The sequence below is a fragment of the Paramylibacter ulvae genome (assembly GCF_014652655.1).
Lineage (GTDB): Bacteria > Pseudomonadota > Alphaproteobacteria > Rhodobacterales > Rhodobacteraceae > Amylibacter > Amylibacter ulvae.
This window is the reverse complement of the sequence record NZ_BMZF01000001.1, coordinates 56159-286844: the sequence shown is the minus strand read 5'-3', so window position 1 is coordinate 286844 and position 230686 is coordinate 56159. Positions and strand designations below refer to the sequence as shown.

The window sequence follows — 230686 nt, the reverse complement described above, 5'->3', positions numbered from 1 at the left end:
AGCAACGTCTTTTCCACACGCCCAACACAAGATGCGCAAGACATGCCGTTAATTTGAAGCTCGATTGTCTGTGTCATGGCCAAAACCTTTGGAGTTGATAGCCTCGATATAATCCTTCCAGTTAATGGAAGGTCAAGCTATTAAATGTTCACAATACGATGAGCACAAAAAACGCCGCTCAAATTAATGAACGGCGATTGGGAGGAATGTTTTTATCGTTTTACTTGGGCAAAAGAACCTTGTTGATCACATGGATCACACCGTTTGATTGGTTCACATCGGCGATGGTTACACGGCTAGCGTTGCCGCTTTCGTCATAGATGTAAACATTGCTGCCTTTTACTTGTGCTGACAATGCGTCGCCTGATACGGCCTTGAAGTGGAAAAAGCCATCTGGGCTTTTGCGTGCAGCGGCAACGATATCAGCGGCGGACCAATCACCAGCAACAACATGCGATGTCAGAACCTTGGTCAACGTGTTTTTATTTTCTGGTTTTAACAATGTTTCAACCGTACCAGCGGGCAGGGCAGCAAATGCATCATTTACAGGTGCGAATACGGTAAACGGGCCGTCTGATTGCAATGTTTCAACCAAACCAGCGGCTTGAACCGCGGCCACCAATGTTGTGTGATCTTTTGAATTGACTGCGTTTTCAACAATGTTCTTGTCTTCAAACATTGGTGCGCCACCAACCATTGGGTTTTCAGCGAATACAGCAGCTGTTGACAAAAGTGTTGATGCAGCGAATGCGGCGATAATGCGTGTGGTTTTCATAATCTCTCTCCTTGTGGGTGCCGCCCTTATTGGCAGCTATGAAGTATCCACGGAGTGGTGTTCAAAAAAGTTTCAACAAAAGTCGATTTTTCTAAAACCGCATAAAAAAGGCCCCCCAAGTTTCCTTGAGGGGCCTTCACGGTGTGTAATGATTACATTTTCGGTGTTAACACCGCATCAATTACGTGGATCACACCGTTTGACTGTTTAACGTCAGCAATCGTCACTGTCGCTTTTGTACCGTTTTCATCTTCAAGGATCATGTTGCCGTCCTCATATGATGCTTGCAATGTGCAACCGCCCAATGTTGGAACTGGGTGTTTGCCGCCATCATCCTTGATCATGCCTTGCAATGCATCGGCCATCACGGCCTTGCCCACGGCATGACATGTCAGGATCGTTGCAAGTGTTTCTTTATTTTCGGGTTTCCACAATGTTTCCACAGTGCCATCTGGCAATGCATCAAATGCCGCGTTCACGGGTGCAAAAATTGTGAATGGGCCTTCTGATTGCAATGTTTCAACCAGGCCAGCGGCCTGTACCGCGGCCACCAATGTTGTGTGGTCTTTGGAATTTACCGCATTTTCAACGATGTTTTTATCTTCATACATTGCAGCGCCGCCAACCATTGGGTTTTCCGCAAAAACAGCAGTAGATGTCAGTGTCAGAGCAGCAGCAGTCAAAATTGATTTTGTAAACGTCATGAGGGTGTTTCCTTTGTTGAATGCCCAACATCGTGTCGGGCTACAATGGAAACACGCAGTGTGTTCAGATTAGTTGCAAATAAATTTAATCTTTTTGATCACAGGTCTGTGATTGGGGTCACAACCAACACAGGGCCTGTTGCCTGGCCTGTTGGTGAACCGCCTAATGGTTCATCGCTGATCGCCAATGTACCACCTTTGATGGCGGCAGCATGTTCAGCCGCCAACGGTATTACACCGCGTTCTTGTTCGGGTATCACACCGAGTGATACCGCAACGGACTCACCCGCAGGAAACAGCCACAATTCCAATGATCGTCCTTCGCCCGTGGTGCCTTTGTGGCGAATGAAATGCAATTCATCATCGCCTGCCTGATACCCCGCATGGATGAACAATGTTTCATCCGCTGTGACCATATCGGCCACTTGCGTTGGGCTAAATCGGTTGAGGTTATAGCTGTAAAAACCAATCATCACCAATGCCGCCACAGCAACAGCAGATGCGATAAAGCGACGAATGCTCCAGAAATGTGCGCTGACACCGTGGGATGGTGTATTGGCGGCAAACATTTCCAATTCTATTTTCGCCTTAAGGTGTTCTGGTGGGGTGATGGGTTCAAATTCATCCGCCATTGTCGCGAAATCTTCGTCCCATTCGCGCAACGCGGCGCGCAGCGCTGGTTCGTTTAACAAGCGTTGGTCGAACGCTGCGCGTTCATCGGCATCCAACAGATGCAGAGCATATTCGCCAGCGAGGGCGAAATCGTCCTTATCTATGTCTGTTGAACCACTCATTTACTCAAACACTCTTTCAGTTTCAAAAGACTGCGACGCAGCCATGTTCGCATTGTATTTATTGGCACATCAAAACGATCTGCCAATTCTTGGTAACTGTCCCCGTTCAAGTAGGCGCCGCGCACGGCATCCGCATGACCATCGTCCAGTTCATTCAGACATGTATCTATCTGTGCACGTTCGGATGATGCAATCGCCGCCGCCTCTGGTGTGGGGCCTTGATCGCGCAAATCGGGCACATCATCGATATCTGTTGTTGGTGCTTTGCGTGCTCGCAATTTATCAATTGCAAGGTTGCGCGCCAATGTAATCAACCATGTCATCGGGCTATATCCATTTGCGGAATAGCTGCTGGATTTTTGCCATATCCTGACGAAAACCTCTTGCAACGCTTCCTCTGCATCAGCCCGATTATTTAAGATACGTAAGCAAACGCCAAAAAGTTTCGCAGATGTTGCATCATAGAGCAAAGAAAATGCATTACGATCGCCGATCCCGACGCGGGCAATCATGTTTTCAATGTCAGATACAGTGGTCATTGCGGCCTTATTTCAATATTTCCAGTGACCATAATTGACTGAATAATAAATACAAGCAAGCAGTTAGGTAAATTTGCGAAACAATTTGGTTTCATCAAACATGGATTCCAATTGCTCCATGCGTTCGCGTGTATCTGGCCAGATGATTTCTTGGACGCGGGCAATAATTGTTTCTAAAATCAACATGTTCACGATGGATGAATCCCAAGCAGATGGCACCGAAATGCGTGCGGCAAACACCAAATTGGTCAGCTTGCTAATCGGGGAAATCCATTGATCGGTGATCAAAACCACCTCGGCGCCCTTGGCGGCCGCCATTTCAACCAGCTTGAGCGTGCTGTTTTCGTATCGCCGCACATCAAACACAACGATTACATCGCCCTTTTTAATATCCAACAGGTAATGCGGCCATGCGTTTGATATGGATTGAATATGGGTCACATCGGGGCGAATAACCTGCATATGTAGGAAAAAGTAATCGGCCAACGCGTGCGTAATGCGCCCGCCAACCACATATACAGATCGTTTTTGATCCGCCAACAATTCACAGGTACGATCAAACACATTGGTATCGATTTGATGGTATGATTTGCGAATATTGGTCATCACCGCATCGGTAAAGCGGTTTAAAATATGCGTATCGGGCGCATTTTCGGCCCAGCGATCATGTTTTTCAATTGGGCCCGAAATTTTGGCGGCCAGCTCTTTGCGTAATTGCGCCTGAAACTCTGGAAATCCTTTGAAACCAAGTTTTTGCACCAATCGCGCAACGGATGGAGTGGACACATCGGCTTTTTCCGCCAGTTCGGTGATCGATCCCAATCCAGACACGGGATAGTTTTCCATGACCACATTCGCCAATTGGCGTTCGGCACGCGTGAGGCTGTCAAAATATTGGGTCAGCCGATCTGAAATGTTATTTGATGCCATAAAATCAGTCTCCATATTGAACATATATCGACATTACTTTTCTTTTTGAAGAGAAATTTACAGAAATCATTTGACAGGTGACCCAAGACTGAACAGAATTTTACAAAACACGGGACAGGGGAATCAACTTGGGACAGCGACAGCACGATCATGCGCATGGCGAAACGGTCAATCCGGTTGCGGTGATAAACCCAACGGGTGCATCGCGTATTGTTTTTGTGTGTGAACATGCCAGCAACGCGATCCCAGAAACCTATCGCGGGCTTGGTCTGTCGGAAACTGACAAAACATCCCACGCCGCGTATGACCCAGGTGCGCTTGGCGTTTTGAACAGCTTGGTTCGTGAATTTGATGCGGTTGGTGTTTATGGCACGGTGTCGCGGTTGGTCTATGATTGCAATCGTCCACCAGAAGCGCCAAGCGCCATGCCCGCCAAAAGCGAAAAAATCGTTATTCCCGCAAACGAAACATTGTCACAAGACGAACGCGATGCGCGCACCAGCGCGGTGTACATACCATTTCGCGACACGCTGTCCGATGCAATCGCGCAAAAAGGTGAGCAGGGGATTGTGGTGACAGTTCACAGTTTTACACCGACATATTTTGATCAACCACGGCGCGTTGAAATCGGCGTTATCCACGACAAAGATGCGCAACTGGCCCGCGAATTTGTCAAAACGCTTCAAAATGATGGCACATATATCAGCGAGTTAAACGAGCCATATTCACGCGATGATGGGGTGGCACATACGTTAAACCTGCATGGCACGCAAAACGGATTGCAAAATGCAATGATCGAGGTGCGCAATGATTTAATCACCAACGACGCAGACCAAGAAAAAATGGGGGCCTATTTGGCACAGCATTTGCGCGAAACATTCGCCACACTTGGCATCGATTTAAACGAGGCCACAGCATGATTAACCTTGCCCGAGGCTTTGTTAAAGTTGTGGATGCAATCAATTATCGTATTGGCCGAGTGGTCATGTACGGCATTTTTGTTATGGTTAGCGTGCTACTTTGGTCATCCATTTCCAAAACATTCTTCCTCCCGTCACTCTGGACGTTAGAGGTCGCACAGTTTTGCATGGTGGCATATTATATCCTTGGCGGGCCGTATTCCATTCAGATGGGATCAAATGTGCGTATGGATTTGTTTTACGGCGAATGGTCGGATCGCAAAAAGGCACAGATTGATTGCATCACCGTGTTTTTCCTGATCGCGTATTTGGGCATCATGCTTTATGGCGCGTGGGATAGCACGGCATATTCGCTTAAATACAATGAGCGAAGCCCAACCGCATGGCGACCATATTTATGGCCGATTAAAATCACCATGTGCATCGGAATATTCTTGATGTTGCTGCAAGCGATATCAGAGCTGATCAAAGACATCTTTAAGATAAAAGGGGTGGCTTTGTAATGTCGCACGAAATGATTGCCATTGTGATGTTTTCATCGATGATGCTGATGCTGTTTACAGGTCAGCGTGTGTTTGGTGCGATTGGTGCCGTGGGCGCGATTGCGGCCGTCACATTATGGGGCACGGGTGGTTCCGACATTCCGTTTTCATCGGCGATGAAGTTGATGAAATGGTATCCATTGTTAACACTGCCAATGTTTATTTTCATGGGCTATGTCCTGTCCGAAAGTAAAATCGCAGATGATCTTTATAAGATGTTCCATGTCTGGATGGGGCCAATCAATGGCGGACTTGCCATTGGCACCATTGGGTTGATGGTTTTGGTATCTGCGATGAACGGATTATCTGTTGCGGGTATGGCAATTGGCGCCACGATTGCGCTGCCTGAATTATTAAAACGCGGATATGATAAACGCATGGTCACAGGGGTGATACAGGCCGGTTCATCGCTTGGTATCCTCGTGCCGCCATCTGTTGTGCTGGTTCTATATGCCATGATCGCACGTCAACCTGTGGGGCAGCTATGGCTCGCGGGTGTTGTCCCCGGCTTGATGATGGCGACGATGTTCATTATTTACATCGCCGTGCGCTGTAAAATCAACCCAAGCCTTGGCCCTGTTTTACCACCAGAAGAACGCACAGTTTCAACCGCTGAAAAACTACGCTTGTTACGCGCTGGATTATTGCCACTGGTGATCTTTGCCGCGATGATGGTGCCGTTTGTGAACGGTTGGACATCACTGGTCGAAAGCTCTGCCATTGGTGCCATGACCGCATTCGCCGCCGCCGTGTTAAAGGGGCGCATGACCAAGGCGGTGTTTGAAACATCTGTGCGCCAGACGCTAGCGATTTCATGTATGTTTATGTGGATCATTCTGGCCGCCCTTGGGTTTGGTGCGGTGTTTGATGGGCTGGGTGCCGTACGGGCGATTGATAATCTGTTCACCGAACAATTGGGGCTGGAGCCGTGGATGATTTTGGTGCTGATGCAGCTATCGTTCCTGTTGATGGGGACATTTTTGGATGACACCGCGATGTTGGTGATCGTGGCGCCGCTATACGTGCCATTGGTTCAAGCGCTCGGATTTGATTTGGTTTGGTACGGTGTTCTCTATACCATCACGACACAGATCGCATATATGACGCCGCCCTTTGGCTATAACCTGTTTTTAATGCGTGCAATGGCGCCCAAGGAAATCACGCTACGTGATATTTACGGGTCCATCCTGCCGTTTGTGATGATTATGGTTTTGGCACTGACACTGATTATGCTGTTCCCACAAATCGCGTTGTGGCTGCCAGAATATGTTTACGGGAAATAATAATAAGACTCGCAACGAGCATCACCGCCCTTTGGGCATAACAAGCAAAATAGGAGAGTGAAGATGACAACAAGACGTAAGTTTATCACCAGTGCCGGTGCCGGAGCCGTGGGCGCAAGCCTTGCAGCACCCGCGATCGCGCAATCCAAAATCACATGGCGTTTGCAAACATATGCAGGCCCTGCATTGGCCGAACATGTGGTAAAACCCGCCATTGATGCCTTTAACAAGGTTGCAGGCGATGAAATGGAAATCGAACTGTACTTTGCCGATCAACTTGTCCCAACGGGAGAATTGTTCCGCGCAATGCAAAAAGGTACAATTGATGCGGTGCAATCAGATGACGACAGCATGGCATCCCCAACAGAAGTAACCGTATTTGGCGGATATTTCCCATTTGCAAGCCGCTATTCATTGGACGTGCCCGTGTTGTTCAACCAATATGGTTTGAATGAAATTTGGGACGAAGAATATTCAAAGGTTGGTGTAAAACACCTGTCTGCGGGTTCTTGGGATCCATGCCATTTCGCAACCAAAGATCCGATCAATTCATTGGCCGATCTTAAAGGTAAACGCGTATTCACATTCCCAACCGCTGGGCGTTTCCTGACCCAATTTGGTGTGGTTCCAGTGACATTGCCATGGGAAGACATCGAAGTCGCCGTGCAAACGGGTGAACTTGATGGGATCGCATGGTCTGGCATCACCGAAGATTACACAGTGGGCTGGGCGGATGTTACGAATTACTTCCTGACCAACAACATTTCGGGTGCTTGGGCTGGGTCATTCTTTGCCAATATGGATCGTTATCAAGAATTGCCAGAACATCTGAAAGAGTTGCTGAAGTTGGCAATGGACAGTTCGCATTATTATCGCCAATGGTGGTATTGGGGTGGCGAAGCCGCATTGCGTGTCAACGGCCCGAAAATGCAACTTACCACTATTCCAGACGAAGAATGGGCAACTGTCGAAGCAGCAGCACATACGTTCTGGGATGAAATCGCAGCTGAATCCGAAACCAAGGCCAAGGTTGTGAATATATTCAAGCAGTATAACGCGGATATGGTCAAAGCAGGCCGTCCGTATCGTTACGGCTAACACTTTTTGGGCGCGCATATGATGCGCGCCCATCCACAGACAACAGGAGTTATCATGTCAGGTAACATGAGTTTAGAAACGCTAAAACCGATGGTTTTGAATGGATCAATCGACACGGTTTTGGTGTGTTTGGTTGATATGCAAGGGCGCTTGATGGGCAAACGGTTCCATGCGCAAAATTTCATCGACCATTCATGGGAAGAAACCCACTGCTGTAACTACCTGTTGGCAACAGATTTGGAAATGGCGACACCTGATGGCTATGCCTCGACCAGCTGGCAAACTGGGTATGGGGATTACGTTATGAAACCCGATATGTCCACATTGCGCATTGTGCCATGGCTGGAAGGCACGGCAATGGTTTTATGCGATGTTCTCGATCACAATACGCATCAAGACGTGCCACATTCACCGCGCGCAATTTTGAAACGCCAAATCGCACGACTGGCCGAGCTTGGCTATGTCGCGCAAACCGCGACAGAATTGGAATTTTTCCTTTTCGAGAAAAGTTTTGATGAAATCCGCAAGGATAATTTTCAAGACCTGGCACCAATCAGTGCATATAACGAAGATTACCACATCCTTCAAACCACCAAAGAAGAACACGTCATGCGCCCTTTGCGCAACTTGTTGTTCGAGGCGGGATTGCCCATTGAAAACACCAAAGGTGAGGCCGAAGCAGGGCAAGAGGAATTGAACATCCGTTATGCCCCCGCAATGGACAACGCCGATTATCATTCCATCGCGAAACACGCGACCAAAGAAATCGCATGGCAACAGGGGCACGCGGTCAGCTTTTTACCGAAATGGCACCACGAACGTGTGGGCAGTTCATCCCACGTGCATCAATCATTGTGGACATTGGATGGTGACAGCGCGTTTTATGACAAAAACGACGAACTGGGAATGACCGACACCATGCGCCATTACATGGCGGGGTTGATAAAATATGCACCCGATTACACTTATTTCCTCGCCCCATATGTGAACAGCTATAAACGCTTTGCAAAGGGAACATTCGCACCGACCAAAACCGTTTGGTCGATTGATAACCGCACCGCTGGTTTCCGCCTGTGCGGTGCAAAAACCAAAGGTGTGCGTGTTGAATGTCGCATTGGTGGTTCGGATTTAAATCCGTATTTGGCAATTGCTGCACAACTGGCAGCAGGGATCAAAGGCTTGGAAGATAAACTTGAACTGGCTGGGCCATCCATGGGTGACACATACGAAAACGATGATACAACACATATCCCGCATAGTTTACGCGATGCGACGGATTTGTTGCGCAATTCAAAAATGCTACGCGCTGCGATGGGGGATGATGTGATTGATCACTACACCCGCGCGGCCACATGGGAACAAGAAGAATTTGACCGCGTCGTAACCGATTATGAAATCAAGCGCGGATTTGAAAGAGCCTAACATGACAAACACTGTAAACTGTATTTCGCCCATTGATGGGTCTGTTTTTGCCACGCGTGACACGCTTGATCTTGCTACGGCAACCGAAGCTGTTGCAGCGGCCAAAGCGGCACAGGTTGCGTGGGCCGCACGCCCATTAGATGAACGTATCGCATTGGTACGTGCAGGTGTTGCCGCAATTGGTGATATGAACGATGAAATTGTGCCTGAAATCGCCCATCAAATGGGGCGACCGGTGCGGTACGGCGGTGAATTTGGCGGATTTAACGAACGCGCCAGTCACATGGCTGATATTGCCGCCGAGGCGCTCGCACCGATTATCGTCGAAGACAGCGCAAATTTTGATCGCAAAATCAAACGCGTTCCACATGGTGTTGTATTGGTGGTTGCACCGTGGAATTACCCATATATGACAGCAATTAACGCGGTCGCACCCGCATTGATCGCGGGCAATGCGGTGGTGTTGAAACACGCGTCACAAACCCTGTTGGTGGGTGAACGTCTGGCCAAGGCATTTCATTCGGTTGGCATCCCAGCCGATGTATTCCAAAACATGTTCTTGGGGCATGACACCACATCCGAATTAATCGCCAATGGCGCATTTAGTTTTGTGAATTTCACAGGTTCCGTTGGTGGCGGCAAGGCGATGGAACGTGCCGCCGCGGGTACATTCACAGGAATTGGATTGGAATTGGGCGGCAAAGACCCAGGATATGTAATGGAAGACGCTGATTTGGACGCGGCCGTTGATACATTGATCGATGGCGCAATGTTTAACAGTGGTCAATGTTGTTGCGGTATTGAACGCATTTATGTGGTTGATAGCCTTTATGATGCTTTTGTTGAAAAGGCCGTTGCGATTGTTAGTGCGTATAAACTTGGCAATCCATTGGATCCAGAAACCACGCTTGGCCCAATGGCGCATCTGCGTTTCGCAGAAGAGGTACGCATGCAAACCGCAGAGGCAATCAAAGCGGGTGCCAAAGCACTGATTGACCCAAAACTTTTCCCAAATGATGGTGGCGCATATTTAATGCCCCAAATCTTGGTCGATGTGGATCATTCCATGCGCGTAATGCGCGACGAAAGTTTTGGCCCTGTGGTGGGCATTATGCGCGTCAAAGACGATGAAGAGGCGATCACATTGATGAATGACAGCGAATTTGGCCTGACCGCATCATTGTGGACCCGCGATTATGAACGCGCTGAACGCATTGGTGATCAATTGGAAACTGGTACGGTTTTCACCAATCGTGCGGATTATCTTGATCCAGCGTTGTGCTGGACTGGGTGCAAAAACACAGGGCGTGGTGGGGGATTATCTGCGATTGGATATCACAACCTGACCCGTCCAAAATCATACCACATTAAGAAAGCTTAAACCGATGACAATCACAGCAAATTGGTCATATCCAACCGCTATCCGTTTTGGGGCAGGGCGCATCAGCGAAATCGCAGATGCCTGCGCCGCCGCTGGCATCAAAAAACCGCTACTTGTCACCGACAAAGGTTTGGCAAATATGGCGATCACGCAATCCACATTGGATTTGCTTGACGCTGCGGGATTGGGCCGCGCGATGTTTAGCGACGTCGACCCAAACCCAACCGAAGAAAACGTCGCCGCTGGATTGGATGTATACCGCGCAGGTGGGCATGACGGCGTTGTTGCCTTTGGCGGTGGTTCAGGTCTTGATCTGGGCAAAGTTCTTGCGTTCATGGCGGGGCAAACCCGCCCGTTGTGGGATTTCGAAGATATTGGTGATTGGTGGACACGCGCCGATCCCGACGCAATCGCACCGATTGTCGCCGTGCCAACAACCGCTGGCACAGGTTCCGAAGTGGGCCGCGCATCCGTGATTACCAATTCCATTACGCATGAGAAAAAGATCATTTTCCACCCAAAAATCCTCCCTTCCGTTGTGATCTGTGATCCTGAATTGACGGTTGGGATGCCACCATTCATTACGGCGGGGACGGGCATGGATGCATTTGCGCATTGCCTCGAAGCATATTGTTCCCCCCATTATCACCCGATGAGCCAAGGTATGGCGCTGGAAGGGATGCGATTGGTCAAGGAATACCTGCCACGCGCATTCAAAGATGGCACCGATATCGAAGCGCGCGCGCATATGATGTCTGCCGCCGCAATGGGGGCGACCGCGTTTCAAAAGGGGCTTGGTGCAATCCACGCGATTTCCCACCCAATCGGCGCGGTTCATCACACCCATCACGGCACCACAAATGCGACCGTGATGTTGCAGGTGTTGAAATTCAACAAAGACGCCGTTGCCGATCGGTTGGCGGATGCAGCGAATTATCTGGGGATCGCTGGCGGCTTTGACGGGTTTTACCAATTTGTGTCCGATTTGAACGACAGCCTTGGCATTCCAAAGAACCTGACCGAGCTTGGCATTCAAAATCCAGACATCGATGCGTTGACCAAAAGTGCGCTAAATGATCCAAGTACTGGCGGCAATCCCGTAGAAATGACATATGATAATACGAAAAAGCTGATCGAGGATTGTTTGTAATTTAGGCAAACAAAAACACCTCATGACTTCAGGTGTAGCATGTAAATTGCTGATTACATTTAATTAAACTAAAAACGCTGTTGCTCACATAACGACAACAGCGTTTTTTTGTGGGCGATGAATAAAATTTAATCGTCTTGTAAAAATTTACCATTTGATAAAATTTTAAACCTGTGCGAACCTGATTCCAATAAATTCCAGCAAAGGAGGAGGCATCGATGCCTAATTCAATAGCAACGAATGGGGTGGTCGCAGAACGTTTGGATCAACAAACGCTGGCCGACAATTTCACAGATTTGCATCCACCACTTGACGATCACGAGGCATTGGTTGCCGCGGATCGGTGTTATTTCTGTCATGACGCGCCGTGCATAACCGCATGTCCAACCGATATTGATATTCCGTTGTTCATTCGCCAAATTGCGACGGGTACGCCAGATGCATCGGCCAAAACGATTTTTTCACAAAACATAATGGGCGGCATGTGCGCACGCGTTTGCCCCACCGAAACATTGTGTGAAGAGGTCTGTGTTCGCGAAACGGCAGAGGGCAAGCCAGTTGAAATCGGGCGTTTGCAACGCTACGCCACTGACACGTTAATGGGTAAGGGTATCCACCCATTTGTGCGCGCCAAATCCACAGGCAAAAAGGTTGCCGTTGTGGGTGCTGGGCCTGCGGGATTATCCTGTGCGCACCGTTTGGCGATGCTTGGCAATGATGTTGTCATTTTCGATGCACGCGCCAAGGCAGGCGGGCTGAACGAATTTGGTATCGCCAGTTACAAATCCGTTGATGGGTTTGCCCAAAACGAATTGAATTGGTTGCTGTCCATTGGTGGGATTGAATTGAAAACAGGGCAATCGCTTGGCTCTGATATTACGTTGGATGGTTTATCGAATAATTATGACGCCGTGTTCCTTGGCATGGGGCTGGCGGGTGTGAACGCGCTGCGCGCGGATGGCGAGGACAAGGATAACGTGCTGGACGCGGTTTCATTCATTGCCGATTTGCGCCAGGCATCTGATTTATCCAAACTCAGCATCGGACGGCGAATTGTCGTTATCGGTGGCGGTATGACGGCAGTTGACGCCGCCGTGCAGGCCAAATTGTTGGGTGCAGAAGAGGTCACAATTGCCTATCGCCGTGGCAAGGATCGCATGAGCGCATCTGTTTATGAACAGGACTTGGCAACATCCAAAGGCGTGCGAATTTTGTACAATGTTCAACCCGAACGTATCCTTGGTAATGGCGCGGCTGTTGGTGTTGAATTTGCCTATATGCAAACCAAAGATGGTAAATTGATCAGCACAGGTGAAACGTTCGAACTCCGCGCCGATCAAGTCTTCAAAGCGATTGGTCAAACGTTAAACGGTGCGCCCGATGCATTAGAAATTGAGCATGGAAAAATCGCAGTCGATGAATTTGGTCGCACATCACAATCAGGCGTTTGGGCCGGTGGTGATTGCGCTAATGGCGGCGAAGATTTGACCGTAACAGCCGTCGCCGAAGGGCGTGACGCAGCAATGGATATACATGCAAGCCTGACAGCTTAAGCATTGGAAAGGAGCCTATCATGGCGAACCTCGCAAGTGAATTTATCGGAATTAAGTCTCCCAACCCGTTCTGGTTGGCATCGGCGCCACCGACAGACAAAGAATATAACGTCCGTCGCGCGTTCGAGGCTGGCTGGGGTGGCGTTGTGTGGAAAACCTTGGGCGAAGAAGGCCCTCCCGTGGTCAACGTCAACGGCCCACGATACGGCGCAATCTTTGGCGCGGATCGCCGATTGCTTGGTCTGAACAATATCGAGTTGATCACCGATCGCCCGCTAGAGGTCAACCTGCGCGAAATTAAGGCGGTCAAGAAAGACTACCCCGATCGCGCAATCATCGTGTCTTTGATGGTGCCTTGCGAAGAAGAAGCATGGAAAAAGATTTTGCCATTGGTCGAGGAAACAGGCGCGGATGGGGTCGAGCTTAACTTTGGCTGTCCACATGGCATGTCGGAACGTGGCATGGGCGCGGCTGTGGGGCAGGTGCCCGAATATATTGAAATGGTGACACGTTGGGTGAAACAATATTCCAAACTGCCATGTATTGTGAAACTAACCCCAAACATCACCGATGTGCGAAAACCAGCAGAGGCTGCGATGCGTGGTGGTGCGGATGCGGTCAGCTTGATTAATACAATTAATTCAATTACTTCTGTTGACCTTGATCTATTCGCGCCTGAACCAACAATTGATGGCAAAGGTGCGCATGGTGGGTATTGTGGCCCTGCGGTGAAACCCATTGCATTGAACATGGTCGCTGAAATTGCACGAAGCCCAGAAACAGCGCATTTGCCGATTTCCGGTATTGGGGGCGTCACAACATGGAAAGACGCTGCCGAATTTATGGCGCTGGGTGCAGGCAATGTTCAGGTATGCACCGCCGCCATGACATATGGGTTTAAAGTGGTGCAAGAAATGATCAGCGGATTGTCAGATTGGATGGATCAAAAAGGGATCGAATCCACGGCTGACATCGTGCGCCGCGCAGTGCCAAACACCACCGATTGGAAAGATTTGAACCTGAATTATATCGCCAAAGCGAAAATTGATCAGGATCTGTGCATCAGCTGTGGCCGTTGTTACGCCGCATGCGAAGATACTTCGCACCAAGCAATCGACATGTCGGATGAACGCGTATTTAGCGTGAATGACGATGAATGTGTGGCGTGTAATCTTTGTGTGAATGTTTGCCCAATTCAGGATTGCATCACCATGGAACAAATGCCGATTGGTGCAACAGACCCACGTACAGGTGAAAAAGTATCGGACAAACATGGGGATTGGACAACACATCCAAACAACCCAATGGCAACTGCCGCCGAATAATCAATCGCGCGTTAACAGCGCGCGAAACATCGTATCCAAATGAACCTGCGCTTGTTCAAAGCGCAGGTTTTTTGCATCACCCAAAACCGCCTGCACCTGAACATCAAAATCCGCGTAATGTTGCGTGGTTGACCAAATAGAAAAGATCAGATGATAGGGATCAACGGGTGACAATTTTCCCTCATCAATCCACCGTTGAATAACCACTGCCTTGCGATCCGTTAATGCGCGCAGTGGCCCCGATAGTTGGTCAATAATATGGGGCGCACCTTGCAAAATTTCATTGGCGAACAGGCGGCTTTCGCGTGGATAATCACGCGCCATTTCCAATTTCCGTTGAACATACCCGCATATTTCATTGACAGGATCACCATCACCAGACATCTGCTCCAACGGTTCCAACCATGTTTCCAACATGCGTTCCAACAGTTGGGCATGCATGGTTTCTTTGCTGTCAAAATAATACAAGATATTGGGCTTTGACAGTTGGGCATTTGTTGCGATCATATCAATCGTTGAACCGCGAAAACCGTGTTTTGAAAACACATCAAGGGCGGCGTTTAATATCGCCTCGGTTTTTTCACGTTGAATGCGGGTGACTTTTTTGGTGGTGCCAGAACGTGCCAAATTTGCGCCTATCTATTATATGCAAGTGACCCGCAAAACTGCATGTCAATTTTTACTATATGATCAAAACTAGCAAAAATATTACCTGCTGAAAAGATAGAGAAAATCTTTATACGTCATGGGCCGCGCATAGGGTTGATATCTCGCATGAATATTTCGCACCAATACATTGTTTTGATGATAAAATAGTCATTTTTCGCTCGCCACAATCTGGGCTTGTATATTTGTGATAAATCCCTTGACCCAACGCTTGTCTCGCGTTCATAATCTTGACCAACTGGTCAGGAAATTCAGCCACTCATGGGGAGCAAGCAATGTCGAAAATGAACAGCAACCTGCGCATCAACGGTGATCGCCTGTGGGACAGTTTGATGGACATGGCCAAAATCGGCCCTGGAATTGCAGGCGGGAATAATCGCCAAACCCTCACGGACGAAGACGGTGAAGGGCGGGCATTGTTCCAATCTTGGTGCGAGTCCGCTGGGGCAAAAATGGGTGTCGATGAAATGGGCAATATGTTTGCCACATGGGGCGGCACCGATCCTGATGCATTGCCCGTTTATGTTGGATCGCATTTGGATACACAGCCAACGGGCGGCAAATATGACGGGGTTTTGGGTGTGCTTGGCGGATTGGAAATTCTTCGCACGCTCAACGATTTAGAAATCAAAACCAAACATCCCATCGTCGTGACAAACTGGACAAATGAAGAGGGCACGCGTTTCGCCCCCGCCATGCTCGCATCGGGCGTATTCGCAGGGATGCATACCCAAGATTGGGCCTACGCACGCGAAGATGCAGATGGCAAAAACTTCGGCGCAGAGCTGGAACGCATCGGTTGGAAGGGGGATGAAAAAGTTGGCGCACGTAAAATGCATGCATTTTTCGAGCTTCACATCGAACAAGGCCCGATACTTGAGGCCGAAGGCAAAGATATTGGCGTTGTCACACACGGCCAAGGATTGTCATGGACGGAAATTACCATCAGCGGCAAAGAAAGCCATACCGGTTCCACCCCCATGCCCATGCGCAAAAACGCAGGGCTTGGTATGGCGCGTGTTCTTGAATTGGTCGATGAAATCGCATGGTCGCACAAACCCCATGCGGTGGGCGCGGCGGGGCATATTGATGTTTACCCCAATTCGCGCAATGTGATCCCCGGCAAGGTCGTGTTTACCGTTGATCTACGCTCGCCCAGTTTGGATGTGATCACCGATATGGAACAACGCCTGCAAGCGGGAGCGCAGAAAATTTGCGATGAAATGGGTTTAGACGTATCATTTGAAAAGGTTGGGGGATTTGATCCCGTCACCTTTGACGAAGATTGCGTAACCGCCGTGCGCAATGCCGCCGAACGCATGGGATATTCGCATATGAATCTGATTTCGGGCGCAGGGCATGACGCATGTTGGATCAACCGCATGGCACCAACCGCAATGGTGATGTGCCCATGTGTAGATGGGCTAAGCCATAACGAAGCCGAAGAAATCTCCAAAGAATGGGCCACGGCAGGTGCGGATGTTTTAATGCAAGCGGTCGTGGAAACAGCGGGGATTGTGGAGTGATCGATTTTGGTAAGTATTTCACGATAACAAACATTGCGACCGCCGTTACCTTTTTGGCTGCGGGTTTTTCGGTTGGTTTGGTTTTGGGAAATCGCGATTACTACGAAGATGGACGCCTTGCAGGTAGCAAAGATTTGCGAGAAGCGCAGCAAACTCTCGAAAAATACAACAAAATCATCGCTAACCCAGTTGTATTGGATCAGTTTGACGAAGAAACACAAGCCAATTTGAAATCCTTGATCGCAGCAATTGAAGACAAAGATTATGTCGCTGCAGGGCCATTGTTAAACTTGGATGTGAAAGAGTTGGACACTGCAAATTGCACGCCAAACAACAAGGTCGTTATTGCAAGCACAGAAACACCGATTTTCACTAATTGTGAATCTGGACGAACTGTTGTTTTTGCTTTGACGGCAACGAATTATGTGAATGCTACTATAGATGGCGAACTTAAATCTCTCTATCCTGGTCAACCAAAAAAATGGGAATTTGAGGATGGCGCAATCTGCAGTTTAAGTTTGATCAACATCAACAACGAAGTCGATCCAAGACAAGGACAACTTACATTCCAAGCCTGCAAGGGAGGCAGCTAAAATGACAACCAAAGTTATCAAAGGTGGCACTGTATGCACTGCCGATCGCACCTATAAGGCGGATGTTTTGATTGAGGGTGAAATCATCAAACAGATTGGCGAGAATCTGAAAGGTGATGAATACATTGATGCGGAGGGCGCATATGTAATCCCGGGCGGCATTGATCCCCATACGCATTTGGAAATGCCATTCATGGGCACAACGGCGGCGGAAACATTTGAATCGGGTACTTGGGCTGCGGCCTGTGGTGGTACAACTATGGTGGTTGATTTCTGCCTGCCGGGCGAAGATGGCAGCATCAAAAACGCAATCAACGAATGGCACCGCAAATCCGCGCCACAAATCTGTTCTGACATTGGCTATCACATGGCCATTACGGGATGGGATGAAAATGTATTCACCGAAATGAAAGACGCCGTGGATATGGGCGTGAATAGTTTCAAACATTTCATGGCCTACAAAGGCGCGCTGATGATCGAAGACGATGAAATGTTTGCATCATTTAAACGCTGTGCCGAATTGGGCGCATTACCCATGGTTCACGCCGAAAACGGCGATCTGGTTGCCGAAATGCAGCAAAAATATCTGGCCGAGGGGATCACAGGGCCAGAGGGCCACGCATATTCACGCCCACCTGAATTTGAGGGCGAGGCGGCAAACCGTGCGATCACCATTGCCGATGCCGCAGGTGTGCCACTTTATATCGTCCACGTTTCCTGCGAACAGGCGCACGAGGCCATTCGCCGCGCACGCCAAAAGGGCATGCGAGTTTATGGCGAACCTCTTATTCAATTTCTTACACTCGATGAATCTGAATATTTCAACAAGGATTGGGAACATGCCGCACGCCGCGTGATGTCCCCTCCGTTCAGATCAAAAGACCACCAAGATAGCCTTTGGGCGGGTCTACAATCAGGCAGCTTGCAAGTGGTTGCGACCGATCACGCTGCATTTACCACCGAACAAAAACGTATGGGTGTCGACAATTTCACCCTGATCCCCAATGGTTCCAACGGGTTAGAGGAACGTCTTGCCGTGTTATGGACAGAGGGCGTTGAAACGGGGCGCCTTACACCAAACGAATTTGTTGCAGCGACATCAACAAATGTCGCTAAGATATTGAATATATATCCTAAAAAGGGCGCAATCGTAGAGGGTGCAGATGCCGATATCGTGGTATGGGATCCAAAAATCAGCAAAACAATTTCGACCAGCAACCATCATTCGGTTCTGGATTACAACGTGTTTGAGGGTTTCGATGTCAAAGCACAGGCACGATATACGCTATCACGTGGCGATGTGATCTGGGCATGGGGCAAAAATAGCCAACCAAGCCCAGGCCGTGGTCGTTTCGTTCCACGCCCTGCATTTCCATCCGCACACAAGGCATTGAGCCAATGGAAAGCATTGAACAGCCCGCGCAAAATCGAGCGTGACCCGCTAAACATCCCAGCAGGGATTTAAATAAAGCGGGTTCGCCCGCAACCAAAGGAATACCCGCGTGAGCGAAGCAACTGTTATAGAAGCAAAAAATCTCAGCCTGACTTTTCAAACCAATGATGGCCCTGTGCATGCATTGCAGGATATTAATCTGGAAATAAACAAGGGCGATTTCGTGTCGTTCATTGGCCCATCTGGTTGTGGTAAAACCACGTTTTTACGGGTGATGGCGGATTTGGAAACGCCAACAGCGGGGGAAATTACCGTCAATGGGATGACCGCGCGAGAAGCACGTAAAAACCGCGCCTATGGCTATGTTTTTCAGGCGGCGGGATTGTATCCATGGCGTACGATTGGTGGAAATATCAAACTGCCCCTTGAAATCATGGGCTATTCCAAGACCGAACAGAATGAACGTGTTGCGCGTGTGTTGGAATTGGTTGAACTATCTGGCTTTGATCGCAAATTTCCGTGGCAATTATCAGGCGGGATGCAGCAACGTGCCAGCATCGCACGCGCCCTTGCGTTTGATGCGGATATTCTGTTGATGGATGAACCGTTCGGCGCGCTTGATGAAATTGTGCGTGACCATTTGAACGAACAATTGCTGGCACTTTGGGCGCGCACAGAAAAAACCATAGGGTTTGTGACCCATTCAATTCCAGAGGCGGTGTATTTATCGACCAAGATTGTGGTGATGTCACCGCGCCCAGGACGCATTGCCGATGTGATTGAAAGCACATTGCCACGCGAGCGCCCCTTGGACATTCGTGACACGCCAGAGTTTTTAGATATCGCCCATCGTGTGCGCGATGGATTGCGTTTGGGGCACGGCGATGACGTCTAGCCCCAGCATCATATCGCGGGTCACACCCGTGCTGACCATTATCGCGATCATCATCGCGGTTTGGTACGCAGGTGCGGTGGCGCTCAATGCGCCCTGGGCGCAGGACAAGGCCACGCGGGCAGGGGTGACGTTATCGTTTTCTGAACTTGTGTCCGACACATGGGCGCAGGAAAAACCAAAACTGCCTGCGCCACACCAAGTTGCAAAAGAGATTTACAATACCACCGTGATGAAAAAGATCACATCCAAACGATCCTTGATCTGGCATGGTTGGATCACGCTATCCGCCACGCTGCTTGGTTTTGCGCTTGGCACGGGGCTTGGAATTTTGCTTGCCGTGGGCATTGTACACAGCCGTGCGATGGATTTGTCGGTGATGCCGTGGGTGATTGCGAGCCAAACAATTCCAATTTTGGCCGTTGCACCGATGATTATCGTTGTCTTGAACGCTGTCGGAATTTCGGGATTGCTGCCAAAGGCCATGATTTCAATGTATCTGTCATTTTTCCCTGTTGTCGTTGGCATGGTCAAAGGATTGCGTTCACCAAGTGCGATGCAACTTGATCAGATGCGCACATGGAGCACCCCCAAAAGCACCGTATTTTGGAAACTGCGCTTACCCAGTGCGATGCCATACTTATTCACATCCCTTAAAATCGGCATGGCCGCATCGCTGGTCGGTGCCATCGTTGGTGAATTGCCAACGGGGGCGGTTGCGGGATTGGGTGCACGATTGCTGGCAGGCAGTTATTACGGGCAAACCATCCAAATTTGGAGCGCACTGATTTCCGCCGCCGTTCTGGCGGCCGTATTGGTCGCGTTGATCGGTTTGATCCAACGCATCACATTAACACGTATGGGGATGCTACGATGATCTGGATACTTTGTGGCATTATTTTCTGGCTGGCGATGTGGGCAATGAATTTACGCTTGTCTAAGGCCAAGCCAAACAAGCTAATCGGGTTCATCATTCCAACCATATTCGGCCTGACCATTTTGGTCTTATGGGAATGCGTGGTGCGTGGTTTTGAAATTAGCCCTGTGTTGTTGCCAACGCCAACGGCAATTGCCGCACGGTTTGGTAATTCTATCCCAATTCTATGGGTCGATTTTGTGCAAACATTTGTAAAGGGTGCTCTGTCAGGGTTCATTCTTGGCTGTGGCGCGGCGTTTTTGACGGCAATTGCCGTGGATCGATCCTCGTTTTTACAAGCGGGGTTATTGCCCGTTGGCAATTTCGTTGCCGCATTGCCCATCGTCGGTATGGCACCAATTTTGGTGATGTGGTTCGGATTTGATTGGCAATCAAAGGCCGCAGTTGTTGTCGTCATGGTGTTTTTTCCCATGCTAGTGAACACGGTTGAAGGGTTAAAAGCATCTGATCATATGCAACGCGATTTGATGAAAACATATGGTGCGGGATATTTTCAAGCACTGACAAAATTGCGCCTACCGGCGGCAATGCCGTTCATTTTCAATGGGTTAAAAATTTGTTCTACCCTTGCATTAATCGGTGCGATCGTTGCAGAGTTTTTCGGATCCCCCATCAAAGGCATGGGGTTTCGCATCTCAACAGAGGTGGGGCGACTGGCGCTTGATATGGTTTGGGCCGAAATAACAGTTGCCGCAATCGCAGGTTCGGCATTTTATGGTGTCATAGCCTTGATCGAAAAGGCGGTGACATTCTGGCACCCATCACAACGATGATAGGAAAGTGAATTCAAAATAAACTAATCACAACAACAAGGAGACGATCATGAACAAGTATTTAACAACAGCACTCACAGGTGTGCTCGCGTTTGGCGCGACATTGGCGAATGCCGCGGATGATGTGACACTGCAATTAAAATGGGTCACACAGGCACAATTCGCAGGTTATTATGTGGCGCTCGACAAAGGGTTCTATGGTGAAGAAGATCTGAACGTAACCATCAAGCCAGGTGGGCCTGATATTGCACCCGCACAGGTGATTGCTGGTGGTGGCGCGGATGTCGTGCTTGATTGGATGCCATCCGCACTTGCATCACGCGAAAAAGGTTTGGATTTGGTCAATATCGCGCAGCCTTTCAAATCATCAGGCATGATGCTGACCTGTCGCAAAGACGCAGGCGTTGCCAGCCCAGCAGATTTTCCAGACAAGACACTTGGCGTTTGGTTCTTTGGCAACGAATATCCGTTCCTAAGCTGGATGAGCAAACTTGGCCTAAAAACAGACGGTTCAGCGGGCGGTGTTACCGTGCTGAAACAAGGTTTCAACGTGGACCCGTTGTTGCAAGGACAGGCCGCATGTGTGTCCACCATGACCTATAACGAATACTGGCAGGTGATCGACGCCGGCCTGACACCAGACGATTTGCAAGTGTTCAAATACGAAGAACAAGGTGTGGCAACGCTTGAGGATGGCATGTACGTCATGGGCGAAAACCTGAAAGACGATGCATTCAAGGACAAGATGGTGCGTTTTGTTCGTGCATCTATGAAGGGTTGGAAATACGCAGAATCTAATCCAGACGAGGCCGCGATGATCGTATTGGACAATGACGCATCAGGTGCGCAAACTGAAAAGCATCAAAAACGTATGATGGCCGAAGTTGCCAAATTGACCGCTGGGTCAAACGGTGCACTGGATGTGGATGCATATCAACGCACAGTGGACAGCCTGTTGTCTGGTGGTTCTGATCCCGTAATCACCAAAGAACCTGTTGATGCATGGACACATGAAATTTCTGATCTTGCACTGAAATAAATAAAAATATGAAAGCCGCGTAAAATTGCGCGGCTTTCTATCCCCAAAACCGATCGCGCATGCGATATGCCAAAACCGATGGCGCCAAAAACCACGGATTTCCGAAATAATATGGGCGTGTGCGAAACGGTACGTCATTAAACGCGCTGGCCTTTTCACGCAAACCCGCAACCGTTTGCCCGACGCGCATTCCCAGATAGCTGGCCATGCCAACACCAGATCCACAATAACCCATTGAAAAATGCAAACCACGATCATTGCCCGTGTGCATCATGGCATCGAACGTATATCCAACGGTGCCTGTCCAAGAATGGCTTATTTTTGTGGACTGCAATTGTGGGAATATTCGGGTTAATTCATTGTGTAACTTTGGTGCGGATTTTTTGGAATTCGTTTCGTTTAATGACACACGACCACCAAACAGGATGCGTTTGCGATCGGGTGATGGGCGGTAATAATATACTAGTTTTCGTGTATCTGATAAAATCCGATTTGTGGGCATGATTTCATCCATCACATCGCGCGGGATTTTTTGGGTTGCGATTATGTATGATCCAATCGGGATCACGCGGCGTTGGTGCCAGTTGGACAACGCACCCGAATATCCATTGGTTGCCAGAACCACTTGTGCCGCGTCAACAGCACCATGTTTGGTTGCCACCTGAAATCCATTAGCGGTGCGATCAATGGCGTGCACAGGGCAGAAAGGCACAATTTTCACGCCCGCATTTCGCGCAATTTCGCGCAATGATTTGTGATATTTTCCGGGATGAATGCTGGCGTGATGGGGAAACACAACACCGCCATGATATACATCTGTACCAAGCTCGGATGCCATATCACCGCGAGACACCACAAATGCATCGGTTTTGATTTTGCTGTCCTTGATATCCTGCTGCAATTTTACAAATGCGGATTTGGTATGTGCGCCGTGAAAACGGCCACAAGATTGATAATCACAATCCAAGTTTTCATCGGCGATGAATGTCTTGATGTAATCCAGCGATGCCTGACCCTCGGCCATAATATTGCTTGCGAGTGTTTCGCCAAATTGACGTTTCAGATATTCATAACTGGGCTTAACAGATGTGGAAACCTGTCCACCATTACGCGTGCTGGCGCCATATCCGCAATCTTGCGCATCAACCACCAATGTTGACATTCCCGCGCGCGCGGTTTGGATTGCTGCGTGCAACCCCGTGTATCCCGACCCGATGATCAAAACATCAGTTTTGGACGGTAGTTGCGCATCGGTTGCGGGCATCAATGGCGCGGTATCCCACCAGTAGGGTGTCGGTTTGAATTGATCTGTAAATAGATCGGTCATTGCGCCACCTGATCCGCCAAAATCATATCGGCACCTTTTTCCCCAACCATAATCGCGGGCGCATTGGTATTGCCCGATGTGACCGTTGGAAAAATCGACGCATCAACAACGCGCAGATTTTCAATGCCATAAACACGCAACCGTTGATCAACCACATCCACCGATGGATCAGGGCCCATCCGACATGTGCTGACGGGGTGAAAAACCGTGCCTGCGGTGTTGCGGATGAAATTAACAAATTCATCGTTGGTTTGAATGTGTTCCCCAGGTGATATTTCGAAATCAATGATGTCGGAAAACGCAGGGGTCTGTGCCAATTTGCGCAAAAATTCCATGCCCTCTATCAATTCCTGTTTATCAATTTCTGTGTCCAGATAATTGGGATGGATGCTTGGTGCCTGATACGGATCGTTTGATTGAATGTGCAAATATCCACGGCTGGTGGGGCGAGTGGGTTGTGCACCGGTCAAGAATCCCGCAAATGGATCAGGGTTCATCAATGGGCGTTTTCCAGGCGGTGCTTTGGTATAGCTCACTGGGGAAAAGAATAGCTGCATATTGGGGCGGGTTAATTCGGGGCGTGTGCGAATAAATCCACCTGCCTGATTAACACCGAGCGATAATGGCCCGCGCCGTGTGAGAACATATCGCAACCCTTGGGCCAATTTACCCTGCCACGAATGAAGTTGGTTATTCAAGGTTGGTCGCTTTGATCGATAGTGAAAATCAACGGCAAGATGATCTTGTAAATTCTGCCCAACGCCATCTGATTGATGCACCACATCGATACCGTGTTGTTTTAAAATGTTTGGTGCACCCACTCCCGACAATTGCAACAATTGGGGCGAATTGATTGCGCCTGCGGATAACACCACTTCGCGCCCTGCGAATACACGGTGTATTTGGCCGCGTTGGTGATATTCCACACCTATCGCACGTTTGCCATCAAACAAAATACGCGTGGTGTGGGCGTGTTTTTCAATACGCAGATTCTTGCGATTTTTGATGCCATGCAAATATGCACGTGCAGCGGACATGCGAAACCCGCCCTTGGCGGTGTTTTGATATGTTCCAAAACCTTCTTGAGTTGGGCCATTAAAATCGGGGTTATGGGGGATTTGCATTTCGCGCCCCGCCTGAATGAACTGATCACACAGCGGGTGCAAGTCGCGATCCATCGTACAAATATGAAGCGGTCCGCCTGTGTTTCGAAAATCGCTGGCACCTTGGTCGTTATTCTCCATTTTCATGAAATAGGGGAACACATCATCCCACGACCAACCCGCATTGCCCATATCGGCCCAATCGTTGAAATCTTCGTGTTGCCCGCGAATATAGACCATCGCGTTGATCGAGCTGGACCCGCCAATAACCTTGCCTCGCGGCCAATATGATCTGCGATTATTCAGGTTTGGATTGGGTGCTGTTTCATACATCCAATTCAGTTTTTTGTTATAAAACGCTTTGCCATATCCAATTGGCATCCAAACCCAAAAATTCAGATCACTGCCACCTGATTCAAGCAACAAAACTTTGTATTTGCCAGATTGGGTTAATCTGTTGGCCAGAACACAGCCCGCTGATCCAGCGCCAACGATGATGAAATCAAATTGTTGCATATTATTCTCAACTTGGTGGGTCACGTTGCACAGCGACGCTGATCAGCGCAAGCAGACCAGAGCCAACGATCAAGAAAAACGAAACCGCGTTTAAAACAGGTGTTGATCCGACCTTGGCCATGCGGTCGTACATGGTGATGGTTAACGGCGATTCAGAGCCAACCAAAAACAGCGTGGTGTTGAAATTTTCAAAAGACACCAAAAATCCGACAATCCCCGCCGCAATCATAGCAGGGCGTAAAAAGGGCAGGGTGACGCTGCGCAAAACCTGTATGCGGCTGGCACCTAAATTTAACGCTGCCTCTTCCATCGAATAGTCGAATTTTTTCAAACGCGCGGTAATGACCAGCGATGTGATTGTGGTGATGAACGAAAATTGTCCCAGCACCACCAACAATATGCCCGGGCGCAGGAATTCCAATTCGAGATTGAATTTATCCTCAACCCCGTTGGCCATGTTGCTGGCCATCACCAAAATCGAAATACCCAAGATCACGCCGGGGATCACCAATGGCAAAATCATCAGGATATAGAAAAAGTTCTTGGCGGGGAAATTGCCGCGCACAAACAAAAACGCATTTGTCGTGCCAACGAACACGGACAGGGTGGATACGAATATGCCTATGATGAACGAATAATATAGCCCGCGTAACAATCGGCGATCGTGAAACATGCCAAGTTTTGGTTCGGTATCGTTGAAAAACCAATCCAGAGTAAACCCTTGCCACGGCAGGGCGGGGAACAATGAATCGTTGAATGCAAATGCACCAGCGGCAATCAATGGCGCGGCAAGAAAGATAAAAAATGCCGCGACATACAACCGATAGCCCAACATGAAGGCAGGATTTTTGTTTAGATTTGCCATGTGATCCTCCCCTAGCTTTTCGCGACTGTATTGGCCAAGGTTTGACCAGAGAGTTTCAGACCAAGCCAAACCACAAGCGATGTGAATGCCAGCAACAGAAACCCAAATGCCGCACCAGATTCCCAATTAAATCGGGTGATGAACTGGTCATAAATTTGTTCCGTAAACCAACTGGAGTTTTTCCCACCCAATAATATCGGGGTAAGGTAACTGCCCGCAGTCATCATGAATACAACGATACAGCCCGACACAATGCCAGGCATGGCATAGGGCACGATAATGCGACGCAACACGGTAAAACCATTTCCGCCAAGGTTATATCCTGCCTCGACCATCGCATCATCCATTCCATCAAGCGTGGACACAAGCGGCACAATCATGAACAAAATCACGGTGTAAACCAGCCCCATTACCACAGTGATATCGTTGTATAAAAATTCGATTGGCTCGCTCACCATTCCGCTCCATTGCAGGAAACTCGAAAACACGCCCGTTTCGCGCAGTAACAAAATCCAGCCAAATGCACGGATCAGATCGCTCACCCAAAGGGGAATAAGACAGAGCAAAAACAATGCCCCACGCGAACGCCGCCCTGCGATTTTTGCGATGTAATATGCAATTGGAAACCCAATCAAGAGTGCAAGGATTGTCACCAATATTGACATGGACCCCGTGCGTAACAACGTATTCCAATAAATCGGTTCATTGATGAAATCGATGTAATTGCCAAAGCCAAATTCATAAACGCGCGGTGCAACCTTTTCACGTAATGACAACACCACCATGCCCAGATGCGGCAAAATAATCAGCAACACAATCCAGAGCGCAAATGGTGCGAACAACAGGATCAAAGAGAGGCGCTTGATATCACTTTGCATCAAATTCCCCTTTGTCGGCAAAACACATAGTCTGGGCGTGTGCCCATGACATGTTCACGGCGTCACCACTGCGCAAATCACTGGCACCACCTGTTACAACGATGTCGGCCTCGATCAATTGGCCATTGTCGCTGCGCACCAACACGCGGCTGTTTGCGCCGTTGAACAGGATGCTATCCACGGTGCCATCCATAGTGTTTTTCGTATCCTTGCTGGATTTTGTCCTGGTCTTTTTCGCGGCGATAAATTCGGGGCGCACGAAAATGTTCACCGCATCGCCATCTGACAAACCATCATTTGGGTTACGCTTGCAAACCATTGCCAAACCGGTGTCGGTTTCGACCTTAATTTGTTTGTCATCCATTGCAATGACGTTGCCGTTCCAGCGGTTGGAATCGCCAACAAACCCAGCAACAAACGCAGTGTCCGGTTTGTGATACAAATCCTCTGGGCGGCCAATTTGTTCGAATTTACCATTGTTCATGATGGCAACGTGATCGGACATGACCAATGCTTCTGACTGATCGTGTGTGATATAAATAAATGTGGTGTTGAATTGATGCTGCAACAGTTTGAGCTCGATTTTCATCGCCTCACGCAATTTCAAATCAAGCGCACCCAGCGGTTCATCCAGCAACAAAACATCAGGGTCCAAAACCATGCAGCGTGCGATTGCGATACGTTGTTTTTGCCCGCCAGATAATTGGTGAATTTCGCGTTTTGCCACATCGGGCAGGGCGATGCGTTCCAACACATCGCGCACTTTGGTTTTAATTTCACTGGCACTTGCGCCGTTACATTTCAAACCATATGCGATGTTGTCGTAGACATTCATCATCGGAAATAGAGCGAGATGCTGAAAAACCATTTTCACATTTCGTTTGTTCGGGGGCGTGTTTAAAACCGAATTTCCCTTGATGTGAATATCGCCTGCGGTTGGGTTTTCGAACCCCGCAATCATGCGCATCAACGTGGTCTTGCCGCAACCAGACGGCCCCAATATCGAAAAAAACGATCCCTTTGGAATGTTGAATGAAACGTCATCAACGGCGCGCACAGCACCAAAATGTTTCATCAAATTTGTGCATTCCAAATCATAATCTTGGGCATTGGTCATGTGGTGTTCCGTTAATGGTAGTGGTCGAAAAAAGGGCGGCAATCATGCGTGATTACCGCCCCAATCGAAGATGTTTATTCTGTCGCTGCTTTGATTTTTTCCAAAGTCTTGCCTTCCATATCCTCCACACCGGGGGGAATATTGGCAAAGAATTTCAAATTCGCGATATCCGCGTCAGTGAATGCGGCTGTTACGGCCTCTTTTTTGTCCTCTGGCAACATATCTAGTCCACCTTTGACCGCGGCAATCGCGCCTGTGCTGCCTGACATGATGGTCACGTTTTCAGGTTCTAGAACAAAGTTGATCCATTTATACGCGGCATCGTCTGCCTTGCCTTTGCGTGGCAATGCAAATGTGTCGATCCACGCAAGCGCACCCGTTTCTGGTGGCACAAACACGATATCTTTGTTTTGACCATAAAGTTTATATGCGGTGGAATCCCATGTTTCGGATGCTACTACTTCGCCTGACAACATCATTGCGGATAAATCATCGCCGCCTTTCCAGTAGGCTTTGATATTTGCTTTACATTCGATCAGCTTATCCGCGACCCTGTCCAGCAATGCTTGGTATTTGTCCAAATCGCTATAAGCGGCAAATGGATCTTCGCCCATCGAATATGCCGTGCCAAGCAGGATCGTACGTTTCAAACGCATCGATGTTTTTCCCGCATATTTTGGATCACACAAATCACCCCAACCTTTGAAATCGGGTGCGACGGCCTTGTTTGCCATCAAACCTGATGTGCCCCATTGATGTGGCACGGCATAAACTTCGCCATCAATTGTTGTATTTGCCTTAACACCGTTCAGGTGGGAATCTTCCATCACATCGGTATTGATCTTGGACAAATCCATCGGTTTGTAGATGTCATATTCAAGTTGTGCGGAATATATGCGGTCGTGGCTTGGCTGTGCCAAATCAAAACCAGCACCACCCGTGGCACGCAATTTTGCAATCATTTCCTCGTTATTGGAAAATGTTACTTCTACGGTAATGTCAGGGTATTTTTCTTGGAATTTTTGCACCAATTCTTCTGGTGCATAAGATCCCCATGTTAACAAACGCAATGTTTCAGCATTTGCATAAGATGCCGTTGTTAGCATCAGCGCAGCGATTAATCCTGCGCCTTTCTTTGGTGATAACATACTTTTCTCCCTTCGATGAAACGCAAATATTGCGCCAAATAACTTAACGAGCTTAGAAACACATTGGTTTACTGGTTATATCCATTACGGAATTAAAGGCAGACCAATTTAGATTTGACGCCGAACCAATTTGCGTAGCGTTTTCATACCTGAATTGATTTGTTCTGGCGTACTGCTGCCAAACCCCAAAACCAGTCCCTTTTGTTGAATGGGGGTTAAACAATAACGATTCAGTGGTGCCACGATAACACCGTTTTCGCCCGCTGCACGTACCAATTTATGTTCATCTGCATTTTCGGGCAAATACCCCATCGTGTGAAACCCGCTCTTGGTTTCACCCAGCGTGAAACCGTTGGGCATTTGCGAACTTGCTTCAATCATTGCATCATATCGGGCCGAATACAGGCGGCGCATCATGCGGATATGCGTGGAAAAATGGCCTTCGTCCATGAAATCGGCAACGATGGATTGCACGGATGTTGGCGCGGTGCTGATCCATGATGCAAACAGATGATCGAATGTGTCAATCAACCCATCGGGCACCAACATGAACCCCAATCGCAATGACGGAAACAAGGTTTTTGAAAACGTCCCGACATAGATCACGCGCCCCTGTGTATCGATGCTTTTGAGCGGTGGATGTGGCTGACCACCAAAGTAAAAATCACCATCGTAATCATCTTCGACAATCATCGCCTGTGCGGTGTTTGCCGCATCCAACAATTCCAACCGACGCGCAAGCGACATGACATGACCCAGCGGTTGTTGATGTGACGGGGTGACAAATGCCAGACGAAAATGTGGTGATTTTTGAATACCTTGCGCAACATTCATCCCGTCTTTATCAACGTCAATTGGCACCATTTGTGCACCGCGTGATAAAAATGCGTTGCGGGCACCCGCGGCGCCTGGGTTTTCATACCAAACCTGATCGCCTGCATTTAACAATACAGTGCCAATCAGTGAAAATGCCTGTTGTGCCCCCGCGGTGATAAACACCTGTTCGCTGTGGCATCGTATGCCCCGCGAGGCGTTCAAATGAGTTGCAATCGCTTGTCGTAATTGCAACAGCCCCTTTGGCTGGCCATATCCCATAATATCATCGCGCGACCCGCGTAAATGGCGCGCAGATAGCCGTGCCCAATGTGCCATGGGAAACGCATCCAACGCAGGGAGTGCCGTCACAAATGCACCGGTCGTATGGGGTAACCAAGATCGCGGCGCATAGGTTTCGGTGGCATGTGTTAAATTATGCGCAAGACGTGGTCTTGCATTTGATGTATCCGCTGTGTCCACATTCGGTGTGCGGGGCCGCTGATTTTCCAAAATCTCACTGACATAGGTGCCCGCACCAACGCGCGATTCCAATAATCCTTCGGCGACCAGACGATCAATGGCGTCAATTACGGTGGTGCGTGATACTTGGATTTCCTTGGCCAATGTGCGGGTTGCAGGCAATCGATCACCCGCACATAATCCACCCGTAAGGATGATATCGCGCAATCCCATATACAATTGCACACCGATTTTTTTCCGCGCAGTCCGATCAATGTGGATCGATGTTAACAACGCGCCTTGCTGTTTTTTCATGTCGGCCTTGGTTAAATTGGTTTGATATAATCACTATAATGGACCTTATTAAAATACCAATCCCAATTATCGTTAACGAAAATCCATAAAACTCAAGGATAGACCGTGAAAATCAGCTCGATTGAAACCTTTACCAATGAATTTGTTTGTTTTGTACGCGTGACCAGCGATACGGGTGCACAGGGATGGGGGCAGGTGGCGCCGTATTATGCGGATATCACCGCACAGGTTCTGCACCGCCAAGTTGCGCCATATACGTTGGGTCAAGATGCATATGACATCGACTATTTGGTCGATATTGTACGTGATCGCGAACACAAATTTCCCGGATCATATTTGCGTCGCGCACTTGGTGGGCTTGATACCGCGCTGTGGGATTTACGTGGCAAGGTAGAAGGTAAACCAGTTTGTGAATTAGTCGGGGGCAGCGTAGGATCGGTGCGTGCCTATGCTTCGTCAATGAAGCGAGACATCACGCCGCTTGCTGAATCACAACGCATGTTGAAATTACGCGATGATTATGGATTTGATGCGTTCAAATTTCGCATCGGCGCGGAATGTGGACATGACAAGGACGAATGGGAAGGGCGCACAGAGGAAATCATCCCAACCATGCGCCATGCGATGGGCGATGATGTCGCGTTATTGGTGGATGCCAATTCGTGTTATTCCCCCAAACGCGCGATCGAGGTTGGCAAAATCCTGATCGATAACGGCATTTCCCATTTCGAAGAACCATGCCCGTATTGGCATTTTGATCAAACGAAACAGGTTACAGATGCGCTTGATATCGATGTCACTGGCGGTGAACAGGATTGTATGCTGGATAACTGGCAGCGCATGATTGACGGGAGCATTGTCGACATCGTGCAGCCCGATATTTGTTATCTGGGTGGCATTACACGTACATTGCGTGTGACCGAGATGGCGGATAAGGCAGGTATTCCTGTTACGCCCCATTGCGCCAATCTGTCGATGGTTACGCTGTTTACCATGCACTTGTTGCGCGCCATTCCCAATGCGGGGAAATATCTGGAATTTTCAATCGAGGGGTTGGACTATTATCCATGGCAGGAAAATCTGTTTGTGAAATCACCCTTTGAAATCACCGACGGGTATGCCAACGTGACGGATGAACCAGGCTGGGGCGTTGAAGTTCGCCAAGACTGGCTTGAAAATGCAACCTACCATATTTCAAAACACGAGGCTTAACATGTTGGATAAACTTGATGATTTGATCGCAGGAACCGCCACATTGGATTTGCCAGATGGACATTTTATCAATGGCGCGTTTGGCAAATCTGGTGGTGATTTAATTGACAGCTATGATGCGGGGCGCGGGGCAGTATTTGCCCAGTTCACCAATGGAACAACGTCTGATGTGGATCGCGCGGTGACGAATGCACGCAATGCATTTCAAACTGTTTGGCGTAAAACCGCACCTGTTGAACGTGGGCGGATTTTATCAAAGGCAGCCACATTGATTTTGGAAAACCTTGAACGTCTCGCCGTCATCGAAACCCTTGATTGTGGAAAACCACTGTCAGAGGCACGCGGTGATGTGCGCGGAGCAGCCCGTTGTTTTGAATATTACGCTGGTGTTTGTGATAAATTACAGGGGCAAACCTTCCCGCTTGGCCATGATTATCTGGGGTATAGCATTTCAGAACCCATTGGCGTGACCGCCCATATTATTCCATGGAATTTCCCGATTTCCACCGCGGCGCGTGGCATAGCGCCCGCATTGGCCGCTGGATGTTGTGTGGTTGCCAAACCCGCTGAAACAACACCATTTAGCGCGTTGTTATTAGGCGATATTTTGCACCAAGCCGGATTGCCCGCAGGTGTATGTAATGTCATCACGGGAACGGGTGTTCAAACGGGTGCGGCATTGGTCGCACATCCTGATATCGATCAGGTGACATTCACAGGTTCAGTTGCCACAGGTGCAAATGTGATGAAATCGGCGGCGGATAATGTCACACGGGTTGTGTTGGAGCTGGGCGGGAAATCACCAGTTGTGATGATGAATGATTGCGACCAAGACGCAGCGCTTGACGGTGTGATGGGTGCAATTTTTGAAAATGCAGGTCAAATTTGTTCGGCAGGTTCACGTTTGATTATTGAGCGTGATATTCACGATGCATTTGTTGAACGCCTCGTAAAGCGCGCGCAATCTTTGACCATCGGTCATGGCTTGCATGATCCCAACATGGGTCCGCTGAATTCCGAGCAACATTTGCAAAAGGTTGCTGGTTTCATTGATCGCGCAAAATCACGTGGTGCCGAGGTTTTGACAGGTGGCAATATCACCACAGATCCAAAAACAGGGCAGGGATGGTTTTATGAACCAACGATCATCGCCAACCGTCCAAGCGATGATGAACTGGTGCAAGAGGAAATTTTTGGCCCAGTGTTAACGGTGCAAATCGCCGATGATGTTGATCACGCGCTCGCACTTGCAAATGATTGTCAATTTGGGCTGGTCGCAGGAATATATACCAGCAATGCCACCACGGCGCACCGTATGGCGCGCGATATTGATGCGGGTCAAATTTATATTAACGAATATTTTGCAGGCGGGATCGAGGTGCCGTTTGGTGGTAATAAAAAATCTGGATTTGGTCGTGAAAAGGGGTTGGAAGCATTGCAAAGCTACTGCAAAACCAAAAGCGTAGTTGCAAAGATTTAGACAAACACACCCGATACAAATTGCAGTGCGTCATTCAAATAAACAGCATGGGCGGGTTTGCCGTTGGTGAACCCGCCAAAACCGCAATTGTCGTGCAATACCGCAATCGGTGCTGATGTCGCCATGCCAATTGCGGTTTCGATATCCACACCAACCTGCTGCACCATCACACCCAAGGCCGTGGGCATATCCAGATCCGCCCCCGCAAGTGTGCCATCGGCCAAGGTTAATCGCCCATCTTTGCGATAGATCGTACGCCCATTGAGTGTAAACGAACGTATGTCCGATCCCACTGTTGCCATGGCATCCGTCACCAGAAACATCTGCCCCGTGCCATGATTGGCTCGCATCGCGTTGCGAATGGTTGCGGGGTGCACATGAATGCCATCGGCAATCATGCCCATGGATACCTGCGCATGATCAAGTGCCGCGCCAACCAGCCCTGGTTCACGCCCCGTTAACTGGCTCATGGCGTTAAACAAATGTGTGGCACAGGTTGCACCGTGCGAACACCGTTCCATGCAGGTTTCATATGACGCATCGGTATGCCCCAATGAAACAATCACGCCCGATGCACAAAGCGTGGCAACCTGTTTATTGTTTACATTTTCGGGTGCCACCGTGACCAATACATTTGGCAAACGGCGGGCCGCGTCCAATATGATTTTCATATCTTGGTCCGTCATTTCACGGATCAAGTCTGGATCATGTGCACCTTTGCGTTTGACCGATAAATGGGGGCCTTCCAAATGAATGCCAATAATACCAGAAACACCTTGTTGGATGGCAGATTCCACCGCGTCAATGGCTGCGCTGGTGCGAGTTGGGGTATCGGTAATCAAGGTCGGTAAAATCGCGGAAGTGCCCGTGCGGCCATGGGCATTGACGATTGTTTGCAACGCATCAACGGATTGGTCATCGTTGAACATCACACCACCACCGCCATTGACCTGTAGATCAACAAAACCAGGGCAAATGGTGCCGCCATTCAAATTTATACGCGTAACATCGGCGGGCAATTCATCCAATGCAACGATTGAATGAAAATTATTTCCTGTGCGTAAAAACGCATGATCACGGGTTAACCGATGACCATCATGAATTTTTGCACCGATAAAGGCGGTGAGCGTCATATCAAACAGTTTCCGTTACTTTTTTCAAATGGCGCGGGGTATCTGGATTAATGCCGCGTGTTGCCGCGACCTTTTCCACCATCGCATAAAAATGTGCAATCATAACAATCGGGTCGGTTAGGGCATGACCGCTGCGTACCACATTTAAGGGGGTGGCATGTTTCACCAAATCGCTGGTTGAAAACACAACGCCGCCTTTTTGCGCAATTTCGTCTGCGACAGATGCCAATGCAGGTTCTGCAGCATCATGCGCGGCCATGGCGATCACAGGAAACCCTTGATCGACGATGGAAACGGGGCCATGCAAAACCTCTGCCGACGAATAGGATTCTGCGTGAATTTGACAGGTTTCTTTGAACTTTAACGCAGCCTCGTTTGATATGGCATAGGATGGGCCGCGCCCCAGACAGAATAGCGAATTACGCGTGCCAATGGCATCGCGTAGATCGGACCAATCAATCTGAACCGCCTGTTCCAATGCACGGGGCAGGTTTTTTATTGCGTGTTCCAATTCCGCATCTTTGCTCCATTTCGCCAATAACCAAATTGCTGACACGGCTGAATTTACGAATGTTTTTGTGGCCGCAACGCTTAATTCTGCACCCGCATGGATGTCCAAGGTAAAATCGCTGACCTGTGCCAGCGGGGAATCCGCGTGGTTGGTCAATGCAATGGATGTGGAACCTGCCGCCGTTGCCATGCGCGCCAGTTCAACAATATCGGGGCTTTTGCCTGATTGTGAAATGGAAATACATGCACTGTTTTTCAACGCCATTTGGCGCTTGTAAACTGATGCCACCGATGGGCCAACCGATGCAACGGGGATACCCAACAACAATTCGGTCGCATATTTAAAATAGGTTGCAACATGATCGGACGAACCGCGTGCGACGCTGACGATATATGCGGGATTGTGGTCGCGCAAAACGTTCGCAGCCCTGCTGATTTCGGATTCACCATTGGTTAACAGACGATCAACAGCAACGGGTAGTTCCAATATTTCGCGACGCATTTGGGTTTGTGATGCATTCAAGGTTTCATTCCTTTGCTAAGCGCAGTTCAGCCACAAAATTATAGGCATCTCCGCGATAGATTGATTGTGTAAACTCCGCGACACGCCCATCCGCAAGATAAGACATGCGTTCAATTTGAAGCCCCGCCGCGCCTTGTTCCATTTCCAATAATTCACTGTTTTCGCCATTTACATTGATGGCGGAAATTTTTTGCAACGCGCGCACGGGGCGCAATCCGTATGTTTCCAGCAATTCATACAAAGATCCCTGAACCAATTCAGGGTCGGGCAAAATTTCGGTGGGCAGCGATGCACGTTCAATCGCCATCGGGCGATCATCCGCGGTACGAAGCCGTGTGATGCGCGATACGGATGCATCGGGCGCAAGTGCAAGCGATAAAACCTCTGCGGGTGAGGGGACATAGATGCCTTTGTCCAGCCAGCGTGAGGTAGAACTCAGCCCGCGGCGATCCATGTCTTCGCTAAACGATGTTAGGCGCGATAGGGATTGTTCAATGCGCGATTGATCTGGGGCAACGAATGAACCTGATCCTTGTTTTTGAATGATCTGCCCATCTTGGGCCAATGTTTGAATTGCTTTGCGCACGGTAACGCGTGACAAACCCGTAATCGCACCAATTTCACGCTCAGGTGGCAGTGGGCTTGATGGTTGTAAAATACCATCGGCGATGCCTGACGACAATCGATTGCGAAGCTGTAAATAACGCGGGCCACCGTCGGGTGTTAACCATTTTTCGGGTGCGAGGTATTTTGCAACACTCATGCGCAGGCCTCGCTTGATTGTAACGCCAATTCGCGTGCCATCACCAACCCACCATCGAGCGCATTGCCCAATGGCTGTGTAATATTGGTGTTAAATGGTTCCTTGAGAAAGCGCGCATAATGCGGACCAACGCCCCCAGTTAAAACCACAGGTTCACCAGATTGAAAGCCAAGCGCGATGAGCGCAGAGCGCAGATATGTTGCACCTTCGTTCATCAACAATTCGCCGTGTTGATCACCGTTGTTGGCCGCCCGAATAATTTCGGGTGCAAATGTTGCGTAATCACGCGGGCGGGCGGTGACGCTAAACTTTACCATTGCATTGATATCGCCAAATAGGGTCAGCAACGCGTGGGTGAGGGGGCTGTGCTGAATTATGTTGTCGTCACATTGAATAACCATTTCAAGCGCACGACGACCCAGCCATGCGCCAGATGCCTGATCTGAAATGTAAAACCCCCGCCCTGAAACAAAGCTCATTTTGCCAGCGTTTGATGCGGCACAAAATGTGCCCGTTCCAATGCCAATCACATATCCATCGGCCCCTGCAAGTGCGCCCAACACCGTTGTGGGGCGATCATCGCTCAACGACAATTTGCAAAATGAAAATCGATTACGTAAAATCGATCCTTGCGTTTCATCCATATAACCAGCCAATCCAAAATGGGCACAGATATTTGGAATATCGTTTTGATCCAGCTTGGCCGAAACCAACGCATCACTAATCGCGCGTTCAACATTCTGGCATGTTGTGTCGATGTTTGACGCCACATTTGCAGCATCGCCATTTGCAATACCAAGGGTGTTACCGTCAACGTCTGCAATCGCGACACGACAGCCAGAACCGCCGCCATCAACCGCCAAGATATATGGTTTATGTGAATCACTCATGCAATACCTTTATAATACCTTTGGTGATAAGTGAAGCCAAATTTACGATGAAAATCGGTGCCATTGAATGCATTTTGTGCCATACAGCTGATAATATTGCAAAAATTGTTGGAAAACGCACTAGGCATAAAAATGACTCGACAAAAGGTATCATAAAGGTATTATTTTTGGAATAAGGAGATTCGATATTGCTGCCGCAAACTGAACAGATCGCAAATTCTGATATGACAATTGATGCTGTTGCGCCGCTGCGTGCCGTGAGCATCATGCTGGATGTTCAGCGCAAGGCGATTGATGCGGTAAACAATGCGATTGATGGCATTATTGATGCAAGCAACGCCGTTGCACAAACGGTCACCAATGGTGGCACCATTCATTATGTCGCCGCGGGCAGTTCGGGGTTAATGGCGCTGGCAGATGGGGCAGAATTACCGGGAACTTTTGGAATCGCGCAAAATCAAATTCGCATTCATATGGCAGGTGGTGTTCCAACGGATGGGCAAATGCCTGGGAATACCGAAGACGATATTTCCAACACCCACACCATCGTCGAAGCCATGCAATCAAACGATTGTGTGATCGCAATAAGTGCAAGTGGCACCACACCATTTGCTTATGACATCGCACAAGCGGCCCGTGCAAAAGGCATTAACGTTATCGCCATTGCAAACAACGCCGACACGGCATTGTTAAAAATCGCCGATGTTGCAATTTGTTTGAGCACCCCGCCAGAAGCACTCGCAGGATCAACGCGCATGGGGGCGGGAACCGCGCAAAAGGTTGCGCTTAATCTGATCTCAACACAGGCAGGGATTTTGCTTGGTCATGTCCACGATGGGCAGATGATCAATCTAATTGCGGATAATGCCAAGTTGCGCCAACGTGCGATCAACATTGTTGGTTCTATTGCGGATGTTTCAAATGAAACCGCTGCACTGGCTTTGCGCACCGCTGATGGAAACACCAAACACGCAATTCTAATTGCCAAAGGGTGCCCCGCATCCGAGGTTAACAAACTGCTTGCAACCTATGGCCCGCGAATGGGTGATTGTTTGCTGGCATTAAATGCTGCGAAAACCGCACAAACATAAGGGAGAATATCATGTTAAAACGTACAATTACCGGCGGATTGCTTGCCACCACTGTATTATGCACACATGCGATGGCACAGGATGTGACATTAACCATCGAAAGCTGGCGAAATGATGACCTTGCCATTTGGCAAGATCAAATCATTCCCGCGTTCGAAGCCGCAAATCCAGGCATTAAAATAAAATTCACCCCATCGGCACCTGCTGAATATAACGCCGTTCTGAATTCAAAATTGGATGCAGGATCTGCTGGCGATCTGGTAACATGTCGCCCGTTTGATGCATCACTTGCATTATATGACGCGGGGCAATTGGCAAACCTGTCTGATCTGGACGGGATGAAAAATTTCTCGGACGTGGCAAAATCTGGGTGGAGCACTGATGATGGTTCCGCAACATTCTGTGTGCCAATGGCATCTGTGATCCACGGCTTTATCTATAACAAAGATGCGTTTGCAGAGGTCGGTGTCGAAGTCCCAAGCACCGAAGCCGAATTTTTCGCAGCCTTGGACAAAATCAAAGAAGACGGCAATTACACCCCAATGGCAATGGGCACCAACGACCAATGGGAAGCGGCGACAATGGGGTACAACAATATTGGCCCAAACTATTGGAAAGGCGAAGAGGGCCGTCTTGCATTGATCAATGGTGAACAAAAGCTGACCGATCCACAATGGGTTGCACCGTTTAGCCAATTGGCAAAATGGGGTTCATATCTGGGCGATGGTTACGAGGCGCAAACATATCCAGACAGCCAGAACATTTTCACGCTGGGACGCGCGGCAATCTATCCAGCTGGTTCGTGGGAAATTTCAGGTTTCAATAATTTGGTCGATTTTGAAATGGGCGCATTTAACCCACCCGTACAGGCGGCTGGCGATACATGTTACATTTCCGATCACACCGATATTGCGATTGGGATGAATGCAAACACCGCCCATCCAGAGGAAACTAAAACATTCTTAAACTGGGTTGGCTCGGCAGAGTTTGCGAAAATCTATGCCAATGCGTTGCCGGGTTTCTTTTCCCTGTCGAACCACGAGGTCGGTATGGAAGACCCGCTTGCACAAGAATTCGTAAGCTGGCGTTCAAAATGTGAATCATCCATCCGATCCACATATCAAATCCTGTCACGCGGCACGCCAAATTTGGAAAACGAAACATGGAATGCATCCGTGGCAGTAATTCGTGGCAACGAAACACCAGAGGCCGCGGGCGAACGTTTACAAAAAGGATTAGCAAGCTGGTACGAACCGCAACAATAATTTCTTAAACACAACGGCTTGGGCGGTGTATTCGCCCAAGCCAAACAACAGGGGAACAGCATGAATACGACAAAAAAACCATCGCGTATCAAATGGCACATCTTGGTGTTTTTGGCACCCGCGGTGCTGGTTTACACCGCCGTGATGATTTATCCGCTGTTCAACACATTGCGCCTCTCACTTTATAGCGAGGTTGCTCAAACCCGCGAATTTGTTGGCCTTGCCAATTTCAAAACACTGTTTGGCGATGAAAATTGGTCGAAACAATTTTGGAATGCGCTTGGTAATAATTTCTGGTTCTTTATCATTCATATGCTTGTGCAAAACCCGATTGGTATTTTGCTTGCGGCAATCCTGTCGCATCCGAAATTACGTTTTGCCGGCTTTTATCGATCCGCCATTTTTATCCCCACAATCCTGTCATTTGTGATTGTTGGATTTGCGTGGAAATTGATCCTGTCACCGATTTGGGGCATCGCACCGGGAATGCTTGATGCGGTTGGATTAAAATCGCTTTATGCGCCGTGGTTGGGGCGCGAGGCATATGCGTTAACCACGTTATCGTTGGTATCCGTATGGCAATTTGTCGGTATCCCAATGATGTTGATCTATGCCGCGTTGCTCTCCATCCCAGAGGAAATCTTGGAAGCAGGGGAATGTGACGGCATCACGGGCGCGGCGGCATTTTGGAAAATCAAACTGCCCCTGATATTACCCAGCATCGGCATTATTTCGATCCTGACGTTCGTTGCCAATTTCAACGCATTCGATCTAATCTATGCCGCCCAAGGCGCGCTGGCGGGACCTGATTTTGCCACTGATATTTTGGGCACGTTTATGTACCGCACATTCTTTGGATTTCAATTGCAATTGGGCGATCCACATATGGGGTCCGCCATTGCATCCGCGATGTTCGCCATCATCCTGATTGGTGTGTGCATATATCTGTTCGCAATTCAAAGCCGCATGCGGCGCTATCAATTTTAGGGGTCGGTTATGAACAAAGCTCGCCATAACAAAACCAATGTCATTGCCGCACACGCCGCATTGATCGCTTATACTTTGATCGCGCTATTCCCTGTTTTTGTTATTGTTATCAATAGCTTTAAAACACGCCGTGCGATTTTTCGCGAACCGCTCGCATTACCAAATGCCGACACGTTCAGCATGGTTGGTTATGAAACCGTGTTAAAGCAGGGGGACTTTTTCCTCTATTTTCAAAACTCGATGATCGTCACAGTGGTGTCGCTGTTTTTCATCCTGCTATTTGGCGCGATGGCCGCTTTTGCCTTGGCTGAATACCGGTTCAAGGGGAATACCCTGATGGGGTTGTACCTTGCGCTTGGGATCATGATTCCGATCCGTATCGGCACAGTCGCGATTTTGGATATGATGGTGGCCACGGGATTGGTGAACACGTTATGGGCATTGATCTTGGTTTACACCGCCCAAGGTTTGCCGCTGGCGGTATTTATTCTCAGTGAATTTATGAAACAGGTTTCGGATGATTTGAAAAATGCAGGGCGCATTGATGGATTGTCCGAATATCGCATCTTTTTCAATCTTGTTTTGCCGCTGGTGCGCCCAGCAATGGCAACGGTGGCAGTGTTTAACATGATCCCGATTTGGAACGATCTGTGGTTCCCATTGATCCTTGCTCCCGCAGAAGAGGTGAAAACCCTAACCCTTGGCAGCCAAGTGTTCATCGGGCAATTCGTGACCGACTGGAATGCGGTATTATCTGCGCTTTCATTGGCGATCCTGCCTGTCATGGCGCTTTATGTTGTGTTTTCACGCCAACTTATCCGTGGCATCACATCAGGGGCAGTGAAATGATCCGCGCAATCGTGATCGGCCTTGGCAATATGGGGCAGAGCCATGCGCTCGCGCTGCATGGGCATAATGATGTAGAACTGATTGGGGTGGTCAACCGAAGCAAGGTTTCATTGCCCGATGCCCTTTCAGACGTACCGTTTTATTCCAATTTTCAAACCGCACTTGAAACATGCAAACCCGATCTGGTCTGTATCGCCAGTTATTCCGACAGCCATGCAGATTACGCTATCGCGGCGATGAATGCAGGTGCGGATGTGTTTGTCGAAAAACCGCTCGCCACATCCGTGATGGATGCAAAACGTGTTGTTGAAACAGCGTCCGCGTTGGGACGCAAATTGGTGGTAGGGTATATCCTGCGCCATCATCCAAGCTGGGTTGAATTGGTGGAACAGGCGCGCGCATTGGGCGGCCCATATGTATTTCGCATGAACCTGAACCAGCAATCATCGGGGGATACGTGGGATACGCACCGCGCATTGATGCAAACCACATCGCCCATCGTTGATTGCGGTGTGCATTACGTTGATGTGATGTGCCAGATTGCCAATGCAGATCCCATCAGCGTGCATGGCATTGGCCTGCGTTTGTCCGATGAAATTGCGCCTGACATGTATAACTATGGCCAGCTTCAGGTGCGTTTCGCCGATGGTTCCGTTGGGTGGTACGAAGCGGGGTGGGGACCGATGATGTCCAACACCGCCCATTTCGTCAAAGATATCGTTTCGCCAAATGGCGCGGTGTCGATTGTTGATAAATCGGACATTCATTCGGATGATGTCGAAGGGCATACACGCGTTGGTTCCATTCTTGTGCATCGCATGGATGGCGATGAAACAATCACCATGCCCGATGAACCAGGCCACCAAGAATTATGTGATCGCGAACAGGCGTTCGTGATTGATGCAATCCTAAACAATGTTGATTTGTCAGCGCATATGAACGATGCGGTGCAATCATTAAAAATATGTCTGGCAGCGGATGAAAGTATCCGTTCAGGAAAAATTATCCAGCTAGGAGACTTTGAATAATGCCCGCTCTTAAACTTGAAAATGTGTACAAATCTTTTGGCTCTGTCGAGGTGTTAAAAGACATTAACCTTACGGTCGAAGATGGTGATTTTGTCGTGTTCGTTGGCCCGTCGGGATGTGGTAAATCAACGTTGTTGCGCGTCATTGCAGGGTTAGAAGACGCAACAAAAGGCGACGTATTCATCGGCGGTGAACAGGTCAATGATATACCTCCATCGCGTCGCGGGATTGCTATGGTGTTTCAATCTTATGCTTTGTATCCGCATCTGAGCGTAAAGGCGAATATGTCGCTTGGATTAAAACAAGAAAAACAGCCCAAAGACCTGATTGAATCGCGTGTGCAAAAGGCGAGCGAAATTTTATCATTGAACGAATATCTGGATCGCCATCCGGCGGAATTGTCCGGCGGGCAACGCCAACGTGTTGCCATTGGGCGTGCGATTGTACGCGAACCAAAACTGTTTTTGTTTGATGAGCCATTATCCAATCTTGATGCCGCATTGCGCATGAACACGCGGATTGAGATCGCTGAACTCCATCGAACATTGAGCGCAAGCATGGTTTACGTTACCCACGATCAAACCGAGGCGATGACCTTGGCCGATAAAATCGTGGTGCTCCGCGATGGACGGATTGAACAAGTCGGAAGCCCGATGGAATTGTACAACAATCCAGCAAATCAATTCGTGGCGGGGTTCCTTGGTTCACCTGCAATGAACTTTCTAAAGAAAAAAGATGGGCAGGGCGGCACGATTGGCATCCGACCCGAACATTTGCGCGTCGCGAAAAAGGGTAAAATAAACGGGACAATTACACATATCGAAAACCTTGGCAGCGACACAAATTTACTGGTGCGCACGGATACGGGGGAACCGCTTACAATTCGTATGTTTGGCCAACACGTCATGGCCGTCGGAAATTCAATATCGTTAACCTATGATGATGAACAAGCGTTTGAATTTGACGCCAAGGGGCACCGGGTAAATTAGTAAAATCGATACTGGAAATTGACCTGTGCCGCACTTGATGGAAATAAGCGCTTAGCAACTTTACCAAACACCAAGGAACATACTCTTGTCATTTTGCCTATTTTCACAAGACAAAGGGTAGGGGTTTCGTGGAGGAAACGCCAGCATGTAGGCTTTGAACACTCGTGCTAGCCTCCACCATCGTTTCCACAATTCAGACGTCTAGTGATCACCACGCACTCTGGTTTGTTTTTCAACGCATTCTCATGTCAATGTGACGAACGACCAAAGGCAATTTCACGTTCAAGTTTTGGATCAAGTTGGTGCATGTCAGTTATGTACAAATATCCCATAATACATATTATGTTAATTTTGTATGTAACTGAGATACCAGTCTGCGTGCGTTTTGACCAGTAATAACGGGTTTTACGGTCTCTGGCGGTAATGTTTCTAATTCTGGGAATATCGCCAATACTTCTTTGCGACCACTGTCCGTCAAACTACGCATTGTTTCTGTACCCAGATACAACGTTTCCGCCTCTAATCCATGGACATACAACAATTGATGATCTTCCAGTAAGATATGAACATATGTGATCTGGCGTTGATCGGTCTTGATTTGAATACCATTCAGCGCGGTCAATTCTTTGGCTGCGATCAACACTTCGGATGCGCAGCATAATTTCTGAACAATTGGCCCTTTGATCAAAATGCGATGTTGCTGTGATACCAGTAGCGTTTTGTTGGGTTTGTTTTTACCCAAGGCATGGCGTTTAATTTCAACGGGAAAATCACGCGCATTTGTATTGGGCTTCGTGAGGTTCAGACGTTTTTTACCAATCCATCGGATCGGCAAATCGTCGTGTTCGACGGTTGTTACCAAATCGCCAGCACGCAACGTGCCGATACGTTTATCACCATCTGGTGTTTGAACGAAACTTCGCCCAGCGTAACAAACGAAATTCATCGCACCGGGTGTTGAATCGACGTTGTTTACGAATATATCTTCACCGTCACCTGATCGTTGGATTGAAAATCCGTCAATATCCGAGCCGAAATCTTCGCCACTCCCAACCAAACTTGCGGTTGATGAAAAGCCTGTATAATCGGTCTCTGGCGTGTCCAGCGCATCGCCATTGAACGTCGCCACAACGTATTCATCCGCATCAGGATCGTACAATACAATGTTGTCGCCGCCATTGTTTATAACGTTTTGGCCAATATTCGCATCAAACGCGAGATCATTTGGACCACCCGTTGCAGGCAAGGAATCCGCGTTACGTATAACCAATGCCCTTGCATCTGGTTCCAATATGGTGCCATCGGGAAATGTAAACCAATTGCCCCGCCCCGCGTCCCACAATTCCAGCCCACCAATGTCGATTGGCGCATCCGACGCGTTGTAAAATTCTACGAATTCATCGGTACCATTTGCAGCGCCATTGCCGTCGGTGTCTGTGCTTCCTGTTGATCCTGTTGGGTCAACCAAGAATTCGTTAATAACAATGCCACCTCGTAATGCGTCCGCCACAGCCAACCTTTTTGTTTGATCACGCGGACAGAATTACCCGCATAGGTTAAATTCATATTATTATTCGTATTTGAATTTACAATAGCATGGCGGTGTTTGGGCGCAAACTGCTAGGCGGTTAATATCCCTAAGATAGCTGTTTGTTTGGTGCGATATCGCGGATATCGATGACTAATTCAATGATTCCACCGTGACCTTTAACAGATTGAAAAGCTTCTATAAATTCATCGGTTTTTGTGACATGATGATAGTCAAAACCATATGCGCGGCTGATATCCTCAAAGCATGGGTTCAACAGTTCTGTACCGCTGATACGATCGGCGTATTTGCCTTCTTGGTGCATGCGGATCGTGCCATAGCTGCCGTTGTTAAAGATAATCACAATGGGCCGCAGGTCGTTTTGCATGGCTGTGCCCAGCTCATTACAATTCATCTGAAAATCACCATCACCTGCAAAACAGACAACTTGGCGTTCTGGATGAATGGATTTCATCGCAATCGCGGCGGGCAACCCTGCCCCCATTGCCCCTGACTGCGGTGCGATCAGGCGACGGTTATTGTTATAATTCAGATACTTACTGTGCCAAATTGCGAAATTACCAGCGCCGTTGGTCATGATCGCATCATCATCTAATATATCGTTTAGCGCGTCACATATTAGCGCAGGATTAACGGCACCGAGCGTGTCGGGCAATTTGCGCGCATCGATGAAACCCGTGTGGCATTCATCCATCCAATCAGACCAATTGCATTTGATATTCTGATCAGCCAGCATGGAAACCAACGTATTGGGACATGAGTTTATATGCGTATCACACTGATAAACCTTACCTAATTCGCTTTGAGATATATGGGTGTGGATGATTTTTTGCGCGGGCGTTGGCATGTCAAACAATTCCCAGCCATCTGTCACAACCTCGCCAAAACGTTGGTTTATAACCAAGATCAGATCTGATCCATTGATGGCATCTTTCATCGCCACGCTTTTGCCAAATGATGCGTCGCCGATATATTGTGGTGATGTTGTCTCCATCAAATCTTGGTTGCGAAAACCGCAGATAACTGGAATCTTTGCGCTTTGTGCAAATCGCAGAAGATCGCGGCGGCCATCGGCATTCCACCCACCGCCACCAACCATTATCAAGGGTCGTTTGGCGTTTTGTAATGCCTTTGAAATTTGGCCAATCTCCGCGCTTGATGCGTTTGGTTTTGCGATATTAACCGCGGGCGTCGGGGTCCTGTTGGTTTGCTCACGCAACATATCTTCTGGCAATGCTATGACAACGGGGCCTGGGCGGCCAGACATTGCGGTGCTGTAGGCGCGCGCGATAATTTCGGGAATGCGATCAGGATCATCAATTTCCGTAACCCATTTGGCGATGGGGCCGAAAAACGCGCGGTAATCAATTTCTTGAAACGCTTCGCGATCCCGCATCTCGCGTCCAATTTGACCGATAAACAGGATCATCGGGCTGGAATCTTGCATGGCGGTATGCACGCCAATGCTTGCATTCGTTGCACCAGGTCCTCGCGTGACAAAACAAATGCCCGGTTGGCCCGTCAGCTTACCATAAGCCTCTGCCATAAATGCCGCCCCACCCTCGTGACGGGTGGTGATAAAACGCAGCAGATCGGTATGATCGTAAAGCGCATCAAGAACCGACAGATAGCTTTCCCCAGGGACACCGTAAATAATATCGGATTTTTGCGCGATAAGGCATTTCACCAAAAGTTCAGCAGCAGTTTGCATGTTGATTCCCATTTTTCCATCACGCAATCATTTTTGGAACCGCCGCGCAAGCGGTTACAACCAATTGACCTTAGGGAAGGTAATTGCACATAAGTGTGCGGTTTGTCACTTATTGTGCGGCGCAAAACCGATAGCACTACGCCCAGAGGGACACAGAGCACACGGCTTTCCTAGGGCCTAACCAATTCCTCTTTCTGCGTGGGATCGTGACACTCCCGGTTCAATGATCCCACGCAACATATTTTAAGTTTTTTTTATTCGCCAGCGTGTGGCACAAAACAAATTTTTCATAAAAAAAGCCCAGCGTAATGCTGGGCTTAATTTTTTGATTCCAACGTTGGGGTATTAGCCACCCATTGTTTTTGCAACTTCTGCTGCGAAATCTTCTTCTACTTTTTCGATGCCTTCGCCTACTTCTAGGCGTACAAATGATACGATTTCCGCTCCCGCATCTTTGGCTGCTTGGCCAACAGTCACATCGGGGTTCATTACGAATGCTTGGTTAACCAAGGTCACTTCGGAATAGAATTTCTTAATACGGCCTTTGATCATGTTTTCGATGATATTGTCAGGCTTACCAGATTCACGTGCTTGTTCAGTCAAAACTGTTTTTTCACGCTCGATCACAGCTGGATCAAGATCTTCTTCGGACAATGATGCTGGGTTTGTCGCCGCTACGTGCATTGCGATTTGTTTCGCAGTTGCTTCGTCGCCGCCCTTGAGCGCAACCAATACGCCGATTTTGCCCAAACCGTCTGCCGCTGCTGTGTGGATGTATGACCCCACAACATCGCCAGTAACCTTGGCCATACGACGCACGGCCATGTTTTCACCGATTGTTGCAATCGCATCTGTGACTGTTTCTTCCACAGTTTTTCCGTTTACGTCCGCTGATTTCAACGCATCAACGTCGTCAACATTTACCGCCGCAGCAACAATGCCGTTAACCATTTTTTGGAAGTCAGCATTTTTGCCAACGAAGTCAGTTTCAGAGTTCACCTCAACCGCAACGCCAACGCCGCCTTCTACTTTTACGCCAACCAAACCTTCGGCAGCAGTACGACCCGATTTTTTCGCAGCTTTTGCCAAACCTTTGGTACGCAGCCAATCCATGGATGCTTCGACGTCACCATCGTTTTTAACAAGCGCTTTTTTCGCGTCCATCATGCCAGCACCTGACAGTTCACGCAGTTCTTTTACCAATGCAGCTGTAATCGCCATTGTATTCTCCAATTCGTTCGGAATTGAGGGGGCTATAGCGCCCCCTGATGTCAGTAATATGACAGCTTAACCAGCCATCAATTCTTTTGCTTGGCCGATCCAATCGTCGCGCTCAATGCGGCCTTTGAATGACAAGTTGTCATCAACCCACATGATTTCGTCGTTTGACCATGATGCCACTTGTGCAAATTGGTAGATGCCCAATTTGTTCATTGTTTCTTCTAGTTTCGGACCAACGCCAGAGATTTTTTTCAAATCATCTTTGTCTGCTGGTGCATCTGTGAACAATTGTGGTTTTGTACCAGCGCTTTCGATTGCTTCTTCCGCTGGTTTTTCAACCTTTTTCGCGGCTTTCTTTTCAACCTTAACTGCGGGTGCTTCTTCTACGATTTCTTCTACTGGTGCATCTTCCAATGCGCCAACGTCGATACCTGCAGAACCCATTTGTGATGCCATGCCGTCCAATGCCGCACGTGCGATCAAATCACAGTACAGGCCAATGGCGCGCGCTGCGTCATCGTTGCCAGGGATTGGGTAATCAATGCCATCTGGTGCAGAGTTAGAGTCAACAACAGCAATCACTGGGATGCCCAATTTTTTCGCTTCTGCCACAGCCAAAGATTCTTTGTTTGTGTCGATCACGAAGATCAAATCAGGGGTGCCGCCCATTTCGCGGATACCGCCCAATGACGCTTGCAATTTCGTTTGTTCACGTTCCATGCCCAAACGTTCTTTTTTCGTAAGACCATCCGCGCCGTTTTCCAATTTCTCATCGATTTGTTTCAAACGAGAGATAGAATTAGAAACTGTTTTCCAGTTTGTCAGCGTGCCACCCAACCAACGGTGGTTCATGTAATATTGTGCTGAACGCTCAGCCGCGTCTGCAACTGCTTTGGCCGCTTGGCGTTTTGTACCAACGAACAAAATTGAACCGCCTTTGGCAACAGTTTGCTGAACAGCGATCAACGCTTGGTCCAACAATGGAACTGTTTGTGTAAGGTCCATGATGTGGATGCCATTACGTGAACCATAGATAAACTGGTCCATGCGTGGGTTCCAACGATGTGTTTGGTGGCCAAAATGTACGCCTGCTTCAAGCAATTGACGCAATGAAAACTCTGGTAGAGCCATTGTATACTTCCTTTTCCGGTTTTGCCTCAGCGGGGTCGAAGGGCATTATGCCCAACCGGTGGAGTATCAGGGATTTCTCCCCCAACACCCGCAAGCCCCGCCTGTGGATTTATTCGCGCCGTTTATGCCAAGAATTTGATATGTTCAAGCCCTTTATTGAACAATCGGATATTTTCCACTCGTCACACTGCTGGGGCAATCATTGTTGAAAATGTCAAAGGGATGCGAATGTCTGGTCGTATTGTTGGATTTCGCGGTGATCGTTTGGGTGCACGTTTAAACGCAATTGTAAACGCCAAACGGATTGCCAACACCTATGCCCTGCCCTTTGTTATGCATTGGCAAATACGCGAAAGCCCCAGCGCGATTTTACAAAGCTGTATTGCAAGGAAAAATGAAAGGCAATTTTGGTCCCGCAATTTAGCGCATTCATCGGGCTTGCCACAAATTTTGGCAAAGCAAATCTATTATCCCATTTAGATGTTTTGAATGAAACACAACTGAACGATGCGCATAACACGATTTATCGTGACGTGTTGAATGGTTCTGATGGATTTTGGGGTAATGCAACGAATATTCAGTAGCCTTGGAAAAAATAGATGCGGCAATAACATTAAACGCGGCCCCCAAACATTTTCACAAGTTAAAAAAGAAGATATTGCAATTGCAAAACGCGACACAATAAATAACAGTGCGCGTGAAACTTTAACGAAATATATAATTCCCAATGGCAAAACGAAAACCTATCAAACCGCCCCGCCCCAAACGCGCGGGTATTTTTGCGCGATTACGTAATAACTTTCTAACTGGTTTGGTTGTGGTGCTGCCTGTGGCGCTCACAATTTACTTGTTGTGGACATTCGTTGGGTTCGTGGACAACCGTGTTTTGCCGTTGGTGCCAGAGGCGTATAATCCTGCAACATACACGGATGCCAATGTCCGTGGGTACGGATTGTTTGTATTCCTGATCTTCACCACATTTGTCGGCGCTCTGGCCAAAGGGATCTTTGGACGTCAATTGTTGCGCTTTGGTGAAAGTTTGGTTGATCGCGTGCCCGTTGTGCGATCCATTTATAACGGTGTGAAACAGATCGTTGAAACCGTAACCAGTTCGTCAAATTCCAGCTTTGACAAGGCATGTTTGGTTGAATACCCACGCAAAGGTATCTGGGCGATCGCATTTATTTCCACCGAAAGTTCAGGCGAAATCCTGACCAAAACAGGCCAAGACGCGATGATGAGCGTGTTTTTACCCACCACACCAAACCCGACATCTGGTTTTTTGCTCTTTGTTCCAAAATCCGATGTTGTTATTTTGGATATGGATGTAGAGGCCGCCGCGAAATTGGTGATCTCTGCGGGGCTTGTCATGCCACCCAAAGAGGGTGAAATCAAAAACGGTTCTGCCAAATCCGCGCGCACAGTATCCAAAAAAGCGCCCGTAAAATGATTGCTGCGGGGTTAACGGGGTTTTCGACCTCTATTTCCCTGATCCTTGCGATCGGGGCGCAAAATACGCTGGTGCTTCGTCAAGGCTTGGCGCGCGCGCATGTTTTACCCGTCGTTTTGTTTTGTGCCATCTCTGATGCGGTTCTGATTGCACTGGGGGTGGCTGGGTTTTCGGCGATCGTGGATCAATACCCGTCCTTGCCAAAAATAATGGCATGGGGTGGCGCAATATTTTTGTTTGTTTACGGGGCGATGCGTCTTTATGCGGCGGCAACCTCGAGTTATGCCAATGAAATGGCGGGGCGATCCCTGCCCTTGCGCCAAGTCTTATTCACGCTCGCTGGTGTAACGTGGTTAAATCCGCATGTATATTTGGATACGCTCGCGCTGATCGGTGCGATTTCAACGAAATTTCCTGCGATGGATGCAAAGTTAAGCTTTGCATTTGGTGCGGTATTGGCCTCATTCGTGTTCTTTTTTGCGCTTGGGTACGGCGCGAAATATCTGGCACCATTCATGCGTTCACCGCGCACGTGGCGCATATTGGATATCGGCATTGCAATCGTGATGTTTGCAATTGCAATTATGTTAATCATAAAATAACGCCAAGGCGATTAACCTTGGCGTTTTCAATCGGTTATCGGTTATTCTTCAACCCACCAAACCTCTGGCAAGAACCCCTGCCAATCGCCATACATTGGCAATCGTTTTGGGTATTTTAGCTCTTTTTGATGCGCGATACGGGATTCTTTGGAATACCATAACGGGATCATATATCGCCCCGCGGTTAAAATACGATCAAGCGCCTTTACCCCTGCCACAAAATCATCTTGGTTTTCTGCGGTCAAAAACGATTCAATCATTGCCTCTGCAGCCGGGCTATCCATCCCCATGAAATTGCGGGTTCCCTGCTCGGTCACGCCATCGCGCCCCCAATACAGTTTTTGTTCATTGCCCGGTGACAGCGACAGATAATAGAAATTGTAAATCATGTCATAGTCATAGGCATTGCGCCGTTCGTTATATTGCGCATCATCAATGGATGAAATGGTGGCGCTAATCCCCAACCGTTTCAGCGCATCAAGATAGATATTCACGATACCTTCGGTTTGAATGCCGCCAACCGTACCGCCATTTTTCAACAAGATATCAAATGTGAGCGGATTACCTGCGGCGTTTTTTAGAATACCGTCTTGAATGGTCCAACCCGCGGCTTCTAGCTGTTGTTTTGCAACGCGCAGATTTTTGCGGTTCCGCTCACCACCTTGGGCGACAGGTAATTCATAACCTTCTATGGTTCCTGGCACTAATTCTGCCTTGTACGGCTCCAACAGATCCAACACCTTTCCCGTTGCAGTACCGTGATCCATGCCCAAAACTGAATTGGAGAAAAACGATGTTGATCGTGGTTCAACCCCACCATTTGTGGCCTGATTGATGAATTCGAAATTAAACGCATGAATCAATGCATCGCGCACACGCCAATCTTTGAAAATATCGCGGCGTGTATTCATCACGAATCCTTTGGCACCCGATGGGCGTGCGTGTGGAATGGTGGATTTTACAACATCCCCCGATGTCACCGCAGGAAAATCATAGCGTGTTTCCCAGCGCCCCGCGTTACCCTCGCGATACCAAGATGCGGCACCTGATTTAAACGCCTCGAATATCACATCGCCGTCTTGGTAAAATTCGTATCGCAATTCATCCGCGTTATTTTGCCCCTTGTTAAACGGTAAATCTTTGCCCCAATAATCTGGATTACGCTTGAATGTGATAAAACGATTTGCCTCAAACTTATCAACGACATAGGCACCTGAACCGTGGAATTTATCAAGGCTGCTTTCATCAAATGCACGCCCTTCCCAATCCGCCTTTCTTAAAATCGGGCGCAGCCCTAATATAAGCGGTGCTTCGAAATCGACGGTGTTAAATGTAAAACGCACTGAATGTTCACCAGTTTGTTCCGCCTTTTCCACCTTTTGCCAAGATGATTGATAGCGCGGGTGGCCGATTGTGCCCATGGTTTCAAACGACCAAAGCACATCCTCCACCGTTACGGGTGATCCGTCGGAAAATTTGGCATCCTTGTTTAGGGTGAATTCAACCCATTCACGGTTTGGCCCCGTTTCCACACTCTCGGCTAACAGACCATATAAAGTGAAGGGTTCGTCATAACTTCGGCCAAGCAGGCTTTCGACAGTATGTGCACGCACGCCCCATGGTGCGCGGCCCTTCAGGATATATGGATTAAGCGAATCGAATCCGCCCTTATCGCCAAAAACGATTCGCCCACCCTTGGGCGCATTTGGGTTTACATAGGGTAGCGACACAAAATCTTGTGGTAATGCGGGTTCCCCATACATAGCGATACCATGTTTTGGTTCCGCCTGCGCCAAGGTGCCAATGAGCATCGCAGTTGTCGTTACAAGGGCGAGTCGCCCCATATCCATCATTCTTCGTGTCATCTACGCAACATCCCTGTATTGAATCGCTCGTTTTTGGGTCGATAATAGGCATGAAACAAAATTGTTCAATTTTTTCCTTGGCCTAAGGCGGGGCGTCGCCTATAAATATTGCACTGCTCGATAGGTTTCTTGCCTGTATGAAACCTGCCTCAATACTTGACGCCCTCTTCGTGAGGGCGTTTTTTTTGGCTTCATTGCAATGCTGGCTTAGGTAAGCGTCGTAACCCACAAGATCACCGCATCCTCTTGAGACGTCGAAATCACATTATGCCCCATCGCGGCGTCATAATACGCACTATCGCCACGACGCATTTCAACGGGTTCGTAATGCTCGGTGTAAAATTGAATGATACCAGACAGAACATACAAAAATTCTTCGCCGTCATGGCGCACCCAACCGTCAAATTCATCAACGCTACGGGCACGTACACGGGCGCGATACGGCAACATGCTTTTCTGTGTCATACTGGCGGCCAACATTTCATGTTCGTAAGTTGGCGTTAAATGCGGCTTACCTTCGCCGAACTTGGTGATCGCCATACGCGCCATCACCTGATCGGTCTTGGGGGCGGTAAATAATTGTGGAACTGAAATATCCAACCCTTCGGCCAGCTTTTTCACCGCTTCAAATGTTGGGGACATTTGTTCGTTTTCGATTTTTGACAATGTGGATCGTGCCAAACCAGCCTGTTGTGCCGCCTGCTCCAGCGTCCAATTTTTTGCTTTGCGCAATTCACGTACGCGCGCGCCAAGATTTAGAGGTTCAAGCGGTTCCGCTTTCTTACCATCTGCACGGGCGATTTTGATGATGCTGGCTTTGTCATGTTCTGTCATGAATGTGATATAGACCGCGCAAATCTTGGTTGCAACTTGCATTAAGATCACGCAAACCATGCTCATGACCAAAATTGATATTATATCCGACCCTATCTGCCCGTGGTGTTACATCGGCAAAACCCGACTTGACCGCGCACTAGAGGCGAACCCCGAAACTAATGTTGTGATTGAATGGCATCCGTTTCAGCTTAACCCTGATATGCCAAGCGATGGTATGGATCGTCGTGAATATCTCGAAACCAAATTTGGCGGCAAAGAAGGCGCCATTCGCGTGTATTCGCAGATTGAACAAACTGCGATTGAAACTGGGTTGGATATCAATTTTGCGGGCATTAAACGCACGCCCAACACCATCAATGCGCACCGTTTGATCCATTGGGCGGGGATCGAGGGCAAACAAAACGCCGTCGTTGATCGCCTGTTCAAAGCGTATTTCAAAGAAGGTCGCGATATTTCCGATGTTTCCGTTTTAGTGCGGATCGCATCGGGCGTTGGAATGGATGGCGAGGCCGTGCGGACATTATTGGCCAGTGACGCAGATGCCGAAGACATTCGCAATCGCGATAAACATGCGCGTCAACGCGGCGTGACTGGTGTGCCCTGTTTTATCGTGGCTGACACCTATGTCGTGAACGGTGCGCAACCCATTGAGATGTGGGACCAAGCGATCAAAGAAATTTCTGACAAGAACAAGAGCCACTAACGGCTCTTATTTTTTGGCTTTGGCCGCGATTGCCAATTCACGCGCAATCACGAATGCACCCTTAACTTTGCTGTCATCTGACATCCAATCGCGGCGAATAATGATCTTGTTGTCCTTCACCTTGGCCGTACCACGTTGTGCTGCCATATAATCGGCCAGCCCCAAGGGATTTGCGAATTTATCTTTGTGGAATTGAATAACTGCACCCTTTGGTCCGCCATCCAATTTAGCAATACCAGCGGCGTGACACATGGCCTTGATCCGCACAACACGCAGCAATGTGTCCACTTCAGGCGGCAAACTGCCAAACCGATCTATCAATTCGGCTGCGAAATCTTCCAATTCGACCTTTTTAGCAAGGCTGGACAGACGACGATAAAGCCCTAATCGAACATCAAGATCGGGTACGTAACCCTCTGGTATCAAAACAGGAACACCCAAATTGATTTGTGGCGACCAGGTTCCACTATCCTCGGTCAAGCCTTCAAGCGATCCTGCCTTCATCTTGGCAATCGCTTCTTCAAGCATTTCTTGATAAAGCTCGTAACCAACTTCGCGCACATTGCCCGACTGTTCTTCGCCCAACAAATTGCCTGCGCCGCGGATGTCCAAATCTTGGGACGCGAGTGTGAACCCTGCCCCAAGGCTGTCCAGTGAACCAAGAACACGCAACCGTTTCACCGCCGTTGGCGTCAATGGTTTGCGTGGTTTGGTTGTAAGGTAAGCATAGGCACGGGTTTTTGATCGCCCCACCCGTCCACGAATTTGATAAAGCTGTGCCAAACCAAACATATCGGCGCGATGAATAACCATGGTGTTAGCAGTCGGAATGTCCAGGCCGCTTTCCACAATCGTCGTCGCCAACAGGATTCCGTATTTCCCGTCGTAAAACGCGTTCATGCGGTCATCCAATTCGCCCGCTGCCATTTGACCGTGTGCCACAACATATTTTATTTCGGGTAGTTGTTCTTGCAAGAAACCTTCGATTTGAGCCAGATCCGAAAGGCGCGGAACCACGTAAAAGCTTTGTCCGCCACGGTAATGTTCGCGCAACAACGCCTCGCGGATTGTAACGCCGTCAAATTCCGAAACATAGGTATGGATCGGCAATCGATCGACGGGCGGTGTGCCAATGATTGACAATTCGCGCACACCAGACAATGACATTTGCAATGTTCGTGGGATTGGCGTTGCGGTCAGGGTCAACACATGCACGTCGGATCGAATTTGTTTTAACCGTTCCTTGTGGGTGACGCCGAATTTCTGTTCTTCGTCGATTATCAACAGACCCAGATTGTTGAATTTCACATCCTTGCCCAGAAGTGCATGGGTTCCGACAACAATTTCAACCTCACCGGTTTTCAACGCATCCTTGGTGGTTTTTGCATCCTTGGTGGTGACAAAACGCGATAACTGACGCACCTTTACCCCTGAGCCGCGAAACCGTTCAGAAAACGATTGAAAATGTTGCCGTGCCAGCAATGTTGTGGGGGCAATCACCGCCACCTGCGTGCCACTGGCCGCGGCCACAAATGCGGCGCGCAATGCGACCTCTGTCTTGCCAAAACCCACATCACCGCACACCAAACGATCCATCGGACGACCCGACGCCATATCAGCGATGACATCTTCTATCGCGTGTAACTGATCATCAGTTTCAGTGTACGGAAATTTCGCCACGAACCGGTCCCATTGATCCTCTGGTGGTTCCATCACCTCGGCCTTGCGCAACGCGCGTTCAGCGGCAATGCGGATCAATTTATCCGCCATATCGCGAATGCGTTCTTTTAATTTGGCCTTTTTCGCCTGCCATGCTCCGCCGCCGAGGCGATCCAACATGCTGGTTTCTTGGCCATAGCGGCTCAACAATTCGATATTTTCAACGGGTAAATACAGGCGGGCGTCATTGGCGTATTCCAACAACAAACAATCATGTGGCGCACCCGCCGCCGTCACGGTTTCCAATCCCATGAAACGCCCGATACCGTGATCGATATGCACAACCAAATCACCAGCAGACAAGCTTGTTGCTTCGGTCAGGAAATTATCGGCCTTGCGCCGTTTCGCACCGGTGCGCAACATCCGCTCGCCCATCACATCCTGTTCGGATATGACGGTTAACCCTTTGGTTTCAAAACCTTCTTCCAAAGGCCATACGGTCAGGTAAAGACCACCAGTGCTAGCAGAAATATCGCCAAATCGTGAAAGGTTGCTTGCATTGGTCACGTCTTGGTCAACCAGCATCCCTGACAGACGTTCGCGCGCACCTTCTGAAAATGACGCGATCACCACGTTGGATTGTTTTTGTTTTTCCACAACATGATCGGCCAGTGATTTAAAAACACTGGCGTTTTCATCAAGGCGCTCGGGTGCAAAGTTACGCCCGATGCGCCCACCTGCATCGGTGATATTGGGGCCAACGCCAATGGGAAGAACCGCAAAATGACGTTGTTCATGCCCGCGTAGCTGTGCGTTGAAACGATCCTCGTCCAGATACAGCAATTCGGGCGCAATGGGTTTATATACTGTTTCCAAACGCGATTTGGATTTTAATGATTCAATGCGGGCATCATATTGATCAACCACACTGGCCCATCGTTTTGCGTGAACCTGTTGAACCGATTCATCAATGAAAACAGGTGCTTCTGGCACATAGTCAAACAGGGTTTCCATATGATCATGAAAATACGGCGCCCAATGTTCAACACCTTGATATTTGCGCCCTGCACTGACACTTTCATACATTGGATCATCGGTGCCCGCTGCGCCAAATTCGCCCCGATATTTTGCCCGAAACCGTTCGATGGACGCATCATCCAGTATCACCTCTGATACAGGTGCCAGTTCAAGACGTTCCAATTTTTCTAATGTGCGCTGGGTTGTGGGATCAAATCGGCGCGCCCCATCCAGCACATCGCCAAACAGATCAAGGCGCACTGGTCCCACGTCGCCAGGGGCAAAAACATCGATCAAGCCACCGCGAATGGCGTAATCCCCTGCCTCGACCACCGTTGGGGTTTGTACAAAACCCATGCGGGTGAAATATGAACGCAGATGTTGTTCGTTCAACTGATGCCCAACCGTGGCAACAAAGCTCGCGTTTTCCAACACCGCGCGGCTGGGGACACGTTGCGTTGCCGCGTTGGAAGTGGTGAGCAATATGAACGGATGATTTATCCCGCTGTGCAATGCGGCCAATGTCGACATGCGCCGCGCCGAAATATCCGCGTTTGGGGATACGCGGTCATATGGCAAACAATCCCACGCAGGAAAATCCAATACCAAAACGTCTGGTGCAAAAAACGCTAATGCACGTTGTACATTCAACAATCGTTTTTCATCGCGACAGATAAAAACCGTGGGCGTTTTGTGTTTATGCACAAAATCCGACAGAATTTTAGCGTCGAACCCTTCGGGAACGCCGCCGATTTTGATAATTTTTTGTTCAGAATTTGCCATGCAGTTCAACTAGCTGACCATGTGGAATGCTTCAACCAATTAACTAAAATAAAATATCCGAATACCCGCCCAAACGGATGTTACGATCATGCTCAACATGCCAAAAATCTGTTTAATACGACGGTGAACAACATACGCAGTATATAGAGACTGTCCGGTGATTTTTTCTGCTTGAATGCGATAGGCAAAGCGCACCGAAAACAATGTTGCACCTGTGAGTGGCGCCATTAACAAAAATATCGCCTGCATGATTTCCATTCGAAACCCAAACCCAAGCGTTGCCGCAGATGCAAGCAAAAATGCGATCACAGCCATGACCGCAACGCCATATTGATCGAATGCTTCCACCGTGTGGCCCGTGTTGATGCGCATCAATTCTTCGAAATCATGCATATAAACGCCCTCGCGTTCATGCCCAAGCCGTGCGTCATGCAGTGGGACACCCAATGTGAAATATGTGGCGCGTGACCAAATGAACGCCAAAAACAGCCAATACCAAATGTTAAAGAAACTTTTCAGTTCTAGAATTTGTAAAAAATCTTCGGTCATTCTTCTCAATCTTGGGTTGTTGCACGCATATTGCGTGGTTGTGAAACAATTGTCTAATGGCTTTTCACTTGAATGTCGGGCAAAATTTAGGCACGAGTTCAAGATATCAAGCAAGGATACAAAATGATCACGCCAGCCGCACATTTCCCAATGTCTCGCCCGCGCCGCCTCCGCCAAACGGAATGGATGCGCCGATTGGTTTCGGAAAACACATTAACCGCCGCTGATTTGATCTGGCCGATATTCATTTGTGACGGCCAAGACGTTGAAGAACCAATAGAATCTATGCCCGGCGTTTCGCGCATGAGCATTGATCGCGCAGTGATCGCAGCCAATGAAGCCGCGAATTTGGAAATCCCTGCGATTGCATTATTTCCTAACACGCCCGATGCATTGAAAACGCCAGATTGCGCCGAGGCATTTAATCCTGACAATCTTGTGAACCGTGCAACACGTGCGATCAAACAAAACGTGCCAGACATTGGGATCATGTTGGATGTTGCCCTTGATCCATATAATTCCGATGGTCATGACGGATTGGTGCGCGACGGCGTGGTATTAAACGACGAAACCTTGTTTGTGTTGGAAAAACAAGCGCTTTCCCACGCAGAAGCAGGCGCAGATATCCTTGGCCCATCAGATATGATGGATGGACGCGTTGGGATGATCCGACAAGCATTGGAACAGCATGAATATCAAAACGTGGCGATCATGGCCTATTCCGCGAAATACGCATCCGCTTTTTATGGCCCGTTTCGTGATGCCGTTGGCGCATCTGGTGCATTAAAGGGTGACAAGGCAACATATCAATTAAACCCTGCCAATTCAGACGAAGCCTTGCGCATGGCCATGCGTGATATCGCCGAGGGAGCGGATATGGTGATGGTGAAACCTGGTATGCCCTACTTGGATTTGTGCCAGCGTGTTGCAAATGAAACGGGTGCGCCGACATATGCGTATCAGGTGTCCGGTGAATACGCGATGATCGAGGCCGCGGCACAAAATGGTTGGATTGATCGTGACAAGGCGATCATGGAGGCATTGCTTGCGTTTAAACGTGCGGGTTGTTCTGGCATATTGACGTATCACGCGCTGGAAATTGCCAAAAAACTGGCCGAACCCATTCTTTGACAAAATCAGCGGTTTTTTGCGCGATTGTGCGAAAAACCAAGACAATCAAAGAAATAACAGTTAAGATAAACTTGATTTCGACAAAAGATCGAAACAAGAGGCATAGCAGTTACAGGAGCATTCCATGAAAGATTGGACTAGGCGGGGATTTTTCCTTGGCGCGGGCACGGCCACATTGGGCGCGTGTTCAACAGGCACAGGCAGCACAGAACGGTTTAAAATTGACCGCCGCAGCCAAGAAGCATTACGTGAAATGCGTGGCAAACTACCATTTACCGCTGATTTAGAACAAAAAGCCGCTGGCATTTTGGTGATGCCTATCGTTGGTAAGGCTGGTTTGATTTACGGTGGATCATATGGCGAAGGATCATTGTTGATCGGCGGCGCGCCTGTGGATTATTATTCCGTGACAAGCGCATCATTTGGTTTGCAAATCGGTGTGCAAAAACTGTCCACCGTTCTGTTTTTCATGAGCCACGATCGTTTGGCGAAATTCCGTTCACGCAATGGTTGGACCATTGGCGCGGATCTGGAATACACCTTGATTGATAATGCGGAAAACGCGGCCGTCGACAGCAACACATACAAAGACGAAGTTTACGGTGTTGTGTTTGGTCAAAAAGGGTTGCACGCGGGTGTCACCCTTGAAGGTTCCAAATATTCGCGGATCATCCGTTAATAAATTGCGTTAGCTTTGATAGCTAACGCATTGATTTAGTTATTTACATGCGTTTTTGATTGCGGCGATATTCTTGCCGTAATCTTCTGGTGTGCCACCCCTGAACACAGCAGAACCTGCCACCATCACGTCTGATCCCGCCGCCCAGCATAATGGCGCGGTTGTTGGATCAACACCACCATCGACCTCTAACCAAATAGGGCGATCACCAATCATTTTGCGTGCTGCGGCGACCTTGTCCACCACACTGTGGGTGAATTTTTGGCCGCCAAAACCTGGGTTGATTGTCATCACCAAGATCAGATCGATTTTATCAAGACAATATTCAATCACCGACAACGGCGTTGTAATGTTCAACGCAACCCCCGCCTTGCAGCCAAAACCACGAATGGCTTGTAATGTGCGATCCAGATGCGGCCCTGCCTCCGCATGAACCGTTAAAATATCACTGCCAGCATTTGCGAATGCTTCGATATATGTATCGGCGGGTGAAATCATCAGGTGCACATCCATCACCGTTTTCACATGCGGGCGAATTGCGGCGACAACGTTTGGGCCGATTGTCAGGTTGGGTACAAAATGCCCATCCATCGGATCAACGTGAATCCAATCCGCACCCTGTGCCTCGACATCGCGAATTTCTTCACCAAGGCGGGCAAAATCAGCAGACAGAATAGATGGTGCGATTTTCAACTCGCGTTTTGGATCGAAAGTGACGGGCATGATATTATCCTTTGTTCAACCGGCGGATCAGGCTGGAAGTATCCCAGCGCCCACCGCCCATTTTCTGAACCTCTTCATAATAGCCATCAACAGTTTTCGCCACAGAGATATCTGCGCCATTTCGCCCTGCCTCTTCGATACAAATGCCCAGATCCTTGCGCATCCAATCAACGGCAAAGCCAAAATCAAATTTGTCATCCACCATCGTGTGCCCACGATTGGCCATTTGCCATGACCCGGCAGCACCTTTTGAAATCACATCAACAACCGCCTTGGCGTCAAGCCCTGCTTGTTGTGCGAAATTGATGCCTTCTGATAATCCTTGCACCAAACCCGCGATGCAAATTTGATTGACCATCTTGGTCAATTGCCCTGCGCCTGCGCCCCCCATCAGGCGTGATGCCTGTGCAAAACACATGATTACGGGTTCAACGCGTGCATATGCATCCGCATCGCCACCACACATCACGGTCAAAACTCCGTTTTCAGCACCTGCTTGGCCGCCCGATACCGGGGCATCGATAAATGAAAAACCCGCACTTGATGCGACATCTGCCAATTCACGTGCGATGTTTGCAGATGCGGTTGTGTGATCTACGAATACCGCACCTGATTTCATTGTTGAAAACGCGCCATCATCACCCGTTGTCAGCTGGCGCAAATCATCGTCATTGCCGACACAGGCAAATACGATGTCTTGACCAACGGCGGCAGCGGCTGGTGTTTTTGCCACGCTGCCCCCGTGTTCACCAACCCATTTTTCGGCCTTGGCTGTGGTGCGGTTATAAACCGTCACATCATGCCCATCGGCGGCCAAATGCCCCGCCATTGGATAGCCCATTACACCCAAACCCAAGAAAGCCACTTTTGCCATAAATCACCTGTTCCCTTAATCTCATTGTCAGCTTATGAATGGACTGCTAATCAGTTTGCGTCAATACGAAGGTCGGTTAATGGCAGTTACTTTTAAATGGTTAACGCGGTTATTTCTGTTGTTGTGCGTTCTTGGACTTGGCGCGATGGCAATTGCATATTATTTTGCATCGCGCTCCATTCCTGATTTTAACCAGAATTTTACGGTTGATGGTCTGAGCGGCCCGATTGAAATCGTGCGCGATAATCACAGTGTTCCGCATATTTTTGCGCAAAATGACCAAGACGTTTATTACGGGCTTGGGTTTTCCCACGCCCAAGACCGATTGTGGCAGATGTTAATTTTGCGTCGCACTGCCCAAGGGCGGTTATCTGAAATTTTGGGTGATCAAACCCTGAGCGTTGATGAATTTGTTCGCCGCTTGGATATCTACAACCTATCAAGTGCATCATTTCAGCATCAAACGGATGAAACAAAGACCGCCTTGAAATCATATTCTGAAGGCGTGAATGCGTGGCTAAAGGTTGTGCAAGCCGATGCATTGGGGCGCGGTGCGCCAGAGCTGTTTTTGTTTTCACCCCAGATTGCACCATGGACCCCGACCGATAGTTTGGCGGTCATGCGTGTGATGGCATTGCAAATCAGCAATAACCTGCAAGATGAAATATTACGTGCGAAGGCCGCGTTAACCGTTGGCAATGAACGCATGCGTGATTTGATGCCAGATTCACCCAATGATGCGGTGATGGCCTTGCCTGAATATGCCAGCCTGTTTGAAAACCCGCCCCGCTCATTTTCGCCACAGCCCACGCAACATGCGCTGCATCCTGTTAAACCCCGCGAATTTGCAGGTGCTTCAAACGCATGGGCGGCGGATGGATCACGCGCTGCGCGAAAGGCACCATTGCTGGCCACCGATCCCCATTTGGGATTATCAGCGCCCAGCATCTGGATGTTGGCGCGGATGGAATTTTCCGATGGCGGTGTGATTGGTGCAACCATTCCAGGCCTACCCTTTATCGTATCAGGGCGCAGCGATGATTTGGCATGGGGGCTGACCACAACATATCTGGACGATCTGGATGTTTACGTGGAAAAACTTAACCCCGCCAATAGCGATGAATACCTGACCCCTAATGGATATAAGCCGTTTATCAAAAAACGCGTGATCATTGATATTAAGGATCAACTGGGCAAAACCATTGATATGCGCTGGACGGAAAATGGTCCAGTCATTCCATCAGAGAGCTTTGACTTGGGCGCAATCACCCCGATTGGCCATGTGACCAGCATCAATTGGACGGCGTTGCGTGAACAGGATCAATCGGTTTCTGCGGGTATTCGCCTGATGCGATCCAAATCGATTGCGGCCGCACGTGACGCAGTTTCAATGCATCATGCGCCGGGTCAAAACTTGATCCTTGCGGATAAAAACAGTGTGGCGTTGCAAGTGGTTGGGCGTATGCCAAAACGCGACCCTAGCCACGCAAGCCTTGGGCGTATTCCATCACAAGGATGGTTGCCCCAAAATCGTTGGCAGGGTGATTTTCCATTTAGCGAAAACCCAAATAGCATCAATCCCGCCAGCGGCGTTGTCGCGAATACCAACAACAAAATCACAGATGAAAAATTCCCCAAACATGTCGGCCATAACTGGGGCGATACACAACGTATCAAACGTCTGACAAAGCTGTTGAACGCACGCAAGGTGCATACGCGTGACAGTTTCATGGAAGCACAGCTTGACCCCGTATCATACACGGCGCGATCACTGCTCGCGCTGATTGGCCGCGAATTATGGTTCAAGGGCGAACCCGCCGCCAGTGGCACAGTGGAGCGCCAACGCCAAATCGCGTTGGAATTGTTATCAAGCTGGAACGGTGAAATGGATCAACATGTGCCAGAACCGTTGATTTACACGGCGTGGTTACGCAATTTGCAACAACGTCTGATTGCCGATGATCTTGGCCCGCTGAGCAAGGAATTTTACAAGGTACAGCCGGTGTTTATCGAACGCGTATTTCGCGATATCGATGGTGCATCAAAATGGTGCGATATCCTGCCATCCAGCGAAATTGAAACCTGTGTTGATATTGCGAGAATTGCACTGGACGCGGCATTGCTGGAGCTTACCGAACAATATGGCAGCAGCATCGATAGCTGGCGCTGGGGTCAGGCACATCAGGCAAAGCACGATCATCAGGTGTTGGGCAATATTCCATTGCTGAGCTGGTTTGTGAATATCCGCCAAGACACACCTGGTGGTGACAATACGTTGTTGCGTGCCCGAACGGCTGGCAAAGGTGCGGAACCCTATGCCAATGTTCATGCGGCTGGGTTTCGTGCACTTGTTGATTTTGCAGATCCGGAAAGCTCGCTTTATATCATTTCAACGGGGCAATCGGGGCATTTTCTGTCGCGCCATTACGATGATCTGGCGCAGCTTTGGCGCCGCGGCGAATATATTCCGATGACGCTTGATCCTGAATTGGCACGAAGTGGTTCAGACGGTGTTATGGTGTTAACACCAAGCGATAAACCTTAAACCGTATCAAATGTTGCGGCTTGCCGCGCTGTCCATGTGACGGTGATTTCAAACCCGTAATCGGTTGGTTCTTCACCATCGACGACGTTTTGCGCAAATAACCACGCACGACGTTTTCCTTCGGCAAAGCCAAGCTTGATTGTTTCCGTTGTGACAGGATCAAGCAATGAATCCTCTATCGTATCCAACAAATCAGGGATACCTGCCCCCGTTAGCGCGGAAATCAATTCGATTTTATCGGTGCGCACCGCTTGGTTTGTTTGGGTTTCAAGCGCTCGTTCGTCCAACAAATCGGATTTATTCCACACCTCGACCACATTTTCCAGTGCCGTATCGGTGATGCCCAGATCACCCAAAATTTCCATCACATCCATTTTTTGTGTCACGGTTTCAGGATGCGCGATGTCACGTACATGCACGATTAAATCGGCGTCCAACACCTCTTCTAACGTGGCACGAAACGCTGCAACCAATTGCGTTGGCAATTCTGAAATGAACCCAACCGTGTCCGATAGGATCACCTCGCGTCCATTTGGCAATTCAATCACGCGCATGGTGGGATCAAGCGTTGCGAATAACATATCCTTGGCCATAACCTTGGCCCCTGTCATGTGATTAAACAGGGTCGATTTACCTGCGTTGGTGTACCCCACCAATGCAACAATTGGATATGGCACCTTGGCACGTGCGGCGCGGTGAAGGCTGCGTGTTTTCACAACCTTTTCCAACTGGCGCTTCAGGCGCACAATCGCATCATCAATGGCACGACGGTCGGATTCAATCTGGGTTTCACCAGAACCACCGATAAACGACAAACCACCACGTTGGCGTTCCAGGTGGGTCCAGCTTCGCACCAGACGTGATTTTTGATAGTTCAGCGCAGCCAGATCAACCTGTAACACACCCTCGCGGGTTTGCGCACGATCGCCAAAGATTTCAAGGATCAGACCCGTGCGATCCAACACCTTTACACCCCATTCTTTTTCAAGGTTACGCTGTTGAATGGGTGATAATGGGCCATCAATAATCACCAAACCGATTTCCATATCATGGAATATCTGTTTTAGCTCTGCGACCTTACCCGTACCAAACAACAAACCCGCCTGTGCCTTTTTCAAGGTCACAACGGCGCTGTGTTCGATTTCAAGGTCAGGCAAAGCAGAGGTCAGCGCAATTGCCTCGTCCAAGCTATTCTTGGGCAAGCGGCGTGCGCCGATATTGGCGATATCGGGGTGAATGACGCTAACGCGCATCCTAAAACTGATTACTCACTCGTTGATTCACCATCATACAGAACCACAGGTTCTGCGGGCATAATCGTAGAAATTGCATGTTTATACACCAATTGTGATTGACCATCACGGCGCAATAACACACAAAAATTGTCAAACCAAGTGATTGCACCTTGCAGTTTCACACCATTAATCAGAAAAATTGTTACGGATGTTTTTGTCTTGCGGACATGGTTCAGGAACGCATCCTGAAGATTTGCTTTATCGGCAGCCATTATTCCTAGCCTTCTTCGTTTTTACCCTACCAAGAGCAGACTTAGCGGGTTTTTGTTATTGTTGCGGGCAGTTTTGCAGACTTTTACTACGATATTCTATAAAAAACACCTAGCCCCTTGCATGATAGAACTTAAATATGTGTTATTTTCGCCAATAATTAGGGTTCAGGATGGCGATAACGGCCAGCGCTTCCAATCGCCCAAGGATCATTAACGCGCATAAAATCCCCTTACCCGCGCTCGATATCGCGCCATAGGTGACGCCATTGTCGCTGGCGGCGGCCAATAATGGCCCCGTGTTTGATAATGCGCTGATGGATAAAATCAAACTATCTTCGAAATTTATGCCCATCAACGACAAGCATAACATTCCCACCGCAATGGACACCAAGAAAAGCATGAAAAATATCCACGCGGCATATGCACCTTCGCGGCGAATATTTCGCGCACGGCTGCCTGAACCACCAACAGAATGAGGATAGGAGAGCCGCTGCATTTCACGAAGCCCGTGTTTATAAAGCGCATAAACACGTAACAATTTCACCCCACCCGCAGTGGTGGCAATGCCCCCACCCATGACCGCAACCGCCATCAAAATTAACCCCGTGGTACCCAACCCCGACCAATCGCGCGCAGCGGTCCATCCGTTACTTTCAAATCCTGTGGTTGTCAGGAATGACAAAACGGTAAACATGCTGCCCCAAAGCGCGGATATAGCATGGTAAAATTCATTTCCTTGGTTCACCTCGCTCGCCGCGAGCCAGTGGCGAAAAAATAACACGGCTGGGATAATAACCACCAGATAAAGCGCCATGTTCAATTCTTTGTCGCGTTTCACAAGTTTTATCGCCGATTCATTGCGATCAACAAAAAACAAATGACGCGTGATGCCATAAATGAAAAAACCAAAAATAAATACTTCGCCAATGTAGCCAGCCGCAGAACCGCTTAGCCCGCCAACGGGTGAAATCCCACTGGTGGATAAGGTCGACATGGCATGTATGACAGCAACCAACATGCGATCCCCGCTGAGGATCAACAACAACGCCAAGACCGCCGTCAGCAAGGTATATAGGGGGAAAATCACCGCAGAATATCGGATCAGACGGTCGCGCAACGCTGCGCGTTTGATCGTTTGGTTCAATAACACGCCGTCTTTGCTGCTGGTGTAAACCTCGAACCCGCCAAGGTTCACGGGTTTGAAAATTGCGATCGCCACCACCAGCATCAAAAACCCACCCATCCACGCAACCAATGCGCGCCACAGATGGATCACATCAGGTACGGCCTGATTGGGCATGAAAACAGATGCCCCCGTGGTGGTAAAGCTGCTGACCATTTCAAAATAGGCCGCAAAAAATCCGATTTGAGGCATCAAAAATGACAGCGGCATAGCCATGAAAAACGGCATCAGAATGAAACCCGCTAGAATATCCATCAAACGGTTTGCGCTGCGATTGCTGAGGTCGCGATTGGACATGGCAATGGCCATCAATGCGGTGATCAACATCAAAACAATGCTGTGATACAAAAACGTGCGCGCAAACAACCATTGTTCCAGTCGCGCCGCAAACAATACGGGCACCATCATAGATGCCGCGGTGATTGCCATCATCACCACAAACAACGGTTGATTTCGAAGCGCGATCATTTCTTAGAAAAAATCAATGTTCACTTGGAACAGGCGTTCAACCTCTGGCACATCCGAGGCAAGAGTAAAGATCACAACAACATCGCCCTCTTCCACTTTGGTGCCACCAATGGGGCGCAAAACCTTGTCGCCCTTTTTGATTGCGCCAATAATCGCACCTTCTGGCCATTCGATATCGCGAATGTCGCGCCCTGCGATGGGGGAACTGGACAGAATTTGTGCCTCGATGACCTCGGCCTCTGCGTCGCCAATGGAATAAACAGCGCGCACACGTCCATGGCGGATATGGCGCAAGATTGATGACACCGTTGTGGCACGTGGGTTGATAAACGCATCAATATTCAACGGTTTCATCAAATTAGAAAGAGTTGGATCATTCACCAATGACACAGCCATCGGGCATCCCATGGATTTCGCCCGCGCGGCGGCCAACAAATTGGTTTTATCATCATCCGTTACAGCCAAAACCGCATCAGTGTTTGATATATTTGCCTCTTCCAGCAATTCCATATCCAAACCATCACCGTGCAATACAATCGTGCGTTCCAATTCATCGGCGGCGCGTTCGGCGCAGGCGCGATTGGCCTCGATCATTTTAACGTGGATTCTTGCCGTGCTTTGTTCCAAGCGCTGCGCCACGCTTAATCCCACGTTGCCACCACCAATAATCAAAACGCGTTCTTGTTTGGCATTGGTTTTGCCAAAAATTTCCAAACAACGCGCCATATCATCGGAATGCGTACACAGATATATCTGATCCCCAGCATAAAGTTCATCAGCGGAACTTGGCACGCTCAACACGCCCTTGCGTCGAATGCCAACCACCGTTGCGCGCAACGTGGAAAACAATTCCGACAATTGTTTCAATGGCGTGTTCAATACCGCACAGTTTTCTTCTAGCACCAAACCGATCAATTCCGCGTCACCACCTAAAAACGGTTCAGTATCAAATGTGGATGGCGATGCCAGTTGGCGTAGCGCCTGTTCGGCGACCTCGCGTTCGGGTGAAATCACCACATCAATGGGCATGTGATCGCGTTGATATAAATCGGAATAAATCACATCCAGATAAGATTGGCTTCGCAGACGTGCAATTTTGCGCGGTATCTTAAACACCGAATGGGCCACCTGACAGGTTACCATGTTCACCTCGTCCGAAAACGTGGCGGCGATAATCATATCCGCATCTCTTGCCCCTGCCCGCGTTAATACATCGGGATAACTGGCGTTACCTGCGATGCCACTGACATCCAACGTATCCGTTGCTCGCGCCACCAATTCGGCGTTATTGTCCACAACGGTAACATCGTTTTTTTCCGATGATAAATGGCGCGCAATTTGCCAGCCAACCTGGCCGGCGCCACAAATGATGACCTTCATTCTTGGTCTCCTAATTCATCGAACGGCGCACCGTCCATCGGCGCAATTTGTGCCAATTGAACGAGCGCGTCAATGCCAGATTACCCATCCGTACCTGTTGCAACCGCTTCTAATTCGGCCACACGAGCGCCCGATTTATTGGTTGTTACAACGTTCAAGGTTTTCAATTTGCGGTGCAGTGCGGATCGTTCCATGCCAACAAATGTAGCGGTTTTGGAAATATTCCCACCAAAACGATTGATTTGAACCATCAGATATTCACGTTCAAACATTTCACGCGCATCACGCAACGACAGACTGGCGAAATTACTCGTAAGCCCAAGACTATCATCCTGTTGAACATGCTCTGCATTTGGCAGCTCATCGGGCATAATCGGCCCGGAATTTGGCCCAAGAATCAAAATCCGTTCGATCACATTGCGCAATTGGCGAATGTTACCTGGCCAAGGTTGCATCTGCAAAACGGCGCAGGCCTCGTTGCTGATCTCGCGTTTTGTCAGACCTTGTTCTTTGTTCAATTCATCCACAAAATGACGAGCGATTGCCGGAATATCATCGCGACGATTTTCAAGTGATGGCACTTCGATCGGGACAACGTTCAAACGGTGGTATAATTCTTCACGGAAATTTCCAGCATCAATTTCGGCCAGTAGATCGCGGTTTGTGGATGACAAGACGCGGATATCGACGCGCACCTTGTCCTTGCCGCCAACACGGGTGAATTGTTGTTCCAATAATACATGAAGTATTTTGGATTGCGTCCCCAAGGGCATATCGGCAATTTCGTCGAAATAAAGTATGCCACCATGTGCCTGTTCCAACAGGCCAGGTTCATAGCCGCGATCGCTAGATTCACGACCAAACAGAACCTCTTCCATCCGTTCTGGTTCTATTGATGCAGAGTTTACGGAAATAAACGGGCCTGCGGCACGATCTGAATTTGCATGAATATAACGCGCGGCAACTTCTTTACCAGCACCCGATGGACCAGTTAACATAACACGTGCGTTTGATGTTGTGACCTTGTCCAAATTCGCGGTCAGCACCTTGAATGCCGCTGAATCCCCAATCATAGTTGTGGACGTAAATCCTGTTACCTTTAGCTGTGCATTTTCGCGGCGCAGGCGCGATGTTTCCATTGCTCGTGAAATCACCACCATCAATTGATCAATATTGAATGGCTTTTCGATAAAATCATATGCACCCTGTTTGATCGCAGCGACGGCAATTTCAATATTGCCATGTCCCGAAATAATCACCACAGGAATATCAGGGTTATCACGGCGCACGGTTTTAAGGATATCAATCCCATCCAACTTGCTGTTTTTCAACCAAATATCCAAGATGATCAGCGCGGGTGGTTCCGCGTTGATTTGACGAAATGTTTCGTCTGATTCAGCGGCCAATCGGGTGCTGTATCCTTCATCGATTAGGATATCCGAAACCAATTCGCGGATATCTTTTTCATCGTCTACAATCAATATATCTGACATTCCTACTACCCTTTTCTATGCGACTTTTGCGTCTGCTTTTTGATTATTATGCGTGGAATTACTGCCAAGTGGCAAAATGATGCGCGCTAATGCGCCCGTGTGACGACACCCCTTAAATTTTTGGGCGTCTGTCAATTCGAGGGTTCCACCGTGTTCCTCGATAATCTTTTTCACGATCGACAGGCCAAGCCCCGTACCCTCGTCACGATGGGTGACGTAGGGTTCGAAAAGGCGTGATCGATTTTCTGCTGGCAGGCCAATGCCATTGTCAGCAATTGTAATTTCAACAGCGTCGTCAAGCATCTGCATGGCGACTTTAATCTTGGGCTCGAACCCGTCTTCAACACTATTTTCTTGATATGCATCAATGGCTTCGCCTGCGTTCTTTATCAAGTTTGTCAACGCTTGGCGGATCATTGTATCGTCGATATCCAATGAAATTGTCCCAGCACGATTTGACATTGAGATATGAACATCTGTTAATGCCGCCTTTTGCAACACAACAGCATCTTTGACCAATGCGGTTAAATCGTGAGTGCGTTTGTCGGGTTCTGGCATACGCGCAAATTTTGAAAACTCATCAACAATACGGCGCAAGTCGTTGGTTTGACGCACAATAACATCTGTATATTGTTTCAAGTCATCCGAATGATCGCCCAACATCGGGCCAAATTTGCGTGCCAATCGTTCGGCAGATAATTGAATGGGCGTCAGCGGATTTTTGATTTCATGTGCAATGCGGCGTGCCACATCACCCCATGCGGCCATACGTTGTGCAGACACCAAATCGGACACATCATCAAAGGTCACAACGTAACCTTCCAATTCGCCGCCCTCTTCGCGCCGTTCTGCCATGCGCACCAACAAAATTTCAGATGTGCCAGCACGTGTCAGGCTGATCTGGCGTTGTTTGGATGAAACTGTTTTGTCCTCTACCTCGTGAAACAATTCCGAAAATTCAGGGATTGCATCGTCGATTTCGCGATCCATATCGCGTTTCAGATCAAGGTTTAACAACCGCTCGGCGGCACTGTTCATCACACGGATGCGCCCGTCTTGGGACAGGCCAATCACCCCTGCGGTGACACTGGATAACACGCCATCGAACAAACGACGGCGCCGTTCGGTTTCCACATTGGCCGTGATCAGATCATCGCGTTGTTTTTTCACCTGTGACGTCATGGTGTTGAACACACGGCTAAGCACCGCGATTTCATCGTCGCCGCGTTCTTCGACCACGCGAACATCAAAATCACCCCGCCCCAATCGTTGCGCAGCCCCTGCCAACCGCCCAACAGGGCGCGCCAAACGTTCGGCGAAAATCAAACCGATCCAAATGGCAGACAGTGTAATGATTGCGGCAAAGGCCAGATAAATCAGGCTGAAATCAAATAACAAGCGGTCACGTTCGCTTTCCATTTGATTGTAAAATTGCACGGTTTCTTTGGTATCATCAAGCAGGCTTAAAATTTCGCCATCCACTTCGCGTGATACATATAAAAATCTGTCGGCAAAGTTTTCCAATCGGACGAGTGCGCGAAATTCATCGTTTGACCAATCTTCGATCACAACGGTTTTGCCCGCGATTGCCGCATCAAGGTTTTCTTGTTTTGGTTCTTCAAAACCAAACAGATAGCTTTGTTCACCCCGCGCGCGAAGCTCGGAACCACCATCGATAACATATGCCTCTTTTAAACCGCGCTGAACGCTGGTTTGAAGCTGTGTCAATGCAACGCGCAATTCGCTGTCTTCTAGAAAAGGTTGGCGGCGCTTTAGTTCATTTAATGATCGCGCCAACAATGCCACGTCTTCTTGCAAATCTTGGCGTTGTTCAGTTTCGTATGCCTGGGCAGCGGCCAAGGATGATCCAACCACATCGCGCACACGGTTTGAAAACCATCCCTCTAACCCAGCGTTGATAATTAATGCCGCGAACAACGCGACCAACACGGTTGGGATCAACGCAATGATCGCAAAAACACCGCTTAGGCGCATATGCAATTGTGAACCTGCGGAATTACGTTTGCGCGCGATATAAACCCGCGCGATGCTGGTAATCACCAAGGATACGATAATGATACCGTAAATAAAATCGGCAAAAATGATCCCGCGCATAATCGGCGAGCCAACCGCATCGGCGATAGAACGCAGCGCGACAATTGTTAAAATGATGAGAAGTGGGCCAAGCGCCAACAGCCCCCATGCGAATGTCATTCGCACACTGGAAAGTTTACGCCACCTGTTGAGCTTGTTGCTCAATCTTATCAGTGGGAACTGCCTCATTGAGTAACCGTTCCGTTTTTACCTCAGTACCTGTGGCGCTTTTACATCATTTTCTTACTGCGTGTCACGACAATATCGAGGTCTGATATCTTTTTTCGCAAAGTATTGCGATTTATGCCCAGTAACTCGGCTGTTTTTATCTGATTTCCGCGTGTTGCGGCGAGCGAAAGCGCAATCAGGGGCAATTCGACCTCTCGCAAGATACGATTATACATGCCCGGTGGCGGTAATGCATCACCGTGCAGATCGAAATAGCGTTTGATATGTGCTTCAACTGCGGTGGACAGCTTTTCGCCGGACAGGTTATCATTTTCAGGTTTCATGCGCGGCATGGTTTGCAGGGATTCAGATACAAATGTTCCTGAAATTTCATCCTCTGGCGCCATAATCACCATACGGTTGACGAAATTTTCCAGTTCGCGAACGTTCCCTGTCCATAACGCGCTGCGCATATGTTCCAATGCTTTGGCCGATATGGTTTTGCTGGGCAATCCAGTTGTTGCCGCCTGTTGCAAGAAATGATGCGTCAGCTCTGCAATATCCCCCAAACGATCGCGCAATGGCGGCAGAGCAATAGGCACAACGTTCAGGCGGTAAAACAGATCCTCGCGAAAGCTGCCTTCGTTGACCAAATCGGATAAAATGCGCCGCGTTGATGAAATAAAGCGGAAGTTTTTCGCCTTTACCGCATCAGATCGCAGCATTTCCAACAAATGCACCTGTGAATCTGCGGTCATTTCAGCGATTTCATCAAGATAAATCGTCGCGCCTTGTAATGCAGCATCAACGCCTTGGTCTTCGCGCCCCCCCAACAATATGCCCTCGATCTTATCCGCGGTCAGGGTTGGCGCGTTGATCACAACGTAATCTTCTTTGTTGCGGTGCCCCAATTCATGCAGGCTTCGGGCAAGCAGGCTTTTGCCTGCACCGCTTTCGCCTGAAATCATCACGCTTAAATCTGTGTTCAACACCCGCGCGAGCAGACGGTAAACCTCTTGCATGGCTGGCGCGCTCCCGATCAAGGGTAAATCTTGCCCCTTTGACACATCCAATGTGTTGCGTAGATCTGATGGCCCACCCTGTGACAATGCTTTGTTAACTTTGGACAGTAACTCTTTTAAATCAAAGGGTTTTGGCAGATAATCATAGGCACCAGATTCCGATGCTTTGATCGCAGTCATCACCGTATTTTGCGCCGAAATCACGATCACTGGCAAGTCTGGGCGTTTGCGTTTGATGGATGGCAATAATTCCAAGCCATTCCCATCAGGTAACATCACATCGGATACGATGGCATCGCCCTCGCCTTCCTCCACCCAGCGCCACAATGTGTTCACGCTGCCTGTTGAGCGTACCTTACAACCCGCACGCGTTAACGCCTGTGTCAGCACCGTACGAATGGTGCGATCGTCGTCTGCAACCAATACTGTTCCGTCCATTACACCGTTTCCTTTTGTTTTTTCCAGATCGGCAGACGCACAATAAACGTGGTGCGCCCCTCGCTGCTGCTACATTCAATTAAACCGCCGTGGCTCCCGATGATTTTCGAAACTAACGAAAGGCCAAGTCCCGTGCCATTCACCTTGCTTGACACGAAAGGTTCAAAAATTTCTTTGATTAAACTGTCTGGGATACCCTTGCCGTTATCAGTCACTTCAATTTGCAACGGCAGATTTTCGGTTTTATGTCCTGACACGGCAAATTTCACGCCCGAGTTATATGATGTGCGCAGCTTGATAATACCGCCGCGATCATCCACGGATTCAACCGCATTTTTGATCAGGTTTTGAAACACCTGCAACAATAAATCAGAATCCCCAGCCGCATCGGGCAATGATGGATCAAAGTTTTTGTCAAAGGTTACATGGGCACCATATCCCGCCGCTGCAGACGCCGCCGCACGATCCAGCACATCATGGATATTCACCGAAGCGCGTCCAATGGGGCGTTGATCACCAAAGTGTTCCACGCGATCCACCAATTTACCAATGCGTTTTGCCTCCAGCCCGATCATTTCGGCCAGTTTGGTATCCTCGGCATCCGTATTCATCGCCAAAAGCTGTGACGCCCCAATGATACCCGCCAGCGGGTTGCGAATTTCATGCGCCAAAGTTGCTGCCATTGCGCTTACGGAACGTGCGGCGGTCATATGACCCAAAGATTGGCTCATCTTTTGCGCAACCCCCGTTGGTTGGATAATCAACAAGATTTTGCCCAAATCAACATCCAGAAAATGCACATGCAAATTACAGGGTAAAACGCTGCGTTCCGCCGTGGCAACATCAACGCCATATTGCGTGAATGATGATGTTTGTTCATGCGCCTGTCGGATGGTTTCAATTACAATCGAATTTATGCCAAAATACCGCGATAACGGTTTGCCCAGCATCTGTTTTACAGATGTTTGCGCCAATTGTTCGGAGGCAGGATTGCCCCGTTCGATCAAATTATCACGCCCAACCACGAAGGCTGGAAATGGTAGTGTTTCCCATATTTGTTCAAGCGAAATATCGGTCATGCGGCCACCTGAATAAACTCTGGAAAATCTGCGATTAAACGTTTTGTTTCGTTGACATCTTTTTGGGTTAACACGCGTTTGCGCATTTCAGGCGACAAGTTCATATCGTCCATGTACCAGCCCAGATGTTTACGTGCGACGCGGTTGCCAAGACTCTCGCCGTAAAAATCGAGCATGGCATTGTAATGATCCAAAATCATATCAACCAAATCCTGACCACGTGGAATAACGGGCGCATCAGCGCCATATATTTCGGATGCGATTTGCGCCAACACCCATGGTTTTCCATAACTGCCCCTCCCGATCATGATGCCATCGGCACCTGATTGCGATAATGCGCTGCGCGCGGTTGTGGCATCAACGATATCGCCATTTGCAATAACGGGGATTTCAACCGCATCCTTGACCGCGCGAATGGCGTTCCAATTGGCGTGACCTTTGTAAAACTGTTGGCGCGTGCGCCCGTGTATTGTAATCATCCGCACCCCAACGCCCTGTGCCCAAGCGGCGATTTGTGGCGCGTTGTGGCTTTCGTCATCCCAACCCAATCGCATTTTCAGGGTCACGGGAACATCCACTGCGCGAACAACCGCATCAATCAGCGTTAATGCAAATTCGGGTTCCTTCATCAACGCGCTGCCAGAATACCCCTGTGTCACCTTTTTCGCAGGACAGCCCATATTAATATCAATGATTTTCGCGCCATTGCCTGCACAAATCTTGGCGCATTCCGCCATCCAATGCGCATTGCGACCCGCGATTTGAACCGATGTACCCTCTACATCGAACCCAAGTTCAGCGCGAGCGCGAACAGAAGCGCGTTCCTGTACCATTTCTTGGCTTGCCACCATTTCAGACACGACCAATCCCGCACCAAAAGATTTTACCAAATTACGATAAGGTAAGTCGGTAATACCTGCTAAAGGCGATAAAAGTACGGGCGGCGCGATTGCCTGTTTTCCAATCAGAATAGAAGCCATGATTAATATATGTGCATTTATTTTGCGTTAGCGCAATCACTAAATTTGTGCAGTGCAATAATTATATCTGCAATGCCAGCGAAATCGCGCATTGCCACAACAAAATACCCCGCTATAAGCAATATCATGTCGATTGCAGCACTTATCGTGGCCGCTGGCCGAGGCACCCGCGCGGGCGGTGAAACACCCAAGCAATATCATGCATTGGGCGATAGAACCGTTATTTATCATACAATTACAAATCTTTTGGCCAATACCGATATTCGCGAAATTTGGGTTGCGATACACCGCGATGATCTCGAATTATTCACTGAAGCTACACGAAATATTGATGATGCACGGTTCATGGGGCATATCATCGGTGGCACCACCCGCAGCGATACGGTGCGTATCGGGCTAGAATCAATTACCTGCGAATATGTGTTGATCCATGATGGTGCGCGTCCCTTATTGCCAATTGATGCATTGTCGCGCGTAATAGATCAGATGCTTATTTCGGGTGCTGCATTTTGCGCCCTTCCCATCACCGATGCGATTTGGGCGGTCAGCGACGGGCGAGCGCAATCCGCACAACCCCGCGATACGTTCTGGCGTGCACAAACACCCCAAGCATTCAACACAGCCGAAATATTGGCGGCACATCGCGCCACCGATAAACCCGCCGATGACGATGTGGCCATCGCACGGCGTGCTGGCATAGATGTTACGGTTGTGCTTGGATCAGAGCGGAACATTAAGATAACACATGCTGGTGATTTTGCACTGGCGGAAAAATTACTGAGGGAATGACGTGATCGATATACGCACAGGCAACGGATTTGACGTACACGCGCTTGGCGCGGGTGATCATGTGATCCTAAATGGGATCAAAATTCCGCATAATCACGCGATGATTGGGCATTCGGATGCAGATGTTTCCATGCACGCGATAACAGATGCACTGTTTGGTGCCGTAGCGCAGGGTGACATCGGGCGCTGGTTCCCACCAACTGATCCACAATGGAAAGGTGCCAGTTCTGATATATTCTTGCGCAAGGCCGTGAATGTTGTGCGCGAACACGGTTTCCAAATCAGCAATATCGATTGCACCATCATCTGTGAAACACCAAAAATCACCCCACACGCCCCCGCTATGCGCAACAACATCGCGGATATTTTGGGCATTGATCTGGATCGTGTTTCGATCAAGGCAACCACATCGGAAAAGTTGGGATTTACGGGCCGCAACGAGGGTATTGCCGCATTGGCAACAGCAACGGTAATCAAACAATGACACGCTGTATTGCAACATGGTTTTATTCAGGGTTGGCACCGCGCGCGCCTGGCACATTTGGATCACTGGCAGCATTGCCATTTGCGTATATCTTACACATGCTGGGCCAATGGTGGTGGCTAGGTATCGCCGCGATAATCGTATTTTTCATTGGCTGGTGGGCAACCGCCATGGAAACCAAGGGCAAGGATGATCACGACCCGTCAGAAATCGTCATTGACGAGGTCGCGGGCCAATGGATCGCGTTAATCCCTGTCAGCTTTGCCGCGTCTTATCACCCGGATTTTCCGTTTTCACATGGTGAATTGTTGATTTACAGCCTGATCGCATTTGCATTGTTTCGCTTGTTTGATATCGCAAAACCATTCCCCGTGAGCTGGGCCGACAACAAAGACACCGCATTTGGTGTGATGATGGATGATGTGTTGGCGGGAATCATGGCCGCGATCTGTATCGTCGCCCTGTTTCGCATTCAGGATATGTTTTAATGTCAGATATGGCAGAACAACTATTAACAGCCGCTCGAAACGCAGGCGTCACCATCGCCACGGCAGAGAGTTGTACCGCAGGCATGATCAGCGCGGCGTTAACCGACGTTGCAGGATCATCCGATATGTTTGATCGTGGGTTCGTTACCTATACCAATGACGCCAAGCAACAGATGCTGGGTGTCAGCAGCCATACGTTGCAAAAATTTGGCGCCGTATCCGAGCAGGTCGCGCGTGAAATGTGTCTGGGTGCATTAAAGCATTCTGATGCAAACCTTGCCGTATCCGTTACGGGCATCGCGGGCCCCGGTGGTTCAGAACACAAACCCGAAGGTCGTGTTTGTTTTGGGATAGTGCGCACAGGCAAAGAGCCACGGCTTGAAACCGTAGAATTTGGTGCGATTGGGCGCGCAAATGTGCGCCAAAAAACGGTTGAACACGCGTTGGCGTTGTTATTTGCGCAAATAAATGATGCAAAGCAAAGATAACCAACTGATGGATTTTTAGGCTTCCACCCCATTATTTGCATATTTATTATACACAAAACGGCGACTGCACATTAAATTGGCGAAATGACCGTAGGTTAGGCAACCTGCGGCTTGATCCTGCACAAATTCGTGGCATAGACCCTAGCAACGAAAAAACTAAGGGAAATGTTCTTATGAATGGTGCAGATACTGCATGGATTATCGTCGCAACGGCGCTGGTTCTGTTTATGACCCTACCAGGGTTGGCGTTGTTTTACGGCGGTTTGGTGCGGGCGCGAAATGTGCTCAGCGTCTTTATGCAATGTTTCGCAATTGCATGTTTGATGTCGGTTCTTTGGCTAGCGTTTGGATATACAATCGCGTTTGGCGATGGCAATGCGTATTGGGGTGGCTTGGGCAAGGCATTTTTGAACGGTGTTGGTGCGGATAGCCTGTCTGGCACGATCCCTGAAATCCTGTTTTTCGCGTTTCAAATGACATTTGCGATTATCACCCCTGCCCTGATTGTTGGCGCATATGTTGAACGGATCAGCTTTGGGTTTGTGATGACATTTTCGGGGCTTTGGATGTTGCTCTGCTATGCGCCTGTTGTGCATTGGATCTGGGGTGGCGGATTGCTCGCAGGCGGCGAAGGCGCATTATTCGCGGACGCTGTGAATGATTTTGCCGGTGGTATCGTGGTGCACGAAACCGCGGGTCTGGCCGCGCTGGTGATTGCAGTGGTTTTGGGTGGTCGTCGCAAGAAAAACGTACCCCCACATAATCCAGGTTTCGTGATGTTGGGCGCTGGTATGTTGTGGGTTGGTTGGTTCGGCTTTAACGGTGGATCACAACTGGCTGCGGATGGTGGTGCGGCGATGGCATTGACGGTGACACATTTGTCAGCGGCAACTGCATCGCTGACATGGGCTGCATGGGAACGCATCAAATATGGCAAAGCATCCTTGGTTGGCATGGTTACAGGGACAATTGCAGGGCTTGCATCAATCACACCCGCATCAGGTTCTGTCGGCCCGATCGAAGCGTTAATCATCGGTGGTATCGCTGGTATCATGTGCCAAGAAATGTGCTGGGTCATTAAAGAATGGTTGAACATTGACGACACATTAGACGTCTTTGCCGTGCACGGAATTGGCGGCATGTTTGGCATCATCATGCTGGCACTGTTTGGTCACGCAAGCTGGACCGCACAATTAGGTGGGCTGGTTGTCGTTGGCGTATTCACACTGGTTGTGACATTCGTTTTGGTGAAGCTGGTTGCGCTGGTCTTCCCAATTCGTGTGAGCGAAGAGGACGAGATCACAGGACTTGATCTAGCGTCACATGGTGAACGCGCATACGATCACGCGTCATAATAAATTTACTATGAAGGTGCATTTGGCCGTCCCTTCGGGGGCGGCTTATTTATGAATAAAGGTTTTTTGCACGGGTTTCGAACGCGCCCACAATGCGCTGCATCGCTTCGTTGAATACAACGCCTATTAACCCTTGCAGGATTTTGGATTTGAATTCGAAATCAACGAAAAAATCCACCTCGCACCCGTCGGGATGGTCGCTAAATTTCCAATGGTTATTCAAATATTTGAACGGCCCATCCAAATATTCCACATCTATCTGCATATCATCTGGGTTTAATGTGACACGGCTCCCGAAACGTTCGCGAAACACTTTGAATGAAATCACCAGATCGGCGTCAAGAATTGTTGTGGAACCCTGTTCTATGCGTTTGCGAATACGCGCCGCTGAACACCAAGGCAAAAATTCAGGATACGCGTTTACATCCGCAATCAGATCATACATCTGTTGTGGCGTATATGGCATCACTCGTTTTTCGGCATGGGTCGGCATGGCGCCTCTTTTATCAGGAAGATGACAGAGGTCACGCTTAAACTTGTCGCGGGTGAACAATTTGCTAGGATGGGGCAAGAGGAACCAGAATGAACCACGATAATTACCAAGTTGAACCCATGATTTCCGCCAAATCCATTGCCGCGCGCGTGGAATCATTGGCCGCGGAAATTTCCAAACATTTTGCGGATACCGACAAATTGATCGTGATCGGCCTGTTGCGTGGATCATTCGTGTTCATCGCCGATCTGGCACGCGAATTGGATTTACCCTGTGAGGTCGATTTTTTGGAAACCTCGTCATATGGGAACAACACGGAATCATCGCGCGAGGTGCGGATTTTAAAAGACCTGCGCGGCGAAATTGAAGGCAAGGATATCCTGTTGGTCGAAGATATCGTTGATACGGGGCACACATTGCACCATGTGTTAAACCTGTTGAAATCACGTAACCCTGCCCGATTGGAGGTTTGCGCACTTCTCGATAAACCCGCACGGCGCGAGGTAGACGTGACCGCAAAATGGATCGGCTTCGAAATCCCCGATGAATTCGTGGTTGGTTATGGCATTGATTATGCACAACGAAATCGCAATTTGGATCATATCGGCAAGGTTGTGTTCAAGTGAACATTCATTGGTTGATGCGTGCAAAACGATGGGCACAGCGGCCACCATCGTGGAAACGTGTGAAATTGGTTTTCGCGGTGATTTTGATCTGTGTTGCCATCGCATTGTTTGAACATTTTTTCGGCTGGCCCGATGCGTTGAATGTGAACAATAACCTGCGTGGACGTATGCCGCGTTTGTAATTGCTTGACTTATCCACCTGAAACCTATTGAAGCACGATCAATGGCATCGGCCATTTGCGCGTTTTGGAATTTGTGTTTGTCGCATGAAAAGAAGAAGCGCAATCATAAATGAAACGCAATGCGAAACCTGTCGTGCCAATGGCACCTGACGGGCTGTTTCGCGTCAGATAGGTATAATCAATGAATACAGGCACCGTAATTTGGTATAACGCCAAAAAGGGCATCGGATTCATCAAACCAGACGAAGCTGGTGATGATGTTTTTGTACATATGAAAGCACTAAAAAAAACAGGGCTAAAACAAATCAAAGAAGGCGATCGTCTTTTATTTGAAATGGAAACAGATGATGTGACAGGCAAACAAGCCGCCGCAAACATCACCCAAATGACAGACGAAGAAGGCCGCATTTTACGAAATGCAAGCCGCCCCGCACCCACCGATAAAAAACAAAAGCAAGAAGCAAAACCAAAATCAGACGCAAGCGCGTTTGGTGCATTGGGGTTGGACAGCGAAATCGTAAAAGCGCTTGGCTTTCAAGGGTATGAAAAACCAACACCGATCCAAGAACAGGCAATTCCTGCTGTCCTTAAGGGACGCGATATTGTTGGTTTGGCGCAAACTGGTACGGGTAAAACCGCCGCATTTTCATTGCCGTTGTTGCAAAACCTGTTGGAAAACCCAACGGATTTAAAACCACGCTCTGCGCGTGCGTTGATCTTGTCGCCAACGCGTGAGTTGGCATTGCAAATTCACACAGCAATCAAAGAATATGGTAAACGCATGCCATTGACGATTACCTCCGTGATCGGCGGTGCACCCATCCGCAAACAAATGCAGGCACTGTCCAAAGGTGTGGATGTTCTGGTGGCAACACCGGGTCGATTGGAAGATTTGGTTGATCAAAAGGCATTACGCCTAGATCAAACGAATTTCATCGTGCTGGACGAAGCGGATCAAATGATGGACATCGGTTTCTTGCCGTCCATCAAACGTATCCTGAGCAAAGTCGCAACCGAGCGTCAAACATTGCTTTTCTCTGCAACCATGCCCAAAGCCATTAAAGAGCTGAGCAATACATATTTGGATAGCCCTGTAGAAGTCGCAGTCGCACAGGTTTCATCAACCGCCGAACGTATCAAACAATCATTGATGTATTTGGTGAAAATGAACAAAGGCTTGGCGCTGGAACGTATTGTAAAGGCAAACCCAAACAAACGTATCATCGTGTTTTCACGAACCAAACATGGATCAGATAAGCTTGTTAAGTGGTTGGGAACACAGGATATTAAGGCAGACGCCATTCACGGAAACAAATCCCAAGGTCAGCGACAACGCGCATTGGAGGATTTTCGCAAAGGTAAAACATATGTGTTGATTGCCACGGACATTGCCGCGCGCGGGATTGATATTCCAGGTATCGAACTAGTCGTAAATTTCGATTTGCCTAATGTTCCAGAAGCATATGTCCACCGTATTGGTCGCACCGCGCGTGCAGGCGCCGAAGGGCGCGCGATCGCGTTTTGCGCACCTGATGAGCAAAAACAATTGGCAGATATCCTAAAGGTAATCAAACAAGACATCCCTGTTGAGGTGATGGAAGGTTTGACCAACACACCGATGCCATCGCATGAAAATATGGGCGGTGGTGGTGGCCGTGGTCGCGCATCACGCCCACCACGTGGTGGTAAATGGGCGGGTGCAGGTAAAGGCAAGCCGAATTCGTCGCGCAACAAAGGCAAACCAAAGTCGCGCGGCCGTTAAGGCGGATGCCTGCGGCGCGGATATTTTAAACATTTGGAGAGGGCCAGCAATTTACATGCTGGCCTTTTTGTTAGTGGCCGAGTGCCTTGAGACGTGCGGCGCGGAGCCGAGCAAAATCATCACCTGCGTGATAGCTTGAGCGTGTCAACGGCGTGGCCGACACCATCAAAAACCCCTTGTTAAATGCGGTTTTTTCGTAGTTGGCGAATTCATCGGGCGTGACAAAACGATCAACCGCGTGATGTTTGGGTGTCGGTTGCAGATATTGTCCGATGGTGAGGAAATCGATATCGGCGGCGCGCATATCTTCCATGACCTGCACAACGGATTGTTTGTCTTCGCCAAGGCCAACCATGATCCCCGATTTGGTGAACATGGATGGGTCAAGCTCTTTGACCCGTTGCAGCAAACGCAAACTGTGGAAATATCGCGCACCTGGGCGAACCTCTGGGTACAGTCCGGGGACGGTTTCTAGGTTATGGTTAAACACATCGGGGCGCGCAGCAACGACAGTTTCAAGCGCGCTATCATCACAACGAATAAAATCGGGTGTTAGAATTTCGATTGTAGTGTTCGGGGATTGTTTGCGAATGGCACGGATTGTTTGAGCAAAATGCTCTGCCCCGCCATCTTTGACATCATCGCGATCAACGGATGTGACCACAACATGGTTCAGACCCAGCTTTTTCACCGCAGACGCCACGCGCCCCGGTTCAAACACATCCAGATCCTCTGGCGGTTTACCTGTGGCGATATTGCAGAATGTGCAAGCACGCGTGCAAACCTCGCCCATGATCATCATAGTTGCGTGGCCTTGCGACCAGCATTCGCCAACATTTGGGCAACCAGCCTCTTCGCAGACGGTGACCAGTTTATTGTCACGCATGATGTCACGGGTTTTTTTATACCCATCGGAGGTTGGTGCCTTGACCCGAATCCAATCGGGTTTTTTTGGCTGGGCATTGTCAGGCTTATGCGCCTTTTCTGGGTGGCGCTGTTCGGGAATATTTAAATCACGCATCACAATCCTCACTTGTTGCGATTACTATACATTACGCTGTTTGGAATGTAATACCCAGTGCGAAATTTCGCGCAAATTGTGATGAATTTCATAGCAGGATTTCACATTCTGCATAGGTGTCAAAATAACGCCGCGCAATATTGTCGCAAAGACCCGTATTCCACAAATATGTCGTTGTAATGCACGCCTTGAGCAATAGGTTGCGCAAGAGAATAATCGATTCTGTGGTTTGCAGTAACCACATTGAAAACAAAGGAAAATACGATGAAAACTGGTGTCACCCTCCCTGACGTTACATTTCACACGCGCGTGCGTGATGACGCGATCGAAGGCCCAAATCCATTTCGCTGGGAAGACAAAACAACGGCCGACTTTTTCGCTAATAAACGCGTGATTTTATTCTCATTGCCGGGCGCATTTACCCCGACGTGTTCAACCTATCAATTGCCCGGCTTTGAAGACAATTTTGACAAATTCCAAGCCGCTGGTGTTGACGAAATTTACTGTCTGTCTGTGAACGACAGTTTCGTGATGAACAAATGGGCGCAAAGCCAAGATATTAAAAATGTGAAGGTGATCCCAGATGGTTCGGGCCAGTTCACCCGCAAAGTTGGTATGTTGGTCGATAAGGATAACCTAGGGTTTGGGATGCGTTCGTGGCGTTATGCCGCCATCGTCAACAACGGTGTTGTTGAGGCATGGTTCGAAGAACCAGGTCGTGCGGATAACCACGGCGATGATCCATATGGCGAAAGTTCACCTGAAAACCTGTTGGAATATTTAGAAGCCGAGGCAAACAAAGCGGCGTAAGCCACGGTTTGCAAATCACAGATAAGGGGCTACGCTGGGCGTGGCCCTTTTATTTTGGAACATCGTATGAGCAATACTTTTGACGGTATCACCACCCATCGCGGACGCGAACATCATATTTCCAAAATGGGCGAATTTATTAAACAGATCATTTATGGTGGTAATGATGGAATTGTTACGACATTTGCGGTGGTCGCAGGATTCGCAGGTGCCGGTCAAGACGGTGTTGCACAGGTTGGTGCGATTGCAGTTTTGCTGTTTGGATTGGCGAATTTGTTTGCCGATGCCACGGCAATGGGATTGGGTGAATACCTGTCCGCGCGCAGCGAAAACGATTTGTACCATTCGGTCCGCGACGATGAATTGATCGAGATAACAAACAACCCCGAAATGGAACGACAAGAGGCGTTGGAAATTTTAGCCGAAAAAGGAATGAGCGCCACAGACGCCGCTGCGATGGCGGATATTTTGGAAAGATACCCCGATTATTACGCAGATTTCATGATGTCCTATGAAATTGGAATGTCCGATCCCGCCGATGAAAACCCTGCGTTGAATGGTTTGGCCACCTTTGCTGCGTTCATCACATTTGGGATTATCCCACTGTTACCCTATTTTATGTTTGAACCTGAGCGATCAACATTTCATCTGTCGGTCATTGCAACATTCACTGCGTTAACCATTTTGGGATTGTTGCGTTTTGCGGTTATTCGCCAGAACATTTTGCGCTGTGTCGGTGAAACTGTTCTGGTTGGCGGAGTGTGCGCCGCCGTGGCATATGGGGTTGGATTGGCATTTGCATAAGGGCGGCATTGCCGCCCTGCCCGTTCAATTAAAAATGGATCGCTTTGCCATACGCGTCCAAAACCGATTCATGCATCATTTCGGATAGTGTGGGATGCGGGAATACGGTGTGCATCAAGTCTTCTTCTGTGGTTTCCAATTGGCGCCCAACGACGTAGCCTTGGATCAATTCGGTGACTTCTGCGCCCACCATATGTGCGCCCAACAATTCACCAGTTTTTGCGTCAAAAATGGTTTTTACCAAGCCTTCAGACTCGCCCAATGCGATGGCTTTACCGTTGCCGATAAATGGGAATTTCCCAACCTTGATGTCGAACCCTTTGTCCTTGGCTGCCGCCTCAGTATAACCAACGGAGGCGATTTGTGGGTGACAGTATGTACAGCCCGCAATGCTTTCGGGTTTCACCGGATGTGGTTTTTGTCCCGCGATCAATTCGGCAACCATTACACCTTCGTGGGATGCTTTGTGTGCCAGCCAAGGTGGTGCAGCCAGATCACCAATTGCAAATATGCCATCAACATTTGTGCGGCAATACGGATCTGTCACAACATGGGTGCGATCGGTTTTGATTTTGAGTTCTTCCAGACCAAGGTCTTCGACATTGCCAACAATCCCCACGGCGGAAATCACTGTATCGAATTCCTGTTTTTCGGTTTTACCGTCTTTTTCAATATGCGCGGTCACCTTACCCTTGGCACGATCAAGTTTCTTGACCGTTGCCTTTTCCATGATTGTCATTCCCTGTTTTTCAAAGGATTTTTTGGCAAATGCCGCGATTTCAGCATCTTCAACTGGCAAAATGCGATCCATCACCTCGACCACGGTCGTTTCCGCGCCAAGCGTGTGATAAAAACTGGCAAATTCGATGCCAATGGCGCCTGATCCAATCACCAAAAGCTTTTTGGGGTTATGGGGCGGGTTTAATGCGTGTTTGTATGTCCATACATTTTTACCATCGGCCTCTAGTCCCGGTAATTCACGCGCACGCGCACCTGTCGCCAAAACGATATTTTTCGCTGTAAGCTCTTGCGTATCTTTGTCGGTTTTTACGGAAACTTTGTTTTTGGCGATCAATTTCGCCGTGCCCATGATGGTGGTGATTTTATTTTTCTTTAACAAATGGGTCACGCCAGATGATAATTGTTTTGCCACACCGCGTGAACGTTTTACAACCGCATCCAAATCATAGTTGATATTATCAGCAGACAGGCCAAATTCGGATGCGCGATGCATCAGGTGAAAAACTTCGGATGACCGCAACAAAGCCTTTGTCGGGATACAGCCCCAGTTCAAACAAATGCCACCAACATGTTCGCGTTCAACCACAGCAACCTTTAATCCCAATTGCGCACCGCGGATCGCCGCAACATAGCCGCCCGGCCCCGCGCCAATTACAATCATATCAAAGGATGTGTTAGCCATCATAGATCTCGCATATAGTTTAACATTAAACCATTATATAATGCACCAAATCGGGCGGTGTGGCAAGCGTGGCTATTCGCTGGATTCTGCAGTCAGTTTTTCGACAATGGCGCGATACCCGCCCTTGTCCATGAATGCGGTTTCTTCGGCGGTGCTTTCACGGCCCAAGGCATTGTTTCGAAACGGAAACCGACCAAATTTATGAATAATCTCGCGATGCGCTTGCGCGTGGATTTGATTATTACCAACGTCACTTGTTCGTTTTTTAAACAGTTTCACCGCAATCGTTTGATCGCCCAAATTTTCCGAGTGCATAAATGGCATATAGAAAAACTGGCGTAAAGGTTCGTCAATTTCCTGGTCAAAGTCTTTGCGTATTGCGCGCCCTGCCACATCGCGTGCAAGCGGGTCTGCATCAAACGATTCTGGGCGACCGCGAAACATGTTACGAGCAAATTGATCCAACAGAATAATAATCGCCAATGTCCCCGTGGCGGTTTTTTCCCATTCTTCCAATTTGCCGCTTGCTGCCAAATCGTAATCGGCCATGAACCGTTCTTTGATTTGGGCATCCACATTTTCGTCAGCGATGTACCAGCCATCTGGCCCAACTTCGTTCACCCAAAAATCAATTATTTCATCTGCTCGTTCCATGCTTACTCCTGCGCGACGTGCTGTTCTTCTTCGAGCGCCATTTCGATAGCATATTCCTGTGCAAGCTCAACTGCAACAGGTGAACCAGATGGGGAAATTGGTGTGTAAATGCTGGTATCCTCGATTGATGGCGCTGCGCGTTGCGTCATGCGATACATCGCATAAAGCGACATCATCGCCATCAAAACACCGATATAGGCAAAGAAACTGTTCGCACCAAATCGCGTCATTGCCCAACCCACAATCATCGGCCCCACAATCGCGCCGAGCCCGTTGATAAAGATCAAACCACCAGACGCAGCGGCCATATCTTCGTGTTCCAGAAAATCGTTCGTATATGCAATATACAATGAATACAGCGGGTTAGAGACGCCTCCGATGATAAATCCGACCACCAAATACATGGTGAAATTTCCATCAACCAATGTGGCAAAGAGTGAGGCAACGAAGCCAATAGCCGTAATTGCAACGATCAAAATACGGCGATCCATGCGATCAGACAGCCACCCAATCGGGAACTGGCACAACATTCCGCCGGTATAAATTGACGCGACAAACCATGTGATATCTGAAACATCCATGCCCTTTTCCGTACCAAAAATTGACGCCATCCCAAACAACGCCGAAAACACGGCACCCAACAAAAAATTGCCAACAACACCCAACGGGGATGCGATTAACAAATCATATAGCTTCATCGGTTTTGTCGTTTGAAACTGTGGCGCAGGGCTAACCGATAACAAAATCGGGGCGAATGATAATGATACCGCGACGGATACGATTACAAACAATGTGTATCCACCCGGATCGGCAAAGTTCATGACCCATTGCGCCAAAACGATCCCCATCATTTGGACAATCAAATACATCGACAAGGTTTGACCACGGGTTTCGTTTGTTGCGCTGTCATTCAGCCAACTTTCTGCAACCACATAAACGCCAGAAAAGCTGAACCCCAAAACGACACGCAGGAAAAACCAGAAATATTGGTTTGGCCACGCAGCATACAAAATCAAACAGGCCGAAATCAGGGATGCAAGAGCTGCGAAAACCCGCACATGCCCAACACGGCGGATCATTTCAGGGGCAAGCCGCGATCCCCCCAAAAAGCCAAGGAAATACCCTGCCATGATCCATGACATGGTAACGGGGCTGAACCCTTCGATCGCGCCGCGAATACCGAGCAACGTACCTTGCAAACCATTGCCAAGCATTAACAGAAGCATCCCAACAAGAAGTGCCCATGAATTTTTAAGAACCCCAAACATGGGCATTACTCCGTAAGATTTAGCTGTGACTTAACTGATCATAAAACTGATAAATGTGCTGTTATCGACGTAAACTGGCGCGAATGAACTATGGAACCAATAACGACGCATCACCGTATGAAAAAAACCTGTATTGTTCGCGGATGGCGGTTTGATAGATTTGTTTCATCTGGTCCATCCCCATTAACGCACTGACCAACATTAACAAAGTGGATTTTGGCAGATGGAAATTGGTGATCAAGGCATCGGTTGCATGAAATTCAAACCCAGGGGTTATGAAAATATCAGTATCACCAACCCAAGGTTTGATTTCCCCACCCCGCGCCGCCGTTTCGATCAGGCGAAGAGCGGTGGTGCCAACGGGGATTACCCGCCCGCCACTTGCACGGGTTTGGGCGATTTCTGCGGCGGCCTCTGCGCTGACCTCTCCCCATTCGGAATGCATTTTGTGATCGGCGATATCATCAACCTTTACTGGTAAAAATGTGCCTGCGCCCACATGCAAAGTAACTTCACTGGTATTCACGCCCATATCGCGCAACGCATCCAATTGATCTGTTTCAAAATGAAGCGACGCCGTTGGCGCGGCGACCGCGCCCATGGTTTTGGCAAACACGGTTTGGTAATCCGCCAGATCTTGTTCGTCGGCGGGGCGTTTGGATGCAATATATGGCGGTAACGGCATAAAACCATTCGCGGCCAGCTGTCGATCAAACGCAGCGCCCGATAGATTAAATTCCAACACCATACCCTGTTCAGATTTAGATATAACGGTGGCGTTGAAGTCATCCGCGAATATAATTTCTTCGCCAACCTTGGCACGTTTTGCAGGTTTTGCCAGTGTCAGCCAATGCCCGTTCGTATCCATCGACAAAAGGGTTATTTCCAAACCAGCAAATGTTTCGCCATTGTCTGAAATACGGCGCCGTTGTCCATTCAGGCGCGCGGGAATAACCTTGGTATTATTCAAAACCAAGCGGTCATTGGGGCGCAAAAATGATGCCAGATCAGAAAATTTTTGGTGATTAATTTCACCCGATTGGGCCACAAGCATACGCGAAGCAGATCGCGGTTTTGCTGGGCGCAACGCAATCAATTCTTCGGACAAATCAAAATCAAAATCAGACAGTTTCATAAAAACAGCCTGTGTCCGAACGCGGATGTAATTGCAAGCCTATTGCGACGGTTGGGGCTGATTCTGGCGAAAAATTTCGCGAAAAATGCCAGGGGTCAAAATCGAAAACGGATTTACCCCCACTTTGGGGTTTTTGGAATCGCCTGTCATTGTGTAGGTAAAGCTGAATAACCCTTCGCCCTTTTGGCGGCCAAACAATTTCCCAAACACACGTTGGAACGCACCGTTCAATACATAGAGCGGGGTTACCACGCCTTCGATATCAACCGATCTTTGCCCCAAATTATACCATCCATTCACGGTCATCCCCATGGATGGACCAACCGCACTGATATTTTGTAGCTGGATATTTTTAGGCGTGATCGCAAAATTACCAATGATTTTGTCAAAATGGATACCTTTGGATTTCATTTGCTGCAATAACCCAACAACCGACATGGCATTCATTAACGATGTCATTCCATTGCTTTGTACCATGCGACCACCGTCGATTGAAAATTTACCTCTGAAATTCCCGTCCTGTTGTTGTGGTGCGATTTCGAGGATCAAATCACCTCCGCGATAGGTTTGCATCACGCCACCCCCGCGCAACGTGCCCCCAGCATCGCTGGATTGAATGCGAATGCTGGTCCCATATTGTCCATTTTGAAATGTCCCAGCGATGTTGGCTTGGTTATTTAAGCTGGCGGTAAATTTTCCAATCGCGGATGCGCCCGCGCCGCGCGTTGCACGCAGGTTGTGCAACGTGATTGCATCGGTAATCACCAATTGATCAAGGCTTACATCGATCGCGCCACCACCGCTCGCATTGCCAAACTGAAAGCGGCGCATATCGGCGCGTCCACCATTGAGCAAAATCTTACTCGCCCCTGCACCCCGCCCGACAACTGTGGCGGATGTATCAAACCAATTGCCGACCTTAATTTCATCAAATTGGGCGCTTTTGAATGTACCTTTATCGCCAAGATCAACCGTACCCTTTGCCGCCAATCCATCTGCGGAAAATGCAAATTGATCAATTTTGGGATTTTGACCAAGCGATCCGCTCACGCGTAAATCACCCGAAGAACTTGCTCCTTTTCGCCATCCCAATGTGGGTACGTTCATCGCCAACCCTTTAAGGTTACTTTGCAATTGGAAATCGGCGGCCTGACCTGCATTCAGAGTAATATCAATTTTCGCTGGGGCGCGCCCATCAATGCTTCCCTTTGGGAAATTAACGTTGAACTTGCGCAGACTTGCCTGATCAAGCTGCATGGTAGACGTGATGTTTTGCGATTTACCTTGTCCAAATTCCATATGCCATTTTGTGGTGGTATCGATCCCATCAAATCGAATAGGCCCTTGCAGCGACATGCCCGCGTTATCAACATTTAATGCAACACTTTTGGCGGTGATCGTTTTCCCCGCGACCAGTTTTTCGGTGCTAAGGTTTTGAATGTCACCATTGAATTCTATAAACAACTCCTTGGTTGTTGTGGTTTTGGCCAATGGCACATGTAATGTTCCATTCGTACGCAAATTCCCCTGTGCCACGTCGGTTTGCAAACCAACCTTGTCAATGAATTGAAACTGTTCAACGTTCAACAGTTCAAGCGCGGCCAAAATGCTGCCTTGGGTTTTCAGGTCAATCTTTGCTAACGCGGGCTTTGCCGTGATTTGTGGAATGGTGAGCGTTGATCCTGCCAAATCCACGTTTTCACCACGCGGGGTTGTCACATGCCCATCTGCAAGTTGAATTGAAAACGCGGTTTCGGTCAAACGGCCCACGCCCGTCGCCGATTGCAAGGGCGGCATGGTGCGCATGAATTTGGCATCCACATCACTCGCCAAGAAATTCATTTCCAAATTGGGCGAACCATCACGCAACAATATGTGCCCGTTTAACCCCCTTACCATGCCCTTGGTTATGTTTTTTGCAATCCAATCGCGTGTCTTTGTCGCCGCCTCTATTGGCCACAGTGAGATCAGACGATTAACCCCGATTTCATCGACGCGAAATTGATAACTGCTCTGCCAAATATCTTCGTTTATCCACGATGACCCTTTTACAAAATAGCTGGTTTTTTCGTCTTTCAAAAAAGCATTTGAAACATGCACGCGGTGTTTACCAATGTGAAAATCTGCATTGATATGCGCAGTTTGAAACGCCAGTGTTTTGGAAAACACTTCACGATCGGCAAAGTTTAATTGAGACACATTCAGATCAGTTTGCAAAATTTCGATTTCGCCCAAATCATCACGTAGCAATATTGCATCGCCAACCGCCGCCAGTTTCAAACGCGGCGCGTCAATTTCTATGCTGTCAAAAGTGAACCGCTCGGCGTCACCTTGGTAATTGAAATACGCCTTGATCCGATCAAATTTTGGCGTTGTTTCATCAAGCAATCCCCGCACGCGCCCGTTCGTCAGATCAAGCACACCAGAAAAATCCTTGACTATTTCCGATTGCGCCAATTCCAATAAAAAAGACCCAGACGCCACCGCATCAACCCCACGCAACCAACCAAGCGCGCGCACCTGTCCCGCCAATTGTACGGGGCTGGCATTATCGAACCCAACCTTTAGCTGGCTTGTATCAGCGCCCAAACGATGGCGCAGCGAAATTTGTAACGTCGTGTTTGCGTTTTCGTCTTGTTCAAGTTCCAGATCGCTGTGCAAATCAAATAAATCTTGTGTACGTGTCAGGCTCACATTTGCACGATCAAACGTATATTGTTGGCCCGAAAACCGATCATCGTATCGTACTTTGGTATCAACAAATTCAATCGTTTGAAGGTCTTGCAGCCATTCAATTTTAGCGAATGAATTCAGAATGTTATCAATCGAATTGAATTCAATATCAGATGTTTCTGTTTTAGTTTGAAAATTAAATGATCCATCTTTGTGGCGAATGACTGACAGGTTCATTTCTTGGATGCGCAATGCCTCTGGTCGCGCTGCGCCACGTACCGCTGCCATGCTGGAAAATGCGAGCTCGGCCAAGGGGAACGATAACATATTTGCACCTTGGGCATTTTTCAGTGCAACATCTCTTAGTTGAATATTTACGGCCTGATCCAAATCCTTGGCATGGATTTGAAACTGGCCGATTTCCACCTGCGATCCGTTGATTTCACGGTTGATGCGGTTTTCGACAAATTCCACTAATTTGGGATGTTCAACTGGCCCTGTTGAAAATCGTAGATAAAGAAAACCAATAAATAACAACGCAATAACAACAGCCGTTATTGTTACCGAACAGCAGAATCCGATAAAATGCAAAAACGGATGTTTCCGTTTGCGCGGAGCAACGGCGGTGTCTTTGGTCATTGGTGTCCCAACTGGGTTCCTAGCGTATTTTTGGTGGCATTTCTAAAAATGCTACACTATTGCATTTTACGACAGTTCGCACAGCGCGCCATGTAAAAAGGATGATATAGATGCATATAGGTCAAAAATTGCCTAACGTAACCCTCCCGCGTGACGGCGGTGGTGATGTGGACCTGTCAAAGTTGACAGGGAAAAACGTGGTTTTATTTTTCTACCCGCGTGATAACACACCCGGTTGCACCAAAGAATCCATCGGTTTTTCGCATATGAAACAGGAATTTTCCGATTTAAACACAGTGGTTTACGGCGTGTCCAAGGATAGCGTTTCATCACATGATAAATTCGTTGCCAAACAAGATTTGACCGTCCCCCTGTTATCAGACGAACACACCGATCTGTGCGAAACATTCGGCGTTTGGAAAGAAAAAAACATGTATGGCAAAAAATTCATGGGGATCGAACGATCCACGTTTTTGTTCAACACAGATGGTGAATTGGTTCAGGAATGGCGCAAGGTCAAAGTTCCAGATCATGTTGAATCCGTATTGCTGGCGGTCAAAGATTTATGACGCGCCCGACACTAACCGAATTAGCGGTGGATGTACTTACCACCAAAGATGGGCATGAAAAGACGCAAAAATCGCTCGCCGCTGCCAAGATGTGGTTTGATTCAGTTGCTGATAACAACCCACTTGAAATTGGTAATGCAACGCCCCCCGATGTGCCATCGCGCCCTGATGCCCCTGAATTGTTGCCCCCCAACAAAATGCCAAAGCGCAAAACCGGATCGGTCAAGGGTCGTGCGGCGTTGCTTCATGCGATCGCACATATCGAATTGAACGCGGTTGATTTACACTGGGATATCATCCCTCGCTTTGCCCATGTTGATATGCCACGGGGATATTTTGACGATTGGGTTAAGGCCGCGGCAGAGGAATCGAAACATTTCAATCTGTTATGTGATCGTTTGCATGACATGGACAGCTTTTATGGTGAAATCCCTGCCCATTTGGGCATGTGGCGATCCGCGCAATCCACCGCCACCGATTTTATGGGCCGCCTTGCAATTGTGCCGATGGTGTTGGAAGCGCGCGGTTTGGACGTGACCCCTGGCATGATCGACATGTTTAACAAGGTCGGCGATGACAAAACCGTTGCAACGCTGGAAACTATTTACGGCGAAGAGGTTGGGCATGTGGCCTATGGTTCCAAATGGTTTCACTTTTTATGTGGTCGCCACGACAAAGATCCCAAGATTGAATTCCACCGCTTGGTCGGCGAATATTTCCCCGGTGGATTGAAACCACCTTTCAATGATGAAAAGCGCGCAGAGGCAGGAATACCGCTTGATTTTTATTGGCCCGTCGCCGTGAGCTAGGCCAATTTCAAATTACAGTTTTGGCGTTGTGCTTGGTCACCCAGCGCAAAGTGGCAAAATCCCGCTTATTTACCCGTATATCGCGGCGTTTTTTGAAACACTGGTAAAAACTGTTTGATTGAACATGTTCCATTCCGTAAAGACTGTGGCGGGGTAACTAGGCCAAGCAAAAAATCAAGAGGCTGGGGAATGAAAAGACTATTTGTTTCATTAAATCGCGCATTGGGAAATCAAGTTCCTGAACAACGTATTTATTTGAGATCAGATAAATCAACTCGCTACGTCCGTTTGTCGCCACTGGCACAGACGACCATTGGTGCGGCTATTGCTGTGACGGTGTGTTGGAGTGTGATCGCATCATCCGCGTTGTTAATTGATAAACTGACGGCAAATTCCGAAGGAAAACAATCTGCAGTTATTCAAATTGCGTTTCAGGATCGTTTGGAACAAATTTCTGGTGAACGCGATCAGCGCGCATTAGAGGCACAAACCGCACAAGAACGGTTTTACATCGCACTTGAACAAATTTCAGAACAACAATCCGATCTGCTCGAAGCCGAAGAAGAACGCCGCGAATTGGCGACCGGCATCAAGATTATGCAGCGCAAATTACAAGCCGCTGTCAAAGATCGTGATATCGCACAGAAAAAATCAGATTCATTGTTGAATGAATTGCAAACTGTTTCTGGCAGCATCGACAATCGCATTGGCAATGCCGAGGATGTGCAAACCACCCTGTCGTTTGTCACCGACGCGCTTGGCACGACAAGCCAAGAACGCGATGCGGTTTTGATGGAACATAAGGCGCTAAAAGACCGCGTTGCCGAAATGGAATTTGATTCACGCTTGTTGCAAGAACGCGGCGATCAAATCTTTGCCCGCCTTGAAGAGGCCGTGGATGTGTCCCTTGGCCCATTGAAATCAAACCTAAACCGAAGCGGCATCAGCGTTGACAACCTCATCAACGAAGTAAGCCGTGGATATTCAGGCACAGGTGGCCCAATGACGCCGCTTGTTGTGTCATCCAAAAGCATATTTGACGATCAAATTTCAAATCGCGCCAACAAATTGTTAAAAGATTTGGATCGCGTTAATTTGTTGAAATTGGCCGCGCGCAAGGTGCCATTGGCACATCCTGTCGCGGGCAGCTTTCGCTATACCAGCGGATTTGGATATCGTAGTGACCCAAAAACAGGTGGTCGTCGTTTGCACAAGGGTCGCGATATGGCAGGCCCGCGCGGCACGCCAATCGTTTCAACCGCTGACGGTGTTGTGACATTCGCAGGTCGTCAAAGCGGTTATGGTAACTTGGTTAAAGTGCGCCACAGTCAAGGTTTCGAAACATTTTATGCTCATTTAAACGCAATTCGCGTTAAAAATGGACAGCGTGTTTCACGTGGTGATCGTATAGGTGATATGGGTAACACTGGACGCAGCACGGGCGTTCATCTACATTATGAAATCCGCGTCGGCGGCAAAGCTGTTAATCCAGCGAATTATATGAGGTCAGTAAACTAATGTTTTCCAAAAGCAAAATCAACGCACCAGCAAAAGATGCGGCACCTGCAAAGTCAGACACATCACCTGCGCCGGCAAGCAAGCCAGCCGTGACACCATCGTCATCTGCATCCCCTGCTCCTGTTGCGCCAAAGGCAAAGCCGCCAGCGTCCACATTGTCTGCGGATTTGGCGATTAAGGGGAACATGAAAACCTCTGGTGATATCCAAATTCAAGGCACGGTCGAAGGCGACATTCGCGCTCATTTGTTGACGATTGGCGAAGGCGCAACCGTAAAAGGCGAAGTGATCGCCGATGATTTGGTGATCAATGGTCGTATCATTGGCCGCGTGCGCGGTCTTAAGGTGCGTTTGACATCAACAGCCGATGTAAAGGGTGATATCATCCACAAAACAATCGCAATTGAAAGCGGCGCACATTTTGAGGGTTCAGTCACACGCCAAGACGATCCGTTGAATGCAACCGTTGCCAAAACATCTGGCAAGGTGGCCGCAAAAGACGCCTAAGGTTTTATAACATCGCATTGAAACAGCCCGTCCATTTGGATGGGCTTTTTTTATCCCAACAATTGTGGGATCATAAGATAGGCCAGAACAGCAGCCATCAATAACAAAAGCAAAGTGAAAAATTTGTGGACATGCGCCATCACACCTTTGCTCGGTTCTGGTGCTGGCTTTTCTTTCTTGGCAAATAATCCGCTTAAAAAACCGCCCTTTTTCGCAGTGTCATTATCGCTAACTTCGTCGATGGTTTGGGTGGTTGTGCCGTTCCCATCATCGATATTGCGAAACAGTGACCTCAACTCGTCTTCGGCACGATCAAAATCAGGATAACTTTTGGGCGCATCGCTCATGGTAATCTTTCGTTTAGCTGTTCCGTCAACGTTAACACCAACTTCTGCCGTTACCAAAGCCATTTCTGACATATCTTGCGATTCTGTGACATCAGGTGCCGTTGGTTCCACGGGCACATAATCATCAGGAAGATCGGCATGTCTGGTGACACGCAAATGCACAGCACCAAATGGATCGGTGCTGGTTTTGTCTTGGTGGTACACATGAATAACCTCATGCGCAGAACGACCAAAGCTTTCGCCATGTTTTGGAATGGTTCCTAACTGTCGGCAATATTGCATAAACATCAGAGACAATTCCAACAACGGTTTCAAACCAAGCGGGGATTGTTCAAACACCAGGTTTTTCCCTATGAATTTTTCTGAATTCATGAACCGTGCACCGATGAGCTGTTTGCCTGTCTCTGGGTCATTTGATCCAAACAGTTTTGGATGTGTGAACAGAAATATCGGGAACTTTTCACGCGTCGCGATTTCAAAACCGCTGGCGGTCAATAAATGTTGTGATGCCATCCAGTGTACAAGGCTCGGTTCATGGGCATGGTTCACGAATGCCACCACTTTCAACAGCAGATTTAAGCGAAAGCCATAGCTGTCTTGCGTTTCTTTTCCACTAGAATTATCCGTTTTATCAATGGATTGCAGCATCGCCAAGACATCATCTGGCATATCATCAAGAACGGGTGCAACACCTGCTCCCGTGCCAACGTGGATTAACGCATGGGTTTTATGCGCATCTATTAGTGTTTCAAAATCCACGGCCAGTGATTTGTTAAATGGCGAGTTCAACGCTTCTTGAAACGTGTTTTTCGCCAATTTTTCGTTGTGCAATGCGATTTTTACGAAACAATCGCCAATCGTGAAATGCAGATCATTGCCCGTCGCCGATCCACCGTATTTTTGGCCAAACCGTTGATTTGGAAATGCCGCAACAATTGACTTAATCAATGCGTCGTCATCAAGAATAGGAAGCCCGTCCGCAAATATACAAGCCGCCGAAACATCGTGGCTCTTGGCAAAAATTGCTGGATCAAGCTTCATACTAACTACCCTTCTTGTGCCTCCGCACGTGTTTTACCAGATACATCCAGCGCCAATGCTGCCGCCATGAATTGATCCAAATCGCCATCCAGCACGCCTTGGCTGTCGGATGTTTCCACATTGGTACGCAAATCTTTCACCATTTGATAGGGTTGCAAGACATAGGAACGGATTTGGTTGCCCCACCCCGCGTCACCCTTGTTATCATGGGCTTCCTGGATGCCTTCGGTGCGTTTACGCAATTCAATTTCATACAGACGCGATTTTAGCGCGTTCATACATGTGGCGCGGTTTTGGTGCTGTGATTTCGCCGATGCCTGCACAACGATCCCTGTGGGGATATGGGTCATGCGCACCGCGGAATCGGTTTTATTCACATGCTGGCCACCTGCACCCGATGCGCGAAACGTATCAACACGCAAATCGGATGGGTTGATCTCGATTTCGATATTGTCGTCAATCACAGGGTAAACCCAAACAGAGCTGAACGATGTGTGGCGTTTTGCGTTTGAATCAAATGGTGAAATGCGCACCAAACGATGCACACCACTTTCGGTTTTCATCCAGCCATAGGCGTTATCGCCCTTGATCTGATAGGTGACGGATTTAATCCCCGCCTCATCCCCAGCGTTATAGGCAACTTCGTCCACGGAATAACCCTGTTTTTCCGCCCATCGCACATACATGCGCGCCAACATTGATGCCCAGTCACAGCTTTCTGTACCACCCGCGCCCGCGTTAATTTCAAGGAACGTATCGTTGCCATCCACTTCGCCGCTTAACAACGCGGCGATCTCTTGTTTGGCGGATTCTTTTTGAACCTTTCGAATGGCGGCTTCTGCCTCGTCGATGACTTCTTGGTCCTCTTCCATTTCGCCAAGTTCGATCAATTCAATATTATCGGCCAGATCTTGGGACAGGTTTTTAAACCCGTCAATTGCATCCGCTAACATCTGGCGTTCGCGCATCAATTTTTGCGCCTTGGCAGGATCGTTCCACAGGTCAGGATTTTCGGACAGCGCATTGAATTCTTCCATGCGATATTCGGCAGTGTCCCAATCCATGCGCTGTTTCAACAGCTCTAGCGATTTATTGATTTCACCAACAAGGTTTTCGATTTCTGCACGCATTATTCTGGTCCGTATTATGAACCATCTTTCTAGCCATTCGCGCCCATTAGGTAAAGAGCAACCGCATCAATAGAGCCCGCCACTGGACAATGAACCAAAGCTGGCCTTGGCTGGGATTTTCTTTTTCTTGCCCGTGGATGTGCGCACTACTTTGTCCTTTTTGGTAGTGGTTGTATTGCGGCTAAAGTTGCTGAAAATTTCGATATTTGTTTCGGCTTCAAATCCACCGTCGATAAAATCTAGCAAACCGTTTGCATCAAAATCTTCACCGATGCGGAACAATTCGCGCACCACGTGATCGCCTGTGGCATCATCGGGCAAGCGTACACCGCTGAATCGGTCGAATTTGTAAAATACGGTATTATCTGGCTGTTCAAAATTATCAGCACCGTATTTTTGCACAGCTTTGGCCATGAATTGTTGGAATACGGGGCCACACATGCCACCACCAGATGCACCACGTCCCAGCGTTTTAGGCGTATCAAATCCCATGTAACAGCCCGCAACAATGTTGCTGGTGAAACCAACAAACCAAACATCCTTGGCTTCGTTGGTTGTCCCTGTTTTACCCGCCACTGGCACGCCCAAGTTCACGGTTTTGCGTGCTGTGCCGCGTTCAACTACACCGCGCATCATGGATGTGATGCGATAGGCAGTAACTTCGTCCATGACGCGCTCTTTGTCAGATGACAGGGTTACGCCTTGTCCGTCAGCCAAATCTCCGGGGCCACAATCCGCACATACACGGCCATCATGGCGAAACACCGTTTTACCACTGCGATCTTGGACGCGATCGATCAATGTGGGGTGAATACGCTCACCACCATTTGCAAACATCGCATAGGATGAAACAATTTTATAAAGTGTGGATTCCTGCGCACCCAACGCACCAGACAACACACGCGACATGCGATCATACACGCCAAAGCGTTCGGCATATCCGCCAACAACGCCCATGCCCACATCCTGTGCCAAACGAATGGTCATCAGGTTACGTGATTGTTCGATCCCCACGCGCAATGGCGCGGGACCATAGAATTTGTTCGATGCATTTTTTGGTGTCCACAAGCCCTGTGGCGTGTTGATTTTGATCGGCGCGTCAACCACAATGGTCACAGGGGAATATCCACTATCCATGGCGGCGGCATATACAAACGGTTTGAACACCGAACCGGGTTGGCGTTGTGCCTGTGTTGCGCGGTTAAACACGCTGTGCTGATATGAAAAACCACCCTGCATGGCCAACACGCGCCCCGTGTTTGTGTCCATCGCGACAAAGCCACCTTGGATTTTCGGCACTTGGCGCAAGGTCCAAGATTTCACACTGCGATCATCGTTCAACGCCGATTTCACCAAAACCACATCACCCGCTGAAAACATATCAGCGGCGTTTTTCATACGGAAACGATCGCCATCTTTGTTGACCTTGTTTTTCGCCCATTTGTTTTCAACAGAAAAATACAGACGGTCGCGTTCTTCGTTGTAGTCAAAACCCTCTACGCCGATTTGAGCGGTTTTTTCACCGACACTTAACACCACCGCTGGATACCAGTTTTCGATATCGCGCGGTGCTTTGGCATTTTCCAACGCATTGCGCCATTTTGGCTCGTCATCCAACAATGCCGTATCGATTGTGGAAACTGCGCCGAAATACGGGCTGTTGCGGCGATCATATGCCTCTAGCCCACGGCGAAGCGCACGTTCTGCTTCGCGCTGCATATCTGTATCCATCGTGGCACGTACGGCGTAACCACCTGTGAAAAATTCATCTTCACCAAATGAATTAGTCACCTGGCGGCGAATTTCATCGGTGAAATAATTGCGCGGCGGGCGAGATGAACGCGCAGTTTCCATATGACCGCCCTGCACGGTTTCCAGATCACTGGCACGGGCAAGTTTAGCCTCTTCTTCTGTGGCATAACCATTTTCAGCCATTTCACGTAGAACGAAATTTCGACGATTCAACGCGCGTTCTTTTTGGCGCACGGGATGATAATTTGACGGCGCTTTTGGCAGGGATGCCAAATAAGCCACCTCTTGCAAATTCAACTGTTCCAGAGTTTTACCGAAATAGGTTTCGGCCGCCGCCGTCACACCATATGAATTTTGGCCCAGAAAAATTTCGTTCAGATATAATTCCAAAATGCGATCTTTGCTCAATGATCCTTCAATCCGCGCGGACAGGATCAATTCTTTGATTTTGCGTTCTGCGGAACGGTCATTGGTCAGCAAAAAGTTTTTCGTCACCTGTTGCGTGATTGTGGACGCACCGCGCAATGTTCCACCTGTTGCCGCGTCAATCCCCGCCTTTACAATACCAAGTGGATCGTAACCCTTGTGGTTATAAAAGTTTTTATCCTCGGCGCTGATAAATGCGTTTTTCAAAATATCGGGCATTTCTTCGACGGACGTGAATTGGCGTCGTTCAGATGCGAATTCATCCATCACGCCCCCATCAACCGCATAAACCCGCGAAATCGTTGCGGGCTCGTATCCTGCCAAACTGTCATGATCGGGCAAGTCGCGACCGTATGCCAAAAACACCGCCGCAATCGTGGCAACACCCAAAATTGCGCCCAATGTGAGCACTGTAAAAATAACACCAAAAAATGAAACAATTGATCTTAGCACGGGAATCCCTCGTCGAGTTCGACAGTTATTTAGGCGGTTGCTGGGTTTTGGTCAAAAGCCGCATCATAAAAATACGCCCAAAATCCGCCGATACGTTTCGCCTTACATAGTGAATTTAACGTCTAATTAAAACCCTATTGTCGTAACAATTTTGCGGCCGCCGCGTCTTCGACAGCCCATGAATCCAATGCTAAAACGATACCATCAATCACCTTGGAACGCCACGATTGTGTGATCAAATTATTAAGATCACGCCGATTGGTCATGAAACCCAGTTCGATCAGGATGGATGGAATGTCGGGTGCTTTTAATACGGCAAAGCCAGCGGATAAATGTGGACGGCTACGCAGCTTGCCCACGGATTGCGCAATTTCCAGAACCATCATTTCCGCCAACATATCGCTGCGCTCAAATGTTTCCAATCGCGCCAAATCCATTAACACCCCTGCCAGTTCATCGTCCTGATCCGTAAGATCTACACCTGCCAACAGATCGGAACGCGAAAGCTGGCTGGCCAATAGTTCGGCACTGGTGTTTGATGCTTTGTTTGACAAGGTGTAAACCGTGATACCAGACGCCGATCCAGACACCACCGCATCCGCATGCAAAGATATGAACACATCTGCGTTTTGCGCCCGCGCCGATGCAATACGCCCAGGGAGCGAGATGAAATCATCAACACCGCGTGTCATAAACGCCTGAAACCGCCCTGTTCGAATAAGTGCCTCTTTCAATTCCAGCGCAAATTGCAAAACCAAGTCTTTTTCAGAATGCCCGTCATAAATAGCGCCAGTATCCAACCCACCGTGACCCGGATCCAGCATTACAATAATGGGACGTGTCCCGTCTTGGCGTTTTTTGGCAATCATATCCGCCTTGAACGCAGGCAAATCCCAGAGTGCATCATTGGGCGGCGTGGATTTTTCGCCAAAGTCTTGTTTGTTGACCTGTTCCAAATAAACCGACAACTGACCAGTTCCAGCACTGTTTTCGGTACCCATCTCTGCGGTTTTCACAATCATTGGTTCAGACAATGTCAAAACCATCCGCGACCAGCCGGGGCGAAACGCACCAAACCGCGCATCCGTGACCTTTTCTGATTCTTCGATAAAATCACTGGGCAGCTGTGCCCAATCAACCTGTTTAAAATCCAAGATCAAACGATATGGTTCGCCCAATGTGTAGACGCGAAACGGTACGGGTTGGGATAATCCCAAATCAATTTGCAAACCCCATAATTTATCGTCCAATTTCGTACGATTGGCGTCAATGCGTGCCAATGCACCGAATTCTTGGGCAACGCCAACCGCCGCCCAACATTGAAATATGCAAAAAATTAGCGCTGATATGATCGTTTTCACTGCTTTTTACCGCTCTTTGGCTGTTTCTTATAATATAGCAAAACAAAAACAGATTGTAATTGCCTAATCTTCAACTTATTGATGAACAATCGGTGTTTGAAAAATCACCACAAAGTTTCGCTGGCGGTATTCTTTGCGACAGGCATTTGCTGAAGACCGCGATGAACCCCCAGCAGGCCAAATGGCCAAACAGAACAGCCCATTTTGCGCAATCAGTGCGAAATCGGCCTTATATCAACGCTCACGAATAAGAGCGTCGGAGAAAACCGCGATGAAACGCGCGCCGAAAAACAGCCAAAACACCGCGGACATGTCTGCGCCTGTTGGCGTATCGCGCGCTATCGCCTTAACTAAACATGTAAATTCAACGTCCCCTGAACAAGGGAGGCTTTGATTTGCGTGTCAGAAAGAAAACATGTCAAAGAAAATGCTTATCGATGCAACACACGCGGAAGAAACCCGCGTTGTTGTTGTAGAAGGAAACAAAGTAGATGAATTCGACTTTGAAAGTCTAAATAAACGTCAACTTGCAGGGAATATCTATCTTGCCAAGGTTACACGCGTAGAGCCATCGCTTCAGGCGGCTTTTGTTGATTACGGCGGGAATCGCCACGGATTTTTGGCCTTTTCCGAAATTCACCCCGATTACTATCAAATTCCTGTCGCCGATCGCGAAAAGCTGTTGGAAGAGGAAGAAGCATACGCCAAGGCCGTTGCCGAAGCGGAAGAGCAAAAATCCAAACAAAAAACAAAATCGCGCCGCCGCAGCCGTGCTAAATCCAAAACTGTCGCTGAATCTGCGCAAACAGATGCGGTTGTTACAGGTGATGCCACATCCCCTGATGTGATCGACGTTGACGAAGAAAATGGTTTGGTTGAGGTTCCTGAAAATAAACAGGAACAGCCCGTTGAATCCGCCCAAACGGATGCCGACGCAGGCGAACCCATTGAAAACGAAGTTGAAACCGTTGACACTGTAACCGAAGTTTCCAGCAACGACGCCGATGAAACCGCTCAAGCAGTTGATGGTGAAATTGTCGAAGACGACGAATTGGCTGACGCAGAAATTTCCGATGACGAAGTCCAAGCAGAGGTGCGCCCACGCAAACCCCGCCCACGTCGTTATAAAATCCAAGAAGTTGTGAAAGTACGCCAAATCATTTTGGTTCAGGTCGTCAAAGAAGAACGCGGCAACAAGGGTGCTGCACTGACAACATATCTATCACTTGCTGGTCGTTATTGTGTACTGATGCCAAACACCGCACGCGGTGGTGGCATTTCACGCAAAATCACCAACGCCACAGATCGCAAGAAAATCAAAGAGATAACCAACGCAATTGAAGTTCCAAAGGGCGCTGGTTTAATCGTACGTACCGCAGGTGCCAAACGATCCCGCACCGATATCGAACGCGATTACGAATATCTGTTGCGCCAATGGGAACAGATCCGCGATCTGACATTGCAATCAATCGCACCTGCGCAAATTTACGCAGAGGGTGATTTGATCAAACGCAGCATTCGCGATCTATATAACCGCGAAATCGACGAAATCATTGTCGAAGGTGATCGTGGTTACGCGGATGCGGTTGAATACATGAAAATGTTGATGCCAACCCGCGTTGAAAAAATCACGCACTACAAGGAATCAATGCCCCTGTTCGCCCGTTATCAGGTCGAAGCGTATTTGGGTGGTATGTTTAACCCGACTGTGCAGCTAAAATCAGGTGGTTATATCGTGATTGATGTGACCGAAGCATTGGTCGCGGTTGATGTAAACTCTGGTCGTGCCACCAAAGAAGGCTCGATCGAAGATACCGCATTGCGCACCAACCTTGAGGCCGCAGAAGAATTGGCACGACAAGCGCGCCTACGCGATTTGGCTGGTTTGATCGTGATCGATTTCATCGACATGGAAGAACGCCGCAACAATTCTGCCGTTGAAAAACGTCTAAAAGACAAATTGAAAAATGATCGCGCACGCATCCAAGTGGGCCGCATTTCGTCATTTGGCTTGTTGGAAATGTCACGCCAACGTCTACGCCCTGGGATGCTAGAGGCGACAACCGCGCCCTGCCCGCATTGTCACGGCACAGGACTTGTTCGTTCCGACGGTAGCCAAGCATTGGCAATCCTGCGCGAAATCGAAGAAGAAGCGACACGCAAACGCACAAACGAAGTGTTGGTCACGACGCCCGTCAATGTTGCAAACTATCTGTTGAACGCCAAACGCGAACATATCAGCGCGATTGAAACGCGTTATGGCATGTCGGTGCGGATCGAAGCAGACGTTTCAATGATCAGCCCTGATTACACCATGGAAAAATTGAAAACCGCCAGCCGCATCGTTGCACAACACAGCGATGAATCTGGTGCGATCACCATGAGCAGCACATCAACCGATGATCTGACAACAGCGCCACCTTCACCAGCAGCCCCCGCACCCATTGGTGATGATGAAGATCAGCCCAAGAAAAAACGCCGTCGTCGGCGTCGGCGCGGTGGGCGCAACAAAAATGGCGCGGATGGTACACAAAGCCAAGACGCAAACGCGGAAAATTCAGACAATGCGAACAATGCGCCAGCTGATTCACCAGAGACGGCCAAGGCAGACGCAATTGAACCGGTGACAGAAACGCCAGTGCAAGATGCACCCGTTGATGCAAAAACAGAAGACGCCGCAGAAGCGCCAGCAAAGCCAACACGCAAACGTGCCCCGCGCAAACCACGTGCACCAAAAGCAGTGCCAAAAACAGAAACAGCTGAACCAGCACCCGTTGCCGAAGATGCAAAACCTGTTGAAACGCCAGAGCCCAGCGAAAAACCCGCGCCGAAAAAACGCGCCGCGGCAAAACGCACCACCGCGAAAAAGGCACCTGCCAAGAAAACAACAGCCAAAGCAAAAGCCGATGCTGATGTAACAGAAACGGCAGAACCCGTTGGCGAAGATGCGCCAGTTGTGAAAAAGCCAACGCGCAAAGCGGCGGCAAAACCGCGCGCTGCTGCGAAACGCAAACCGGCGGCAAAAAAAACAACAGCCGCTGACGAACCTGTGGAAATCCCAGCGCCAAGCCCGACACCAGCGGATCCCGCACCCGTGCCAACACCAGATCCAACACCAGCGCCATCGCCCGAACCCACACAGGTTCCAGTGCCCGCGCCGACACCCGCATCCCCACCCAGTGATGCGGTGGCGAAACCTGCGCCCAAAAAACGCGGTTGGTGGTCACGCTCGTAAAAACACAAAAAGCCTCGCGCAAGCGGGGCTTTTTTTTGGCATAAACCTGCGCATAACATCACTGTGCGTTGTTTTTTGCCCACAAGCTCGGCATTGTTTCCAAAACCAGTAGAGGAATATCCATGTTTGGTTCGAAATTTTGCAAATTGGCGATGACCACGGCGTTCGTTTTGTCCAGCGCGATAAGCCTGTCCGCACAGGGATTGATCCGCGATGCAGAAATTGAACGCACATTAAAATTGGCCGCAAAACCAATTTTGGCCAAGGCGGGTGTTTCCCAAAGCAACGCCAATATTTTGGTGGTAAATGACCGTTCATTGAATGCGTTCGTCGCTGGTGGGCGCCATATTTTTGTCCATCACGGGCTGATCCTGAAACTAAAATCTGTGGAACAATTGCAATCGGTTTTGGCGCATGAAGTTGGCCATATTACAGGTGGCCACATTGCACAGCGTGCGGGTGCTGCCGCCAGTTCAAAAACCGCGGCGGGTGTTGGATTTTTGCTTGGCATAGCTGCTGCAGCCGCTGGTTCTGGCGAAGCCGCTGTCGCGCTGTCTGCGGGATCGGCATCGGTTGCGACACGTAACTTTTTAACCCACACACGCGCCCAAGAATCGAGCGCAGATCAATCAGGTGCACGCTTTATGGCCGCCGCAGGCATTGATCCTGTTGCCGCAATCGAAGTGTTGGAAATCTTTGACGGCCAAGATTTGATGTCGGCGAAACACCGCGATCCATATACATTATCGCACCCAATGTCGCGCGAACGTATCGCAAATTTACGCGCCTTTGCTGGGGCTTATAAACCCCGCGCCAGCACACAACCCGCCAATTTGGATTACTGGTATGCGCGCATGGTTGCCAAATTCAACGGGTTCACGAACAACCCCGCCAGCGTTTTGCGCCGTGTCAAAAAATCGGACAAAGGTGAAATTGCCACCCTGACCCGCGCGATTGCATATCATCGTAAGCCCGATCGCAAACGCGCGATTAACGAGATTAACCGATTGGTAAATATGCGCCCCAACGATGCATATTATCATGAATTGCGCGGCCAAATCTTGTTGGAAAATCGCGATGTGAACGGTGCGATCAAATCATATCGCACAGCAACAAAACTTGCGCCAAATGAATCACTGATCTTGGCGGGGCTTGGGCGTTCGTTAAACGCGGCCAATACCAACAACAAAGAGGCGTTGAACGTGTTACAACGCGCCTATTCCAAGGATCCGCGCGATGGCCGCATGTTGCGCGAACTGGCCGTGGCATATGCACGTGCAGGGCAAAACGGTAATGCATCAGTTGTCACCGCCGAACGGTACGCGCTAGCATCCAATTTTAAACAGGCATCTGTTCATGCAAAACGCGCACAAGGATTGCTGCCGCAAGGGACGAGTGGTTGGCTCAAAGCGCAGGAAATATTGGCTCTGGCAAAACAAGCGACGTCACGTAAACGTTAAGACTTTTCACACTGCCAAAACATCTTTATACAGGTTCAAATGACCTTGCCGAAGATAAGGCACAAATTTCGAGGGTGAAATGACCAAAAAAGATCAAGATACTGATGTTCAGTTTGTACAGGCCTTGGCCGAATTGCTGCGCGAAAATGACCTGACTGAATTACAGGTGAAACGCGAATATGGCGACGATAAAACGTTGAATGTGCGTGTCACACGCCAAACTGCAATGACCGTTGCAGCAGCACCACAGATGGTTGCCACCGCGCCCACAGCTGCACCAGCCGCCGCGCCAGCCGCAACAGAAACCGCCAGCGCAAGTGATCCCGCTGATCACCCAGGTGCCGTCACATCACCCATGGTTGGCACCGCGTATTTGCAACCTGAACCTGGTGCCGCAGCATTCATCAGTGTTGGCCAGAAAGTTGCCGCAGGCGATACATTGTTGATCGTCGAGGCGATGAAAACAATGAACCAAATCCCTGCCCCTAAAGGTGGCACCGTGAAACGTATCCTGATCGAAGACGGCACACCCGTTGAATTTGGGACGCCACTTGTGATTGTTGAATAAGCGATAAACGAAAGAAACAAACATGTTTTCCAAGATTCTTATCGCCAATCGGGGTGAAATTGCATTGCGGGTCATCCGCGCCGCCAAAGAATTGGGCGTGCGGACCGTCGCCGTTCATTCCACCGCAGACGCAGACGCCATGCATGTTCGCATGGCAGACGAAAGCATCTGTATTGGCCCACCATCGGGTGCGCAAAGCTATCTAAACGTGCCAAACATCATTGCAGCGTGTGAAATTACAGGTGCCGAAGCGGTTCACCCTGGGTATGGTTTCCTGTCTGAAAACGCCAATTTTGTACAAGTGTTGGAAGATCACGATATTACTTTTATCGGACCAAGTGCAGCGCATATCCGCATGATGGGCGATAAAATCACCGCCAAAGACACAATGAAAAAACTGGGCGTGCCTTGTGTTCCAGGATCGGACGGTGGTGTTGATACCATCGAAGAGGCGCATAAAGTTTCTGATGAAATGGGTTTCCCTGTAATTGTAAAGGCAACCGCTGGTGGTGGTGGTCGTGGCATGAAACTTGCGAAAACCAAGAAAGATCTGGACGAGGCATTTTCCACCGCACGATCCGAATCAAAGGCCGCATTTGGTAACGACGAGGTTTATATTGAAAAATACCTCACACTACCGCGTCATATCGAGGTTCAGGTATTCGGCGATGGTCGTGGCCGCGCCGTTCATTTGGGCGAGCGTGATTGTTCACTGCAACGTCGCCACCAAAAAGTGTTTGAAGAGGCACCAGGCCCAACAATTGATGAAAAAACCCGTGAAAAAATTGGCAAGGTCTGCGCCGATGCTATTGCAGACATTAAATATTCGGGCGCCGGTACAATTGAATTTTTGTACGAAAATGGCGAGTTCTATTTTATCGAGATGAACACACGATTGCAGGTGGAACACCCTGTGACCGAAACCATCTACGGTGTGGATTTGGTAAAACAACAAATCCGTGTTGCCGCTGGCGAAGAAATGACATTCAAACAAGAAGAATTGTCGATCAAAGGCCATGCGATCGAGGTGCGGATTAACGCGGAAAAACTTCCAAATTTCACGCCTTGCCCGGGAAAAATCACCACGTTTCATGCCCCTGGCGGTTTGGGCGTGCGCATGGATTCAGCACTTTATGCTGGCTATACTATCCCGCCCTATTACGACAGTTTGATTGCCAAGCTGATCGTTTCAGGCATTACCCGCGAAGCGGCGCTTGCGCGGCTGCGTCGTGCATTGGGTGAATTGATCGTGGATGGCGTAGATACCACCGTGCCCCTGTTCGACGCGTTATTACAAGAAGAAGACGTGTTAAAAGGGAATTATGATATTCACTGGCTGGAAAAATGGCTGGAAAAACAAAATCCCGAATAAATATCAAATGGTTGGGTGGATGATATGACCACCCAACCAAAAAAAATTACCCCTCATTTATTGCTACAAGCCTATGCACAGGGCGTTTTTCCAATGTCGGAAAGCGCAGATGATCCCGACATATTCTGGGTTGATCCACAGATGCGCGGGATATTCGAACTGAATTCGTTTCATGTGTCGCGTTCTTTGGCGCGGCGTATCAAACGAAGTGACTATCGATATGAAATTAATACATGTTTTTCGGATGTCGTTCGTCATTGTGCGGATCGTGATGAAACGTGGATAAACGCAGAAATATTTGAGCTATATTGCCAACTTCATACGCTGGGATATGCACATAGCGTTGAGATTCACCGCGACAATCGCTTGGTCGGTGGGGTTTATGGCGTGGCCTTGGGTGGTGCGTTTTTTGGCGAAAGCATGTTTTCAGTTGAAACGGATGGATCCAAGCTGGCGCTGTTTCATTTGATTAACCATCTAAAATCACAGGGGTTTACCCTGTTTGACACGCAATTCATCACATCGCATTTGGCAACATTAGGTGCAATTGAAATCCCGCGCAGCGATTATCGTGAACGCCTAGATCAGGCGCTTGGGATAAAGGCTTCGTTTATTTCGGCGCCAGACATTTAATCACCCAAACATCGTAACGTGGGTGTTCCAATGCGGATAACGCAGGGCTAGATGCCACCATCCAACCGTCAAACGCGGGGTTTTCCATACGTGAATCCAAAATCAACAAATGCGCAAATGCATCCGTGTTTAAACGGCGTTGTGGGTAACGGCATTCTTTCAGCGTGACTTGAATTTTTGCCACCTCGATTGTCGAACCGCTTTGCATTTCAAAATCGGCCACTTGCCCCGTGACGCGATCCAGCATCCGTATAATCGCGCCCGATCCATTGGTGGTTTTTACCGCGGCAAAGCTGGGCAATGCCATCATAAAAGCAAATGATATCAGCGCAATACGGATCATTGGTCAGTGCCCGCCACGAATTTTAGCAACAATGATATCAAGCTGACCGACCCTTGGGTATCGATGAATTCACCGCCCTGTTCCATTGCAAATTCGGACCCACCAGGCACGACCTCTACAAAGGTGCCCCCAAGCAATCCTTCTTGAGAAATTTGAACGCCTGAATCATCGGGGATTTTCAGATCTTCGCGCATGGAAAATTCCATATTTGCCCGAAACGATTCAGGATCAAGCGCAAGTGCAGTAACCGTGCCAACCTTGACGCCCGCCATACGCACGTCAGTGCCAACGGATACACCATCCGCACTGCGAAAGCTGGCGTTTAATTCATATCCGCTTGATTTCGTGGAAAATCCCACACTTGACGATGCAAAAATCAAAAAACCAGCAGCAGCGGCGACAACAACGGCGCCAACGGCGGTTTCAGTAAGGTTCTGTGCCATTGCAAATACCCTTTGCTACTCAGGTTGCCATGCTTCGTAATCGGTGCGATCGGCTGGTTTTGCGTGACGCAACGATCCCGCAGGCGCATAGGCCATCGCGGTCCCTGTCAGGTTTTCCTGATGCGGTTTTTCCCACACCTTGTGTTTCAATGGTTTATCGGTTGGTGGTTCTTTGAATGTGTGGTGCAACCAGCCGTGCCAATCCGCATTTACCCGCGATGCTTCGCTTTCGCCGTTGAAAATAACCCATCGGCGTTTGCCGTCGCGCGTTTCATAATAGATGTTGCCCTGTTCGTCTTCGCCAACCTTTACGCCCTTGCGCCACGTATAAAAACGTGTGTTGAGCGTTTGGCTATTCCACCAAGTAAATAAGCTTTTGATAAAATCCATCTGCGGCATCCTTCGTTCTGTTATCTTGTATATGCTACAAACCCAGACCAACGTCCAGCATAAGAAAAATGCACTGGCGGGAATTCCGCCAATGCATTCAATTTTTTCACGATTAGTTGTGGGATTAGCCCGCTGATGCGGTTTCTTCCACCTTGTCTGCGTAAACGATCAATGGTTCGCCTTCGCCCGTTACGGCGTCTTCGTTGACCACAACGTCTTGGACGTTTTCAAGACCTGGCAAATCAAACATGGTATCCAACAATATGTCTTCCATGATCGAACGCAACCCACGTGCGCCGGTTTTCCGTGCGATGGCGCGTTTGGCGATGGCACGTAATGCTTCGTCTGTGAATTTCAGATTCGCATCTTCCAGCTCGAACAAGCGTTGGTATTGTTTCACCAATGCGTTTTTGGGTTCAGACAGGATTGTAATCAATGCATCCTCGTCCAAATCGGTCAATGTCGCCAAAACAGGCAAACGACCAACAAATTCTGGGATTAGGCCGAATTTCAACAAATCCTCTGGTTCCAATTCGGTGAACCATTCGCCCACGGTGCGCTCTTCTTCGTTTTTGACATCTGCGCCAAACCCGATACCAGAACCCTTGCCACGTTGGCCAATGATTTTATCCAAGCCCGCAAATGCGCCGCCACAGATGAACAAAATGTTCGTGGTATCCACTTGCAAGAATTCTTGTTGTGGGTGTTTACGACCACCCTGTGGGGGAACGGATGCAACCGTGCCTTCCATGATTTTAAGCAATGCTTGCTGAACACCCTCGCCCGAGACATCGCGGGTGATGGATGGGTTGTCTGATTTGCGGGTGATTTTATCGACCTCGTCGATATAAACGATACCACGCTGGGCGCGTTCCACGTTATATTCAGATGCTTGCAACAATTTCAGAATGATATTTTCAACGTCTTCGCCAACATAGCCAGCCTCGGTCAATGTTGTGGCGTCAGCCATTGTAAATGGCACATCAATAATGCGTGCCAATGTTTGCGCGAGCAATGTTTTACCACAACCCGTTGGCCCAATAAGCAAGATATTGGATTTCGAAAGCTCGATATCATCCTTGGTGTGTTCGGCGTGATCCAGACGTTTGTAATGGTTATGCACAGCAACAGACAACACGCGTTTCGCCACATCTTGGCCAATCACATATTCATCCAAGAAATTACAGATATCCGCGGGCGTTGGCACACCTTCGCCAGATGTGGCAATGCCACCCTTGGCTTCTTCGCGGATGATATCCATACATAATTCAACACATTCATCACAGATGAACACAGTTGGACCCGCAATTAATTTGCGCACTTCATGCTGGCTTTTGCCACAAAACGAACAATACAGTGTATTTTTCGCGTCCGTATTGTTTGAATTCGACATATTTTACTCCGCCTTATTTACGCTTGCCCGATACGATATGGCAGAACCATGCCCGATACAATGCGATTATTCGTTACCTAGTGACCAGACATGGCTAAATTATGACCATATATTTGACACACGATAGCCACAGCAAGATGAATAAACCCTTGATTGTGCGCCCTATTCGTCTGGCAATGCGCGTTTTTGCACGATCTCATCAACCAGCCCCCAATCTTTGGCCTCTTCTGCGGTCATGAAATTATCGCGATCAAGCGCTGTTTCGACCTCTTTCAATTTACGTCCGCAATGTTTGACATAGATGTTGTTTAAGCGATCTTTCAGTTCCAAAATTTCTTTGGCGTGCAGTGCGATATCGGATGCTTGGCCTTGGAAACCACCAGATGGCTGGTGCACCATCACGCGTGCATTTGGCAATGCAAAACGCTGGCCCGGTTCACCCGCGGCCAATAACAACGACCCCATTGATGCGGCTTGGCCGACGCACAGCGTCGAAACCTTGGGACGGATATATTGCATCGTATCATAAATCGACAATCCGGATGTCACCACGCCGCCCGGGCTATTGATATACATGAAAATGTCTTTCTTGGGGTTTTCCGCCTCAAGAAACAACAATTGTGCAACGATCAATGTAGACATGCCATCATGCACCGGGCCTGACAGGAAAATGATGCGTTCTTTTAACAGGCGTGAAAAAATATCGTATGATCGTTCCCCACGTGATGTTTGTTCCACAACCATTGGAACCAATGTATTCATATAAACTTCTTGTGGGTCTCTCATGATATTTCGCCTGTGTTTGCAAATTTCTGCGATAACTGTAGTGCGCCTTGCGGGGGGCTTCAAGGCGCGTTTTGGCCTTGTAAGATGAATTAAATATTAAATATCATCAAAACAAATTGTCCCTGCATTTTTGCGCACTGTCTGTGGTGTAAAAATACCACGAGCCTAAATTCCCCCGCGTCACAAATGTCACATTGCGTTTGACCGCAACCACATTGTCGCACTAACGTAATCGTGAAGTTTCTAGGGAGAGAGCATCATGAAAATAAAAACAATTTTGGCGTCAGGTGCAGCCGCGTCAACACTCATCGCATCATCCGCTTTTGCTGGCGGTATGGATCGCGCAACATTCAGCCCAAGCATCTTGTTTGAACAAGGCAATTATGCCGAGGCAGCATTGGCCGTTACATTGCCAAGTGTAACACCAGCGGGTTTACCACATTCGTTCAACGTTGCTGAATCATTCACAACATTGAAATTCGGCTACAAGCATCAATTCAATGATAAACTGGCGGTGGCGTTTGTTTATAACAATCAACCGCTGGGCGTTGATATTAATTACGCATCATTGGGCAGCCCACTTCGCGGTTCAGTAAGTTCAACATCTGCTACTCTACTTGCTAAATACAGCTTTACTGATCGTTTTAGCGCGTTTGCTGGGATCAAACACCAAATTGCCAAAGGTTCTGCCGATTTGACTGCAATTCCAGCTCTTGGTTTAACCGAAGCACATAGTTTTTCCAGCGACTCTGACACAGGTTATATTGCTGGTGTCGCATATGAAATTCCTGATATCGCACTACGTGTTTCGCTATCATATGAATCTAAGCTAGATTTCGAATTGGACTCTATAGGCGCAACATCTGGTGGCAATTACGGCAAGACTCTTGCTGGCTCACCTGAAGCATACACGTTGGAATTCCAATCTGGTATCGCCGCGGACACATTGCTGTTTGGTAGTGTACGTCGCGCGAACTGGTCAGATGCGAATGTTGTATTTGCAGGGCTTGCACCACTTTCAAACTTCGAAGACACAACTGCATATTCATTGGGTATCGGTCGTAAGATATCTGATGAATTCTCAATGTCGTTGACTTTGTCATACGAAGATAAAGGTGCAGAACCTGTAAGCTCACTTGCACCAACAAACGGTTTGTTTGGCGTTGCTCTCGGTGGTGCATACACTGGTGCAAACGGAGTAAAAACATCAATGGGGATCAGCTACTCTCCACGTGGTGATGCGATGACAGATGCTGGCACACAATTCGGTGATAACGAAGTTATCACGTTTGGCATGAAAGTTTCCAAAAGCTTCTAAGTTATTGTAAAATATAATAATTAAGCCCGCCTCGTGCGGGCTTTTTTATGTAAGCTTGACATTTGGTAAGGTATTACTTACCGTAAGTTATGACTTACGATATGATTTTCACCGCCCTCGCCGACCCGCGCCGTCGCAACATATTGCAACAGATCGCAACGCAACCCATGTCGGTGGCGCAACTGGCTGATCAACATAACGTCAGCCGCCCCGCAATTTCACAACATCTCAAAATCCTGACCGATGCTGGTCTGCTATCCGTCACGCCAAAGGGCACCAAACGGATTTATCAGATTAATCGCGATGGGCTGGCACCCGTGCGCGCCTATATCGATGGGTTTTGGGATGATGCGCTCACCGCTTTTCAAGACCACATTATCAACCAAGCAAAGGATTAATTATGCTGCCACCTGTCATTAAAACCATCACCGTTCCCTGCCCGCCTCAACATGCATTTGATACGTTCACCAATGACATTGACACATGGTGGCCCAAAGATAAAAACAGCGTTTCCGCCATGAATGGTGCGGTCGCGCAACGTGTTGTAATGGAGCCAAAAACAGGTGGTGCAATTATCGAAACTGATCACACGGGCACGGATTTAATTTGGGGGTCTGTCACCGAATTTTCACCCCATTCAAAACTGGCGCTCGCATGGCATATCAATCTGGAACCCAAAGACGCAACTTTTGTTGAGGTCACATTTGAACCAAGCAGCACTGGCACCACAGTCACGCTAAAACATTACGGCTGGGAAGCGTTTGGCGACAAGGCGCAGGATATGCATGATGGCTATAACGCGGGCTGGGTTGGTGTGTTTGAAACCGCCTTCGCCAATGCCTGTTCATAGCAACGCATAAAAAAAGAGCGCCACTTGGGCGCTCTTTCAATCCGTAATCTGAAAACAGATTAAGCGTCCAATTCTTCAACTGCTTTTTGCAGCTCTTCTTTGGTCACTTCTTTTGTTGTCGTTTTCGCATTTTCTACGATGTAATCAACAACTTTGTCTTCAAAGATTGGCGCACGTAGCTGTTGTTGCATCTGCTGGTTTTTCTGAATGAATTCAAAGAATTCACGCTCTTGACCAGGATAGTTTTGCACCTGTTGCATCACCGCTTGCTGCATTTCTGCATCTGTTACTTCGATCTTTTGGATCTGACCAACTTCTGCCAACAAAAGACCCAAACGCACGCGGCGTTCTGCCAGTTTGTTATGCTCGTCTGTTGGTGTGATTTCTGGGTGGTCGTGGCCTTGAACATCTGGGTTCTCTTCGTGCCACAACTGGTGTGCGATTTGGTTTGCTTCGGCTGTGATCAGGCTCTCTGGTAATTCGAATGTTACCAATTTGTCCAGACCATCCATCAAGTCACGCTTCATCACCATACGTGCCGCGCCAGCATATTCCGCTTCTAGACGCTCACCAATTTGTTTTTTCAAATCATCAAGGCTTTCTGCGCCGAATTTTTTCGCCAATTCGTCGTCAAGCTCTGCTGCTTTTGGCTCTTTCACGTCTTTTACTTTGCATTCAAAAACAGCGGCTTTACCAGCCAAGTTTTCTGCGCCGTAATTTTCAGGGAAATCTACATTCACAACAACGTCGTCGCCTGCTTTGGCACCAACAAGCTGTTCCTCGAAACCAGGAATAAAGCTGTTTGAACCCAAAACCAGCGGGTAATCATCTGCTTGGCCGCCATCAAATGCAACATCGTCAACTTTGCCCAAGAAATCGATAACGATTTGGTCGCCGTCTTTTGCTTTGCTGCCTTTTTTGCGTGATTCAAAGTTTTGCGCAGTTTCTGCCAAGTTCGCCAATGCTTCGTCGATATCCGCATCTGCTGGCTTAACAGTCAATTTTTCCAATTTCACCTTGGAGAAATCTGTTTCTGGCACGTCTGGAAGGCGTTCGTAGTTCAATGTTACTTCTACGTCGTCGCCTTCTTTCCAATCATCATTGGTCATTTTAACATCTGGCTGGCCTGCTGGGCGGTCGCCTGATTTTTCAAAATGCTCGTTCATCGCGCCATCAATGCTTTCTTGCATTGCTTCGCCCAAAACTTGCTGACCGAATTGTTTTTTCAACAACGCTTTTGGAACTTTACCCTTGCGAAAACCCTTCATTTCGATGGTTGGCGCGGCTTCTTCCAATTTGGCATCAACTTTGTCTGCCAATTCTTTTGCTGTTAAAACAATGGTATAGCCTCGCTTCAGGCCTTCGTTCAACGTTTCGGTCACTTGCATTTTGCGGTCCTTTTAACTGGGGTTTGGCCACACGCCATAACCCACATGCATGGGAAAAACTGACGTCCTTTTAGGGATGGAACGGCATGGGTGCAAGGGCAGATTTATAAGGGGAAAATTGCGCAAATATGCGCTTGTCTCTGTTTTCATCATTATCGAGAAAGATGGTACGGGTGAAGGGACTTGAACCCCCACGCCTCGCGGCGCCAGAACCTAAATCTGGTGCGTCTACCAATTCCGCCACACCCGCACATATATCCGAGTCATTGCTCGAATGACGTGCCTTCTAGCGCAACTATTTGAGGGATGTAAGAGCAAAATTGATCAATTATGGAAAAATATTATCAGATCAGTATTGCCCATGAATATGGCAAGTTTGGCCAAGGTTGAAGTGACCCGCTTTGCGCACTGCCCATTTATTACGCAATCTGCCTATTTATTATGCAAACACTGCAACAAACAGCCCCACAGGCATCACCACAGCGTATCCGAATTGCAAAGCTGCACAAAAGATGGCTGAAACACATGCAGCATATTAATTTTCGGAGACTTCACCCCCATGAAAAAGATCGAAGCGATCATCAAGCCATTTAAATTGGACGAAGTGAAAGAAGCCTTGCAAGAGGTTGGCGTCCAAGGTCTGTCCGTTATCGAAGCCAAAGGTTTTGGCCGTCAAAAAGGACATACAGAATTGTACCGCGGCGCGGAATACGTTGTGGATTTCTTGCCAAAGGTAAAAATCGAATTGGTGATTTCTGACGATCAATTGGAACCGGCGATAGAGGCGATCATCGACGCCGCGCGCACCGAAAAAATCGGCGACGGTAAAATCTTCGTATCCGACATTGAACAAGCCATCCGTATTCGCACAGGCGAAAACGGCGTGGACGCACTTTAACTAACGCATCATAAGAAGAGGAGCACTCAACATGAGCGCAAAAGATTTAGTAAAACGTATTGCGGACGAAGACATTCAATATGTCGATATCCGTTTCACCGACCCACGCGGCAAGCTACAGCACGTAACAGTGATCAATGATGAGGTCGATGAAGACTTTCTCGAAGGTGGTTTCATGTTTGATGGTTCATCCATCGCAGGTTGGAAATCCATCGACAAATCAGACATGAAATTGATCGTGGACACAGAATCCGCATATCTTGATCCGTTCTACGCAGAAAAAACAATCGCTGTGCATTGTCACGTTGTTGAACCAGACACTGGTGAAACATATGACCGTTGCCCACGTTCAACAGCCATGCGCGCCGAAGAATATTTGGTTGCATCAGGCATTGGTGACACGTCTTTCTTTGGCCCAGAGGCCGAATTCTTCCTATTCGACGATGTCCGTTTTTCAAACACAATCAACAAAGTGTCTTACGAAGTTGATGCCGCTGATGCGTCATGGAACACAGATACTGAATATGAAATGGGCAACATGGGCCACCGCCCTGGTGTTAAAGGCGGCTACTTCCCCGTAAACCCAATTGATGCGGCACAGGATTTGCGTTCTGAAATGCTATCGACAATGAAATCAATCGGCATGAAGGTTGACAAACACCACCACGAGGTTGCGTCTTGTCAGCACGAATTGGGCTTGATTTTTGGCACGTTGACGAAACAAGCCGACGAGTTGCAAAAATATAAATACATCGTCCACAATGTTGCACATGCCTACGGCAAATCAGCGACATTCATGCCAAAACCGATCGCCGGTGATAACGGCACAGGCATGCACGTGAACATGTCCGTTTGGAAAGACGGCAAACCATTGTTCGCAGGCGATAAATACGCTGACCTGTCACAAGAAGCACTGTATTTCATCGGTGGTATCTTGAAACACGCGAAAGCGTTGAATGCGATCACAAACCCATCCACAAACAGCTACAAGCGCCTGATCCCGGGCTTTGAGGCACCAGTTCTGCGCGCATATTCTGCGTCTAACCGTTCTGGCTGTGTACGTATCCCATTCGCAGAGAGCCCAAAGGCAAAACGCGTAGAGGCACGTTTCCCAGACCCAGCAGCAAACCCATACTTGTGTTTCTCTGCTCTGTTGATGGCTGGCCTTGACGGTATCAAAAACAAAATTGATCCAGGCGAAGCATCTGACAAAGACCTTTACGATCTGCCAGCCGAAGAATTGGCAGGCATCCCAACGGTTTGTGGTTCATTGCGCGAAGCACTTGAATCACTAGAGGCCGACATGGACTTCTTGACCGAAGGTGGCGTTTTCACAAAGTCGCAAATCGAAGGTTACATCGCCCTGAAATGGGAAGAAGTATTCGCATACGAGCACACGCCACACCCAGTTGAATATGGCATGTACTACAGCTGCTAATCAGTTGATGAATATCGAAAAGGCCCTGCAATTGCGGGGCCTTTTTTTATGGGGCGGTTAGTGTTTCGCTCTGCTCTTTCGTCAATGCATCCATTGGCACCACAATCGAATGAATACCAAATACCGTCATCCCGGATCGGGGCAACAGACGTAGCGATTGTCGCTCCACTCGCATCCATCCCTGCCCTGTCGGTGCGGGTCTGTGTGGCGCATTTTCTAAACGTGGTTGATGCAAATCGGGATCGGCATAAACCATCCAATTTGCACGCCATAACGCCCGCCCATCGCGCATCGTATCAAACATGCGCTGCACACGTCGGGCAATATCAGCGCTAAATTCTGGCACGGGTGTATGGATGCGCGACATCGGTTGTCCGATCTTTTCCGATAATGTCCAACTGGCGGGAAAACAAAGCGTGGCACCTTCTAAGACATGTTCATCACCTTGCTTGCCCATCAGGCAAAAATCTTGTTGCACCAGACGCCGCGCAATAATCAATGGATGATCGCCGTCTAACGCAACAACCACCCCGTCGGGACGCGCAACAGATTGATCGGTAATCCGATAATCGGGGTGATTTGCAAGTGCTGCTATCACTAATTCCAACAGCTCCGCCGCGCCATCATCCGCGCCGTCTTGCATGGCAAAAACCGCATCGCGTTTCGTTCCAATCAGATAATCAGCATAGGCTAACTGGCGATCAAACGCATCGTCCACAATCAGCCAATCCACCACATCCAACGGGTTCATCCCAGGCAGTCGACGCAATCGCGGATCCGCCCATGGCGATAACGGCAATTGGGTCTGGCAAATATTTCTAAAATCAACGTTCATATCCGTGTTCTGACAATCAACTCTGTAGAAAACAAGTGCGATAGCGGGCGTAAATATCACGCCAAATTATTGTCCCAAAAAAATTCTTTTGAAAACGCAATGAATTGTGCCACATTTCTGCACATGTCATTCTCGTTACTCAGATTTACGCTCTATATTACGGGGCTGTTTATCGTGGCCATCGGCGCGAGCATATATCTGTTTGGAATTTTTCCAATCGTCCAATTCGCGGCACCATTGGCCGATATATTACTGGGGGATATATCACCGCTTGATCATCTGAACCACGCCGATATCGACAGCGAAATGCGGTTCTTGGCCATCTTTTATGTGGCTTACGGTATGATTATTTTGAACACCGCGTCCGATCTGCGCCGACGGATGCACCGTATTCCTATGTTAGTGGCGGTTGTGTTATTGGGCGCTTTGGGGCGTGGCATATCAATCTATTTCAACGGTGCGCCGCATGGCATTATGTTGATATTGCTCAGCCTTGAAATCGCAGTACCACTGTTCATTTTAATGCTACAACAACGCGCTAAACACCGATTGTTCTAAAAAACGACGCTTATGCGGCGCAAATTGGCGATACGTTGAGCAAAAATCAGACTTTGTTGAATATGCGGAGGATTGATTTTGAACGACCATTACGCATCAACGCGAAAGATTGACCCAACAGCAGGCGCCACCCTGCCCGATGGGACACCCAATATCGCCGATCGCGTTGAAATCGGGCCAAGTTTGCTGGCACTCAACGAATGGACTTCGGCTGGCCTAACACAGCCCAACCTTCCTGCGATGCGCAAATATCGCTGGCAACGATTGGTCGATCATATCAATGCGCGTGGTTATGGCGGGTTGTTGCTGTTTGATCCCTTGAACATCCGATATGCCACGGACAGCACGAATATGCAGCTTTGGAACACCCATAATCCATTTCGCGCCACACTTGTATGCGCCGATGGGTATATGGTGGTTTGGGATTATAAAAACGCGATGTTCTTGTCAAAATTCAACCCATTGGTGCGCGAACAACGATCTGGGGCCGATTTATTTTATTTTGATCGCGGCGATATGGTTGATGCCGCCGCCGATATATTTGCCCGCGAGCTGCGCGATCTGATTGATTTTCACGGCGATGGCAACAATCGTCTTGCCGTGGACAAGGCGATGTTCACAGGGTTTCGCGCCCTTGCTGCGCAAGGTTTTGAAATCATGAACGGTGAAGAGCTCACCGAAAAAGCGCGATCAATTAAAGGTGTCGATGAAATTCACGCCATGCGTTGTGCCCATCATGCTTGTGAATCTGCGGTGCGCGAAATGCAAGATGCAGTGCGCGTTGGTATGTCAGAAAATGAAATCTGGGCTGAATTGCACCGCGCCAATATCGCACGAGGTGGAGAATGGATTGAAACGCGGTTGCTGACCACAGGACCGCGCACCAATCCTTGGTTCCAAGAATGCGGCCCACGTCAATTGCAAAATAATGAAATTCTGGCGTTCGATACCGATCTGGTTGGATGTTATGGTATGTGCATCGACATCAGCCGCACATGGTGGATTGGCGATCAACCGCCCCGCCCCGAAATGATTACCGCGATGCGCCATGCCCATGATCACATCATGGAAAATATGGCACTGTTAAAACCCGGTGTCACATGTGATGAACTGACATTCGGGGGGCATAAATTGGCGCCACAATATGTGCGCCAACAATACGGTTGTCGGTTTCATGGGGTCGGTCTGTGCGATGAATGGCCACTTGTTGCATATCCAGAAAACCACGTCACAGGCGCGTTTGATTATGAACTGCAAGCAGGCATGGTTTTATGCGTCGAAGCTTTGGTCAGCCCAGAGGATGGGGATTTTTCTATCAAGTTAGAAGATCAGGTTTTGATAACAGATGAAGGTTATGAAAACCTCACAACCTATCCTTTTTGTCCGCATTTGATGGGTGAAAAGATTTAGCTGTTTTGCACCATCACAGGCTGTTCATTCAACAAACGACGCAACCGCAGCCCCAGTAAAACCGCCGCGACACCCAGCCCGAAAACCAAGCCCCACCACACACCCGTGGCACCCAGTCCAAACCGAAACCCAAGGAAATAGCTGGTTGGCAAACCGACAAACCAGAATGACACCACCGCGATCATCATCGGGATTAACGTATCTTTTAATCCACGCAACAATGCGGACATGACCAACTGCAACGCGTCCACAATTTGAAACATTGCCGCAACAACCAACAATGTGGACCCAAGCGCGACGATTTCCACCACACGGGTTTCTTCGCGATCCAAAAACAGCGGGATTAAACGATCCGGCACGACCAGATACAGCACCATCGTAACCACCGCGATGGCCACGGCCAAGATCACTGCCACAAATGATGCACGGCGCAATTCGTTGTTTTCGCTGCGTCCCCAAAACCGCGCCGCACGCACGGTGGCCGCGTTCGACATGCCAAGTGGGATCATGAAAAAGATCGTTACGATCTGCAAAACAATCCCATGTGTGGCCAGCGCCAATGTCCCAAACGCACCAACCATCAATGTCGATGCGGTGAACAATCCTGTTTCGGCCAGCATTGACAGGCTGATCGGCCAGCCCAATAAAAACACTTCTTTTAATCGATGAAAATCAATTTGGAAAAAGCCACGGTAAAACACGTATCCGCGGATTTCTGTGCGCCAATAAGCATAAAGCAGAAATGCAACCAACGTGGCGCAGGTGGTCATTACCGATGAAATCGCAGCCCCCCGCGCACCCAATTCGGGCAGACCAAAATTGCCAAAAATAAACGCATAATTCAAAACCGCATTCCACGCCGCCCCTGCGACAACAACCCAGAACACCACCTGTGTTCGTTCAAGGGCCGAGAAAAAGCTACGGGTGACAAAAACCAATGCACCCGGAATCAATGCCCATTGCGCAATCGACATATATTCGCCCGCGATATGCGCCAATTCAGGTTGCTGCCCTGTCAACAAAAGGAAATTTTCCAGAAAACTGAGCGGGATAATCGCAATCAGGCTGTAAACCAACGCGATCAATGCGGCCATACGCACAGATTGGCGTACCTCGCTATCACGTCCTGCACCAATGGCATTCGCTGCCATTGGCATTACCGCAAAGGCAAAACCAGACCCGATCAACAGCACAAGTATAAACACCTGTGTTGCCAAAATCGTGCCGGCCAATTCTTCCACGCCATACCAGCCCAACATGACCACATCCGTTGTCTGAATTAACATCTGTGCCAGATGCGACCCAACCAATGGTGTGCCCAATGCGAGTGTAGAGCGAACATGTGATGACCAGCTTTGCAAGCGATTACCTAATAATTTTGTTTTGCAATACGCAAAACCCAAATGAACATTTCGATGGCTATGTAATGTCTTGTGCGAGAATGTATAATTTCTTCTTCAAAAACGGTGACTATAATCACTGTTTTTCGTTAAGTTTAGAATAAATGTCACGTCGTTTTATTGAAACCGATACATTCAATTCCTACTTATCCCTCACGCTCAGAGGGAACATTGCAAAATGGTTGGGCGATTATCGAGTTACCAGCATCTGCCGCTGGTTGAATTAAGCCGCCACGCTATGTGGCAATGGGGAAAAAATGATTAAAGCTGCTGTTATCGTCGCCACTCTTGTGGCCTCTCCTGTATTTGCGGGATCTTGGAATGGGTCAACAACGGATGGCATCCGTCTGGCCAGTGTTACAACCAAATCTGCCGATGAAATCGCGGTGATGTGTGACGTTGGGATCAACGCCCCAATCTCTGCAATCACATTTGCCATCAATGGCACGGCACCAATGCCAAATTCCAGCGTGATGATGCAATTTGACAAAGACGCGCCAATTTACGCCACCACCGATATCGAAGGCGGCATTGGCACATTCGCCCACCCCGATGTGGAACAGTTCAACCGCATCGTCGGGTTGATGAAATCCAAATCACGGGTCAAGGTGCGTCTCTTTAACGGTGCCACCGCCACATTCGCCCTTGCCGGTTCATCCGCCGCTATTGGTGATAAATGCGCAGTGCATGGCGATACAATGCAAATGGCATCGCAATAATTGCTATACCCTATGGGGCAACTTGTTCTATGATCTTGCGAAACGAGCAATAACGAGAATCAAGAGCCCCAATGGCCCCAAACGACCTATTCAAAGACGAACCTGAAAAATCATATGATGCATCCTCTATCCAAGTGTTGGAGGATATGGAACACGTGCGCCTGCGCCCTGGTATGTATATCGGTGGTACGGACGATCGCGCGTTGCATCACATGGTAGCGGAAATCATCGACAACTCGATGGACGAAGCAGTCGCAGGCCACGCCAATTGGATCGAGGTGGAATTGCATGCCAATTTCCACATCACCGTGCGCGATAACGGGCGTGGTATCCCCACGGACATGCACCCCAAATTTCCCGAAAAATCCGCGCTGGAGATTATTTTCTGCACCCTCAACGCAGGCGGTAAATTTTCGGGCGATAGCTATGAAACATCGGGCGGCTTGCACGGGGTTGGTTCATCCGTGGTCAACGCCCTGTCTGATCATGTACGGGTCGAGGTTGCGCGCAACCGCGAATTGTTCTCTATGGAATTTTCGCGCGGCATTCCGCAAACCAAATTGACAGAACTTGGCCCAATCCTAAACCGTCGCGGCACTACGGTCACATTCCACCCTGATCCCGAAATCTTTGGCGCAACGGCGAAATTCAAACCAAAACGCCTGTATGACATGGCGAAATCCAAAGCCTATTTATTTTCAGGCGTTGAAATCCGTTGGAAATGTGCGCCCGAATGCCTGGGCAAAGACGACGAAACACCCCTAACCGATACATTCCATTTCCCAAATGGTTTGGCGGATTACCTCTCGCAACGGCTCGAAGGGGCGACAACCTATTCCGACCAACCCTTTGCGGGCAAGGTTCAATTTGCGGAAAAGTTCGGCAATAACGAGATCGGCAATGTCGAATGGGCGATCAACTGGACCCCATCACGCGATGCCTTTACCCAATCATATTGTAACACCGTCCCCACACCAGAGGGCGGCACACATGAAAGCGGATTTTGGTCTGCTGTCCTCAAGGGGATCAAGGCTTACGGCGAACTCGTGAACAACAAAAAGGCCGCGCAAATCACCCGTGACGATGTCATGGGCGGTGGCTGTGCGCTGGTATCTGTCTTTATCCGCGAACCCAAATTCGTGGGCCAAACCAAGGATCGCCTTGCCACGGTCGAGGCGACGCGCTTGGTTGAAAATTCCGTGCGCGATCACTTTGATAACTGGCTGGCGGCGAATAATAAATTCGCTGGCGCCATTCTAGATTACATGGTGCTCAAGGCCGAAGAGCGTCTGCGCCGGCGCCAAGAAAAAGAAACCGCACGCAAATCCGCCACCAAAAAACTGCGCCTGCCGGGCAAGCTGACGGATTGTTCCAATTCCGCACGCGAAGGCACCGAATTGTTTATCGTCGAGGGCGATAGCGCGGGTGGCAGCGCCAAAATGGCGCGTGATCGCAAAACCCAAGCGCTCTTGCCGCTGCGCGGTAAAATCCTCAACGTGTTGGGGGCTGCGTCCAATAAAATGGCGACAAATAACGAAATTAACGATTTATGTCAGGCACTTGGCGTGAGCATGGGTGCGAAATTCAACGTCGAAGATTTGCGTTATGAAAAGGTCATCATCATGACCGATGCGGATGTTGACGGTGCGCATATCGCCAGCCTGCTCATGACATTTTTCTTTACCCAAATGCGCCCGCTGATTGATCATGGTCATTTGTATATGGCCTGCCCGCCCCTGTTCCGCCTCACCCAAGGCTCGCGCCGTGTTTATTGCATGGATGATCAGGAAAAGGACGAGATGATGGCCAAGGGTTTGGGCGGTCGCGGTAAAATCGACATTTCACGATTCAAAGGCTTGGGCGAAATGGACGCCAAGGATTTGAAAGAAACCACCATGATGCCAGCCACCCGCCAATTGATCCGCATCACCATTGACGAAGATGAACCGGGTGAAACCGACAGGCTCGTCGATCAACTGATGGGCAAAAAGCCAGAGCTGCGCTTTCAGTATATTCAAGAGAATGCGAAGTTTGTTGAGGAATTAGACGTTTGAGTGACCCGATTCATTGGATAGAGTACGTTAAGGCGTTCGGTCCAATTTTGGTTGCAATTGTGGTTGGTTATATTGCCTATCAACAATGGCAGGTAAATAGAGCATCTTTTAAAGAAAAGATGTTCGATAGACGCTACACGATTTACAAGGGCACCCAAAAATTTCTAGGAAGTATTTTAAGAAGCGCACGTGTTGAAGATGAAGAATTTTTTGAATTCATGGGAGTAGTAGAAGAATCAAAGTTCTTGTTTGGTTCGGACGTATCATCATATCTTGAAGAAATAAGAGTTCATTCGATTGATATGAGGCTTTCACATTCAAAATACCAAAACCTTCCTGTAGGCGATGAACGATCAGAATTTGTGGCCAAAGAACATGCCGAGCTAAAGTGGTTAAACGATCAACTTGGTCTACTAGTTTCCAAATTTGAAAAGTATATTAATTTCGGTAAGTTCTGAAACAAGGAATTTCAAAAGATCAACCTTCCGCCACCCACATGTCCGCCACATGTCCCACGGGTGTCCGACGCATGTCCTACATTCTAAAAGGTTAACGTGAAATTGGCTGGGATTAGTCCCACTCAAGCCGCATTTCAAGGCGCATCATACAGGCGTAAATTGCCAGTAAATTTTCATCCGCCAGCCCGCGCCATTCATGGCCTTCGCCATATCTGTCTTTCAACGTTTCGCGGGTTTTATCGTCTAAAAATCGCACACGGCGTTTTAATTCAGCGACGCGTTTTTCGACCAAAGCCACTGAATTCACGGCAAATTTTTCAAAAAACGGGGACAGGCCGATCACCTCGTGCATCAAATCCGCCTCTTGCTTGGGCGTCAGCGGTGCACGTTTGGTCGGCGCGGATTTTTGCGCAGTTTTACTTTTGACTGGTCGATGAAACTTGGACCAGATATTCGAAGTCGTCACAGTATCCCCCCACTCAATACATGCAAAAACACGTCTTTTTCATCGTTAAAAATATTAACGAGCGGTAGGTTCTACTATAGGCGGTAAATGACCCTTTTCTACCTGTCCTTTTAGACAGGTACCTGCCATCAGGTCAGGCAAAAACTGTAATTAAATCAAGCCTCTTCGGCGCGCATCGACAGTTCCAGCCATTCTTCCTCTGCGTTTTGCAGGGTTTCATGGCGTTCCACCAAACCATCGGTCGCTTTCTGAAATTTTACCGGTTCCTTAACGAACAGTTCGGGGTCGCTTAAAAACGCTTCCAGCTTGGCAATTTCCGCTTGAAGCCGTTCAATTTCTGCGGGCAAAACTTTTAAACGATGGCTCTCGGTAAAGCTCAACTTTTCATCATTTTGCGCGGGCGCTGACGCCACAGGCGTTTGTTTTTGCGCCTTTTTCTTGGCCTTGACTGCTTTCGCTACCTCGCGGCGTTGGCTCTTGTAATCAGACCAGCCGCCCGCATAAACCGTAGCGTTCCCGTCACCTTCCAGTGCAATCGTGGTCGTCGCGATGCGATCCAGAAAATCACGATCGTGGCTGACCAACAGCACCGTGCCATCATACCCGTCCAGAATTTCCTGCATCAAATCCAGCGTTTCCACATCCAGATCATTTGTCGGCTCGTCCAAAATCAAAAGATTGCTTTCCTTGGCCATAATCCGCGCCAACAAAAGCCGCGCTTTTTCACCGCCAGACAAGACGTAAACGGGGCCACGTGCTTGATTTTCATCAAATAAATATTCTTTGAGATATCCCACAACATGGCGCGGATTGCCGCGCACCATGATTTGATCGTTCTTGCCAGACACGCCCAATTCGGGGTCCTCGGTCAAGCTATCCCATAATGTCATTTCGGGGCGCAGCGCAGAACGGTTTTGATCAAAAATCGCAGGCAGCAATTTTTGCCCCATCCGCACAGAACCCGTATCAGGTTCCAATTCGCCCGTTAACATATTTAACACCGTGGTTTTACCCACACCATTTGGCCCCACCAACGCGATACGTTGACCGCGCGTGACCTTGAGCGAAAAATCACGGATGATCGTGCGATCACCAAATTGTTTTGATATATCAAGCGCTTCTAACACCAGCTTACCCGATTTTTGACCGCTATCGAGCACCATGGCCGCCGCACCTTTGCGCATGATTTGACCCGCGCGTTGGTCGCGCAAATCGGCCAAGCGACGCACCCTGCCCTGATTACGTTTGCGCCTTGCAGAAATGCCCTCCACCGCCCAGCGTGCCTCTGATTTTATCAGACGGTTCAGCTTGTGGCGTTGTTGGTCCTCTTCTTCGAACACCGTGTCGCGCCAATCTTCAAATGCTTCGAACCCTTTGGGGTTATTGCGCACAACACCGCGATCCACCCACAATGTGCCACGTGTGAGGCTTCGCAGAAATGCGCGGTCGTGTGAGATTAGGACAAATGCTTGATTTGTTTGTTTTAAATGGTCTTCCAACCACTCAATGGCTTGGATATCCAGATGGTTTGTCGGCTCGTCCAGCAGCATCAAATCGGGTTCTTCGGCCACAATTTTACACAGTGCCGCGCGGCGCCGTTCCCCACCCGATGCGGTGGCAGGCGTGCGATCAAGATCAAGTTTCAAACCCTCGGCTACGATATCAACCTTGTAAAAATCCGTTTCCAACAGATCGGAACGCGCATAATCGCCAAGGGTTGCATAGGCCGTCAGATCGGGGTGTTGATCCATGTAGCCAACCGCCTTGCCCGGGCGTAAAAACCGATCACCATTATCGGGTTCAATTAGTTTTGCCATGACCTTCATCAGGGTGGATTTACCCGACCCGTTGCGCCCCACCAAACAAAGACGGTCGCCGTCGTGAATGGACAAGGAAAGCCCGGCAAAAACGGGATCGCCGCCAAAGGTGAGATGAAGATCAGAAAGGGTCAATATCGGTGGAGTAGCCATGCCAGTGCTATCATTCATCTGATGCGCGACGTCAAGGTGATTTGACGGAGGAAATATTGCAAAATATGCGCGCAGCGCTTGCCAGTCCCGATGCATCTGCGTAAAACCCAGTAGCAATAAATTTCTGACAGGTGGTAATAATGCTTTCAGCCATGCGCAGCGGTAAAAATCGCTATTTTTTCTACGCTCTTTTAGGGCTTTTGGCTCTTGGTTTGATCGGTTTTGGATCGGGTAATATCGGCGGCGGTTCTGCGCGATCAATTGGCAAAGTTGGCGAGCAAAGCGTTTCCATCAACACCTATGCCAACACGTTGAACAACGCGGTGCAAACCATGGCACAGCGATTTGGGCGCACACTGTCCCCTGCGGAAATTGAGGGGCTGGGTTTACAGCGCAATGTTCTCTCGGCTGTGCTTTCAAGTGCAGCGCTGGATAACGAAGCAAAACGACTGGGCATCAGCGTGGGTGACACGGCGGTTGCAACAACCATTCGTCAAACTCCGTCTTACCAAGGTTTGGATGGAAGTTTTGACAAAGAAGCATATGAATTTGCTCTGGAACGTTCAAATGTCAGTGCGGGCGAAAACGAAACTGCAATCCGCGAAGGTTTGGCGCGTGCCATGCTTGAACGCGCGGTTACATCTGGTTTGACAGGTGCGCAAACACAGGCAATGAATTTGATATCATTTGCAAATGAAACGCGTGATTTCGATTGGATTGAAATCGACGAAACCAATTTGGTGCAACCAATCCCTGCGCCAACAGACGAACAGTTGAACGCGTTTTATACGGAAAACCCAGATCGTTACACCACACCAGTGGCACGCGAAATTACCTATGCTTGGTTGTCGCCAACAATGGTTGAGGATCAGGTTGAAATTCCAGCGGATGAATTGCGCAATGCATATGATCTGCAAACAGAGCGTTACAATCGCCCAGAACGTCGTGCGATTGATCGACTTGTATTTGCGGATAACGATGCGGCCATAGATGCACGCAACCGTTTGGATTCAGGAAGCATTACATTCGATGCGCTGATCACCGAACGTGGTTTGGAACCAGGCGATGTTGATTTGGGCGAGTTGACCAAAGATGACGTTTCAACGGGTGCCGCGGATGGATTGTTTGACCAAGATGAACTGGGCGTATTTGGCCCATTCGACAGCGATCTTGGCCCTGCAATTTATCGTATTAATGCAATTTTACAGGCCGAGATCACCAGCTTTGAAGACGCCGAAGAAGAGTTACATGCCGAAATGGTTGGCGATTCCGCTGCGCGTTTGGTGTCGGGTTTGTTAAGCGACATTGACGAACGGTTGGCTGCGGGTGCCACATTGGAAGAGCTGACAACAGAAACCCAAATGGAATTGGGTCAAATTTCATTCACATCAGAATCCGAAGACAGCATCGCCGCATATGACGAATTTCGCGATGCAGCAGAACAAGCCAATGTTGATGATTTTCCAGAAGTGTTGGAATTATCTGATGGCGGATTTTTTGCACTTCGACTGAACGAAATCAAAGATCCAACATTGCGTCCGCTCGCGGATGTAAAGGATATGGTAATCACCGATTGGATCGCCGCAGAAACAGCCAAAGCGTTGCAAACACGCGGCGAAGCCATCATCGCTGAAATCGCATCTGGTAAATCCATCGCAGATTTTGATGTGGTTGTTGAAACAAAAACTGGAGCCAATCGTGGGGCACGCGACGAACAACTGCCTATCACTTTGATTTCTGATTTGTTTGAACTTGACCTTAACGCGGCAACGTTGGCCGCCACCGACGATACAGTTGTGATTGCTCAGCTGAAAAACATCACGGCGGTGGATGGCGAAACCGGTGAAACGGCTATTTTGTTGGATACTGTCAATACCGAGCTTCGATCACAGGTGTCTGCGGATATTTTGGATCTATTTTCCCAGGCCTTGCAACAAGATGCGGGTGTGACGCTTAATCAGGTTGTGATCAATTCTGTTGATTCACAAATCATATCAGGCCAATGATTATTTCCCCTGCTTTTGATGATTTTGCGCGTGGGTTTGATGCGGGTAAAAATCAGGTGGTTTACACCCGTTTGGTTGCGGATTTGGATACGCCCGTATCCTTGATGTTGAAACTGTCACAGGCACGCAAAAACAGCTTTATTCTGGAATCTGTGACGGGTGGCGAGGTGAAGGGGCGATATTCCATATTGGGGATGCAGCCCGATGTCATTTGGAAATGCCACGGCGATAGCGTTCAGATCAATCACAAGGCGCTGTATGACGAAGATGCGTTTGTGGATGAAACATCTGATGCGCTCACGTCATTGCGCGCCCTGATCGCCGCCAGCCGCATTGAATTGCCCGCCGACCTGCCCCCGATGGCGGCGGGTTTGTTTGGGTATCTTGGCTATGACATGATCCGCCATGTGGAACATTTGCCAAATGTGAACGTTGATCCGCTGGGTTTGCCCGATGCGGTCATGACCCGCCCATCCGTGGTGGTTGTGGTTGACGGTGTCAAAGGCGAAATCACATTGATCAGCCCCGCATGGGCAACCGGTGAAATGTCGGCCAAGGCGGCATATGCACAGGCGTCTGAGCGTGTGGCGGCAGCATTGCGCGATTTGGATCGCCCCGTGGCCCCCGAAACATTGGAACCCCACGGTGTGGCCGTTGGTGAACCTGTGTCCAACATGACCAAGGATGAATATTTCGACGTGATCAAACGCGCCAAAGAATACATCGTCGCGGGTGATATTTTTCAGGTGGTGCCATCACAACGCTGGACATCGGAATTCAACCTGCCGCCGTTTTCATTATATCGCGCGCTGCGCCGCACCAACCCGTCACCTTATATGTTCTATTTCAACTTTGGCGGGTTTCAGGTGATTGGTGCCAGCCCCGAAATCTTGGTTCAAGTAGAAGGCGGCAAAGTTACCATTCGCCCCATCGCTGGTACGCGCCCACGCGGTGCAACCCCCGAAGAAGACAAAGCATTGGAATTGGATCTGCTCGCCGATAAAAAGGAATTGGCAGAACATCTTATGCTGTTGGATTTGGGCCGTAACGATGTGGGCCGCGTTTCCAAAATTGGCACGGTCAATCCCAATGAACAATTCATCATCGAGCGTTACAGCCATGTGATGCATATCGTATCAAACGTGGTTGGACAGTTGTCCGATGATCACGATGCACTATCCGCCCTGCTCGCGGGGTTGCCCGCAGGTACTGTTTCAGGTGCGCCCAAGGTGCGCGCAATGGAAATCATCGACGAATTGGAACCCGAAAAACGTGGCGTATATGGTGGCGGTGTTGGGTATTTTTCGGCCAATGGTGACATGGATATTTGTATCGCGCTCCGCACAGCGGTAACCAAAGATCGCAAACTGTATATCCAAGCAGGTGGCGGCGTGGTTTATGACAGCGACCCAGAATCAGAATTCCAAGAAACCGTCAATAAATCCAAGGCCCTGCGCCAAGCGGCAAAAGAGGCTGCGTTATTTTCCACCCAATCTGGAAATGGTTGATTAACGTTTTTTGCGGATTGCGGCGCTGATAGGCACGATTGAAACACCCGATGCTTTGCCGCTTTGTACCCAGCTTTGCAATGCGTCAAATGTTGTCGCGGTGCCTGATGCGATCACAATCGCACTGCCGTCTTGGTTGGCCTTAAAAACCGCGCGGTTGAGGTTGTTATAAATCGCATCCGCATCTTCGCCATTTGCGTCAAGAACGCGAAAAACCGAACCAGATCGCATTGCTCGTTTCGCCGCCTCGCGTGGGGTTGGGTCCAGACCACGTTTATATGAAATAATCGCATGTCCACTTTCGGCAAGCACATTCAAAACATCCTTTTGCGCCACATGTTGTTTTTGCAACGTGCCAAGCGGATTATCAATGAATGCCACCGCCGTTGGAACAGCAGACAGGTAATCACGCACCACGGTTGTGCGTGTATCGGTATCGTTGCCATCAGTAACCCCCGCACCAGATGTCATTGGGTTTTCGACCAAAACTTCAAAACCAGCGCCGTAATATTCCGCCGCTGCACGTTTTGAATCCAGCATATCGCCTGAAATGGCAAAGCTCGCGGCAAAATCAGCCTTGAGCAAATCCGCTCGGCTCAACCCATCAGGACCAAGGTCTTGGATCACGATGGCGATGGCGGGTTTATCATCAGAAATGTATTCTTGGGAAAAACTATCAAATGCACCAAAGGTTTCTTCGGGTGTTACTGGTGTTGCCTCTTTGTTCGTCTCACTCTCGAATAACAGTTGGTTTTCAGACGTTTCGCCGCCAACTGTGGGTAATCCGCTGTTTGATTTTTCACCGATGCCCGTACCAATGCGCACTGCTGGTTTTGTGGTGTTTACCGCCACGTCATTGGTTTCTGGTTCGTTGAATTCTTCATTGCTTGGCAAAGTTTCTGTGAACGTTGGTGTCGCTGGCTCTGCCACTTGCGTGGCGGGTTCTTGGGCATCAACGGTTTCTGACACGCCAACCATGCTAGGTTGTAACGCGGGTGTGGTTTCTGCCGCACTGATTTGTGTGTTTACGGGCTCTGAATTGCTCCTGCTATCGTTGTCATCGGGCTGCGTGGTGCCATCGGCGTCATCGATTTGAGGGGATTCTGTATCCGTGGATGGTGCAACTTCTGATTCTGCATTTCCCGCGTCGGTTGCATTGCTTGGCGCAGAATCACTTGTTGCTGGTGCAACTTCGGTATTGGCGGTTGGTGGACTTGTTGCAATTGGACTGCGAACAGAGACCAAAAATAACAGCAAACCGCATGCCAAAAGGCCGAAAATGAATCCTGAAATGGCTTTGACGAATGTCATTCTGCCCCCTTCCTCGTTTTATTTGCACCACTGGCCTTGACCATTGGTTGCCACATTGGGCATTTATACGTCCAAACGTTAATGGGTACAGCCCTAAATTACAAAGTATTTTGGAACCGTGACATGCTTCTATTAATAGATAATTACGACAGCTTTACATATAACCTTGTGCACTATCTGTCCGAGCTGGGCGCAGAGGTTGTTGTCAAACGTAATGACGAACTGGATGTACAGGCCGCTATGGCGCTAAATCCATCCGCGATCATGTTATCCCCTGGTCCGTGTGACCCCGATCAGGCCGGCATTTGTCTGGCGATGACAGAGGCAGCCGCCGAAACCAAAACACCGCTGATTGGTGTGTGTTTGGGGCATCAAACCATCGGACAGGTGTTTGGCGGAAAGGTCGTGCGTTGCGATGAAATCGTCCACGGCAAGATGGGCACGATGCATCACAACAACAAATCATTATTCAAAGATTTGCCCAGCCCGTTTGAAGCAACCCGTTATCATTCCCTGATCGTTGATCGCGATATCCTGCCCGATTGTCTGGAAGTGACTGCATGGTTGGAAGATGGCACAATTATGGGGTTACAACATCGTGAATTGCCTATTCACGGCGTACAATTCCACCCCGAAAGCATTGCATCCGAACACGGGCATAAAATGCTGCAAAATTTCCTTGATACAGTGAAGGTTCCCGCATGAGCGACGCAATGAAGCCCCTAATTTTCGCAGCCTCCGAAGGGCCGTTAAGCCGCGCACAAGCAAAACAGGCATTCATGCATCTGTTCGAAGGCACAGCAACACCTGCGCAAATGGGCGGATTGTTGATGGCGCTGCGCGCACGTGGTGAATCCGTATCCGAATACGCCGCCGCCGCCGAAGTGATGCGCGCCAAATGTTCGCCCGTGAATGCACCAGATGGCGCAATGGATATCGTGGGAACCGGTGGTGATGGCATGGGCACATTGAATATTTCCACCGCCACTGCGTTCGTGACCGCGGGTGCGGGTGTGACCGTGGCGAAACACGGCAATCGAAATCTGTCATCAAAATCGGGCGCATCTGATGCGCTCTCTGCACTTGGTGTGAATGTGATGGTGGGTGCTGATGTGGTGGAACGGGCCATATCAGAAATCGGAATCGGTTTCATGATGGCACCCATGCACCACCCCGCGATCAAACATGTGATGCCTGTGCGTGTTGAATTGGGCTGTAAAACCATTTTTAACATCCTTGGGCCGCTGACCAATCCTGCGGGTGTGAAACGCCAGCTAACGGGTGCATTTGCCCCTGACTTGATTTTCCCAATGGCGGAAACGCTCAAAGAATTGGGATCGGAAAAGGTTTGGATCGTGCATGGATCTGACGGGACGGACGAAATCTCGATTTCGGGTACTACTGCCGTTGCCGCATTGGAAAATGGCGACATCAATGGATTGGAAATTCATCCAGAGGACGCGGGCCTACCCGTTCATCCGTTCAAGGATATTTTGGGCGGCACACCGGATGAAAACGCCGTTGCGTTTCAGGCTTTGTTAGATGGCGAAAAATCTGCCTATCGCGATGCTGTGTTATTAAACGCCGCCGCCGCATTGGTGGTCGCGGGTAAGGTTTCTACGCTAAAAGCAGGGGTTGAATTGGCCGTTGAAAGCATTGATTCAGGTGCTGCAAAACAAAAACTAACTGCACTGGCAGAACTGACCTCAAAGGCAGCATCATAAATGGCCGACATTTTAGACAAGATCAAAACCTATAAACTTCAAGAGGTTGCGGATCAGAAAAAATCTTTACCGTTCAGCGACTTGGAACAGCAAGCAAAGGTTGCATCGCCCGTGCGCGGCTTTGCCAATGCACTGTTTGAGGCATCTAAATCTGGTTATGGATTGATCGCTGAAATCAAAAAGGCCAGCCCGTCCAAGGGTTTGATCCGCCCCGATTTTGAACCTGCTAAATTGGCGGCGGCTTATGCCGCTGGTGGGGCGACATGCCTGTCTGTACTAACCGATACGCCCAGTTTTCAAGGGGCCCCTGAATATCTTGCCCAAGCACGCGATGCCTGCACCCTGCCCGCGCTGCGCAAAGATTTTATGTATGACACATATCAAGTCGCCCAAGCCCGCGCATGGGGTGGCGATTGTATTTTGATCATCCTTGCGTCCGTAAGCGATGCACAGGCGGCAGAGCTGGAATCATGCGCGTTCGAATGGGGTATGGATGTGTTGTTAGAGGTGCATGATCGCGCCGAACTTGATCGTGCATTGAACCTCAAATCGCCGCTGTTGGGGATAAACAACCGCAATCTGAAAACATTCGATGTGACACTGGATACCACACGTGAATTATCAAAAAACGTGCCAGCGGATCGCCATATGGTCACCGAAAGCGGGATATTCACGCCCGATGATATGGCTGAAATGGCCGCTGTTGGTGCGCGAAGCTTCCTGATTGGCGAAAGTTTGATGCGACAAGACGACGTCACCGCCGCCACCAAAACATTACTGGCAAACCCCGTGTTGGCCGCGTGATGGGCGATAAACTCACCCATTTCGATGCAAGTGGTGCGGCACATATGGTTGATGTGTCCGACAAAGACATCACCGCGCGTATCGCCACCGCAACGGGGCGGATAGTGATGCGCCCAGAAACGCTCGCCATGATCGCCGATGGCACTGCAAAAAAGGGTGATGTTTTGGGCATTGCACGTCTTGCGGGGATTATGGGGGCGAAAAAGACGCCTGATCTGATCCCGCTTTGTCATCCATTACCCATCACCAAGGTTTCTGTGGATTTGGATGTAAATCGCGATGAAAATTGCGTGGATATTACCGCGACGGTGAAAACCACAGGCCAAACTGGTGTGGAAATGGAAGCGCTCACCGCCGTCAATATCGCAGCCCTTACGGTTTATGACATGGTCAAGGCCGTGGACAAGGATATGACCATCACCGACATTCGCGTGATGTTAAAAGATGGTGGAAAATCAGGTCGTTACGAGGCAAAGCTGTGATATCCGTTGACGAAGCGCTGGCGCAGGTTTTAGCATTACTCTCCCCAACAGACATCGAAACAATCGAAATTCGCGATGCAACTGCGCGAGTATTGGCACACCCTGTCAGCGCTAAACGCGACCAGCCCCCGTTTGCGTCATCCGCAATGGATGGCTATGCCGTGAAATCGGGCGAGCTTGATCCCTATGCGCAGCTATTGGTGATCGGAGAGTCCGCTGCTGGCCATCGCTTTGATGGCGCAATCAAAGCGGGGCAATGCGTGCGCATTTTCACAGGCGCCCCCGTGCCCGAAGGTGCCGATCGGATTTTGATCCAAGAGGATTGCACCCGAAGCGGCAATGTCATCACCGTAAATCCCGATATTGATACCGCCCATTACATTCGCCCCGCTGGTGGTGATTTTCGCGCTGGCTCCACCATTGATGCGCCAACGCCACTCACCCCATCCAATATCGCATTGATTGCGGCCATGAATGTGAATGAATTGCCTGTTTATCGCAAACCCGTGATTGCGCTGGTTGCCACAGGTGATGAACTGGTCCACCCAAGCGAAACGCCAAATCAGGATCAAATCATCAGCTCAAACAATTTCGGGCTAAAGGCATTGATTGAATCACATGGTGCCAGCGCGCGCCTGTTGCCGATCGCACGCGATGATATGGATAGCCTGACAACGGTTCTGGACCTGTGCGAGGGTGCAGATTTGATTGTTACTCTTGGTGGTGCATCCGTTGGCGATCATGATTTGATGGGAAAAATGGCGGCTGACGGGACGCTTGATACCGAATTTTACAAGGTCGCCATGCGCCCAGGCAAACCGTTGATGGCGGGGCTATACAAAGGCACGCCATTGATTGGCCTGCCTGGCAATCCTGTCAGCGCGCTTGTTTGTGGTTATGTGTTTTTGATCCCCGCCATTCGCGCCATGCTTGGCCTGCCCCGCGCGGCGCTCGCCACACAAACCGCAACGCTTGGTATCGATTTGCCCGCCAACGGCCCGCGAAGCCATTACATGCGCGCTCATTGCGAAATCATTGATGGGCAAAACATCTGCACCCCGTTTGAACGGCAAGACAGTTCGTTACTATCGGTGATGACCGCGGCCAATGCATTTATGATCCGCCCACCAAACCAATCGTCACTTTCGGCGGGTGATACGGTTCAGATCGTGCCGCTCTGATGGAATTGCCCATCGCATTTTTTGTGATCGCTGCAATCATGGTGTTTCTAACGGGCGTGTCCAAGGTTGGCTTGGCCGCAGGGTTTGGTTCCCTTGGCGTGCCGATGCTCTCACTATTCGTGCCACCCGCCGTGGCCGCAGGCATATTGCTTCCGATATTGATCGTGATTGATACCACCAATTTATGGACCTATCGCAATCATTTTCAAAAACGGTATTTTTTGCTGATGATCCCGGGGGCAATTGTTGGCATTGGCCTTGGTTCGCTGGCGTTTGGCGTGGTTGAACCCCACATGGTGCGCCTGCTGGTTGGCTTAATCGCGCTGTGGTTTGCGGCGATCTATTATGGCAAAAACTACCTGCCCGATTGGGGTGGAAAGTTGGACATGAAATGGGGGTTTGCGTTTGCTGCCGTCTCTGGATTTACTAGCCATCTGGCCCATGCTGGCGGGCCACCGGTGCGCGCATTTTTGCTCAACCAAAATCTTCACAAGAGCCAATTTGTCGGCACGTTCGGTTTTTTCTTTGCCGTGGTCAATTGGATGAAATTGCCGCCCTATATCGCCTTTGGTCAAATTAATTGGAATACACTCCCCATCAGCGCGATATTGTTACCCATGGTGCCTTTTGGGGTGTTTGTCGGGATCTATTTGCACAAAAAATTGAAACAAGAACAGTTTATGCGTGTCGCTTACGTTTTATTAGCCATAACTGGGCTTAAACTGGTCTATGATGCTGTCGTGCAAATGATTTAGCGCTTGTTAACTTTTTTCAAAGCAATAATTGACACAAATCAAGAACGCTTATAGAACAGAGTAGAACATAACAGATACATAACAGGGTGAGGCGCAACAATGTTAACACGTAAACAACTGGATTTGCTTGAATTTATCCACACACGTCTGAAAAAAGATGGCGTTCCGCCCAGTTTTGATGAAATGAAAGAGGCGCTTGATTTACGTTCTAAATCGGGCATTCACCGTCTGATCACCGCATTGGAAGAACGCGGATTTATCCGTCGCCTGCCCCATCGCGCCCGTGCCATTGAAATTATGCGCCTTCCCGAAAGCATGGATGGTGGTGGTTTCCAACCCCGCGTTATTGAAGGAAGTGGTGCAACACCACCCGCCGCCGCATTACCGATTGAGGCTGTTCATGCCATGAACCTGCCCGTGATGGGGCGCATTGCGGCGGGTACCCCGATCGAGGCGATCCAACAGGTTGCCAATAACGTGTCCGTTCCCAGCGACATGTTACGCAACGCTGGGCGTCACTACGCGCTAGAGGTGAAGGGTGATTCAATGATTGATGCTGGTATCAACGATGGTGATATCGTGGTAATCAATGAACAATCGGATGCGGATAACGGTGAAATTGTTGTGGCATTGGTCGAAGATCAAGAAGCCACGCTAAAACGTTTACGCAAACGCGGCTCTGCCATCGCGCTAGAGGCTGCGAACCCTGCCTATGAAACCCGCGTTTATCGCGATGATCAGGTGAAAATTCAGGGGCGTTTGGTGGGGTTGATTCGCACCTATTAATTTCTGCGCTTAAACCCGCGCTGTTGATTATTCCAAACCCGCATGCCAACCGATTGGCGTGCGGTTTTTACATTGAGCACACCGTTTTTGTTCTGAAACGACAATGCGCCCATATCACGAAAATCGTAATAGCCGAAAAATTGGCACCCCTTTGGCGCATCCTCTTTCCATTTGGGTGCCAAAACGATTTCCGCCCTATCGCAATGCCCCTCCAATTGTTCAAAGGTGGATTTTGTATCCCAAAGATACGTGATTTTTTGCCCCGCCAGCGTGTAATAAATCAGATCCGGATCACCCGATATAAGCGTATTTTGGCGCGTGCGCAGATCACCATCATTTTCCAACCAGTTTGTGGCGGCATAACCACTGCCCCGTTTGCGGTTTAACATCCGTCCCTGCGGAGACATCGCGCCAACAAGACGCCCATCATGGGACACCAAAATATCAGGGCGCGGTGCAATTTTCCAAAATAATCCACCACACAGGCATGCAGTTAGGCCAAAGATGCGCAAAGTTTTCGAAAACATAATGATAAAGACAGCGCCAATCGCAATGAAGGGTAATGCATATGGCCCTGCGTCGGGCACACGCGACACCGCACCACGTAAATTGGACACCCAATTGGCCACGGATAATATCCAATCAATCCCCAGCCCCATGATCCAAAACGGCACCCCGTCCAAACCGATGGGTGTCAAAATCGCGGCCATCACCGCCGATGGCATCACGATCATCCCCATGATTGGCAAGGTGGACATATTGGCTATCAAACCATAATGCGCGACCTGATTAAAATGATAGGCCGCAAATGGTGCGGTCGCAAAGCCCGCCACCAAGGATGAAATTAACAACCCCAATACGGGTTGCAAAAACCGCATTCCACCACGCCCCATCGCACGCCAAAATGGAATATGTTTCAGCCCATCAAAACAGACAATCAATGCGATGGTCGCTGCAAATGACATCTGAAACCCAGGTTCCATCAAGTTTTCGGGCCAAAGCCCCAATATGATCACCGCCGCCATCGCCACCGCACGCAATGATATGGCGGGGCGGTCAAGCAAGATCGCGATCAACATGACAGATACCATTATAAATGCGCGTTGCGTTGCCACCGCAGATCCTGACAACATTAGATAGCTTGCCCCCGCCAGCAATGCCAATATCGCTGCGATTTTTTTGGTTTTGATCCGCAGGTTTAACCAAGGCCAAAGTGCCAGAGAATAGCGCGCAATGGCAAAAACCACACTGGTTAACAGCCCCATATGTAGACCCGAAATTGCCAGCAAATGGGCAAGGTTTGATTTTCGTAAGGCGCGTAAATCCGCGGGGTCGATATTGGCACGATTCCCCGTCAAAATCGCCGATGCAAACGCACCCGCACCGCCATTCACACGTGATTGAATATGTGCTGATATCGCCATACGCGTTTGAAACACACGGTGGTGAAATCCGCGCCCATTTCCGCGATCCAAAATATCAACGGGTTTGCGCGAATATCCCACCGCGCCCAATTGGTGAAACCAAGAGCGGCGTTGAAAATCAAATCCATAGGGTTCGCTCGGCGCTGATGGTGGCGTGACATTGGCGATCACGCTGATAACATCGCCCGCTTCGGGTACGTAATTATCATCCTTGGAATGTAGTGACACGCGTACATATTTGGGGGTGCGCGGTTTGGATATTTTCCCCATACGATCGACGGCCAGCGTGATGCGTTGTTTATTGCTAGACGATCGATCAATCGCCACCACCTGTCCCGTTATTGCCCCATAATAACGCCAACCCAGAACAGGTGCTGCAACGGAATGTGCGCGAAGGCTTCCCAAAAGGAACCCAATCACAATCCAGACGCATACAAAGATGACCCAGCGCAGCGGATGTTGCCAGACCCAGCCCAAACACGCGCCAACGATTGCGGCAATACACAGCCCTTGAACAAACATGAATGTCGGTTCAACCATCAGCGAAAAATAGATGTATATCCCAATGCCCAAACAGACGGGAAACCACAAAAGCGCGCGATTACGCTGCGCCGCGATTTCGGATATTATTCCCAGCGCGTTCACATCACTTGTCACCTTTGCGTCAATTGCCTAAAGACAAGGAAATGCTACACTCACGTTGGTTTCCAAGAGGTTAATATTCCATGTCCACCCCACAGGTCGTCACCCGTTTCGCCCCATCACCCACTGGTTATTTGCATATCGGTGGTGCGCGCACGGCGTTGTTTAACTGGCTTTATGCACGCGCAAAGGGTGGTAAGTTTTTGCTGCGGATAGAGGATACGGATCGTGAGCGTTACACCCCTGCCGCCGCACAGGCGATTCTTGATGGTTTGGCGTGGCTTGGGCTTGAATGGGACGAAGAACCAACCAGCCAATTTGCGGGCGCAGAACGTCACCGCGCCGTGGCTAATGAAATGCTGGCAAATGGAAGCGCATATAAATGTTTTTCCACCAAGGAAGAAATCGAAGAATATCGTGAACAGGCCCGCGAAGACGGACATCAAAATCCGTTCTCAAGCCCATGGCGCGATGCTGATCCTGCGGATCACCCCGATGCGCCATTCGTCATTCGCCTGCGCGCCCCACGCGAAGGCGGCGTCGCAATCAAAGACATGGTGCAAAAAAAGGTATCTTGGGCCGCGAGCAGTTTTGATGATCTGATCATGTTACGATCCGATGGCACGCCCACATATATGCTGGCCGTTGTGGTTGACGATCACGATATGGGCGTGACCCATGTTATTCGCGGCGACGATCATTTGATCAACGCTGGGCGCCAAAGTTTGATTTACAAAGCGATGGGATGGGATATTCCCGTGTTTGCCCATATCCCCTTGATCCACGGCGAAGATGGCAAAAAGCTGTCCAAACGTCACGGTGCGACAGGTGTCGAAGAATACGCGGCGATGGGTTACATGCCCGAAGCGATGCGCAATTATTTGGCCCGTCTGGGATGGAGCCACGGCAATGATGAATTGTTTAGCACCGAGCAAGCAATTGAGTGGTTTGATTTTAACGGCATGGGCAAATCGCCATCGCGATTGGATTTTAAAAAGCTGGATAATGTTTCCGCCCATCACATCAAAATAGCGAGCGATCAGGCGCTGACCGATGCGGTGTTGGGATATATGAGTGCGGCGAACATTCCGATGTTATCGGATTCACAAATTGATGATTTGAAACGCGCGATGCCCTATTTGCGCGAACGGTCGAAAAAGCTACCTGATGTTTTGGAAAAGGCTGCGTTCATATTGTCGCAGCGCCCAATTGAAAAGGACGAAAAATCAGTAGAAATCCTTGATTCAGTATCCAAACGTATACTGAATGGATTGACCACCGCGATACAAGATGCTAGCTGGAACCATGAAAGCTTGATGCAAGCTTCAAAGACATTCGCCGAGAGTGAAAATTTGAAACTTGGTGAGCTGGCACAGCCAATACGTGCCGCTTTATCAGGCAAGACAGTATCGCCATCTGTTTTTGACATGATGTTGTTACTTGGTCGTGATGAAACCATCGCACGACTGGAGGAAAGTTCCACATAGCACCAACAGGCTGTGGGACGGTTACGCAAGGGACGCGTATTCTAGTCGACGATGGAATGGATGCGGGCACGCCTGGTGCCCAGATAAAAGGGAAGGTTTAATATGTCCGACAAAGAACGCTCTGCTACATTAATAATTGATAATAACAAGGTTGATCTGCCAATCTATTCACCATCTGCGGGACCAGATGTTTTGGATATTACAAAACTGTATGGTCAGGCTGGTGTGTTCACCTATGACCCCGGTTTCACATCCACCGCGTCATGTGATTCAACGATCACATATATTGACGGTGGCAAAGGTGAATTGTTGTATCGCGGTTATCCAATTGATCAACTGGCGGATCAGTCGCATTATTTGGAAGTATGTTATTTGCTTCTTTATGGTGAACTGCCAACGGCAACTGAACTTGAAACATTTGAAGACAAAATAACAAACCACACGATGTTGCACGATCAGATGCAGCACCTGTTCCGTGGTTTCCGTCGTGATGCGCATCCAATGGCGATTATGTGTGGTGTGGTTGGAGCGCTGTCTGCGTTTTACCATGACAGCACCGATATTTCCGATGCTAAACAACGTGAAATCGCATCCATTCGCATGATCGCCAAGATCCCAACCATTGCGGCGTATGCATATAAATATTCTGTGGGGCAACCGTTTGTTTCACCACGCAATGATCTGGATTATGCGTCCAATTTCTTGCGCATGTGTTTTGCAGTTCCTGCCGAAGATTATGTTGTGAACCCGATCCTGTCCAAAGCAATGGATCGTATTTTCACATTGCACGCAGATCACGAACAAAACGCATCGACATCTACTGTGCGTTTGGCCGGTTCCTCTGGTGCGAACCCATTTGCATGTATCGCAGCGGGCATCGCCTGTTTGTGGGGCCCTGCACATGGCGGCGCAAACGAGGCAGCACTTACAATGCTCAAGGAAATTGGTACTGTTGATCGTATTCCAGAATACGTCGCACGCGCCAAAGACAAAAATGACCCTTTCCGTTTGATGGGCTTTGGTCACCGCGTTTACAAAAACTTTGACCCACGCGCCAAAGTGATGAAAGAAAGCGCTGACGAAGTGTTGGGCTTGCTTGGTATCGAAAATAACGAAACGTTGAAGGTCGCCAAAGAGCTGGAACGTATCGCATTAGAAGACCCCTATTTCGTAGAGAAGAAGCTCTATCCAAATGTGGATTTCTATTCTGGTATCATCCTGTCGGCCATGGGTTTCCCAACATCAATGTTCACGCCAATCTTTGCATTGTCGCGCACCGTTGGTTGGATTGCACAGTGGCAAGAAATGATCGCCGATCCAAAATTGAAAATCGGTCGTCCGCGCCAGTTGTACCAAGGTGCAACAAACCGCGATTACGTCGATTTGGCGAAACGCTAATCACAAAAACAAAGGCCGCTGAAATTCAGCGGCCTTTTACGTTGGATAACCGTGACGGTTAACGCCCCTCGTATTTCGCGGATCGTTTTTCCAAGAATGCCATCACACCCTCTTTGAAATCACGTGTGCGCCCTGCTTTGCCTTGCAGATGTGCCTCTGATTCCAATTGTTGATCTAATGTTTGATCGAATGACAGACGCATCGCCTTTTTCAACAAACGATATGCCTCTGTTGGGCCTGTGGCCAATTGGTGGGATCGTGCATTCACCACATCCATGAATTCATCATCTGGGACGGCTTGCCAAATCATGCCCCAATCCTCGGCCTGCTTTGCGTCAATTTTTTCGGCAAACAATGCGGCACCCATGGCGCGTGAAAAACCAACCTGTCTGGGCAACCAATATGTGCCCCCCGCATCAGGGATCAACCCAATACGGGTAAATGCCTGCATAAACACCGCCGTTTGCGCCGCAATTACCACGTCCGCGGCCAATGCCAAATTGGCACCTGCCCCTGCGGCGGGTCCATTCACCGCCGCAATCGTGGGAACTGGGCAATCATAAATCGCACGCAGCAATGGTTCGTATTCGTCGCGAAGCGTGCCTTCCAATTCGATTTCCTCGACACTACCCGCATCGCCCAAATCTTGGCCCGAACAAAACCCACGCCCTGCACCGGTATAAACGATTACGCGTGCTTCACTGGGGGCGCGGCGAAATGCGTGCAACAACTCGGCGCGCATTTGCGTGGTCAAACCGTTCATCGCATCTGGTTTATTCAACGTAATGGTCGCGATGTCATTTTCCACCGCATAGAGGATTTCAGAATATTGCATAACGGCTCCCTTTGGTGCTGCCAGTATTTTGCGCACAGTTGGCGCAATATAGGATGCAATGTCAAATCTGTTTGGCTATTTCTGCAACCGCCGCCAATCCTCTAACGCAGCGTTATAATTTGGATCATCTGATGTATCGTACGACGCGTGCAGAAATGTTGTCATTGATGATAAATTTTGCGGTGCTTGCACCATGCGCCCCCGAAAATGATGCATTTCCTGCGCTCCAAAATAGAACGACACAATCGCACCCAATAACCACCAAAGCGGCTCGGGCACTTGGTTCAGGCCGACCATACGCAGCGTGAATGCGCTTGGGTCAACCATCGCAAACACAAACAACCCCATCGTGCCAAAGGCGAGCATCGGGCGCGGTAAACGGTTTAACCCATTCACAAAGCTGTTGAAAAACCCCAATGGCGCCAGCGCAAATTCCTGTGCATATTGATCAAGGCTTGCGCGGTATTTTTGATATTCTTGTTTTTGTTTTTCGGTTTTGTTGGGCACAAAAACCTCTGTGATGTTTTCTGCTGAACGCCCTACACGTTCAACCGCCTTGCCCACGTCCAAAATTTTACCAATCAAGCCCATTTTGCGATCCTCTGTGAATGTTGCGTGGCACTGAAATGATATCGCTGCGATAAGAATTCTTCGGCACGTTTAATCCAGCCACCCTTGGTTCCAGCGCGTGTGTTCGCGTATTTGCGCGATGCTTTGCGCCCATCACCCAATTTGTAATAATAATTACGCCGCGCAATGCCATAGGCATCGACCAGATGATCGGGTGCGCGTTCAAATACCCGCGCTGTTGCGCCAATGCTTTGCGGGCCAAGCGCACCATCAACGCCAACATCTTCGCCAAATTCACACAACAAGCGTTGCAAAATTTTCACCGCATTGCCCCCCGCGTTGACATACATATCAAAAACGGATGCCTGTATCGGTTGGGGCAACTGATCAATCCGTGGTTTTTGGTAGTAATGTTTTTTGAAAATATCTTCGGCCTGTGCGCGGGTCAGCTTTTGCACATCACGCGCATCAACATCCCCATCGCGATCCAAGTCCAGCCCCAATCGACGCATGGTATGGATGGTAACCCCATATTTTGTCGCCCCGCCTGGATCATCCGGATCGTTCACATATCCACCTTCACGCGCAACGATTTCCCTGGCAATTTCATCAACAGTTTGCATTTTTCACCTATCACCCCGCCGTGTGATAAGGATTCCCGCAAAAGTTAAATATTTTAACTATTCACCGCTCGGTCGGTAAACGCCCTGTTCCTTGAGCGCATCTGCAACCTCTTTGGGCATATAGTTTTCATCGTGCTTGGCCAAAATTTCGTCAGCAACGAAAACTCCACCGATCAAACGCCCTGTGCCAATCATGCCCTGCCCTTCACCGAACAGATCAGGCAAAATCCCGCGATATGAAATTGGCACAGATGCACCACCGTCGGTCACACTAAATGAATAGGTTTCATCGGATTGGCGCAGGCTGTTTTCCTCGACTAACCCACCAATGCGAAACACTTCGCTTGATTTTGGGCGTTCTTCCAACACCTGCGTTGGGCTTCGGAAAAATTCGATGCCCTCGCGCATGGCATAACCAATCACAACAGTTGCCAATGCCATCAAGACAAAGCCGATGATGATTAACTGAACACGACGGCGTTTTTTCAGACCAACCGCCATTACGGGAACAACGGCGCCATTTGCAGGCCCATTTCCTCTGGTAAACCAAGCATCAGATTGGCGTTTTGCATCGCTTGGCCTGATGATCCTTTGGTCAGATTATCAAGTGCGGCAATCACAATCGCACGCCCTTCGATACGATCACCGGTCACACCGATATGGCAAAAATTGGAACCGCGCACATGGCGGGTACTTGGCGCCGCGCCAAAAGGGAGCATTTCTACAAACGGCTCGTCGACGTAGGCCGCAGCAAGCGTATCATAAATGGTTTGCGCATCACCGCGTACATAAACATTTGCAATAATCCCGCGGTTCGCAGGCAACAGGTTGGGTGTAAATTGCACCTTTACCTCGCGCCCTGCAATAGCGCTAAACTCTTGGTCAAATTCGGCCAGATGGCGATGCGTGCCACCGATGGCATAGGGGTGCGCACCCTCTGACAATTCTGCGTGCAAGAAACCCTCTTTTAACGAACGGCCAGCACCGCTGACACCTGTTTTCAGATCAATGATAATTTCATCCAGATCAATCACGCCTGCCGCAATCAATGGGCGCAGCGCATATTGCCCCGTGGCCGCGTTACAGCCCGTACCAGCAACAACCCGCGCGCGTTTAATATCGTCGCGATAAAACTCCGTCAGACCATAAACCGCCTCGGCCTGAATATCCAACGCATCATGTTTACCGCCGTACCATTTGGCGTAAACCTCTGGGTCGCGTAGACGAAAATCGGCGGACAAATCGACCACTTTCATATCTTTTGGAAGCTCTTTAATCACGGCTTGGCTGGTCGCATGTGGCAAAGCGCAAAAACACAGATCAACATCTGTGAAATCGATATCCTCGATTTTTACCAGGGTCGGCAAATCAAGATGGCGCAGATGAGGAAACACATCGCGCATTTCCATGCCTGCCTTACGCTCACCGCTGAGCGCCACAATATTCATCATTGGATGCGTTGCGATCAAGCGCACCAGTTCAGCCCCTGTGTAACCGGAAGCCCCAAGAATTGCGATATTTTTCGGCTGTGCCATGTGATTTATCCTGTGTTTAAAGCGGGAATATGCGATTTTTACGCTCGGCGCAATCAGGCCGCTTGGAATGTGATTTTCTTGCCCAAAAATCGTGTCGCCGCAAGGGATACTTTCACCGCATCACCGCTGGTCAAAAAACGCCCATCGCGCCCATCACCCGCCATATGGGGGTGGCGTCCCAAATAATCGGCAAGGCTTTTGGCGACAATTGTTCCTTGGGCGTAAACTTGAACCTTATCGCCCAATGCTGCCTGAAACACATCGCGTAAAATGGGATAATGTGTGCAACCCAGTACCGCCGCCTGTGGGTTTGGCATACGGCGCTTTAACGCGGCGACATGGCTATCGACCAAGGCTTCGGCCAATTCCATATCATTGTCTTCCAGCGCATCCACAAGCCCCGCACAAGGCTGTGCCTCGATATCCACACCAATGGCGCGAAATGCTAATTCACGTTGGAATGCGCGGCTGGCCACGGTTGCGGGGGTGGCAAACAATGCCACTTGCTTTACGTCCACCTCGCGCGGCGGGGAATTGTCGCCCCAATTGCGTTCGGTCACGGCCTCGATCATCGGAACAAACACGCCAAGCACGCGTTTATCGGCAGGCAGCCATGTTTCCTGCATACGTTTTAACGCAACCGCACTGGCCGTGTTACAGGCCAAGATCACCAGATCGCACCCCTCGTCCCAGAGCCGTTCTGTTGCATTGCACGTCAGGCGAAAAATATCATCCGCATCGCGCACACCATATGGCGCAAAAGCGTTATCGCCGTAATAGACCAAAGGTTGATCAGGCAGGCGTGATTGGATTGCTTGGTGAACTGTCAGCCCACCCAAACCACTGTCAAAAATCCCAACAGGCATCTAACGATAATGATCCTCGAATTCAAAACCGTGGTCATAATTGCCCAACGGTGTTGGCGACAAGCTATAGGTCGCTTTGCGCAGGAATTCCATCATTGCCGTTGGATTATCACGATATGTTGCCAATGTGTGTTGTTCAATTGGATCACCAATCACCACAGGCACGGATTTCCGAATACGTTTTTTAAATTCGCGGATCAGAAGCGCCATGCGCAAGTTGTAATTGGCGTGGCTTGCGATTTGAAACAAGCGGCTGTTTGATCCATCAAAATAAATCGGAACAACCGTTGCGCCCGATTTTTGAACCAGCTTTGCGGTAAAGTTGCGCCATTGGGGATCCATTGCCTGCCCCATTGGGCGCGCAGATGTCGAAACCGTACCACCTGGGAAAATGCCAATGCATCCGCCTTGATTCAGATATTCAATGGCGTTCTTGCGGGTGCGTAAATTCTCTTTAACCGCATCTTTGGTCCCATCAAAGCTGATCGGCAGGAGGATTTTGTTCAAATCAGCACTTTTGTTGAAAACATGATTTGCCAAAATGCGAAAATTCGGGCGGGTTTTTGACATCAAATGCCCCAACACCAGCCCATCCAAAATACCAAATGGATGGTTTGCAATAACGATAACAGGACCTGATGTGGGGATTTTATCCAACCCGCCACCAACAAAATCCAGATTGACGTTGTAGCGATCAATCATCACCTGCCAGAAATCTTTGCCGTTGGCCACATCAATGTCATACCCCAGTGCGCGTTTAATTAGCTTGGGTCGCCCTGTCAGATTTTCAAAAGTACGAATAAACGCACGCCCACCGCGCGATCGTGCAGAACTGGCGTAACTGATATCGCGACCAATTGATTGATGTTTACCCATGTGATGCCACCACTGTTAATTGTGCTTGGGTAAAACAGTAGCGTAACAAAACAATGACACCATGGTTGTTATTGTCGCGTTTCATGTTTGTGATAAAAACTCTTCAATCGCGACGCTCGCGCGATCCAGATTTGCGTCTGTTTCACCGTAATATTCCACCAACTTTTGTCGTGCATATTCCGCTTGTTTTGATGATTTAACAAAATTATCTATGTCGCCCAAGTTATTGATTTGTGGTAATATTTCCAACGTAGGCCATTGATTTTGCAAAACGGCGGTTGGTACACCAAAATAAACTGCGTCCATCACCGCAGTGGAACTGTGTGAAATGCAAAAGTCGCTTATTTCTAAACAATCATTAATGGTGGAATATTTAAAATCACCCGCATGACGATCGGATACTACTATATTGAAATGCTTTGCTAAAATCGCATCCATTGCTATTTTTTCCGCACTATTGTGCCGCCCTCGATGCGGACGATAGATCACAAGTGTTTTGGGGTTGCGTGTACAAAAATCGTCTAAAACCGCGTAAAAGCGTTTCTGATCCATTGCTGCAAACCGCCAATGTTCATGAAAACTTGAACAAATCAACACTCGGTTTTCAAACTTTCGCGCAAACTGCATGAATGTTTCACTGAATTTTTTGGTGGGAAACAGGCTTTTCTTAGGAAACCCAATGATGGATGCTTTGGGCATGATGTCTTCGCTTAAAAACGAATTTTCCCAATGATTTACCCGATCCCACAACAGCAATTTATCGGAATGAAACCGCACATTTGGCATATCGCCATCGCGCCAGTTCAGACGGTGTTGTAACAAACCATGCTGAATGAAAATTGATTGCGTTTTCACCCGCGCTGCGAATTTATCGCGAAATCCGTGTTTGCTTGGCTTGGCCCACAAATCACCATGGCTCAGCACCGCATCCGCGCGTGAAATTCGGCCAAACATACCCAGTTCCAACCGCAACCTCCCCATGGATTTTGGCGTCAGTCCCTGCTCGCGAAAAATAACATGAAATCGGGGATCTAGCCGCAATAAGCGACGCGAAATCACCACATCCAGATCGATATTATCGCGCTGTTTCAGCCGCGTTAAAATAGGATAGCAAATTTCGAACAGCGGTTCATGTGCAATGATGCACAGCAATCGTTTACGGAGGTGTATCATGCCTGTATGCGCTCTGCGTCTGTTATTGTTTTGAAGGGTTTATACCCCCAATCTCATCTTTTCGCTACTGCAAAACCATTGGGACCCATCGCCAAACGCAGCATTACATAGCAACACAACGCATCAAATTTGATTAGCGCGACGGACAATTTTGCCAACTGGCGACAAACTGATCCGATATATAATACAATCCAAAATCAGCTTTCATTATCATAACGCGGCTGCGCCATGAGTTGCCTTCACCTGCACAATTCGCGTCATACAACGTTGCGGTCATACCGTTTACGTTTACAGGATTTGTAAGTTTGCAATTGTTTTCGATACCATAAACCACATTTTTCTTGATTGCTATTGCCCCGCCATCCTGTCCAATCGTGGTACAGTCCCAGCCCGCGAACATTTGCCCTACAGGTCGATAAACACCGTCATATTTATCTGCAGCAACAGCAATGTTTGCCGCATTCATACCGATAGCCACAATCACTGCTCGTCTAAAAAGTACTGTGAAATATGCCATTTTATTCAATTCCCTTATCCAAAATAATGAAAAAACTAGACACCAGATAATTCCAAATTGCAACGCCAAGGCATGGTTTATCTTTTCGCCACTGCAAAAGAAAAGGGCCAGCGAAACGCCAGCCCTTGTCCAAAAAATGTGTAAAGCTTAACGTTTTGAGAACTGGAAGCTCTTACGCGCTTTGGCTTTACCGTATTTCTTACGCTCAACAACACGTGCGTCACGGGTCAGGAACCCAGCCGCTTTCAATGGTGCGCGCAATGATGGTTCGTACAATTGCAACGCTTTTGAAATGCCGTGCTTAACCGCGCCAGCTTGGCCAGACAAACCGCCACCTTTAACAGTTGCCATCACGTCGAATTCGCCAGTTACGCCAGCAACGCTAAACGGTTGTGCCAAAATCATTTGCAACACAGGGCGTGCAAAATATTTGTTCAACTCTTTGCCGTTTACGGTCACTTTACCTGAACCAGGTTTGATCCATACACGTGCAACCGCATCTTTACGTTTGCCTGTTGCATATGAACGACCCAATGCGTCACGCACTGGTTCGCGTTTGATGGTTTCTTCAACAACAACTGCAGATTCTGCAACTGCGTCCTTCAGATCGTCCAATGATTTGATATCGTCGCTCATGATTGGCTCCGCGTATTTTTAGGGTTCATGGCTTTTACGTCCAGAACTTCTGGGTTTTGTGCTTCGTGACCATGCTCTGTGCCCGCGTAGATGCGCAAGTTTGTCATCTGTTTGCGGCTCAATGGGCCACCTGGCAACATGCGTTGCACGGCTTTTTCCAATAGGCGCTCTGGAAATTTACCTTCCAAGATTTGGCCGGCAGTGCGGGATTTGATCCCACCTGGGTAACCAGTGTGCCAGTAGTGGATTTTGTCTGTGCGTTTTTTACCAGTCATCTGTACCTTGTCGGCATTGATAACGATAATATTGTCGCCCATATCCATTGATGGTGTGAATGTTGGTTTATGTTTTCCGCGCAGGCGGAAAGCGATGATTGATGCCAAACGGCCTAACACCACGCCTTCGGCGTCGATGATAAACCATTTTTTATCAATATCAGCTGGTGTCGCTGAAAAAGTTTTCATGAGTCATTCCCATAGATTTGTCGCGCGTTATCGCGCTTGAAACTGATATGGGGCTTTTAAGGGATTTAAATGCACAGTCAATGCGCATTTGCATCAAATAACCGTTTAAAAACAAAGGTATAGAAAATAGGTATAATAATACCCCAATTTTCACCCCTATTTTCGCGCTGGCGGGATCGCATATGTAAGGTTTGCGTGCGCCACGGGTTCATCTATGCCTTCGCTGTATAACATCACATCCCCCACAGACAGGGTTTTGCCCATTTTCAACACCCGCGCCTTGCCGATCATATTGGTTGGGGCGGGTTTGCGCATAAAATCAATGGAACAATTGGTGGTGACGGTCAGCGCCTCTGGCCCGATCCGCGCCATCGTTGCGATGTAATAGGCCACATCAGCCAGCGCAAACATGGATGGGCCTGATACCGTATTGCCTGGACGCAGATGTTGCTCTTTAACATTCATACGTACATCAACGGTTTCACCATCCATATGGATAATCTCAAAATCAGCGGCGATTTGTGGGAACACTTTGGCCAAGAAATCTGTCATCTCTTGGATTGTCATTACGGGTTTCATATGCCACCTTTTTTCTATTGCGATTGTGATAGCGAGGAATTCCCCATGAGCCTAGACATTTTGTTACGCCAAGACAGTGGTAACGTTACGACCCTTACGATGAACACGCCAAAATCATTAAACGCGCTGTCTGATGATATGTTGGCGGCGTTGCAAAATGCATTTGATGACATCGCACAAAATCCCAAAATTCGCGCGGTGATCCTGCGCGGCGCGGGCAAGGCATTTTGCGCGGGTCACAACCTCAAGGAAATGACAGCCGCTCGCAGCGGTGATGATGGCGGCAAGGCCTATTTCGCTGATCTGTTTGCGCGCTGTGCCAAGCTAATGTTGACCATCCAATCCCTGCCCCAACCCGTGATCGCACAGGCACATGGCATCGCCACGGCCGCTGGATGCCAGTTGGTTGCGACATGCGATATGGCGGTGGCGGCGGATGATACGCGGTTTGGCGTGAATGGTGTGAATATCGGCCTGTTCTGTTCCACGCCAATGGTGGCGTTATCACGCAATGTGCCACGCAAACAGGCGTTTGAAATGCTGACCACAGGAAAATTTATTGACGCGGCACAGGCAGAAAAAATCGGCCTAATCAATAGTGCGGTCGCGCATGATGATCTGGACGCTGCGACAATGGAATTGGCGCAAACCGTTGCGGCAAAGCTGGGTTCGGTGGTAAAAATCGGCAAACAAGCGTTTTATAACCAAGCCCAAATGCCCGTTGATGCCGCATACGATTACGCCGCCGATGTGATGGTGCAAAACATGATGTACCAAGAAACCGCCGAAGGGATTGCCGCGTTTATCGAGAAACGTGAGCCGAAATGGGAGCAGTGATAGTTAGTAAAGTCTGTTGAATGCTAGACTTCATAAAACTCAACTTCTTTTTCAAGGTTTTCAAGTACATTATTACATATCAATAGAACATCGTATGTTTCTCCGTCGGGCGTTGTTACCATTACCGTATCGGGGGAATCGTCAAACGAAGTACCGTCTGAAAAAAACGTGCCATCACTAAAAGCAGCGCCTTTTCCGATTTGTAAATCCTGAGCTTTAAGCCCGAGCAAATTTTTGTTTGGGTGATGAGTAAGTTCAACGTGTTTACCCGCATTGGCTAAAGCTCTTATTATTTCAAAATTTGAAACCTTATCAGTTAACTGTTTAGCTGCTACATAAGGCTTGATATTTCGAACGTAAGCTACAACATCGCAATAATGATAGAGAATGATAGAGCACGAAACAGCCAGCTCGTAAGAATTTGGTTCCTTTTCAAATCGTTCTAAAAGCGGCCTCGCCAGTTTTTCTAGATATACTTTTGGATTGGAAAACGCCATCTCCCTCACCGCAACTTCTGCGTCGCTGGATAAACTGCCACAAACAATGCGCGTAATATCAAGCACACAACCGCAACTGCGCCCAGTTGGTGCAGGATCGCGATTTGCCAAGGGGCTGCGTATAATACGGTGGTAATGCCAAGGATCATTTGCAAAATGATGGCGACGATCACGACGTTAAACGCGCCTTTGACGGCCGTGAGCGCCGAAGCGCGGCTTTTGAACCACGCAAAAATCGCAAGCGCCATGACGCCGTAGCCCAACATGCGGTGGTTGAATTGCACCAGTGCGGGGTTTTCAAAGAAATTTTTCCATGTCGGTTCGTAATCGAAACTCTCGCTTGGTAAAAATTCGCCGTTCATCATCGGCCAATCGATATATCCACGCCCCGCATCAATGCCCGCCACCAATGCGCCAAGGATGATTTGGACAAACACCGCGATCAACAGGATTTTTGCCCAGCCAGCGGTACGTGTATCGCTGTTTCGCCGCGCTTGGAACAGCTCCATTTCATTTCGCCGCAACTGAAATACGAACCACATCAATGTGCCAAGGATGATAAATGCCAGCCCCAAATGGGTCGCCAATCGGTAAGACGCCACATCAACCATGCGCCCTGTCAGCCCCGATGAAACCATCCACCAGCCAATGAATCCTTGTAATCCACCCAGCAGACCAATGATCAAAAACCGAAATTTCCAACCCCGCGGAATGGGTTTGGTTGCGATGAAAAACAACGCCCCCACGGCCCAGACCAGCCCAACCAAACGCCCCAATTGGCGATGGCCCCATTCCCACCAATAGATGAATTTGAATTCGGATAATTCCATTGCGTGATTGACCAGTTGATATTCAGGCGTTGCCTTGTATTTGGTAAACTCGCTGTCCCAATCTGTCGCATTCATTGGCGGCATCGCACCCGTGACGGGTTTCCATTCGGTAATTGAAAGCCCACTGTCGGTTAGGCGCGTCAATCCACCCACGACAATCATCAACACAACCATCGCAAACAAGATCAGCATCCAAATTGATGCAGGTTTGCGCCATGAATTGCGCCCCCCGTCGATATGACCACCCTTTGGCGCGCTCGCCACGGGTTTGTCGGTTGCGACCTCTTCAAAAATGCTACGTGGTTTACTCATGATTGCCTCCGTTATTGGCAAACTTAGGGGGTTGTTTTCAATCAGACAAGCGTCAGATAATCGCGCCTAGTCCTTATTTTTACCCAATGCTTTGATAATACCGTGAAATGTGCGCACATCGGCCTGTGTTAAAGGCATGCGCGACATCATATTGCGCAAGGTCAATATCATGCTTTCGGCCTTATGCTCTGGCCAGAAAAAGTTCACATCGTGCAGCGCGGTTTCCATACGTTCCAACAGCTTTTGCACCTCTATCGTTTCGGCGAAATCTGTACCGGCCAGCTCGACCACCTCTGGCGGGGTGGCATCGCCCTGACGGCGCCATTCATATGCGGTGAGCAATACACATTGCGCCAGATTGAGCGATGCAAATGCAGGGTTCACGGGCACGGAAATCAGCGCATTGGCCTGCACGATATCATCATTGGCAAGGCCCGAACGTTCGGGCCCAAACATCACGGCAACCTTTTGCCCCTGCCCGATTAACGCACGTGCATGTTCCATTGCGCGTTCGGGTGTCATGACGGGCTTGGTCAAATCACGGCTACGTGCGGTGGTGGCGAATGTGAAATTCATATCCGACAATGCATCGGCGGTGGTTTCCGTTACCCCAACCTTGTCCAGAACACGCGCAGCCCCGCTGGCCATTGCGGTGGCCTTGGGGTTGGGCCAGCCATCGCGTGGATTTACAAGGCGCATATGTTCCAGCCCGAAATTCCACATCGCCCGCGCAGCGCCCCCGATGTTTTCGCCCATCTGGGGCTCCACCAAAACAAAAACCGGTTGCGGCCCGCCCCAGCCCGTATCCTTTGCGTGATCTGTACCTGACATTAAATCATTCCATATTTATCCATGCGCGTGATACATTTAGGGTCAAGCGATGGCAAGGAGGCAGATATGGCCTATGACGAAGGACTGGCGCAAATTTTGCGCGATCATCTGACCGCATTGCAAGGTGTGGAAGAGAAAAAGATGTTCGGCGGCATCTGTTTCATGTTCAATGGTAATATGCTGTGCGGTGTGCACAAGGGTGGTGGCATGTTTCGCGTGGGCAAGGATAATCACGCAGAGGCATTGAAAATCGAAGGGGTCAGCCCGATGGCATTCACAGGCCGGCCAATGGGTGGCATGGTGGATGTAGCCCCCCATTTAATGGCAGATGATGAACGGCGCGGACAAGTGATGCGGCTAGCCCTTGATTTCGTGGGGAACCTGCCCGCCAAATAACATTCGGTATACATTCGCATACACGCTTTCATTACGTGGCGTTATACGATAAACAACGCGCAATTCCGATTCCAAAAACAGAGGTTACTATGACCAAGATCAAAGTAGAAAATCCAGTCGTCGAACTTGACGGCGACGAGATGACACGCATCATCTGGCAATTTATCAAAGACAAACTAATCCTGCCATACGTGGATCTGGATCTGAAATATTACGATCTTGGCATCGAAGCACGCGACGACACAAATGACCAAATCACCGTGGACGCGGCAGAAGCGATCAAAAAATACGGCGTAGGCGTAAAATGTGCGACCATCACACCAGATGAAGCACGCGTCGAAGAATTTGGCCTCAAGCGCATGTACCGTTCACCAAACGGCACCATTCGTAACATTCTTGGTGGTGTTATTTTCCGCCAGCCAATCATTTGTAAAAACGTACCGCGTTTGGTCCCAGGTTGGACAAAACCAATCGTTGTGGGCCGTCACGCATATGGCGACCAATACAAAGCAACCGACTTCTTGTTCCCAGGGGCGGGTAAACTGACCCTGAAATTTGAGGGCAACGATGGCACAATCATTGAACGCGAAATGTTCGACGCGCCCTCTTCTGGTATCACGATGGGCATGTATAACCTTGATGCGTCGATCTATGATTTCGCACGTGCATCATTAAACTATGGCTTGAACCTTGGTTGGCCTGTTTACCTGTCCACTAAAAACACAATTTTGAAAGCGTATGACGGTCGTTTCAAAGACATCTTCCAAGAAGTTTACGAAAACGAATTCGAGGCCGAGTTCAAGAAAAAGGGCATCCATTACGAACACCGCCTGATCGACGATATGGTTGCGGCCGCGTTGAAATGGTCTGGTGGATATGTTTGGGCTTGTAAAAACTATGACGGCGATGTGCAGTCCGACACAGTGGCCCAAGGATACGGTTCACTTGGCCTGATGACGTCACAGTTGATGACACCCGATGGGAAAATCGTAGAAGCAGAAGCCGCGCACGGCACTGTGACACGTCACTATCGCCAGCACCAAAAAGGCGAAGCAACGTCAACCAACTCTATCGCGTCAATCTACGCATGGACTGGTGGTCTGAAGCACCGCGCGAAATTGGACAACAACACACAGCTGACCGATTTTGCCAACACGCTTGAAAAAGTGATCGTTGATACGGTTGAAAGCGGCCACATGACCAAAGATTTGGCATTGCTTGTTGGCCCGGATCAAGGTTGGCTGACAACCGAAGGTTTCTTGGAAAAAATCGACGAGAACCTGAACAAAGCGATGTAAACCATTGCTTTGATGAAATACACGAAGGGTCGCTGATTTCGGCGACCCTTTCTTTTTGGATGAATACAATGCCCCTGAACGAACCCCATAAACAAACCGATCATAGCCTGCATGAAGATGTCCAGGCCTTTGTTTTAGCTACATTACTCATGTCGATTGCGATGCAATTTATAACGCACCTTGGCCTAATCACGGGGCAAACTGCGGGACTTGCGGTTTTGCTCAGCTATATCAGCGATTATTCATTTGGGTTGATTTTCTTTGTGATCAACCTGCCGTTTTACATCTTTGGTTACCTGCGGCTTGGCGCGCGGTTCACAATCAAAACATTCATCGCGGTATTAATGGTATCCTTTGGCGCGGATCAGATGGGAAATCTGGTTTCATTTGATGCGCTCAACCCGATTTTGGGCGCGGTACTGGGCGGGTGTTGCGCGGGGCTTGGGCTGGTTGTATTTTTTCGCCACGGTGCGTCCCTTGGTGGTGTTGGTGTTGTCGGGCTTTGGGCGCAGGATCGATATGGCATACAGGCGGGCTGGATCCAGATGGGCTTTGACCTTATCCTGTTTATCCTCGCGATTTTCATATTGGCAGATGCGAATTTGGTCGCCCTCTCCGTTTTGGGTGCGTTGATCCCCAACTTGATAATCGGTGTGAACCATCGCAAGGATCGATACATCGGGCGCTAAACTGATCGCGCTTGACCCATCGCTTAATTTGCTTCAACTCTGGCGCATCACCTCAAAGGATTGTGCCATGCCGATACATTATGTCTATCTTATCGTTGCAGTTGTTTTTGAAACCTGCGGCACGGCCAGCTTGAAGGCCAGCGAAGGATTTACCAAGCTTTACCCCAGCATCGGGGTTGTGATCGGCTTTGCCGGTGCGTTTTATTTCCTTTCGCTCACGCTCAATTACATGCCCATCGGGATCGTTTATGCGATCTGGTCGGGGCTTGGCATTGTGTTAATCACATTGATCGGTTTGGTGTTTTTCAAACAACATCTTGATGCACCTGCCTATGTCGGGCTTGCGCTGATCATGGCTGGGGTTTTGGTGATCAACGTGTTTTCACGCACAAATTTGCATTAATCACGCACCCCGATTATGTGTTTTCGCGTATAGCGTCGCCACGGTTTTGCTTGCTGTTTTTTCACAGGCCACAGGCACGAATGCATGGATCAACGCCGCAAACGCCGCACCGAACAGTTTCATTGAAAAACCCAATGCAAACATGAAATGCTCAAGGTAACTTTCGTCAACGGATTGCGGGTGGTCTAGGAAAATTTTTCGTATCATTTGGATGCTCCTGTAGAATTTCCTACAGAATACTCAGCCTTGCGCAAAACATATCCCAAAGTTTACGAAAAATATTCACTTGATGGGATTTTATCCCATGATATAATCAATGTTATGGAAATAGATACACTAGATCGTAAAATACTGGCGCAATTGCAACGTGATGCGGGGCAATCGCTGGATGATTTGGGTGCGACAGTTGGATTATCGCGCAATGCCTGTTGGCGGCGGATCAAAACGCTGGAAACTGCGGGGGTGATTAAACAACGCGTGGCGATATTGGATGCGGCATCGGTTGATCTGGGGTTATCCGTGTTTATATCCGTGCGCACCAATCGCCATGAACCAGACTGGCTCGCTGAATTTGCCCGTGCAACACGCGAAATGCCCGAAATTTTGGGCGCTTATCGCATGTCTGGCGATTTGGATTATTTAATCCGTGCGCAAGTGCGCGATATGGCCGGGTATGATCGGTTTTACCAACGCCTGATCAAGCGCGTAAATCTGGCGGATGTCTCCGCCAGTTTTGTGATGGAACAGTTGAAAGAAACAACTGCGCTGCCTGTTTGATGTGTTATACACCCTCAACAATCGTATAGTTGCGCGTTGAAACACCATCGGCCAGTGCAAAATCCAACGCCTCTTTGTATTCAGGGCTTTCGTAAAATTCCACAGCCGTGTCGTAATCTGGGAATTTTACAATCACATTGCGCAATTGTTCTGGCCCCTCTTTGGTCAAACAACGTCCACCGCGTGCCAAAAATTCGCCGCCAAATTTTGCCACCGCTGGCCCAGCCAATTCGGCGTATTTTGCGTATTCTTCGGCGTTGTGCACATTGATTTGCACCATACAATAAGCTGCTGGCATTTTAATTCTCCAATAATTTTTCAACGGCCTCTACCGCTTGGTCTGCATTTGCGGCACTTGCACCACCGGCCTGTGCCATATCGGGGCGGCCACCGCCACCTTTGCCGCCTAATTCACCCGCTGCGGCCTTGACCATATCAACGGCGGAAATTTTGGCGGTTAAGTCATCGGTCACACCTGCGGCCACCGCCGCCTTGCCACCTGCATCTGAAATCAACAAAATTGCAGCGGAACCTAGACGGTTTTTATGTTCGTCAATCAACCCGCGCAAATCTTTACCCGGGACATCGTTTAGAACCTGAGCAAAGAACGGCACACCATTGATATCCTTGGCGTTTTGCGCATCACCTGATCCACCCATTGCCACCGCTTTGCGCAGCTCTGCAATTTCGTTTTGCATCACTTTACGCTCGTCCAACAATGCCGCCACACGCGGAGCAATATCGTTTGGCTGTGCTTTCAAGGTTGTCGCGATTTGGCTCAATGACTGTGACTGACCACGCACATAATCCAATGCGGCCTGGCCTGTTAACCCCTCAATCCGACGCACACCAGATGCCGATGCCGCCTCTGCAGTCAGAACAAACAGGCCGATTTGCCCCGTGCGCGCCACATGCGTACCTCCACATAGTTCAAGGCTATAGGTGTTTTTGTCCATGCCTTTGCCCGAACCATCCTGTGTGCCCATCGACACCACGCGCACTTCGTCGCCGTATTTTTCGCCAAACAATGCCTGCGCACCCAATTCACGTGCATCATCGGGTGTCATAATCCGAGTTTCCACGGGCGTATTTTGACGGATATAGGTGTTTACCTCGTCCTCGACCTGCGTCAATTGATCGGCGGTCATGGCCTTGGTGTGGGAAAAATCAAAACGCATCCGATCGGAGGCGTTCAACGAACCACGTTGTGCCACGTGATCACCCAACGCTTCGCGCAAGGCTTCGTGCAACAGATGTGTCACCGAATGGTTGGCCCGGATGGCGCTACGACGAACGTGATCTACGATCAATTCCGCCGCATCGCCTGTTTTCACGTTACCCTCTGTCACCTGCCCCACATGCACAAATACGCCTGCCTTTTTGCGCGTATCGGTGATTTCAATTGTGCCACTGTCTGTTTTCAAGATACCCTGATCGCCAACTTGACCACCAGATTCCGCATAAAACGGGGTTTGGTTTAACACGATTTCAACTGCGTCGCCCGATTTGGCCGTGGCAACCACCGCACCGGCATTCACAATCGCAACAATCTCACCCTCTGCGATTTCGGTGTCATAGCCCAGAAATTCGGTTGTGCCTTTGTCCTGCGCGATATCAAACCACACGGTTTCATCGGCTGCATCACCCGACCCTACCCATGCTGCGCGTGCTTTGGCCTTTTGTTCATCCATCGCGGCGTCAAAACCAGCGGTATCAACCTCAATCCCCTTTTCGCGCAATGCGTCTTGGGTTAAATCGAGCGGGAAACCATATGTGTCATACAATTTGAACGCCGTTTCACCCGCCAATGACGCGCCCTTGTCCATGCCAGCCGTTTCATCATCCAGCAATTTCAAACCACGATCCAAAGTGGTTTTAAAACGGGTTTCTTCAAGCAATAAAGTTTCTTCGATCAATGATTGGCCCTGGGACAATTCAGGATACGCCTGTCCCATTTGTTTCACCAATGCGGGCACCAATTGATGCATAACGGGGTCTTTTGCGCCCAACAGATGTGCATGGCGCATGGCGCGGCGCATAATGCGGCGCAAAACATATCCGCGCCCCTCGTTTGATGGCAAAACACCGTCCGCGATTAAAAATGATGTGGAACGCAAATGATCGGCAATCACGCGGTGATGCACATTTTGATCACCATAAGGATCAACATGCGTTGCATGCGCCGATGCTTCGATCAAATCGCGCATCAAATCGGTATCGTAATTGTCATGGCTGCCTTGCAACAGGGCCGCCATACGTTCCAATCCCATGCCGGTATCAATTGATTGCATGTCCAGCGGTTTCAGCGATCCATCTGCAAACTGTTCATTTTGCATGAAAACGACGTTCCAAATTTCGATGAAACGATCGCCGTCTTCCTCTGGTGATCCGGGTGGTCCACCCCAGATATGATCGCCGTGATCATAGAAAATTTCGGTACACGGCCCACACGGACCAGTTGGCCCCATGCGCCAAAAATTATCGTCCGTTGCAATACGAATGATGCGATCATCGGGCAAGCCTGCGTATTTTTTCCAAATATTCGCGGCCTCATCATCCGTGTGATATACGGTAACGTAAAGCTTGTCTTTTGGAATACCAAATTCTTTGGTGATCAAATCCCAAGCCATGGGAATGGCCTGTTCCTTGAAATAGTCACCAAACGAAAAATTTCCCATCATTTCGAAAAATGTGTGATGGCGCGCGGTGTATCCGACGTTATCCAAATCGTTATGCTTACCCCCCGCACGCACACATTTTTGCGCGGTGGTTGCACGTTGGTAATCACGCGTTTCTTGGCCCGTGAACAGATTTTTAAACTGTACCATGCCTGAATTGACGAACATCAATGTAGGATCATTTCGCGGGATCAATGGCGAGCTTGGCACGATGCGGTGATCGTTAGATTGGAAAAAGTCCAGAAATGTGCTTCGAATGTCGTTCAGGCTGGCCATAATTTACCCATGTAGATGTTGTTTCATGCGGTTTAGCGCAGGCATTGCGGGCTGTCCACAGGACATGCGTTTGGATGGCATTAAACCTTGATGATTGTATCTGTTTTGCGGATCACACCGTTTTGCACCACGCGGCATAAAACGCCGCGTAAACGATAGGGTACATGTTCGGGAATGGTGATGAAATTTTTTGCGTCTTTCCCATATCGCACCTTCCATTTGACACAAGCATCGTTGAACACATCGCTGACTTCCACAATGGCCCCGCCAATTTTCAAACGCTGCCCCACGGGCAGGTTTTCATGGGAACAATCCAAATCCGCAATGATTGTATCCCCTGGATGTGGGGTGTTTTCACGATCACGCCACACGGCATCCATCACGCGTTTGCCAAGGATTGAAACCTGAATACGAGGATCGGGTGAACCATCATCCAATTTCATCCACGGCGCGTTTTCCCAACGTTCACCAGGGATTCCGCGATCAACAGTGAGCGTAATTTCGTCAACAAAATCACGCGCACCATAATCTGGGCGCAGACACAGCGTGTCGATTTTTACATTATCCTTTGGGGCATCCAGCATATCGGGCAGATGCGCCATCAATTCATCATGTGTAATATGTTCCATAAACGCAATTAGACATGAAAAAGGGCCGTGCGCAACACAGCCCTTTCGTTCGATTTAAAAAGATTGAATTAACCTTCTAACACTTCGTCGGCATCGGCTTTTTTCACCGCTTCGATTTCGGGTTTGGGCATGTCAAAATCCAAACCGTTGGCCGCACGGATTTTATCTTCGATTTCCCATGCCACTTGTGGGTTGTCTTTCATGAATGTCTTCGCGTTTTCGCGCCCCTGCCCGATGCGTTGATCACCGTATGAAAACCAGCTTCCTGATTTTTCGATAAAGCCAAGCTTAACGCCTAAATCAATCAATTCGCCGCGTTTAGAAATGCCTTCGCCATACATGATGTCAAATTCAACCTGTTTGAACGGTGGCGCGGTTTTGTTTTTCACAACTTTCACACGGGTCTGGTTACCCACGATTTCGTCACGATCCTTGATCGCGCCAATGCGGCGGATATCAAGACGCACTGATGAATAAAATTTCAGCGCATTACCGCCAGATGTTGTTTCTGGTGAACCAAACATCACGCCGATTTTCATCCTAATTTGATTAATAAAGATCACCATACAGCCAGATTTGGAAATCGAACCGGTTAGTTTGCGCATGGCTTGTGACATCAAACGCGCTTGTGCGCCGACCTGATGATCACCCATGTCACCTTCTAGCTCTGCTTTTGGTGTCAATGCAGCGACCGAATCCACAACAACCATCGAAACCGCACCAGAACGCACCAGCGTATCGGCAATTTCCAAGGCCTGTTCACCCGCGTCGGGCTGTGAAATCAATAACTCGTCAATATCCACGCCCAGCTTTTTAGCATAGGATGGATCAAGCGCGTGTTCCGCATCGACAAATGCGCAAATCCCACCTTTTTTCTGTTCCTCAGCAATGGCGTGCAAAGTCAGCGTGGTTTTACCAGAGCTTTCTGGGCCATAAATTTCGACAATCCGCCCTTTGGGCAAACCTCCGATGCCAAGCGCGATATCCAGACCAATTGAACCGGTTGATGTCGCCTCGATATCCATACGCGCGTCGTCATCGCCCAATTTCATAATTGAACCTTTGCCGAACTGTCGTTCGATTTGGCCCAGTGCAGATTCTAACGCTTTTTGTTTATCCATTGCTCGTCTTTCGCCCAGATCTAAAAGTGGTGTTCCCATAACTATTCCCTTTTTTACGAGCAAATTGCAATGCGCAATCTGCACCTGTGTTCGCTTCTTGTTCTTTTGTCTATCTATGAGACCAAAAAGTGAACATTTCAAGTAAAACTTTATCTATCGACTGTGCGCAATGAATGTTTATAAATGGTAAAGAGGTTCAAATTTACGGGTAAGGCATTCAAAATGCAGATTTTTATAAACAAATCACTGGTATTTTTTGCCGTGCCAAAAACGGGCACCACCGCGATTGAACGCCAAATCGAACCCCGCGCCGATATATCATTGCGACACAATCCCGCGATTAAACATATTCGCCCACAACGGTTTAACCGATTTCTGGAGCCATATGTTTTAAAACACGCATCAAAACCATTAATAAAAATGGCACTGATGCGCGAACCGCTTGATTGGTTGAAAAGCTGGTATCGATATCGTCAGCGCCCCGAAAATTTGGGACGCTCCACCAGCACAGCATTGATTGATTTCAATCAGTTCGTCCAAGAATACCTTGGCGATGATCGCCCCGATTATGCCAATCTGGGATCGCAGCATCGGTTTTTAACCCTACAAAACGGTAATTTGGGTGTGACCGATTTATTCCGATACGAGGATATGCCACGCGCGGTTTCATTTTTGGAAACTGTATTGGACCAAGAAATCATTCTTGAACAAAACAACGTTTCCCCAAAAATGGATATCAAGGTTAGTCCAACCCTGTTGAAAGAATTACAAGTAAAGCGCAAAGCAGATTTTGATTTGTACGAAACGATCTCGCGCTAACTTAGGCGACGGTTTTCGATACCATTTCCACCAAAGCTTGAAGCGAAAACGGTTTGGCCAGAAATTCGTAATCTTCAATGGTATTATTTTTGTCTTCGAACACTTCTTCTGCGTAACCTGACATGAATATCACTTTGGCATTTGGGCAATCTTTGCGCGCCTTTCGCACCCATTCAGGGCCGTTCATACCAGGCATAATGACATCGGACACAATCACATCGATCCGATCACAATGTTTTTTGACCAAATCCACCGCTTCTTCGCCAGACCGTGCGGCAACAACGTTTACACCCTGTAATTCCAACGCACGGGTAGCAAAGGCACGCACGGGATCTTCATCCTCGACCAACAGAGCCAGCGCACCTGACAAACCATTGGCTCGGACAACGTTTTTTTCTTCTGAAGTTTCATCAACAACGGCCGTGGATTGTGCGACTGGCAACAATACGGTGAATTTCGCGCCCTCATGTTCGCCATTTTCGACGAAGATGTACCCACCCGTTTGTTTCACAATTCCATACGCTGTGGACAGTCCAAGCCCCGTCCCCTCGCCCACATTTTTGGTGCTAAAGAAAGGTTCGAAAATTTTGGATTGGTTTTCTTTGGAAATACCAACACCTTCGTCTTCCACCTCGATACAAACATATTCACCTTGTACGATATCAACTTTGTCGCGTTTTTGGTTTTGTGAGTATTTTATGGATTTGCTACGCACCCAGACATTACCACCATCGGGCATGGCATCACGCGCATTCACCACCAAATTCAAAATCACCTGTTCCATTTGTCGCCCGTCAACAAACGCCAGCGGCAAGAATTTATCCTGTTCCAGATGAAGCTTAATCGTTGCCCCGACGAGACGATTCAACAGATGGGTCAAATCAGAAAGGATATCATTCACCTGAACCCTTTTGGGTTGCAATGTCTGTTTGCGTGAAAACGCGAGCAATTGACCAACCAGCGCCGCCGCACGGTTGGCGTTATGCCCAATTTGTTCCAGATCGCTGTAGCTCGCGTCACCTTTGTCATGGCGTAACTTCAACAAATCGCAATATCCCGATATTGCAGTCAGCAGGTTGTTAAAGTCATGTGCAACGCCACCTGCCAGCTGTCCGATGGCTTGCATTTTCTGACTTTGAACAAATTGTGCTTCGAGCGTTTTTAACTCTGTTGCATCGCTCAGCACGGCGAGCAGCCCATTACCACGGGTTTTGGACAATGAAACCTGAACGAACACATCTTTGTTTGCGCGTTTAACTTTCAAAATCTGAGGTTTACTGACGCTTTGATTTCGCTGTTCTGATGTTATCCATTGTGACACTGATCGCCCCAAACCTTGGGTTAATTCGGAAAACAATGGTGATTCATTACCTGAACACCCCAGCAGCTCTCTTGCCGCCGTATTACAACGTGTCGTTTGTCCGTGAATATCAATGGTGACAAGCGCAATCGGCAAATCATCCAAAAGGTTGAAATTGTGAATTTGTTTGGGAATTAAATGCGAAGGCACCGCTTCGCGTTTTCGTTGAAACAATGCTGATATCACATTGCGCGATCGCGCCCGTTTTTTTTTGAGCACATCAATCGCATCGGATCCCTTTTGCCCAGTGAGGAAAAACACCAATCCAAATGTGGTGACACTTGCCATTGCGATCAAAAACGATAGCGAGCTTGGCAACATCAATTGTAGCCCGACCGAGCACAAACACAGAATGAGAATAATTGATGTATTGAAGATAAACCAACTGTTTATACTGTTGCGACGGTTCAGGTTATCGGAAAGCAGGTTTGATTTCATCAAGAGACCAGACATCCAAAAGGTAAACCAAAGGTTAACAACCCCTAAATTTCGTCTAAAATTGACTCGTTTTTGAGGATTGCCAGATAAAATCCATCGCCAGCGCCTGTCAGGTGATATTTTCGTTCAAATTCCAATGCAAAACGCGTGTTTTTCGCCAGAAACGCAGATACCTGTGCGGTGTTTTCAACATTTAACAACGAACAGGTGATATATGCGATGCGACCACCGTTGGTGACAAGGCTTGGCGCATTTTGCAAAATTTCAGATTGTGTTTGGGTGACTGCATCCAAGTCGTCGAGGGTTAGCTTCCATTTCCCATCCGGATTACGCCGCCATGCCCCCGTGCCCGAACACGGTACATCCAGCACGACAATATCGTATTTTTTATATTCTAAAACAGGGTCTTGCGACAAGATATTCACGTCAACGCCCGCACGCATTGCGCGCGTGGACAAATCCCCCAAACGATCGTTATGTTTGTCATAGGCATCTATGCTCGCGTCAGGTGCCAGCGCCGCCATGGCCAGCGATTTACCACCGCCACCCGCGCAATAATCCAACACAGTTTTCGCATCTTGCAATGGCAAATCCAAAACCACCTGTTGTGATCCCGCATCCTGCAATTCGATCTGACCGTCTTTATATGCATCCGTTTGCGGAATTTTGCGCGTCTGTTTGGACAAGCGCAGCGCGGTTTTGACACCATCAACCAGTTCCGTTGACAGATCATCTCGTGCAAGCATGGCTTGCGCCTGTTTAATATTAGTCTTTGCCATGTTCACGCGCAAATCTATTGGCGCGCGCGATTGAATCGCTTTCAGGTTATCAATCAACCCATTTCCAAGGCTTTCTTGCAACATGGGCAACACCCAATCGGGCACGTCATAGATTGTGGCGATATCATCGCTGTCGTTGGTTTGAATTGCGCGCGTTTCCGCATCAGATAACGTGGTGGGAGCGTAGCCCTCACCACTAAAAATATCATTTGGTTTCAAACCATTGCCCAACACATGGCCCAGCACCGCACCGCGCCCGCCCGATTGCCCCGCGTGGTATTGATATGATCGTTTGCAGCGCAAACAATCAAACACGATGTCGCGTAATGCAGCGCGATCTTTGGATCCCGCAAATCGATTTTTGCGCGCCCAATTGGTCAGCGTTTTTTCCGCGCTCGCGCCATCAAAAATCTGATCCAGAATATCAATCGCGGATGCGTATCGCGCAGCAGGTGTCACTAGCCAATCCGATAGTTCGGGGATTCACGTGTGATTTGCACATCATGGACATGGCTTTCCTTAAGCCCTGCACCACTGATTTTCACGAACTTACAATCCTTGCGCATATCATCCACGGTTTTACAGCCAGTGTAACCCATCGCCGCACGCAAACCGCCAACCATTTGGTGTAAAACAGCGCCCGCTTGGCCTTTGTATGGCACTTGGCCTTCGATGCCTTCGGGTACCAATTTGTCGCTGCTGGCTTCTTTTTGGAAATACCGATCGGCAGAGCCGCGCGCCATTGCACCAACAGACCCCATGCCGCGGTACGATTTGAATGATCGCCCTTGGTACAAGATCACTTCGCCAGGTGCCTCGTCCGTGCCAGCAAGCATGGAACCAACCATGGCACAACTTGCGCCCGCCGCAATCGCCTTGGCAAAATCGCCCGAAAATTTGATGCCGCCATCGGCGATGACGGGGGTGTTTGTGGATGCCGCTGCCTTTGCGCTATCGCTAATTGCGGTTAACTGTGGCACACCAACACCCGCCACAATACGCGTGGTACAGATTGAACCCGGGCCAATGCCAACCTTAACTGCATCCGCACCCGCATCAATCAATGCCTTGGTCGCATCGCCAGTCGCAACATTACCTGCAACGATTTGTATATTTGGATATTGTTTTTTAATCTTTTCAACGGTTTGCGCTACGGAAATAGAATGCCCATGCGCAGTATCAATCACCAACAGATCAAGTCCCGCATCGATCAGCTTTTCTGAACGCGTAAAGCCTGCATCACCCACAGTGGACGCCGCAGCGACACGCAATCGGCCCAGATCATCCTTACATGCTTGTGGGTTCAAAACAGCCTGTTCCAAATCCTTGATGGTCAACAATCCGGTTAACTCATTCCCCTTATTCACCACCAGCAATTTTTCAATACGGCGTGAATGCATCAAGCTACGCGCATCATCCAGATTTGTCGGTTCTTGCACAATCGCCAAATTATCCGTGGTCATCATCACTGAAACAGGTGTTTTATCGTCCGACACAAATCGCATATCGCGGTTTGTCAAAATGCCCTGCACGCGGCCATCTGCATCAACCACAGGAAACCCTGTGATGCGATATTTTTCCGCCAGCTTTTTGGCATCGGCCAAGGTTTGATCAGGTGTTAACGTGATTGGGTTGTAAACCGTGCCCGACACAAACCGTTTTACACGGCGCACAGCATCGGATTGTTGTTTTTCGCTTAAGTTACGGTGGATCACGCCAATCCCGCCCGCTTGTGCCATGGCGATGGCCATTTTGGCCTCTGTCACGGTGTCCATCGCCGATGATAGGATCGGGATGTTCATGTTGATGGTTTTGGTTACTTGTGTGCGGACATCCGCATCACTTGGCAGCACAGTAGATGCGCCAGGAACCAGCAAAACGTCGTCAAAGGTGAGTGCCTCACGAATCTCCATTGGGTATCTCCAAGAGTTATCGGTATTGCCGCCGCTCTATCTCACGACATGGTGCAAAAGGAAAGGGTAAATTCCACGCCTTGTCCCAATTTTACCATTTGCTGGACAGGTAATCTTGTTTTTGCGCCGCGAAAGACATTGTTAATAACCACACGATAGTAGTTGGCACAGGAGTGTCAGTCGTGAAAATATTATTGCTTATCTTGGGTTTGGTCACATTTGGACTGGTTTTGTTTGCGGATACCTCAGACCAATTGGTGCAACTTAAGAAACAGTATCACCGTCCGTTTTACATTCCATTTCCACGCGACAAACAGTTCAGCCCACAAATCGCGACACTGGGCAAAATGTTGTTTTTCGATCCGCGTTTGTCTGGCGGCCAAAATATCAGCTGTGTGTCATGTCACAATCCATCATTTGGTTGGGAAACGCCCGTCAAAACCGCAATTGGTGGCGCCAATGTGCCACTTGATCGCCATGCGCCAACATTGCTGAATATGGCATGGGTTACCCCGCTTTTCTGGGACGGGCGCGCCGCAACACTCGAAGATCAGGTAATCGGTCCGATCACCTCACCCATGGAAATGAATGCAAAATTTGATCAGGTCGTCGCGCGGCTTGAAAAGGTGAGCGAATATCGAAAATGGTTCAATACGCTCTATCCTGACCAAGGTATCACCGCACAGTCCATCCAAGATGCTCTTGGCGTATATGAACGAACCATTGTCGCTGGATGGTCAGATTTTGATCGTTGGATTGACGGCGATGATGATGCGATCTCTGATGACGCAATCGCTGGTTTTGTGTTGTTCAACGGTAAGGCTGGATGTGCCACATGCCACACGGGGTGGAATTTTACCGATAACCAGTTCCACAATATCGGTCTGCCAGATGATGATATCGGTCGCGCGGCAATCACTCAAAATTTCGCTGATGATAATCACGCTTTCAAAACACCTGGCTTGCGCAACATCATGCTGCGCGCGCCATATATGCACAGTGGCGAAATGATGGATTTGAATGCAGTGATCACACATTATGCACAGGGTGGATTTTCCGACAGGTTTCTAGGTTCCGCAATATCACCCTTTGAAATTAATGAACATGAAATCAATCAGTTGATTGCATTTATGAAAACTTTATCGGAGACTAAAATCGATGTTCCAACCCCCGTCCTACCAGCGAATTAGGGGACGGTATGAAGCTAAAACAACGCATCATCCTCCCGCTCATCTGTGTGTTTCTTGTTGGAATCGTTGCAATCGGGGTTAACACCACTTTATCATTGCGCGTCAGCTATAAAAACGAAATGGTGCTTCGCCAATCTTTGGATGTGGTGAACCAAACGCGATTAATGCGCACCCAAATCAACCGCATTGTAACTCTTGTTCAAGATGTCAGTGCGATGACACATCTGATCGAGAAACAAACGATCGAGAACAGTTACAACACCGCGTCCAATATATTATCACAGACAATTTTAATGATGCGTCAAAATATGTTGAGCGGGGAAAACCAAAAATTATTAACACAGTTGCAAAACGCGATTAACGAAACCGACGCGGATGCACGGGTTTTGCTCGGGTTAAGAACCACCGAGTATATCCCCACATTGGAATTGATGGATCGGCGTGCAACGCATTTGATCCAACTGTCAAAACAAATTGAATACACGACATTAAAATCAACCGTTGGTATTAGCGAAGGCATCACCAAAAGCCAGCTAAACGCAACAGGATTGGTTGCAATTTCGATGATCGTGTTAATGTTTACGGCTGCATTGTTTTCCGCACGATTTGCAAACAAATTATCGCAAACCATATTGGATTTCGCAAACGAGCTGTTCGTAATGTCAGGCAGCGATAAACACAAAAACTTTGACAAACTGGACGAGGTCGAAAGCACAACAATGGCATTGTCAGATTTGCGAAAATCACTGATTGAAAAGGAAAAAATTTCGCAAAAATTGAACGACGCGGTCATCGCCGCCACAGAATCCACCCGCGCCAAATCGGCATTTTTGGCGAATATGAGCCATGAAATCCGCACTCCGATGAATGGGATTATTGGCATGAGTGATTTGTTAAACGAAACAACGCTGACGCCAGAGCAACGCGAATTTTGTACAACAATCACAAATTCTAGTCAGGCGCTGTTGACGATCATCAATGACATTCTTGATTTTTCGAAAATCGAGGCGGGCAAAATGTTACTGATCCATGAACCATTTGACGTCGCACGCACTTTGCAAGAGGTTAACAATCTGCTCGCGCCAAAGGCGCGCGAAAAACAGATCGCGATGATTGATCAAACGGATACTCACATACCGTTGATCATGGGTGATGCGGGGCGATTGCGCCAAGTGTTTTTAAACCTTATTGGCAATGCAGTGAAATTCACCAATACGGGTCAGGTGACCACAAAATTACAGATCGATAACGATGAAGAACAACAGGTGTTGAATTTGCGGGTCACCGACACGGGCGTTGGCATTCCCCAGAAAAACATTAACAAGATTTTTGCTGCCTTTGAACAAGTTGACAACGAAGCAACGCGCGAATTTGATGGAACGGGTCTGGGCTTGGCCATTTCGGCGAGAATGATTGAATTGATGGGGGGAACAATAAACGTTACGTCCCAAGAAGGCATGGGTTCGACGTTCACGATTTCGATGCCAGTTACGACCGTGACCGACAAGATAACCACCGCGAAACATCTTGTATTGCGTGACTACGATAATCCGACGCGATTTGACATTGATGGTTATATCTTGATCGCCGAAGACAATAAAACCAACCAGCTTGTGATCCGCAAAATGTTGCAAAAATTGGGGCTTGAAATCAAAATCTGCCAAAACGGACAATGCGCAGTGGATACATTTAAACAACGCCGGCCAGAATTGATATTGATGGATTTATCAATGCCCGTAATGGGTGGGCTGTCTGCTGCGCGTGAAATTCGTGCATATGAGACAAAAAACGCGCTATCTGCCTGTCCGATCATTGCGTTGACTGCAAATGCTATGCAATCTGATCGCGAAAATTGTTTGGCGGCGGGTATGGACGGATTTTTATCTAAACCCATTAACAAGGGTGTTTTGATCAAAAAATTGCAATCGCATCTTGTAAATCCGCCCCAGTAACACATTCGCTTTTTTTGCCGTTAGCACTCTGAAATGACGCTGGAAATACCTGCGCCATTCGGCTAGCGTGTGCACAATGAAATGGTGTGTAAATGGCTGATATTATTCTTGTAATTCTGGCGGGATTTGGCGCTGGCGTTTTAAATGCAATTGCGGGGGGGGGTACGTTTTTAACCTTTCCTGCACTTGTAATGATCGGCATTCCACCCGTGATGGCAAATGCGACAAGTGCGGTTGCGGTTTTCCCTGGATACCTAAGCAGCGCCTTTGGATTTCGCACAGAGCTGCGCAGCTTTGATCGCGCGCAATTAATTCGCCTAACCCTGATTACCCTTGCGGGGGGCGTGGTTGGCGCGTTGTTATTGTTGGTGTCATCCAACCGCGCGTTTAGCGTGATCGTGCCCTTTTTGTTATTGGCCGCGACATTAGTATTTTTGTTTGGTGAACGTATTCGCGCCGCCCTTGCCAAACGATCAAAATCCGTCACCCCACAAGGGGCGGTTGGCCTGTTTTTGGTCAGCGTTTACGGCGGTTATTTCAACGGCGGATTGGGTATTGTGCTATTGGCGCTGTTCGCCATGTGGGGGATGCAGAATATTCACCAAATGAACGGGTTGAAAAACGGGCTTTCATTTGCGCTATCGGCAATATCCGTGGGGGTATTTGCGCTGTCTGGTTTGATCGCATGGCAATCAGCAATTGTGATGATGATTGCATCCACAATTGGTGGTTATTTGGGCGCACCGCTGGCGCGGTTGTTAACAAAATCGGCCATCCGCGCGATTATCGCTATCATTGGGTTTAGCATGAGTGCGGTGTTTTTTGCGCGGCTATTTTAGCCCCGAAACCCCGTTGCCACCACGAATTTTTCGGAACTGTCTGAACGGCTTGCGGGGGGTTTTACATTCGCAACCTTAGTGAATTTTTGTTTGAGCAATTTTTGCAAATCGCCCTCGGCACCGCCCGCCAAAACCTTGGCAACAAATGTGCCGCCCTCTTCCAATACGTCAAATGCAAAATAGGCCGCAGCCTCGCACAAGTGCATAATGCGCAAGTGATCGGTCTGTTTGTGCCCCGAACTTGACGCGGCCATATCAGACATCACAACATCGGCCTTTCCGCCAAGCCACTCTTTTACCTTGTCGTCCGCGCACTCGTCCAGAAAATCAAGAACGTGCAATTCGCAACCGGGAATCGGATCAACCTCTTGTAAATCGACACCCAAAATCGTGCCAATCTTTTTACCTTTTTTATCACCAAGCGCATTCACACGCGGCACGGCAATCTGACACCAACCACCAGGTGCACAGCCCAAATCAACCACGCGCGCGCCAGGCACCAAGAAACGGAATTTTTCGTCCAATTCCAATATCTTATAGGCTGCACGGCCACGATACCCGTCCTTTTGTGAACGTTGCACGTAGGGGTCGTTCAGTTGACGTTCCAGCCAGAGTTTGGACGACAAACGCCGTCCTTTGGCGGTTTTAACGCGCACTCGTAAATCGCGCTGACCGCGCCCAGATGTATTTTTTTCATTCGACATGTTTCACGCTTTACTTCAAATGGCCTGCTTTGACCATCTGTGAATACAATAAACCTTCGCGCAAACCGCGATCGGCGATTGTTAGTGTATCGGTGGACCACACACGCAATATTGCTTGCAGGATGGCAGCACCCGACATGATTAAATCTTTACGGTTACGCCCGATACACGGCTCGCTCTCACGCCCCTTTGGCCCCATATGCAAATATCGATCAACCTCGGCATCGACCTGCATCGCGCTCATCGCTTGGCCGTCGACCAGATCGCGATCATACCGAGGCAATCGCAAATGGGTGGAAGCAATGGTGGTTACCGTGCCCGATGTGCCAATGATTTGAAAATTTTGCAAGAAATCTTGTTCATTGCTTTCCATCACGGGGCCAAATTGGGCGATGTATTCTTCGAAATACCACGACATCATCGCATAACGATCCTTGTCGCCGTCCACATCGGAAAATTGATCACGCAGCGTGGTCACGCCAAAGGGCACCGAAATCCAATCAACAACCTTGACCCCATCAAACGGTGTGCCTGTTCGTGGTTTTTTCAAATTGGTGCGCAACCCCATCATCGCCGCGCGACGCATTTTGGGTTCCACATCGGCCAGATCAAGCCAGACCAATTCGGTCGACCCACCGCCGATATCAATCACCAACACCTGTTCGGTGCTGCGGCGCAAATGCGCAGCACACCCGATTGCGGCAAGGCGGGCTTCTTCTTCGGGTTTGATAATTTCAAGTCGCAGACCCGTTTGGCGAAACACGCGTTTCACGAAATCACGCCCATTGCTGGCCTGACGACACGAAGCGGTCGCAATCAGGCGAGCGTTTTGCACATTATGGTGGCGTAATTTTTTGGCGCAGACATGCAATGCGTCCATCGTGCGGTGGATCGCTTTCGCCGAAAGTTTGCCGGTTTTTTCCAATCCCGCCCCCAAATAGACGGGTTTGGAAAATGCATCGACAACTTCGAAATGTTCACCACGTGGGTGTGCAATTAACATGCGGCAACTGTTTGTACCCAAATCAAGGGCACCAAATAATTCGGTTTCTTGCGCCACCCCCGCGGTCTGATTCCCGACATTTGGGAACGCGATGACCTTATCAGAGGCATTTTGTGACATTTTATATTCCTAGGTTACGTAAATGTTACGCCCCAATCCGCCCCATATCAAGCGATCATGATGAATGAATCAAATATCCTTTATGCAAGATTACCAATTTGGTCGCTTCTTTTGCCAGTGAAGTCGAAAACCGCACCTGTTATGTACGCTGCAAGCGTTACAGAAAATAAAATGTTAATGAGGTGAAACATGCCAGCAGTCACAATCGTATATTGGCGCGATATTCCCGCACAGGTCATTGTTGGCAAAGGCCGACGTGGCGCAAAGGTGCAATTGCCCGAACGCTTTGAACAGGCGATCGATCGTTGCGCGATGAAAATTGGCGCGCAGGATACGGATGCCTATCTTGCCGAATGGCGCAAGGCAGAACCGTTCGACGTCGAAGGCGATCAAGATCAAGTCGCAAAAGACCAAGCTGAACTGCTGGATAAAGAGTTTGATCAGGAAAAATTAAAAACGCTGATTGCCAATGACGGCTGGGCGTAAATCTTTTCTAGCAAGGGTGGGTCAGGCCATGTCATTGTTCAATCTTAAACCAAAAATGGTGACGGATTCAGTCAATCCAAATGTGGAATCATTTCTGCAGGGTTACTCGATCGAGGTGATGCCGCGCACCGCCGCCAAGGTAGAAGATTTTCGCGCCCTGCTCCCATCTGGTACGCGCGTTTACATCGCCCATATTGATGGCACCCCGATTGATGATATGGTGGCAACCGCCAAACGTATCACCGATGAGGGTTACGATGTGATGCCCCATTTTCCTGCGCGTATCATCAAGGATCGCGCAACCTTGGAAACATGGATTTCACGTTATGCCAACGAGGCAGGTGTAAAACAGGCTTTGTTGCTCGCGGGTGGTTTAGATGCACCACAAGGTGATTTTGAAACATCTATGCAGTTGCTGGAAACAGGTTTGTTTGATCGTGCGGGTTTCACCAATTTGCATGTCGCGGGTCACCCAGAGGGAAATCGCGATATTGATCCCGATGGAACGCGCAAAAATGTTGATGCGGCATTGTCTTGGAAACAGGAATTTTCCAAACGCACCGATGCGCACATGGCCATCGCCACACAGTTTTGTTTCGAAAGCGAACCCGTGATTGAATGGGCCAATAACCTTGTGGCCCAAGGCATTGATATTCCGGTTCATATCGGCATCGCGGGTCCTGCAAAATTGCAAACAATGGTGAAATTCGCCATTGCCTGTGGTGTGGGGCCAAGCCTGCGCGTATTGCAACGCCGCGCAAAGGATGTAACAAAATTGATGTTACCGTTTGAACCAAATGACATCATCACAGAATTGGCCGAGCACAAGGCCGCAAACCCAGATTTCAACATTGCACAGGTTCATTTTTTCCCGCTCGGCGGGATCAAAACAAATGCAACTTGGGCAATGACCCACGGCGGCGCATCAGGCGTTCCCGCCGTTCAATCCTAAAGGAATACAAATGACACGCACCATTATCGAGAGCAAAACCAAAACAGCGATCATCGGTTTTGACCAACCCTTTTGCGTGATCGGGGAACGGATCAACCCCACGGGGCGCAAAATTTTGAACGCCGAACTCGAAGCAGGTGATTTTTCATCTGTGGAACGCGATGCGATTGCGCAAACCTTGGCGGGTGCTGGCGTATTGGATATCAACTCAGGCGCTGTTTTCAGCAACAAAATGGCCGAAGACGTACGATATGCCGACAATAACTTTGTCGAGCCACCCTTGATGCGCCAATTGATCGAACTGGTGCAAAACACCGTCGAAACGCCGTTGTGCATCGATAGCTCGGTTCCCGCCGCACTTGAGGCTGGATTACAGGCCTGTAACGGACGCCCCTTGGTCAATTCCGTGACGGGCGAAGTGGAAAACCTGGAAAAGGTTCTGCCACTGGTTAAAAAATACAACGTCCCAGTTGTGGCGATTTCAAATGATGAAACTGGCATTTCAGAGGACCCAGAGGTTCGTTTTGCCGTGGCCAAAAAAATCGTGGCACATGCCGCCGATTATGGCATTCCTGCGCATGACATTGTGGTCGATCCACTGGTGATGCCGATTGGTGCAATGGGTTCTGCGGGCAACCAAGTGTTCGCCTTGGTGCGTAAACTGCGCGAAGAATTGGGCGTGAACACGACCTGTGGTGCATCCAACATTTCATTCGGCCTGCCTAACCGCCACGGTGTGAACAATGCGTTTTTGCCAATGGCGATGACTGCTGGGATGACATCTGCGATTATGAACCCTGTTCAAATCCCTGTTGGCCCGAAAAAAATCCAAGCCAAATTGGACGAACTCGCCGCCGCTGGCATTATCGTACCCGATGATATTGATCCAGAGATGCTCGCGAAACTTACCGGCATGGGTTCCACCAAATACACCCCAGGCAAAGAAATGGAAGCAATCCGCGCCGCCAATTTCCTGATCGACCAAGACGCAAACGGATCGGAATGGATCAAGTTTAACAAGGTCGACGATGGTGGTGTAGAAGCAGGCGCACGCGGCCGTCGCGGTGGCCGCGGCCGTCGTCGCGGTTAACAACGTTTGAAATTATGGCTAGCATTCGGTTTGGATGCTGGCTTAACTAACATGTTAGACCTGATATAGTTTAATTATAGCGTCTTTCAAAGAGTTTAAGTGCCTCAAATATGGATATGCAATCCGTTGGCCAAGGGTATCCAAAATTCGTTTTACAGAACGTATTGCACCCCGTAGTCTATAAAACCAATTTTCAATGCCTTATTCCGCGCCTTCGCAAATAATCGTACAGCTGGAATTAAGTTTTCCACATCGTATTTGCGAAGTCTCAAAACAACCTCAAATCAAACACAAATTTCATACATCGCAGCAACTTCATACGGTTTTACTTTGCTGCGGGCACGCTGTTTGAAATTTTTGCGCAATGCGTCAAGATCGGGAAATACTGACAACAGTTCCGCTCTTTTTTGATGCAAAATATGATCTTTTGCTAAGTCACCCAAAAACAGGCTTTCGACCGTTAGACCCTGCGCCCATATCACGTGGTGCTGATCGAACAGAATGTGACAATATTCAATTTCCGTGCAATCTGGCAAGTTACAAACACTGGTTTCATTCACCAACGACTTTGCACTCGCAAACACTTCGTCTTGGCCTGTGAACACCAGCGGTTCCCATCCATCAAGCATGACGGCGTGTTGTGGCGATAGAATCAATTCTTGAAATGGTCTATTTTCTCCAAACGCGTTTTTTTGAATCAAAATCGGTGTGTGATTTTGCATTTCTGGGTTATTCATAAAATCAACGCATTGCTTGCCCACCCAACGCACTGCTTGATGCCCGTTATCAAGCGTCGCGACCATATCGCCAACACAGATTTCCCCAATCGGTTTCAAACCGCGATCAGTTTTTAATAGCGTTTTTGAACAAAGACACAGCGGAATTTGTCCATCCAGTGGGAATAACAGAGGAAGCGATAGGCCGATCAAAATTTCAGCGCCCTCTGGGAGCCCTGGAAAATACACATAGCTTTTGTCAAAAAAACCGTCTTCGACCGTGATACGTATTGGGGTTAATGACAGTTCAACCTGTAAACCATCAACCATTGCTACAACCAACTGTGGGCCAATCGCCTGTTCGATATCGTTAACGGTAACCGACAACCCATCCAAATAGGCCGCCTGATTATCCCCTGTTTGATCAGGTAGATCGAACATATCATCGTCAGAATCGGTCAACAACATCGTGGCGTCACCACTTCCGCTGACCAATCCAAGAAACGGATCAAAAAGTGTAATCGTACTGTCTGGCATTTCCCCACCCAGTCAATTAAAATAATTTCACTCGTAAAAATTGATTTGATTACTATAGCTCAACTTTAGGTTATTTAACTCTTTCTTAAAGTCAAGCGGTTCCCTTTCGATTGCGCAAAACTAATGCACATACGAAAAAGCCCAGACGAGGTATGTTGGCTCACATTTTTTTGTTTGTTCCGCTATGTCATCTTTTCACGAAACAGGCTCCGACATCTGCTGTAATTTTTAAACTTCTCCTGTTATTTTCACCAAAATTCATGCACAACATGGCATGATGGATCACTTTTCACCGCCCAGAACATTTTACGCGATTTTGCGCACGATTTTTCGTCTGTTAATGTTGGCACTGATCATTGCAGGTATTTTTTGGTTGATGTCATGGTCGATGGAAATGGCCAAACAAACACAGAGTGATCATGTGATGTTCGGGTTGATCGCAGGATTAATTATTGCCTATATCATACTGATTTCAATTCCTTTTGTCCCCGGAATCGAAATTGCGTTGTCTTTGATGTTGTTGCATGGGCCTGAAATTGTGCTGTTGGTTTACGCCGCCACGGTTTTGGGGTTATTGCTGGCATTTCTGCTTGGGCAATTCACGCCCTATCGGTTTTTGCACAAGGTGTTTCGCGATCTGCACATGCGCCGTGCTTGCGATTTATTGCAGCGTATCGCACCCCTGTCCCCGTCAGAACGTGTGGGATTGTTGCGCGACCAGTTGCCAAAACCGATACGCCGTTTTGTGATTGATGGGCGCTATGTTTTGGTAGGTTTGGCACTGTCCATTCCAGGCAATGCGTTATTGGGTGGCGGTGGCGGAATCATGTTGATCGCAGGGCTCAGCCGCTTGTTCACAACGCCATTAATCATGATCATGCTGTTGATTGCTGTTGCCCCAATTCCCGTGGCGATATTGGTGTTTGATATTGACCCAATGGCGTTTTTGCGCGGCTGATTGGAAACAATCTGTTTATCTGCTTTTTGTTGAATGGTGCAATCCTAAGCGTATGTTTCAGGCGAACAAAGGAGTTTTCATCATGACGGAGACATATCAAATACCAGCACAAACCGCGATTGGACATGTGCATTTAAAGGTCGCGAATATCGAACGCGCACTGACATTTTATCGCGATCTGTTGGGGTTCGAGGTTACCGAACAAATGGGTGATGACGCGGTATTTTTATCGGCGGGTGGTTATCACCACCATATCGGGCTGAACACTTGGTATAGCCGCGATATGCCAGCTGCACCTGTGCGTGCGGCTGGGTTATTTCATTTGGCGATCTTGTATCCCACCCGCAAAGATTTGGCACAGATTTTGAAACGACTGCTGGATCATGGGTATAAAATCGACGGTGCATCCGATCACGGGGTTTCACAGGCGTTGTACCTACGCGACCCTGATAAAAACGGCGTAGAATTGTATTGGGATTGCCCACGCAATGAATGGCCGCGCGATGGCAATGGCAAATTGCAAATGACAACAGAACGGCTTGATCTGAATGCGCTTTTGGCATTGGCCTAGGCGAAATCCAACACCATGGCGAATATGAACACCAAAGCGGCGCAAGTGATGCACTGCGCCGTCTTGCCTGTGGTCAAATAGCAGCCTAGAAGGTTTGCAATGAACACAAAGGCAGCCCCATGAGCGAAGACAAAAACCCACTGGTTATTTTCACCCCATCAGGCAAACGCGGCAATTTTCCCGTTGGCACCCCAATCCTGACAGCGGCGCGCCAATTGGGGGTTGATCTGGATTCTGTCTGTGGTGGACGTGGGATTTGTTCCAAATGCCAAATCACACCCTCATACGGTGAATTTTCCAAACATGGGCTTACGGTTGCGCCCGACGCATTGTCACAATGGAACAGTGTCGAGGAGCGATACAAATCCAAACGCGGCATGATTGATGGGCGGCGCTTGGGCTGTCAGGCGACGGTTCAGGGCAATATCGTGGTCGATGTCCCCCCCGAGAGCCAAGTGCACAAACAAGTCGTGCGCAAACGCGCAGAGGCACGCGATATCATCGTCAATCCGTCGACCAAGCTGTTTTATGTCGAGGTTGAACAACCCGACATGCACGAACCATCGGGTGATCTGGAACGTCTGGTCGCGGCATTGCGCAAGGATTGGGATTTACCAGAGCTAGAAGCCGATTTTTCCATTTTCGCCGGCCTACAATCCGCGCTGCGCAAGGGCGACTGGAAGGTCACATGTGCCGTTCATCTGGGCGATGATTACGTCAGCCCGCGCATCGTTCAGGTTTGGTCGGGATATTACGACGGTTCCGTTTATGGCATGGCGGTTGATCTGGGTTCCACCACCATCGCCGCGCATCTGTGTGATTTACAAACGGGCGAAGTGGTTGCCAGCAACGGTATCATGAATCCCCAAATCCGTTTTGGCGAAGATTTGATGAGCCGCGTTTCATATTCCATGATGAACGAAGGCGGCGCGGTTGAAATGACCCGTGCGGTGCGCGAAGGCATGAATGCCCTTTTCACCCAAATCGCGGCAGAGGCCGAAATTGACCCTGCCCTGATTTTGGATGCGGTATTTGTATGTAACCCTGTGATGCATCATCTGTTCTTGGGCATTGATCCGTTTGAGCTTGGTCAGGCTCCATTCGCACTGGCAACATCAGATGCGGTATCGACACGTGCGAAAAACCTTGATCTGAAAATCCATCCCGCGGCGCGAATTTATATTCTGCCGTGTATTGCGGGGCACGTCGGGGCGGATGCCGCCGCCGTTGCATTATCGGAATCGCCAAACACATCGGATGATTTAGTATTGGTGGTGGATGTGGGCACGAATGCGGAAATATTGCTTGGCAATAAAACCCGCGTTCTGGCCTGTTCATCACCCACGGGCCCGGCATTTGAAGGCGCGCAAATTTCCAGCGGCCAACGCGCCGCACCTGGAGCGATTGAACGCGTCGAAATTGACCCCGTCACCAAAGAACCGCGTTTTCGTGTGATTGGATCGGATGTTTGGTCTGATCAGGATGGGTTTGACCGCGAAATATTGTCATCTGGCATTACGGGGATTTGTGGATCGGGCATCATTGAAATGGTTGCCGAAATGCGCATCGCAGGGATTGTCGATCAGGCAGGATTGATCGGTTCCCCCGAACAAACAGGCACAGACCGCTGTTTCCAAGATGGGCGCACATATTCATATCGCGTCTTTGATGGCACGGCGGATGGCGGCCCACTGATTACCGTGACGAACCGCGACATTCGCGAAATCCAAATGGCCAAGGCAGCACTCTATTCAGGTGCGCGCCTGTTGATGGATAAATTCGAGGTCGATCAGGTTGACCGCATCGTATTGGCAGGCGCGTTTGGCGCCCACATTAGCCCCAAACACGCGATGGTTTTGGGCATGATCCCCGATTGCGAAATCGCTAAGGTAACGTCGGCGGGCAATGCCGCGGGTACAGGTGCGCGGATTGCGTTGCTAAACACCGATGCGCGGCGCGATATTGAAACAGTGGTTCGTGATATTCACAAGATCGAAACGGCGATCGAGCCTCGTTTTCAGGAACATTTTGTCAATGCATCCGCGATCCCTAATAGCGTGGAACCATTCCCGATATTGGACAGCATCGTGACATTGCCAAATGTTAATTTCAATACTGGCGGTGGTGACAATGGTGGTCGGCGTCGCCGTCGGCGGGGCTAGGGTTATTGGGTAACCTCTGGTTCCAACACTTCTGGCGTGGTCTCAACGATATCCAGAACACCCAGCGATTCAAACCCGCCCAGTACCGCATCAACCGCAACCGTCGCCAGTACCAGCCCCATAACGCGGCTAATCACGCTGGCCCCTGTTGCGCCCAGAAATTTCTGGCTACGCGTGGCAAAGAGTAAAACAATCAGCGTGATTGCCAAAACCAGCACTAACAAGCCCGCCGTAACCACCTGATCTGCGATCGGATTTTGGTGATTGTCCGTTAGAATAACCACCGCCAACATGGCCCCAGGTGATGCAATAGATGGCATCGCCAATGGGAATACAGCACCGGCCAGATGATCACGCTCGGCCTCTTCGATTTCGCGCATGGGTTTGGATTCACCAAAAATCATCGTCATGGCAAACATGAACAACACAATGCCACCCGCGATTTGAAACGAGCCAAGCCGCAACCCCAAGGATTCCAATACAAACTGTCCACCAACCAAGAATAACAGCAACACACCCGTGGCGACCAAAATTGCGCGAATGGCAAAACGCCGATGCAACGCAGCAGGCACACCCACCGTGGCAAACAAAAACACCGGTATCGAACCAATGGGATCTATCACCACCAGCAGGGTGATAAATTCACGTAATATATTTGACCAGTCCATCATTGAAATTCCATTAATGCAAACACCGATGTTTACAACAGTGGCTGCATTAGCACAGCGCATAAGCCAAGCCAATGCGGCACATCGTGGCAAAACAGATTTTTACCAATCCCCATTGCACAGCGTAAAAACTCCGACTATGAAAGCGCGGCGCGGGTATGGTGAAAAGGTATCACGAAAGCTTCCCAAGCTTCAGTTACGAGTTCAATTCTCGTTACCCGCTCCAGAAATCTTGCTCAAACGGCAATTCTACCTTAAGCTGATCGCATGCAAGACAGCCCGCCAGATACCCCAAAGGCCGCGACACCAGAGGCGCAATCGTTTCTGCGCATCCGTCGTGCTGTAGGTTATCTGGGGTTAGCATTTCCGTTTGTATTGGTGATCGGCGGGTTGATGTTGGCGATGGATGATCGAGTCTTGCCGACATTATCAGATTATTTTTTCACCCCCATGCGTGACGTTTTTACGGGTGGGTTAATCGCCATTGGCTTCTTTCTAATCACCTATAAGGGATACGAAGAACCATACGGGTTTGGGTCGGATAAGAACCTGACATTCATGGCCGGATTATTGGCGATTTGTGTGGCGTTTTTTCCGTTTCGCGCCTGTGCGGGGAACACGATATGCACCCTGCCCCAGCAATGGTTTCAATTTGATGTCAGCCAATATATCCATTACGGCGCTGCGGTTGGTTTTTTTGCCATCCTTGCGCGCTTGTGTCTGGTGAATTTTCGCATGGTCAATCATGGCGTAAAAACCAATAGTAAATCTGGGCGCGATCGGATTTATTTTCTGGCCGGGCGCACGATTTTGGGCGCGTTGATTGCACTACTATCGCTTTATGTTTTGGATCGGCTGTTTGGCGGTGTACTCGATTTTGCCTATCGCGTGTCGCTTGTTTTGATCCTTGAATCGATCTGTATCTGGGCCTTTGCTATTGCGTGGCTGGTCAAAGGGCGCGCCGATAATACAAAAATCATTGGCGCACCGATGAAGGCGATTTTAAAGCTGCCAGAGAATTAGGGTTTTAGAGCGGCTAACAAGCCAAGCGTTGATCCATCTTTGCCATCTGGGGCATCTGCCCCGCTGACATAGCCTTGCATTTCTGTGGCCAGAACCTTGCCCAATTCCACGCCCCATTGATCAAAACTATTCAATCCCCAGATCACGCCTTCGACAAACACGCGATGTTCATACAATGCGATAATCGCACCCAGCGTATATGGCGTGAGTTTTGGGTAAATCAACGTGGTGCTTGGGCGGCTGCCTTTAAACACACGGTGGCGGGCTTGGCGTTCCAATTCATCACCGGTTAAATCTGTGGCGGCCATTAATGCACGTGCTTCGTTGACGCTGCGCCCTAACATCAATGCCTCTGATTGTGCCAAACAGTTGGCTTGTAACAATTCATGTTGATGTGCCAAATCGGGTTCATGCCCTGATTGTGCCACCATAAACTCACATGGGATCACCCGCGTTCCCTGATGGATCAGCTGATAAAACGCGTGCTGCCCGTTGGTGCCCGGCTCGCCCCAAACAATGGGGCCACTATCGCGTGGCAAATCCACGCCGTTCATCGCCACGCCCTTGCCGTTGCTTTCCATATCAAGCTGTTGCAAGTACGCAGGCAAGCGTGTCAGGCGTTGTTCGTAAGGCAGCACCGCACGTGTGGCATAGCCACAGATATTGGAATGCCAGACCCCAACCATCGCCAGCGCCATTGGCATATTTTGTTCCATCGGTGCTGTTTTGAAATGTGTGTCCATTTCATGCGCACCTTGCAAGAATTGCACAAAATCATCGCCACCAATGGCGAGCATCAATGACAACCCAATTGGCCCCCAAACGGAATACCGCCCACCAACCCAATCCTCAAACCCAAACACGCGTTCGGGTTTCACACCAAAGGCCGCGGTTTTGTCAGCGGCTGTTGACAGCGCCACCAGATGATCAGAAATATCATCAACAGACAGCGCCGATTTCATCCAATCGGTTGCAGTTTGCGCATTGGCCATGGTTTCAATCGTGGTGAAGGTTTTAGAGGCGATGATCAACAACGTCGTTTCGGGGTTTAACCCCTTCAACGTGTCGTGAATATCTGCACCATCCACGTTGGACACAAAATGCGTACGCGGCCCATCATGATATGGCGACATTGCCGCTGTTGCCATCACGGGGCCCAGATCAGAACCGCCAATACCAATGTTGACCACATCGGTGAACGGCTTGCCCGCAACACCGGTCAACGTACCATCACGAACGGCGGACGAAAATAATTTCATATCTTCAAGGGTTTGCAAAACCGATGGCATCACATCTGCGCCGTCCAAAACAATCGGAACACCCGCCAGATTGCGCAATGCGGTGTGCAAAACCGCGCGCCCTTCGGTATCGTTGATTTTCTCGCCCGCGAACATCGCATCACGCTTGGCTTCGACACCCGTTTGGCGCATCAGATCAAACAACAAACCGCGCGCGGTGCCATCCATATTGGTCTTGGAATAATCCAAAACCATATCGACGGCATTCGTTGAGAAATGTGAAAACCGTGTGCCATCAACATCGAACAGATCAACAATTGGGCGGTCTTTGATATGGCTGTGATGGTTTTGAAGGTCGTTCCAAATGTCGCGCATGATAGCTCCGTTAATCAGCGTAGAAAATATCCGTATTGGCATCTTTACCCAATATAACACGAATTGGCGATAGCGCTAACGGCTGTTCGCGTAGTGCAGCATTATATGCATCTTTTTTCTCCGCGCCTGCGATCAAAACATGAATATTTTTTGCGCTTTTTAATGCTGGTGCGGTTAATGTGATCCGCGGCTCTGGCGCGCCTGGTGCACGCATGGCCAACAGGATCGGCGCATCGTCCGCCAATGCTTCGTCCAACAAATCCGCCTCTGGGAAAATCGATGCGGTGTGCATATCCGCCCCCATTCCCAATACACAGACATCCAATGGCATTGCCGCCGCCACATCACCAATAATATCGCCCAAAACATCCTCTGGTCGATCCGCAGGTTGATAAAACGGCACAAAACGCGCCGCCGAGGCATTATTTTGTAACAATCGCTGTTTAATCAATGTGGTGTTTGAACGATCCGATGTTTCGGGTACGAAACGCTCGTCGGTCAACATCACCGTCACATTGGCCCAGTCCAAATCCGCCACATTCAATGCGTCGAAAAATGGTGCGGGTGTAGTGCCACCCGGCACGGCCAAAACGGCGCGACCATTGGCGGATAAGGCCTCGCCCAACTCAGTCGCGACGCGATCCGCAAGCCCAGACATAAGCGCCTCGCGATTTTCAAATATGTGAAATGGTTTTGTCATTGTGCTATCTCCCGCCAGCGACGCCCGTCGCGGTGCATAATCATTAACGCGTCATCTGGCCCGGACCCGCCTGAATCATATTGAATTGGCTTTTGACCCTTTTCCACCCATTGATTGATAATCGGATCAATCCAATCCCAAGCGGCCTCGACCTCGTCTCCGCGCATAAACAGTGTTTGGTTGCCGCGGATCACATCCATGATCAACCGCTCATATGCATCGGGCAGATCAATGTCCTCGCCCTCCAACGCCTCCGCAAATGTCATATCAAGTGGTACTTCGCGCAGCCGCATGCCCCCTGGCCCTGGGTCCTTGATCGTCATACGCATGGTGATCCCCTCATCTGGTTGCAAACGGATGATCAACGCATTGCCGCGCAGATGTGTGCCCGTGTCATCGAAAATCGAATGGGGCGGATCCTTGAACACCACGGCGATTTCGGTCAACCGATTGCGCAATCGTTTTCCTGTGCGCAAATAAAATGGTGTGCCCGCCCAACGCCAATTGGCGATTTCAACCTTCATCGCTACGAAACATTCGGTATTACTCTCTGGGTTTTCGCTATCTTGTAAATAACTGCCCTTATCCCCGGTCGCGCTATATTGTCCGCGCACCACATCATTGGGCGCGACGGGTGATAACGCTTTGATAATTTTTAGCTTTTCATCGCGAACGGCGTTGGCCTCAAACTTGCTGGGTGGCTCCATTGCGGTTAAACACAGTAACTGCATCATATGGTTTTGCACCATATCGCGCATCGCGCCCGATTTGTCATAATATGATCCACGCCCACCCACGCCCAAACTTTCAGACGCAGTGATTTGCACATGATCCACATGTTGCGCGTTCCACAGCGGTTCAAACAACGCATTGCCAAAACGGATCGCCATCAGGTTTTGCACGGTTTCTTTACCCAAATAATGATCAATCCGATAAACCTGATGTTCGGCAAAACATTCCGCCAATTCCGCGTTCAACGCTTTGGCCGTTTCCAAATCGCGCCCAAACGGTTTTTCCACCACAATGCGTGCATCTCTATCAGCCAGTTTAAATTGCACCAATCGACGCGCGATTTCGCCAAACAGTGACGGCCCCACGGAAAAATAAAACGCGCGGATCACGTCGGCGCGCAACATTTTGCCCAATGCTTTCCAACCGTCTTCGGTGAAAATATCCAGTTGCAAATAATCAAGCTGCCCTAAAAACGTATCAACATCACCCTTTTTCAACAGCGCCTTATCAACATGTTCGATCAAACCGTCATGAACATGTTTGCGAAATGCCTCTGCATCATAATCGGATCGCGCCGCAGCAATAATTCGCGATGTTTTGGGCATTTGTCCCGATAACATTCGCCGGTAAAGCCCTGGCAAAATTTTGCGTGTGGCCAGATCTCCAGTGCCACCAAATATCACCAAATCGAAATCTTCTACGGGTATGACCTGTGCAACCATCGAAACCTCTGTCGTTATTTATGTGCACGTTATCAATCCACCGCATTTGCGCAAGGTCTGACACACGCATCCTCACATTTATGTAAGATGCGCCTTGCGGTACTTTCTTTTTCTTGGGTTTCAAGCTAGCGATGGTGAAAGCAAGGGGTAATTTGAACAATGAACGACCAAAATTTCGATAAATTGGGTGCAACACCTGTGGGTAAATTTGAAAACCCGAATGTCACCGCCAAGGGTGATATGCGAGCATCGGTTCCGTTGAATAACCCCACAACGCTTTGGTTTAATACGGGTACATTGTGCAATATCGAATGTTTGAATTGTTATATCGAAAGCTCACCCAAAAACGACAGTTTGGTTTATATCACCACGTCCGAGGTCGGCGGATATCTGGATCAAATTGTTGATCGCAAATGGCCAACGACAGAAATAGCATTTACCGGTGGTGAACCGTTTATGAACCCGCAAATGATTGATATTACACGGCTTTGCCTTGAACGTGGCTATGATGTTTTGATCTTAACCAACGCGATGCGCCCGATGATGCGCAAATCGGTTCAATCGGGATTGTTGGCATTGCGCGATGCATTTGGCGACAAACTTACCCTGCGCATTTCTCTTGATCATTTCAACGCTGATCTGCACGACGCAGAACGCGGCAAAGGCAGCTATGATGTGACCCTCGCAGGTATGAAATGGCTGCGCGATAACGATTTTCAAATGCATGTCGCAGGGCGTTCCGCATTTGGTGATAGCGATGCAACGAGCCGTGCAGGCTACGCCGAACTTTTCTCCCAACATGATTTCAAAATTGACGCAAACAACCCTGCCACAACAGTTCTTTTTCCTGAAATGGACGAAACTGTGGATGTTCCCGAAATTACGAATGCCTGTTGGACCATTTTGGACAAATCTCCAAATGATGTGATGTGTTCTAGCTCGCGTATGGTGGTCAAACGCAAAGGTGCCAAAAAGCCAGCCGTGCTTGCCTGCACGCTCCTGCCAAATACGCCTGAATTTGAGCTTGGCGAAACCCTGGAACAAGCCGAACGCCCCGTGAAACTCAACCATCCTCATTGCGCAAAATTCTGTGTCCTTGGCGGGGCAAGTTGCAGCGCGTAACGCTCCAAATGTCTAAAATATCCTCGCCGAAGGCATAAAATCAGCGCCGCGCGGCCAAGGCATCGGACAAAACACCACGCACAACATCCATATCCACATCACGTGTGACAAAGGCTTCGCCAATGTCGCGCGCCATGATGAATGCGATTGTGCCGTCTTTGACCTTTTTATCCTGCCCCATCAACGCAACGAGCGTATCGGCATCTGGCAATTCACCGTCAATATCGGCCAAATCAACCTTTTGACCCATTGCACGCAGATGTTCACGCACACGGCTTGGCGCTTCTTGGCTACATAATCCCAATCGCATCGATGTTTCAAACGCGAGCGCACAGCCGATCGCCACACCTTCACCGTGCAACAACCGATCCGAATACCCTGTTGCGGCCTCAAGTGCGTGACAAAATGTGTGACCAAGGTTTAAGAGCGCGCGAATACCCTGTTCGGTTTCATCTTCGCCAACAATCGCGGCCTTCATTTCGCAACTGCGTTTCACCGCGTAGATACGTTTTTCAACATTCCCCGCCGCCAAATCAGGGCCATTCACTTCCAGCCATTCAAAAAATTTAGCGTCCCCCAACAGACCATATTTTGAGACCTCGCCGTAACCGGCCAAAAAATCGCGCGGTGTTAACGTACCCAACAATTCCACATCGGCCAAAACCAGCTGAGGCTGATAAAACGCTCCAATCAAGTTTTTACCGCGCGGTGAATTGATCGCGGTTTTCCCCCCGACAGAGCTATCTACCTGTGCTAGCAAACTGGTTGGGATTTGCACAAATCGCACGCCGCGGCGCAAAATGCTGGCGGCAAAGCCAACCAAATCGCCGATCACCCCACCGCCAAAGGCGATGATCACATCGTCGCGCTCGATTTTTTGCTCCAACAACCATTCAACGCATTCTTGTAAATGCGCCCATGATTTGGTGGATTCACCCGCGGGCAAAACCAATGTATCCCCATCAAGTCCATTCGCAGACAACCCAGATTTCAACGCATCCAAATGTAATGCAGCAACATTTTCATCCGTAATGATGGCCACGCGCGGGCGTTTTAACAATGGTGCGATAAATGCACCCGATTGCGCCAATAACCCCGTGCCAATTTCAATGTTATATGACCGATCTGCCAAGTTTACATAAACCGTTTCGCGCATTTTATCCAACCTTTACCAGCCCGCTTTTGGGGTTGTTTAATAATTCGGCAATAACCTTATCCGCCATTTGTTCTTTGCTTAAATCTGGTGAAGCCTTCACAGAAATTTGCGCAAGCGCGTATTTTGGTTTGCGCGCAATGAACAAGTTTTCAAGCGTACCATATGGATCAGGCCCGCGTAACAACGGGCGCGTTGATTTCGCCTTTACCCGCGCCCATAACAGATCAAGATCAGCATCGAGCCAAACAGAAACACCCTTATCCGCGATGACGGCGCGATTATCTTCTGACATAAACGCCCCACCGCCAGTTGATAACAAACACGGTGGCCCATCCAGTAAGCGTTGTAAAACTTGGCTTTCTTTTAGACGGAAAAACGGCTCACCATCACGTGCAAATATTTCAGCAATCGTCATCTGTGCTGCTGTTTCAATTTCATCATCCGAATCGATAAACCGACAACCCAGCTTTTGCGCAACAATCGTGCCAATCGCGGTTTTACCCGCGCCCATCAGCCCAACCAGAACAATTGTTTTTGATAATCGATACGCCACGCGACCCTCATTTTAGCGTATTCAATTACGCCCCTTTCTGATAGCATTAAGCCATAAACAGGCAAGAGCAAAGCCGTGAAAAAAGACGGAGGCACAATAAATATGGGGCGCTTAATCAAGTATCTGTTCTATCTGGCCATTTTGGTGGCCTTATGTTTGGTCGGATATTCCTTTTTCGGGGACCTGTCCGCACCATCGGTGAACCATACCGAAACCATCGAACTTGAAACCCAATAGGCCAAAAATGGCGCATCAATGGATACATCCATTTTTAGAAGCCATCCGCGCTGAGCGAGATGCGGCGGATAATACCATTCAGGCGTATTATCGCGACTTGGTGGATTTCCAAGAATTCCTTGCAGATAAAAATCGCGATTTTACGGATGCATCGCGCAGCGATGTCGAAAGCTATATCGTTGAACTGGACACGCGCGGGATGGCCGAAACCACCCGCGCGCGGCATTTGTCATCGATTAAACAACTGTATCGTTTTGCATTCGAGGAAGATTGGATCACCGACAATCCCGCAATGCAAATCAAGGGACCAAAAAAGAAAAAACATCTGCCCGACACGATGAGCGAGGCAGATGTGAATGCCATGCTAGAGGCCGCAACAATCACGGGGCGCAATGATTTTGATAAATTGCGCAACACCTGTTTGATGCAGATGTTATATGCCACGGGGATGCGTGTGACCGAATTGGTATCACTGCCCGTCAACGCCGTGCGCGGTGATCCAGAAATGCTGTTAATCAAAGGCAAAGGTGGCAAAGAACGTCTTGTTCCCCTATCCACCCCTGCGAAATTGGCGTTGGCGGTATATCTGCGCGAACGCGATTTGCGCCAAGACGCCAAGAAAGGCGCGCCAGAGTCGCGTTTTTTATTCCCCTCGGGGGGCAAGCTTGGCCATTTGACACGTATTCGGTTTTACACGCTGATCAAAGAAATCGCGCTGAAGGCAAATATCGATCCCGCCAAGGTCACACCCCACACATTACGCCACGCATTTGCGACCCATTTATTGGCCAATGGCGCCGATTTGCGTGTGATTCAGATGTTGCTGGGCCACGCAGATGTGGCAACCACCGAAATCTATACCCATGTTTTGGATGAAAAGCTGCGCGAATTGGTGTTTGAACATCACCCATTGGCAGATTGAGTGTAAAAGATCCAAGCCTATGGCGCGGTTTTTTGTTCACAATCAGGGTTTGACACACGCATATCTACGGGCAAATTATCCTCTGATGGCCATACACCTGAAAGCAGCGTTTTATCATAGCCTTGGGTTAAACCAACGCCCCGCATTGCGCGGTGGGCTGCGTGATGATCATAGCTTAGCGTATTGTTTATGATGCCTTTTTGCGAAATCACCGAATAATGCGTGCTTGGTTTTCCATTATGTGCAGGCATCCCGATTGCACCGCTATTATGCCATATCGTTGATCCAATTTTGCGTGTCATGAGTAACCCCGTGTGCCCCGCAAGCACGATATCAACAGCGCCAACTTGTTGGGTAAGGATTTCGATTTCAGCGGCAATCACGGTGTCAGGTGTGGTTGGCCAGATAAAGCGGCTGATATCGGAGGCCGCGCCATGTAACACGGCATAGCGTTTGCCATGATGCGAAAACACAATGCGATCGGGCAGCGTTGCCATCCATTTTTTGGATTCAACAGATGTTTGTGCATCTGCATGGGCATACCACGCACGCGACAATAAATTGCACGCGGAATCTTCATCAAAACCACAACCACAATCATCATCTCCATTGGCCAGATTACGTTCGCAATTGCCCGCCAACACAGGACCGCCAATAGCGCGAACGCGTTGCGCACAGGCCTCTGGGTCGGCGCAATAGGCAACGATATCACCCGTGCATATGATGTTACACGCGGGAATTTTCGCACCCTGTGCGATATCCATAAAGGCGCGCAAGGCGTGTAAATTGGAATAAACCCCGCCATATATCAGCAAATCACCGTGTAATTCACCCAAATCTCGAACGATCATTTCCCACCCTTGTGTCATTGCGCCACTTGAAGCGTGGCCTTAGAACCCCCATAAAAGAAGCTATGCGATTTTATGCAAGGAACAAGACCGAATGGAAATGATTATTGGCGCGATTGTGAACCTAGACACTGCGTCTTGGGCAACCATTGGTGCAATTATTGCGCTGTTGGTGATGTCTGCGTTTTTCTCAGGCTCCGAAACGGCGTTAACGGCGGCTAGCCGTGGGAAATTGCATGGGATGGCGGACAAAGGTTCATCGGGGGCAGCGCGCGCGCTGAACCTGACCGAGGATACGGAAAAACTGATCGGCGCGATTTTGCTGGGTAATAATCTGGTGAATATCCTAGCGGCATCGTTGGCAACCAGCCTGTTCACGCGATTACTGGGCGACAGTGGCGTTGCCATTGCGACGCTAGTGATGACCCTGTTGGTGTTGGTTTTCGCCGAAGTTCTGCCAAAAACATATGCGATTAATCACACAGAAACCGCCGCGACAAAGGTATCAGCACCCATTCAGATTTTGGTGATGGTATTGTCACCCGTCGTTAAGGCCGTGCAGTGGTTTGTGGGCAGCTTGTTGCATTTGTTCGGCGGGAAATCGGGCGATGACGACCTGTCCGAAGCCGCACAGGAAGAGATTGCCGGTGCGATCGCGCTTGGCCATCGCGAAGGTAATTTCGAAAAAGACGCCAAAGATCGCCTGTTGGGTGCGCTGGATCTGAAAGACCGCGAAGTCGAAGAAATCATGTTGCATCGTTCCAACATTGAAATGATTGATGTTGGTTTGCCTGCACAAGATATCATTCGGATTTGTTTGGAATCTGCATACACACGGTTGCCGCTGTTTGAGAATGACCCTGAAAACATTGTTGGTGTTGTGCATGCAAAGGATTTGTTGCGATCTGTTGAACGTTTGTTGCGTGATGGTAAAAACCGCAATGATGCGCTTGCGACATTGGATATTCAAAGCATCGCCATGGAACCTTATTTCGTGCCTGAAACCACGACGCTCGATGATCAGATGCGCGAATTTTTACGCCGTAAAACCCATTTCGCATTGGTTGTTGATGAATATGGCGCGCTGCAAGGTTTGATCACGCTAGAAGACATTCTGGAAGAGATCGTGGGTGAAATCACCGATGAGCATGACGAAATAGAGGATGTCTGGGCGCAAAAAGATGAAATGGGTGATTATCTGGTTGATGGTGGTGCCACCATTCGCGACATCAACCGTGCGCATGATTGGAACCTGCCCGATGATGAGGCCAATACCATTGCGGGTTTGGTGATTCACGAGGCACGCATGATCCCAATGCCTGGCCAAGTGTTCAGCTTTCATGGAATGCGGTTCGAAGTCGTGGAACGCGAGCAAAACCGCGTGACACTGATGAAAGTGCGCCCCTTAAGTTAATTTGGGATTAAATGAATACGGGCGCATCTCTGCGCCCGTATGAATTATCTGTAATTTGCATCATCGGCTGATACGGCCTCTGGCCTTGCGATGGCGCGCACCATTTGATCCAACGTAATACTGCCCACCGCTTTACCCGCCTTGGTCACCGTTGCGGTTTCGCTGTGGCTATCAACACAGGTTTGCAATGCTTCTTCGATAATCGTGTTATGTGGGATTTGTGGCCCGTCACATTTTTTGGTCGCAGGTGACATTGCCGTCCCTACTTGCAACACGCGCGCACGGTTAATATCCTGAATAAAATCAGTGACATAATCATCCGCAGGGCGCAGAACGATATCTTGTGGATTGCCCGATTGCACCATTTTACCATCGCGCAAAATCGCGATATTATCGCCGATACGTAATGCTTCATCCAGATCATGGGTGATAAAGATGATGGTTTTATGAAGCTCTTCTTGCAGATCAAGCAGCACGTTTTGCATATCAGTGCGGATCAATGGATCAAGGGCAGAAAATGCCTCGTCCATCAACAAAATTTCCGCATCCGTTGCCAATGCACGCGCCAAACCGACACGTTGCTGCATGCCACCAGAGAGCTGTGCGGGATAATGTTGCTCAAACCCCTTTAGCCCCACACGTTCCAACCAACGCTGTGCGCGCTCTGCCGCTTCTTTTTCCGCCACGCCTTGGATATCAACGCCATAACGGACGTTTTCAATCACCGTGTGGTGGGGCATCAGGGCGAATTTTTGAAACACCATTGATGCCTTGAAACGGCGAAAATCGCGCAACGCCGTATCGGACATTTGCAACACGTCTTCGCCATCCACGATCATTTCACCCGCGGTGGGTTCAATCAATCGGTTGATATGACGAATAAGCGTCGATTTACCTGATCCAGACAGGCCCATAATCACCTGAATGCCACGTGCCGGAATATCAAGGTTGATATTATTCAACCCCAACACATGCCCGTGCACATCCAACAATTCAGGTTTGGACATACCATTTTCGACGTGCTGAACCATGGATGCAGGTTTACGCCCAAAGATTTTGTAGAGATTTTTGATTTGTACCTTTGGTTCAGACACCGTGGCCTCCTTCGCGATGTTTTTGCAAACGCTTGCCGAATGCCTGTGACACACGATCAAAGATGATCGCGATGGCAACAATTGCCAGACCATTGAACACACCAAGTGCCAAATATTGGTTATTCACCGCACGCAACACGGGCGTACCAAGCCCACCTGCCCCGATCATCGCGGCAATCACCACCATGGCCAACGCCATCATGATTGTTTGGTTCACACCAGCGAAAATATTAGGAAGCGCGAGCGGGATTTGCACTCCCCACAAGCGTTCGCGTTTGGATGCACCGAATGCATCTGCGGCCTCTAACGTGTCCTTATCGACAAGGCGAATACCAAGGTTGGTGAGGCGCACAATTGGTGGAATGGCGTAAATCATCACCGCAATCAATGCGGGTGCCTTGCCAATGCCCAGCAACATCACAACAGGGATCAAATAAACGAAACTGGGGATGGTCTGCATCACATCCAAGATCGGCACGACAATCGCCTGCACCCGATCCGATCGCGACATCCAAATGCCAAGCGGTATGCCAAAAGCGATACATAACATGGTGGATACCGACACCATCGCAACGGTTGCCATCGTGTCCTCCCACATATCAAGCCAGCCAATAAACAGAAATGACGCAACGGTGATCAACGCCAATTTCCAACTGCGTGAACCGTAATAGGCCAAGCCAGCAGCCACAATCAAGAACAACGGCCAAGGCGTTGCAATCATTAGCTTTTCGAACCACACAAGAAAGGATTGAAGCGGATCAAATATCGCCTCTATCCATTCGCCATTGGCGCGGGTAAAATCGCGAAAGGTTCCATCAATCGCCTTTTTCACATCGCGAAGTTCGGTGCGCCCCATGGTAGGCGGATCAATCCACGTCAATTTAGACCAGTCGATAATGCTATCGCTTGCCATTCAATATTCCCCCGTATTTTTGGATAGAAAAAAGCCCGCCAAGTTGTCTTGGCGGGCCGTAAGCAACAGAATTAAAGTGCTGCTTCGATTTTTGCTGCGGCATCTTCTGATACCCATGCTTTCCACAGATCACCCTGTGTTAGCAAAAATTCGATTGCTGCATCTTCGCCAGTGGCTTGTTCATCGGCCATATAAACCAACATGCCATTCATCGTGGCACCCGGGAAAATACGTGTTGAAAGGTAATCAACAGCGATGCCGCCCTTTTGTTTGAATTCATCTGTTACAACAGTGTGCACTTCTGAATGTGTCCATGATGATGGTTTTGGATCGGCACAGTCTTGCTCGGCCTTTACGATACAACCGTCCCAGTTTTCAGCACCCGCGAACGGTACGCCAAAATCAACTGGCTGCATGTCGTATTTGCCAACCAACGCAGTTGGCGACCAGTAATAACCAAACCAGTTTTCGCCACGCTCCGCTGCCTTGGCCATAGAACCGTCAAGACCAGCGCCTGAACCTGGATCAACCAGTTTCCAACCCTTTGCTTCCATGTCGAATGCACGAAACATATTTGCGTTTGCCAATTGGCAACCCCAGCCCGCTGGACAGCCAACCAATGCGCCTTTGGATGGATCTTCGGAATCTGGAAACAATTCTGGATGTTCCAGAATTTTCAGAACCGTATCCAATTCTGGATGCTTTTCTTTGAACGCAGGTGTCACCCACCAGCCTTCGCCAAGATCGGTAATCGGACCTTGTAGCAGTGAATGCAAGCGGCCTTCTTCCATTGCAACGGCAAGTGGTTCACGCACCGCGTTTACCCACAATTCGCTGGCAACGTCTGGCTCGCCCTTTTCATCCATAGATGCGAATGTTGTTGTTGTCGCACCGGGGATCAATTCAACATCACAGCCGTATCCATTTTCCAAAATAAACGCATCCACGTTCGCCATAAATTCAGCAGACGCCCAGTTCATTTCGGCGATCTGCACAGAACCACATTCAGCGTAAGCGGCACCAGACAACATCATAGCCCCCGCCACTGTTGCACCCATTTTTGCCATCTTAAATTTCATTGTTTTCTCCCTGTCTTTGTGCAGTACACGTTACGCAACTCTTTCCTTCGCCGTCACTGCTTTACGAAGCAATGTGGGCATAAAGCGACATCCCCCGCATAAGGTCAAGGTTCAAAGCGGTCACTTTTTCTTTTGTTGAAAGTTTTACTTTTTGGTAAAATTCAAATTAGGTAACAATTTTATAATAAAATTACAAAAACTCAGCGACAGGCGACATTTTTGGTAAATACGACGCAGTTTGAGAAATGGTCTAAAAACGACATTCGGATTATCCGAAAATTACATTTGGGTAATTTACAACAATGGCATTTCACGGCTTACTGCCACAAACAAAAGGATTTGTCATGTCACGCTTCGCACCCCTACCCGAACCACCCTATTACGCCGTAATTTTTACTGCACAATTAAGTAAGGATACCCAAGGCTACGCCGCGATGGCGGACAAAATGGGTGAACTGGCGTCGAACCAGCCTGGTTATCTTGGCATTGAATCCACACGCGACGCAGATGGGCTTGGCATTACGGTCAGCTATTGGACGGATGAAGCCGCGCTTAAAAACTGGAAAGCGGTGAGCGATCATTTATATGCGCAAAAAATGGGGCGCGAAAAATGGTATGAATATTATACATTGCGCGTGGCCAAGGTTGAACGTGCCTATGCTGGACCACAAGGTCGATAGCCACCCTTAATTCAGGTCGATATATCGCCCCTCAAGAATTTTTCCCGCCTTATCCTCAAACCGCAATTTACGCCCATCGGTGCTGGCGTGAATTTTATAACATGTCCATGCTTTTGCTGGTGGCCATTGCGAACAATATTTATTCGCACGCACCCGCCAACGCCCCCAATGCCCATCGGTTTTGGTTTGATACAGTGTTTTACCTGTTGCCTTAAAATCCTGTTGCTCTGTGCCATAGCTGATCGTGCGCGACGTGAGTGCGGATTTGATTTGTTTACCGTCCAACAAATGCCAGCCCTCGGCCAGCGCCGGATTGGCGAAAAACGCGAGGAATAGAACGAGCCTGAACATTATGCGACACCCCTTACCTTGTTTTGATTGCAAGACCAGTTTAAGAGACGCCTCGTAACATTCCAACACAAAAGGTCGTCATCCATGATCCCCCGCTATTCCCGCCCCGAAATGGTTTCAATCTGGTCGCCAGAAAGCAAATTCAAAATCTGGTTTGAAATTGAAGCACACGCATGTGATGCACAGGCCAAACTGGGCGTGATCCCAGAGGCCAACGCCAAGGCAGTTTGGAAAGCTAAAGATGTTGAATTTGACGTCGCGCGCATTGATGAAATCGAAGCCGTCACAAAACATGATGTGATTGCGTTTCTGACACATCTGGGTGAAATCATCGGCCCAGATGAGGCACGTTTCGTTCACCAAGGCATGACATCATCCGATGTATTGGACACCTGTTTTAATGTACAATTGGTACGTGCCGCCGATATTTTGATCGAGGATACAAAACAATTGCTGGCCGCATTGAAACGCCGCGCGATTGAACACAAAGACACCATTCGTATTGGTCGTTCCCACGGTATCCACGCCGAGCCCACAACAATGGGTCTGACATTGGCGCGGTTTTATGCGGAAATGGATCGCAACCTGAACCGTTTGAAAAAGGCCCGCAAAGAAATCGCAACAGGTGCGGTATCTGGTGCGGTTGGTACATTTGCCAATATCGACCCTTCCGTCGAAGAACATGTATGTGCACAATTGGGGCTGGAAGCAGAACCAATTTCAACCCAAGTGATCCCACGCGATCGTCACGCTGCCTTTTTCGCCGCCCTTGGTGTTGTGGGTTCCAGCATTGAAAACATCGCCACCGAAATTCGCCACATGCAACGCACCGAAGTGCTGGAAGCAGAGGAATTTTTCTCTAAGGGGCAAAAAGGGTCATCCGCGATGCCGCACAAACGCAACCCTGTTTTGACAGAGAACCTGACCGGCTTGGCGCGTCTGGTACGCATGGCTGTGGTTCCTGCAATGGAAAACGTGGCGTTGTGGCACGAACGCGATATTTCGCATTCATCTGTGGAACGCAACATCGGGCCAGATACCACCATCACATTGGATTTCGCATTGGCGCGTTTGACCATGGTGATCGACAAATTGGTCATCTATCCCGACAACATGATTGCGAACATGAATAAATTTCGCGGCCTTGTGCATTCACAGCGTGTCTTGCTTGCCCTCACCCAAAAAGGTGCATCGCGCGAAGACAGCTATAAATTGGTACAGCGAAACGCGATGAAAGTTTGGGAAGAAGGCAAAGATTTTCTCACTGAACTTAAAGGCGACTCAGAGGTTACGGCGTACCTGAGTGATTCTGAATTGGAGGATAAATTCGACCTTGGGTACCACACAAAACACGTTGATACGATTTTCAAACGCGTGTTTGGCTAAAGGTATATGTCTAAAAGGATAGGTCGGTTAAAACTATTTTAACTAATACCACCTAAACGGGAAAAAGAGTGATTATTGTCACTCTTTTTTTTGTGAAAAGGAACCATATGTAAGGGGCACCTTTTTAGTATGCTTTTTTAGATTATCGGCGCGATAGGGGTCCTAGCCCTTAAGGATTATTTTGTCCTGCAGCATTTGCGTGTTTCTGCTCGCGCCGATCTTTACCTTAATATTCAGGCTTCTTTCACCATCTGATCTTTGGCAACCAGCAACAATTCGGCCATTTTCGCGCGAATGTCTGCTTCTGATGCCTTGTCACCCAAATCACCGGACAATTTGCGATATACGTCTTCGTCGCCTGCTTCTTCGAAATCGGCCTTTACCACTTCTTTGGCGTAAGCGTCCGCTTCACCTTGGGTTTTTCCCAATAATTCTGCGGCCCAAAGGCCAACCAGTTTGTTGCGACGTGCAAATGCTTTGAAACGCATTTCCTCGTCATGCGCGAATTTGTTTTCATATGCGCGTTCGCGATCATCAAAAGTGGACATTTGTTTTCTCCGTAAGGTTAGTTTCCCACTATATATGATACGAAACCGCGCAGGTCTCAAGGTGGGCGCGTGTTGTTCTTGTTCAAATGGGCGTCATTGCCTATAGAGTGGCGTAAATGTCGAAAGACTCAGCTACGCTACGGAGATGCGAATGGCACGCGGCGCTAAAATTTACGAAGGCAAAGCCAAGATTTTATACGAAGGCCCAGAGCCGGGGACAATTATCCAATTCTTCAAAGATGACGCCACTGCGTTCAACGCCGAAAAAAAAGACGTGATCGATGGCAAGGGCGTTTTGAACAACCGTTTTTGTGAACATATCATGACGGGCCTTAACGCGCTGGGTTTGCCAACCCATTTCATCCGCCGCCTGAATGCGCGTGAACAGTTGTGCCACAAGGTTGAAATTGTCCCGCTCGAGGTCATCATTCGCAATGTCGCCGCCGGTTCCATGGCAAAACGCTTGGGTCTGGAAGAAGGCTATCAATTGTCGCGCCCTTTGGTTGAATTTTCATTCAAAGAAGACTCGCTTGGCGATCCATTGGTTGCCGAAGAACATATCGAAGTCATGCAATGGGCCACGCGCCACGAATTGGACGCGATGATCGACATGGCATTTCGCGTGAATGACTATCTGTCTGGCATGATGCACGGCATCGGTATCAAACTGGTTGATTTCAAAATCGAATTTGGCCGTCAATTCGATGAAGACGGCAATATGACATTGCTGCTGGCCGATGAGATCAGCCCAGATAGCTGTCGTTTGTGGGATATTGAAACGGGGCGCAAGCTTGACAAAGACGTATTCCGCCGTGATCTGGGCAATCTGACCGATGCCTATTCCGAAGTCGCCCGCCGCCTGAACATCCTGCCCAAAGGTGGCAGCAAAACCGGCCCCAAATTGGTAAAGTGAGATAATCCCATGAAAGCACGTGTACATGTAACCCTGAAAGCTGGCGTTTTAGATCCCCAAGGTGCCGCCGTTCGTCATTCACTGGGCGCACTTGGTTTCGAAGGCGTGGAACGCGTTCGCCAAGGCAAAGTGATCGAATTGGAACTGGCCGAAACAGATGCGGCAAAGGCCGAAGCATCCGTCAAAGATATGTGTGAAAAACTTCTTTCAAACACTGTGATCGAAAATTACACGGTGGAGATTTTATAAATGCGCGCAGCCGTCATTCAATTTCCCGGGTCTAACTGTGATCGCGATATGGCGGTGGCAATGGATCGTGTATCTGGCCACAACAAACCAACACAGTTGATTTGGCACAAAGAAAGCACCCTGCCCGATGGTTTGGATATCATCGCAATTCCCGGTGGGTTTTCATTTGGTGATTACCTGCGCTGTGGTGCAATCGCCGCACGCAGCCCAATCATGCGTTCGGTGGTTGATTTCGCCAACAAGGGCGGTTTTGTTTTGGGTGTGTGTAATGGTTTTCAGGTCCTAACTGAATCTGGCCTATTGCCCGGTGCCTTGATGCGCAACGCAAACCTGAAATTCATCTGCAAGGATGCAGGGCTTCGTGTTGAAACAACCGATAGCGTTTTCACATCAGCCTATAAAAAAGGCGCTGTTGTGAATGTTCCAGTGGCCCATCATGATGGTAATTACAATGCCGATCCTGAAACGTTAAAAAAATTGGTTGGCGATGATCGCATTGCGTTTCGCTATGCGGAAAATCCAAACGGTTCGATGGATGATATTGCGGGAATTCTGTCGGATAATCGCCGTGTGTTGGGCATGATGCCCCATCCAGAACGCCTGAACGATCCCCAATTGGGTGGCACAGATGGTTCAAAACTGTTTGAAAGCATCGCATCTGCGCTTGTTTCCGCCTGATAAAATTCACACTGTGGGCAGCGCTTGTCGCCTGCCCCAGTGTTATTATAGACTGTCACGATAATGACAGACTCTGCCACTACTGAAAATTCACGAAACCTAACGCCCAGTGCATTGCGCATGGGGGTGCTTTTGTTTGTGATTGCCACGGGGTTGGTGATTTGGTTATCAAATCTGTATTTCACCGAAAAATATTCGGCGCAAACCCGTGCAGATGCTGAAAAACAGCTCACCCTGTATTCTGGCCGGTTGATTGCAGAATTACAGCGTAGCTCGGTTGTGCCCCTGTTGTTATCCCAAGACACCACATTGTTGCGTGCATTAAATGACGATGATTACGTACGTTCATCGCAAAGCCTGATCAAAACCAGACAGGAAATCGGGGCCAAAGCGATATTCTTGCTTGATTCATTGGGGCGTACCGTGGCCGCCAGTGATCGGCGCGAGCTTGGCACGGTGTTGCGCGATGAACCATTTATGACCAAGGCGCTTCGCTCTGCGGAAACGGTATTCACCGCACGCGGCGTTGGCGAAGGTCCGCTTGGCTTTTTCTATTCACGCAAATTAATTTCTGCGGGCGAATTGGTTGGCGTGATCGTGGTCGAGGTTGATTTGGACAATCTGTTCAATACATGGTCGGGATCGGAATCCACCATCATGGTAACCAATTCGGAAGACATCGTAATCCTGTCCACCGAACGCCAATTTCGAAATCAATCCTTGCAACAAGCCTTAGAGGCAAAACCAGTTTTAACCGCCGTTGAACGCGCCATTCGTGCCACTGGGGAATGGTCAAATGCGGTGGCGGATGCGTATCTGTCGGGGCAACCCCTGTTTCAATTGGAAACAAAAATTCCGTTTCAGGGCTGGAAATTAACCTATCTTGCGTCATCCGAACCTGTACGTGCACGCGTGAATGGCGTGATTGCATTGGAAATCATGGGGTTGGCGATCTTGCTATCCTTGGCGTTTTATACTCTGTCACGCCGCGCCATTCGCCAGTCCTTTATTTTCAAGGCGGAATCCGAAGAATTGCGCGCATTGAATGATCAACTTTCAAGCGAAATCACCCAACGTAAACGCGCTGAACGTGAATTGGAAGTGGCCGAACAAAGCTTGGCCCAAAGCTCGAAATTGGCCGCACTTGGTGAAATGTCCGCCGCTGTCAGCCATGAATTGAACCAACCGTTGGCCGCCATGCGCACATACCTTGCGGGCGCCAAGGTGTTGTTACAACGCAATCGCCCAGATGAGGCCGCTAGCAGTTTCCAACGCATTGATGATTTGATCGGGCGTATGGGTGCGATCACCAAACAGCTTAAATCTTATGCCCGCAAGGGTGGTGATGAATTGCTCGCCATTGATCTGCGCGATGCGTTGAACGACAGCCTGTCGATGATGTCTCCCCAATTGGGACAAAGTCAGGTTCAGGTGGACACGTTACTACCAAACGAGCCCGTGATCATCATGGGTGATCAGGTGCGCGTGGAACAGGTGATCGTGAACCTGTTGCGAAACGCGCTGGACGCCATGAAAGGCCAAGAAGAACAGGAAATTCAGATCAGCCTGATCAGCGGCGAAATGGCCACCCTATCCGTTCAAGATAACGGCCCGGGCATTGCCGATTTGAATAATTTATTTGAACCATTTTTCACCACAAAAAACCCAGGCGACGGTGTTGGCCTTGGCCTTGCCATTTCATCGGGAATTGCCAAGGATTTGGGTGGGCGGTTAATTGCCAGAAACGTATCGCCCAAGGGTGCGGTGTTTGAATTCCAGTTGCCACAAGTAGAAAATGTGGAAAAACTCGCGGCTGAATAACAGCCACATTATTGGCGGAGCAAATATGCCAGAACAAATTACAATTACTATTGTTGATGATGAACAAGACATGCGCGAAAGCATTTCGCAATGGCTCACCCTGTCTGGGTATCGCACAAAAACATTCGCCAGCGCCGAAGATGCGCTCAAGGTGATTGATGGCGATTATTCTGGGATCATCATTTCCGATATCAAAATGCCCAAAATTGATGGCATTACGTTTTTGAAAAAACTGCAATCCATCGACAGCCAACTGCCCGTAATCTTGATCACGGGTCACGGCGATGTTGCGATGGCCGTCGAAGCGATGCGCATTGGTGCCTATGATTTCTTGGAAAAACCGTTTGATCCTGAACGCATGGCGGAATTGACCAAACGCGCGGTGCATACGCGCCGCCTCACGTTGGAAAACCGCACGCTGCGCCGCGAATTGTCCGATGGCACCGTATTGTTGCGCAAATTGATCGGTACCAGCCCCGTGATGGAACGCCTGCGCGAAGACATTCTAGATCTGGCACAGGCCGATGGACATTTGTTGATCAAGGGCGAAACCGGTACGGGCAAAAGCCTGATCGCGCACGCGCTGCACGCCTGTGGCCCACGCCAAGGTAAAAAATTCATTTCGGTCAATTGCGCCGCCTATACCGAAGATGATCTTACAACGCGCCTGTTTGGCCCGCTGGATGATTCCACCCCCCTGGTCGAAAACGCGCTTGGCGGTACGTTGTGCCTTGAAGATATCGAAAGCCTGCCCGCATCCATTCAGGCGCGATTGTTGTCGGAAATTACCGAACATGATCGTGGCGAAGATGGATCGGCACTGCGCATTATCGCAATTTCGAATGACACCAGCGATAACGACGAAAACCTTGAATCCGCTTTGCGCCAAGATTTGTATTACCGTCTTGCGGCGATGCACATCACTCCCCCCCCTTTGCGTCAACGCGGCGAAGATATTTTGAGCCTGTTTAATCGATATGCCGAAACCTTTTCCGAAGAATACGGTTGCGAACAACCCGAAATTTCCGCCGAAGACGCGGCCAAATTGTTGCAAGCCCCCTGGCCTGGCAATATCCGCCAGTTGATCAATCTGGCCGAACGCACCGTATTACAAAGCCGCCGCGGCAGCTATTCCATATCCAATATCCTGATGGCCGATGTCGGCGAAGAAGTACCCGATGTTGTGACCGATGGCAAACCATTGAAAGAACATGTCGAAGCGTTCGAACGCATGTTGATCGACAACACAATGCGCCGCCACAAAGGGTCTATTCAATCCGTGATGGAGGAATTATCCCTGCCACGGCGAACATTGAACGAAAAAATGGCGAAATACGGGTTAACCCGTTCAAATTACGTCGGATAAAAAAAAAGAGCGTGCCATTCATTGGCACGCTCTTTTCAATTCATGGCGTGATTAAATTATTCTGCAATCGCTTTGTTTGTCAGATTATCCAAAGCACCTGTCATCATTTTAAACACTTCTAAATCTGCATCGGCATCATGTGCCTGTGCCATATCCATTGGTGCGCGATAGGTGATTTTCACGCTGCCATCTTCGACTTGATACGCCAATACGCGCAGCGGCAAATCAAGCCCGATTGTCTGGCTCGCATTCATCGCAGGCGTGCCAAGCTTTGGATTGCCAAACAACAGCATCTCTGTTGGGCGCAAGTCCATATCAACGCTTTTGGCACCCGCAGCATGATCAACACGCGCAAATACTTTGGCACCTGCGCCCTCCACTGCGGCGGCCATGCGATCAATTGTTTCGCTTACAGAATGAGGCGAATTTTTGGTGATCATGGTGTCGGCCATTGCGGCTCCTGAGAATGCTAATGCAGCTATTGCAGATGTAAAAAATATGTTCTTCATGCGATGTCCCTTCGATTTAAATAACATCGGCAATACCTACCGCGCAGTTCGCGATGGTCAAAATCACAGTTGCGCGAACACATCAACTTGGCAAAAATTCACCACGTTCATTGCTCCAAATGTTCAAAATATCCTCGCCGAAGGCATAATCCCTTGTCTATCCGCGCAAAATTCCGCCAAGTGCCACGGACAAATCACCGTATCCCGTGAAACGGCGTTCCAACGGCAATCCCATTTTTTCGGCAATCAATGCGGCCTTGGCATCCAATGCGGGATCATTCACCTGTGCTTGGTAAACCAGTTTGGTGTAATTGCCAAAATACACGTCGCGCAGTTGCGGATGGCGATCCAATCCCATGGGTTTCCACACAAACGCATCAAATTGTTTCACCAAAAAATCGGTTAGGTAAAACGCGGTGATTTCATCCTCCAATTTGCCAAATGCTTCGTTGCCCTCGAAAAACGAATAACAATGGGGGCCTGCGATCATTTCAACACCAAGCTGTTCGCATTTTGCGGCCAGCATCCCACCCGTTCCACAATCGGCATAAGCCACAAAAATCTGATCGTAATCTGCACGGTGCTTTTCCACCGCATTCGCAACTGCATCGGTGATTTTATCGGGGTATAGGTGCAATTTCGCAGGCAAACAGGTTAAATCCATATGCCCCCAATCATTAAGCTTGATCAGCGCAAGGATTTCACGCGCAAGCGCACCACAGGCCAGAATCAAAACGCGCCCAGCAGGATCACTGGGCGCGTCTAATCCTGTTTCCGTCAGATCGCTGTCGCTGATCTGTGCCATGTTATCCCGCAGCCATCTGGTTGTGTTTTTTTGCCATGAATTCTTTGGCGGTTTCCACGGCAACAGCGGCGTCACGGCAATACGCATCGGCGCCAATCGCCTTGCCAAATTCTTCGTTCAATGGCGCCCCACCGACAAGCACGGTGAAATCATCGCGCATGCCTTTTTCGACCATCGTATCAATCACGACCTTCATGTATGGCATGGTTGTGGTCAACAATGCGGACATGCCCAAAATATCGAATTCGCCTGTTTCCAGCGCTTCAAGATAATTTTCAACGGGGTTGTTGATGCCAAGGTCTTTTACCTCGAAACCCGCACCTTCCATCATCATTGTTACAAGGTTTTTGCCGATGTCGTGAATATCACCTTTCACCGTGCCAATCACCATCGAACCCAAACGCGGCGCACCCGTTTCGGCCAGCAATGGTTTCAGGATCGCCATGCCACCCTTCATGGCACCCGCGGCCAATAACACCTCTGGCACAAACAAAATACCGTCGCGAAAATCGATACCAACGATGCGCATTCCTTCGACCAATGCTTTGGTCAGCACATCATAGGGCTGCCAACCGCGTTCAAGCAGAATGTTAACCGCCTCTTCGATTTCCTCTTTCATGCCGTCATACAGATCGTCGTGCATTTGCAACGTCAATTCTTCGTCGCTGAGTTCCGACAGGATGATTTCTTCTTCGTCTGACATGTTCTTATCCTTGCAACGCCAACCGCTGGCTTATGGTACCAAATTCTCGAAAATCAGTGAATTTTCTGATCGTTTTACGACGAAAACGACTAAATCACCGACTTTCATAACGTTTTTAACGTATTAGCCACGCCCACGACGCCGTTCACGCCGTTTTGGGCCAGCGCCGTCTGTGCCATCGCTTTCGGATGAAAACCCACCTAATGCGGCGGCGATTTCGTCCAATGTGGGGGCCTTCCCAACGGGTGTTTCCTCCAACGCTTTGCGCATGGCGCGTAAATGGTCGGGCATGGTTCCACAACATCCACCGATGATTTTTGCACCGGAATTGCGCGCCATCACCGCATATTCAGCCATCAATTCTGGCGTGCCATCATAATGAATGTGGCCATCAACATATTTTGGAATGCCTGCGTTACCCTTGGAAATAATCGGCTTGCTTGCGCCGCCCTCAACAAAACCCAGAACCGTGCGTAACAAATCAGATGCGCCCACACCGCAATTCGCGCCAAACGCCATTGGGGCGTAATCCAGATCATCCACCATTTTCACCATGCCCGCACTGGTCGTACCCATCATGGTGCGTCCTGCGGTGTCAAAGCTCATGGTGCCGGCCCATGGATGGCCTGTACGCGCGATTGCATCGGCGGCGGCGGCGTATTCTTCGGGCGCTGAAATCGTTTCCAGCCACAACACATCCGCACCACCCGCGATCAAACCTTCGGCTTGTTCATGGAACATTTCAACGGCATCATCGTGCGAAAGCGTGCCCGCCGCCCCCATGATTTCACCCGTTGGCCCCATTGAACCCGCCACAATAATATCGCGCGATGATTTATCCGCCACTTCGCGGCCAATTTCCGCTGCGATTTTGGACAATTCATGTGCGCGTTTTTCTGCGTTATGCAGTTTAAGACGTGATGCGTTGCCACCAAAGCTATTGGTTAAAAACAGATCAGATCCTGCATCAACCGCCCCTTGATAAAGCGCTGTGATGCGATCGGGATGCTCTTCGTTCCAAAATTCAGGTGGTTCGCCTGCTTGCAATCCTGCGTTAAACAGGTTTGTTCCCGTGGCACCATCGGCCAGAACCCAGCCTTGCGTTTCGATCAGTTTTGTAAGTTTATCAGTCACTTGCGTATCCATGTTGCGGTGAAATTATGATGCGTCGGAATGTTTTATTGTTTCAAGATAGCCCATGCCACAGCAAAACACATCAATCCAATTCATATTGGACATAAAGATTATGAACATTCCTTTAGGATTGCGCGGCCTTGGCGGCAACCTCGTTGATGCGCGCTATCATTGCGCGCAAACCGTTTGAACGTTGTGCCGATAAATGTTGGTCCAACCCCAAGCGTCCAAATGCGGCGAGCGCGTCAGTGTCCAAAATGGTTTTCACGCTCTGCCCGTTGAACAGCGCATGTAAAATCGCGATCAACCCCTGCACAATCATTGCATCAGATGCGCCTTGGAATGTCAAAACCGCATTACCCCCTGTCCCATCAATATGGGGCACCAGCCAGACCTGTGACGCACAGCCATCAACCTTGACCGCAGGCACGCGCAATGCATCATCCAATACGGGCAATGCTTTGCCCATATCGATCACATGACGATAGCGGTCTTCCCAATCGTCCAAAAATTCAAAGGTTTCGACGATTTCTTCAAATTCAGCGCTCATTGCGGTCTCTTTCTTGTTTGGCGTTGATTTATGACTCCGCTATGCATCTGTCCAGTGAATTTGGTGTGAGATGCGTCAAAGGGCTTTAATTTGGTTGCGCGATTGGCTATCGATGGTGAAACGAAAAAGAGGCTACCCATGCAAAATATGACGCAAAAACTTTTCAGCACTGCAATAATTGGCGCAATGCTTGCATCCTGTTCTGTTTTTGATGGTGCCCGCAATTCATCAGGTGGCAGTGCGGGCAGTTCCGCAGGCAGTGGCGGCAGCGTTGGTAGTGGTTCGATCGGGTCTGGATCATTTGGCAATAAACGCAGCGAAGAAGAAATCGGCGCGGCAAAAACCGCAGTGGTCGATAACCGTGGTTTGGTGCCTGTGATCAAATCGGCGAAATTGGATCGCACCAAGGATGGATATATCCTGCGTGTGATCGGTGGTGTTGATCGCACCGGATATTATGATGTGGAATTGGTGGCACGTAATTTTGGCGAAGTGAACGCCGATGGCGCGTTGATTTACGATTTTCGCGCAAATGTTCCAAACCCTGGTATTGATGTTCCAACCGAACGGTCCAAGGAAATTTACGCTGGCGTATTTATCCCGATTGATATCTATCTCGTGGCCAGCACGATCAGCGTGCAAGCCTTACAAAACAACCTTCGCGTCACACGCTAAGGTTTTAAATATTAACGATTTTTACGGATTTACCGTTTGATGCAAGTGCAACCTTACCCTCGCACAGGCGCAAGGCATCATCGCCAAAAACCTCTGCTCGCCACCCTTTGAACATTTTACCGTCGCGTTCCCCTGCGGCGATTGCATCCAACTCTGCCGCGTTCGCGATCAGTTTTTGCGCAACGCCGTAACCCTCGGCCTTGGCCTTGAGCATTACCCGGAGCAATTCGGCCAAACCCTCGGCACCTTGGGGTTTAATCCGATCATCGGCGGGTTTTGGAATATCGGATGCTTCGTATGCACTAGCCCGCTTTATCGCGGCCAAAATACCATCGGCAATGTCGCCTTTGCGTGCATCGCGCAACAACAGACGTGATTTGTTCAATTCACCTATGTTTTGCGGACGGGTTGCGGCCAATTCCATGATCGCATCGTCTTTCATCACGCGATTGCGTGGAATATTACGTTTTTGCGCAAAATCTTCGCGAAATTCGGCCAACTCGCGCACGGCGGCCAGAATTTTCCACGAATTGGTACGGGTTTTCACACGCATATATGCTTGCTTAGGTTCACTGATATAGGTTTGGGGGTCCAACAGAACCGCCAATTCCTCTTCGACCCAACTTTGACGTTTGGATTTTTTCAACTCCGCCGCCAAGGTTTCATAAATTTCGCGCAGATGCGTCACATCACCAATGGCATAGGTCATCTGTTTTGCCGACAAAGGACGCGCCGACCAATCGGTGAAACGTGATGATTTATCCAACCCCTGTTTGGCAATTTTGCGCACAAGGGTTTCATACCCCACCTGTTCGCCGTACCCACAAACCATGGCCGCCACTTGCGTATCGAAAAACGGTTTTGGCAGGATCTGGCGATCAACATAGAAAATTTCCAAATCTTGGCGGGCGGCGTGGAAAACCTTGACCACAGATTCGTTTTGAAACAGCTCATACAGCGGATCAAGGTTCAACGTATCCGCCAAAACATCAATCAACACCGCAGATGAATCATCGTCGCCCGGATGGGCCATTTGGATCAAACAAAGTTTGGAATAATAGGTGCGCTCACGTAAAAATTCCGTGTCGATTGTCACATAATCAAAGCCAGAACAAATTTCGCAGAATGCGGCCAATTCAGCCGTTGTTTTTATCATTTTCATGAAAACCAGCTTTAGGCGTTTCACCTGCTGGGTTCAAGACGGTTTAGACGATTTTTGGTATTTACATTTGGCTCCGACGGTAGGGATCGAACCTACGACCAATTGATTAACAGTCAACTGCTCTACCGCTGAGCTACGTCGGAATGTCCAAATGTAGGGGTGATATAACGAAGCCTTTTTGGGGCGTCCATAGCGTTTTTTACAGTTTTTTGCATATTCTGTGAAATTCCCAAGAAAATAGCGCCATTGTGCGCTCGCCTCTTGTCCTTAACCCCGTTCCAAAGCTAGGCTCTGGCATTATGAGCCGCTTTCACCTTCGCCGATATATGCCCAAAACCCTAATGGGGCGTTCGATTCTGATTCTGATGATTCCGATTGTGGTGATTCAGTTGGTGGTCGGTTTTATCTTTTTTGACCGCCTGTTTCGCGATGTGACATTGTTAAAAACAGGCGAAGTGGCAAGGCAATTGGAATTTGCGCTGCAATCAAGCGATCCTGATGCGCTGATCAAGTTGGGATTTGAAGTGGAAAAAGTTGCAAATTTCACTGGTCGTGGTGATTCCATCGCGCCATTGGATTTCACCGGCAAAAATGTCATTGAAAAACTGCGCACGCAATTTTCCAATGTCGCCTTTGTGGATCTAACAACAGATGATCATTTGGTGCAATTTGGCATGAATTTTGATGGGCAGTTTATCCAAGTCAGCTTTGATCGTGCCCGCGCATCCGCACGCAATCCGCACCAATTGCTGGTCGCGATGACCATCGCATCATTGCTTATGTCGATTCTGGCCGTGTTGTTTTTGCGCAATCAGGTGAAACCCATTCGCCTGTTGGCAAAATCGGCAGAGGCATTTGGCAAAGGGCGCAATATCCCGTTTCGCGCCCGCGGCGCCGCCGAGGTACGTTTAGCAGCCCACGCATTTCGCGCGATGAAAGAACGCATAGAACAACAAATCCAACAGCGCACCTTGATGTTATCGGGGGTAAGCCATGATTTACGTACCCCCCTTACCCGCATGAAATTGTCACTTTCAATGCTCGAAGATAACGAAGAAATCGAGCATCTGCGCAAGGATGTGATCCAGATGGAGGGCATCATGGAAGAGTTTTTGGCATTCGCGCGCGGAGACAGCGCCGAGCGCCGCCAACAAGTGGACGCAATTGCGCTTGCCCGCACATTGGTTGAAAACAATAAACGCGCTGGGAAAACCATTGTTTTGAACGCCAGCGATGCGCCGATTTATCTGACCTGTCGCAAACTGGCGATAACGCGAGCGTTGGACAATTTGCTATCCAACGCCGCCCAACATGGCGATCAGGTGTCGCTGACAATTCAAGACAATGAAAAAGACGTGGTATTCATGATCGAGGATAATGGCCCTGGCATTAACCCCCAAGATCGCGAAACCGCAATGCGCCCGTTCGAGCGATTGGATTCTGCGCGCAATCAAAACCAAGCAAACGGAAGCGGACTGGGATTAGCCATCGTTGCCGATATCGCCCGCAGCCACGGTGGCAACCTTGCGTTGAGTGATAGCGAAGCTTTGCACGGCTTGTCCGCCACGATCACCATCCCAAAGTGATTAACATCACCAAATCAACAAATTAAAAATTTTTGTTAGCGATTAAGAGTGAGCGACATCACTGAATGTGCGCGCATGTTGATATGTTCTGATCCCACAATTTCAATTTCATTTTTCACCCCAATTTGGGTTTTTCAGAAAGGGTTATATTATGCCTCTCTATTATTCAGGTACAACCATTACAGGGTCGGGTGACGCCGACATTATTTTAGCACAAGGCGCTAACAACACAGTTTATGGCGGTTCTGGCGCCGATATTATGTTGGGCGATATTGGTAGTTTCCGAAGCGTCTACGGAACCAACAACAGCTTTGCTAACGCGTTCAATTTGGATTCTTCTACTGCTTGGTCTACGGATGAAAACGATCTGTTTGGTAATGACAGTTTAGCCCACACCACACTTTCAATTATTCCACAGGCAAATCAGCAAGAATATTTTGAAATAACCTTGGCTGCTGGTGAAACCATCACGCTTGATATCGACGGGGCTGGCGGCTCACTTGGATCGAACGATGACAGTGACATATCGTTACGCATATTCAACAGCGCAGAAACACAAATTGCGTCAAATTTCACATCGCCCATCTCAAATGGGGGGCTGGGTTCTGTCGATACTTCTGATCCTTACCTCAGCTTTACCGCACCTTCTGCTGGGACATATTACATTTTGGTCAATAACAATGGATTGGATTTCCAAGGCGACGAACATTTTCTGTTGAACATCACATCAACACACCATGCAACAAGCGGTGCAGATGTGGCTGGTGACGATGTTATGTATGGCGGTTCTGGCAATGATTTGATGATGGGTGGCGGTGGTGATGACACCATGTTTGGCGGCCAAGGCACCGATACAATGTATGGCGGCACTGGTCATGACACCATGGCAGGCGGGCCATTCACCGGTGATCTTTATGGTGGTAATGGCAACGATATTTTCGAAAACTACGGTGGCGCATTTATTGATAACGTTTACGGTGGATCTGGTTCAGACACGCTGGATTTACGCAATCGGACCACAGGGAATGCCGATATCGACCTGTCGGCGGGAACCTATACTGCAAGTTCACAAACCGCCGATATTTCATCTGTGGAAACCATTTTCGCAACACATAATGACGACACGATCGATCTAGGTGGTTTGAGCGGTTATACCGCAAATGGCGCTGGTGGTAACGATACAATCATTGGCGGATTGAACTATCAATTGCTCCGCGGGAATGATGGTAACGATACGATAGATGGCGGTTTTGCATCCGGTTCTGCGGTTGGTGATTCACTTTATGGTGGTAACGGAGATGATACAATTACCGGTGCAAATGGCGATGATTACGCCCATGGTGGTGATGACTCCGACCGTATCACACTCAACGGTGGCGATGACGTTGCATTGGGTGGTCTGCATATCGACACGATTTACGGTGGCGATGGCGACGATACCATGTCTGGTGGTCAGCACCGCGATTATCTGTATGGCGGTGATGATGATGACCGTTTGAACGGCAATGGCGGTGATGACTACATGATCGGTGGCAACGACAATGACCGTCTTGACGGTAACAATGGCAACGATAGCATGTATGGCGGGAGTGACAATGATCGCCTTTACGGTGGTTCGGGCAATGACATTGTGAACGGTGGCGTTGGCAATGACGTCATGAATGGTGGTAACGACAATGACACCATGTATGGCAGCAACGGTAACGATCGTTTTTACGGCAGCAGCGGTAGCGATTTCATGTATGGCGGCGCGGACAATGACCGCATGTTTGGCGGCAGCGGCGACGATTACATGGATGGCGACACCGGCAATGATGTTATGCGCGGCAGCTCTGGATCGGATACGTTCAACTTTGAAATCGGCGATGGTGATGATCGCATTATCGATTTTGAAATCAACGTGGATACGATCGATCTTGCCTCAACTGGACTTGGCTATAACAACTTAAACTTCGTTGCAGTTGGCAATAGCACCCGTGTTGAATACAGCGCAACCGACAGCATCATGTTGCAAGGTGTTAATGTTAACGATCTAGATCAGAACGATTTCCTGTTCTGATTTGACCGATCATTAACGATGGGCCGCCCCTGTGAAACATCAGGGCGGCCCATTTTCATGTGCATTTAAACGTCTGTCAGGATTTCAGAAATCGGCAGGCGCGATTTTGGCAAGGCTTTGTTATAATCCTCTGGCATTTTATGATAGCCTAACGTGACAACGACCAAGCTGCGATATCCCATTTCTGTCAAACCAAATTCCGCGTCTAGCACATCGGTTTCAATGCCCTCCATCGGGGTTGCATCAATGCCAAGCGATGCAACGCCCAACAAGAATTGTCCAACATTCAAATATGTCTGGTTATCCGTCCATCCTTGCAAATTATTTTTCTCGGTTTTGAAATAGTCCACGAACATGGAACGCCCGCCGTGCATCTGCGCCTTGTGGGTTTCTGGGTCAGTTGCAAAGCGCCCATCGGATTCTTCTTGGTTTAACAGTTTCAACATATAGTCTTCGTCAATGTTCATTTTGCTCGCGAAAACCACCACGTTGGATGCATTGCGGATGGATGGGCTGTTGAATGGAAAACGACCATCGCTTGATTTCGCGATCCGCTCTTTGCCAGCATCGGTACTCGCGAAAATGAAATGCCATGGCTGGCCATTTACACTTGATGGGCTGAACCGCAACAAGTCTTTGATCTTTGCGATATCAGCGGGGGCAATTTTTTTTGTTGGATCATACGCCTTGGTCGTGTGGCGATTTTTGGCGACTGCTACGATGTCTTGGGTCATTTTATATTCCAAAAGTTTTTGTTTCTGTTGCCACTTGTTATGCCAATCGGGCGCAAGGATACTATCTATGCAATTGCAAAATGATTATCCCGAATTTCAAAAGAATAAAGCTATAGCAATCCGCCGTAGCGTTGTTGATTGGTTTCCACGATACGCTTTTGCATAAACACAAGGAATGTTTTCACCCGCGCTGGCATCATCCGCCCAGGGGGGCGCACCGCCCAAATATTGGATCGGGGCAGCAACGTATAATCGGGCAAAACCCGCACCAGCCGCCCTGCCCGTAAATCTTCGCCCGCATGCCATAATGATGCGCGAGCAATCCCCATGTCGGCACGCACCAAATTTGCGATCGCATCGCCCAGATTAACCGCCACCGGCCCACGCACAGCAACATCATGCACCACGTCCTGATCATCGCTCAGATGCCAGCTTCGCATTGATCCCAGTAACAAACACGAATGATGCAACAAATCTTCTGGTGTTCGGGGGATGCCATGTGTCGCCAAATAATGTGGTGTTGCGACAAGCCATTGCGGATTATCGTCAATGCGTTGCGCCAAAAGGCTACTTGGGGCCAGTTCGCCCATACGAAACGCCAAATCATATCCGTCTTGAACAATATCGACATATGAATCTGTCAGATTTAGATCCAAATGCACTTCTGGATGCGCGCGCAAAAATTCTGGCAGGAATGGCACAATATGTGTGCGCCCAAACGATGCGGATGCGGTCACGCGCAATTTACCCGAAATCTTGCCCGAGTTCTGCGATAACACACTGCGCAAATCATCAACATTTTCCAAAACGCGTTTGGCATGTTCCAACAACAATTCACCATCGGGGGTTAAAGATATCGAACGCGTGGTCCGATTTAACAATTTCATACCCAATTCGGTTTCCAACGCTTTGATCCGCTGAGACGCATTGGTTGGCGATAAATCAAATTCCGCCCCTGCCCGCCCAATAGCACCAAGTGTTGCAACGCGTACAAACAATTCCAATGATTTGAGATCAAATGACATGCCCACCCCGTTTCGCACCCACGATAACAGCACGGCGGTGAAATGGTAGGCCCGGCAGGACTCGAACCTGCGACCAAAGCGTTATGAGCGCTCTGCTCTAACCAACTGAGCTACAGGCCCGCCGTGTGTTGGTCGTACCATAAAGTTTGCGAAGGTCAAGACGGTTTACGTGCAGATGGCCTTGCTTTATCAATTTTGAAATTAATCACCATAGGATATGCCCAATGACCAGTTTCGACATCAAACCATTGATTAAACGCTTTGCCATTGCCTATGTCTTGGCGTCTGTCGGTGTTGCGCTCGTTGTCTATCTGCTTGAAAAAATTTTTGGCGTTTCTGGTGGTTCGGGTGCGGGAATGATTTCCGTTATGGTTGCCGCGATGGATATGGGGCAAACATTTTATAAACAAAATAACCGCATCCCCGAAAAATCAGAAAGCTGGCGCATGGCACGCTGGGCAATGATTGTGGTGTTTGCATTTACACTATTGGTGTTGTTGTTCGTCTTTATTACATCACCGCAATTTTTCGCAACAATGGGCATTCCAGGTCTGTTGGTAATCTTATTGTTCGTCTTGTTGATATCATTTTTGGCCACGAGATTCTTTATCGGTTTTGGTGCAAAAAACCTTGCCAAGGTCGAAGCGCGCAAAAATAACGCATAGCGCACCCAAGATGTCGTTAAACAGTGGACAGTTTCAGGTACAATTGGTAATGCGCAGCTAAAGTTTAACAACCGAAAGTTTGCGCCATGACCATGAAAAACAGCCTAACATATGCAGATGCTGGTGTGGATATTGACGCGGGCAACGAGCTTGTCGAACGCATCAAACCAGCAGCGAAATCAACCAAACGCGCAGGTGTCATGGACGGGCTTGGCGGGTTTGGCGCGATGTTCGATCTAAAGGCGGCTGGATTTAACGATCCTGTTCTGGTGTCCGCCACTGATGGCGTGGGTACCAAGCTGCGCATTGCAATTGATACGGGTCATTTGGATACGGTTGGCATTGATCTGGTGGCGATGTGCGTCAATGATTTGATCTGTCAGGGTGCCGTACCCCTGTTTTTCCTCGATTATTTTGCCACTGGCAAATTGGACATCGACAAAGCCACAGATGTGATCAACGGCATTGCCGAGGGCTGTCGCCAAGCAAACACAGCACTGGTTGGTGGTGAAACCGCCGAAATGCCCGGCATGTATGAAGGCGAAGATTTCGATCTGGCGGGTTTTTCCGTGGGTGCAATGGAACGCGGCGCAACCTTGCCACGCGATGTGGCCGAGGGCGATGTGTTAATTGGCCTGCCATCAACAGGTGTACATTCCAATGGATATTCCTTGGTGCGCAAAATTGTCGAATCCTCTGGCCTGTCATGGAATGATGATTGCCCATTTGGTGATGGCGTTTTGGCAAAACACTTGCTGGAACCCACAAAAATCTATGTCAAACCCGCGGTTGCCGCACTTGAAACAGGCAAATTGAAAGCCTTGGCACATATTACTGGTGGCGGTTTGACAGAAAACCTGCCCCGCGCCCTGCCCGATGGTTTGGGTGCACAGATTGATTTGAACGCATGGCAACGTCTGCCGATTTTTGATTGGCTGATTGCACAAGCGGGTCTGGAACAGGGCGAAGCATTGAAAACATTTAACTGTGGTATTGGCATGATCGCGATTGCGGGGGCCGATGATGCAGATGACATTATGGCCGCCCTTGCGAACCAAGATATCGCACCTGTGCGCATCGGTCAGATCACAACAGGAAGCGGCGTCACCTATACTGGCGCTCTCTAACATGACCAAACGCGTGGCAATTTTGATCTCTGGTGGTGGCTCTAACATGCTATCATTGGTGGATGCCATGAAAGACCCCGCATTTGGCGCGGCACCTGTTCTGGTTCTTGCTAACAACCCTGATGCTGGCGGCATCGCCAAGGCCGATGCCATGGGCATTCCTACCGCCATCGTGGATCATCGCCCATTCAAAGGCGACCGCCCGGCGTTCGAGGCGGAATTACACCGCATAATCAGCAACCATTCCCCTGACATTATATGTCTGGCGGGTTTCATGCGCGTGCTGACTGCTGGGTTCATTGATCACTGGGAAGGTCGGATGTTGAACATTCATCCATCCCTTTTGCCCAAATACAAAGGGTTGCACACACATCAGCGCGCGATTGATGCTGGCGACAATGCGGGTGGTGTATCGGTGCATGTTGTAACCGCTGCACTGGATGATGGGCCGATACTTGGACAAGCCAGCGTTCCAATTTTACCAAATGACACTGCGGATGATCTGGCGGCGCGTGTACTGGTACAAGAGCACCGACTCTACCCTGAGGTGTTAAGAGAATTTTTAAATTCCTAGGCCAAATTTCACACCAGATTCGCAGAATAAATGACGGATTTGACGGTAATTTACGAAAATATCAGCCCCAATTTAATAAAAATTTGCCTAAATTTGGCAGGTATAAGGCATCAATTTTGACGCAAACCTAGTGTAAAGAACATGTCCTTTTAGCCAGTACCAAAAAGCTTTCTACGGAATTTTTTAATTATCACTGCCATTTAGGCTCATGAATTAATTGTTATTTAACAACTAGTTACGCATAATATTCGACCAATCACCCAAAGCAAAATTTCCATCATCCACTTTATCCGTTGCTTGCAAATCTCTTTGCACGGTCGTTACGTAACGTCGAAATTGAGCGCTCGATTTTCCTAATCTTGGTTAACGAAGAAATAAAACGTCATAATTTGCACAATTGCTGCCACATTTCCGCCCAACACTTCTCTACTATGAGATGTACGGACATTGAGCGATGTCCACTAAATCAAACAACCTAGGGGGTTATTACGATGACACAGGACAACAAAATCTTACACACAATCCGCCGCATGTCATTTATCGCGTTGATCGCAACAGTAATCGGTGTGGGCGTATTTGGTCCCGTTATTGCAGAAAGCTTTGCGGATTATCTGATCCAGCAATAATTTTTGATCCTGAATATTAAAAGGGTCATCTGCGACCTTTTTTGATATTCCATCCGCCACATCCAACACGCAAGCGTGGCAGATAAGACTCATAATTCTATAAAATCGCGCAACATTGGGGAAAATTTCCCCAATCGTGCACCCGCTGCCCTAACAATTTGAAAAACATCTCAAAATGAGGGGGAAGTCGTGGCAGTTGTTGATTTTAATCGTGGGTCTAATCCAGACGCCAGCGAAGGTTTAAATATCACCATGCGCAATATTCGCAGGTTTTCGTTTACCGCACTCGTTATCGCAATCATCGGTTTAACAATGTTTGCACCAACCATTGCGGATAGCTTTTTATTATATCTGAAACAATAAAGGGCCCCGAAAGGCCCCTTAAATTCCTAGCTTTCGGGCAATCGCTTTGATTACCCTTTCACCAAATTGTTGGTTTAGCCGACAAGTTCTAGACCAGAGAAGAAGAATGCGATTTCTTCTGCTGCTGTTTCTGGCGCATCTGAACCGTGAACCGAATTTTCACCGATAGACAATGCGAATTCTTTGCGGATTGTGCCTGCATCTGCTTCGGCTGGGTTTGTTGCACCCATGATTTCGCGGTTGCGTGCGATTGCGTTTTCGCCTTCCAGAACCTGAACAACGATTGGCTCTGAAATCATGAATTCACATAATTCGTCGAAAAATGGACGCTCAGAGTGAACGCCGTAAAATGTTTGCGCCTGTGCCAATGTCAATTGGATGCGTTTTTGTGCAACAACGCGCAAACCGCCTTCTTCGAATTTAGCAACGATTTGACCAACAAGGTTACGTTTTGTTGCGTCTGGTTTCACGATTGAAAATGTGCGTTCTAGCGCCATGGGGAAAATCCTTTGATTTACGGTTCAACTTGCCCCGCAATCGCGGGTTCGCGCAGCCACTAGCACAGGCTTTCGCGCTTGAAAAGCCTGCTGTTGACACCCCCTGCCCACTACTGCAAAGCAGTCCCATGATACGTATTGATGACATTTCTTATTCTGTTTCAGGGCGCCAGCTGATTAGCGGTGCATCTGTCGTGATTCCTGATGGCCATAAGGTGGGCATTGTAGGGCGCAATGGTACGGGTAAAACCACGCTATTTCATTTACTTACGGGTAAACTGGCTCTGGATGACGGCGCTGTGGAATTGCCACGCAAGGCCCGCATTGGTGGGGTGAGCCAAGAAGTACCATCGAACGAGGTCAGCTTGCTAAACACGGTTTTGGCCGCGGATACAGAACGTGCCGAACTTTTGGCGGAATCAGAAACCGCAACCGATCCCACCCGTATTTCGCAAATTCACGAACGCCTTGCCGATATCGATGCCTATAGCGCCGAAGCACGCGCAGCCAGCATCCTGTCGGGCCTTGGATTTGATGCCGAAGCACAGGCGCGTGCCTGTTCAGAATTTTCAGGTGGTTGGCGTATGCGCGTGGCCTTGGCCGCCGTTTTGTTTTCAGAACCTGATATTTTGCTGCTGGACGAACCCACAAACTATCTCGACCTGGAAGGAACGATTTGGCTTGAAACCTATTTGGCGAAATATCCCCATACGGTTTTGGTGATTTCGCACGACCGAACTTTGTTGAATAAATCCGTGACTTCCATCCTGCATCTGCATGATAAAAACCTAACACTTTATACGGGCAATTACGACACGTTTGATAGCGTGCGCCGTGCGCGTCTGGCCGAACAGGCCGCGATGGCAAAAAAACAAGAAGCCGCGCGCGATCATTTACAAAGCTTTGTCGATCGTTTCCGCGCCAAAGCATCCAAGGCGAAACAGGCGCAATCGCGTCTTAAAATGTTGGAACGCATGGAACCGATTGCATCATCCGTTGAAAACGGTGTGGCATCGTTCAGCTTTCCTAATCCAGATGAGCTGTCATCGCCGATTGTACGCCTTGACGAAGTAAATGTAGGCTATGACGACACACCGATTTTACGCAAGTTGAATCTGCGCATTGATGCCAATGATCGCATTGCGCTCTTGGGGGCAAACGGGCAAGGAAAATCCACACTTTCCAAGCTGTTAGCGAGCAAACTTGAACCAATGGGTGGGGATTGGATCCGCTCATCCAAGTTGAAAATTGGGTATTTTGCGCAACATCAGGTGGATGAATTACATCTGGATGAAACGCCGTTGCAACATATCGCACGCGAAATCCCCACCGCTGGTCAGGCCAAACAACGCGCCCGACTGGCCGCAGGTGGAATTGGCCCCGAACAGGCCGATACATTGGTCGGTAAATTGTCCGGTGGGCAAAAGGCGCGATTGTCGATGTTACTGGCCACCCTTGATTCCCCGCATTTGGTAATCTTGGACGAACCGACAAACCACCTTGATATCGAAAGCCGCGAGGCATTGGCGTTGGCCTTGGCCAGTTACGAAGGCGCGGTTGTTTTGGTGAGCCACGATCCACACCTGATTAACGCCATCGCCGATCAGCTCTGGTTGGTTAAGGATGGCACGGTTCTGCCGTTTAATGACGATATGGAAGCCTATAAAAAGCTGTTACTTGCCGAACGCGGCGGCACGGCAAAAGCCAAGGATAAAATCCAAACGCAAAAGGTGAAAAAGGCCGACAAAGGCCCCAAGCCCGCGACAATCGTCAAACGCAAGAACCTGCAACCGTTGCAAGCGGATGTCACCAAATGCGAAGAGCGTGTGACAAAAATAGAGGAAATGAAGGGGCAGATCGAACGACGCCTTGCCAATCCATCGTTTTATGCATCCGATGATCCTGCCAAAATTGCAGAATTATCCAAAAAACACGCCGAAATCATACAAGCCTTGAAAAAGGCAGAGATTTTATGGGAACGTGCCACGGTAAAGTTGGACGCGGCGAAAGAGAGTTAAATGGAATTATATATTTCTGTCTTTGCAACACTGTTTGTGGTGATCGATCCCATCGGCCTGTTGCCGATATTTATCGCGCTTACCCAAGGCCAAGGGTTATCGTATCGCCGTAAAGTCGCCCTTAACGCCAGCTTGATTGGCGCGGTGTTGCTTACGGTATTTGCCTTTGCGGGGGATGCGTTGTTGTCATTCATCGGCATCGGATTCCCTGCGTTTCGCATTGCGGGTGGGATGTTATTGTTTCTGACCGCGGTTGAAATGTTGTTTAACAAACGTTCCAAACGGCGCGAAGAAGATGCCGAACAAGAGGATCACGATGATCCATCTGTGTTTCCTTTGGCAACCCCCTTGATCGCGGGTCCAGGTGCAATCACCACCATCATTTTGATGACAGGCGATAGCGTAAACGCATGGCAAACCACAGCCATTGTATTGGCCGCAACCTTTAGCGTGATCATCATCGCCTATGTTTTGTTTTACTTTTCCAACCTATTTGAAAAAATGTTAGGTCAAACAGGCATCAATGTGATTACCCGTCTGCTCGGCATGTTATTGGCTGCATTGGCCATTCAATTTATCATTGACGGCATGCGCGGATTAGGAGTGTTTGGATAATGGAAGGCGAAAGTGCAAATATTATTTATCTGCTCGCCTATCTCGCGATGATGCTGTTTTTCGGCGGGTATTTCATGCGTGAAAACCGCGGTGATATGTCCAAACACATTAAACAGGCTGGTATCTGGGTGATGATATTTCTGGGTGTGGCGCTCGTTTATAAATTCTTTGGCTAGCGCGACTTTTTGCTAATCGATTAATGCCTTGATCAACATTGTTGCCGCCGCGGCCAGATAGATATCGTTGCCATCAACAACGTAAACCTCATTGGCGGCCGGTCTACGCAACCCGCGGCGTTGCCAATCCTTGATCACAGTCACGTTTTGTTTTTGAACGCGTTTTCCAACGGCGTGTTTATGCTGTTTTTGTTTGACCACTTTCTTATGGGTCGTGGTTTTTTCCACAACAGTGACCTGTTTTTGAACCACAACATTCTTGTGATGACGCTTGTCCGAATTCGCGGCGGATGCAGGAATGGCCACTGTGGCAACCATCAGGCTGATTACGGCTGTACGAAATAGTTTAGACATGTTTTTTCCTCGTTGGGCTGCTCGATATGTTTCTTCGTTGTTCTTAGAGTTAGAACGCAGAGCCAGAGGAGTTCCGACGATTTTTTATCAAAAAATGCACCTTCAAATAAGAATAGTATTCAAATTCAATAGCCTAAAATCGTTCGAGGTGCGCCCAATTAGCCGCCCGATTTGGCCTTTTGTGCCCAACGGCCATCGGCCTGTGACCAATATTGTGCGGCGATCCCCGCCGCTGTCAGGCGTTTCCAATCCCCCCGCGCCGCGTCCAATGCGACGGGGTTATTGCCATCAAACAACAAACATGTACGCTCGTATTCTTTGATTTCATCTGCTGTCGCGGTTGCGCCATCGACCAGCATTAACACCTGTGCGTTATTCACATTTGCTTTTGCCTCGGTCAGCAATACGGGTTGATGCCCATCGTTGGCGCCCGTCATGAATCCGTGGGGTAAAAAGCTGTCGGGCGTTCCACCCCACAGTTTTTCATCAAGCCAAACCATGCGTTTGGTATCAGTACCGCGCACAATTACATGCCAGTTGCGTGACAAACACTTGCCCAATAATTCGGGCAAGGTTTGTTCAAGTGGGCTATGCGTTAAATGATAGAAAAAGATTTCGCTCATTACACTGGTTTGGCGGGCGTTTCTGTTTTGGCGGGTTTTGCCTCGTATTTATCCGCGATCAAACGGTTCAATGCGCGCACACCCCACCCTGTTGCACCTTTTGGTGCAAAATCGGTTTCGGTTTTCACCGATGCGACACCTGCGATATCCAAATGGATCCATGGCATGTCTGGTTCGATGAATCGTTGCAAGAATTGCGCCGCTGTAATGGAACCTGCCGCACGACCACCAACATTTTTGATGTCCGCAATGCGTGATTCAATCAATTTATCATACCCCGCACCCAGCGGCATACGCCATGCGCCTTCGGCCTCCGCACTTGCGGATTTTAAGAAATTCTCTGCCAACACGTCATTGTTGGAAAACACACCTGCGTTTTCATGGCCCAACCCGATAATGATTGCACCCGTCAAAGTGGCAAGGTTTATCACACCCGTTGGTTTATACGTTTTTTGCGCATACCAAAGAACATCAGCCAAAACCAATCGACCCTCGGCATCAGTATTGATCACCTCAATTGTGTCACCTTTCATGGATTTCACAACATCACCTGGACGCTGTGCCAACGCGTCAGGCATATTTTCAACCAAACCAACCAGACCAACAACATTCGCCTTGGCCTTGCGCAATGCCAGTGTTTTCATCGCACCCGCAACAACACCAGCACCACCCATGTCCATTGTCATGTCTTCCATGCCACCCGCTGGTTTCAATGAAATGCCGCCCGTATCAAACACTACGCCCTTACCCACAAAGGCGAATGGTTTTTCTTTGCCGCCACCATTCCATTCCATGATCACGATTTTCGATGGGCTGGTCGAACCTTGCCCCACACCGAGCAATGATCCCATGCCCAGCTTTTCCATGTCCTTTTCTTCCAAAACCTTGACCTTAACGCCCAGTTTTTCCAGATCGATCAAACGGTTGGCAAATTCGGTGGTGGTCAACACGTTGGCAGGTTCATTCACAAGATCGCGGGTGAAAAACACGCCTTCGGCCACCGCGGCCAAATCCGTGTAATCGGCAGCAATCGATTCAAATTTGTCAGACATGACCGTCACATCACCAAAACCTTTTTCCTTATCGGTTTTATGATCTTTAAATTCATAGCGACGCAACGTGAATCCAAATACCAATTCGGCCACTTTAAATGGTTTTAAAAATGCCAATGTCGCAGGTTCAGTTCCCACGGCCTTACCCAGATCGGCACCGATTTTGCGCAATTCTTCTGCTTTGGTGCGTGGATCAATTTTCAAAACCAAAACGCTGTCCACTAGCATGCCCAGTGGCGCGGTGATTTCGATAAATTCGCCCAGTTTCATCTCTTCAAAGCGGGATGATTCAACGAATGCTTTTACTACGCCCTTGGTCAATTTGTTAACGCGGCGTGCGGCGCTGTCCATGCTGCCTGATGGGGGCAATGCGATGGCGATTTTGCCTCTAATTTCGCCGAATTTCTCCAGATCAACATCGATAAACTTTGGTGTAATTGGGGCGCTCATTTAAAATACTCCGATAGCGTGTTTGACTTTGATGGAAACTTAGCGTGTTTATGCGCAATTCACCACTCCGCTCTGTTGTTTTTTACAAAACTAAGTTAGAAAAAATAACCAGAACCATTTCAACGGGATAGCGATTTGAAACAGCTTGATCAATACATCCTCAAACAGCTGTTTGGCCCGTTTGTATTTTTTATGATCGTCTTTATCGGATTGTTATGGTTGAACCGTGCGTTGGGTTTGGTTGATGTGGTTGTGGAAAACGGGCAGCCTGCGTCAATATTTGTTGAACTTGCGATCAATTTATTGCCAAAAACCATAGAGGCCGCAATCCCAATCGCGGGTTTTGCCGCATCCGTTATGGTCACGAACCGACTGTTTTCAGAGGCGGAATTGGTGGTAATGATGAACGCAGGGCGTTCGGTTGTAAGCCTTGCATTCCCCTATTTCATGTTTGGGTTGATATGCTGTTTAACGATGTCATTGGTCGTACATTATTTGGCGCCATTCGCCACAAAACGGCTTGCAGATCGCCAAGAAGAAATCGGGCGCCAATACGTGACCCAAATCGTCAAAGAGGGCGAATTTGTCAGTAATGACGGGCGGTTTACGTTTTTCTTTGGTGAAAAAGGTGCAGATGGGACCCTGCGTGATATCATGATTTCGGAACAGGTGTCGAAAAACAAGATCGTCACCCATGTCGCACAAAAAGGCCAAGCCGTGACACAGGACGGCACGACCAAATTATTGTTATTTAACGGTTCTATCCAAGACTTCACGCTGAATGATGTGGCGCTTAACGTGATACAATTCGGATCACTTTCATACGATCTAAGCCAGTTTGAAACCGCAATTAAAACGCGTGTTACTCGCCCCGATGAATTGTTCACCTCCGATTTGTATGACTACATCGAGGCACGCACATTGGATGTAAAAAACCAAGCGGGTGCGGTGGCGATCCTACATGATCGATTTGTCAAACCACTGTTATCGTTGTTAACACCCGTTATTGGCATGGCGACGCTATTGGTCGGTGGATTCTCGCGATCAGGGTTTATCCTTCGTATCATTGTGTCCATCGTGTTGATGTTTTCCATTGATACGTTTCGCGGTGTCAGCCAATCATGGGTATCATCAGATGGTGCGCATTGGATCGTATCCTACGCCCCCGTGGCATTGGCCGTCATCGTGTTGATTGTGTTGTTGTTTTTGGGGTCCAATGATCTGAAATCAGTCCGCGCACAAATGTTTGGCGCACGGCGACAGGTGGCACCATGATGCTGGGGCTCTATTTTGCGCAACGCTATATTATTGCATTTATCCGTGTGTTTTTAATCGTTGCCGCGTTGATGTTTTTGGCAGATCTGTTGGAAAACGTCAGCCGACTAGGCAGTAGCGAAAACGCCACCACGCGTGCATTTCAACTGGCCGGGTTGAACGTATCATCGTTAATCAGCCAAGCATTGCCAATCATCGTCATGCTTGCCAGCATATCATTTAGCGTCAGCATGGCGCGATCAAATGAGTTTGTTGTATCACGCGCCGTTGGCATGTCTGCGCTGAAATCTTTGGCTTTAACAGCATTACTGGCGGTCTCTTTGGGCGTTTGCAGCATTTTGTTTTTCGAACCTTTCGCCAATGAAATGCTGGAAAAACGAAACACATTGCGCAATGCCAATAAAACCCAGACCGTTGCGGTGAATGACACGGGGTTTTGGCTCCGCCAGAAATCACAAAAGGGCAATATGATTGTTCAGGCAGCGGCGGCAAATGATAACGGGAAAATCCTGCGCGATGTTACATTAATGGATTTTGATGAAACGGGCATGGCCGTGGACCGTTATTTCGCCACCGTTGCGTTTTTGAATGACGAGGAATTGGTTTTGACGGACGTAAAACAGTGGGATGTGCAATCTGGAAATCCTGAAAACACGGCACAAACGCCTGCGATCAAACGTTTTCCCACCACCATCACGCCTGCGCAAATTTTAGAAGGCTTCCCTGCCCCCGAAACTATTGCGATTTGGGCGCTGCCCAGTTTTGCCAAACAGATAGAGGACGCAGGGTTTTCATCCCTAAAATATCGCATGCAATTTCAAATGTCGTTGGCACGGCCGTTACTATTTTTGGCAATGTTTGTGATTGGCACCGTGTTTACGTTGAAAAATGCGCGTATGGGTAATTTGGGCTTGGCGATGCTCTATGCGCTGAGCTTTGGTTTTTCGCTTTACTTCTTGCAGAATTTTGCAAAAACCTTGGGCGAAGCAGGACAGGTTGCCGTTGTGATGGCGGCTTGGTTCCCTGCCCTTGCGGCCTGTCTGATGGCCTTGGCGATGTTTTTGCATTTGGAAGATGGGTAACGTGATTTGAAACGGTTTCAGAACATAGCATTTGCGGCCCTGTCCTTGTTTTTGTCGGCCAGTGTGGTTTCACATGCGCAAACCGCACCCGCAGGCGTTGGGTTGTTTGCTGATCAAATTTCATATGATCCCGATGCCAAATCATTGATCGCCACGGGCAATGTGCGCGTCATTTACAACGATCAGGTTCTGACCACAGATCGCGTCATTTATAACCAAGCGACGGGCGAATTGACCCTGCCTGCCGCATTTGAATTGGTGTCTGATGATGGCACCGTGGTCACGGGCACATCCGCGACATTGGATGATAAGGCCACACGCGGGTTGATCACAGGCGCGCAAATTTTGATCAACGATCAATTCCAGATGGCCGCATCGGATTTTTCACGTAGCCAAGGCCGATACAAGGTGATGCAACAGGTTGTCGCGTCCACCTGTAATATCTGTTACGATAACAAGGTTCCGTTTTGGCAAATCAGGTCAAAACGCGTGGTGCACGATGAACAGGAACGCCGCATTCACTTTGAAAACCCAAGCCTGCGCTTGCTGGGTGTGCCAGTGTTATACCTGCCGTATTTAAGCACCCCAGACCCAACCGTTTCGCGTGCAACGGGTTTTTTAATCCCATCATTTCGCCATTCATCCAATCTGGGTTATCGCGTTGATTTACCGTATTATATTGCGATTGATGATCACCGCGATGCCACCATAACGCCGTCCATTGCCTCCGCTGAAAGCTTTGTCGTAGAGGGCGAATATCGCCATCGTTTTGTTAATGGACAAATCACCGCGAACGGGGCAATCGCATTGGCAGATCCGCTCAGCGATACACGGTTTCGCAGCTTTGCCACCGTAACGGGCGATTTCAATTTACGCCGTGATTACCAATTAGCGTTTAAACTGGATCTATCATCGGATAATACATTTCTGGATCAATATGATTTTAACGACGATGACCGATTGTTCAATTTCATCACTCTGGAAAAAACCACGGATGACAGCTTTTTCTCGCTTGGCGCATCCTTCACCCAAAGCCTGCGCGCAGATGAAGTTGACGAAGAAATTCCATTGGTTTTCCCACAAGTATATTATCGCAAAAACCTTGATTTTGATGCACTGCCAGGGCGGTTTGGCTATACCGCACAAACCGTTTCATTGATCCGCACAGACGGGAGCCGCGTTGCACGTGTTGGCGGACAGCTTGATTGGTATAACAACTGGCAATTCAACAATGGATTATTGTTAAATGCCGAAACCAAGGTCGAGGGCAACACATATCTGGTGTCAAACTCCACCGAATACCCCGAACGCCATTACACCAATTTCACCCCAACCGCCGCGGTTGAATTACGCTATCCATTATCCAAAACCGTTGGCAACGCC

General features: G+C 49.0%; 223 protein-coding genes, 4 tRNA genes and 1 pseudogene (2 of these 228 cut by a window edge). 114 read left to right on the top strand and 114 right to left on the bottom strand.

Annotated features, from left to right (window positions below):
* The 6 genes from IE094_RS01450 to IE094_RS01425 all read right to left on the bottom strand — a co-directional run.
* Positions 1 to 77, bottom strand: the 5' end (the start) of a protein-coding gene (locus tag IE094_RS01450) for a heavy metal translocating P-type ATPase (RefSeq protein WP_189638789.1). 2164 nt of this gene lie to the left of the window's left edge; the window shows 77 of its 2241 coding nt (coding positions 1–77); its start codon is at positions 75 to 77; its stop codon lies beyond the left edge, outside the window.
* Positions 78 to 220: 143 nt separating this feature from the next.
* Positions 221 to 775 (bottom strand): fasciclin domain-containing protein, encoded by a 555-nt coding sequence (locus IE094_RS01445; RefSeq protein WP_189638788.1) that lies wholly within the window; start codon positions 773 to 775, stop codon positions 221 to 223.
* A gap of 152 nt (positions 776 to 927) precedes the next feature.
* Positions 928 to 1479, bottom strand: coding sequence for a fasciclin domain-containing protein (locus tag IE094_RS01440; RefSeq protein WP_189638787.1), 552 nt, complete (start codon positions 1477 to 1479; stop codon positions 928 to 930).
* 98 nt (positions 1480 to 1577) lie between these two features.
* The gene (locus IE094_RS01435; protein WP_189638786.1) at positions 1578 to 2273 is read right to left on the bottom strand and encodes an anti-sigma factor; all 696 of its coding nucleotides are present in this window, start codon (positions 2271 to 2273) and stop codon (positions 1578 to 1580) included.
* On the bottom strand, positions 2270 to 2812 hold the full coding sequence (locus IE094_RS01430) for a sigma-70 family RNA polymerase sigma factor (RefSeq protein ID WP_189638785.1): 543 nt from the start codon (positions 2810 to 2812) through the stop codon (positions 2270 to 2272). The genes IE094_RS01435 and IE094_RS01430 overlap by 4 nt, the downstream gene beginning before the upstream one ends.
* Before the next feature lie 63 nt (positions 2813 to 2875).
* Positions 2876 to 3742 (bottom strand): MurR/RpiR family transcriptional regulator, encoded by an 867-nt coding sequence (locus IE094_RS01425; protein ID WP_189638784.1) that lies wholly within the window; start codon positions 3740 to 3742, stop codon positions 2876 to 2878.
* Between the two features lie 128 nt (positions 3743 to 3870).
* Here IE094_RS01425 and IE094_RS01420 point away from each other — a divergent pair, with 128 nt between their 5' ends.
* The 9 genes from IE094_RS01420 to preA all read left to right on the top strand — a co-directional run bounded on the left by IE094_RS01420 (position 3871) and on the right by preA (position 14416).
* A complete protein-coding gene (locus IE094_RS01420; protein WP_189638783.1) occupies positions 3871 to 4662 on the top strand; it encodes an N-formylglutamate amidohydrolase in 792 nt (263 codons plus the stop codon).
* Entirely contained in the window at positions 4659 to 5165 is a 507-nt protein-coding gene (locus IE094_RS01415) for a TRAP transporter small permease subunit (protein WP_189638782.1), read from the top strand. Before IE094_RS01420 ends, IE094_RS01415 begins: the two co-directional genes overlap by 4 nt.
* Complete coding sequence (locus tag IE094_RS01410; RefSeq protein ID WP_189638781.1) at positions 5165 to 6487, top strand: TRAP transporter large permease; 1323 nt, start codon at positions 5165 to 5167, stop codon at positions 6485 to 6487. Before IE094_RS01415 ends, IE094_RS01410 begins: the two co-directional genes overlap by 1 nt.
* Positions 6488 to 6550: 63 nt before the next feature.
* Positions 6551 to 7585: a TRAP transporter substrate-binding protein gene (locus IE094_RS01405; protein WP_189638780.1), complete on the top strand. Its 1035-nt coding sequence runs from the start codon at positions 6551 to 6553 to the stop codon at positions 7583 to 7585.
* Positions 7586 to 7639: 54 nt separating this feature from the next.
* Positions 7640 to 9007 carry a glutamine synthetase family protein gene (locus tag IE094_RS01400; RefSeq protein WP_189638779.1) on the top strand — a complete coding sequence of 456 codons (1368 nt, stop codon included), beginning with the start codon at positions 7640 to 7642 and terminating at the stop codon, positions 9005 to 9007.
* Position 9008: 1 nt separating this feature from the next.
* Entirely contained in the window at positions 9009 to 10388 is a 1380-nt protein-coding gene (locus IE094_RS01395; protein ID WP_189638778.1) for an aldehyde dehydrogenase family protein, read from the top strand.
* A 4-nt stretch (positions 10389 to 10392) separates the two neighbouring features.
* Entirely contained in the window at positions 10393 to 11538 is a 1146-nt protein-coding gene (locus IE094_RS01390) for an iron-containing alcohol dehydrogenase (RefSeq protein WP_189638777.1), read from the top strand.
* Positions 11539 to 11756: 218 nt separating this feature from the next.
* Positions 11757 to 13091 (top strand): NAD(P)-dependent oxidoreductase, encoded by a 1335-nt coding sequence (locus tag IE094_RS01385; protein WP_189638776.1) that lies wholly within the window; start codon positions 11757 to 11759, stop codon positions 13089 to 13091.
* 20 nt (positions 13092 to 13111) lie between these two features.
* Positions 13112 to 14416, top strand: coding sequence for an NAD-dependent dihydropyrimidine dehydrogenase subunit PreA (preA, locus tag IE094_RS01380; RefSeq protein WP_189638775.1), 1305 nt, complete (start codon positions 13112 to 13114; stop codon positions 14414 to 14416).
* Here preA and IE094_RS01375 read toward each other — a convergent pair whose 3' ends face one another.
* Positions 14417 to 15043, bottom strand: a complete 627-nt coding sequence (locus tag IE094_RS01375) for a TetR family transcriptional regulator C-terminal domain-containing protein (RefSeq protein WP_189638774.1) — start codon at positions 15041 to 15043, stop codon at positions 14417 to 14419.
* Between the two features lie 314 nt (positions 15044 to 15357).
* On the opposite strand from IE094_RS01375, the gene IE094_RS01370 reads away from it, so the two are divergent.
* From IE094_RS01370 to IE094_RS01340, 7 genes are read left to right on the top strand one after another with little or no spacing between them, the layout of a single operon-like run.
* Positions 15358 to 16608 (top strand): Zn-dependent hydrolase, encoded by a 1251-nt coding sequence (locus IE094_RS01370; protein WP_189638773.1) that lies wholly within the window; start codon positions 15358 to 15360, stop codon positions 16606 to 16608.
* A complete protein-coding gene (locus tag IE094_RS01365; RefSeq protein ID WP_189638772.1) occupies positions 16605 to 17201 on the top strand; it encodes a hypothetical protein in 597 nt (198 codons plus the stop codon). Before IE094_RS01370 ends, IE094_RS01365 begins: the two co-directional genes overlap by 4 nt.
* Before the next feature lies 1 nt (position 17202).
* The gene (gene hydA, locus IE094_RS01360) at positions 17203 to 18666 is read left to right on the top strand and encodes a dihydropyrimidinase (protein ID WP_189638771.1); all 1464 of its coding nucleotides are present in this window, start codon (positions 17203 to 17205) and stop codon (positions 18664 to 18666) included.
* A 37-nt stretch (positions 18667 to 18703) separates the two neighbouring features.
* Entirely contained in the window at positions 18704 to 19489 is a 786-nt protein-coding gene (locus IE094_RS01355; protein WP_189638770.1) for an ABC transporter ATP-binding protein, read from the top strand.
* On the top strand, positions 19479 to 20363 hold the full coding sequence (locus IE094_RS01350; RefSeq protein WP_189638769.1) for an ABC transporter permease: 885 nt from the start codon (positions 19479 to 19481) through the stop codon (positions 20361 to 20363). The genes IE094_RS01355 and IE094_RS01350 overlap by 11 nt, the downstream gene beginning before the upstream one ends.
* Before the next feature lie 44 nt (positions 20364 to 20407).
* Positions 20408 to 21196, top strand: a complete 789-nt coding sequence (locus IE094_RS01345; protein ID WP_373295852.1) for an ABC transporter permease — start codon at positions 20408 to 20410, stop codon at positions 21194 to 21196.
* 49 nt (positions 21197 to 21245) lie between these two features.
* Positions 21246 to 22235 carry an ABC transporter substrate-binding protein gene (locus IE094_RS01340; protein WP_189638767.1) on the top strand — a complete coding sequence of 330 codons (990 nt, stop codon included), beginning with the start codon at positions 21246 to 21248 and terminating at the stop codon, positions 22233 to 22235.
* Positions 22236 to 22272: 37 nt separating this feature from the next.
* Here the strand turns inward: IE094_RS01340 and IE094_RS01335 are convergent, their stop codons facing one another.
* From IE094_RS01335 to pdxR, 7 genes are all read right to left on the bottom strand, one after another.
* Positions 22273 to 23562 (bottom strand): NAD(P)/FAD-dependent oxidoreductase, encoded by a 1290-nt coding sequence (locus tag IE094_RS01335; protein WP_189638766.1) that lies wholly within the window; start codon positions 23560 to 23562, stop codon positions 22273 to 22275.
* The gene (locus tag IE094_RS01330; RefSeq protein ID WP_189638765.1) at positions 23559 to 25181 is read right to left on the bottom strand and encodes a GMC family oxidoreductase; all 1623 of its coding nucleotides are present in this window, start codon (positions 25179 to 25181) and stop codon (positions 23559 to 23561) included. Before IE094_RS01330 ends, IE094_RS01335 begins: the two co-directional genes overlap by 4 nt.
* 7 nt (positions 25182 to 25188) lie before the next feature.
* Entirely contained in the window at positions 25189 to 26046 is an 858-nt protein-coding gene (locus tag IE094_RS01325; protein WP_189638764.1) for an ABC transporter permease, read from the bottom strand.
* Between the two features lie 11 nt (positions 26047 to 26057).
* Positions 26058 to 26924: an ABC transporter permease gene (locus IE094_RS01320; RefSeq protein ID WP_189638763.1), complete on the bottom strand. Its 867-nt coding sequence runs from the start codon at positions 26922 to 26924 to the stop codon at positions 26058 to 26060.
* Positions 26914 to 28041 (bottom strand): ABC transporter ATP-binding protein, encoded by a 1128-nt coding sequence (locus tag IE094_RS01315; protein WP_189638762.1) that lies wholly within the window; start codon positions 28039 to 28041, stop codon positions 26914 to 26916. The genes IE094_RS01320 and IE094_RS01315 overlap by 11 nt, the downstream gene beginning before the upstream one ends.
* 74 nt (positions 28042 to 28115) lie before the next feature.
* A complete protein-coding gene (locus tag IE094_RS01310) occupies positions 28116 to 29189 on the bottom strand; it encodes an extracellular solute-binding protein (RefSeq protein ID WP_189638761.1) in 1074 nt (357 codons plus the stop codon).
* A 108-nt stretch (positions 29190 to 29297) separates the two neighbouring features.
* Positions 29298 to 30779, bottom strand: a complete 1482-nt coding sequence (pdxR, locus tag IE094_RS01305) for a MocR-like pyridoxine biosynthesis transcription factor PdxR (RefSeq protein ID WP_189638760.1) — start codon at positions 30777 to 30779, stop codon at positions 29298 to 29300.
* A gap of 105 nt (positions 30780 to 30884) precedes the next feature.
* On the opposite strand from pdxR, the gene IE094_RS01300 reads away from it, so the two are divergent.
* Both IE094_RS01300 and IE094_RS01295 read left to right on the top strand, forming a co-directional pair.
* Positions 30885 to 31991 carry a mandelate racemase/muconate lactonizing enzyme family protein gene (locus IE094_RS01300; RefSeq protein WP_189638759.1) on the top strand — a complete coding sequence of 369 codons (1107 nt, stop codon included), beginning with the start codon at positions 30885 to 30887 and terminating at the stop codon, positions 31989 to 31991.
* Between the two features lies 1 nt (position 31992).
* Complete coding sequence (locus tag IE094_RS01295) at positions 31993 to 33471, top strand: aldehyde dehydrogenase family protein (RefSeq protein ID WP_189638758.1); 1479 nt, start codon at positions 31993 to 31995, stop codon at positions 33469 to 33471.
* On the opposite strand, the gene nagA is transcribed toward IE094_RS01295, so the two are convergent.
* Genes nagA through IE094_RS01275 form a run of 4 tightly spaced genes read right to left on the bottom strand, consistent with a single transcriptional unit; the run spans position 33468 to position 37290 of the window.
* Entirely contained in the window at positions 33468 to 34604 is a 1137-nt protein-coding gene (gene nagA / locus IE094_RS01290; RefSeq protein ID WP_189638757.1) for an N-acetylglucosamine-6-phosphate deacetylase, read from the bottom strand. The genes IE094_RS01295 and nagA overlap by 4 nt on opposite strands.
* Position 34605: 1 nt before the next feature.
* Positions 34606 to 35637 carry an SIS domain-containing protein gene (locus tag IE094_RS01285; RefSeq protein ID WP_229801955.1) on the bottom strand — a complete coding sequence of 344 codons (1032 nt, stop codon included), beginning with the start codon at positions 35635 to 35637 and terminating at the stop codon, positions 34606 to 34608.
* Positions 35638 to 35641: 4 nt separating this feature from the next.
* Positions 35642 to 36400, bottom strand: a complete 759-nt coding sequence (locus IE094_RS01280; protein WP_189638756.1) for a GntR family transcriptional regulator — start codon at positions 36398 to 36400, stop codon at positions 35642 to 35644.
* Positions 36397 to 37290 carry a glucosamine kinase nucleotide-binding domain-containing protein gene (locus tag IE094_RS01275; RefSeq protein ID WP_189638755.1) on the bottom strand — a complete coding sequence of 298 codons (894 nt, stop codon included), beginning with the start codon at positions 37288 to 37290 and terminating at the stop codon, positions 36397 to 36399. Before IE094_RS01275 ends, IE094_RS01280 begins: the two co-directional genes overlap by 4 nt.
* 188 nt (positions 37291 to 37478) lie before the next feature.
* Between IE094_RS01275 and IE094_RS01270 the strand changes: the two genes are divergently transcribed.
* From IE094_RS01270 to IE094_RS01245, 6 genes are read left to right on the top strand one after another with little or no spacing between them, the layout of a single operon-like run.
* Positions 37479 to 38381 (top strand): N-acetylmuramic acid 6-phosphate etherase, encoded by a 903-nt coding sequence (locus IE094_RS01270; protein WP_229801954.1) that lies wholly within the window; start codon positions 37479 to 37481, stop codon positions 38379 to 38381.
* Between the two features lie 11 nt (positions 38382 to 38392).
* Positions 38393 to 39646, top strand: a complete 1254-nt coding sequence (locus tag IE094_RS01265) for an ABC transporter substrate-binding protein (RefSeq protein ID WP_189638754.1) — start codon at positions 38393 to 38395, stop codon at positions 39644 to 39646.
* Between the two features lie 60 nt (positions 39647 to 39706).
* Positions 39707 to 40633: a carbohydrate ABC transporter permease gene (locus IE094_RS01260; protein ID WP_189638753.1), complete on the top strand. Its 927-nt coding sequence runs from the start codon at positions 39707 to 39709 to the stop codon at positions 40631 to 40633.
* A gap of 9 nt (positions 40634 to 40642) precedes the next feature.
* Positions 40643 to 41482, top strand: a complete 840-nt coding sequence (locus IE094_RS01255) for a carbohydrate ABC transporter permease (RefSeq protein ID WP_099593367.1) — start codon at positions 40643 to 40645, stop codon at positions 41480 to 41482.
* Positions 41479 to 42510, top strand: coding sequence for a Gfo/Idh/MocA family protein (locus tag IE094_RS01250; RefSeq protein WP_189638752.1), 1032 nt, complete (start codon positions 41479 to 41481; stop codon positions 42508 to 42510). The genes IE094_RS01255 and IE094_RS01250 overlap by 4 nt, the downstream gene beginning before the upstream one ends.
* A complete protein-coding gene (locus IE094_RS01245; protein WP_189638751.1) occupies positions 42510 to 43499 on the top strand; it encodes an ABC transporter ATP-binding protein in 990 nt (329 codons plus the stop codon). The genes IE094_RS01250 and IE094_RS01245 overlap by 1 nt, the downstream gene beginning before the upstream one ends.
* Before the next feature lie 340 nt (positions 43500 to 43839).
* Here IE094_RS01245 and IE094_RS01240 read toward each other — a convergent pair whose 3' ends face one another.
* The 5 genes and pseudogenes from IE094_RS01240 to rpsB form a co-directional block, all read right to left on the bottom strand.
* Positions 43840 to 45009 carry a Hint domain-containing protein gene (locus IE094_RS01240; RefSeq protein ID WP_189638750.1) on the bottom strand — a complete coding sequence of 390 codons (1170 nt, stop codon included), beginning with the start codon at positions 45007 to 45009 and terminating at the stop codon, positions 43840 to 43842.
* A gap of 127 nt (positions 45010 to 45136) precedes the next feature.
* The gene (locus IE094_RS01235; RefSeq protein ID WP_229801953.1) at positions 45137 to 46759 is read right to left on the bottom strand and encodes a thiamine pyrophosphate-dependent enzyme; all 1623 of its coding nucleotides are present in this window, start codon (positions 46757 to 46759) and stop codon (positions 45137 to 45139) included.
* 345 nt (positions 46760 to 47104) lie between these two features.
* Positions 47105 to 47980: a translation elongation factor Ts gene (gene tsf, locus IE094_RS01230; RefSeq protein WP_189638749.1), complete on the bottom strand. Its 876-nt coding sequence runs from the start codon at positions 47978 to 47980 to the stop codon at positions 47105 to 47107.
* A gap of 66 nt (positions 47981 to 48046) precedes the next feature.
* A complete protein-coding gene (locus IE094_RS15650) occupies positions 48047 to 48235 on the bottom strand; it encodes a helix-hairpin-helix domain-containing protein (protein ID WP_505851490.1) in 189 nt (62 codons plus the stop codon).
* 108 nt (positions 48236 to 48343) lie between these two features.
* Positions 48344 to 49111: pseudogene (rpsB, locus tag IE094_RS01225) on the bottom strand (30S ribosomal protein S2); the annotation flags it as partial.
* A 407-nt stretch (positions 49112 to 49518) separates the two neighbouring features.
* Between rpsB and IE094_RS15500 the strand changes: the two are divergent.
* The 3 genes from IE094_RS15500 (at position 49519) to IE094_RS01215 (ending at position 51163) form a co-directional block, all read left to right on the top strand.
* Entirely contained in the window at positions 49519 to 49695 is a 177-nt protein-coding gene (locus tag IE094_RS15500; protein ID WP_229801952.1) for a hypothetical protein, read from the top strand.
* A gap of 143 nt (positions 49696 to 49838) precedes the next feature.
* A complete protein-coding gene (locus IE094_RS01220) occupies positions 49839 to 50561 on the top strand; it encodes a DUF502 domain-containing protein (protein ID WP_189638747.1) in 723 nt (240 codons plus the stop codon).
* Positions 50558 to 51163 carry a LysE/ArgO family amino acid transporter gene (locus IE094_RS01215; protein WP_189638746.1) on the top strand — a complete coding sequence of 202 codons (606 nt, stop codon included), beginning with the start codon at positions 50558 to 50560 and terminating at the stop codon, positions 51161 to 51163. The genes IE094_RS01220 and IE094_RS01215 overlap by 4 nt, the downstream gene beginning before the upstream one ends.
* A gap of 41 nt (positions 51164 to 51204) precedes the next feature.
* On the opposite strand, the gene IE094_RS01210 is transcribed toward IE094_RS01215, so the two are convergent.
* Together IE094_RS01210 and IE094_RS01205 are read right to left on the bottom strand one after the other, a co-directional pair.
* On the bottom strand, positions 51205 to 53028 hold the full coding sequence (locus IE094_RS01210) for an extracellular solute-binding protein (RefSeq protein ID WP_229801951.1): 1824 nt from the start codon (positions 53026 to 53028) through the stop codon (positions 51205 to 51207).
* Positions 53029 to 53235: 207 nt separating this feature from the next.
* Positions 53236 to 53862 (bottom strand): helix-turn-helix domain-containing protein, encoded by a 627-nt coding sequence (locus IE094_RS01205; protein WP_189639405.1) that lies wholly within the window; start codon positions 53860 to 53862, stop codon positions 53236 to 53238.
* A gap of 64 nt (positions 53863 to 53926) precedes the next feature.
* On the opposite strand from IE094_RS01205, the gene IE094_RS01200 reads away from it, so the two are divergent.
* Positions 53927 to 54568 carry a DsbA family oxidoreductase gene (locus IE094_RS01200; RefSeq protein WP_189638745.1) on the top strand — a complete coding sequence of 214 codons (642 nt, stop codon included), beginning with the start codon at positions 53927 to 53929 and terminating at the stop codon, positions 54566 to 54568.
* Positions 54569 to 54574: 6 nt separating this feature from the next.
* Here the strand turns inward: IE094_RS01200 and mfd are convergent, their stop codons facing one another.
* Together mfd and IE094_RS01190 are read right to left on the bottom strand one after the other, a co-directional pair.
* Positions 54575 to 58027: a transcription-repair coupling factor gene (mfd, locus tag IE094_RS01195; RefSeq protein ID WP_189638744.1), complete on the bottom strand. Its 3453-nt coding sequence runs from the start codon at positions 58025 to 58027 to the stop codon at positions 54575 to 54577.
* A 39-nt stretch (positions 58028 to 58066) separates the two neighbouring features.
* Entirely contained in the window at positions 58067 to 58576 is a 510-nt protein-coding gene (locus IE094_RS01190; protein WP_099593396.1) for a hypothetical protein, read from the bottom strand.
* 123 nt (positions 58577 to 58699) lie between these two features.
* Here IE094_RS01190 and hemB point away from each other — a divergent pair, with 123 nt between their 5' ends.
* The gene (hemB, locus tag IE094_RS01185) at positions 58700 to 59707 is read left to right on the top strand and encodes a porphobilinogen synthase (RefSeq protein WP_189638743.1); all 1008 of its coding nucleotides are present in this window, start codon (positions 58700 to 58702) and stop codon (positions 59705 to 59707) included.
* A gap of 124 nt (positions 59708 to 59831) precedes the next feature.
* Entirely contained in the window at positions 59832 to 60386 is a 555-nt protein-coding gene (locus IE094_RS01180; RefSeq protein ID WP_189638742.1) for a lipid-binding SYLF domain-containing protein, read from the top strand.
* 39 nt (positions 60387 to 60425) lie between these two features.
* Here the strand turns inward: IE094_RS01180 and rpe are convergent, their stop codons facing one another.
* Complete coding sequence (gene rpe / locus IE094_RS01175) at positions 60426 to 61109, bottom strand: ribulose-phosphate 3-epimerase (protein WP_189638741.1); 684 nt, start codon at positions 61107 to 61109, stop codon at positions 60426 to 60428.
* A gap of 4 nt (positions 61110 to 61113) precedes the next feature.
* Positions 61114 to 61983: an NAD(P)-dependent oxidoreductase gene (locus IE094_RS01170; RefSeq protein ID WP_189638740.1), complete on the bottom strand. Its 870-nt coding sequence runs from the start codon at positions 61981 to 61983 to the stop codon at positions 61114 to 61116.
* A gap of 79 nt (positions 61984 to 62062) precedes the next feature.
* Here IE094_RS01170 and IE094_RS01165 point away from each other — a divergent pair, with 79 nt between their 5' ends.
* Entirely contained in the window at positions 62063 to 64528 is a 2466-nt protein-coding gene (locus IE094_RS01165; RefSeq protein WP_189638739.1) for a penicillin acylase family protein, read from the top strand.
* Here the strand turns inward: IE094_RS01165 and hflX are convergent.
* The 9 genes from hflX to dusB all read right to left on the bottom strand — a co-directional run bounded on the left by hflX (position 64525) and on the right by dusB (position 76340).
* Positions 64525 to 65781 (bottom strand): GTPase HflX, encoded by a 1257-nt coding sequence (gene hflX, locus IE094_RS01160; protein WP_189638738.1) that lies wholly within the window; start codon positions 65779 to 65781, stop codon positions 64525 to 64527. The two genes, IE094_RS01165 and hflX, sit on opposite strands and share 4 nt — an antisense overlap.
* An 11-nt stretch (positions 65782 to 65792) precedes the next feature.
* Complete coding sequence (hfq, locus tag IE094_RS01155) at positions 65793 to 66035, bottom strand: RNA chaperone Hfq (RefSeq protein WP_099593408.1); 243 nt, start codon at positions 66033 to 66035, stop codon at positions 65793 to 65795.
* A gap of 142 nt (positions 66036 to 66177) precedes the next feature.
* A complete protein-coding gene (locus IE094_RS01150) occupies positions 66178 to 67686 on the bottom strand; it encodes a TrkH family potassium uptake protein (protein ID WP_189638737.1) in 1509 nt (502 codons plus the stop codon).
* A 3-nt stretch (positions 67687 to 67689) separates the two neighbouring features.
* On the bottom strand, positions 67690 to 69066 hold the full coding sequence (gene trkA / locus IE094_RS01145; RefSeq protein ID WP_189638736.1) for a Trk system potassium transporter TrkA: 1377 nt from the start codon (positions 69064 to 69066) through the stop codon (positions 67690 to 67692).
* 80 nt (positions 69067 to 69146) lie between these two features.
* Positions 69147 to 70559, bottom strand: a complete 1413-nt coding sequence (gene ntrX / locus IE094_RS01140; RefSeq protein ID WP_189638735.1) for a nitrogen assimilation response regulator NtrX — start codon at positions 70557 to 70559, stop codon at positions 69147 to 69149.
* 15 nt (positions 70560 to 70574) lie between these two features.
* Positions 70575 to 72773, bottom strand: coding sequence for a sensor histidine kinase NtrY-like (locus tag IE094_RS01135; RefSeq protein ID WP_189638734.1), 2199 nt, complete (start codon positions 72771 to 72773; stop codon positions 70575 to 70577).
* 110 nt (positions 72774 to 72883) lie between these two features.
* Complete coding sequence (locus IE094_RS01130; protein ID WP_189638733.1) at positions 72884 to 74281, bottom strand: sigma 54-interacting transcriptional regulator; 1398 nt, start codon at positions 74279 to 74281, stop codon at positions 72884 to 72886.
* Positions 74281 to 75360, bottom strand: a complete 1080-nt coding sequence (locus IE094_RS01125; RefSeq protein WP_189638732.1) for a two-component system sensor histidine kinase NtrB — start codon at positions 75358 to 75360, stop codon at positions 74281 to 74283. The genes IE094_RS01130 and IE094_RS01125 overlap by 1 nt, the downstream gene beginning before the upstream one ends.
* The gene (gene dusB / locus IE094_RS01120; protein WP_189638731.1) at positions 75357 to 76340 is read right to left on the bottom strand and encodes a tRNA dihydrouridine synthase DusB; all 984 of its coding nucleotides are present in this window, start codon (positions 76338 to 76340) and stop codon (positions 75357 to 75359) included. Before dusB ends, IE094_RS01125 begins: the two co-directional genes overlap by 4 nt.
* Before the next feature lie 126 nt (positions 76341 to 76466).
* Between dusB and ispD the strand changes: the two genes are divergently transcribed.
* From ispD to IE094_RS01095, 5 genes are all read left to right on the top strand, one after another.
* Positions 76467 to 77129: a 2-C-methyl-D-erythritol 4-phosphate cytidylyltransferase gene (ispD, locus tag IE094_RS15620; RefSeq protein ID WP_189638730.1), complete on the top strand. Its 663-nt coding sequence runs from the start codon at positions 76467 to 76469 to the stop codon at positions 77127 to 77129.
* A gap of 1 nt (position 77130) precedes the next feature.
* Positions 77131 to 77613, top strand: a complete 483-nt coding sequence (ispF, locus tag IE094_RS15615; protein WP_308429181.1) for a 2-C-methyl-D-erythritol 2,4-cyclodiphosphate synthase — start codon at positions 77131 to 77133, stop codon at positions 77611 to 77613.
* Positions 77610 to 78101: a phosphatidylglycerophosphatase A family protein gene (locus IE094_RS01105; RefSeq protein ID WP_189638729.1), complete on the top strand. Its 492-nt coding sequence runs from the start codon at positions 77610 to 77612 to the stop codon at positions 78099 to 78101. Before ispF ends, IE094_RS01105 begins: the two co-directional genes overlap by 4 nt.
* On the top strand, positions 78101 to 78589 hold the full coding sequence (locus IE094_RS01100) for a CinA family protein (RefSeq protein ID WP_189638728.1): 489 nt from the start codon (positions 78101 to 78103) through the stop codon (positions 78587 to 78589). The genes IE094_RS01105 and IE094_RS01100 overlap by 1 nt, the downstream gene beginning before the upstream one ends.
* A gap of 173 nt (positions 78590 to 78762) precedes the next feature.
* The gene (locus tag IE094_RS01095) at positions 78763 to 79944 is read left to right on the top strand and encodes an ammonium transporter (protein WP_189638727.1); all 1182 of its coding nucleotides are present in this window, start codon (positions 78763 to 78765) and stop codon (positions 79942 to 79944) included.
* A gap of 49 nt (positions 79945 to 79993) precedes the next feature.
* Here the strand turns inward: IE094_RS01095 and IE094_RS01090 are convergent, their stop codons facing one another.
* Positions 79994 to 80437 carry a type II toxin-antitoxin system RatA family toxin gene (locus IE094_RS01090; RefSeq protein ID WP_189638726.1) on the bottom strand — a complete coding sequence of 148 codons (444 nt, stop codon included), beginning with the start codon at positions 80435 to 80437 and terminating at the stop codon, positions 79994 to 79996.
* An 89-nt stretch (positions 80438 to 80526) separates the two neighbouring features.
* Between IE094_RS01090 and hpt the strand changes: the two genes are divergently transcribed.
* From hpt to IE094_RS01070, 3 genes are all read left to right on the top strand, one after another.
* Complete coding sequence (hpt, locus tag IE094_RS01085) at positions 80527 to 81063, top strand: hypoxanthine phosphoribosyltransferase (protein ID WP_189638725.1); 537 nt, start codon at positions 80527 to 80529, stop codon at positions 81061 to 81063.
* The gene (locus tag IE094_RS01080) at positions 81060 to 81245 is read left to right on the top strand and encodes a hypothetical protein (protein ID WP_189638724.1); all 186 of its coding nucleotides are present in this window, start codon (positions 81060 to 81062) and stop codon (positions 81243 to 81245) included. Before hpt ends, IE094_RS01080 begins: the two co-directional genes overlap by 4 nt.
* Before the next feature lie 181 nt (positions 81246 to 81426).
* Entirely contained in the window at positions 81427 to 83007 is a 1581-nt protein-coding gene (locus IE094_RS01070; protein WP_308429180.1) for a DEAD/DEAH box helicase, read from the top strand.
* 70 nt (positions 83008 to 83077) lie between these two features.
* On the opposite strand, the gene lipA is transcribed toward IE094_RS01070, so the two are convergent.
* Positions 83078 to 84034 carry a lipoyl synthase gene (gene lipA, locus IE094_RS01065; protein WP_189639402.1) on the bottom strand — a complete coding sequence of 319 codons (957 nt, stop codon included), beginning with the start codon at positions 84032 to 84034 and terminating at the stop codon, positions 83078 to 83080.
* Between the two features lie 258 nt (positions 84035 to 84292).
* Here lipA and IE094_RS01060 point away from each other — a divergent pair, with 258 nt between their 5' ends.
* Positions 84293 to 84838: a peroxiredoxin gene (locus IE094_RS01060; RefSeq protein ID WP_189638723.1), complete on the top strand. Its 546-nt coding sequence runs from the start codon at positions 84293 to 84295 to the stop codon at positions 84836 to 84838.
* A gap of 66 nt (positions 84839 to 84904) precedes the next feature.
* A complete protein-coding gene (locus IE094_RS01055) occupies positions 84905 to 85642 on the top strand; it encodes a VIT1/CCC1 transporter family protein (protein WP_189638722.1) in 738 nt (245 codons plus the stop codon).
* 28 nt (positions 85643 to 85670) lie between these two features.
* On the opposite strand, the gene lpdA is transcribed toward IE094_RS01055, so the two are convergent.
* From lpdA to IE094_RS01030, 5 genes are all read right to left on the bottom strand, one after another.
* Positions 85671 to 87065: a dihydrolipoyl dehydrogenase gene (gene lpdA / locus IE094_RS01050; RefSeq protein WP_189638721.1), complete on the bottom strand. Its 1395-nt coding sequence runs from the start codon at positions 87063 to 87065 to the stop codon at positions 85671 to 85673.
* A 72-nt stretch (positions 87066 to 87137) separates the two neighbouring features.
* Entirely contained in the window at positions 87138 to 87719 is a 582-nt protein-coding gene (locus IE094_RS01045) for a DUF924 family protein (protein WP_189638720.1), read from the bottom strand.
* 2 nt (positions 87720 to 87721) lie between these two features.
* Positions 87722 to 88987: an MFS transporter gene (locus IE094_RS01040; RefSeq protein ID WP_189638719.1), complete on the bottom strand. Its 1266-nt coding sequence runs from the start codon at positions 88985 to 88987 to the stop codon at positions 87722 to 87724.
* An 88-nt stretch (positions 88988 to 89075) separates the two neighbouring features.
* Positions 89076 to 90122, bottom strand: coding sequence for a tRNA preQ1(34) S-adenosylmethionine ribosyltransferase-isomerase QueA (gene queA, locus IE094_RS01035; protein ID WP_189638718.1), 1047 nt, complete (start codon positions 90120 to 90122; stop codon positions 89076 to 89078).
* Positions 90123 to 90161: 39 nt separating this feature from the next.
* On the bottom strand, positions 90162 to 93434 hold the full coding sequence (locus tag IE094_RS01030) for a YhdP family protein (RefSeq protein ID WP_189638717.1): 3273 nt from the start codon (positions 93432 to 93434) through the stop codon (positions 90162 to 90164).
* Between the two features lie 110 nt (positions 93435 to 93544).
* On the opposite strand from IE094_RS01030, the gene IE094_RS01025 reads away from it, so the two are divergent.
* From IE094_RS01025 to IE094_RS01010, 4 genes are all read left to right on the top strand, one after another.
* A complete protein-coding gene (locus IE094_RS01025; protein WP_189638716.1) occupies positions 93545 to 94003 on the top strand; it encodes a peroxiredoxin in 459 nt (152 codons plus the stop codon).
* A complete protein-coding gene (locus IE094_RS01020; protein WP_189638715.1) occupies positions 94000 to 94812 on the top strand; it encodes a ferritin-like domain-containing protein in 813 nt (270 codons plus the stop codon). The genes IE094_RS01025 and IE094_RS01020 overlap by 4 nt, the downstream gene beginning before the upstream one ends.
* Positions 94813 to 95001: 189 nt before the next feature.
* Positions 95002 to 96330, top strand: coding sequence for a DUF5930 domain-containing protein (locus IE094_RS01015; RefSeq protein ID WP_189638714.1), 1329 nt, complete (start codon positions 95002 to 95004; stop codon positions 96328 to 96330).
* Complete coding sequence (locus IE094_RS01010; RefSeq protein WP_189638713.1) at positions 96330 to 96836, top strand: bactofilin family protein; 507 nt, start codon at positions 96330 to 96332, stop codon at positions 96834 to 96836. The genes IE094_RS01015 and IE094_RS01010 overlap by 1 nt, the downstream gene beginning before the upstream one ends.
* Positions 96837 to 96886: 50 nt before the next feature.
* Here IE094_RS01010 and IE094_RS01005 read toward each other — a convergent pair whose 3' ends face one another.
* From IE094_RS01005 to IE094_RS00990, 4 genes are all read right to left on the bottom strand, one after another.
* The gene (locus tag IE094_RS01005; RefSeq protein WP_189638712.1) at positions 96887 to 98224 is read right to left on the bottom strand and encodes a hypothetical protein; all 1338 of its coding nucleotides are present in this window, start codon (positions 98222 to 98224) and stop codon (positions 96887 to 96889) included.
* Between the two features lie 5 nt (positions 98225 to 98229).
* Positions 98230 to 99354, bottom strand: coding sequence for a peptide chain release factor 2 (prfB, locus tag IE094_RS01000; protein WP_189638711.1), 1125 nt, complete (start codon positions 99352 to 99354; stop codon positions 98230 to 98232).
* Positions 99355 to 99420: 66 nt separating this feature from the next.
* On the bottom strand, positions 99421 to 101985 hold the full coding sequence (locus IE094_RS00995) for a penicillin-binding protein 1A (RefSeq protein ID WP_189638710.1): 2565 nt from the start codon (positions 101983 to 101985) through the stop codon (positions 99421 to 99423).
* A gap of 134 nt (positions 101986 to 102119) precedes the next feature.
* Positions 102120 to 103346, bottom strand: a complete 1227-nt coding sequence (locus IE094_RS00990) for an N-acetylmuramoyl-L-alanine amidase (protein ID WP_189638709.1) — start codon at positions 103344 to 103346, stop codon at positions 102120 to 102122.
* Between the two features lie 415 nt (positions 103347 to 103761).
* Here IE094_RS00990 and IE094_RS00985 point away from each other — a divergent pair, with 415 nt between their 5' ends.
* The 5 genes from IE094_RS00985 (at position 103762) to aat (ending at position 110614) form a co-directional block, all read left to right on the top strand.
* A complete protein-coding gene (locus tag IE094_RS00985) occupies positions 103762 to 106581 on the top strand; it encodes an Rne/Rng family ribonuclease (RefSeq protein ID WP_189638708.1) in 2820 nt (939 codons plus the stop codon).
* A 122-nt stretch (positions 106582 to 106703) separates the two neighbouring features.
* A complete protein-coding gene (locus tag IE094_RS00980) occupies positions 106704 to 108041 on the top strand; it encodes a M48 family metalloprotease (RefSeq protein WP_189638707.1) in 1338 nt (445 codons plus the stop codon).
* A gap of 79 nt (positions 108042 to 108120) precedes the next feature.
* Positions 108121 to 108609, top strand: coding sequence for an acetyl-CoA carboxylase biotin carboxyl carrier protein (gene accB / locus IE094_RS00975; RefSeq protein WP_189638706.1), 489 nt, complete (start codon positions 108121 to 108123; stop codon positions 108607 to 108609).
* A gap of 22 nt (positions 108610 to 108631) precedes the next feature.
* Complete coding sequence (gene accC / locus IE094_RS00970; RefSeq protein WP_189638705.1) at positions 108632 to 109981, top strand: acetyl-CoA carboxylase biotin carboxylase subunit; 1350 nt, start codon at positions 108632 to 108634, stop codon at positions 109979 to 109981.
* Between the two features lie 24 nt (positions 109982 to 110005).
* Complete coding sequence (aat, locus tag IE094_RS00965) at positions 110006 to 110614, top strand: leucyl/phenylalanyl-tRNA--protein transferase (RefSeq protein ID WP_189638704.1); 609 nt, start codon at positions 110006 to 110008, stop codon at positions 110612 to 110614.
* Here aat and IE094_RS00960 read toward each other — a convergent pair.
* The 5 genes from IE094_RS00960 to clpP all read right to left on the bottom strand — a co-directional run bounded on the left by IE094_RS00960 (position 110592) and on the right by clpP (position 113969).
* Entirely contained in the window at positions 110592 to 110957 is a 366-nt protein-coding gene (locus IE094_RS00960; protein ID WP_229801950.1) for a DUF2155 domain-containing protein, read from the bottom strand. The two genes, aat and IE094_RS00960, sit on opposite strands and share 23 nt — an antisense overlap.
* Positions 110954 to 111400 (bottom strand): outer membrane lipid asymmetry maintenance protein MlaD, encoded by a 447-nt coding sequence (mlaD, locus tag IE094_RS00955; RefSeq protein ID WP_189638703.1) that lies wholly within the window; start codon positions 111398 to 111400, stop codon positions 110954 to 110956. Before mlaD ends, IE094_RS00960 begins: the two co-directional genes overlap by 4 nt.
* A 15-nt stretch (positions 111401 to 111415) precedes the next feature.
* Positions 111416 to 111790: an NADH:ubiquinone oxidoreductase subunit NDUFA12 gene (locus IE094_RS00950; protein WP_189638702.1), complete on the bottom strand. Its 375-nt coding sequence runs from the start codon at positions 111788 to 111790 to the stop codon at positions 111416 to 111418.
* 124 nt (positions 111791 to 111914) lie between these two features.
* On the bottom strand, positions 111915 to 113183 hold the full coding sequence (gene clpX / locus IE094_RS00945; protein WP_189638701.1) for an ATP-dependent Clp protease ATP-binding subunit ClpX: 1269 nt from the start codon (positions 113181 to 113183) through the stop codon (positions 111915 to 111917).
* Positions 113184 to 113345: 162 nt separating this feature from the next.
* Positions 113346 to 113969: an ATP-dependent Clp endopeptidase proteolytic subunit ClpP gene (gene clpP / locus IE094_RS00940; protein ID WP_189638700.1), complete on the bottom strand. Its 624-nt coding sequence runs from the start codon at positions 113967 to 113969 to the stop codon at positions 113346 to 113348.
* A 259-nt stretch (positions 113970 to 114228) separates the two neighbouring features.
* Here clpP and IE094_RS00935 point away from each other — a divergent pair, with 259 nt between their 5' ends.
* The 3 genes from IE094_RS00935 to IE094_RS00925 all read left to right on the top strand — a co-directional run bounded on the left by IE094_RS00935 (position 114229) and on the right by IE094_RS00925 (position 116137).
* Positions 114229 to 115287: a hypothetical protein gene (locus IE094_RS00935; RefSeq protein ID WP_189638699.1), complete on the top strand. Its 1059-nt coding sequence runs from the start codon at positions 114229 to 114231 to the stop codon at positions 115285 to 115287.
* A gap of 89 nt (positions 115288 to 115376) precedes the next feature.
* Positions 115377 to 115685 carry an ArsR/SmtB family transcription factor gene (locus IE094_RS00930; RefSeq protein WP_189638698.1) on the top strand — a complete coding sequence of 103 codons (309 nt, stop codon included), beginning with the start codon at positions 115377 to 115379 and terminating at the stop codon, positions 115683 to 115685.
* 2 nt (positions 115686 to 115687) lie between these two features.
* Positions 115688 to 116137, top strand: a complete 450-nt coding sequence (locus tag IE094_RS00925; protein ID WP_189638697.1) for an SRPBCC family protein — start codon at positions 115688 to 115690, stop codon at positions 116135 to 116137.
* Between the two features lie 59 nt (positions 116138 to 116196).
* On the opposite strand, the gene tig is transcribed toward IE094_RS00925, so the two are convergent.
* Complete coding sequence (tig, locus tag IE094_RS00920) at positions 116197 to 117525, bottom strand: trigger factor (RefSeq protein ID WP_189638696.1); 1329 nt, start codon at positions 117523 to 117525, stop codon at positions 116197 to 116199.
* 165 nt (positions 117526 to 117690) lie between these two features.
* Positions 117691 to 117775: transfer RNA gene (locus tag IE094_RS00915), tRNA-Leu, on the bottom strand.
* A 309-nt stretch (positions 117776 to 118084) separates the two neighbouring features.
* Between IE094_RS00915 and IE094_RS00910 the strand changes: the two genes are divergently transcribed.
* Both IE094_RS00910 and glnA read left to right on the top strand, forming a co-directional pair.
* Entirely contained in the window at positions 118085 to 118423 is a 339-nt protein-coding gene (locus IE094_RS00910) for a P-II family nitrogen regulator (protein WP_099593491.1), read from the top strand.
* Between the two features lie 31 nt (positions 118424 to 118454).
* The gene (gene glnA / locus IE094_RS00905; RefSeq protein WP_189638695.1) at positions 118455 to 119861 is read left to right on the top strand and encodes a type I glutamate--ammonia ligase; all 1407 of its coding nucleotides are present in this window, start codon (positions 118455 to 118457) and stop codon (positions 119859 to 119861) included.
* Positions 119862 to 119907: 46 nt separating this feature from the next.
* Here the strand turns inward: glnA and IE094_RS00900 are convergent, their stop codons facing one another.
* Entirely contained in the window at positions 119908 to 120660 is a 753-nt protein-coding gene (locus IE094_RS00900; RefSeq protein WP_229801949.1) for a heme-dependent oxidative N-demethylase family protein, read from the bottom strand.
* A 159-nt stretch (positions 120661 to 120819) separates the two neighbouring features.
* On the opposite strand from IE094_RS00900, the gene IE094_RS00895 reads away from it, so the two are divergent.
* Both IE094_RS00895 and dddP read left to right on the top strand, forming a co-directional pair.
* Complete coding sequence (locus IE094_RS00895) at positions 120820 to 121254, top strand: DUF4345 domain-containing protein (protein WP_229801948.1); 435 nt, start codon at positions 120820 to 120822, stop codon at positions 121252 to 121254.
* Positions 121255 to 121332: 78 nt separating this feature from the next.
* Positions 121333 to 122664, top strand: coding sequence for a dimethylsulfonioproprionate lyase DddP (gene dddP, locus IE094_RS00890; RefSeq protein WP_189638692.1), 1332 nt, complete (start codon positions 121333 to 121335; stop codon positions 122662 to 122664).
* Here the strand turns inward: dddP and IE094_RS00885 are convergent.
* Positions 122661 to 124025 carry an MATE family efflux transporter gene (locus IE094_RS00885; protein WP_189638691.1) on the bottom strand — a complete coding sequence of 455 codons (1365 nt, stop codon included), beginning with the start codon at positions 124023 to 124025 and terminating at the stop codon, positions 122661 to 122663. The two genes, dddP and IE094_RS00885, sit on opposite strands and share 4 nt — an antisense overlap.
* A 296-nt stretch (positions 124026 to 124321) precedes the next feature.
* Between IE094_RS00885 and IE094_RS00880 the strand changes: the two genes are divergently transcribed.
* The 3 genes from IE094_RS00880 (at position 124322) to IE094_RS00870 (ending at position 127295) form a co-directional block, all read left to right on the top strand.
* Entirely contained in the window at positions 124322 to 124783 is a 462-nt protein-coding gene (locus IE094_RS00880; RefSeq protein WP_189638690.1) for a YfjT/YkfB family phage-associated protein, read from the top strand.
* Positions 124784 to 124854: 71 nt separating this feature from the next.
* The gene (gene parE / locus IE094_RS00875; protein ID WP_189638689.1) at positions 124855 to 126837 is read left to right on the top strand and encodes a DNA topoisomerase IV subunit B; all 1983 of its coding nucleotides are present in this window, start codon (positions 124855 to 124857) and stop codon (positions 126835 to 126837) included.
* The gene (locus IE094_RS00870; protein WP_189638688.1) at positions 126834 to 127295 is read left to right on the top strand and encodes a hypothetical protein; all 462 of its coding nucleotides are present in this window, start codon (positions 126834 to 126836) and stop codon (positions 127293 to 127295) included. The genes parE and IE094_RS00870 overlap by 4 nt, the downstream gene beginning before the upstream one ends.
* A gap of 112 nt (positions 127296 to 127407) precedes the next feature.
* Here IE094_RS00870 and IE094_RS00865 read toward each other — a convergent pair whose 3' ends face one another.
* Together IE094_RS00865 and IE094_RS00860 are read right to left on the bottom strand one after the other, a co-directional pair.
* Positions 127408 to 127761, bottom strand: a complete 354-nt coding sequence (locus tag IE094_RS00865) for a hypothetical protein (protein ID WP_189638687.1) — start codon at positions 127759 to 127761, stop codon at positions 127408 to 127410.
* Positions 127762 to 127916: 155 nt separating this feature from the next.
* A complete protein-coding gene (locus IE094_RS00860; protein ID WP_189639400.1) occupies positions 127917 to 129731 on the bottom strand; it encodes an ABC-F family ATP-binding cassette domain-containing protein in 1815 nt (604 codons plus the stop codon).
* Between the two features lie 140 nt (positions 129732 to 129871).
* Between IE094_RS00860 and IE094_RS00855 the strand changes: the two genes are divergently transcribed.
* Both IE094_RS00855 and trpE read left to right on the top strand, forming a co-directional pair.
* On the top strand, positions 129872 to 131737 hold the full coding sequence (locus IE094_RS00855; protein WP_189638686.1) for a peptidylprolyl isomerase: 1866 nt from the start codon (positions 129872 to 129874) through the stop codon (positions 131735 to 131737).
* Positions 131734 to 133245 (top strand): anthranilate synthase component I, encoded by a 1512-nt coding sequence (gene trpE / locus IE094_RS00850; protein ID WP_189638685.1) that lies wholly within the window; start codon positions 131734 to 131736, stop codon positions 133243 to 133245. The genes IE094_RS00855 and trpE overlap by 4 nt, the downstream gene beginning before the upstream one ends.
* Here trpE and IE094_RS00845 read toward each other — a convergent pair whose 3' ends face one another.
* Positions 133246 to 134556: a divergent polysaccharide deacetylase family protein gene (locus IE094_RS00845; RefSeq protein ID WP_189638684.1), complete on the bottom strand. Its 1311-nt coding sequence runs from the start codon at positions 134554 to 134556 to the stop codon at positions 133246 to 133248.
* Positions 134557 to 134679: 123 nt separating this feature from the next.
* On the opposite strand from IE094_RS00845, the gene IE094_RS00840 reads away from it, so the two are divergent.
* The 7 genes from IE094_RS00840 (at position 134680) to lexA (ending at position 140288) form a co-directional block, all read left to right on the top strand.
* Positions 134680 to 135261 carry an anthranilate synthase component II gene (locus IE094_RS00840; RefSeq protein ID WP_189638683.1) on the top strand — a complete coding sequence of 194 codons (582 nt, stop codon included), beginning with the start codon at positions 134680 to 134682 and terminating at the stop codon, positions 135259 to 135261.
* Entirely contained in the window at positions 135258 to 136280 is a 1023-nt protein-coding gene (gene trpD, locus IE094_RS00835; RefSeq protein ID WP_189638682.1) for an anthranilate phosphoribosyltransferase, read from the top strand. The genes IE094_RS00840 and trpD overlap by 4 nt, the downstream gene beginning before the upstream one ends.
* Positions 136281 to 137084 carry an indole-3-glycerol phosphate synthase TrpC gene (gene trpC, locus IE094_RS00830; protein ID WP_189638681.1) on the top strand — a complete coding sequence of 268 codons (804 nt, stop codon included), beginning with the start codon at positions 136281 to 136283 and terminating at the stop codon, positions 137082 to 137084.
* Positions 137084 to 137566 (top strand): cyclic pyranopterin monophosphate synthase MoaC, encoded by a 483-nt coding sequence (gene moaC, locus IE094_RS00825; protein WP_189638680.1) that lies wholly within the window; start codon positions 137084 to 137086, stop codon positions 137564 to 137566. The genes trpC and moaC overlap by 1 nt, the downstream gene beginning before the upstream one ends.
* Entirely contained in the window at positions 137563 to 138747 is a 1185-nt protein-coding gene (locus tag IE094_RS00820; RefSeq protein ID WP_189638679.1) for a molybdopterin molybdotransferase MoeA, read from the top strand. Before moaC ends, IE094_RS00820 begins: the two co-directional genes overlap by 4 nt.
* Positions 138747 to 139502, top strand: coding sequence for a sulfite exporter TauE/SafE family protein (locus tag IE094_RS00815; RefSeq protein WP_189638678.1), 756 nt, complete (start codon positions 138747 to 138749; stop codon positions 139500 to 139502). The genes IE094_RS00820 and IE094_RS00815 overlap by 1 nt, the downstream gene beginning before the upstream one ends.
* Before the next feature lie 99 nt (positions 139503 to 139601).
* Complete coding sequence (gene lexA, locus IE094_RS00810) at positions 139602 to 140288, top strand: transcriptional repressor LexA (protein ID WP_189638677.1); 687 nt, start codon at positions 139602 to 139604, stop codon at positions 140286 to 140288.
* Here lexA and IE094_RS00805 read toward each other — a convergent pair.
* Positions 140285 to 142369: a ComEC/Rec2 family competence protein gene (locus IE094_RS00805; protein WP_229801947.1), complete on the bottom strand. Its 2085-nt coding sequence runs from the start codon at positions 142367 to 142369 to the stop codon at positions 140285 to 140287. The two genes, lexA and IE094_RS00805, sit on opposite strands and share 4 nt — an antisense overlap.
* Positions 142370 to 142437: 68 nt before the next feature.
* Between IE094_RS00805 and gltX the strand changes: the two genes are divergently transcribed.
* Complete coding sequence (gltX, locus tag IE094_RS00800) at positions 142438 to 143841, top strand: glutamate--tRNA ligase (RefSeq protein WP_189638675.1); 1404 nt, start codon at positions 142438 to 142440, stop codon at positions 143839 to 143841.
* A 102-nt stretch (positions 143842 to 143943) separates the two neighbouring features.
* The gene (gltA, locus tag IE094_RS00795) at positions 143944 to 145239 is read left to right on the top strand and encodes a citrate synthase (RefSeq protein WP_189638674.1); all 1296 of its coding nucleotides are present in this window, start codon (positions 143944 to 143946) and stop codon (positions 145237 to 145239) included.
* A 58-nt stretch (positions 145240 to 145297) separates the two neighbouring features.
* Here the strand turns inward: gltA and IE094_RS00790 are convergent, their stop codons facing one another.
* From IE094_RS00790 to IE094_RS00735, 12 genes are all read right to left on the bottom strand, one after another.
* Positions 145298 to 146074, bottom strand: a complete 777-nt coding sequence (locus tag IE094_RS00790; RefSeq protein WP_189638673.1) for an enoyl-CoA hydratase-related protein — start codon at positions 146072 to 146074, stop codon at positions 145298 to 145300.
* 75 nt (positions 146075 to 146149) lie between these two features.
* Entirely contained in the window at positions 146150 to 146665 is a 516-nt protein-coding gene (locus IE094_RS00785; protein WP_189638672.1) for a holin family protein, read from the bottom strand.
* Positions 146656 to 147267, bottom strand: a complete 612-nt coding sequence (locus IE094_RS00780; RefSeq protein WP_189638671.1) for a holin-associated N-acetylmuramidase — start codon at positions 147265 to 147267, stop codon at positions 146656 to 146658. Before IE094_RS00780 ends, IE094_RS00785 begins: the two co-directional genes overlap by 10 nt.
* A gap of 57 nt (positions 147268 to 147324) precedes the next feature.
* Positions 147325 to 147768 (bottom strand): cytochrome c maturation protein CcmE, encoded by a 444-nt coding sequence (ccmE, locus tag IE094_RS00775; protein ID WP_189638670.1) that lies wholly within the window; start codon positions 147766 to 147768, stop codon positions 147325 to 147327.
* The gene (gene argC, locus IE094_RS00770) at positions 147768 to 148802 is read right to left on the bottom strand and encodes an N-acetyl-gamma-glutamyl-phosphate reductase (RefSeq protein ID WP_189638669.1); all 1035 of its coding nucleotides are present in this window, start codon (positions 148800 to 148802) and stop codon (positions 147768 to 147770) included. The genes ccmE and argC overlap by 1 nt, the downstream gene beginning before the upstream one ends.
* 53 nt (positions 148803 to 148855) lie before the next feature.
* Positions 148856 to 149668 carry a glutamate racemase gene (locus tag IE094_RS00765; RefSeq protein WP_189638668.1) on the bottom strand — a complete coding sequence of 271 codons (813 nt, stop codon included), beginning with the start codon at positions 149666 to 149668 and terminating at the stop codon, positions 148856 to 148858.
* Positions 149669 to 150544, bottom strand: a complete 876-nt coding sequence (locus tag IE094_RS00760) for a lysophospholipid acyltransferase family protein (RefSeq protein ID WP_189638667.1) — start codon at positions 150542 to 150544, stop codon at positions 149669 to 149671.
* 81 nt (positions 150545 to 150625) lie between these two features.
* On the bottom strand, positions 150626 to 151717 hold the full coding sequence (locus IE094_RS00755) for a hypothetical protein (RefSeq protein ID WP_189638666.1): 1092 nt from the start codon (positions 151715 to 151717) through the stop codon (positions 150626 to 150628).
* Positions 151718 to 151850: 133 nt separating this feature from the next.
* Positions 151851 to 152234 carry a hypothetical protein gene (locus tag IE094_RS00750; protein WP_189638665.1) on the bottom strand — a complete coding sequence of 128 codons (384 nt, stop codon included), beginning with the start codon at positions 152232 to 152234 and terminating at the stop codon, positions 151851 to 151853.
* A gap of 147 nt (positions 152235 to 152381) precedes the next feature.
* Positions 152382 to 152870, bottom strand: coding sequence for a 30S ribosomal protein S9 (rpsI, locus tag IE094_RS00745; protein ID WP_099593548.1), 489 nt, complete (start codon positions 152868 to 152870; stop codon positions 152382 to 152384).
* Entirely contained in the window at positions 152867 to 153334 is a 468-nt protein-coding gene (gene rplM / locus IE094_RS00740; RefSeq protein WP_189638664.1) for a 50S ribosomal protein L13, read from the bottom strand. Before rplM ends, rpsI begins: the two co-directional genes overlap by 4 nt.
* Before the next feature lie 156 nt (positions 153335 to 153490).
* Positions 153491 to 153913, bottom strand: a complete 423-nt coding sequence (locus tag IE094_RS00735) for a PaaI family thioesterase (protein WP_189638663.1) — start codon at positions 153911 to 153913, stop codon at positions 153491 to 153493.
* A gap of 45 nt (positions 153914 to 153958) precedes the next feature.
* On the opposite strand from IE094_RS00735, the gene IE094_RS00730 reads away from it, so the two are divergent.
* Positions 153959 to 154750 carry an enoyl-CoA hydratase gene (locus IE094_RS00730; protein WP_189638662.1) on the top strand — a complete coding sequence of 264 codons (792 nt, stop codon included), beginning with the start codon at positions 153959 to 153961 and terminating at the stop codon, positions 154748 to 154750.
* Between the two features lie 23 nt (positions 154751 to 154773).
* Here IE094_RS00730 and IE094_RS00725 read toward each other — a convergent pair whose 3' ends face one another.
* The 3 genes from IE094_RS00725 to IE094_RS00715 all read right to left on the bottom strand — a co-directional run bounded on the left by IE094_RS00725 (position 154774) and on the right by IE094_RS00715 (position 157220).
* A complete protein-coding gene (locus IE094_RS00725) occupies positions 154774 to 155247 on the bottom strand; it encodes a hypothetical protein (protein ID WP_189638661.1) in 474 nt (157 codons plus the stop codon).
* A gap of 5 nt (positions 155248 to 155252) precedes the next feature.
* Complete coding sequence (gene ctaA, locus IE094_RS00720; protein WP_189638660.1) at positions 155253 to 156389, bottom strand: heme A synthase; 1137 nt, start codon at positions 156387 to 156389, stop codon at positions 155253 to 155255.
* Positions 156390 to 156455: 66 nt separating this feature from the next.
* Positions 156456 to 157220, bottom strand: coding sequence for an RNA methyltransferase (locus tag IE094_RS00715; RefSeq protein ID WP_189638659.1), 765 nt, complete (start codon positions 157218 to 157220; stop codon positions 156456 to 156458).
* 66 nt (positions 157221 to 157286) lie between these two features.
* Here IE094_RS00715 and IE094_RS00710 point away from each other — a divergent pair, with 66 nt between their 5' ends.
* The 4 genes from IE094_RS00710 (at position 157287) to IE094_RS00695 (ending at position 160006) form a co-directional block, all read left to right on the top strand.
* Positions 157287 to 157616: a TfoX/Sxy family protein gene (locus IE094_RS00710; protein WP_189638658.1), complete on the top strand. Its 330-nt coding sequence runs from the start codon at positions 157287 to 157289 to the stop codon at positions 157614 to 157616.
* An 89-nt stretch (positions 157617 to 157705) separates the two neighbouring features.
* Positions 157706 to 158914, top strand: coding sequence for an NADP-dependent isocitrate dehydrogenase (locus IE094_RS00705; RefSeq protein ID WP_189638657.1), 1209 nt, complete (start codon positions 157706 to 157708; stop codon positions 158912 to 158914).
* A gap of 59 nt (positions 158915 to 158973) precedes the next feature.
* On the top strand, positions 158974 to 159603 hold the full coding sequence (locus IE094_RS00700; RefSeq protein ID WP_308429178.1) for a YitT family protein: 630 nt from the start codon (positions 158974 to 158976) through the stop codon (positions 159601 to 159603).
* Between the two features lie 67 nt (positions 159604 to 159670).
* Positions 159671 to 160006: a DMT family transporter gene (locus IE094_RS00695; RefSeq protein WP_189638655.1), complete on the top strand. Its 336-nt coding sequence runs from the start codon at positions 159671 to 159673 to the stop codon at positions 160004 to 160006.
* Here the strand turns inward: IE094_RS00695 and IE094_RS00690 are convergent, their stop codons facing one another.
* Positions 160007 to 160213 carry a DUF6356 family protein gene (locus IE094_RS00690; RefSeq protein ID WP_189638654.1) on the bottom strand — a complete coding sequence of 69 codons (207 nt, stop codon included), beginning with the start codon at positions 160211 to 160213 and terminating at the stop codon, positions 160007 to 160009.
* 114 nt (positions 160214 to 160327) lie between these two features.
* On the opposite strand from IE094_RS00690, the gene IE094_RS00685 reads away from it, so the two are divergent.
* Complete coding sequence (locus IE094_RS00685) at positions 160328 to 160783, top strand: Lrp/AsnC family transcriptional regulator (RefSeq protein WP_189639399.1); 456 nt, start codon at positions 160328 to 160330, stop codon at positions 160781 to 160783.
* 4 nt (positions 160784 to 160787) lie between these two features.
* Here the strand turns inward: IE094_RS00685 and IE094_RS00680 are convergent, their stop codons facing one another.
* The 4 genes from IE094_RS00680 to recA all read right to left on the bottom strand — a co-directional run bounded on the left by IE094_RS00680 (position 160788) and on the right by recA (position 165526).
* Positions 160788 to 161081 (bottom strand): DUF1330 domain-containing protein, encoded by a 294-nt coding sequence (locus tag IE094_RS00680; protein WP_189638653.1) that lies wholly within the window; start codon positions 161079 to 161081, stop codon positions 160788 to 160790.
* Between the two features lies 1 nt (position 161082).
* Positions 161083 to 163737: an alanine--tRNA ligase gene (alaS, locus tag IE094_RS00675; RefSeq protein ID WP_189638652.1), complete on the bottom strand. Its 2655-nt coding sequence runs from the start codon at positions 163735 to 163737 to the stop codon at positions 161083 to 161085.
* 80 nt (positions 163738 to 163817) lie between these two features.
* Positions 163818 to 164366, bottom strand: a complete 549-nt coding sequence (locus IE094_RS00670) for an MOSC domain-containing protein (protein ID WP_189638651.1) — start codon at positions 164364 to 164366, stop codon at positions 163818 to 163820.
* Positions 164367 to 164434: 68 nt separating this feature from the next.
* The gene (gene recA / locus IE094_RS00665) at positions 164435 to 165526 is read right to left on the bottom strand and encodes a recombinase RecA (protein WP_189638650.1); all 1092 of its coding nucleotides are present in this window, start codon (positions 165524 to 165526) and stop codon (positions 164435 to 164437) included.
* Between the two features lie 183 nt (positions 165527 to 165709).
* Here recA and IE094_RS00660 point away from each other — a divergent pair, with 183 nt between their 5' ends.
* Entirely contained in the window at positions 165710 to 166306 is a 597-nt protein-coding gene (locus IE094_RS00660; RefSeq protein ID WP_189638649.1) for a gamma-glutamyl kinase, read from the top strand.
* Between the two features lies 1 nt (position 166307).
* Here the strand turns inward: IE094_RS00660 and IE094_RS00655 are convergent, their stop codons facing one another.
* The 3 genes from IE094_RS00655 to guaB are packed head-to-tail and all read right to left on the bottom strand — an operon-like array spanning position 166308 to position 170796.
* Entirely contained in the window at positions 166308 to 168119 is a 1812-nt protein-coding gene (locus IE094_RS00655) for a hybrid sensor histidine kinase/response regulator (RefSeq protein WP_189638648.1), read from the bottom strand.
* A gap of 29 nt (positions 168120 to 168148) precedes the next feature.
* A complete protein-coding gene (locus tag IE094_RS00650; RefSeq protein ID WP_189638647.1) occupies positions 168149 to 169342 on the bottom strand; it encodes an RsmB/NOP family class I SAM-dependent RNA methyltransferase in 1194 nt (397 codons plus the stop codon).
* On the bottom strand, positions 169342 to 170796 hold the full coding sequence (guaB, locus tag IE094_RS00645) for an IMP dehydrogenase (RefSeq protein ID WP_189638646.1): 1455 nt from the start codon (positions 170794 to 170796) through the stop codon (positions 169342 to 169344). Before guaB ends, IE094_RS00650 begins: the two co-directional genes overlap by 1 nt.
* Before the next feature lie 182 nt (positions 170797 to 170978).
* On the opposite strand from guaB, the gene IE094_RS00640 reads away from it, so the two are divergent.
* The 3 genes from IE094_RS00640 to IE094_RS00630 all read left to right on the top strand — a co-directional run bounded on the left by IE094_RS00640 (position 170979) and on the right by IE094_RS00630 (position 174777).
* Positions 170979 to 171986 carry a cytochrome-c peroxidase gene (locus tag IE094_RS00640; protein WP_189638645.1) on the top strand — a complete coding sequence of 336 codons (1008 nt, stop codon included), beginning with the start codon at positions 170979 to 170981 and terminating at the stop codon, positions 171984 to 171986.
* Positions 171987 to 171994: 8 nt separating this feature from the next.
* Positions 171995 to 173938 carry an ATP-binding protein gene (locus tag IE094_RS00635; protein ID WP_189638644.1) on the top strand — a complete coding sequence of 648 codons (1944 nt, stop codon included), beginning with the start codon at positions 171995 to 171997 and terminating at the stop codon, positions 173936 to 173938.
* 92 nt (positions 173939 to 174030) lie between these two features.
* Complete coding sequence (locus IE094_RS00630; protein ID WP_189638643.1) at positions 174031 to 174777, top strand: sulfite exporter TauE/SafE family protein; 747 nt, start codon at positions 174031 to 174033, stop codon at positions 174775 to 174777.
* Here IE094_RS00630 and IE094_RS00625 read toward each other — a convergent pair.
* Together IE094_RS00625 and IE094_RS00620 are read right to left on the bottom strand one after the other, a co-directional pair.
* Positions 174774 to 175481, bottom strand: a complete 708-nt coding sequence (locus tag IE094_RS00625; protein ID WP_189638642.1) for an RlmE family RNA methyltransferase — start codon at positions 175479 to 175481, stop codon at positions 174774 to 174776. The genes IE094_RS00630 and IE094_RS00625 overlap by 4 nt on opposite strands.
* A gap of 10 nt (positions 175482 to 175491) precedes the next feature.
* Complete coding sequence (locus tag IE094_RS00620; protein WP_189638641.1) at positions 175492 to 176604, bottom strand: Ppx/GppA phosphatase family protein; 1113 nt, start codon at positions 176602 to 176604, stop codon at positions 175492 to 175494.
* A 189-nt stretch (positions 176605 to 176793) separates the two neighbouring features.
* On the opposite strand from IE094_RS00620, the gene IE094_RS00615 reads away from it, so the two are divergent.
* Genes IE094_RS00615 through IE094_RS00605 form a run of 3 tightly spaced genes read left to right on the top strand, consistent with a single transcriptional unit; the run spans position 176794 to position 179132 of the window.
* A complete protein-coding gene (locus IE094_RS00615; protein WP_189638640.1) occupies positions 176794 to 177090 on the top strand; it encodes a virulence factor in 297 nt (98 codons plus the stop codon).
* Positions 177091 to 177118: 28 nt separating this feature from the next.
* A complete protein-coding gene (locus IE094_RS00610) occupies positions 177119 to 178042 on the top strand; it encodes a methylenetetrahydrofolate reductase (protein ID WP_189638639.1) in 924 nt (307 codons plus the stop codon).
* 10 nt (positions 178043 to 178052) lie between these two features.
* Positions 178053 to 179132, top strand: coding sequence for a dihydropteroate synthase (locus IE094_RS00605; RefSeq protein WP_189638638.1), 1080 nt, complete (start codon positions 178053 to 178055; stop codon positions 179130 to 179132).
* A 284-nt stretch (positions 179133 to 179416) separates the two neighbouring features.
* Here the strand turns inward: IE094_RS00605 and IE094_RS00600 are convergent, their stop codons facing one another.
* The gene (locus IE094_RS00600; RefSeq protein WP_189638637.1) at positions 179417 to 180385 is read right to left on the bottom strand and encodes a Hint domain-containing protein; all 969 of its coding nucleotides are present in this window, start codon (positions 180383 to 180385) and stop codon (positions 179417 to 179419) included.
* A gap of 274 nt (positions 180386 to 180659) precedes the next feature.
* Here IE094_RS00600 and IE094_RS00595 point away from each other — a divergent pair, with 274 nt between their 5' ends.
* From IE094_RS00595 to IE094_RS00585, 3 genes are all read left to right on the top strand, one after another.
* Positions 180660 to 181343 carry a hypothetical protein gene (locus tag IE094_RS00595; protein ID WP_189638636.1) on the top strand — a complete coding sequence of 228 codons (684 nt, stop codon included), beginning with the start codon at positions 180660 to 180662 and terminating at the stop codon, positions 181341 to 181343.
* An 82-nt stretch (positions 181344 to 181425) separates the two neighbouring features.
* Entirely contained in the window at positions 181426 to 181914 is a 489-nt protein-coding gene (locus tag IE094_RS00590) for a VOC family protein (protein WP_189638635.1), read from the top strand.
* 119 nt (positions 181915 to 182033) lie between these two features.
* Positions 182034 to 184076: an ASKHA domain-containing protein gene (locus IE094_RS00585; protein WP_189638634.1), complete on the top strand. Its 2043-nt coding sequence runs from the start codon at positions 182034 to 182036 to the stop codon at positions 184074 to 184076.
* Between the two features lie 2 nt (positions 184077 to 184078).
* Here IE094_RS00585 and IE094_RS00580 read toward each other — a convergent pair whose 3' ends face one another.
* Positions 184079 to 184747 (bottom strand): MarC family protein, encoded by a 669-nt coding sequence (locus IE094_RS00580; protein ID WP_189638633.1) that lies wholly within the window; start codon positions 184745 to 184747, stop codon positions 184079 to 184081.
* A 149-nt stretch (positions 184748 to 184896) separates the two neighbouring features.
* On the opposite strand from IE094_RS00580, the gene IE094_RS00575 reads away from it, so the two are divergent.
* Positions 184897 to 184970: transfer RNA gene (locus IE094_RS00575), tRNA-Gly, on the top strand.
* A 41-nt stretch (positions 184971 to 185011) separates the two neighbouring features.
* Entirely contained in the window at positions 185012 to 185767 is a 756-nt protein-coding gene (locus IE094_RS00570) for a hypothetical protein (protein ID WP_189638632.1), read from the top strand.
* On the opposite strand, the gene pgi is transcribed toward IE094_RS00570, so the two are convergent.
* Genes pgi through zwf form a run of 3 tightly spaced genes read right to left on the bottom strand, consistent with a single transcriptional unit; the run spans position 185764 to position 189534 of the window.
* Positions 185764 to 187380 (bottom strand): glucose-6-phosphate isomerase, encoded by a 1617-nt coding sequence (gene pgi, locus IE094_RS00565; protein ID WP_189638631.1) that lies wholly within the window; start codon positions 187378 to 187380, stop codon positions 185764 to 185766. The two genes, IE094_RS00570 and pgi, sit on opposite strands and share 4 nt — an antisense overlap.
* 10 nt (positions 187381 to 187390) lie before the next feature.
* Entirely contained in the window at positions 187391 to 188080 is a 690-nt protein-coding gene (gene pgl, locus IE094_RS00560; protein WP_189638630.1) for a 6-phosphogluconolactonase, read from the bottom strand.
* Positions 188077 to 189534 (bottom strand): glucose-6-phosphate dehydrogenase, encoded by a 1458-nt coding sequence (gene zwf, locus IE094_RS00555; RefSeq protein WP_189638629.1) that lies wholly within the window; start codon positions 189532 to 189534, stop codon positions 188077 to 188079. Before zwf ends, pgl begins: the two co-directional genes overlap by 4 nt.
* Before the next feature lie 159 nt (positions 189535 to 189693).
* Between zwf and IE094_RS00550 the strand changes: the two genes are divergently transcribed.
* A complete protein-coding gene (locus IE094_RS00550) occupies positions 189694 to 190656 on the top strand; it encodes a radical SAM protein (RefSeq protein WP_189638628.1) in 963 nt (320 codons plus the stop codon).
* Positions 190657 to 190696: 40 nt separating this feature from the next.
* Here IE094_RS00550 and aroB read toward each other — a convergent pair whose 3' ends face one another.
* Both aroB and IE094_RS00540 read right to left on the bottom strand, forming a co-directional pair.
* The gene (gene aroB, locus IE094_RS00545; RefSeq protein WP_189638627.1) at positions 190697 to 191812 is read right to left on the bottom strand and encodes a 3-dehydroquinate synthase; all 1116 of its coding nucleotides are present in this window, start codon (positions 191810 to 191812) and stop codon (positions 190697 to 190699) included.
* 1 nt (position 191813) lies between these two features.
* On the bottom strand, positions 191814 to 192365 hold the full coding sequence (locus tag IE094_RS00540; RefSeq protein WP_189638626.1) for a shikimate kinase: 552 nt from the start codon (positions 192363 to 192365) through the stop codon (positions 191814 to 191816).
* 75 nt (positions 192366 to 192440) lie between these two features.
* On the opposite strand from IE094_RS00540, the gene IE094_RS00535 reads away from it, so the two are divergent.
* Both IE094_RS00535 and IE094_RS00530 read left to right on the top strand, forming a co-directional pair.
* The gene (locus tag IE094_RS00535) at positions 192441 to 192602 is read left to right on the top strand and encodes a hypothetical protein (RefSeq protein ID WP_189639461.1); all 162 of its coding nucleotides are present in this window, start codon (positions 192441 to 192443) and stop codon (positions 192600 to 192602) included.
* Positions 192603 to 192609: 7 nt separating this feature from the next.
* Positions 192610 to 193524: a site-specific tyrosine recombinase gene (locus IE094_RS00530; protein ID WP_189638625.1), complete on the top strand. Its 915-nt coding sequence runs from the start codon at positions 192610 to 192612 to the stop codon at positions 193522 to 193524.
* Between the two features lie 17 nt (positions 193525 to 193541).
* Here IE094_RS00530 and IE094_RS00525 read toward each other — a convergent pair whose 3' ends face one another.
* A complete protein-coding gene (locus IE094_RS00525) occupies positions 193542 to 194375 on the bottom strand; it encodes a metallophosphoesterase family protein (RefSeq protein ID WP_189638624.1) in 834 nt (277 codons plus the stop codon).
* A gap of 91 nt (positions 194376 to 194466) precedes the next feature.
* Here IE094_RS00525 and IE094_RS00520 point away from each other — a divergent pair, with 91 nt between their 5' ends.
* Positions 194467 to 195786 carry an HlyC/CorC family transporter gene (locus IE094_RS00520; protein ID WP_189638623.1) on the top strand — a complete coding sequence of 440 codons (1320 nt, stop codon included), beginning with the start codon at positions 194467 to 194469 and terminating at the stop codon, positions 195784 to 195786.
* Positions 195787 to 195830: 44 nt separating this feature from the next.
* Here IE094_RS00520 and IE094_RS00515 read toward each other — a convergent pair whose 3' ends face one another.
* The 3 genes from IE094_RS00515 to IE094_RS00505 all read right to left on the bottom strand — a co-directional run bounded on the left by IE094_RS00515 (position 195831) and on the right by IE094_RS00505 (position 198872).
* The gene (locus tag IE094_RS00515) at positions 195831 to 196880 is read right to left on the bottom strand and encodes a quaternary amine ABC transporter ATP-binding protein (RefSeq protein WP_229801944.1); all 1050 of its coding nucleotides are present in this window, start codon (positions 196878 to 196880) and stop codon (positions 195831 to 195833) included.
* On the bottom strand, positions 196873 to 197793 hold the full coding sequence (locus IE094_RS00510) for an ABC transporter permease (protein ID WP_189638621.1): 921 nt from the start codon (positions 197791 to 197793) through the stop codon (positions 196873 to 196875). Before IE094_RS00510 ends, IE094_RS00515 begins: the two co-directional genes overlap by 8 nt.
* A gap of 71 nt (positions 197794 to 197864) precedes the next feature.
* Positions 197865 to 198872 (bottom strand): ABC transporter substrate-binding protein, encoded by a 1008-nt coding sequence (locus tag IE094_RS00505; RefSeq protein ID WP_229801943.1) that lies wholly within the window; start codon positions 198870 to 198872, stop codon positions 197865 to 197867.
* Between the two features lie 344 nt (positions 198873 to 199216).
* On the opposite strand from IE094_RS00505, the gene IE094_RS00500 reads away from it, so the two are divergent.
* On the top strand, positions 199217 to 199552 hold the full coding sequence (locus IE094_RS00500) for an antibiotic biosynthesis monooxygenase family protein (protein ID WP_189638620.1): 336 nt from the start codon (positions 199217 to 199219) through the stop codon (positions 199550 to 199552).
* Between the two features lie 6 nt (positions 199553 to 199558).
* On the opposite strand, the gene IE094_RS00495 is transcribed toward IE094_RS00500, so the two are convergent.
* Positions 199559 to 199903 (bottom strand): hypothetical protein, encoded by a 345-nt coding sequence (locus IE094_RS00495; RefSeq protein WP_189638619.1) that lies wholly within the window; start codon positions 199901 to 199903, stop codon positions 199559 to 199561.
* A gap of 84 nt (positions 199904 to 199987) precedes the next feature.
* On the opposite strand from IE094_RS00495, the gene purB reads away from it, so the two are divergent.
* Positions 199988 to 201289: an adenylosuccinate lyase gene (gene purB, locus IE094_RS00490; protein ID WP_189638618.1), complete on the top strand. Its 1302-nt coding sequence runs from the start codon at positions 199988 to 199990 to the stop codon at positions 201287 to 201289.
* A 233-nt stretch (positions 201290 to 201522) separates the two neighbouring features.
* Here the strand turns inward: purB and IE094_RS00485 are convergent, their stop codons facing one another.
* The gene (locus IE094_RS00485) at positions 201523 to 201837 is read right to left on the bottom strand and encodes a DUF1476 domain-containing protein (RefSeq protein ID WP_189638617.1); all 315 of its coding nucleotides are present in this window, start codon (positions 201835 to 201837) and stop codon (positions 201523 to 201525) included.
* Positions 201838 to 201988: 151 nt separating this feature from the next.
* Here IE094_RS00485 and purC point away from each other — a divergent pair, with 151 nt between their 5' ends.
* The 5 genes from purC to IE094_RS00460 all read left to right on the top strand — a co-directional run bounded on the left by purC (position 201989) and on the right by IE094_RS00460 (position 206864).
* Positions 201989 to 202750, top strand: a complete 762-nt coding sequence (purC, locus tag IE094_RS00480; protein WP_099594099.1) for a phosphoribosylaminoimidazolesuccinocarboxamide synthase — start codon at positions 201989 to 201991, stop codon at positions 202748 to 202750.
* Positions 202751 to 202759: 9 nt separating this feature from the next.
* Positions 202760 to 202999: a phosphoribosylformylglycinamidine synthase subunit PurS gene (gene purS / locus IE094_RS00475; RefSeq protein WP_189638616.1), complete on the top strand. Its 240-nt coding sequence runs from the start codon at positions 202760 to 202762 to the stop codon at positions 202997 to 202999.
* Positions 203000 to 203677 carry a phosphoribosylformylglycinamidine synthase subunit PurQ gene (gene purQ, locus IE094_RS00470; protein WP_189638615.1) on the top strand — a complete coding sequence of 226 codons (678 nt, stop codon included), beginning with the start codon at positions 203000 to 203002 and terminating at the stop codon, positions 203675 to 203677.
* A 63-nt stretch (positions 203678 to 203740) separates the two neighbouring features.
* Positions 203741 to 205498, top strand: coding sequence for a sensor histidine kinase (locus IE094_RS00465; RefSeq protein ID WP_189638614.1), 1758 nt, complete (start codon positions 203741 to 203743; stop codon positions 205496 to 205498).
* A gap of 25 nt (positions 205499 to 205523) precedes the next feature.
* On the top strand, positions 205524 to 206864 hold the full coding sequence (locus IE094_RS00460; RefSeq protein ID WP_189638613.1) for a sigma-54-dependent transcriptional regulator: 1341 nt from the start codon (positions 205524 to 205526) through the stop codon (positions 206862 to 206864).
* 56 nt (positions 206865 to 206920) lie between these two features.
* On the opposite strand, the gene IE094_RS00455 is transcribed toward IE094_RS00460, so the two are convergent.
* The 5 genes from IE094_RS00455 to IE094_RS00435 form a co-directional block, all read right to left on the bottom strand.
* The gene (locus IE094_RS00455) at positions 206921 to 207316 is read right to left on the bottom strand and encodes a DUF302 domain-containing protein (protein WP_229801942.1); all 396 of its coding nucleotides are present in this window, start codon (positions 207314 to 207316) and stop codon (positions 206921 to 206923) included.
* Positions 207317 to 207530: 214 nt separating this feature from the next.
* A complete protein-coding gene (locus IE094_RS00450) occupies positions 207531 to 208178 on the bottom strand; it encodes a DUF1638 domain-containing protein (RefSeq protein WP_189638611.1) in 648 nt (215 codons plus the stop codon).
* 1 nt (position 208179) lies between these two features.
* Positions 208180 to 208881 carry a cobalamin B12-binding domain-containing protein gene (locus IE094_RS00445; protein WP_189638610.1) on the bottom strand — a complete coding sequence of 234 codons (702 nt, stop codon included), beginning with the start codon at positions 208879 to 208881 and terminating at the stop codon, positions 208180 to 208182.
* A gap of 123 nt (positions 208882 to 209004) precedes the next feature.
* Positions 209005 to 210015 carry a betaine--homocysteine S-methyltransferase gene (gene bmt / locus IE094_RS00440; RefSeq protein ID WP_189638609.1) on the bottom strand — a complete coding sequence of 337 codons (1011 nt, stop codon included), beginning with the start codon at positions 210013 to 210015 and terminating at the stop codon, positions 209005 to 209007.
* Positions 210016 to 210139: 124 nt separating this feature from the next.
* The gene (locus tag IE094_RS00435) at positions 210140 to 210565 is read right to left on the bottom strand and encodes a SufE family protein (RefSeq protein ID WP_189638608.1); all 426 of its coding nucleotides are present in this window, start codon (positions 210563 to 210565) and stop codon (positions 210140 to 210142) included.
* A gap of 147 nt (positions 210566 to 210712) precedes the next feature.
* Here IE094_RS00435 and IE094_RS00430 point away from each other — a divergent pair, with 147 nt between their 5' ends.
* Positions 210713 to 211240 (top strand): hypothetical protein, encoded by a 528-nt coding sequence (locus tag IE094_RS00430; RefSeq protein ID WP_229801941.1) that lies wholly within the window; start codon positions 210713 to 210715, stop codon positions 211238 to 211240.
* A gap of 4 nt (positions 211241 to 211244) precedes the next feature.
* Here IE094_RS00430 and rnd read toward each other — a convergent pair whose 3' ends face one another.
* Together rnd and IE094_RS00420 are read right to left on the bottom strand one after the other, a co-directional pair.
* Positions 211245 to 212402, bottom strand: a complete 1158-nt coding sequence (gene rnd / locus IE094_RS00425; protein ID WP_189638606.1) for a ribonuclease D — start codon at positions 212400 to 212402, stop codon at positions 211245 to 211247.
* A gap of 68 nt (positions 212403 to 212470) precedes the next feature.
* Positions 212471 to 212545, bottom strand: a tRNA-Asn gene (locus IE094_RS00420).
* A 156-nt stretch (positions 212546 to 212701) separates the two neighbouring features.
* On the opposite strand from IE094_RS00420, the gene IE094_RS00415 reads away from it, so the two are divergent.
* Both IE094_RS00415 and IE094_RS00410 read left to right on the top strand, forming a co-directional pair.
* Positions 212702 to 213988 carry an ATP-binding protein gene (locus tag IE094_RS00415; protein ID WP_189638605.1) on the top strand — a complete coding sequence of 429 codons (1287 nt, stop codon included), beginning with the start codon at positions 212702 to 212704 and terminating at the stop codon, positions 213986 to 213988.
* Between the two features lie 151 nt (positions 213989 to 214139).
* A complete protein-coding gene (locus IE094_RS00410) occupies positions 214140 to 216047 on the top strand; it encodes a calcium-binding protein (RefSeq protein ID WP_189638604.1) in 1908 nt (635 codons plus the stop codon).
* A gap of 65 nt (positions 216048 to 216112) precedes the next feature.
* Here the strand turns inward: IE094_RS00410 and nfsB are convergent, their stop codons facing one another.
* From nfsB to IE094_RS00395, 3 genes are all read right to left on the bottom strand, one after another.
* A complete protein-coding gene (gene nfsB, locus IE094_RS00405) occupies positions 216113 to 216781 on the bottom strand; it encodes an oxygen-insensitive NAD(P)H nitroreductase (protein WP_189638603.1) in 669 nt (222 codons plus the stop codon).
* 110 nt (positions 216782 to 216891) lie between these two features.
* A complete protein-coding gene (locus IE094_RS00400; protein ID WP_189638602.1) occupies positions 216892 to 217806 on the bottom strand; it encodes a LysR family transcriptional regulator in 915 nt (304 codons plus the stop codon).
* Between the two features lie 43 nt (positions 217807 to 217849).
* Positions 217850 to 217926, bottom strand: a tRNA-Ile gene (locus tag IE094_RS00395).
* Positions 217927 to 218030: 104 nt separating this feature from the next.
* Here IE094_RS00395 and IE094_RS00390 point away from each other — a divergent pair.
* The 5 genes from IE094_RS00390 (at position 218031) to IE094_RS00375 (ending at position 221161) form a co-directional block, all read left to right on the top strand.
* On the top strand, positions 218031 to 218471 hold the full coding sequence (locus IE094_RS00390) for an ABZJ_00895 family protein (RefSeq protein ID WP_189638601.1): 441 nt from the start codon (positions 218031 to 218033) through the stop codon (positions 218469 to 218471).
* An 86-nt stretch (positions 218472 to 218557) separates the two neighbouring features.
* Positions 218558 to 219598: a phosphoribosylformylglycinamidine cyclo-ligase gene (gene purM, locus IE094_RS00385; RefSeq protein WP_308429177.1), complete on the top strand. Its 1041-nt coding sequence runs from the start codon at positions 218558 to 218560 to the stop codon at positions 219596 to 219598.
* Between the two features lies 1 nt (position 219599).
* Positions 219600 to 220172, top strand: coding sequence for a phosphoribosylglycinamide formyltransferase (purN, locus tag IE094_RS00380; RefSeq protein WP_189638600.1), 573 nt, complete (start codon positions 219600 to 219602; stop codon positions 220170 to 220172).
* Between the two features lie 491 nt (positions 220173 to 220663).
* Complete coding sequence (locus IE094_RS15575) at positions 220664 to 220798, top strand: hypothetical protein (protein WP_268247194.1); 135 nt, start codon at positions 220664 to 220666, stop codon at positions 220796 to 220798.
* Between the two features lie 189 nt (positions 220799 to 220987).
* Positions 220988 to 221161, top strand: a complete 174-nt coding sequence (locus IE094_RS00375; RefSeq protein WP_189638599.1) for a hypothetical protein — start codon at positions 220988 to 220990, stop codon at positions 221159 to 221161.
* A gap of 74 nt (positions 221162 to 221235) precedes the next feature.
* Here IE094_RS00375 and ndk read toward each other — a convergent pair whose 3' ends face one another.
* Positions 221236 to 221658, bottom strand: a complete 423-nt coding sequence (gene ndk / locus IE094_RS00370; protein WP_189638598.1) for a nucleoside-diphosphate kinase — start codon at positions 221656 to 221658, stop codon at positions 221236 to 221238.
* Positions 221659 to 221786: 128 nt separating this feature from the next.
* On the opposite strand from ndk, the gene IE094_RS00365 reads away from it, so the two are divergent.
* From IE094_RS00365 to IE094_RS00355, 3 genes are read left to right on the top strand one after another with little or no spacing between them, the layout of a single operon-like run.
* Complete coding sequence (locus IE094_RS00365) at positions 221787 to 223676, top strand: ABC-F family ATP-binding cassette domain-containing protein (protein ID WP_189638597.1); 1890 nt, start codon at positions 221787 to 221789, stop codon at positions 223674 to 223676.
* Positions 223677 to 224291 (top strand): MarC family protein, encoded by a 615-nt coding sequence (locus IE094_RS00360; protein ID WP_099593657.1) that lies wholly within the window; start codon positions 223677 to 223679, stop codon positions 224289 to 224291.
* On the top strand, positions 224291 to 224467 hold the full coding sequence (locus IE094_RS00355) for a hypothetical protein (RefSeq protein WP_189638596.1): 177 nt from the start codon (positions 224291 to 224293) through the stop codon (positions 224465 to 224467). Before IE094_RS00360 ends, IE094_RS00355 begins: the two co-directional genes overlap by 1 nt.
* Before the next feature lie 12 nt (positions 224468 to 224479).
* Here IE094_RS00355 and IE094_RS00350 read toward each other — a convergent pair whose 3' ends face one another.
* From IE094_RS00350 to IE094_RS00340, 3 genes are all read right to left on the bottom strand, one after another.
* Positions 224480 to 224821, bottom strand: coding sequence for an RcnB family protein (locus IE094_RS00350; RefSeq protein ID WP_189638595.1), 342 nt, complete (start codon positions 224819 to 224821; stop codon positions 224480 to 224482).
* A 158-nt stretch (positions 224822 to 224979) separates the two neighbouring features.
* The gene (locus IE094_RS00345) at positions 224980 to 225444 is read right to left on the bottom strand and encodes a DNA polymerase III subunit chi (RefSeq protein ID WP_189638594.1); all 465 of its coding nucleotides are present in this window, start codon (positions 225442 to 225444) and stop codon (positions 224980 to 224982) included.
* Positions 225444 to 226946 (bottom strand): leucyl aminopeptidase, encoded by a 1503-nt coding sequence (locus IE094_RS00340; RefSeq protein ID WP_189638593.1) that lies wholly within the window; start codon positions 226944 to 226946, stop codon positions 225444 to 225446. Before IE094_RS00340 ends, IE094_RS00345 begins: the two co-directional genes overlap by 1 nt.
* 135 nt (positions 226947 to 227081) lie before the next feature.
* Here IE094_RS00340 and IE094_RS00335 point away from each other — a divergent pair, with 135 nt between their 5' ends.
* The 3 genes in view from IE094_RS00335 to IE094_RS00325 are tightly spaced (at most 6 nt apart) and all read left to right on the top strand, a layout consistent with a single transcriptional unit that may run on beyond the window.
* Positions 227082 to 228221, top strand: a complete 1140-nt coding sequence (locus tag IE094_RS00335) for an LptF/LptG family permease (protein WP_189638592.1) — start codon at positions 227082 to 227084, stop codon at positions 228219 to 228221.
* Positions 228218 to 229303 (top strand): LptF/LptG family permease, encoded by a 1086-nt coding sequence (locus IE094_RS00330; protein ID WP_189638591.1) that lies wholly within the window; start codon positions 228218 to 228220, stop codon positions 229301 to 229303. Before IE094_RS00335 ends, IE094_RS00330 begins: the two co-directional genes overlap by 4 nt.
* A gap of 6 nt (positions 229304 to 229309) precedes the next feature.
* On the top strand, positions 229310 to 230686 hold the 5' portion of the coding sequence (locus tag IE094_RS00325) for an LPS-assembly protein LptD (protein ID WP_189638590.1). 750 nt of this gene lie beyond the right edge of the window; 1377 of the gene's 2127 nt are visible here — the first part of the coding sequence; its start codon is at positions 229310 to 229312; its stop codon lies off the right edge, out of view.

Coding starts and splice junctions, on each gene's coding strand:
- IE094_RS01445 (WP_189638788.1), bottom strand. CDS start 775: ATGAAAACCACACGCATTATCGCCGCATTCGCTGCATCAACACTTTTG.
- IE094_RS01440 (WP_189638787.1), bottom strand. CDS start 1,479: ATGACGTTTACAAAATCAATTTTGACTGCTGCTGCTCTGACACTGACA.
- IE094_RS01435 (WP_189638786.1), bottom strand. CDS start 2,273: ATGAGTGGTTCAACAGACATAGATAAGGACGATTTCGCCCTCGCTGGC.
- IE094_RS01430 (WP_189638785.1), bottom strand. CDS start 2,812: ATGACCACTGTATCTGACATTGAAAACATGATTGCCCGCGTCGGGATC.
- IE094_RS01425 (WP_189638784.1), bottom strand. CDS start 3,742: ATGGCATCAAATAACATTTCAGATCGGCTGACCCAATATTTTGACAGC.
- IE094_RS01415 (WP_189638782.1), top strand. CDS start 4,659: ATGATTAACCTTGCCCGAGGCTTTGTTAAAGTTGTGGATGCAATCAAT.
- IE094_RS01410 (WP_189638781.1), top strand. CDS start 5,165: ATGTCGCACGAAATGATTGCCATTGTGATGTTTTCATCGATGATGCTG.
- IE094_RS01405 (WP_189638780.1), top strand. CDS start 6,551: ATGACAACAAGACGTAAGTTTATCACCAGTGCCGGTGCCGGAGCCGTG.
- IE094_RS01400 (WP_189638779.1), top strand. CDS start 7,640: ATGTCAGGTAACATGAGTTTAGAAACGCTAAAACCGATGGTTTTGAAT.
- IE094_RS01395 (WP_189638778.1), top strand. CDS start 9,009: ATGACAAACACTGTAAACTGTATTTCGCCCATTGATGGGTCTGTTTTT.
- IE094_RS01390 (WP_189638777.1), top strand. CDS start 10,393: ATGACAATCACAGCAAATTGGTCATATCCAACCGCTATCCGTTTTGGG.
- IE094_RS01385 (WP_189638776.1), top strand. CDS start 11,757: ATGCCTAATTCAATAGCAACGAATGGGGTGGTCGCAGAACGTTTGGAT.
- preA (WP_189638775.1), top strand. CDS start 13,112: ATGGCGAACCTCGCAAGTGAATTTATCGGAATTAAGTCTCCCAACCCG.
- IE094_RS01370 (WP_189638773.1), top strand. CDS start 15,358: ATGTCGAAAATGAACAGCAACCTGCGCATCAACGGTGATCGCCTGTGG.
- hydA (WP_189638771.1), top strand. CDS start 17,203: ATGACAACCAAAGTTATCAAAGGTGGCACTGTATGCACTGCCGATCGC.
- IE094_RS01350 (WP_189638769.1), top strand. CDS start 19,479: ATGACGTCTAGCCCCAGCATCATATCGCGGGTCACACCCGTGCTGACC.
- IE094_RS01345 (WP_373295852.1), top strand. CDS start 20,408: ATGAATTTACGCTTGTCTAAGGCCAAGCCAAACAAGCTAATCGGGTTC.
- IE094_RS01340 (WP_189638767.1), top strand. CDS start 21,246: ATGAACAAGTATTTAACAACAGCACTCACAGGTGTGCTCGCGTTTGGC.
- IE094_RS01335 (WP_189638766.1), bottom strand. CDS start 23,562: ATGACCGATCTATTTACAGATCAATTCAAACCGACACCCTACTGGTGG.
- IE094_RS01330 (WP_189638765.1), bottom strand. CDS start 25,181: ATGCAACAATTTGATTTCATCATCGTTGGCGCTGGATCAGCGGGCTGT.
- IE094_RS01325 (WP_189638764.1), bottom strand. CDS start 26,046: ATGGCAAATCTAAACAAAAATCCTGCCTTCATGTTGGGCTATCGGTTG.
- IE094_RS01320 (WP_189638763.1), bottom strand. CDS start 26,924: ATGCAAAGTGATATCAAGCGCCTCTCTTTGATCCTGTTGTTCGCACCA.
- IE094_RS01315 (WP_189638762.1), bottom strand. CDS start 28,041: ATGACCAATGCCCAAGATTATGATTTGGAATGCACAAATTTGATGAAA.
- IE094_RS01310 (WP_189638761.1), bottom strand. CDS start 29,189: ATGTTATCACCAAAGAAAGGCGCAGGATTAATCGCTGCGCTGATGCTA.
- pdxR (WP_189638760.1), bottom strand. CDS start 30,779: ATGAAAAAACAGCAAGGCGCGTTGTTAACATCGATCCACATTGATCGG.
- IE094_RS01295 (WP_189638758.1), top strand. CDS start 31,993: ATGTTGGATAAACTTGATGATTTGATCGCAGGAACCGCCACATTGGAT.
- nagA (WP_189638757.1), bottom strand. CDS start 34,604: ATGACGCTCACCGCCTTTATCGGTGCAAAAATTCATGATGGTCATCGG.
- IE094_RS01280 (WP_189638756.1), bottom strand. CDS start 36,400: ATGAGTGTTGCAAAATACCTCGCACCCGAAAAATGGTTAACACCCGAC.
- IE094_RS01275 (WP_189638755.1), bottom strand. CDS start 37,290: ATGAGTGATTCACATAAACCATATATCTTGGCGGTTGATGGCGGCGGT.
- IE094_RS01265 (WP_189638754.1), top strand. CDS start 38,393: ATGTTAAAACGTACAATTACCGGCGGATTGCTTGCCACCACTGTATTA.
- IE094_RS01260 (WP_189638753.1), top strand. CDS start 39,707: ATGAATACGACAAAAAAACCATCGCGTATCAAATGGCACATCTTGGTG.
- IE094_RS01255 (WP_099593367.1), top strand. CDS start 40,643: ATGAACAAAGCTCGCCATAACAAAACCAATGTCATTGCCGCACACGCC.
- IE094_RS01250 (WP_189638752.1), top strand. CDS start 41,479: ATGATCCGCGCAATCGTGATCGGCCTTGGCAATATGGGGCAGAGCCAT.
- IE094_RS01245 (WP_189638751.1), top strand. CDS start 42,510: ATGCCCGCTCTTAAACTTGAAAATGTGTACAAATCTTTTGGCTCTGTC.
- IE094_RS01235 (WP_229801953.1), bottom strand. CDS start 46,759: ATGCAAACTGCTGCTGAACTTTTGGTGAAATGCCTTATCGCGCAAAAA.
- tsf (WP_189638749.1), bottom strand. CDS start 47,980: ATGGCGATTACAGCTGCATTGGTAAAAGAACTGCGTGAACTGTCAGGT.
- IE094_RS01220 (WP_189638747.1), top strand. CDS start 49,839: ATGGCAAAACGAAAACCTATCAAACCGCCCCGCCCCAAACGCGCGGGT.
- IE094_RS01215 (WP_189638746.1), top strand. CDS start 50,558: ATGATTGCTGCGGGGTTAACGGGGTTTTCGACCTCTATTTCCCTGATC.
- IE094_RS01210 (WP_229801951.1), bottom strand. CDS start 53,028: ATGACACGAAGAATGATGGATATGGGGCGACTCGCCCTTGTAACGACA.
- IE094_RS01205 (WP_189639405.1), bottom strand. CDS start 53,862: ATGACAGAACATGACAAAGCCAGCATCATCAAAATCGCCCGTGCAGAT.
- IE094_RS01200 (WP_189638745.1), top strand. CDS start 53,927: ATGACCAAAATTGATATTATATCCGACCCTATCTGCCCGTGGTGTTAC.
- mfd (WP_189638744.1), bottom strand. CDS start 58,027: ATGGCAAATTCTGAACAAAAAATTATCAAAATCGGCGGCGTTCCCGAA.
- IE094_RS01190 (WP_099593396.1), bottom strand. CDS start 58,576: ATGACCGAAGATTTTTTACAAATTCTAGAACTGAAAAGTTTCTTTAAC.
- hemB (WP_189638743.1), top strand. CDS start 58,700: ATGATCACGCCAGCCGCACATTTCCCAATGTCTCGCCCGCGCCGCCTC.
- IE094_RS01180 (WP_189638742.1), top strand. CDS start 59,832: ATGAAAGATTGGACTAGGCGGGGATTTTTCCTTGGCGCGGGCACGGCC.
- rpe (WP_189638741.1), bottom strand. CDS start 61,109: ATGCCCGTCACTTTCGATCCAAAACGCGAGTTGAAAATCGCACCATCT.
- IE094_RS01170 (WP_189638740.1), bottom strand. CDS start 61,983: ATGGCAAAAGTGGCTTTCTTGGGTTTGGGTGTAATGGGCTATCCAATG.
- IE094_RS01165 (WP_189638739.1), top strand. CDS start 62,063: ATGGCAGTTACTTTTAAATGGTTAACGCGGTTATTTCTGTTGTTGTGC.
- hflX (WP_189638738.1), bottom strand. CDS start 65,781: ATGCGCGTTAGCGTCATTCACCCCGATATCGCCAATATCGGCGCACGC.
- hfq (WP_099593408.1), bottom strand. CDS start 66,035: ATGGCTGCCGATAAAGCAAATCTTCAGGATGCGTTCCTGAACCATGTC.
- IE094_RS01150 (WP_189638737.1), bottom strand. CDS start 67,686: ATGATCGCGCTTCGAAATCAACCGTTGTTTGTGGTGATGATGGCAATC.
- trkA (WP_189638736.1), bottom strand. CDS start 69,066: ATGAAGGTCATCATTTGTGGCGCCGGCCAGGTTGGCTGGCAAATTGCG.
- ntrX (WP_189638735.1), bottom strand. CDS start 70,559: ATGTCAGATATATTGATTGTAGACGATGAAAAAGATATCCGCGAATTG.
- IE094_RS01135 (WP_189638734.1), bottom strand. CDS start 72,773: ATGACATTCGCATGGGGGCTGTTGGCGCTTGGCCCACTTCTCATCATT.
- IE094_RS01130 (WP_189638733.1), bottom strand. CDS start 74,281: ATGGACGGAACAGTATTGGTTGCAGACGACGATCGCACCATTCGTACG.
- IE094_RS01125 (WP_189638732.1), bottom strand. CDS start 75,360: ATGACCGATATTTCGCTTGAACAAATATGGGAAACACTACCATTTCCA.
- dusB (WP_189638731.1), bottom strand. CDS start 76,340: ATGGCTTCTATTCTGATTGGAAAACAGGCAATCGCGCCGCCCGTACTT.
- ispD (WP_189638730.1), top strand. CDS start 76,467: ATGTCGATTGCAGCACTTATCGTGGCCGCTGGCCGAGGCACCCGCGCG.
- IE094_RS01105 (WP_189638729.1), top strand. CDS start 77,610: ATGACACGCTGTATTGCAACATGGTTTTATTCAGGGTTGGCACCGCGC.
- IE094_RS01100 (WP_189638728.1), top strand. CDS start 78,101: ATGTCAGATATGGCAGAACAACTATTAACAGCCGCTCGAAACGCAGGC.
- IE094_RS01095 (WP_189638727.1), top strand. CDS start 78,763: ATGAATGGTGCAGATACTGCATGGATTATCGTCGCAACGGCGCTGGTT.
- IE094_RS01090 (WP_189638726.1), bottom strand. CDS start 80,437: ATGCCGACCCATGCCGAAAAACGAGTGATGCCATATACGCCACAACAG.
- hpt (WP_189638725.1), top strand. CDS start 80,527: ATGAACCACGATAATTACCAAGTTGAACCCATGATTTCCGCCAAATCC.
- IE094_RS01070 (WP_308429180.1), top strand. CDS start 81,427: ATGAATACAGGCACCGTAATTTGGTATAACGCCAAAAAGGGCATCGGA.
- IE094_RS01060 (WP_189638723.1), top strand. CDS start 84,293: ATGAAAACTGGTGTCACCCTCCCTGACGTTACATTTCACACGCGCGTG.
- IE094_RS01055 (WP_189638722.1), top strand. CDS start 84,905: ATGAGCAATACTTTTGACGGTATCACCACCCATCGCGGACGCGAACAT.
- lpdA (WP_189638721.1), bottom strand. CDS start 87,065: ATGGCTAACACATCCTTTGATATGATTGTAATTGGCGCGGGGCCGGGC.
- IE094_RS01045 (WP_189638720.1), bottom strand. CDS start 87,719: ATGGAACGAGCAGATGAAATAATTGATTTTTGGGTGAACGAAGTTGGG.
- IE094_RS01040 (WP_189638719.1), bottom strand. CDS start 88,987: ATGTTTGGGGTTCTTAAAAATTCATGGGCACTTCTTGTTGGGATGCTT.
- queA (WP_189638718.1), bottom strand. CDS start 90,122: ATGAAACTGTCTGATTTTGATTTTGATTTGTCCGAAGAATTGATTGCG.
- IE094_RS01030 (WP_189638717.1), bottom strand. CDS start 93,434: ATGACCAAAGACACCGCCGTTGCTCCGCGCAAACGGAAACATCCGTTT.
- IE094_RS01025 (WP_189638716.1), top strand. CDS start 93,545: ATGCATATAGGTCAAAAATTGCCTAACGTAACCCTCCCGCGTGACGGC.
- IE094_RS01020 (WP_189638715.1), top strand. CDS start 94,000: ATGACGCGCCCGACACTAACCGAATTAGCGGTGGATGTACTTACCACC.
- IE094_RS01015 (WP_189638714.1), top strand. CDS start 95,002: ATGAAAAGACTATTTGTTTCATTAAATCGCGCATTGGGAAATCAAGTT.
- IE094_RS01010 (WP_189638713.1), top strand. CDS start 96,330: ATGTTTTCCAAAAGCAAAATCAACGCACCAGCAAAAGATGCGGCACCT.
- IE094_RS01005 (WP_189638712.1), bottom strand. CDS start 98,224: ATGAAGCTTGATCCAGCAATTTTTGCCAAGAGCCACGATGTTTCGGCG.
- prfB (WP_189638711.1), bottom strand. CDS start 99,354: ATGCGTGCAGAAATCGAAAACCTTGTTGGTGAAATCAATAAATCGCTA.
- IE094_RS00985 (WP_189638708.1), top strand. CDS start 103,762: ATGTCAAAGAAAATGCTTATCGATGCAACACACGCGGAAGAAACCCGC.
- IE094_RS00980 (WP_189638707.1), top strand. CDS start 106,704: ATGTTTGGTTCGAAATTTTGCAAATTGGCGATGACCACGGCGTTCGTT.
- accB (WP_189638706.1), top strand. CDS start 108,121: ATGACCAAAAAAGATCAAGATACTGATGTTCAGTTTGTACAGGCCTTG.
- accC (WP_189638705.1), top strand. CDS start 108,632: ATGTTTTCCAAGATTCTTATCGCCAATCGGGGTGAAATTGCATTGCGG.
- aat (WP_189638704.1), top strand. CDS start 110,006: ATGACCACCCAACCAAAAAAAATTACCCCTCATTTATTGCTACAAGCC.
- IE094_RS00960 (WP_229801950.1), bottom strand. CDS start 110,957: ATGATCCGTATTGCGCTGATATCATTTGCTTTTATGATGGCATTGCCC.
- mlaD (WP_189638703.1), bottom strand. CDS start 111,400: ATGGCACAGAACCTTACTGAAACCGCCGTTGGCGCCGTTGTTGTCGCC.
- IE094_RS00950 (WP_189638702.1), bottom strand. CDS start 111,790: ATGGATTTTATCAAAAGCTTATTTACTTGGTGGAATAGCCAAACGCTC.
- clpX (WP_189638701.1), bottom strand. CDS start 113,183: ATGTCGAATTCAAACAATACGGACGCGAAAAATACACTGTATTGTTCG.
- clpP (WP_189638700.1), bottom strand. CDS start 113,969: ATGAGAGACCCACAAGAAGTTTATATGAATACATTGGTTCCAATGGTT.
- IE094_RS00935 (WP_189638699.1), top strand. CDS start 114,229: ATGAAAATAAAAACAATTTTGGCGTCAGGTGCAGCCGCGTCAACACTC.
- IE094_RS00930 (WP_189638698.1), top strand. CDS start 115,377: ATGACTTACGATATGATTTTCACCGCCCTCGCCGACCCGCGCCGTCGC.
- IE094_RS00925 (WP_189638697.1), top strand. CDS start 115,688: ATGCTGCCACCTGTCATTAAAACCATCACCGTTCCCTGCCCGCCTCAA.
- tig (WP_189638696.1), bottom strand. CDS start 117,525: ATGCAAGTGACCGAAACGTTGAACGAAGGCCTGAAGCGAGGCTATACC.
- IE094_RS00910 (WP_099593491.1), top strand. CDS start 118,085: ATGAAAAAGATCGAAGCGATCATCAAGCCATTTAAATTGGACGAAGTG.
- glnA (WP_189638695.1), top strand. CDS start 118,455: ATGAGCGCAAAAGATTTAGTAAAACGTATTGCGGACGAAGACATTCAA.
- IE094_RS00895 (WP_229801948.1), top strand. CDS start 120,820: ATGTCATTCTCGTTACTCAGATTTACGCTCTATATTACGGGGCTGTTT.
- IE094_RS00880 (WP_189638690.1), top strand. CDS start 124,322: ATGATTAAAGCTGCTGTTATCGTCGCCACTCTTGTGGCCTCTCCTGTA.
- parE (WP_189638689.1), top strand. CDS start 124,855: ATGGCCCCAAACGACCTATTCAAAGACGAACCTGAAAAATCATATGAT.
- IE094_RS00860 (WP_189639400.1), bottom strand. CDS start 129,731: ATGGCTACTCCACCGATATTGACCCTTTCTGATCTTCATCTCACCTTT.
- IE094_RS00855 (WP_189638686.1), top strand. CDS start 129,872: ATGCTTTCAGCCATGCGCAGCGGTAAAAATCGCTATTTTTTCTACGCT.
- trpE (WP_189638685.1), top strand. CDS start 131,734: ATGATTATTTCCCCTGCTTTTGATGATTTTGCGCGTGGGTTTGATGCG.
- IE094_RS00845 (WP_189638684.1), bottom strand. CDS start 134,556: ATGACATTCGTCAAAGCCATTTCAGGATTCATTTTCGGCCTTTTGGCA.
- IE094_RS00840 (WP_189638683.1), top strand. CDS start 134,680: ATGCTTCTATTAATAGATAATTACGACAGCTTTACATATAACCTTGTG.
- trpD (WP_189638682.1), top strand. CDS start 135,258: ATGAGCGACGCAATGAAGCCCCTAATTTTCGCAGCCTCCGAAGGGCCG.
- trpC (WP_189638681.1), top strand. CDS start 136,281: ATGGCCGACATTTTAGACAAGATCAAAACCTATAAACTTCAAGAGGTT.
- moaC (WP_189638680.1), top strand. CDS start 137,084: ATGGGCGATAAACTCACCCATTTCGATGCAAGTGGTGCGGCACATATG.
- IE094_RS00815 (WP_189638678.1), top strand. CDS start 138,747: ATGGAATTGCCCATCGCATTTTTTGTGATCGCTGCAATCATGGTGTTT.
- lexA (WP_189638677.1), top strand. CDS start 139,602: ATGTTAACACGTAAACAACTGGATTTGCTTGAATTTATCCACACACGT.
- gltX (WP_189638675.1), top strand. CDS start 142,438: ATGTCCACCCCACAGGTCGTCACCCGTTTCGCCCCATCACCCACTGGT.
- gltA (WP_189638674.1), top strand. CDS start 143,944: ATGTCCGACAAAGAACGCTCTGCTACATTAATAATTGATAATAACAAG.
- IE094_RS00790 (WP_189638673.1), bottom strand. CDS start 146,074: ATGCAATATTCTGAAATCCTCTATGCGGTGGAAAATGACATCGCGACC.
- IE094_RS00785 (WP_189638672.1), bottom strand. CDS start 146,665: ATGGGCTTGATTGGTAAAATTTTGGACGTGGGCAAGGCGGTTGAACGT.
- IE094_RS00780 (WP_189638671.1), bottom strand. CDS start 147,267: ATGCAAACTGTTGATGAAATTGCCAGGGAAATCGTTGCGCGTGAAGGT.
- ccmE (WP_189638670.1), bottom strand. CDS start 147,768: ATGGCGGTTGGTCTGAAAAAACGCCGTCGTGTTCAGTTAATCATCATC.
- argC (WP_189638669.1), bottom strand. CDS start 148,802: ATGGCACAGCCGAAAAATATCGCAATTCTTGGGGCTTCCGGTTACACA.
- IE094_RS00765 (WP_189638668.1), bottom strand. CDS start 149,668: ATGCCTGTTGGGATTTTTGACAGTGGTTTGGGTGGGCTGACAGTTCAC.
- IE094_RS00760 (WP_189638667.1), bottom strand. CDS start 150,544: ATGGGTAAACATCAATCAATTGGTCGCGATATCAGTTACGCCAGTTCT.
- IE094_RS00755 (WP_189638666.1), bottom strand. CDS start 151,717: ATGATACACCTCCGTAAACGATTGCTGTGCATCATTGCACATGAACCG.
- IE094_RS00750 (WP_189638665.1), bottom strand. CDS start 152,234: ATGGCATATTTCACAGTACTTTTTAGACGAGCAGTGATTGTGGCTATC.
- rpsI (WP_099593548.1), bottom strand. CDS start 152,870: ATGAGCGACGATATCAAATCATTGGACGATCTGAAGGACGCAGTTGCA.
- rplM (WP_189638664.1), bottom strand. CDS start 153,334: ATGAAAACTTTTTCAGCGACACCAGCTGATATTGATAAAAAATGGTTT.
- IE094_RS00735 (WP_189638663.1), bottom strand. CDS start 153,913: ATGAAACCCGTAATGACAATCCAAGAGATGACAGATTTCTTGGCCAAA.
- IE094_RS00730 (WP_189638662.1), top strand. CDS start 153,959: ATGAGCCTAGACATTTTGTTACGCCAAGACAGTGGTAACGTTACGACC.
- IE094_RS00725 (WP_189638661.1), bottom strand. CDS start 155,247: ATGGCGTTTTCCAATCCAAAAGTATATCTAGAAAAACTGGCGAGGCCG.
- ctaA (WP_189638660.1), bottom strand. CDS start 156,389: ATGAGTAAACCACGTAGCATTTTTGAAGAGGTCGCAACCGACAAACCC.
- IE094_RS00715 (WP_189638659.1), bottom strand. CDS start 157,220: ATGTCAGGTACAGATCACGCAAAGGATACGGGCTGGGGCGGGCCGCAA.
- IE094_RS00710 (WP_189638658.1), top strand. CDS start 157,287: ATGGCCTATGACGAAGGACTGGCGCAAATTTTGCGCGATCATCTGACC.
- IE094_RS00705 (WP_189638657.1), top strand. CDS start 157,706: ATGACCAAGATCAAAGTAGAAAATCCAGTCGTCGAACTTGACGGCGAC.
- IE094_RS00700 (WP_308429178.1), top strand. CDS start 158,974: ATGAATACAATGCCCCTGAACGAACCCCATAAACAAACCGATCATAGC.
- IE094_RS00695 (WP_189638655.1), top strand. CDS start 159,671: ATGCCGATACATTATGTCTATCTTATCGTTGCAGTTGTTTTTGAAACC.
- IE094_RS00690 (WP_189638654.1), bottom strand. CDS start 160,213: ATGATACGAAAAATTTTCCTAGACCACCCGCAATCCGTTGACGAAAGT.
- IE094_RS00685 (WP_189639399.1), top strand. CDS start 160,328: ATGGAAATAGATACACTAGATCGTAAAATACTGGCGCAATTGCAACGT.
- IE094_RS00680 (WP_189638653.1), bottom strand. CDS start 161,081: ATGCCAGCAGCTTATTGTATGGTGCAAATCAATGTGCACAACGCCGAA.
- alaS (WP_189638652.1), bottom strand. CDS start 163,737: ATGGCCAGCCTGAACGACATTCGAAGCACATTTCTGGACTTTTTCCAA.
- IE094_RS00670 (WP_189638651.1), bottom strand. CDS start 164,366: ATGGAACATATTACACATGATGAATTGATGGCGCATCTGCCCGATATG.
- recA (WP_189638650.1), bottom strand. CDS start 165,526: ATGGGAACACCACTTTTAGATCTGGGCGAAAGACGAGCAATGGATAAA.
- IE094_RS00660 (WP_189638649.1), top strand. CDS start 165,710: ATGCAGATTTTTATAAACAAATCACTGGTATTTTTTGCCGTGCCAAAA.
- IE094_RS00655 (WP_189638648.1), bottom strand. CDS start 168,119: ATGTCTGGTCTCTTGATGAAATCAAACCTGCTTTCCGATAACCTGAAC.
- guaB (WP_189638646.1), bottom strand. CDS start 170,796: ATGGAGATTCGTGAGGCACTCACCTTTGACGACGTTTTGCTGGTTCCT.
- IE094_RS00635 (WP_189638644.1), top strand. CDS start 171,995: ATGAAGCTAAAACAACGCATCATCCTCCCGCTCATCTGTGTGTTTCTT.
- IE094_RS00630 (WP_189638643.1), top strand. CDS start 174,031: ATGGCTGATATTATTCTTGTAATTCTGGCGGGATTTGGCGCTGGCGTT.
- IE094_RS00625 (WP_189638642.1), bottom strand. CDS start 175,481: ATGTCGAATGAAAAAAATACATCTGGGCGCGGTCAGCGCGATTTACGA.
- IE094_RS00620 (WP_189638641.1), bottom strand. CDS start 176,604: ATGTCACAAAATGCCTCTGATAAGGTCATCGCGTTCCCAAATGTCGGG.
- IE094_RS00615 (WP_189638640.1), top strand. CDS start 176,794: ATGCCAGCAGTCACAATCGTATATTGGCGCGATATTCCCGCACAGGTC.
- IE094_RS00610 (WP_189638639.1), top strand. CDS start 177,119: ATGTCATTGTTCAATCTTAAACCAAAAATGGTGACGGATTCAGTCAAT.
- IE094_RS00605 (WP_189638638.1), top strand. CDS start 178,053: ATGACACGCACCATTATCGAGAGCAAAACCAAAACAGCGATCATCGGT.
- IE094_RS00600 (WP_189638637.1), bottom strand. CDS start 180,385: ATGCCAGACAGTACGATTACACTTTTTGATCCGTTTCTTGGATTGGTC.
- IE094_RS00595 (WP_189638636.1), top strand. CDS start 180,660: ATGATGGATCACTTTTCACCGCCCAGAACATTTTACGCGATTTTGCGC.
- IE094_RS00590 (WP_189638635.1), top strand. CDS start 181,426: ATGACGGAGACATATCAAATACCAGCACAAACCGCGATTGGACATGTG.
- IE094_RS00585 (WP_189638634.1), top strand. CDS start 182,034: ATGAGCGAAGACAAAAACCCACTGGTTATTTTCACCCCATCAGGCAAA.
- IE094_RS00580 (WP_189638633.1), bottom strand. CDS start 184,747: ATGATGGACTGGTCAAATATATTACGTGAATTTATCACCCTGCTGGTG.
- IE094_RS00570 (WP_189638632.1), top strand. CDS start 185,012: ATGCAAGACAGCCCGCCAGATACCCCAAAGGCCGCGACACCAGAGGCG.
- pgi (WP_189638631.1), bottom strand. CDS start 187,380: ATGCGCGACATTTGGAACGACCTTCAAAACCATCACAGCCATATCAAA.
- pgl (WP_189638630.1), bottom strand. CDS start 188,080: ATGACAAAACCATTTCACATATTTGAAAATCGCGAGGCGCTTATGTCT.
- zwf (WP_189638629.1), bottom strand. CDS start 189,534: ATGGTTGCACAGGTCATACCCGTAGAAGATTTCGATTTGGTGATATTT.
- IE094_RS00550 (WP_189638628.1), top strand. CDS start 189,694: ATGAACGACCAAAATTTCGATAAATTGGGTGCAACACCTGTGGGTAAA.
- aroB (WP_189638627.1), bottom strand. CDS start 191,812: ATGCGCGAAACGGTTTATGTAAACTTGGCAGATCGGTCATATAACATT.
- IE094_RS00530 (WP_189638625.1), top strand. CDS start 192,610: ATGGCGCATCAATGGATACATCCATTTTTAGAAGCCATCCGCGCTGAG.
- IE094_RS00525 (WP_189638624.1), bottom strand. CDS start 194,375: ATGATCGTTCGAGATTTGGGTGAATTACACGGTGATTTGCTGATATAT.
- IE094_RS00520 (WP_189638623.1), top strand. CDS start 194,467: ATGGAAATGATTATTGGCGCGATTGTGAACCTAGACACTGCGTCTTGG.
- IE094_RS00510 (WP_189638621.1), bottom strand. CDS start 197,793: ATGGCAAGCGATAGCATTATCGACTGGTCTAAATTGACGTGGATTGAT.
- IE094_RS00505 (WP_229801943.1), bottom strand. CDS start 198,872: ATGAAATTTAAGATGGCAAAAATGGGTGCAACAGTGGCGGGGGCTATG.
- IE094_RS00500 (WP_189638620.1), top strand. CDS start 199,217: ATGTCACGCTTCGCACCCCTACCCGAACCACCCTATTACGCCGTAATT.
- IE094_RS00495 (WP_189638619.1), bottom strand. CDS start 199,903: ATGTTCAGGCTCGTTCTATTCCTCGCGTTTTTCGCCAATCCGGCGCTG.
- purB (WP_189638618.1), top strand. CDS start 199,988: ATGATCCCCCGCTATTCCCGCCCCGAAATGGTTTCAATCTGGTCGCCA.
- IE094_RS00485 (WP_189638617.1), bottom strand. CDS start 201,837: ATGTCCACTTTTGATGATCGCGAACGCGCATATGAAAACAAATTCGCG.
- purC (WP_099594099.1), top strand. CDS start 201,989: ATGGCACGCGGCGCTAAAATTTACGAAGGCAAAGCCAAGATTTTATAC.
- purS (WP_189638616.1), top strand. CDS start 202,760: ATGAAAGCACGTGTACATGTAACCCTGAAAGCTGGCGTTTTAGATCCC.
- purQ (WP_189638615.1), top strand. CDS start 203,000: ATGCGCGCAGCCGTCATTCAATTTCCCGGGTCTAACTGTGATCGCGAT.
- IE094_RS00465 (WP_189638614.1), top strand. CDS start 203,741: ATGACAGACTCTGCCACTACTGAAAATTCACGAAACCTAACGCCCAGT.
- IE094_RS00460 (WP_189638613.1), top strand. CDS start 205,524: ATGCCAGAACAAATTACAATTACTATTGTTGATGATGAACAAGACATG.
- IE094_RS00455 (WP_229801942.1), bottom strand. CDS start 207,316: ATGGCCGACACCATGATCACCAAAAATTCGCCTCATTCTGTAAGCGAA.
- IE094_RS00450 (WP_189638611.1), bottom strand. CDS start 208,178: ATGGCACAGATCAGCGACAGCGATCTGACGGAAACAGGATTAGACGCG.
- IE094_RS00445 (WP_189638610.1), bottom strand. CDS start 208,881: ATGTCAGACGAAGAAGAAATCATCCTGTCGGAACTCAGCGACGAAGAA.
- IE094_RS00435 (WP_189638608.1), bottom strand. CDS start 210,565: ATGAGCGCTGAATTTGAAGAAATCGTCGAAACCTTTGAATTTTTGGAC.
- IE094_RS00430 (WP_229801941.1), top strand. CDS start 210,713: ATGACGCAAAAACTTTTCAGCACTGCAATAATTGGCGCAATGCTTGCA.
- rnd (WP_189638606.1), bottom strand. CDS start 212,402: ATGAAAATGATAAAAACAACGGCTGAATTGGCCGCATTCTGCGAAATT.
- IE094_RS00415 (WP_189638605.1), top strand. CDS start 212,702: ATGAGCCGCTTTCACCTTCGCCGATATATGCCCAAAACCCTAATGGGG.
- IE094_RS00410 (WP_189638604.1), top strand. CDS start 214,140: ATGCCTCTCTATTATTCAGGTACAACCATTACAGGGTCGGGTGACGCC.
- nfsB (WP_189638603.1), bottom strand. CDS start 216,781: ATGACCCAAGACATCGTAGCAGTCGCCAAAAATCGCCACACGACCAAG.
- IE094_RS00400 (WP_189638602.1), bottom strand. CDS start 217,806: ATGTCATTTGATCTCAAATCATTGGAATTGTTTGTACGCGTTGCAACA.
- IE094_RS00390 (WP_189638601.1), top strand. CDS start 218,031: ATGACCAGTTTCGACATCAAACCATTGATTAAACGCTTTGCCATTGCC.
- purM (WP_308429177.1), top strand. CDS start 218,558: ATGACCATGAAAAACAGCCTAACATATGCAGATGCTGGTGTGGATATT.
- purN (WP_189638600.1), top strand. CDS start 219,600: ATGACCAAACGCGTGGCAATTTTGATCTCTGGTGGTGGCTCTAACATG.
- IE094_RS15575 (WP_268247194.1), top strand. CDS start 220,664: ATGACACAGGACAACAAAATCTTACACACAATCCGCCGCATGTCATTT.
- ndk (WP_189638598.1), bottom strand. CDS start 221,658: ATGGCGCTAGAACGCACATTTTCAATCGTGAAACCAGACGCAACAAAA.
- IE094_RS00365 (WP_189638597.1), top strand. CDS start 221,787: ATGATACGTATTGATGACATTTCTTATTCTGTTTCAGGGCGCCAGCTG.
- IE094_RS00360 (WP_099593657.1), top strand. CDS start 223,677: ATGGAATTATATATTTCTGTCTTTGCAACACTGTTTGTGGTGATCGAT.
- IE094_RS00355 (WP_189638596.1), top strand. CDS start 224,291: ATGGAAGGCGAAAGTGCAAATATTATTTATCTGCTCGCCTATCTCGCG.
- IE094_RS00350 (WP_189638595.1), bottom strand. CDS start 224,821: ATGTCTAAACTATTTCGTACAGCCGTAATCAGCCTGATGGTTGCCACA.
- IE094_RS00345 (WP_189638594.1), bottom strand. CDS start 225,444: ATGAGCGAAATCTTTTTCTATCATTTAACGCATAGCCCACTTGAACAA.
- IE094_RS00340 (WP_189638593.1), bottom strand. CDS start 226,946: ATGAGCGCCCCAATTACACCAAAGTTTATCGATGTTGATCTGGAGAAA.
- IE094_RS00330 (WP_189638591.1), top strand. CDS start 228,218: ATGATGCTGGGGCTCTATTTTGCGCAACGCTATATTATTGCATTTATC.